This is a genomic window from Pauljensenia sp. UMB10120 (assembly GCF_030212035.1).
In the GTDB taxonomy this organism is placed as follows: Bacteria; Actinomycetota; Actinomycetes; order Actinomycetales; family Actinomycetaceae; genus Pauljensenia; species Pauljensenia radingae_A.
The window spans coordinates 1-184,043 of the sequence record NZ_JASODH010000006.1 but is presented as its reverse complement, the minus strand read 5'-3'; the positions used below and the strand labels follow the sequence as shown (position 1 = coordinate 184,043).

Below are 184,043 nucleotides of genomic sequence, written 5' to 3'. Positions count from 1 at the left end.
CCTGGTTCTTCCAGCACTGGTTTTGCCGTTCTTGACAAGCTTGTGGCCGCATACACCACAACGCGGCCGATTTCTAGACCATGGACCATACATGCTTTCAAAGCATGTACACAGCGCTCAAATCCCTGACACACCGAACAAAAACCAACACCACGTACACACAATCCGGGCATTAACCCCTAAAATCGAACTGCGCGAATAAAAAAGTAGCGGACGGGTTCAATCCCCGCCTGTTCGACAATGTCTAGCCACCTCAGAGAGGGGGCGGGGCCGGGGAACCCGTCCTGCTATCAGGTTAGCGTTTTTCGAGCCTATAAGCAATGCAAGTTTGCCCCGCATTGGTCTTGGCCATGCGGGGTTTTGTTATGCCCCCTTGTGGCACTCCGTAAACAGCCCGGAGAACATTGGCTGGACCAACAAGGCTGACGAGCCATAAACGGGAAGAAAGGAACAGACCATGTCTGATTCGACAGCGCCCAGCGAGGGCAACACCGATGTTTCGGGAGAAAACACAGGCGGATTCAAACCGGTCACCAGTCAAGAAGACCTCGACCGGATCATTGAAAACCGCTTGGTGAGAGAACGCAAAAAATTGGCTGGTTAACTTAGGCTCAGATATTTGTGGCGCGACCGAATGCCTGTCGTTACAACAGAACTTGCAGCGAACCCAGAGCGTGGAACGTGGCTTTCAAAGATCGCATTTCGTCATACATACAAAAGCCATCGCGGTGATGAGCGTGCCAACGTCGCTGAATCTTGGGGAGAGTTCTCGCTCCGTGCGCGGTATCAGTGTTTGCCGAAGGTTGCTACCTTATTGGTTTGTCATCTCGAAGAGTTGTTTCCCGTATGTCGCGTGATACGGGAGCTGTTGGATGTTCGATGCTGCATGTGATCTGCACAACGGAGGGAGGCAGGTCAAAGTCGATTAACTCTCGTGAGTTTCAGTTGAGGAGGTCGAGCAATTTACGTTCGCTTGACTCCATCGAGGTTCACTACCGGATGATTGATTGTCTCTGAGGCAAAAGTCCGTGGGAGTCTGTCCCAATGTGCGAGTAACAATCTCTTGCGGATCTAGTTCAGCGCATGAAAACAAGTGAGGAGAGGTGCGGCAGATGGTCGAAGCATGGTTCTCCGATCGAGTGTGCCATCAACGGGTCAAGGTCGATGAGGGGCTTTTGAGTCAACGGGTCAAGGTAAGAGCGCTGAATGCACGTCTCATGTAGAAGGAAGACCCCAACTTTTTAGCTCTATCGTGCGGTTTTCACATGATGAGACTCTTAGCGAGGTCTCTCATACCTTGACCGGTTGATCGCAAACCATCAGGCTACCTTGAGTGGCTGATCGGGAGCCCTCCGGCTGTCTCGACCAGCGGCTCCAACCTCGACTGCAAGCTTCAGCCTGTGACTACTGTGTGTCTAAAAAAGCCTTCAAGGTGGCCCGAAACCGGGCGTAATTTGCAGTCACACGCGTAGGCACGAGTTACAGCGAAACCCTGTCATGCCAACGAAAAACCCCGCCGTTCCAACGAAACAGCGGGGCAACAGCGGAGACGGCGGGATTTGAACCCGCGAGGGGCGTGAACCCCTACCTCCTTAGCAGGGAGGCGCACTCGACCGGACTATGCGACGTCTCCAAGTACCGCTTGAGTCTACCGGGCTTGCGCCCGCGCCACAAATACGCAGACTCACGATCCGGGCAAACTTCCCGGCGCGGCGGCACGTAGCTGGAAAAAATCCCGAAAACAGTGATCACCGAGGTGAAGCGCCATTTTCGGGAAATCCCGCGGAGGGCAAGGGATTCGAACCCCTGGTGCCATTGCTGACACAACGGTTTTCAAGACCGTCACCTTCGGCCGCTCGGTCAGCCCTCCCAGCCCGCCCAGTGTACCTGCTCAGGCGCGCAGATGAAAATCTGAAACAGCAGTGAAACACGTAACGATGTCAACACCACGGCACCATCAACGCGCTGGTCCCCTCGTCAATGATGATGACGAACGAGGGTGACCCACCCGCATCACGCGCCGCGCGCGATAGTCGAACCGGCCTACCAGCGATGCTTGAAAATGTTCCACGAACGCCGATCCGTAGGTGCTTCCTCCGGATGATCCAGCAGGTCGCGCGAAATTGCCGAGGCAAACGGCGGCCACAGCGGCACGCGTGACATCAACAATGTCTGGATTGCGTGGTACACATCCAGGCGCGAGGCGATCGGCTCGGAAGCCGGTTCGTTGTTCTCATCCAGCGCGCGAATCCACCTGCCAGGAGACAAGATCAGGTAGTCGTTGATGAAGTCGAGCCAGGAACGGTGACAGTGCTCGTAGTTCTCCACCTCTGCAGGGTTGACACCGTCATCGAGCATTGCGCGGCGAATCGCCAGTGCAGCGCACACACCTTCGCATGCGACCCACTGCAGGTGGTGCGTATCCACAGGTTCACCATCTGCGGACACGGTCAGTGCGAAACCTGGCTTTCCGTTGCGGCGCCACCCATCAACGCGGGCGCGGTGGAAAAGCTCCTGCGCCATTTCGAACAGATAATCCGGCTGCTGGCGGCCCATCGAGCGCAATGCGGCGCGAATATGGACAGCCAGGCGCGCCCACTGCATTGAGTGGCCAATGACGTAGCCGGTGTACACGCGCCGACCGTCGTCAAAACCGGAGGGGACATGATCCAGCGGTTTCCATTGCGCGTCGTAGTATTCGGGCAGGCGCCAGTTGTGGGATGACGCCTGCTCGTTGACGAACTGCGCGATCACTTCGGCACGTTCAATCCACAGTGGATCGGTTGTCGCCTCGGCGGCCGATAGGTAAGCCTCGGCGGTGTGCAGCAGGCAATCCATCGCATGCAGACGGTCGGTCGGCTTGTGGTCAGCGGTCAGTGAATCGTGCACCAACCCGTTCTTGTCCAGCCAGAACCGCTCCTGATCGTGCAGTGCAGCGTTGAGCAGTTCAAGCGCGCCGGGCCTGTTGGCGACTGTAGCCGCGGAAGCCGCCAGAATCAGGAACGCGTGATGGAACTGCGACTTCATGTCGGCGTAGGGGCCTTCCCACGGGACCGCGTTGCCCTCAGCATCCAGGTCGTGTGTGAGGCCGGTGAACCAGCCGCCCTGAGTCTCATCCACAAAATGTGTCGACAGGCAGTGGATCCCGTGGTCTGCGAAGCGACGGCAACCGGGGATTCCCATCAGGATACCCAACGAGTACACGTAGGTCATGCGCGAGGTGACCGCGAGCTCCACTGGTCGGGTCGTGTCAGCGTCCCCCTCCGTGGTCAGGTGAGCAAACCCGGTGGATGCCATCGTGCATTTCGCCTCTTCCAGGAGGGCGCGCATTTGTGCCGATAGCCAGTTATTGTGTTCAACTGAACCAATCCAACCCATTGTCTTCGTTAACCTCCAATGGCACTGATGAGCCTCTATCGCGTCATTGCCTTTTCGTCGTAGAGTGGTTGTATCAGTACTCAGCCTACCGTCTCAGTGGAGTTCAGATGCCTACTGTCATCAATACGTTCAACGCGTCGTCACCTTTGGCCAACACCGGCGCAACTGTACTGCCGTACGTTCTGATTGGCCTCCTGCTGGTTGTCCTCGCCATCGCCGCGTTGCTGTGGGCACGCCATTCGCGTCGCCAGCAGGCTGAGCAGGCTGCCGCAGCCAAGCCGGTCGTTCCGCCGGCACACACTGACGAGGCAGACTCCACCGCCGCTGATGCAACCGATGCTGCAGGCGGAGCAGTTGCTGCTGATGAGAACCTTGATTCAGGTGAATCCTCCCTGGAAACGCCTATTAATCCCACTGATGGAGATGATCCGGCAACCAAGTAGGCACGTGCCGAAAGCTGGAATAGGGCGACAGGTGCCACCGATCAGTGACACACTGGAGTCATGCATGAAAGAGCTGGCACAGTTGCCCTACCAGAAGACCTGATCGACGTTCAAGAACTTCTTTCCGCGTATTACGACATTGAGCCGGATGTCAGCAATCCGGACCAACGCGTCGTGTTCGGAACTTCCGGGCACCGTGGATCCTCACTCGATGGCGCATTCAATGAGGCGCACATCGTCGCGATCACCGCAGCCATCGTGGAGTATCGCGAAAGCCAGGGATATAACGGCCCGCTGTTCATTGCGCGCGATACTCACGCGCTGTCCGAGCCTGCATGGAAAACTGCCGTTGAGGTGCTTGCCGCTGCAGGCGTGCAGATCAAGGTTGACGAGCGTCATTCCTACACGCCGACCCCCGCGTTGTCCCTGGCCGTGCTCAATGCGAACGGTGCGCCCGAAAATCTACGCACCAGTGGTGACGGACTGGCTGACGGCATCGTCATCACCCCATCCCACAATCCGCCGCGCGACGGTGGCTTCAAGTACAACCCGCCTCACGGTGGCCCGGCTGACACGGATGCCACCTCGTGGATCGCGCAGCGAGCCAACGAGCTCCTTGAAAAAGGATGGCGCTCCATCCCGCGCGTCCTCGACACTGACCTGTACAGCCACGAATGTGTGGGCACATTCGACTTCCTGGCGAACTACGTGCGCCAGCTCGACACGATCATCGACATGGATGCAATCCGCGAAGCGAAGATCCGCATCGGAGCAGACCCGCTGGGTGGCGCCTCGGTGGACTACTGGGCGGCAATCGCTGAACAGTACGATCTGGACCTGACGGTGGTCAACCCGAAAGTCGACCCGGCCTGGTCGTTCATGACGCTGGACTGGGACGGCAAGATCCGCATGGACTGTTCATCTCCCTACGCGATGGCTTCCCTGCGTGATCAGATGACGCCCGATGCCAACGGGCACACCCCCTACGACATCGCCACCGGCAATGATGCAGATTCAGACCGTCACGGCATTGTGACCGCTGACGGCCTGATGAACCCGAACCACTACCTGGCGGTCGCCATCGAATACCTGCTGACGCACCGCCCAGGATGGTCAGAGTCCACAGCGATCGGTAAGACCCTGGTGTCCTCCTCCCTTATTGACCGTGTCGTCCAATCACTGGATCGCACGCTGATCGAGGTGCCCGTGGGCTTCAAGTACTTCGTGCCCGGACTGTTGGACGGGTCAGTGGGCTTCGGCGGTGAAGAATCGGCCGGAGCTTCGTTCCTGCGTAAAGACGGCACCGTGTGGACCACCGACAAGGATGGCATCATCCTGGCGTTGCTCGCCTCGGAAATCATGGCGGTGACAGGCAAGTCGCCCTCGCACATTCACGTTGAGCAGGTGGAACGCTTCGGAGCCTCGTCGTACGCGCGTGTCGATGCGCCCGCGAACCGGGAGCAGAAAGACAAGCTGAAGAACCTGGCTGCTGACGATGTGAGCGCAACGGAGCTGGCGGGCGACCCGATTACCGCGAAACTGGTGCGCGCACCGGGCAACGATGCGGCAATCGGCGGCCTGAAGGTGACCACTGACTACGCGTGGTTTGCTGCCCGCCCGTCAGGAACCGAGGATGTCTACAAGATTTACGCCGAATCGTTCAAGGGCGATGACCACCTTGCGAAGGTTCAGGACGCTGCGCGTGACGTGGTGAGCGAAGCACTCACGTAAGGCTTGATGCGGCGCTGCTGCACGCTGCCGGAAGATTGGAATGAAGGTGAGGCGGGCCCGGCATGCAAACTTGCCGGCAGAGCAGTGATTCTATACCCGTCTGGGTGACGAATCTGGCCAAAAATGGTGGTGCTGACCCGCCTGCAGACGGTTAGGATAGTGAATCGTGCTCTCGAATTACGCTGATTTGCTGCGCATCCGAGGGGCATGGAAATTCTCACTGGCTGGTATGGTGCTGCGCGCACCCATGTCATTGATGGGAATCTCGACGATTCTGCTGGTCAAAGGCATGTATGGCAACTACACGCTTGCGGGCGCGGTCAGTGCAATCTCCGTCGTCTCCTTGTCGATCTGCGCCCCGATACTTGCCCGCCTGGTCGATCAACGCGGCCAGGCTGTCATTATGGTGCCGTCCCTGGTGGTGTCGGCACTTGCGACCATCGGACTGTTTGGTGCCGCCGTCCTGCACGCCCCTTCGTGGGTGTTGTTCATCTTCGCCGGGCTGTCCGGCGCAACGTGGGGTTCACCCGGTGCACTGGTACGTGCCCGCTGGGCAAAAGTGGTGCGCACGCCGAAACAGCTCACCACCGCGTACGCATTTGAAGCTGCAGTTGACGAGGTTGTCTTTGTCATCGGACCGATCGTTGCCACGCTGCTGGGAACAGCGCTCCATCCGGGGACGGGTCTGATTTTGTCGGTGTTCTTCATCATCGTCGGCTCAATCGGGTTCTTTCCGCAGCGCGCCAGCGAGCCGACCCCGACTCCGAAAATCAAGGGCGTGCGCCAGCCGACCGTCCTGCTCAACCCTGTCATCATCATCCTGGTGCTCACCTTCATCGGTGCGGGCGTCATGTTCGGTGCGAACGACGTGGCAGTGGTGGCCTTCACTGAAGAGCACGCTCACCCGGAACTCGCCGGTGTGCTGCTCGGCTTCTTCGCAATGGGGTCGTTCACGGCTGCACTGTTCTACGGTGCTCGCCACTGGACCACTGCGCTGTGGAAACTCTTTGCCATCGGAATCTTGGCACTCGCCATCGGTGTGTCAACATTCCTGCTGGCGCACTCCCTGCTTGCCCTTGGCGTGGCAATGCTCGTGACGGGACTGGCAATAGCGCCGACCATGACGAACGTCAATGCGATTGTGTCGAAAGTCGTAGCCTCCTCACAGCTCACTGAGGGATTGACGTGGATGTCCACGGCAATGAATATCGGTGTGTCGGTGGGGGCGACGCTGGGTGGCCGCGTGATCGACGCGTCCGGCGCTCACGGCGGCTTCCTCGTTACCGTGTCCTTTGGCTGGGTGATGGTCGCGGTCATGCTGATCGGACTGCCCAGGTTGCGTCGCGACGTGCTGCGCGCTGAAGCCGAACCACTGATCGCAGACTCGCCAAAAGACGAAGGCGCAGACTCAGACACAGCCTCGAGCTCACCCGAGGAGCCAGCCTCCCAAGAACCAGCGTCCAACGAGCAGACGCCTGACGATCACACCTTCAACGATTCTCACAGTGAGGGTGACCCACATTAAAGTGTGCGCCATGAGTGCACGTGGATAAGCTAGTGACAGATCCTGTTGACCTGTGAAAGGGACCTGACATGGCTGTCACTCCAACACCGTCCGCACCCACGCTGCGCATCCCGTCCGAGGGAATCACTGTCGATATCGATGATCCCGACGGCCAGATGTTCATGCTGGACCGCTCCCTTCAAGGCTGTGTCTCACTGGCATTCAGCACGCAGATCGACAAGGAACATCCGGGCGATGTTTTCCTGGACGGCTCCCCAACCCCGTACGTGCTGGCTGACGTTCTGGCTATCCGGGGCGTGACCCACCTGGGGATCACAGTATTCGGCGTGCTCACCCGGCGAGGAACTTGCCACCGCGTCACGGTCCGGGGATTTCGCGACCTGAACGGCACGGTGATGGAACCGACCAGCTTCACGCTGACCACCCTGCCCGACACTGCCCCCGATCCAGCGTTCGCACACCACGACGCCATCGCCCTGCGCGCCGCCGAAGAAGGAATCGTCCTGCTGGAAAACCGGCGCAACACGTTGCCGCTGCCTTCGGGCACACTCAACCTGTTCGGAGCAGGCGTGCACGCCTTCCGCACCGCCATCGTCGGGGCAGGCAGGATCAACCCGCGTTACACGGTGCGGCTGCGTGATGCCATCGAAGCATCCGACACGTTCACTCTCAACGAGGAACTGGCCTGTTTCTACCGCACCGGAACCAACGATCTGCCACCACGTGACCTGCGTGATCGCGCCCGCGCACTGTCCGACACCGGCATTATCGTGCTCACCCGCCCCTGCGGAGAAAACACGGACAACAGCTCAGATGAGGCAGAATTCAGACTTGACAGCGCCGAGGACACCCTCGTGCGCACTGTATGCGACCTGTTCGACCGCACCGTCGTCATCTTGAACACTCCGTACCCCATTGACGTGTCCTTCATGGACACCTACCCGGTCGATGCGCTCATCCTTGCAGGAGTGGGAGGTATGCTGGCCGGCCCCGCCATCGAACGCGTCCTGTCGGGCGCAGTGAACCCCTCTGGCCGCCTGTCAGATTCGTGGCCACGGGCACTCGCGGACCTGCCCGCCGACGTCAACTTCTACGACTGTGCAGGTGGAAAGACGCGCTACAACGCCGAACACCGCACATGGATCGACACGGCGTACGAAGAAGGCATCTATGTGGGCTACCGCTTCTATTCCACATTCGACGCCGAGCCGGCCTACCCATTTGGCTACGGACTCAGCTACACCACATTCGACCTGACGCCCTCGGCAACGATCAACAGTGACGAGGGGGGCCACCCGCATGCGCAAATCGATGTGACGGTGACGAATACGGGGGAGCGTGCCGGCCGGGACGTCGTCCAGGCCTACGTGCGCAAGCCACATGAGCGGATCGAAACACCTGAACGTGAACTCGTGGCATTTGCGAAAACGCCACTCCTTGAGCCAGGTGAATCACATGTCGTGCGCCTGGACGTTGGCGCTGACCGCCTGAGTGTATGGGATGAAGAGGTGTCCAGCTGGATCGTGACGGAAGGGGAGTACACCCTGTTTGTCGGACACGACGCGGCCGATGCCGGCCAGACCTGCCAGTTCCGTCTTGACGCTGACCGGGTTCTTGCCCACGGACACCCAGTAATGCGCGCACCTGAGCCGGTCACTGCGCTTTCACGGCGCGACCCTTCCCACACCTGGCCTCAGGGCACGCGCAGCGAAATCAGGGATACTCCCGGTTTTATCCCCGTGCGCCATGTCCCCTCGCGTGACGGACTGGAGGAAGCCCTGCCTTCTGACACCCCAGTCACATTTGACGACGTGGCGGCAGGGCGGGCCACGGCAGCTGACCTGGCCAGACAGCTCGACGTGGATCAGTGTGTGCGGCTGCTGGTGTGTTCGCGAGACGACTGGGGGATGGAAGGGACAGGCGCTGCCGGCATCATGGCCACCGTCGCGGGCGTTGACCTGCCTGAATTCGTAGTGGCTGACGGCAATTCCGGTGTCAACATCAGGAAACCGAACATCGGGATGCCGACGACGGTCGTCCTCGCCTCCACATTTGACGTGGATCTTGCTGAGGAAGTCGGTCGGGTGATCGGCCAGGAAGCCCACGCCAACCGGATTGACGTGATCCTGGCACCGGCCATGAATCTGCATCGCCACCCCCTGTGCGGGCGCCACCCTGAATACTTTTCGGAAGATCCGTATCTGACTGGCATGATGGCGGGGCATTTTGCGAAGGGCCTGGAAAGCGGGGGAGTGGGTGCCTGCTACAAGCACTTCCTGGCGAACAACGCTGAAGCCTCCCGCAAACGCAACCAGTCGCTGATTCCGGAGCGTGCGCTGCGTGAACTGTACTTGAAATCCTTCGAAGTCGCGATCGGCGTGCACCCGGCCGCAACGCTGATGACCAGTTACAACGGCGTCAACGGGTGTCACACCGCTGCAGATACCGAACTGCTGGAGACGATTATCCGAGGCGAGTGGGGCTGGCGCGGCATGATCATGACCGATTGGACCTCCTACGACACGTGCCCGGTTGACATGATGGTGCCTGCAGGCACCAACTGGATCACTCCGGCCTCCCCGGATGACACTTTCACGGCTCCGATTGTGCGCGCGGTGCGCGAAGGACGAGTGGGCGAATCAGTCGTTCGGAGGGCAACCGCGGAACTCATTGGTACGCTGGTAACCGTTCGCGCCCTCGCCTCGCAGGCTGATTCGCGTCTCAGTGAGCACAACACGAAAGGTGAATCCGACGATTAAACCGGACACAGGGGATCAACCCGACAGCCTGCACACAGGGGATGCCCGCCGCGAGAACCAGGGTGCCCGCGCCACATTCGCGCCTTTGTTGCGCGCAGTGAATACGGTGAGCGAATTCGCCTCCACCGGCTTGGCGCATGCACTGGCCTTCGGAGGTTTCTATCCCTCCGTCGTCGGATTCGGAGGGTACGGCTCTGCAACGCAGGTGCGCATCCTGGCGCGCGCCCTCATGAGCCGCACAGATGATCAGCGTCGATGGCTGGCCGAAAGGCGCGGCTGGCGACAGTTCTTCGACGCGCAGGTGCCACGCCAACCCGCCCTGATCACCGTGGGAAAGGCACGCGTCATCTGCTTCGCAAACGCGGAAGGCTACATCGACCTGACACTGAGCAACCATGGACTTGCGCCCGGCTGGCATGACGCGTGGATTCAGGTTCTGCACGCCGGCGACGTGGCACACCTGGGAATTGTCGAGGGCGACGCTCCGATTCTGCATCACGTGCGCAACGAACATACGCACACCGATGTCACGCCCACTGCGGAGCGCCGCCGACTGCGCACTCAGCTTTCACGCGAACAACGGGCAGTTCTTCAGCGCATCAATGCCATCCCCACCATGCCGTCAGGCCAGCAGGTGTTCGTCACTGCAGGTAAGGAACTGTACCAGCTGGTGCCGGAGAATCTTTCCTCAACGGCTGGCGGCCACCTGTCCTACATTGAGCATCTTGTCTTGACGGCAAGTGAGCCCGACAGGAAAGACACGCCTGAGCGTGAGAAGCGTTCGGGCAGAATTCGTGCCGGCCAGCCCGTCGCCGTTAAAGTCCGCATCATCGGTGATAATGAGCGGGTCGGGGTCGTCTCTGACCTGGATGACACGGTGCTGGTGTCGATGCTGCCACGTATGGCAATAGCGCTGCGGCACGCCCTCGTCGATCGTTTTTCGTCACGTCAGTCGGTGCCGGGAATGATGCGCCTGCTCAATGAACTGGCTGAAGGTGACCAGCACGCTGAGGCGATTAACCGGCCGCACGCTCCCGTCATCTACCTGTCGACCGGTGCGTGGAACGTGTTGCCCGCAATGCGGGACTTCCTGGGGCGGATGGGCTTCCCTGAGGGAGCATTTCTGATGACTGACTGGGGGCCGTCCGCCAATACATGGTTCCGTTCGGGCCGTGAACACAAACGGCGCGAACTGCAGCGCCTGGTCACTGAACTTCCGAACGTTCGATGGTTCCTGGTGGGAGACGACGGGCAACACGACCCGGAAATCTATGCGGACTTTGCCCGCAAATATCCGGAACGTGTTGCCGGGATCGCCATCCGATCACTGACTCAGTTTGAGCAAATGCTTTCGCACGGCACGTTGACGCCGCTTCGGCCCGAAGCACTCCATGACATCCCGGAAGATATCGACGTGTGGTACGGGCCGAACGGCTTCAACCTCCTTGCTCAAATGCGTCGCGATCAGCGTTAGTGTCGCCGCCGCGATGCTGCCAGCCCTGCAGCTCCGGCCACGCCGAACGCTGCGAGCATGATGAGTGCGCTACCTGACGCGCCGGTTCGTGCGACGCCACCTGGTCGGCCGGCTGCGTTCGGATCGCCCTGATCGGCGTCGCCGCCACGCTGCCCATCCTGATCGCCGGGCTTCTTGTCGGTATCCGGCTTGGGTGTAGGCGTGTCACCGGCCTTCTTCGCCACTAGCGGGTAGGCCCACGCGTTGACAGTGTCACCGTTGCGGTAGGACACCAGCAGGTGAACGTCGGTACCCAGTGCTGCGCGAATCTCATCGGTCAGCTCGATCGTCATGTCGGTGCTCCCCACGTCGGCCTGAACGCTGGCCAGGAGCCTGCCACCCATATTCGGCTGCCACGGCATCGCTGCCCCGTCATCAGGTGAACATGCGTCGAAGTTGTGCGCGGAGTTCGCGCAGCTGGACGTCCACACCGGAATGAAGGACGGATCCCCTTTCCACAGGAAGGCGCGCGCCGTGCCGGCCTGAGTTCCCGACAGCGGAACGCGGATGGCCTCGGCATCGATACTCGGAGCCACGGTGACATCGGCGGCGGGCATCAGACCTGCAATCGGCACGCCTCGTGTAGCGGACTGGAACACCGTTTGAGGTGAATCAATACTGTCCAGCGCGCTGTCAGGAATGATGGGATCGCCAGCTTCATGGGAACGGTCCGTCGGAGGCTCGTACCCGTCCAGGTAGGCGTGACCCCACCGGTACGGCTCAGACTGCTGAGATCCGAAAGCCGACCAGGCCAGACGGGTCTGGCCAACGAAGTCAGGCGTATCGGAATCGTACGGCGTGATGTTGAAGCCCAGGTAGGTCGGGTTGACAGCATTGCTGGCCTGATCTCCGGTCGGTGCAGTGGACGTGGGGCCAATTGCTGCCGGCAGGTTTGCCAACGGCAGTTTGACTTCCAGCTTGTAGTGTCCATCCGTGTAGGCACCCGAATCGTCACGAGGGGCAAATGCCTTGACTTCAACGCCGGGAGCGTTCAGGCCACCCTCGATAGTTTCCGCCAAAGGCCCTGTGGAGAATCCTTGATGATGGTCAGCGTCACGCGACCAGCATGGGCCGTTCGCGCCGTTGCCGTTCCGACCGTCAGGGTCATCAGTGAATGGGAAAACACCGAGCTTGAACGTGGTGGACGTATCGTTGGACGGTGCGAGCGGGTCGAGCAGGAATTCGACGGAGTCAACCAGCCAGTGACCGAAGCAGCGGTCAGGTGTTACCGCCGCTGAGGCCTGCTCGTCGACCACATCGACCAGAGCGTACAGCGCATCGTCGTACCATCCCAGCCATGCCTGTGACGTGCCGCCGCAGTCAGCCTCGGAGGAGCACTCCTCGCCTTCCCACCGTGCGGCAACGCTGATCGGCGTGCTGCCGTAGGCTGACGCGTCACCATCCAGAGCAGGGGCCTTCGCCAACTTGGGGATCACCGTCGTCGGCACGACATTCAGTTCGAGCTTCTCGGTCGAAACCGATGTTCCAGCGGTTGTGGTGGCTGTGACCTCGTCAATCGTGTTGCCGACGGCAGCAGGATCAGTGTGAGTGAGAATGAACTCCACCGTCGCCGTCTTACCCGGTGCGACCCCTTCGAATGATTGTAACGGGTGGTTGAGTGCATATCCTTCCGGAACCGTCAGCTCCACCGTGCCACTTTGCGCTTCACTGGAACGGTTTGTGACGGTCACGGGAACCGTGATCGATTCACCTGCACCGATAGCGCGCCGCGCCGGTGACTGGCCGTAGACAAAGACGTTGTAATCTTCGGTCCACTGATCGTAGTAGGCGGCGTTGCCGGCACGCGTGAAGCGGCCGTTGACCGGGGCCACCACGTCAACATGGGTTTCGTTGTAGCCCGTCATCTCGGCAGAATCTGAGGCGAAACGGATCGGCAGACGCATCGTGCCGAGGGCACTGGAGTCAGGGGCGGTCACAGTGAACGTGACATCGGTTGAGTCACCGGACGCCAGTTCACCTGTTGCCTGTTTGTCGCTGACGGTCCACCCCTCGGGGACGTCAATCGAGACGGTGCCGGCCGGAATTGCTTGCTCGCCAGCCACGAGCGTGACAGTGACGTCGACCGATTCACCGGGAGCTACCATCTGGGCTTCCGGTGATCCATACATCAGTGTGCCCAGTGGCATGCCGCTGGGGTCAGGCAGGGATGCGCCGAAGAGGATGGAACGATCATCGCCGCCACCTTCGGTGCCGTTTTCCTGCATCGGTACCCACGACCTACCCACCAGGAAGCGTGTACATCGATTGTCGACAACGGTCTTTTCCATCAGGCGGGCCTGAGTGGCGTGAGCCTTGGCGTTTTCACCGCCAACCTGCGCCCAGGTCTTGGGTGTTCCGGCAGGCTGTCCCTGCACGTTGCCTTCCACCCACGTGTACTCAGATTCGTATCCTGTCCACGTTCCGGCCACGGTGTAGGGACGTCCCTCGATTCCGGCGTAGCCAGCCAGACAGTTGGCCTGATCAGGCAGCTTGGTGGTGTTGCCAAAGTCAAAGACGTATTCGGTGACTTTCTTGACCTGCCAGGGCTGAACCGCGTTGGGTCCGCTGAGCTGTTCAGGGAAACGGTTGGGATCAGCAGCTGCCTGCGCCACTTCCCATGCCAACATCGAGGCGGCCTGATGGTTGCCGTGACCTGCGTCGAAGGAGGCGGGCCATGTCACCAGGATCTCGGGTCGGGTCTCACGCACAACCTGTGTGGCCCGGCGCAACGTTTCGTCATGGTTCCACAGCTGGTGAGTCAGCGGCGCGGACGTGTTGTAGAAGAAGTCCACCCGGTCAAGGAAGTACACATCAACTGTGCCGTCACGTACGTGCGCCGCACGGTCTTCGTTTTCACGTCGCAGGCCCAGGTCCGGCCCGGCTTCGGAGCCGACTGAATTGGAGCCGCCCTCGCCGCGCGTGGTCAGCATAATGCCGCAGCGTACATCGGCAAGATCACCCCACACGCCACACGGTGCACTGAAGGACGCGTCATCATCGGGGTGCGCCCACACGCCGAGGACATCGAGTTTTGTTGGATCACTGGTTGAGGAGGTTTGGGCGTGGCCGAATGCCCATTCAGGTGCCTCAGACGAGGGTGCCGCGAGGGACGGCGTCGCATACATCATTCCTGGGACCAGAAGCGCACACGCCCCTGCGAGCGCGACCGATCTGAGTAGGTGCTTCATTGCAAATTCTCCAGTTCTTTTCAACAATCACGGTCAAATATCAGCCTTTAACTGCTCCTTCGGTCATTCCGGAAATGAAGCTGCGCTGCAGGGCGAGGAAGAGGATCACCATAGGCAATGCAACAAGAACCGCTCCGGCTGCCAGGAGCGTGGATCCGGTGGTGTACTGGCCCTGGAAGAATGCCAGACTCAACGGGGCGGTGCGCATCCTGCCGGTCGGTGACATGACCAGCGGGATCAGGAAGTCGTTCCACGTCCACATGAACGTCAGCACAATCTGAGTCACGATTGCGGGACGTGCCAGTGGAAGCAGGATCGACCACAGGATTCGGATGTCACCGGCGCCGTCAAGCCGGGCAGCCTCCAGGATGGATGGGTTAACTGAGCGGAAAAACGCGCGCATCCAGAATGTGCCGAATGCCAGTGACTGCGCAATCTGCGGCAGCGCCACCGCCCAGAGCGTGTCGGTGAGTCCGAGGGTGCGAAGATCGTAGAACAACGGCAGGATGATCGCTTCGGACGGCACCATGATGCCCAGGAGGAACACGTAGAACAGAACGTTGGAGCCAGGCGGGCGCAAAATGCCGAGCACGTAGCCGCTCATCAGTGAGAGCACCAGTGCCGACGTCACGACAACCACGGCGATCATCGCCGAGTTCTTCATGTACAGCGAGAACTTACCCTGGCTCCACGCTTTTGCAAAGTTCTCGATGTGTCCCCACGACGAGTCGTTGATTTTCTCTGAACTCAACGACAGGAACAGGACATACAGAATGGGGATCAGGGACTGCAGCGCAAAGAAGATCAACACGATGTAGCTGACGACTTTTTCAGCGGGAGAAGTTTTCATTGGTCCTTTTCCCCCCACAGGTTGATGGTCAGATTGATCAGGAAGATCACCAGTGTTAGTACGATCGCCAGTGACGAGGCCGTTCCCACCTGTCCGAGTCGGAACGCCTGGTTGTAGACCTCGTAGGACGGCACGGTTGTGGATGTGCCGGGGCCGCCCGATGTCGTCATGTACACCAGATCGAATGTCTTCAGCGCTGCGATCACCGTCAGGGTCAGTGAGACGAGGATTTCACCACGCACGCTTGGAATAGTGACGGACCAGAAGCGGCGAAACCACCCAGCGCCGTCAAGCATGGCTGCCTCGTAGTACTCGCGCGGGATGCGCGCAATTCCGGACATGAGCAGGACGGTGACCAGGCCGGTGGACACCCATGTGCCGATCAGGCCCACGGCGATCAGCGCCGTCGAGTAGTCACCGAGCCACGGCCTGGCAAGTCCGCCCAGACCGATCGCCCGGAGCACACGGTTGAGCAGCCCGTCGGGCGCGTAAATTTCACGCCACGAAATGGCCAGCACCACCATGGCGATGACCTGTGGCAGGAAGACGACGGTTCGGAAAAATCCGAGCCCGCGCACGCTTGAGCGTGTCAGCAGTGTCGCCAGGACGAGGCCGATGATCAGTGGGAACACCGCGTAGAAAATGATGAGGACAAGAGCATGCCAAAAGGCGTCCAACAGCCTGGGGTCGGTGAATGTTGTGACGTAGTTGTTGAACCCTGCCCATGTTCCTACGCCCAGGCCATCCCACTTGTAGAACGACAGGGTGATGACGCGACCGATGGGGTACAGCATGAATGCGCCGTACACCAGCACTGGCAGTGCCAGCAGAGCAATCGACATGGCCCACCGTGACTGTGCGCGTGACCTGTTGCGTCCACGTGCGGGGCGTGAACTGGTGGCGGTCGCTGTCTGTGCACCGCCGGTGTGGTTGGTCATCGAAGCCTCCTCAATGTACACGCGAACGGATATAAAAAGCGGATGGGTCGCCCTCGTTGATCATGAAAGACGAACGAGGGCGACCGGCTGCATTATTGGTTGGTGAATTCGGTGTACGCCGTCTCCAGAGTGTCGACGAACTGGTCAGGGGTGATCTGCGAATCAAGCAGTCCCTGCAGTGCGTCACCAAGAACCTGATCGAAGGTCGGGGTGGCGTAGTCGAGGTACGGCAGAACGTTGCCGGAGTTCGTCAACGTGTCGAAGGCGTTCATGACATCGGCCACGACGCCCTTCTCGTTGGCGGCGTAGGTAGCCGTATCGTTGACGGGCACGTTTCCGGTTTCAGCCAGAACCTTCATCGCATCGGCGTTCGTCAGGAAGTCGATGTAGGCCGCAGCGACGTTGACATCCTTCGCGGCTGACGTGATGGCGAACGGCAATCCGGTGCCGCCGGTGGTCTGCGGCGCATCCATTCCTTCGGCCATTGGCGGCAGCATGAAGCCGACATCTTCACCCATTGCTTCGAGCAGGTCAGGTGCGAGCCATGAACCGGCAATCAGGTACACGCCCTTGCCGCCGGCGAAATCCTGCCAAGTGCTGTCGTAGTCAGCGCCGTTGAAGCCGTCGTTGAAGAAACCGTTCTTGGCCCATTCCTGGATCTGCGTGGCGGCAGCAACGTTTTCCGGTGTCTTCCACGAAGCACCTGCGTTACCGAAGCCGAGCGAACGCACGGTATCTGCGTCCACATGTGCGCCCTGCACGACGCCGAAGACGTGCAGTCCCGGCCACTTCTCGACGTTACCGAGCATCAGCGGTGTTTCACCGGCTTCCTTGATGGTCGGCAGCTGGTCGGCCAGTTCCTGCCAGGTTGTGGGCTCCTTCAGACCGAGGTCAGCGAGCTTGGCCTTCGAGTAGTAGATCCCCACTGATTCGCCGACCTGCGGCAGACCGTAGACGCAGCCTTCACCGAACTTGGTGGCATCAGAGGAGTACGAAGAGTTCGCCAGAATGCCTTCAGCGAAAGTTTCGTTCCACTTGTAGGCCTCCACATACGGGTCGAGGCACTGGATCTGTCCAGCTTGGACGAACTGGCCCATCATGGAACGCGAGTTGTTGGCCTGCACAACGTCAGGCGCATCCGCGCCGGTCAGAGCCAGACGCAATGTGGTCTGCAGATCGTCAAAGGACTGGGAGTTGCGCTCGATGGTGATGTTCGGGTACTTCGCCATGAACGCTTTGTTGAGGCGCTCGATCTGTTCGTTCTGGCCGCCGCGCACTTCCTGGTCCCACACCACCAGTGTCTGTTCGGGGGCGTTCGAAATATCGGTTGATACTTCGGATGCTGCCGTCGACTGGGAGCCGGAGTCGCCGCTGGTCTGGCCTCCGTTTCCGCCGCTGGGAGCACACCCCGCCATCAGTGCCAGGCACGCCAGTCCGGCAACCATTGCCGAGCCGTGAGAAGAATACTTCATCGTGTTACATCCTTTCGGTCGTGTCATTTAAACGTTGAGTACATCAAGAAAAGTCAGGTCAAGTCCCTTGGTGAGGTCTCGCGAAAGGCTCGCGACCCAGTGGTGCAGGTCGGAACCGGTCGGCGCGCTGGATGAACCGCCAGGGAAGCGAACGGTGTAGTTACTGGCAGCGATTGCCAGGGAAACTGCGGCGCGCGGTTGGAGCCTCGCATGGTGAGCGAAGGTCAGGCCCGCTGAGAACACGTCTCCGGCACCTGTCGGGTCAACAACAGGGATATCCAGGGCCGGGACCGTGAACAGGTCCGTTCCATCGCAGGCGACAGCTCCCCTCGGCCCGCAGGTGACAACCACCAGCGGCACCTTCTTCGACAGTGCCCGGGCTGCCTCCTCGACGCTGTCGGTGCGTGTGTAACGCATCGCTTCAGTCTCGTTGGGAGTGAACACATCGGTGACGTCAAGGCCGCGCAGATTGTCGATATCCCACTGCCCGCTTGGGTCCCAACCAACATCGCCCAGCACCCACACATCACCCCACTGAGCAATGCTGTCGTGGTTGGCGTTAATCGCATTCATGTCAGCGACGAGGGCGGCCGGGTGATCCCTCTGGATGACATCTGCCAACAGTGAGACGCTCTCCGAGCCATAGGTCACCATTGCCCGGTCACCGTTGAATGCCAGCGACGTCGTGACATTCTGGCGGTCACATCTGCTCGCCCACCTCAGGTCAATCCCTTCACTGGTCAGGATGTCGGCCACCAGATGACCTGCTCGATCCTGGCCGATAGTGGTGACCAGGCGTGGACGGGAGGAATCGTCTGTGTCAGGCGCCTGAAGTAAACGCGCAATAGCGATGGCCTGGTTTGCTGCTCCACCTGCAGTGATGGCGCATCCTGATACCCATTGTTCTTCACCTGGGCGCGGGGGGCCTGCAAGTCCCGACATGACAACGTCAAGGAAGACAGGGCCAATGACGCAGGTTGATCCATCTGACGACGCAGTGCCCACGGATGCCTCCTTGCCAATGTGGAACTGAACGTGATCTTGTTCTCATCACACTGTAGCGATATTTCGGCGCATTGTGCTTGCAAATGACCAATATTGCTCACAATTGAAAGAATTTCGTTATAATTGGCACTATGTTGGCTTATCAGCGTCGTGCCAGAATCCTTGACTTGGTACATGACCGCGGCAGTATGTCAGTATCCGATCTGGCACAGCACTTCGGCACCTCCGAGTCAACGATTCGGCGCGATCTGAACCGTCTGGATGAGCAAGGCGCACTGACGCGCGTGCGCGGCGGCGGAATTCACGGCGGTGTACCCAGCTTTAAAACCCTGAGCGAATCCCCGCACGATACACAGGACCAGCCTTTTGCCACGGTTGCTATGCGATCAGCCGAAGAGAAGGATCGTATCGGCAGGTCAGCTGCAGCCCTCGTACCCGATCAGTCGGTCGTCCTCATCGACATCGGCACTACCGGCGTGATGGTGGCCCGCCATCTCAGGCATCGCGACGTGACCGTTGTCACTGCCTCCCTGGCTGTCGCAGACGAACTGCGAGGCGAATGTGAAGCAACGCTTGTCGTACTGGGTGGTGTGTTGCGAACAAACTACCTGTCACTGGTCGGCAGCCTCACTGAACATGCACTGGAGGCAATCAGAGCTGACATCGCATTCGTTGGCACCTCGGGTATCCGCCATTCCGGCGCTTTGATGGATTCGACCGGAATGGAAGTGCCCATCAAGAAATCAATCATCGCGCATTCTGAACAAACCTTCGCCGTCGCGTCATCGGACAAGTTTCCGGGATCAGGCCTGCTGACCGTGTGCCATCTCAGTGACTTGACGGGTGTTGTGACGACCGCCGAAATATCCACCACCCCCTCACTGGCAGAGCTTGAGGGAACAAACACGAAAGTGATCAGCGCATGAAACTTGTAATTGCAGGCGGAGGCGGATTCCGCGCCCCGCAGATCATCGAAGTTCTTTCAGCAGCACGCGAGGGCAAGGGGCCTCATAGTGGCCTGAACGTCGACGAAGTGGCCCTCTATGACATCGATCAGCGCAGGCTCGACGTCATGATGGCGGTCATCCGCGGAATGGATTTCGCCCATCCACCGACACTGACCGCCTCCACCGACCTGCGCCAGGCCCTCATGGGAGCCAACTTCGTCTTTTCAGCCATACGAGTGGGCGGCACAGCCGGACGTGTCACTGACGAGCGTGTTGCGCTGGCCGAAGGAATCCTCGGACAGGAAACGGTCGGGGTGGGTGGCTATGCCTATGCGTTCCGTACACTGCCCATCGCGATGGAACTGGCTCGTGCAGTGCGCGAGGTGGCTCCCGATGCGTGGGTCATCAACTTTACGAATCCTGCCGGAATCATTACTCAGGCGATGCGGCGCGAACTGGGCTCCCGTGTGATTGGTATTTGCGATACGCCGATCGGACTGGTGCGCCGTGTCAGCGCGGCGGCAGGCATCGATCATCACTGGGTTGACCAGGACGATCCTCGTCTCACATTCGACTACGTGGGCCTGAACCACCTGGGGTGGCTGCGGTCGCTGGAACTGGACGGCACAGATCGTCTGCCCGACCTGTTGGCCGACGATGCCGCGTTGGATCACATCGAAGAGGCACGCACAATCGGTTTTGAGTGGGTGCGCGCACTGGGAATGTTGCCCAACGAATACCTCTTCTACTACTACCTCAACCGCGAATCAGTCGCCCGGATCAGGCAGGAAAAGGCTACACGCGGCGAATTCCTCGACAAGCAGCAAAGCGCTTTCTATGACGAAGCCGCCGGAGCGAGCGACCACGATGCCGCAGCCGCATGGACCAGGGTCCATGACGAGCGCGAAGCGACCTACATGGCCGAATCCCGTGATGAGGAAGACCGCGCCAACCGTCGTGACGAAGACATCGCCGCAGGTGGCTACCAGCAGGTCGCCTTCGATTTGATGAACTCGCTGACCACCGGCACACGCGCACGCATGATCCTGGGTGTGGGCAACTCGGATGCGGGCGGTGATCTGATCGTGCCGCAATTGCGCGAAGACGCGGTGATTGAAGTGCCCTGTCGCGTCGACGCTGACGGAGTTCATCCGCAGCACGTGCGGCCTGTGACCGGTCCCGAACTCGGACTCATCACCACCGTCAAGGGCTGTGAGGAACTCGTGATCGAGGCGGCAACGCAGGGGGACAGCACCCTTGCATGGCGCGCAATGGCCAACCACCCATTGGTCGATTCCGTTGCCGTGGCACGCCGCGTGCTGGAGGGTTACATCGACCAAAGTCCCCAGATCGCGAAGGTTTTCGAATAAAGGAAAGAAGGCTCACACACCGGTAAACCTACACGTTAGGCAGTGTTTACCGGGTGGTTGAACTGCGTCATTAGCGTCAGTGAAGTCATAGTGATTTTTGCTGACTGATGGAGTACATACACATGTTTTCAGTTCGACCTCGCGTCCTCATTATGGGAGTGGCGGCAGCTCTGATGATGACGAGCGTGTGGAGCGGTGGCCCGGCACAGGCTGAGGCCACCGTTCCGCCGATCATGATCACGGAGATTGCGCCCGACAATACCGGCTCTGACGAATACGAATACTTCGAAATCCACAACACGACGGATGCGGCGATCAACCTTGCTGAACAGAAGTACTCTTTCGCTTACACTTACGCCGATTCCGATGACCGCTCTCAGGACAGACAACTGACGGTTGACGACGCCAACCTGACCCTCAGTCCAGGCGAAACAATCATCATGTGGCTGTCCTACACGGCGAAGAACCTCGATTCCTTTGCGCGCACGGACGCAGATTTTCGCACCAACTGGTCCATGAGCAACAACGCCAGAATTGTGCGCGTCACCGGCCAGGCAGGTATGGCCAACAAAGGTGAGCGCGGAATCCGGGTGCTCAAAGACGGGCAAATCGAATCGTGGTCGTACTACCCGGCCGGCTCCGTCGGAGCCAACAAAGTCGCAGAATTCGCCGTATCAGACACCCAGTCGATGACGTTGCTGGCGTCGCAGGCCACGGCAACACCTGGCACTGTCCGCGACGAGCAGTTCGTCCGCACCTCTCAGCCAGATCCCGGCGACCAGTCAGGTCAGCCAGACCCCGATGACCCCACGTCGGCACAGGACGCACCTGACACGGCAGCACCTTTGATGATCACCGAACTTGTACCCGACACAGATAACGTGTCCGGCTCAGATGGCTTTGAGTTCATTGAGATTGCCAACACCACCGACCAGCCCATCGATTTCTCCAACTACACGCTGAGCTACCTGTACCCCGATTCGAAGAGCTCGGCACTGTGGCCCTCCACCCCTGACAACGTCGTGATCCAACCCGGAAAAACCCTGGTGTTCTGGATCAGGAACGGCAACAACAATGATCTGGGCGCAGCCGATTTCAACAAGCAGTGGGGTACGTCGCTGACTATGGGCCAGGACCTGGTGGAAATCTACTCAGGTGGCATGGCCAATGGTGGTGCTCGCGGCATGCAGATCCAGACGAATACCGGCGCGGTCGTTAACCGGGCCTACTACAACATGAACGGCAAAGAGGTCGAATACAACAAGGGATTCCATTTCTGCGTGAACACGGACGACCTCACCACACAGGGCCGCATTGGAACTCACCCGGCATCGCCGGGCACACTGATGGCTGCCCAGCTCCCCAGGCCCCTGGTCGCACTAGCCGCAGACACGCAGGAACCGGCGCTGACAGATGCCACCCCATCCACAGTTCGCGCCGACCAGCCACTGGCATTCGACTTCACCATCACGGACAACACCAGCGTCAAGACGGTGACACTGAACATGAAGTCGAGCGCCGATAAAGATTCGCGCGCGATCAACTTGACACATGACAGCGAAGACGTCACGCACTTCACCTTCGAGGTGCCTGCCGCTGACATGACCGGCAAACGCTGGTTCGACTACACGCTGACCTACACGGACGGAACCTTCACCAAAACTACCGCTCCCGTACGAGTTGCCATCCAGGGAGCAGTCACTGACCCCTTGCGTATCAACCATGCCGACAATGACTGGGTGTCCGGCACCACCGACCTGATTGCGGCGACCGATGACCCCTCGTCAATCACGATGACGATCGATGGCACGAACGTGCAGACGGAAGCCTCACTGGAAGGTGAGCCGGTCTTCGCCTTCGAAGCCACGCAGACTGACACGTTCTTCCGCAACGGCGTGCTGGCCCCCAATGGCGACATCCTGACGATTTTCGATGAGGGTACCTACAGCGAGATCACGACCATTTCAACGCCCGTGCCCCTGGTCTACATGGACGGACAGGCCGTAACCGCCTCGATCTACGCGGGTACCAAAGCCAAACCCGGGATTGACGAGAACGAAAATAACGACGATTTCGATGTGCGTGCATTGCGACTGATCCTGCCGGACGGACGCACGCTCACCCCACGCGGATACTCCGATGCCACACAATGGCTGCGCATGGGCGATTCCACAGGCAAGCACGATTTCTTTGACGCGACGTTCGACATTCCTGACGACGCGTTCACCGGCGCTCGCCACGCGTGGGACACCACGACAGCAATAGACGGCACGCACACCATCACCGCGCAGGCAACAGTGGACGGCACCCAGCACAACGTCACACGTGTCCTGCGGGTCGACAACACGGCTCCGGTCATCGAGACACACATTGACGAGGGCGCCCTGCTCCAGGGTGACATCACCGTCAATCCCACCGCCACTGACAGTGGGATTGGACTGGATTCACTCAGCGCAACACTCGACGGCAAGGACATCACCCTTCCGCTGACCACCTCGTCGACGTCACTGCCGGCCGGCAACCATGAACTGACCGTCATTGCCGTCGACAAACTGGGGAACTCCGCAACTGTCACCACCCACTTCACGACGCCCGTGGAAGACCCCACGGTTGCAACCTTCACTCCTGGTGACGGTGCCCGTGTGGAAGCCGGCGATGTGGTACTGAGCGCCCACGTGGATGATGAAGCAGGCGACCAAGTCACCGCAAAATTCTACGAAGGTGAACGCGTGGACAACAGCACCATTCGCACCGCCTCCGGAACAGTGAATGACGCTGCCCAAGCTGAGCGTGAGTCAGCTCGTCCGCTCACCAGTGACGAGATCGAGCAGCTTGCCCAGGATGATGATGTGGTCAAACAGGTCACCTCAGATGATGCCTTCCCGTATGAACTGTTCGAGATTCCTGTCAGCGACAGCGACGCTGGCGCCACGGTGCGTGTGCACTGGTCCGGACAGGCTGAACGGAACGCTCAGGTGTCGATGCGCGTGCGCGCCGCTGACGGATCCTGGGATGAGGTCGACCGCCACATCACTGGCACAGGCACGGATTCGGCCAACACGCGCGCCGCGTCTGCAGCAGATGGTGCGTACGAAAAATTTGACCTGGACGCCCTCGTCAAGACAGATACGTATGCGCATGATGGTGTGATTACCGTGCTGATCCAGCATTCCGACGGGTGGGCCGGGAAGAACCTGACGACGCGTGAGTCCACCGTCACTCCCGCGCACGCCGACGACGAGGCGCGCTCCACGTACGATTTCACGCTCGCCTGGGAATCGGACACGCAGTACTACAACGAGCGCGACGACTACTACCCACATCAGCTCGCCATCCACCAGTACCTGCTGGATCAGCGGGCCAACATGAATATCCAGTACCTGTTCCACACAGGTGACATTATCGACGACTTCGACCAGCAGCATCAGTGGGACCGTGCCAATCCGGCGTATCGCACGCTCGATGAGGCGGGATTCCCTTATGGCGTTCTGGCAGGAAATCACGATGTTGGCCACCTTGCCAACGACTACTCGGAGTATTCGAAGAACTTCGGTGAGGCACGCTTCGCTGCTAACCCGTGGTACGGCGGCTCATATGAGGACAACCGCGGACACTTCGATCTGTTCTCCGCCGGAGGCATCGACTTCATTGCCGTCTACCAGGGCTGGGGACCAGGGGACGCGGAAATTGAATGGATGAATCAGGTGCTGGCCGCTCACCCGGACCGCATCGCAATCATCGACCTGCATGAATTCATGCTGACGACCGGTGGGCTCGGTCCGATCCCGCAGCGTATCCTTGATGAGGTCGTCGCCACGAACCCGAATGTGCGGATGGTGATGTCGGGGCACTACCACGATGCGTTCACCCGCACGGACAGCTTCGATGACGATGGGGACGGCGTAGCGGAGCGCACCGTGACATCGATGCTCTTCGACTACCAGGCACTTCCCGAGGGTGGCCAGGGCTACCTGCGCTTGCTGCATTTCGACAACGATGGCCAGCGCATGATGGTACGCACGTATTCACCTTCGCTGCAGCGCTACAATTCCGATGATCAGGGGCTGTTGGGCAGCGCCGACAATCCGTATGAGTACCAGCATTTCGATGTCTCATATGCGCAGCTGGGAATCACACCTTCACAGCGCGTGCTCAGCACGGACAGCTTCTCCGCGGACGTGCTGTCCACCCGACTCATTGGGACTGCCGAGGCTGTTGCCACACCTGGCACTGCCAGTGCGACGTGGAAAGATGTGCCGGTGGGGACACATAGCTGGTACGTGGTGGTCAGCGATGTCAACGGTGGTGAAGTGATCTCACCGGTATTGACGTTCACAGCGGTGCCTGTCGGTGAGTCGACCGAGCCGGGCACTCAGCCGACCGAGCCGGGAACCGATCAGAACCGCGGCCATGGTCAATCAGCGCAACCGGGTGCGTCGCCAAACGTATCGGCGGGAGGGCGTCACCTGTCAGCCACCGGCGCTGATGGCGGTCTGCTCGCAGCGGTCACCGTGATCGGCATAGTGGGTGCCGTGATGGTGGCGACGCGACGTCGCCGTCATACGCACTGACAGATAAGGATCTGGTCAGGCTCCCCGCACTGCCATCTGGTGGCGTGGGGAGCCTGCCTATGACAGCAGCGGTGTCAGCCAGTCGTCGATGAGTCGCTCGACCACCTGGTTGAGATCAGCGACCGTGCCCGTGTTCGCGATCCACACATCGCTCACCGCCCGTCGCTCAGCCTCACTTGCCTGAGAATCGATGCGCTCGCGGGCATCGTCAGCTGTCAGACCACGGCTCACGAGGCGTTCGACTCGGATCTGCACCGGAGCACCCACCATAATGACGACGTCAAAGATGGATGCCAGGCCACCCTCGACCAGCAGAGGAACGTCGTAGACAGCGAAGGTGCCGGGCGGTGCGCTGGCGAGTATGCGCGCCGACTCGCGAGCAATACGCGGATGAGTAAATGCCTCCAGGCGGGTGCGCCGCGCCGGATCAGAAAAAACGAGCTGTGCCAGCGCCGGACGATTTAACGAGCCGTCAGCGTTGAGGATGTCCGTGCCGAACGCTTGCGCAATGTCGTGCAGCGCGGGCGAACCGGGTGCGACGACCTCCCGGGCAATCTGGTCTGCATCTGCAACAGTGGCATGGCGGCGGGCAAAAACGTCCGCCACCGCCGACTTACCGGAACCGATTCCGCCGCTGATGCCGATGCGTAGTGCGTCAGGCGGTTGCGTGATGCGACGCTTTGGTGTGCGGAGTGCCGTCGCGTGTGCCTCTCCGCACGTGATGACGTGACCTGCAGCGCTGGGTTTCATGCACTCAAGGGTAGTCGCAAATCAGTTGGTGACGGTCCCATGACGAAGCCTTGACCATAGTGTGTGAAATCAGGCACAATCGATTGAGACAAAGATGAGGATTTGTCACAAAGTGACCCGACGACACCACGTGAGCTTTCGGCTTGTTTTCAATGATCAAGACGAGTTCTTGATCATTTCGTGATAATTCGTGACCAAATTGTAGCTTCCACATGGTGAACTCTCAACGCTTTGAGGCAGATTGATCGGTAGTGTCTGTGACATCTGGCATCCGTGTCCTGTGTACGTGACACAGCGGCCCAGAAGCACCTGCATAAAAATCAGGAGGCATCCCATGAGGATTAAGAGAACATGGCTGGCGGTTCCGGCCGCCCTCGCCCTTGCACTGACCGCATGTGGCGGCGGCAGCGGCGACCAATCAGGAAACGGTGGTGAAAGCGGTGCCGCAGCATCAGGCGGTGCCGCAGCATCAAGTGGCATTGTCGAGGTCAACGGATCTGAACCTCAGAACCCGCTGATCCCTGCGAACACGAACGAAACGGGCGGTGGCCGTCTTCTTGACGTGCTGTTCGCCGGACTGACTTACTACGATGAGACAGGCGCAAGCCACATGGAAATGGCCGAGTCCATCGAAACTGACGACCATCAGACCTACACCGTCAAACTGAAGGAAGGCCTGAAGTTCTCTGACGGCTCCGATCTGAAGGCCAAGAACTTCGTTGAGGCATGGAAGCTCGGTGCAAAAGAGGCCATGCTCTCCGCTTACTTCTTCGCACCCATCGAAGGTGCCGATGAGGAAGGCAACGGCGATCTGACCGGCCTCGAGGTCGTGGACGACACCACCTTCACCATCAAGCTCAAGCAGCCGGAAGCTGACTTCGAACAGCGTCTGGGCTACTCAGCTTTCTACCCGCTGCCCGACTCTACTCTGGCTGATCCTAAAGCCGGCGGCGAGAACCCGGTCGGCAACGGCCCCTACATGGCTGACGGCGAAGGCGCATGGGTTCACAACGAAGGCTTCTCACTGGTCCCGAACCCCGAGTACCAGGGTGAGCGTGTGCCGCAGAACGGCGGACTCCACTTCACCTTCTACGCCAAGCAGGACGCGGCCTACCAGGACCTCGTGGGCAACAACCTCGACGTGCTGGACGCCATCCCTGAAAACGCATTCCAGACCTATGAAAGCGAGCTCAACGGACGCTCGGTGAACCAGCCTGCTGCTATCTTCCAGGCATTCACCATTCCGAACGACCTTGAGCACTTCACCGGTGAAGAAGGCAAGCTGCGTCGCCAGGCAATCTCCTACGCGATCAATCGTGAAGAAGTTACCGAGAAGATCTTCTCCGGTACCCGCACCCCTGCCAAGGACTTCACCTCACCTGTCGTTGACGGCTACAACGACTCGATCCCCGGCAGCGAGGTTCTGACCTACGATGCCGACAAGGCGAAGGAACTGTGGGCACAGGCTGAGGCCATCGCTCCGTTCGAAGGCAAGTTCACCATTGCCTACAACTCCGATGGCGGTCACCAGGGTTGGGTTGACGCAACGGTCAACTCCATCAAGAACACCCTCGGAATCGAAGCGGAAGGCAACCCTTACCCGGACTTCAAGTCACTGCGTGACGACGTCACCAACGGCTCCATCAAGGGAGCCATGCGAGCTGGATGGCAGGCTGACTACCCCGGTAAGTACAACTTCCTGGCACCGATTTACGGCACTGGCGCAAGTGCGAACGACGGCAATTACTCGAACCCTGCATTCGATGAACTGCTGACCAAGTCCTCGGGTGCAAGCTCGCTGGAAGAGTCCAACAAGCTGCTGGATCAGGCCCAGGAGATCCTCTTCCAGGATCTGCCGGCAATCCCGCTGTGGTACTCCAACGTGGTTGGTGGCTGGTCAGAAAACGTGGACAACGTGAAATTCGACTGGCACAGCGTTCCGATGTACTACCTGATCACCAAGCAGTGATCTGCTCCATATAGATCAGTACTACATAGTTCTGTGGCGACCAGGAATCCCCTGTTCGCCACAGAACTATGTTCACGTCCAACCGAGTGACCTGCACAAACATGTCTCTGATGTGATGGGTCAGACAGTGCAAAAGTGACGTGAATGCCGCTCAAAAGCCGACTCGGCTCCCAAGACTAAAAGAATTAGTGATACGCTCACCAAGCGAAGCTTGCATATTTTGGCGTGAAGTTTGCACGATGTTGAACATTCGACGTTGGCAGGTCTCACGGCAAAAGGTGAGTGGCCGAAACGATCGCGAGGCGTCAGCTCCGTGATCCTGTAGCACACATGCACGCGATTCTGAGCAATCAGAGGGGCGAGCATGTCCTGTCCACCCCGAAGGAAATACCCAATGTCCCGATATATCGGACGACGGCTCCTCCAGATCATCCCGGTCTTCTTCGGAGCCACGTTTCTGATTTTCGCAATGGTGTACCTGATGCCTGGTGATCCCGTTGCCGCCCTGGGAGGCGACCGTGGCCTCAACCCGGAAGTACAGGCGCGTATCCGTGCGGAATACAACCTCGACAAGCCTTTGTACATGCAGTACCTGCTGTACCTCAAAGGCGTCTTCACTCTCGATTTTGGAACCACCTTCTCGGGTCGTTCAGTTGCCGAAGTAATGGCGGGAGCCTTCCCCATCACCATCAAGCTTGCAGTGATGGCGCTGCTTTTCGAAGCGATCCTCGGTGTGGGTTTCGGTGTCATCGCCGGCATGCGTCGTGGCGGCTTCTTCGACTCAACGGTTCTGGTTCTGTCACTCGTGGTCATCTCGGTACCGACCTTCGTTATCGGCTTCGTACTCCAGTTCCTGGTCGGCGTAAAATGGGGCATTCTGCCGCCCACGGTGGGCAGTAAAACCACGATCACCAATCTTTTGATGCCAGCGATAGTGCTGGGCGCCCAATCGCTGGCTTATGTCTTGCGATTGACGCGCCAGTCAGTGTCTGAGCACACCGCGGCCGACTTCGTGCGCACTGCGCGGGCAAAAGGCCTGTCGAACGGACAGGTCATGCGCCGCCACATTCTGCGCAACTCACTGATCCCCGTCGTGACATTCCTCGGCGGTGACCTCGGCGCCCTCATGGGTGGCGCCATCATCACAGAAGGCATTTTCAACATCAACGGTGTAGGCGGCACGCTGTGGCAGGCAGTCATCAAGGGCGAGCCGGCAACGGTGGTGTCCTTCACGACTGTGCTCGTGCTTGTCTACATCATCGCGAACCTGATCGTTGACCTTCTGTACGCCTGGCTCGACCCGAGGATCCGCTATGAGTGAGAATCTGATTCCTTCCGCGTCCATTGAGCGCACTCGCCATGGACAGCAGCACTACGTCTCTGAAATTGACGAGACCGGCCTGGGTGCCGTCGACGCCGTAGCTGACGATTCAGCACCCTCATCCATGTGGGGTGAAGCGTGGAAACAGCTGCGCAAGCGCCCCATGTTCTGGGTGGCAGCCATCATCATCTTCATCGCGCTCCTCATGGCCTTTGTGCCGCAGCTGTTCACCTCACAGGACCCGCGTTTTTGCGAACTGGGCAATTCACTTGAACCAGCCGGTCCCGGGCACCCCTTCGGCTTCGAACGACAGGGCTGCGATATCTACGCGCGCGTCATCTACGGCGCTCGCGCCTCAGTGACGGTCGGTGTCTTCACGACCATCGCCGTCGTCCTGATCGGCGGATCGCTGGGCGCCCTCGCCGGATACCTCGGTGGCTGGGTGGACGCCGTGATCTCCCGCATCATCGACATCTTCTTCGCAGTTCCGCTGCTCCTTGCCGCAATCGTGTTCATGCAGATGTTTCGCGACAACCGCAATGTGTGGATGGTCGTCCTGGTGCTGGCATGCTTCGGGTGGACGCAGATTGCGCGCATCACCCGCGGCGCCGTCATGTCCACCAAGAACGAGGAATTCGTGACGGCAGCGCGCGCGACCGGCGCATCGAGCTGGCATATCGTGGTCAGCCACATCCTGCCGAACGCGATGGCACCGGTGATCGTCTACGCAACCGTGGCACTGGGAACATTCATCGTTGCCGAAGCCTCCCTGTCATTCATGGGTATCGGTCTGCCGTCGTCCGTGGTGTCCTGGGGCGGCGACATTTCGATGGCACAAGCATCCCTGCGTGTTCAGCCTATGGTTCTGTTCTACCCGGCTATCGCGCTGGCACTGACCGTTTTGAGCTTCATCATGATGGGCGACGCCGTGCGTGACGCCCTCGATCCGAAGGCGCGTAAGAAGTGACAACTCCACGTAATCCAGATCTGACACCTGACCCCGACGACCCCACGTTCGCCGCGTCGCGACCGGTCACACCCAACCCGGCCAGTTCCGACTCGGGTGACAACCGCTTTATGCCCGACGTTGACGAGGGTGACTCGACCGACGCTGAGCTGACAGACGAACGCCTCGAAAAGCTGGTCACCCGCACTGTCATGTCCGATGCGCCAGAAGTGGTCAATGAGCATTCACGAGACCAAGGCGACATCCACCCAGATGACGCTGAACCGCTGCTCAAGCTCAAAGACCTTGAAGTCACGTTCACCACGTCCACCGGCAAAGTTCCCGCCGTGCGCGGAGTCAACCTGACGATCTACCCCGGCCAGACCGTGGCAATTGTGGGTGAGTCCGGTTCCGGCAAGTCAACGACTGCGTCAGCGATCATCGGCCTGCTGCCCGGCACCGGTGAAGTCACAGGCGGAAGCATTGAATTTGACGGCAAGGACACCACGCATCTGTCCACCAAAGAGTGGGTGAAGCTGCGTGGATCCGGTATTGGTCTGGTCCCACAGGACCCGATGACGAACCTCAACCCTGTGACCCGTATCGGCAAGCAGGTCGGTGAGGCTCTGCGGGCCAACAACGTGGTCCCCACCTCGCAGGTGGGTCAGCGCGTGGCAGACCTGCTTGAAGAGGCCGGACTTGCCGGTGGCGGCAAGAGGACCAAGCAGTTCCCACACGAATTTTCCGGCGGTATGCGCCAGCGCGTCCTGATCGCGATCGGTCTGGCTGCCCGCCCGAAGCTGCTCATTGCCGACGAACCGACCTCCGCGTTGGATGTGACAGTTCAGCGCCGCATCCTTGACCACCTGGGCACAATGACTCGTGAGCTGGGCACAGCCGTCCTGTTCATTACTCACGACCTTGGCCTGGCGGCTGAACGCGCCGAGCAGCTGGTCGTCATGCACCGCGGACGTATCGTCGAATCCGGGCCCGCGCTGGAGATCCTGCAGCATCCGCAGCATCCGTACACGAAGCGACTGGTGTCGGCGGCCCCCTCGCTCGCATCGGCACGTATCGAGTCCGCCCACGCCCGCGGCGTGAAAGTGACGGACGAAGAACTCACCGGTACAGGAGCAGGTGCGTCCTCCACCGAGGAGATCGTGCGCGTCGAACATTTGACGAAAGTCTTTGACGTACGTGGTGCGCGCGGCGAAGCCAAGGAACTGCGCGCCGTTGACGACGTCACGTTCGGATTGCGCAAGGGCACAACCCTGGCATTGGTGGGTGAATCCGGTTCCGGTAAGTCCACTGTGGCCAACATGGTGCTCAACTTGCTCACTCCCACCGAAGGCAAGGTGTTCTTCAAAGGGCAGGACACGTCGCAATTCTCATCCAAAGAGCTGTTTGAGTTGCGCCGCAAGCTCCAGGTTGTCTTCCAGAATCCCTATGGGTCACTGGACCCGATGTACTCGATCTTCCGCATTATCGAGGAACCACTGAAGGTTCATAAGATCGGAAACAAGAAAGAGCGCATCGCACGGGCCCAGGAACTGCTTGACCTGGTCGCTCTGCCGCGCTCGGTCATGCGGCGCTATCCGAACGAACTGTCCGGTGGGCAGCGTCAGCGCGTAGCCGTGGCCCGCGCCCTGGCACTGAAGCCTGAAGTGATTGTGCTGGACGAGGCTGTCTCTGCCCTCGACGTGCTGGTGCAGAACCAAATCCTGCACCTGCTCAATGACCTGCAGGCACAGTTCTCGCTGTCCTACCTGTTCATCACGCACGACCTGGCGGTGGTGCGTCAGATCGCTGATGACGTGGTGGTGATGGAGCACGGCAAGCTCGTCGAGGCGGCACCGTCCGACGAACTGTTCGATCACCCCAAGCAGGACTACACGCGCGAGCTGATCGACGCAGTGCCGGGACGAGCCATCCAGCTCAACCTGTAGGAACCCCTCAGCGACAAACTCTGTCGGCAAGTGTCAGCGCCGCATAGCGACGCCTGGACCGGATTATCACTGCCGGAGGAAGCCAGGGCGGCGGCCTCACAATTGCAGCGACCGCACTGAACACCGGGTTTCGCAGCCATGCCGGACGTACCGTTCCTGTGCCACTTGGAACGCGCCGTGGGCATGACGGGACAGGAACCCTACGAGGAAATCTCCCGCTACCTGTCGATCATGCGCCAGAAGGTGGCCACGGTGTTCACCACGCTGTCCTACTTCGACGGAGTGAACCTGGCGAAGAGAGTCACTGCCGACACGCCGGCTCTGTTTTCAACAGAGGAGATGGATATGACCTGCCCACCTTCGACCGTGTTTGCGGCGCGAAACTGGTGGGGCAGGACTGATGCATCGCAGACCGGGGACGCCCCCGAAATCGTCGTCTACCCCTTCAATCAGCACGAAGGTGGACAAATGGTGAAGGGGGGGCAAGCAGCTCACGTGGCTGCGCGCACTGCTCGACGAGTCATCGTCACCGAGCTCGCCACGCTAGCCGCCTACCGGCCCTCATCCAGCGGCGGATGGGGCTGAGTCAGGACGGCGTGAACAGGTCGCCCAGTCACCAGGTCTCCCTCGTCAACAAACCCTTCCTCACGACCTTCGAGTTCGGCAATGAGGTAGCCGCGCGCTTTCTTCAACGCTGACTCGTAGTGCGGATCTGAAGCAAGGTTGTGAAGCTCGTGCGGGTCGTCGGCCAGGTCGAAAAGCTGTTCGGTGCCCCACGATGAGTACCACACATACTTGAAATGCTCGTAGACAATCCATTGCAGTGACTGGCCGAATAACGTGTGCTCACCGTGGATGTAGGTGCGCCACGACGCGTCCTGTCCACGCAGGAACGGTGCCAGTGACCGTCCATCCACGCCCTCAGGCACGGGTACGCCAGTCAGATCCAACAAGGTGGGCATCAGATCGCGAAGTTCGGTCAGCTGGTCGACGCGCGCTCCTGCAGGGATGCCGGGACCTCTCACGAGGAATGGCACGTGAGCGGACCCTTCGTAGGGGTATCCCTTGCGCCACAGATGGTGGTCGCCCATCATGTCGCCGTGATCGGAAATAAAGACCACATACGTGTTGGAGTCAACGCCGAATTCAAACAGAGCCTGCAGGAATCGTGACACCTGAGTGTCGATATGGGTCATATGTCCGAAGTAACCGGCACGCGCGCGATGCACGGACCGCGGATGATAGACGGCTGCAAGTGCTGTCGGATCCCAGGCGCGGTGCTCATCTTCCATGAGCTCATCAGCCCAGTCGCCCACGGGAGGATCAGTCAGCTCGGCCGAATCGTACTGCTCGAACGCCCATGCAGGCGGGTCGAGGGGCGCGTGCGGGCGGTGGAAGGACAGGTACAGGAAGAATGGACAGTCAGGATCGCGCCGGTACATCCAGCGGATCGCCTCACTGACAACCCAGTTCGTCGGATGGAGACGTTCTGCCTTGTCCCACGGACGGGCAACGATGGAATTGCATTCCAAGCCGGAATCAATGTAATCCTCGACAGCGTTTGCGCCCTCCTGGTCGCGCAGCCACGGCAGATAGTCGTCGTACCACGCCACATCGCGTGTGCGATCGCGTGAGACATGCAGGTAGCCGTCGTGCAACTGGACGTCATCAAATCCGATTCGCGTGCGTTCGGGCCAGTAGTGCATTTTCCCGATCGCCTGCGTCTGGTAACCGGCCTCTTTCAGACACTGCGGCAAGGTGGGAGCCATGTCGAATGTGACGCCGTCCTGGTAGCCGACGCGTCGGTGCGACTGAGGGCTCATGCCCGTCATGAGTGACATGCGCGCCGGCACGCATGTTGGAGCCGCGGAATACGTACGCGACATCTGCGCGCCCATCCCAGCCAAACGGTCCAGGTAGGGGGTCTGAACATCCGGATGGCCCAGACTGGAGAGGCAGTCACCCCGCCACTGATCGACACAAATCAGGACGATATTGGGACGCGAGTCCTTTGAATCAGTCATTTGATTCGTGCTGCGAGTGAGTGGAGAGTGCCCGGCCGGCTTCCTGCTGAACACTGATGGCCGCCTGGTAGCGGGTCAGGAAGCGCTCGAAACCTTCTTCATCGCGGGCGACAGGATCAATGACCGAGGATTCGGTGTCGGCAAAGACGCGTTCGGCAAGATAATCCGGCAGGGACTGAGCATCCCCATTGGCACGGTCTGCGCGGAACTTCGCCAGGATTGCGATGCCCCATGCTCCACCTTCGGCGGCGCTCTTTCCAACCGCAACGGGCACACCCAAAGCGCCAGCCATCAACTGCTGCGCGACGATCGGTGTCTTGAACAGGCCACCGTGAGCGAACAAGCGGTCCACCTGGACACCCTCGTCCTCAGTCAGAATGTTCATGCCCAGGCGCAGCACGGCGAACGGCGTCATGAGCTGTGTGCGCATGAAGTTTGCCAGGTTGAATGTGGAGGCAGGCGGGTTGACGAACATGGGTCGACCGGTTTCCACGCCGACGATCGGTTCGCCGGACAGGAAGTTGAAGGCGACCAGGCCGCCGCCGTCGGGATCGCCGGTCAGGCCATGCTCGTACAGCAGGTCGTAAACGCGTGGCTTGGGAATATCGACGCCGGCAATTTCAGCGAACTCGCGGAAGATCTTCACCCACGCATCCAGCTCACTGGAACCGTTGTTGGAGTGCACCATCGCAACCGGGGAGCCGTCGGGCGTTGTGACAGGGTCAAGCTCAATGTGCACCTTCTTCAGGGCTTTCTCAAGGACGACCATCGCGAAGATGGACGTGCCGGCTGAAACGTTACCAGTGCGCGGTGCGACAGCGTTCGTTGCCACCATGCCGGTGCCTGCATCGCCTTCAGGAGGACACATCGCGATTCCTGCCTCGAGGTTACCGCTGGGGTCGAGGAAGCGTGCACCCTCGGCGGTAAGTTCACCTGCATCGTCGCCCGCTGCCAGAACTGTGGGCAGCAGGTCTGCAACGTCCCACTGAAAGCCTTTTTCTGCGACGAGGTCGCGGAACTGCTGCAGACGGTCCTGGTCATAGTCAACGGTGGTGGAATCGATGGGGAACATGCCCGAGGCGTCGCCCACGCCCAGCACGTGACGACCCGTGAGACGTTCGTGGACGTAGCACGCGAGGGTCTGAATCTTCGCCACGTCCGTGACGTGCGGTTCCTCGTTGAGAATCGACTGGTACAGATGAGCAATCGACCAGCGCAGCGGAATGTTGAAGTCGAACAGTTCAGTGAGCTTTTCGCTGGCAGGCCCCGTGTTTGTGTTGCGCCACGTCCGGAACGGCACCAGCTGTTTGCCATCGGCATCGAAGGCCAGGTAGCCGTGCATCATGGCGGAAATGCCGATCGCGCCGACGCGAGTCAGCGTGACGTCGAATTCCTTCTTCACGGTGTCGGCTAGCGCGCGGTAGGCGGTCTGCACGCCTCGTTCCACGTCGGCCAGCCCATAGGACCACAATCCGTCAACCAGCTTGTTTTCCCATTCGAATCCACCCTGGGCAATCACCTGGAAGTGTGAGTCGATAAGGACAGCTTTAATGCGGGTGGAACCCAGCTCAATTCCCAGCGCCGTGTGTGCAGCGTCAATATCTGCGCGTTGTTGTTCGTGCGAAGATTGTGCTTCCTGATCTGTCAAAGTCACGTCATACTCCCGGTTCCGACAGTCGTCATCGTGTCGAATCTTCATTAGTCGTCAGGGTCATTCCTGTGCGAATTCCTCACCAGTGTACGTTATTGCGCGCACATTGAAAGTCTGATTGACCAGTTGGTGTTAACGCGATCATCGCGGCAGTGGTTCGCAGATGCACACGCAGTGGGCCATACTGAAGACGAACAAACTGCTCAGAGCGAGAAAAGAATGAAGGCAGTCCAATGGTGAACACGCACATATCAGAAACTCCTATCGCACCACAGCAGATCGATCGCCCGTGGGCACCGGACCCTGACCGATACAGTGGGCCAGGTGCGCACTACCGGCGCTGCGGTGCATCTGGACTGGACTTGCCTGCCATCTCACTGGGTCTGTGGCATAACTTCGGTGATGACCACCCCATCAGTGTGCAGCGGGAGATTATTCGCACGGCCTTCGATCTGGGGATCACCCACTTCGACCTCGCCAATAACTACGGCGTACCGTATGGCTCTGCCGAAAAGAATTTCGGATACCACATGGACCACGACCTGCGTCCCTACCGCGACGAACTGGTCATCTCCACCAAGGCCGGTTACGACATGTGGGACGGTCCCTACGGGAAAGGCGGCGGTGGTCGCAAATACGTTCTCGCCTCCCTGGATCAGTCACTGCGCCGCATGCGTCTGGACTACGTGGACATCTTCTACTCACACTGCTTCGATTCGACCACGCCGCTGGAGGAGACGATCGGCGCCCTTGAACAGGCTGTGCGCTCGGGTAAGGCTCTGTACGCCGGCATCTCGTCGTATTCCCCGGCCGACACCGAACGCGCCGTTGCCCTGGCAGCGGAGGTACACCTGCCGCTGATCGTCCATCAGCCCCGTTATTCCATGCTGGATCGTTCGGTCGAATCCGGCCTCATGGACACCTGCGGTGAAAAGGGACTCGGCATGGCCGTCTTTTCGCCCCTTGCTCAGGGCCTCCTGACCGACAAGTATTTGGGTGACGAGGGTGTCCCTGTCGGATCGCGTATGCGTGAACAACGCTTCCTCCACACCGATGTACTGACCGAGGATCGAGTCAGCCATCTGCGGGCTTTGAATGAGCTGGCTTCCCAGCGTGGACAGTCACTGGCGCAGATGGCGCTCGCATGGTTGCTCAAAGATGAGCGCATCACCACGGTTCTGGTCGGTGCCTCATCGGCTGCTCAGTTGGCTGATTCGGTGAGCGCCCTCGACAATGCGGCATTCAGTGAGGACGAACTGGCACTCATTGACGAACACTCGCGCCAGGCATCGCTGGACAACTAGGAGCAGGATCGCCATGACAACGCAGCAAATGGGTCGCGTCATCCACACCGGTCAGGTCGTCGTCGACCTGACCATGAATATCGACCACATTCCACAACCGTCCACGGAGATCTTTGCTGACGGATACGGGCTTGAAGTGGGCGGCGGTTTCAACGTCATGTACGCCGTGCGTCAGATGGGCATCATCGCTGAATACGCCGGCGGACTGGGAGTCGGGCCGTTGGCCGATATTGCGCGCGAACGTTTGGTACGCGAAAAAATCGTTGCCAGCGGGTATCGCGACACGACGATGGACACCGGAATCTGTGTGGCGATGACGGATCGCAACGCTGAACGCACCTTTGTTTCGACCCGCGGCGCTGAACTCAACACTCCACTGGACGCCTACGACGATATTCGACTGGGTGTGGGGGACGTTGTCTATATGACGGGGTATTCGCTGGTTGATGAAGCTCCTAAGGCCGCGCTGCTGCGGCTGATTGAACGGCTGCGCACGCACACGGTTAAGCAGTCGGCTGATTCCGATGAGAAACCCACGATCGTGTTCGACCCCTCCACGATGGTGGCTGACATCGACCGCGACACGTTGGAAACTGTGGCATCTGTGCATCCGATCTGGTCACTCAATGCCCGCGAATCACGCATTGTTGCGGGCACGCTCGGTGTCGAGATTGACGAAACGGACGATGCCTCACAGCTTGCGCTGTCTTTGTCTGAAACAGTGGACGCGCCCGTCATTGTGCGTCAAGGCGGCAAGGGGGCGTTCGTTGCGGCGGGCGGCCGAGTCGAGACCATCGCGCCGCATGCGGTTGATGCCATTGACACGAACGGTGCGGGGGACACGCATTGCGGCGTGGTCTGCGCGATGCTGGCACGCGGAAGCGAGCTCAATGAAGCGGTGCGCGTCGCGAACGTGGCGGCGGCACTGTCAGTGACGCGGCGCGGCCCGGCAACATGCCCGAGCCTGGTCGAACTTACCGCCGCACTGTCGTCTTAACGGTGTCGCTCACCCATGCCCACGCTAGGTTACAGGAGCTGGGAACGCAGCTCCTCGGCGCTCAGCGGTGAATAGTAGGCGGGCGCAATATCGAAGACGGTCATCGCACCAGTTCGTCCCTCGCGGGCCAGTCGGGCAACCGCGCGGGCAGTTGCCGTCGCGAAAGCACCCGTGAACTGCGGGTTTGATTCAAGCGTCAGGCCGAAGGAGACAACCTGGCGCGCACCACCGGCCGTGTGACCGCTGCGAATCACCTCTCCGCCGTGCGGCATGCCTGTGTGATCACGGTCGAACTCTTCACGGCTGATGAAGTGGACCGTGGTGTCGTAGTCAGCAAAGTAGTTCGGCATCGTGACGATCTCGCGTTCGATGCGTTCGCGGTCAGCCCCATCGGCCGCTACAACGAAACACTCGCGGGTGTGCTGCTCACGCGTGGTCAGCTCGAGTTCCTCTCCGGCACGAATCCGCTTGCTGTTTTCTTCGACCGGCACCGTGTACTGGATAGCGGTTTCGACACCCTCGATCCGCCGGATAGCATCGGAATGGCCCTGCGAAACGCCACGACCCCAGAACGTGTAGGTCTTCCCATCCGGCAGAGCGGACTGGGCGATAATGCGGGCCAGTGAGAACAAACCGGGATCCCAGCCGGTTGAAATCACGCTGAGGTGCCCCTCGGCGTCAGCGGCAGCATCAACGGCAGCAAAATACTCGGGAATCTTCGCATGAGTGTCGAAAGAATCAACCGTATTGAACAGTGCGGCAAACTCTGGACCCTGATCTGCCAGATCCGTAGCGGATCCGCCACACAGCACACACACGTCAATTTTGTCACGCCACTGAGGTGCATCACTCACAGCGACAGCTTCGCAGAATTGTGGCTTGACCGTCGCGGGATCGCGTCGTGTAAACACTGCGACCAGCTCCATATCCTCAGCGGCCTGAACTGCCTGCTCAACGGCCTTGCCAAGGTTGCCATACCCGTTAATTGCTACGCGAATTGGTGAATGCCTGTGTGTCATGGGTTGATGGTAGCCCGCACCACCTGCCCCCGCACCAGTGGTGTCCACACTGTGAATGTGGCGACGTTGACACCAATTCGATTTGAAGATCAGGCGCCTGACGGTCTAAAGTTAAGTTCAGCCAAACGGCACTGCGCTCGTAGCTCAATGGATAGAGCATCTGACTACGGATCAGAAGGTTGGGGGTTCGAGTCCCTTCGAGCGCGCAGCGGCCCCGCTCGGTGCGATCCACCGGTCGGGGTTTTGCTTTATTTGCGAGGGCGGCGTCACCATCCAGGGCTCTCGCGGCAAGGCGCGAAGCGCCGACAGATCCAACGTGTCAGAAAGATCATTGATCGAACGCGCACCGCGAACTCCCAGTGATTCACCGATCCACTCAATGACGTCGCTAACCGTCCACCCCAGCTTGCGCAGATCCGACAGCGTCACCGCGCCATCGCGCTTCGCCAGGCGCTGACCGGTGCCTGCGGCGAGCGCCAACGGGACATGGACAAAATTCACCTGGTCGATTCCAAGCATGTCGGCCAGCGCTCCCTGCGCCGGCGCCTGACTGAGCAGGTCGTCACCACGCGTCACCTGATCCACACCCTGCGCCGCATCGTCCAGTACGACCGCCAGGTTATAGGCAGGCGTGCCGTCGGAGCGCTGAATGACAAAATGATCGACCGGAGCGCGCACCTCACCGTAGAGCTCATCGTGAATGGTCCACTCATCCATCGGGGCGCGCAGCCGCAGCGCCGGACGCCTGCCAGATTCAGCCAGGGCCGCTCGGCGTCGCCCTCGTTCCGCATCACTGAGGTTCAGACACGTGCCGGGATAGTGGCCCGGCGGGCGGTGGGGAGCCGACGCAGCCTCACGAATATCGCGGCGCGAACAGTAGCACTCGAAAACCAGTCCCTGCTCCACCAGGTAGTCGATCGCGCGGCGGTGCACATCCAGGCGGGTTGACTGATACATGACTGGCGCATCCCACATCAGACCCAGCGCCGTCAGGTCAGCGATCTGCGAGTCAGCTGCTCCTGACCGCACCCGGTCCAGATCCTCGATGCGTAACTTGAAACGCCGGCCCGTTGCCTTCGCCCACAGCCACGCCAGCACCGCGGTGCGCAGATTACCCACATGCAGATCCCCCGACGGAGAAGGCGCGAAACGTCCGGCTCCTAGGGCTTTCACCTCACTCATGCGCCCCTCCTTTCATTGTCGAGGGCGCCTAGCGGCCACTTTGATGCAACTTGATGGATGCCCATACGAACAGGAAGACCGCGACCAGGGCCAGCAGGTGTAACACCACGGTGAGCCAGTTCATCGGATGGACGAATGTGCGATACGTGGCCCAGCCGTCCAGAACGAGAGCCGTCATCAGGTAGTACCAGCGGGCAGTGCGCAGGGGATTCGATGTCACTTCCGGGCGTGACGTCAAACGCGCGGCATACTCCTCAGGCGTGCCGAAATACTCCCACGGATCCAGGTCGTCGGCCTCACCCGGTTCAGTCAGGTGCGACTGGGCGTGTTGCAGGTCGGCACGTGCCAGACGCACCTGCGCCTCGGCTTCCTCCGGGGTCCAGAAGTGGGCGGCTCGCAGAACCCGCGAGGTACGGACATACCAGTTGTTTTCCCTGTGATCATTGTGCTCGTGGAGGGCGTCAGTCTCGCGCCACAACCCGATGCATACGATGATGACACCGACGACGAGGATACCGAGACGCGGAACCAGGACGCTGAGTTCATCGGGCACGCGCTGATCCACGATGTGAGCCAGTGCGATGATCATGCCGATTGCGGCGATGGCGCCGACAGACCACGCCACCATGTGCTGCCACAGACCCCGTACATATGACAGGGAAATGCCGTGCGCACAGGTCGCCATGAAGAAGACGGCGACGGCGATGAACAGGTGCCGGGTTTCAAATATGGTGGGTGCCATGCGCAGGCGCCATGTTCCCTCGCCAAGAAGTGACAACGCAATGATGACGATGCCGAGGATCAGGGTCGCGCCTTTCGCCACGCCCCAGTATCGCTTCGGTGGTGGAGCCATTTCGTCACCTTCTCATTCAGCATTCCACGACGTTGACGGCTAATCCGCCAGCTGACGTCTCTTTGTATTTCGACAACATGTCGTTACCGGTTTGGCGCATCGTTTCGATCACGGCATCGAGGCTCACTGTGTGCCTCCCGTCGCCCCATAGTGCCATACGGGCTGCGTTGATCGCTTTGACGGCGGCAATCGCGTTGCGTTCAATGCATGGAACCTGCACCAAACCTCCCACAGGATCGCACGTCAACCCTAAAGAATGCTCCATGGCGATCTCCGCCGCATTTTCCACCTGGAGTGGTAAACCACCCAGAGCCTGAGCCAGTCCGGCTGCAGCCATCGCGGATGCCGATCCCACTTCACCCTGGCATCCCACTTCGGCACCGGCAATTGACGCATTCGTCTTGATCAGCGCGCCGATGGCCGTGGCTGCGAGCAGGAATTGGCGTATGGCTCGGGTGCGGCGCATACCCGAGCCGCCCTCGTCATCACTGGCGAAGAGAGATGAGTCGACGCTGGGTGTAAACGTGGTGGCCCCCGCCTCAGGGCAATACGACACAAGGTATCCGAGCACGGCGGGGATGACTCCGGCTGCTCCGTTCGTCGGAGCAGTGACGATCTGGTGACCTGACGCATTTTCCTCATTGACAGCCAGTGCAAACAGGTTGACCCAGTCGATTGCGCGCATCGGATCGTCAGGTCGCTCGGCCCACGATGGTGCTGCAGAATTGCCATGCTGAGGGCGGTTACCTTGGGCGCACAGTTGAGTGAACAATGTGTGGGCGCGTCGACGCACATCGAGTCCGCCCGGCAGGATCCCGGTCGCGCTGATTCCCGCTTCGATGCAGCTGAACATCGTCGCGGCGATGCGGTCAATGTACCCGTCGACCATTTCGGTTGGACGCATCGACCGCTCATTGGCATAGACGAGGTCTGCGATGGACAGCTGCCGGGATGCGCACTGATCCAGCAGCTCGCGACCAGATGCAAAGGGATAGGGAGCCTGGCAGCCGTGAATGTCGGCAGCATCGGGAGCTACGAGGGATGTCACCTCCGGATGGGCGGTGTCATCGTTGGTTTGCATCATGACGAAACCGCCGCCGATGGAGTAGAAGGTGCGCCTGCGCGCAATGCGCCGATACATCTGGTCTGCCCACGCCGTGATGGTCAGCGCGTTGACGTGGTACGGCAGGATCGTTTCAGGTTCGAAACGAATATCGCGCGCGATGTCGAAGAACACGGAGCGGTGGGCGCCCACGGGCAAAATTCCTGTGCGGCTGACCGTGGGGAAGAGCGATTCGACGGTGGTGATGCTCACGGTTTCCGGGTCGTAGCCGGCCAGTCCCAACAACGTGGCTCGGTCGGTGTTGTGGCCTCGTCCGGTTGCTGCCAGCGACCCGTACAGGTCCACTGTGATTCGTTCGGGTGCAGTGTCGGTGTACTCCAGCTCGGTGGCAAAGGCCAGCCCCGCGCGCATCGGGCCAACCGTGTGGGACGAGGAAGGCCCAATCCCAATGCGAAATAGATCGAAGACCGACAGGGGATGCGGCGCGTCCGCTGCACTGACGGCGCCGGCCAGGAGTGACGCAGGGGTAGGCTCTTCAGCCCCTCCCTGAGCGACAACTGCCTGCCCTCCGTTGAAATAATGGTCGTTAATCCTGTGCATAGGCCTATTGTGCCGCCTAATTGGACTTCAAGTTGCGTAAAGTAGTAGGTGATTATGTTTGTTGCTGCCACCGTTGCGGATGGTCGCTCAATACTCTAACGGAGGGGAAGATGAGAATCGGGACCAGTCTGGTAGAAGTTGGTCAATATAACGAAAAAGTTGTCCTAAATGCTTTAAGACGTCTGGGACCTGCGAGCCAGCGTGATATTGCCGCAAGCACCCAGCTGTCGGTTCAAACAGTGTCGGCAATCGTTCGTCACCTGCTGTCCATCGACGTCCTCAGGGAAATCGGCACGGACTTTCGTGGACGAGGGCGTCCCCACGTCATCGTTGATCTGGTCCCGGAAGCTGCCTACTCGATCGGCGTTCACGTCGATCCGGCGGTGACCAGCCTGGTTATGCTCGACATGAAAGGCCGTGTCGTTGCCTCCAGCGATTCCGATGAGCCAACCCTGGCTGATCCGGTTGAGGCGATGAAGCAGACTGCCGGAAGGATCCGGGAGCTGGTGGAACGAACCGGTGTGCCGGAAGACAGAATTGTCGGCGTGTGCATGGCAGTGCCTGGAGTTGTTGACGTGGCGAACGGATCGCTTAGGGAATCCGTCTGGCTTCCTGAATGGCAGGACGCGCCGCTGGGTGCACTGCTGGCGGAAGGGCTGGGAGCTGAAAAGCCCATTCCGGTTGTCAAAGACACGATTTCGGCATCGATCGGTGAATGCTGGGTGCGCGGTGGCGACATCTTGGATTCAACGATGGTCTTCGTATACTTGGGTGCCGGAATCGGACTTGGCCTGGCGGTCGATGGTGAGCCGCTTGCCGGAGCGTCCGGTAACTCCGGTGAAGTGGGCACAATCCTGAAGACGCTGGGCATGTTCGAAGAGGATAGCGACGGTGGCCTCGACAACGATCCTGCTCTGCTTGTAGAGCGGGCTCACGGAAAGGGTGCCATCGACGGTGATCTTCCGCCGCGCGCCGACCACCACGCTGTGCGCGAAGCTCTGCACCAGGTGTGTGACAAGGCCGAAAATGGCAACCAGGAAGCACGCGACATCCTCCAGGCAGCTGCGCAGCGTATCGCAACTCTGACGGTGGGGGCAGTAGAACTCATTGATGCTGACCTGATCGTGCTGGGCGGTCCGTATTTCAAGGAACTGCAGCCCTACTACCAGAAAGCTGTGGAGGATCTGCTGGCGGAGTCTGCAACTCAGCGTCACCGTGACGTGCAGATCATGGAGTCGATTATGGACGAGGATGCCGGCGCCATCGGCGCGGCAGCCGTCGTTCTGGACCGCAGGTATACGCCACGTTCGCGACGCACGCGCATGGAGGATATGCCGAACAGAAACTGAGCACACCATGTGCTGACGGCACGCGACGAGATGTTTCGGATGAATGTCGCATCCTGGTTGACAAGTAGGTGAGTGCGAATAAGACTGGGTGTGACTCGAAGAACAGCTCGCCGCGTGCCTGTTCTTTTGACGCGGCGGCCCCTTCGGATCAGACAGTGAACACCATCTGACAATCTGACAATCAGAATTTGTACCAATACAGCTCACGCGTAAAAGAGGTTTTCACATCATGAAGCGTCACAATCGTCTTGTTCACACAGCTTTGTTAACTGCAGCAACGTGTACTTTCATCACCGCATGTTCATCGGGTTCAGGCGGCGAAAGCGATCAGCCGGATGCGGGGCAATCCTCGGGCGAAGATGGGGGAGCCATTTCGCTGTCGATCACTGCCAACTCGATTGCCGGAGGCAAGGGAGCGGCTGAAGCCGAATGGATTCAGGACTGGGTTATTCCCGAATTCGAAAAAGCTCAGGCTCAGGCGGGTAAAGATGTGACGGTGACGTTCATCCCGCAGGGGGTTGGCGATGAAGACTACAAAACCAAGATTGCGCTTGACTTTGAATCAGGCAAGAGCGCTGACGTGGTCGGACTGGACGGAATCTGGATCGGGGAATTCGCGGAGGCAGGCTACATTAAGCCGCTGAAAGAGGTTGTAGGAGATGCGGTTAGCCAGTGGGATGGCTGGGAGCAGATCCCTGAAGCTGTTCAAAATGCCGCGTCCTTCAACGATGATCTGTATGGTGTTCCGGTGGGCGCTGATGGCCGCGTCCTTTACTACAACAGGGAGCTCTTCGCTAAGGCTGGGCTTCCTGAACCGTGGGAACCGAAGTCGTGGGATGACGTTCTCGATGCGGCACGCCAACTGAAAAAACTGGATGGAATCACACCGATCCAGCTCAATGCCGGTACGGCAATGGGTGAAGCAACCACAATGCAGGGCTTCCTCCCAATGCTGGTGGGAACCGGGGAGCAGCTGTGGGAAAATGGCAAATGGCGCGGCGATACCCCTGGGATGCGCGCAGTTGTGAACCTTTACAAGACCATCTATGTTGATGAAGAACTTGGTGACCCGATCCTGCAGCAGGAGAGCGCTGGGCGTGATAATTCCTTCGCTGAATTTGCGGCCGGTAAGATCGGTATTCTTCTTGAAGGCGATTACCTGTGGCGGTCAGTGATCAACCCGGCTGAAGGTGTGGGAACAGCTCCGATTGAGAACCGTGAGGAAGTTGTCGGCTACACGCTGATTCCGGCGATGCAGCCAGGAAAGGGCGTGCGCTCGCAGGACTTCGTTTCAATGTCAGGTGGTGTCGCCAGGGTTCTCAATCCTGCCAGTGCGCACCCTGAAGAAGCATGGGAATTATTGACGTTTATGAGCTCACCGGAGGCTTTCGAGGTGCGGGCAAAAGGCACGTTGTCAATCTCTCCGCGGCTCGATGTTAATGAAAAGCTCCTGCCCAACGAACCCATGCTCACCTATGTTTCGGAAAACGTTCTGCCGATTACGTCCTATCGTCCAGGCGTAGCTGAGTACCCGGAGGTTTCTGTCGCCATCCAGCAGCTCACTGAGGACGTTGTCGCAGGCGTGTCCATTGACGATGCCCTTGCCACGTATGTGTCCACGCTTGAAGGAATCGTCGGAGCCGAAGCGGTCGCGAGTGCGAACTGACACCATGAAACGTCGCCGCGTACGTGCCGATGACGTTGCGGGGCTCGGGAAAGCCCGAGCTAGCGCATTCGTCATTCCGGCGCTCGTGCTTATCGCGTTGTTCCTCCTGTTTCCGGCTGTCTGGACGATTGTGCTAGGCATGACGAACTTCAGGCTGACAGGCAGCGCCGCAGCGAACACACAGTTTGTTGCGCTGGATAACTATTTTCACGCACTGAAAGATCCCTCATTTTGGAACTCGGTGCGTCTCAGTGTTGTTTTTGTCGCTCTTTCGGGCGTGGTGGGGCAAACGGTAACCGGTTTCTTCCTCGCGTGGAGTACGCGGCGCATTGCAGGGTGGGCCCGCACACTCTTGGAATCCGTCGTCCTTGCCGCGTGGGTTATCCCAGGGTCAGTCGGCGCATTCGTGTGGCTCGCTCTGCTTGACCGGCGTGGCGGAACACTGAATGCGCTTGTGCACACCCCGAACACCGCTTGGCTCATTGACCATCCGCTCACCGTCATCATCATTTTCAACATCTGGTGTGGAACGGCGTTCTCGATGCAGCTTTTCTCGTCCGCTCTGTCATCGGTGGCTCCCTCGCTGCTGGAAAGTGCCAGGATGGCTGGTGCGTCACCTTTCCGTCAGCTCAATGACGTGGTGATTCCTACCATTCGTGGCCATATTCTCACGAATACCCTGATGATCACGTTGTGGACATTCAATACATTTACGCCCTTCCTCCTGACCGCCGGAGGCCCGGGTCGCAAGACGGAAATCCTTTCGGTATATATCTACAAAACAGCAATTCCGGGCGGAAAGCTGGGCTTGGGAGCAGCACTGTCAGTACTCATGCTGGTGATCAACCTCATCATTGCCCTGATCTATATGCGGGTGGGACGCGGAAAGAAGACTCCATGAGCACGACGTCCATAGGCGCACATGGTCGACATGTCCTGCACAGAATCGTTTTTTCAATTCTGCTTGGGTTCATTGGAGTGTTCTTTGCACTTCCACTGACGTGGCTTTTCATCGCACCTTTCGATGAGAACCCGACGATGGCGTTGAAGATGCCCGAATGGTCTTTGGCCAACTTTCATCGTCTGGCTGACAATCCGTATGCGTTTGCGTCAATCGTCAATTCCCTGATCATTGCCGGTGGGACGATGCTGCTGACAGTCGTTGGAGGCACCCTTGCGTCATACGCACTTTCACGGGTGCGCATTCCCATGCGAGACGGATTGCTCTACGGCATGCTTCTGCTTTCATCCATCGTGACGGGCACTGCCGCCATGGTTCCCACCTTTCAGCTGATGAATGCCATTGGGCTGATCGATACACACACAGGTGTCATCCTGGTTCTCACCGGAGGCATGCTGCCTACCGTCATTTTCATTCTGAAAGACTTCATGGACTCTGTCCCTAAGTCTTATGAAGAATCCGCGCGATTGGCCGGCGCAGGTCCTGCACGTATCCTGTGGGACGTTGTGATCCCCATTGCCCGGCCCGGTATAGCATTCGTGGCAATCTGGACGGTTGTGCAGGTGTGGGGTAACTTCCTTGTTCCGTTCATCCTGTTGCGTGATCCCAGCAAGCAGCCAGCAGCAGTAGTGATGTACACCTTCTACACGGAGGCGGGGCAGGTGGATCTGCGGCTCCTGTCCGTATTCGCACTGGTTTTCGCGTTGCCGGTGTTGCTGATCTATTTCTTTGTGAACCGTCGTTTCGGTTTTCGCTTCTACGGAGGAATCAAATCATGACTGAGACCGTTTCAATGCGCCAGCTGGTCAAAGAATTCCCGAACGGGGTGCGTGCCGTGGACTCAGTTTCCATGAACATTCATGAGGGTGAATTTTTCGCGCTGCTTGGCCCGTCGGGTTGCGGCAAGACCACTTTACTTCGCCTCATAGCAGGTCTCGAGCAACTTACCGGGGGCTCACTTGAAATCAACGGCGACGACATGACGGAGGTGGAGCCGGGTGATCGAGGCGTAGCGATGGTCTTCCAGGACTACGCACTGTTCCCGCATATGAATATTTCCGACAATATCTCCTACCCGCTTAAGGTCCGCCGGGCCTCACGAGAGGTTCGCCGCGAAGCGGCCGAAACAACTGGTAAACGACTTTCACTGGAGCATTTGCTTGAACGCAGACCCGCCCAGCTATCAGGCGGACAGCAGCAGCGTGTCGCTCTGGCCCGTGCGATCGCCACCCGTCCTGACGTCCTGCTGCTGGACGAACCGCTGTCAAACCTCGACGCTCGGTTACGTCTTGAGGCGCGATCCTTCCTGAAGGAGCTTCAGCGTGAGCTTGGTCTGACTTCGGTGTTCGTTACGCATGATCAGGCTGAAGCGCTCGCTTTGGCAGATCGTATTGCAGTGATGAAGGACGGGAAGATCCAACAGGTAGGAACGCCCCGCGAGGTGTTTCACTCGCCAGAGAATGCTTTTGTGGCGTCCTTTATTGGATCGCATCCGATGAACCTGAATGCTGGGACGCTCAAGGTTGAGAACGGAGTAACGATGCTGGATGCATTCGGGATCCATATTCCGCTGGCCGCATCGGTTATCAGCATTGACGTGCCCGGCAGCGACCCGCGACCCGTCATATGGGGAATCCGTCCCGAATACGTTACGTGGTCGCAAACGGAAACGCCCGGAGCGCTGCGCGCCAGGATTGCGACTGTGGAGAATCTAGGCGCCTCGGCCCTCCTGACCGCACGCTGCGGAGATGACCGATTCCAGGCAGTTGTGCCCGAGAGTCCGCTTCCCCATGTCGACCAGGAATGCTGGTTCGCATTCCCTGTCTCAAAGGTGCTTGTCTTCGATCCTCAAACAGGTCATCGAATTGGCGGAGGTGATCAGTGATGGCACCTGTTCAACGCACACTTGTTGAACGCACCTTCCGCGTGACCCTGGCGGATCAGGCCGCCAACCGTTACCCGCGCGTCGAGTTCGAGGTTGATGGGTTCGACTCCATCGAAGCGACACTGAGTTTTTCGCGCGAAGGCGGCGCTGGTATCGACATGGGCTGCGAATCGCCGCAGGGCTGGCGCGGATGGTCCGGGGGTGCGCGCACCAGCTTCATCATTGCCCGTAGCGACGCCACGCCGGGCTACATTCCCGGTGACCTGGAGTCGGGCACGTGGGCAGTCGTCCTCGGACTTCATACTGTCCCTTCGCACGGGTGCGACGTGACGGTGTGCGTGCGCACACCCGCCAGCGGATCCATTGACCACGGACCGGCCGATGAGCCGATCCACCGTGAGGTGCGCGGCAGTGAACGCGGACTGCCTGCCCCGCCCGGACTGACGTGGTACGCAGGTGACCCGCATAATCACTGCCTGCATTCCGACGGGCAATTGTCGCTGTGGCAACTCGCGAACGAGGGCGTCGCCTCCGGCCTTGACTACCTCGGCTGCACGGATCACAACACAGTGAGCCACCATCCCCACCTGGCGGCTGTCAGTGCTCGCCACGGAATTACGCTGATTCCCGGTCAGGAGATGACAACGCACCGCGGGCACGCCAACGCGTGGGGCCAGGTCGGCTTTATCGATTTTCGCCAACCGGCGCAACGGTGGGTGGACGAAGCTGCTGAGCGTGACGCATTCATGTCCATTAATCACCCGGTGTCCGATGACTGCTCGTGGCTGCATCCACTGGAGACGGAACCACCAGGCGCGGAGCTGTATCACGGAAGCTGGTACCTGCGCCCGACTGACACCTCGATCCTGGCGTGGCATGCCCGCTGGAAACACGATGTGGTGGTGATGGGCGGAGGAGACTTCCATCATTACTCCACACCGCTGCGCCCCGGTATGCCGACCACATGGCTGGCAGCTGAAGAATGTACGCCCGAGGCGCTGATCGACGCGATGAAAGCGGGACGTACTACCATCACAGCGGCGGCACGGATGGTCAGCGAAAATGAAGCACGTCCGATCCTGTTCGATATTCCGACAATGATTCGACTGGATGAAGACGGGATTATCGCTGTCGATGCGGTCGGTACCGTTATGGTCGACCGTTTAGGGGAGCGCATCTGTGTCACCGACCAGAATCAACGCATTGCCGCGCCGCGCCGCTTTGGGCCGTTCCGCCTGGAAGGAGCAGACCGCCGCGTACTGGCTCTGTGCGGGTGAGTGCGCTGCGCATGAAACCGCACCACGTGGCTGCCGAGTTCTGCACGAATGAGGCATAACGCGTTTGAAGATGTTCGCACTGAGGGCGACGTGGTGGAATAGTAAGATCGGTAAGTAAACAATCGTGGCATGAAGAGCGGAGCAGGTCCCATGGCTACCCAGGCATTTGGAATCGACATTGGTGGATCAGGCGTCAAGGGGTCACTCGTTGACCTGAAGATCGGGCGCGTCCTGCGCGACCCCATCACAATCCCCACACCTGCTCCGGCCACCCCGGACCACGTCATCGCCGCATGCCAACAACTGATCGACCAGTTTGACGTTGCAGACGACGTGCCCGTCGGCATTTCTTTCCCCGCACCGATCAAACACGGCGTGATCCCCTTCATGGCGAACCTTGACCAGGAATGGGTTGGCATCAACGCCGAGGAACGATTCTCCACTCAGCTGGGACGGCCCACCGTCGTCATTAACGATGCCGACGCAGCCGGCCTGGCAGAGGTTCGCTTTGGTGCAGGCGCCGGCGTAGGAGGCGTTGTCATTGTCACCACGCAGGGAACGGGCATCGGATCCGGCATGTTCATTGACGGCACACTGGTTCCCAACACCGAGCTGGGACACCTTGAAATTGACGGGCGTGACGCCGAGTCACACGCGTCAGCCCGCCAGAAGACGGTGTACAACCTGACGTGGGAGCAGTGGGCAGAGCGTCTCCAGCGCTACTACTCGCATGTCGAAATGCTCTTTTCGCCCGACCTGTTTGTCGTAGGGGGCGGCGTGTCGGAAAATCACGACAAGTTCCTGCCGTTGCTGGACCTGAAGACACCGATCATTCCGGCGAAGTTGGGTAACCTCGCCGGAATCATCGGAGTTGCGTGTGCTGCCGGTGAAGCAGCAGCCCGCTAAGCGTCAGTTCGCCTGAGTAATCAGCTCGCGCATCACGGCGCGGGCACCGTCGCGCCGAATTGCGTGCAGCCAGTGTTCGAAGCGATCCGCGAACTCACTGGTTGATTTCAGCTCGCCGAACAGGCGGGCATCGCTCAGCAAAGCGCGCGCATTTCCGGCCTTTTGCTGCTGCGCCAGCGAGATCAGGCGATCCCGATACTGGTCGTTGATGGTGATCGGCGCGCCGTCCTCGTCGTTGCCTTCCAGTGTGAGCGCCCACGCCGCACACATCGCCGCACCCAGATCAACCGGGCGACCCTGCTCGATGCATCCGCGCAGAGCCGGCAGAACGAATTTGGGCACGCGGTCCGATGCGTCTTCGGCCAGACGATTCAGCGTGTCAGCAATGGCGTGATTGGTGAAACGCTCGAAAAGCGTATCGACATACTGGTCGAGGTCGATGCCCGGCACGGGACGCAGGGTCGGCAGTGCTTCACGCTCCAGGTAGGCGCGCGTCACAGCTTCAATGTCCGGATCTTCAGCGGCCTCATGTGCGTAGGTCATTCCCAACAGGCGGCCCCAGTGTGCGAGCATCTGGTGGGCGGCGTTGAGCAGGCGGAGCTTCATCAGCTCGTAGGGCACCACGTCCGTGACCATCTGGGCGCCGACTTCTTCCCACTGCGGGCGGCCTGCCGGGAACTTGTCTTCAATAACCCACTGAATGAACGGTTCAGCGCCAACCGGCCACGCATCTTCGATCCCCCACTGCTGTTCGACCAGTTCGCGATCTTCGTCAGTGGTCACGGGCGTGATCCGGTCGACCATGCAGTTCGGGAACGCAACATTGTCGTCGATCCACTGCGCCAGCTCCTGATCCGACAGTGCTGCCTGCCCACAGGCTGAATCGTGCGCAATGTGACCGTTGCCCGGCAGGTTGTCGCACGACAGTACGGTGAACGGTTCAATTGCGCGCTCGCGGCGCTCCCTGAGTGCCTCGACGATCAATCCGAATGGCGTGTGAGGCGACTGAGGTGACTGACCGTCCTCACGCGCAGCGTCATCCGGGGCGAATTCACCGGTCGCATCATCGATCGGGTAGCCTCCCTCGGTGATCGTCAGCGACACAATGCGAGTCGAGGGAGCTGCAAGCACGTCGAGCACTGCCTGAGTATCGTCTACCGCCAGCATATGATCCATGATCGAGCCGATCACGCGCGCATCGTACGAGCCATCGGGTGCTTTGAGGACCAGAGTGTACATGCAGTCCTGCGCATGCAGAGCATCGTGCATACGTCGGTCTCGCTCCAGCACGCCTACACCGCAGATGCCCCACTCCGGCACGTCATCATCATGCTGACGCAACAGTTCATCAAGGTAGGCGGCCTGGTGAGCTCGATGAAAGTTTCCCATTCCGAAATGCACGATCACATTGCGTGGCTCGGATTTCGGTGAGCGTGAGTATGTGGGTGCAAGATCGCTGTGCGCGGGTAACGTCATCTGTGGCTCCCTCTGATCTTAAACTTGGAGATTTTTCCGTTGTCCCTGACATTTCCAGTGTAGGACACACGTATATCCAAAGGTGGCGGCAGGATTGCAGGCCGGCGATAATACGTGCGTGATGATCTTTATCCAGTGCGCCATGGCGATGGAAGCAGCACCGTTTGTCGACCAGCTTGAGCCAGGCGCCACCCGCCACATTATCGGCCATGCTGACACTCACCAGCAGGTCTTTACGCGAGGGACACTGCGCGGCCACGACGTCGTGGTGGTCGAATCCGGTATCGGCCTGGCGAATGCTGCGAGCGCCACAGCCCGCGCACTCACATTCGTCGAGGACCCGGCGACTGCGTTAGTCGTTGTTGCCGGAACATGCGGTGGCCTGGATGAGGAAGCCCAGGTGGGTGACGTCATCGTCGGTACCAGCACCGTGTATTCCAGTGCCGATGCCACAGAATTCGGGTACGCACCCGGCCAGATTCCGCAGATGCCTCCTAAATACACTGCAGGGCAGCACGCTGCGGCATGTGCCGCCCGTGTCGAGGGTGTGCGCGCCGGCCAGGTCATCTCCGCCGATTCATTTGTCACCGCGCGCACTGTCCACACTGTTCGCACTCGTTTCCCTGCAGCGCTGGCGACCGACATGGAAACAGCCGGTGTAGCTCAGGTCTGCTTCGGCACACGCACCTCCTGGATCAGCATGCGGGCGGTATCCGACCTGTGTGGCCCGCAGGCCGGCCAGGACTTCCACATGGACGGCGACAAGGCCGCGCGCATCTCTGCCGCAGCGGTATGTGAGCTGCTCGACCTGATCGGCGGCACTCAGGTGTATCAGGCACAATAGTCGCATGTCGTTTTCAGTAGTCATGGTATGTACCGGAAACATTTGTCGATCCACAATGGCCGAACAGCTCCTTCGTGAAGCTGTTGAGCACGCGGACCTTGATGTGCGAGTGGATTCGGCAGGGATCTCCGATGAGGAGGAGGGTAACCCGATCGATTATCGTGCCGAGCGTGTGCTGCGCGAAGCAGGATACGGCATCCCCACCCATCGGGCGCGCCAGCTGCTGCCCAGTGAACTGAGCCAGTGGGACCTGATCATTGCGATGACTCGCGGCCATGAACGGGCAATCGAGCGCATGGCTGCACGCACTGGAACGGATCCGGATGTCCACCTGATGCGCGAATTCGATCCGCAGGCAGATTCGGACCTGGATCTTCCTGACCCGTGGTATGGCGGGCATCAGGATTTCGTCGACACCCTCCAGGTTCTCGAACGCTCTATCCCGGGCGTGGTTGACTATATCCGTGAGCACAGGCAATAGTCACCACTCCGACAGCCAGTCGCCTCGGGCAGCGTTGACGTCGATCGGAATCATCGTGCTCGCAGTCGCCATGGTGATCGCGCTGGTCGCCCTTGTGACGACGACGCTGTCTAGCCGCAGTAAGAAGGACACGTTTGAACCGCCCGCGCACTCTGCGCCACCTTCGGGGCCTGTGACACCGCCGCTGGATTTTTCGGGCTTCGACCCGTCGAACATCATCTCTGACGAGGAATTCTTCAATGACCGCGCACTGACGCAGGATCAGATCACAGCGTTCATCACCCAGTGGAACGATGGCTGCAGACCCGGTCCTGATGGCACGCCGTGCCTGAGTTCCTACCGTGAAGACACAGCCGACATCCCCGCCGACGAGTACTGCGATGGTTTTGCGGGTCAGACGGGCGACACCCCGGCATCGATTATCTCCAAAACTGCTCTCAGCTGCGGCATTAACCCGGAAGTGCTGCTGGTGATGCTCCAAAAGGAACAGGGATTGATCACCGCTTCGGGCGTGAAGTTGGTCCCGAGTCGTTACGCCTCCGCGATGGGATACGCATGCCCCGACCGACAGGCGTGCGACCCGCAGTATGCAGGTTTTGCCACGCAGGTCTTCCACGCTGCCAGGCAGTTCAGAATTTACGAGGGCGCCCCCGGCATGTACGACGTGATTCCTGGGCAGGTCAACACCATCCGATTCCACCCCGACGAGGCGTGCGGTGGCAGCGATGTGATGGTAGAGAATCAGGCCACAGCAAATCTGTATAACTACACGCCTTACCAGCCCAACGATGCCGCACTCGCCGGTCATCCCGGCGACCAGTGCTCAAGCTGGGGCAACGCGAACTTCTACGCGTACTATCACGCGTGGTTTACACGCAGCTGAGGCCACACGTGATCCCTGGTCCAGATGCGTTGGAAAGTGTCGAAGACGTCGCCCTGGGGGCCTGCCTCGTGACGCAATGCGGGGTCTGCTGGCACGTCTAGTACGGGACGCTCAGCTGAGTCAGCGCCAGCCGTGCCGATATTGTCACCGGAACGCACAGCGTGAGCAAATTCGGCTACTGCCCGCCCGACGGGCTTGACTTTACCGTCGCTGTCGATCAGGCCGAGTGAATACTCCAGTTCGGGGAAGTCAGCCAGTTTGCGGGACACATCATGGGAACACCACCAGGTGATGCCAGTCAACTCCGGCACGTCGATCACTCCGCGGATTGTTGCGGTAGCAAAGTCTGCAGCGTCCTCAGCCGTGACACATGTGATCGGAGCGCCCACCTCCTGAAGCCATACGCCGCGGTCAGGCACGTTGCAGTATCTGTTCCATGCGCAGGCCAGCTCGACCAGGTAGCGCGCGAATACCTCCAGTGCCGGATGCCGCTTGCCGTAACGCGGCCCGACGTGGGCAAAAACCCACGAATGAACGGTAGTCAGATCGCCGAACTGTGTTGCAAATGGTGGAATGAACGGATGAGTGGCATCGAACCAGAGGTCATCATCAAAGCAGTGCACGCATGCACAGCGTCGATCAACTGCCCCGAATATTTCAGTGAGCCAGCGACGCGCTCCGTCTGTATCGACCCTGCTGTGATCGGGATGGCGTGCTGCGGCAAACTGAGGAAATTCGTTTCCAATGCATATGCCGGCCGTGCCGGGCTCGTCAGCCAACTGTGTGCTCAACTCATTGACGAGGGCGGCCTGTCCGCTGCGAATACGCTCGGACGTGAAGAGATCATCATGATGCCAGGTCACCGTCCACGAAGGAAGAAAATCAAAAGATGACAGGTGTCCCTGCAGGACATCGACCCATGTGCTCATTCCACGTTCGTGTGCCAACTGCACGAGGCGGCGCACGTCGTCGATTGCTGATTGGCGAATCAGTGTGCGATTGGGTTGGAGCAATGGCCACAGCGGGAAGATGCGGATGTGATCCATTCCTAAAGCGGCGATCGCATTGAGGTCGCGTGCTGTCTGATCGGCATCGAAGTCGAGCCATGAATGAAACCAGCCTGCCCGGGGCGTGTAATTTACGCCGAAGGCAATCGGTCGAATACTGCTCATGACAGCCTCTTTCTCGCGTGGAGTATGACAATGCGGGAATGGCGGTGTGCTCACCTGAAGAACAGGAGAACGAACCATCCTAGCTCTCACTTCAATTGCTGTTGTGCAGCAGGAACGGCCAGCGCCAGGTACCGAAGCCCTTGTGCTCTAGAGAAATTATATAGAAATCAGTGAGCCTGACGGAATGTACGGAAGATCTAATCTGATGTACCTGATACGTGCTACTAGTGTCATACTGGTTGCTGTGCGCAATGCACATGTCATCATATTTTCGAGGGAGAAAACACAGATGAAGGCTTGGAATAAAGCCGGTCTTGCCATGCTGGCAGGTACGGCAATGCTGATGGGGCTGACGTCCTGCACTGGTGGTGGTCCGGTCACTACGACGAACGAATCCGGAGACGATGCGCTTCAGAGTGGACCAGTCGAAGGGGAGATCACTTTTCAGACATGGTCGCTGAAGAATGACCGATTCACACCGTATTTCGAAAAGCTCATTGCAGACTTCGAAAAAGAGAACCCAGGAACGAAGATCAAGTGGATGGATCAGCCCGGTGACGGCTACGAAGACAAGGTTCTTCAACAGGCAAACTCCGGTGAGTTACCCGACGTCATTAACCTCCCACCCCAGTATGCCTATCAGTTGGCCAAGGCTGGACAGTTGGAAGATTTAGCGAAGGCGGATCCTGAAGCCCTCAACGCTTATGTCGACGGCGTGACGAAAGCGTACACATTTGACGATGCAGGAGGCGGCTCATACGGATATGGGTGGTACCTGGGAACCGACGTGAACTGGTGGAATACCGCCATGCTTGAAAATGCAGGTGTTGATGTCAGCACGTTGCCTGAAACACTCGATGACATGCTTGACATGGCGATCGACGCGGCGAAGAAGACCAACGGTGAAGTGAAAGTAGTTTCCGATCTGCCTGCCTTGGCGACGCTCGCCTCGTCGGGTGTTGAGATTATGAAAGATGGGAAGTTCACGTTTGCCACTGATCGGGCTAGGGAGATTGTCGAAAAATACGCCGAAGCATTTAAGGCGGGAGCCATGCCGGCTGAAGCACTGTCCGGTGAGTGGGTAGGCAACTCTGCTTCCTACAAGGAAGGCAAAGTCGCCTGGACAACCGGTTCAGGAGGATTTGCGTCGGAGCTGGAAAAAGAAGCTCCCTCCATCCTTGAAGCTACGAAGACAACGCCACGTTTCGGTATTCCACCTCTGTTCAGCCAGGCACTGTCCGTGTCAGCCAACTCGAAGGCCAAGCCGCTGGCACTGAAATTCGCGCAATACGTGACCAGCAATGAGAACCAGGTTGAGTTCTTGAAGATCGCCCAAGGCTTCTTCCCTGGCACGAAAGAAGGCAACGAGAATCCGGAGTCCTTTACCTCTGTGATTGAGAACCCGCTGCAAAAGGAAGCCACCGAGATGGCGACTGTATCTATTTCCGGCAAGACCCAACCTGAGCAATTCCAGCTCACTGAGAAGATCAGTAACTACTACAACCAGCAGATCGCTCTGGCTGTTCGTGGTGACATATCTGCCGAGGAAGCACTGAAGAAAGCAGAGGATAACGCCAACGCTGAGCTCAGCAACTGATCGATGAGATCTTTTCCGAATGTTCCGGCCAGAAAGCCCGCCGCGCTTTTGGGCCGGAACTTCGGTCTGCTAATCACGTTAATCAAAAAGGTGGCTCTCTATGCGCATGCATAAGTGGTACACGCCGTACATTCTTTTGGCCCCAGCTGTTATCTGGGTTCTGGTCTTCTCACTGTTGCCCTTCCTCAATACTGTCATCCTGTCTTTTACGAACGCCAAGCCCCTACAGCCAGCAACGTTCGTGGCATTCGATCAATACAGGCGCCTCCTGAACGATGAGATCTTTCACTTCGCCATCGGTAACGTCCTTGTCTATGCCTTGGTCTGCGTTCCGCTGCTGACATTCCTGCCTTTGCTTCTGGCCATGTTGGTTCACAGGAACATTCCGGGAATAGGCTTTTTTCGCACAACCTTCTATTTCCCCGTCATTGCGTCTGCTGTTGTGGTGGCAATTATCTGGGCATGGCTCTTCGAATCTCGCGGAATCGTGAACGCCACACTTGATGCTCTCGGGCTCAGTACCGTCGACTTCTTGATTCACCGATGGTGGATCATCTTCGTCGCCATCACTCTGACGGTGTGGAAGGGGCTGGGATATTACATGGTGATCTATCTGGTTGCACTGTCGAATGTCAATCCGGATCTATACGAAGCTGCAGAGATCGATGGTGCAGGAGCGTGGCGCAAATTCTGGTCTGTCACGGTGCCCGGTGTTCGCGGCGCAATGCTCCTGATATCCGCCCTTATTACAGTGTCGGCGATGCGAGTTTTCACGGAGATTTATACGATTGTTGGCTCCGGAGGCGGCCCCGGCGGTGAAGCACAAACCATGGTGGGACATATCAAACAGACCGGTTCGGGGCTGGCAGGGAACCTCGGCTATGCATCGGCATTGTCTGTGATCTTGTTCCTGCTCACCATTGTGCCGTTGGTAATGGTTGGGTGGATGAATCAGGGACAGGAGATCCGCGAAGCGATCAGAATCCACAGGCTCTCGCGAAAAGTGCGCCGTTCCATTGAACGCGGCGATAAGAGGTCCGAAAAAGAGAAGGTGTCACAATGACATCAAAGAAAACGCGCCAGATCTCAGGACTGACGATTCGCTATATCCTCCTGATCGTCATCTTCGTCATTTCTGTTTTCCCGTTTCTGTGGCAGCTTACGACGTCTCTCAAGGGGAAGAATGAAGATCTGTATTCGTTCCCTCCCAGTCTGATTCCGCATGACTTCACTCTGAGCAACTACGGAGAAGTCATGCGCACCATTCCCGTGTTTTCATACGCGTGGCACTCTTTGATCGTTGCGGTGTCGGTCGTTGTCCTGAACTGCTTTTTCTCGTTGCTCGCAGGGTATGCGTTGGCGTGCATGAAGTTCAAAGGCAAGGCGGTTGTCATGGCGATCATTTTGTCCACCTTGCTGCTGCCTGGCGAAGTAACATTTACCAGTCAGTATTTGACGGTGAAAGCGCTGGGGGCGGCCAATTCACTTGTTGGAGTAATCCTGCCCGGAGCGATCGGTGCGATCAACGTTTTGTTGATGGCCACGGCCTGTCGAGCTATTCCACAGGATATTCTGGATGCTGCTGCCATCGACGGTGCTACAACAGTCCAGCGCATACGCCACATTGTGTGGCCCAATGCCCGAGGCATGACAGCGGTCGTTGCCCTGATGAGCTTTATTGGCGCCTGGGATGATTTTCTGTGGCCACTCGTGGTGTTGTCAGACCCGGAAAAGTACACCCTCACAGTTGGAATGCAGTACCTGGCCTCGAACCAGACGCTGGGATCTGATCCGAGGGTCGTGGCTGCCGGAACGATTATCGCCCTCCTGCCAATTATCGTCCTGTTTGCAGCGACTCAGAAGTTCTTCTTCCGCGGAGTGGAAGTTGGCGGAGTGAAAGGTTAGGAACACGCTCATAGCGTGATGAGTGGCCCAGACAGCAAGTCGCCCTCGCTCATGATGAACGAGGGCGACCAGCGTGACGACGAATCGTGTTATTCGTCGTCCCTGTTGGAACTCATCAGCGTGTTGACCGAGAGCTATCTTTGAAGGTCGTGAAGTTATCTGATAAGCCGAAGAAACGATTGGAATTCACTTCACTGCACCGGCCACCATTCCCTTGATGAAATACTGTTGTAGTACCGCGTAAGCGATGACAACAGGAATAACTGAAATGAGAGCTGCTGCGGCAGCCGGCCCCAAATCTGCTCCAGAACTTGCGAAGAACGCAGAGATTGCGGGAGCAATTGTTCGGACAGACGGATCGCGCAAGAGGTAAACGCTTAAAGCGTACTCGTTCCACACATTAACCGACACCAAGATTATGACAGTTGCAGTGACTGGCTTCAGCATGGGGAAAACAACTCGAACTAGAGTAGAGATGAGTCCTGCACCGTCCATCATCGCCGCTTCTTCAATTGAGATCGGAAGGCCACGGATGAAAGATGAGTATAGGAAGATTGCGAGAGGCATCTGTGTTGTCACCATGACGAGAATCGCGCCCCAATAGGTATTTGTCCCTCCAATTTGAGTCAAGAATGAGTACAGAGGAACAAGAATCGATAGTGGCGGGATCATAATTAGGCCGATAATTGCACTCAAGATCAGCTTGTTGAACGTAGTCTGTCGTCTAGCAAGTGGATACGCTGCTAGAGCTCCAATTAGGCAAATCAGTACTGTCGAAACGAATGTGACAATAAAGCTCGAAAAAATAGCCTCTAATATGCGGCCTCGCTCGATAGCTACACAAAAATTCTCGAAGTATAGCATCGAAGGAGGCATCCATTGAGAAGACATATCTGTCTTAGGCTTGAATGCCGTGGTGAAAGCAATATAGAGCGGCACCATCTGAATGATGCACATCAGGCAAAGCGCTAGGAACGCGAGAACGTTAGACCACCGTTTCTTCATCATGCACCTTCCACTTGATGGTTGTTGAACCAAGAATTAAGAACGAAAGTGAATGCTGCGATCGTTATGAAGAGCACAATTCCCATAGCAGAGGCGTAGCCTGCAGTCTGACTGTCAAAGTAAGTCTTAGAAATAAGCGTCGAGATTGAATGCGTCGAGTATCCAGGACCACCGCCGGTCAGAACTTGAATAACGTCAAACAACTTGAGACCACCAATTAGGTTAAGGACGATCGAAGTAGCAAAAGCAGGCTGAAGAAGAGGCATGGTGATTGAGCGGAAACGAGTCCAACCCACAGCGCCGTCGACTGCCGCAGCCTCAAGATACATCTGAGGGATCGACTGTAGACCGGCCAGATAGATGACCATTGATATGCCAACGAATTGAATTGAGTTAACAAGAACAATGATGACAATCGCTAAGTGAGGGTTCGACAGCCATGCAACTCTATCGAGTCCGAAAGCGATCATGATGTCATTGAGACCGCCGTAGTTATAGGCGAACAGCAGATAGTACATTGTGCCCATCACTACAGGTGAGATTAAGACTGGTAGGTAGACGATAGCCCGCATTACAGTTCGGCCACGGAATTTCCTGTCGAGAGCAAGTGCTAGTGATAGTCCCAAAATTTGTTGTATCAGCGTCGATCCGAAACCGTAGATCAGTGTATTGACCAGTGCACTTAGGAAGATCTCGTCTGTAAAGAGCCTAAGGTAGTTCTTTGCCCCAACATTGTTATATCCAGCACTGTACCCATTCCAGTCGGTGAAAGATAAAGCAAAACCGTTGATTAAGGGGTAAATAGTGAATACGAGAAACAAAAGAACCGCTGGAACGTAAAGAAGGTTGACTCGACGTTTCGAGAAGACGCTCGGAACATTTGAAGTCTGTTTCTTATGTTTCAACTCATCCTCCTCTTTGAGATCGATAATTAATGAAAGAATTGGCCGGTGTATTAGTCGAAGTGACTAATACACCGGCAATCGGAACTTAGTTCTGACCGTAGAGCGTCTTGAATTGCGACTCCATTTGTTTGACAGCTGACGGTACATCACCTTGGAGAGAGATGATGGAATCAGCAGTCGAAACCATGGTGTCCCACATGCCGTTCGGCAGATAAACACGATCGAAATACGGTTCGAGAGGGATCTTGTTCGGCTCTACGAAGGTCTCGTAGCTTTCCTGTAGCGGGCCGAGATCTGACTTGGCGTTCGTCAGACCAGGAATGCCGCCAATCGCCGATGCGAGCTTTGCAGCATTCTCCGGTTCTGCGATGAAAGCGAGGTAGTCAAGTGCCTGATCCTTGTGCGGCGATGTCTTGGAAACGCCATATGCGTAGGCTTCACCACCGAGGAGGTACTTTGAACCGTTGTCATTTGGCACCGGCATATATCCGAGATGGGCCTCAGGATTGTATGTAAGTGCAGTTCCAACAACGTTGTTCTGAACGAACACGAACGCTGTCTCACCTTGTCCGAGAGCTCGAGCAATGTCGTCCATCGGTGCTGATGAATAGTCTGGATTGAAATAGCCAGCGTCAGCCCACTTCTTTATGTGCTCGAGCAGCACTGTATAGGGCTCTGAGGGGAATTCCCCGCTCTTGAGTGCTTCGCGGTTTTCTTCACTGTAAAATCCAGACGCCATGAAGTCTGCAATATTGCCTGCGAAGTAGTCATCTTTTCCGGATGCTGAAATCGGGATTACACCCAGATCCTTAATTGCAGCGAGAGCCGCGTCGAACTGCTCCCATGTTTCGATTGACTTAGGATCAATTCCTGCCTTATCCAGGACATCCTTATTGTAGACAATGCCCGCAACGTCGGTATTTGCCGGCAGCGCATAGAAATGTCCCTCTGAATCGCGCATGGCGTCATCAAGTGCTGGATTGAAATTGGCTGCCCAAGGCTGATCGTCAAGTGGTACGAGGAAATCGCTATATCTCTGCAGAGACCAGCCGTGGGTCGACCAGATGTCTGGTGGATCATTGCTCGCTAGCCGTACCTTAAGGTCAGCCTCATAGCTACTCGTCGTTGGCACGAGCTCAATTGATACGCCTTCGTGAGAAGCCTCGTACTCGTCGGTGATCTCCTGTAAGACTTCGAGAATGGGAACGTTCAGGCCGAGATTTGTTTGGAATTCAATTGTCCCCTCAGGCGTTGCGCCTGTCGAACCACTTTCGGAGCTTTGCCCTCCACCGCCATTTCCTCCACCGGTACACGCTGTAAGCGCAAGGCAAGTGCCTAATGTTGAAGCTAATAGTAGACTTCGATGTCTCATTGTATTTCCTTTGTTAAGCATTCTCGAATTATCAATCCAAGAACATGGTGATTTTTTCGGTAGATCGACCGTGCCCTGAGAACGTTAGGTGCAGAGATTCCCACTCTTTGAGTTAGACGCCTTTAATTCTTCAGGGAAGAATATTGATCCAAGGTTTAAGAAGTTTCGATTCCTTTATGTTCATCCTTTCTTGGTTAGGAAACGCCTCGAGAGATTAGTTGGCAGAACGTACGAGAATGGTATTTTGATCTGCTGCATCGTAGAGAATTTCCAGGCAGGTCTAAGATGCTTGCTTCTTCATTCCAATCACGAATCGAAAGCCGCAAGGAATCGTAATCGAGACATTCGGTTTTGGTACGCATTTAAAGTGGCTTCTACTGAGCGCTCTGAACTCTGAGTAGAACCGTCTGCATAGGGTTCAAATCGGGGAAGCGAATGCCAGCGTGAGTAAGAACCGCGCCGGGTAACATTAACCCTCGTTCCCACCACGGCACTGACCCGTGGCCATCTCCAATAGCTGAGCCGATGCCTTCAGGCAGGAGTTCTCGCAATGCGTAGGTCACGTCTTCGACAAGGCCAGGCAAGCGCAGCGGAGGTGTGGGTCGCTGCGCTGAAGTCCGTACTCGGGTTAAAGCAAAGACTGCGTCAGCGCCGTCCTGAGCAACTACGCCGTGAACCCAGTAGCCTGAGTCAGGATGATCGGCATGGACAACCCGACCCGAATGCAGTAATGGTCGAAGCTGCTTGTGCAACGTCACCCACTTTGCCAGCTCCTCAAGTTCGGTCGGGTCGGCGTTCGGTAGATCCCATTCAATTCCCATGTGAGAGAACATGGCGTTCGATGCGCGCAGAGGCAGGTTGAGCGTTCGACCGGTTTGGTGCGAAACGGTCGATGCAACATGTGAGCCAACCAATTCTGGCGGCAATAGTAAGGAAGTGCCGGCCTCGATTTGCAAGCGTTCGATTGGATCCGTGCAGTCTGATCCCCAAATCCGAACGGTGTGTTCCAATACACCTAGATCTATACGTCCGCCGCCTCCTGCACAGGATTCAATTTCGAGCGTGGAATGGATCTTGGTCAACTCGTCCATCAAGCGGTAGGTTGCCAGTGTCCGTTCATGGTAAGCGGGTTTGCCGGTGCGAGGTGAAACAGCCTCGTAGACGTCACGGTTAAAGTCCCACTTAATGTAGTCGATCGTTGTTGAATCGAGTACGGCAAGTATCTGTGACTTTACATATTCGTAAGCTTCCGGATTTGTCAGATCGATGACCTGCTGCTGGCGGGCTTCTCTTGGCTGGTGAGTGCGCGGCGAAAGGATCCAGTCCGGATGAGCACGTGCTACGTCGGAGTCAGGGCTGATCATTTCAGGCTCGAACCACAGTCCGAATTGCATGCCAGCATCGTGGACCGCGTCTGCCAGCGGTGCCAAACCGTCAGGCCACACCTCCTCGGAAACGGTCCAGTCACCGAGGCTGGTCGTGTCATCGCGCCTGCCGGAAAACCACCCGTCGTCGAGGACGAAACGTTCAGCTCCAACTTTTGCTGCTTCTGCGACCAATTCAAGTAGGTGTGGCAAGTTTTGATTGAAGTACACGGCTTCCCACGCGTTGAGCGTAACAGGGCGCGGCGTAGTCGGGTGTGCGGAGCGGTCTCGGACAAATTTATGGAAACGAGATGCTGCTTGATCGAGGCCTTCACCCCAGGTGCCGAAGAGCCAAGGAGTAGTGTAACTTTCCCCATGTGCCAAGCTAACTTCGCCTGGGTAAAGTAACTCGCCCCCCATGAGTCCTTGATAACCTTGCGTATCGCGCTCAGCGATCGTCCGTGTGTTTCCGGACCATGCGACGTGGATATAGTGGACGAGTCCGCGTTGCCAAGAAGTGGCTTTCTGGCACGTCCCGTGAATGCTGGAAACTGTGTGCGCTCGTGCCACACGAATCTCGCGCTGATGTGAACCGATAGTGAATTCGTGTATGTCGGTATTACGCTCGCGCAAGTGATGGCCACTTTGATCGATAACATACGTTTCCGTAGCCGGAGTGGGGAGTGCAAGAAGGAGAGAGTCTAGGTTATAACCGTCCTCGCCAGCATTCGTTAGAATCGCACGCGTTCGGAGTAGGCCTTCATCGGTAATTTCGAGTTCGATACTCAAATCGATGTTTGCCTCGTCATCGTGTGCATAGGCGATCATTGACGAAGGTGTTTGGTCAATCGTGTGGGTCACAAAAGAAGAAAATTGGGATAGCCCGTTTCGTGATCCAACCAAGCCGGGTGTTCCGAGCCAGCCGTCACTTTGTTGCGGAATTAAAGAAAAGAGTGGTGGAGTGTCGGCCATTCCTGACACGACAGCAGAGTACTGAGAGTCAGAGAAGTCGGCAGCGCTCTCGCTGGAGAGAGCGGGTAGGGTAGCTCCCCAGTAAAGGACTTGAGGAAGTGCCTTGTCTGATGTGCGAATAAAGACTGATGTTCCCCCGTTGATGAGGTGAAGTGTTGACGGTAGGTGCGTCACGTGAATCCCTCCATCGAGTTAGTGTGAAGTTGGGCGGCATCGCCCACTAACTTTCGATGTGAAAAATAGTAGCGTGAATGTACAGTGAATACAAGACAATGACGCATATATTTCGAGGAGACTGTCACAGTGGCTCGTTTATTCGACGACTCATCGCTGGCAACCGCTGCGCATATCCTGACGAAAGGCCCTGTTGCGCGAGCCGATATTGCACGCAGCCTTGAGCTGTCGCCGGCAACGCTGACGCGGCTGGTGCGCCCCCTCCTTTCGCGTTCGCTGGTTCACGAAACCTCATCGGGCATGTCACCTACCGGTATGGGTCGCCCCACCCAACTGCTTGAAGTTCCCGCAGATGAACACTCCTTCGTCGGAATCAACCTGACTGGTTCCGACATCCACGTTGTGCACACCAACACCCATGCCGAGATCCTGGATGCTCTGACTCAGCCGATTCCCTCGACCGATGTGTCCCAGTGTGCTGCTGAAATTCGACACCTGATCAGCACTGTGGCTCCCGGTGCAACTGCAGCAGCGATTTCACTGGGTGGGCGAGTGGACGGAACTGTTGTCCGATCCAGTCGATTCCTCGGGTGGGACAATATCGACCTGGCCCGTGAGCTCGACCTGACGATTCCACTGACAGTCATCAACGATGTTTCAGGCCTGACCATGCTGGAACTGTGGTTCGGACTGGGACGGAACTGCGAGGATTTCCTCATCATCACGGTCGGCGCCGGAATCGGACACGGCATGGTGCACGGTCTGCGAGCCGTGCGCTCGCCGCTGCGGGGCCTGGGTATGACGGCTCATATCCCCTTGGCCGGAGCGCATGGAGTATGTCAGTACGGTCATATCGGGTGCGCCAACGGCGCCTTGACGGTTCCCGCAGTGATATCTCGGGCGCGCTCGGGTCGCGCCATTGTCGACGATGACGGCCGCCCCGCCTCGGCTGACGAACTCATCGCTTTGGCTCAAGACGGTGACCAGGCCAGCCAGCGTGCCATCAGGGAATTTGCCACGAACCTTGCGGTCTATGTGCAGACAGTGGCATCAGCCGCCCTCGTGCGTGATGTTGTTCTGGACGGGGAAGGTGTGTGCCTGCTGGAGACACCGTGGGCGGACAATTTCCAGCGTGAACTGACGTCATTTTCCCGGCCCGATGACCCGCACATCCGCGTCCATCAGCGCTCCGGCAGTTTTGACCGTTGGGCGCAGGGCGCTGCCACCGCAGCGATCGTGCAGTGGCTGGTTGACTCTACGCTCGCACAGTAAAATCTGCGCGGCCCGCAGCCGCACACACCAGGTCAATATTGTCGCTGTCCACCGTTCGCACCCAGTGCGCCGCCTCGTCGGTACGCCGTCCGTGCTGCTTATGCCGCTCCACCAGGCGTCGCACCAGCTCGGTGCGATCAGTGTCGATGAAAACGAGCTCATCGAGCAGGCCGCGAACGTCACGCCATCTCGGCAGATCCACGCCCAGATAGTTCCCCTCCGTCAACACGATTCCCCGAGGGGCGATTGCGACGCTCGCAGCAATCGGCTCATGCATGTCGCGGCGATATTCGGGGGCGAAAACGGTTCCTTCGGCACGCCGAACGCGGCGCAGGATTTCACAATACCCATCAACATCAAAGGTGTCGGGAGCGCCCTTGCGGTCAGCCCGGCCCAACGCGTGCAGCACTGCATTCGACAGGTGGAAACCATCCATCGGAACAATTCCCGCGACCTCGATGCCGCGCTCATCCAACCCTCGTGCCACCAGGGCACACACCGTGGACTTACCAGTGCCGGGCGGGCCGGTTATTCCCAGCAGGCGCAGGCGGGGGTGAGCGGCGATGCGGTCAACGATCTGGCGAGCAACTGATTCAGACGCGCTTGGTGTCATTGTCCTGACTGCGCTGGATCACCGGCAATGTTGACCAGGGGAAATTGATCCACTTATCAGTCTCACGCCACATGTAGTCCGGTTCGATCACGGAGCGAGGCTTCTTATAGATCACCGCGCTGCGGGCCTCTGCCTTGACAGTGGTATGACCATCCAGTGACAAACCGTGAGCGTTGATCATGTCCATCACCATCTTCAGGGTGCTGCCGGAATCGGCAACATCGTCGACCACCAGGACGCGTTTGCCGTCCATCGCCGAAACATCCATCAAGGGGGGCAACAATTGCGGTTCAGTCAGAGTCTGACCCACCCCGGTGTAGAACTCGACATTCATCGTGCCCATCGCCTTGACGCCGATGGCGTAGGAAATCGCACCGGCGGGCAGCAGTCCTCCGCGTGCAATCGCGACAATCAGCTCCGGCATCCAGCCTGAATCCACAATGCTCTGGGTGAGTGCGCGCGAGGCATCACCGAACCCCTGCCACGTGAGGGTTTCGCGATCTGGCTGCAGGTCAGCTGGTCGTCCGTCGGCAGTGGTGGCTCCGTCATCGAATGGAAGTGTCACGAATAATCCTTCTAGTCGCCCATTCCGGTTCCGACGTGGCGTGCAGCAGTGATCCACGGGTGATCCAGAGGAACAGTCTTGAGTGTGCCGGCCACGTCCTTGAGCGGCACCGGCACAGCCGCCTGTCCCTGTGCTGCCACGGTGATGCCGTATTTTTTCTTGGCCACGAGATCCGCGCCAGCCCCGCCGAGCAACGTGCCAAGCATGCGGTCTTCAGCATTCGGCGTGCCGCCACGCTGCACATACCCCAGCACCGTCACGCGGGATTCCAACCCGGTAGCCGCTTCAAGTTCTTCGGCCAGTTTGAACGCGTTGCCACGGTGCGCCAGTTCCAGGGATTGCTTATGCATCTTGGCTGCCGACTTTGCTTCCGGGCTGTCTGCAGCAGACAGCAGTGCTTCAGCAGCTTCGAGGTCAGCGGTGTCCTGAGTGTCACGGGCGCCCTCGGCAATTGCGACGACCGAGAACGAATGCCCGGCCTCTGCGCGTTTGCGAATCGATGCGGCGATGGAGTCAATGGAATAGGCGATTTCGGGGATCAGGATGATGTCGGCGCCGCCGGCGATGCCGGCTCCCAGTGCCAGCCAGCCTGCTTTGTGACCCATAATTTCCACCACGATGATGCGGTGGTGGGAGTGGGCCGTTGAATGCAGACGATCAATCGCGTCGGTCGCGATACCCAGTGCCGTGGAGAATCCGAAACTTGTGTCGGTGTGCGCGATGTCGTTGTCAATGGTCTTGGGCAGGTGGATGACGTTCAGACCTGCTTTGGCCAGCCGGTTCGCATTCTTCGCAGTTCCGCCACCGCCGATGAACACGACACAGTCCAGTTTGTTCTTCTCGCAGTTCGCCAGGATCGTGTCCGTCATGTCAACGGTTTTGCCATTGACGTTCATCTTGTGCGGCTTGTCGCGCGAAGTTCCAAGGATCGTGCCGCCGACGGTCAGGATCCCGGAGAGGAAGCGTGAATCGATGGGAATGGTGCGGTTTTCCGCCATGCCGCGGATGCCGTCGCGGAAGCCGATCAGTTCCATCCCGTAATGCCCGATGGCCGCTTTTCCGAACCCGCGGATTGCTGCGTTAAGCCCAGGGCTGTCGCCCCCTGCGGTAAGGATTCCCACGCGCTGTAATTTCTTCGCCATGATCCGCTTCCTTCCTGTGCGCCGATCGGCAGTGATTCCCATGGTAGTGGACGAGGTCGTGCCACGAGTAATGACGAGGATGATTTAACGTCGTGAAGATCGGCGTGTCAGTGAGCGCAGTTCACGCTGGTAGCGCCCCGGTGGGGTACGAGGGTGGCCGAGGTGTTCCCACTGCCAGATCAAGGCGACATCAAAGTGTGGTGAACATGACGCGCATGACGACACGCGCCTGGGTGCGGAATATAAATACCTGCGTGCTCCGCAGCGCGGACAGGTTCCGATCCACGGTGCTTCAGGAGCAGGCAAGGCCGCGGACAGACGCGCCTCGGGTCGCGCTCCCAGGTTGCGAGCCGCCTTCTTCCATACCTCGTCATGGTGGTGGCTGGCGCCGGCCAGAGCGTGAGCTACTTCGTGAGCGATGACGTCTCGAATTTCATCTGGGGAATACAGCGTCATCAGCGACCGAGAAAACGACAGGGTGTGCGTCGTGTGGTTGCACTGTCCAGCACGACGGCGTGCACGGTCGAACTGAACAGTCCAACCATGCACGCCGTGCGAAGTGAGCAGGGTTTGTGCTTCTTTAAGCACCCAGCTCAGATCATCAGTCACCTGGACAGGTTACTTCTGATCTTTGGGCATCGCCTCATTCAGAGCGTTCGAATCGTCGTTGAGCTTTTTCTGCCACTCATCAACGGTCTTCTTGCCCGAGGCAATTGAGTCGATCGTTGAGTACAGGTCATCCTTGATACTGACACCTTCAACGCTTGCATTCTGGCTGAAGGAGGTGCCGGGAATAATCTTGACGCCTTCCTGGTCGAAAGCACCATACAACTCAGCGAGTTCTGGTTCGAGCTTGTCGGTAATGCCCTTGATGGGCTGAGCTTGACCAATCTTGGCGAAGATTTCGGCAGCCTTGTCGGAGTACATGAATGCCATGAAACGCTTAGCTTCTTCAGGGTTCTTTGCCTGAGTTGGCGTCCACAGTGCGTCCATCAGTACCGTCAGGTAGCGCTCGTCGGGAGTAAAACCGGGAGCGGGTGAGAGCGCCCACTTGAAGTTTTCAGTCTTCGGGGCGTCCTTCATTTCGTTGCGGATCCAAGTTCCGTTGGGCATGAACACTGCATCACCATTGAGAACCGTCTGCTGATTCTTCTTTGAGTCCTGCACGTTTGCGTATCCCAGTGTGTCCGGGTGCAGGTAATCGGGGCTGACGATCTTGCCGATCGTGTCGAGGACTTTGCGGGCCTCGTCCGACTTCCACACGTCCTTCTTATAGAACATCACGTCCTGGAAGAGCTGTTCGCCGCCAGCGTCTGCGAGCAAGGCACCCACGAGCGAATCGAAGTAGCCTGAGGTTGCGTAGGTGAAGACCGAGATACCTTTTTCCTTGGACTTCTTGCCTAGTTCGAACATTTCATCCCATGTTTGCGGAACTTCCCAGCCGTTCTCTTCCAGCAGGGTCTTGTTGTAGACCAATCCGGCAGGTGAGTAGAACGTCGGCAGCAGGAAGGTACGATCGTCGCCATTTGGGTTCGTGTAGGGTCCGATGATGCCGTCGATCAGCTTTTCGCCAACGGTGACTTCCTCGCCGGGAATTTGCATCGACAGGACATCGGTGACATCGGCAATTGCGTTGTCACCGAGCATGGTTTCAACGAGCCCGGCCTTTGCATTCAGGCCACGCTGGACCAAGTCCGGGTACCTGCCCGCTTTCATGCCAGGCATGATTTCGTCTTCGATTTCCGTTGACGTCACAAGGTTGACTTCCACGTCAGGGAACAGTTCCTTGTAGGCTGCCACGACCTCCTGGTAGGGTTCAGGGCCGTTTCCGCCATCGAAGAACGCCAGGTTCAACGTCGATTTGCCGTCTGATGCGCTTTGAGATCCGCCGGCGCCGCATGCGCCTAGCGTTGCCGTCAACGCAAGGCAGGTTCCCGCGCACAACAAAGTGCGTTTGGTGTGAAGTTTCACGATTACCTCTTTCTAGTTAGCGGTATTGATGGTTGTAGAAAGCGAGCATGCCGAGGACGCCAGCCAGTCCGATTAGCTGGATGCCGAGGCTACCCCAGCTGGTTGTACGTTGACCGATGACGACCAGTGCAACGAAGAATATGAAGATCAATGCGGCACCGATCATGCCGATAATTCGTAGTGCGCGGTCGCTCATCCCTTGATACCTCCAGCATTGGTGACGTTGAGTAGACGCTTTTGAACGAGTGAATAGAAAATGATCACTGGAACGATCACGATGACCATGCCTGCGTACAGGCGGCCGTAATTGGTGGCTGCCCGTTGCGTTGCCATCAGGTTGAGCAGACCGACCTGGACGGTGCGGCTGGATGAATCGGTCATCAGCGTCATTGAAATGATGTAGTCATTCCAGAAGCTCAGGAAGTTGAAGAGCATTGCCATGGATATGGCTGGTGTCGCCATGGGGAAGAAAATGCGAACCATGACGGTGAACTGGTTGGCGCCATCAAGCAAGGCAGCTTCTTCGTAATCTTCAGGGATGCGCGCGAAGAAGTCCTGGAGCAGGAACACTGTGAAGGGCAGTGAAGTTGAGGCGTACACAATGGCAAGTACCACGAGGTTGTTAATGAACAGGCCGTTGGGGAACCACTGGTATACCGATGAGTCGAATCCGACCAGCATCAGGAAGATTGGGACGACAATATAGTTCACGTTAATGAACAGTCCGCCTTGGATGGCCATCTGCAAGATCCTGCGGCCAGGGAAGTCGAATCGTGCCAGTACGTAAGCGCAAGGCAGCGCGATAGCGACAACTAGCACCATTGCCAGAGCAGTGACGAACAGAGAATTCAAGAAAAAGTCGCCGATTCTGGCGTCGGTGAAGGCGTCGACGTAGTTCTGTAGGTAAAGGCTGCGAGGTAGGGACCACGGGTTTCCGTAAAACTCGTCTCTCTGCTTGAAGGAGGCAAGGAAAACCCAGATCGTCGGGATGACGATCGTCAGGGAAACCAAGACGAGAATGACTTGGTTGAAGATGCGATGCGGGGTCCACCTGTCGGCAACACTCCCCGAGGCTTTGCGCATCCTCTTTGAAGAGGATTTCTTCGTGGAAACTGAAACTGTTGGTGTCATCTTTCTTCCCTCACAGCTCAATTGGTTCGCGTTTGGTCGCGCGGCTGACGATCAATGACAAGATGAAGCTAAACAGGAAGATCACTACTCCGATCGCCATGCCGTAACCGTATGAGGAGTTTGTATAGGCCTGGTCGTACATGTATCCCAGAATGACTTGGGATGCGTTATCTGGACCGCCGTCAGTCATTGCCTTAACAAGGACGAAACTCAGATTGACCGACCCTAGGATGAAGAAAATCAATGTCGTTCGGATGTTGCTCCAGATCAGTGGCACCGTCACGCTCACCAGGGTACGGATCTGGCCGGCTCCGTCCAATGATGCTGCCTCGTACAGGCTCTTATCGATGCCAGTCATGGACGCCATATACATCACCATGTAGTAGCCAAAGGACTGCCATACCATTGCGAATGCGATTGAGAAAATGACGATCTTGTGGTCGCCGAGCCAGACTTGCTTAAGCCAGTCAAGACGCAGGATGTGCAAGGTACCGTTTACTAGGCCAGTATCAGCCTGGTCGTAAATGACGGAGAACATTGCTGCGATGACAACTGCCGATAGAATCGACGGAATATACATCACGAAGCGGAGCAGATTTGCTCCGAGAATCTTCGTTTGAATCAGCATTGCAGCAAAGATCACGGCAACGGGCATCGTGATACATGTCACGACAACAAGTAGTAGAAGGGTGTTTTGTAGCGAGTGGACGAAATTCATGTCACCCAACAAAATCTTGAAGTTGTTCAGCCCAACGAATTCGGGAACACCAGAAAAACCGCTCCATTTGTAGAGTGACATTCTGAAAATGTTGATCGTCGGAACGACGATGAAGACAGTGAACAGGATGGCCGTCGGGAGTGCGCACGCAATACCGAAGATGCTTCGATTGCGCTGAAGCTCGGCTGACCTGCGCTTTCGCCTATTTGTCGTTGACATAGTTGATCCTCTTTGAGTTGAAAGAAAGGATGTGAGGGTGCTCCGCCAAATAGCGTGACAACATCGGCATCCTCAATTCGTCAGAATCCAAGTCTCCGGGTCATTGACATTTACTGTCAGCTGGCCGGAAAAGAACCTCGTAACAATCTACATCAGAAAGGGTGCCAAACTATCACAAGTTAGTGAGTGTTATGTAACATTTAATCGCTGCTGTCAGATACAAAGAAAAGGACTTTCCATCATGCATGCGGGTGACGCACTGACCTATCTGTCCAACGTTCGACCATCATTCCGTCAGCTCCGCTGGCAGGAGATGGAAATGTACGCCTTCATCCACTTCGGCATGAACACGATGACAGACCGCGAATGGGGCGAGGGGCACGAAGATCCTGCACTCTTCACCCCCGGCAACGTTGACACCGACCAGTGGATGCGCGCCCTCAAAGATGCCGGAATGACAGGCGTGATCCTCACCTGCAAACACCACGACGGTTTCTGCCTATGGCCCAGCGCCTACACTGACCACAGCGTCGCCTCCAGCCCCTACCAGGGTGACATCGTCGCACAAGCTAGCGAATCAGCCCGTCGCTTCGGCCTCAAATTCGGCGTCTACCTGTCCCCGTGGGATCGCACCGAAGCCACCTACGGGCAAGGCGTCGCCTACGACGACTTCTTCGTCAACCAGCTCACCGAGCTGCTCACCAACTACGGCCCGATCTTCTCCGTCTGGTTCGACGGCGCCAACGGTGAAGGAGAGAACGGCAAGGTCCAGTACTACGACTGGGAACGATATTTCACCCTGATCCGCGCCCTGCAGCCCGAAGCAGTCATCAACATCTGCGGACCCGATGTGCGCTGGTGCGGGAACGAGGCCGGCGTTGCCAGGCCGGCAGAATGGAGCGTCCTTCCAGCAGAACTCCAGTCCGCCGAACGCACACAGGAACACTCTCAAAAAGCAGATGACGGCACATTCTCACGCGAAGTGAAATCCACCGACGAGGACCTCGGATCGCGAGCCGCCCTCGCCAATTACGACGGGCCGCTCGTGTGGTACCCGGCCGAAGTGGACACGTCGATCCGAACCGGATGGTTCCACCACGCCGCCGAAGATGAGCACGTGCGCACCCCTGATGAACTGTTCGCCATCTGGCGCGGCAGCGTCGGCGGGAACTGCTCGCTGCTGCTCAACGTGCCACCCACCCGCAAGGGCGTCCTGGCCCAACCCGACATCGATTCGTTGAAGGGGCTGGGAGATTTGGTGCGCGACTTCTATGCGCGCCGCATCAGCACCGTCACCGTGGACGCGTCCACGTCAACCGTGCCTGATACGCTCACCGCCCAGGCGGGCACCCCGTTCGATGACTCGTACGACCCCCTCATTCCCGCCCTGCTGACCGCCCCGTACTGGCAGCCGGACGAGGGAGACTCAGCGCCCACGCTGACCATCAGCTTCGACCGGTCCACGACTGTTAGCGCCGTCATTATCCGTGAAGCCATCGCTGAAGGCCAGCGCATCGATCGAATCACGGTGCGCGGCACCTGCCCAAATGGCACCACAGTTGACCTGGGCGGCGCGAACTCAGTGGGCTACCAGCGCATCATTTCGTTCGATCCGGTCGAACTGGCCAGCATCACAGTGTCGGTCGAGCAGTCACGCGGATCAGTGCGCCTGGCGCACGTATGGCCAGTCAGTGCCTGAGCAGGGAGTAGATCCTCTTGGCTGAAACTTTCCGCGGAGTGCCCAGCTGCTGAGCGAACAGTGAGACGCGCAGCTCTTCGAGCATCCAGCGCGCCTCGCTGATCGTGCGCGCCCGCTTCGCATTGAACGGATGCTCATCCAATGCGCGTTTCGCCTGCTCAATGGCGTCTTCAACATCACCGATCACGTGCGCATTCTGCGCGTCCTGATCGAGCATGGGTCGCCCTCGCGCCGCACGGTCAAGGCGCACGGCACCGGCACGCACATACCTGGCCAGGTGAGGCAGAACCTCAAACGGTGTGGCTGAAATGAAACCGGGGAAGACCAGCGCCTCAGTCGTATCACGCACCTCCTGGCGAACTTCATTCAGTGACGCGTGCTGATGAGTACGCACACTGTCCGCCACCTCGCTGGAAGCCTCAAGCGTGCGGATCACATGCTGAAGGATCTCGTAAACACGGTCTTCATGCAGGTCGCGGGCCTGCGCAACCAGGCTGTCGAAACGGGTGCGTTTGCGGATCGCTGCCGGCCCGTCATCACCGGAAAGCTGGTCCACCAGGCTCAACGCGGAGGCCCACTGTGCGTCAGCAACCAGCGCCTGCGTCGACTCATACGGGGAGGCAGCCAGCATCATTGCCTGCCGGCCACTCCACCGGGTCGTTACCCGCGCAGTCGCCAGCTGAACTTCGCGCACCAATAGCCGCGCCACCCCCACGCGGTGCAGACGGTTCGCCTCATCGGGATTCGCCACGATCTGCAGACGCACCTCATCTTTGTCAGAAACAAGCGCCGGGAAACCGCGCAATGCCACCTGCGTCGCATCTGGCTCCACCGACCAGGGCACATCGTCGGGAAACTCCGTGACAGGTTCCGGTGTCAGCGCAGGCGAGGGTGCAGCCGCCCGTGCAAACGCTTCGGCCACAGCCCCGCGAACAGCGGTGCGCACGGCATCGTCGGCTGTGCGTGCCAACGTGCGCTGCAGGTACGTCAATGACGGACCCGAACCCAGCTCACGACCATCCTGATCCACCACTCGCAGCGTCATCACAACATGGGAGGGAACATTCTCACGCGCATGAGCCAGATCCTTTGCACTCAGGTCAACGCCACGAATCTGACGCACCGCATCAGCGAACACCTCCTCAAAAGGCGGACGCCTGGCGGGATCGGGATCAATGCCGGCCGAGCGCTTCACGACCGGGGCATGGTCTGGCTCTGGCTGCGACTGCGCAGATGCCGTCCTGTTGCGCCTGACTGATCCGCTGGTCGCCCCCCACTTGGCCAGGCGATCCATCGCGGCGTTCAGGGAACGAGGATCCTCAGGCTCGTCCACTTCAACGCTCACGACTTCATCGTCCCCGCCGATGCGTGAACGAATCCATTGAGCCACATCCACTCCCACTTCCGGAGCCGGAGCCAGCAAACGCCGTTTCGCTTTAGGCAGCGCGCGGATCGTCTCAATCACCAGTTCGTCCAGCAATCCAGGCACCAGCCAGTCCATGCCGCGTCCCGTCACGCGCGGAAGCTCTTCTACACGAATCGTCGCCGTCACGCCGTCACGGGCGGCACCGGGGTGAAACTCGTAGGACAGGGGGAACTCCAGGTCGCCCTCGTTCCACGTGTCAGGAAATGCGTCGGCATCCGTTCCCGAGCCGCGCGGCAACAGCAGCTGTGGCGGGTACGTCAGCAGGTCAGGCTTCGAGCGACGCTTTTTGGCCCACCACCGGTCAAAGTGGCGGGCAGAGATGATGCCCTCAGGCAGCAGGTCGTCAAAGAAATTGACGAGGGAGTCTTCGCCTGCAACGAGTCCGCTCGTGCGTGAACGCTGCTCCACCTCATGAGCCTGCTCCAGCAGGTCACGATTCTGTGCCATGAAACGGTGGTGCTCACGCCATTCGCCACGCACCAGTGCATGGCGGATAAACATTTCGCGCGCCAACTGGCGTGCAGTCAGCGGCTCAATCTCTTCCACGCTGACGGGGGAGTCCTCCTCAACGGTCGTTTCTCCCAGGGCGTCCGACAGTGCATCAGCGAACACACTGGGCCCCTCATGGCCGCGCAAACCCTGCGCAATACCAGCCAGTGTTCCCGGACGCGCTACTCGGGAACGGCGTGGGCCACCCTCGTCCATCGTGATGTCGAGCCTGCCGAGCAGGACCGTACGGTCAGCTTCCAGCGTCAACCCGTACAGCATGGTTTTCTGGTGGATCATCGCAGCGCCCTTGCCTGATGACCAGTATGGTTCGGAATAGACGCGGGTGAGCAGAGGGCCGGCCAGAGGCTCGATCCACTCGGGTTTGATGCGCGCCACCGTGCGGGCGAACAGGCGCGAAGTTTCGACCAGCTCCGCCGTCATCACCCATTCGGGGTGGCTGCGGGTCAGGCCGGAGCCGGGCCAGATGGTGAATCGTGTGCCGCGAGTGCCCGCATACTCCTTCTTCGCCGGATCCCAGTTACCCAGGTTTGACAGTAAGCCAACCAGAAGCGAGCGGTGGATTTCGTCAGCATCAGGTGAGGACGTTGAACGCGTGTAGGCAACGGCTGCGCGCGCAGCGGCGTTTGCGATTCCGCCACTGTTGGCAGCAAACGCCACTTCTTTCGGGCTGGGAATGCCGATGCGGTGAGTATCCAGGCCGAGGGGGCGCGCCATGTCCCGCAACTGCCCGACCACGTCACGCCATTCACGAAAACGCAGATAGTGCAGAAACTCTGCGCGGCACATGCGGCGGAAAGCGGAGCCGGACAGGTCACGTGACTGCACGTTGAGGTAGCGCCAGATGTTCAGGTAGGTGATGAAATCTGAATGCGGATCCACGAAGCGCGCATGCGCCTGGTCGGCAGCCTGCTGAAAGTCCAGAGGGCGCTCGCGGACATCCTGGATCGACAGGGCCGCCACGATGACAAGGACATCGGAGCCGCATCCGTTACGGTCACCTTCAATGAGAATGCGGCCCAGCCGCGGATCGATCGGCAAATGCGCCAGGGAGCGGCCGATCGCCGTCAGCCCGTGGTCAGCGGTCAGTGCCCCGATTTCCACCAGAAGCTGCAGGCCGTCCCGAACGGCACGCTGCGCGGGAGGGTCGATGAACGGGAAGCGCTGCACGTCACCCAACCCCAGTGACACCATCTGCAAGATGACGCTGGCAAGTGAGGTACGCAGAATCTCCGGCTCGGTGTACTCGGGGCGCGCGTCGAAGTCATCCTCGGAATACAGCCTGATCGCCACGCCGTTGGCGACGCGGCCACAGCGTCCGGCCCGCTGGTTCGCTGAAGCCTGCGAGATCGGCTCGATGGGCAGGCGCTGCACCTTCGTGCGGTTCGAGTAGCGGGAAATGCGCGCCAGACCCGGGTCGATGACATATCGGATCCCCGGCACAGTCAGTGACGTTTCGGCAACGTTCGTGGCCAGGACAATTCTGCGACGCGAATGACGTTCAAAGATTCGGTGCTGTTCGGCCGATGTGAGCCGCGCATACAGCGGCAAGATGTCAATGTCAGAAGTGCTTCCTAGATGGTCAGCCAGCGCCTGCTGCGTGTCACGGATGTCGCGCTCACCGGGCAGGAACACCAAAATGTCGCCGGGGCCTTCCGTACACAGTTCATCGACAGCGCGGCAGATACCTTCATCCTGGTCGATGTGGTCAACCTCGTCGTCAAAAAGCGGTTCGTAGCGTATGTCGACCGGGTAGGTACGTCCGGTCACCTCGATGACAGGTGCGGGGTCCTCCGGTGTGCCGAAGTGACGGGCAAAGCGCTGCGAATCGATCGTGGCGGAGGTGATGATGACCTTCAGATCAGGGCGCGCAGGAAGTAGGCGGGAGAGGTACCCCAGGATGAAATCGATGTTGAGGGAACGCTCATGAGCTTCGTCGATAATCAGAGTGTCGTAACGACGCAACAGTGGGTCCGACTGGATCTCAGCGAGCAAAATGCCGTCAGTCATGAGTTTCACCAGCGTCGTCGGGCCGACCTCGTCAGTGAAACGAACCTGGTAGCCCACAACCTGGCAGGGATTCTTCCCGACTTTTTGGCCCAGCTCATCCGCGATACGTTCAGCAACAGTGTGTGCGGCGAGGCGTCGGGGTTGAGTGTGTCCGATCATGCCGGTCACGCCGCGTCCCAGCTGCAGACAGATCTTCGGGAGCTGGGTCGTCTTGCCTGAGCCGGTTTCCCCGGCCACCACGACAACCTGGTGATCCCGAATCGCAGCGGCGATCTCGTCGCGCCTGTCGCTGACCGGCAAATCCGGGTATGTGATCACCGGAATTGCGGCGACGCGCTGCGCAAGCTGTTCAGGTGTGAACGGCTTGAACGCTGAATGTTTACGTGGTCGTCGGGGCACCGGCCCAGTCTATGTCGATTAGCCTTTGACTGCTCCAGCCATTGCGAATGAGCCGCCCGAGACTTTCTGGGAGATGGCATACAGTGCCAGCACGGGGGCTGCATACATCAGTGAGAATGCTGCAAGTTTCCCGTAGGCAACGGTGCCGTATGCTCCGAAAAAGTTGAAGATTGCGACGGCTGCGGGCTGCTTGGCTGAATCGAATATCAGCACGAAGGGAACGAAGAAGTTCCCCCATGTCATGGTGAACACGAAGATGAACACAACGACCAGTCCGGGACGCATGAGCGGCAGAACGATTCGCCACAACGTGCCCATCGCAGATGATCCGTCAACCCAGGCTGCCTCCTCCAGTGACACAGGCACAGCGTCCATGAAGTTCTTCAGCATCCACACGGCCATCGGCAGTGACGTTGCCGCCATGAACAAGATGATGGCACCGTGAGAATCCAGCAGATCCATCCGGACGAACAGTGAATACACCGGCACCATCATTGCGGTGATCGGCAGGCAGGTGCCGAACAGGATGGTGTACATGAGGGAGCGCTTGAATCGCGACTTGTAGCGTGACAGCGGGTATGCGGCAAGCGCTCCGGCGGCCACGGTCAGCAGAGCCGTGCCCAGTGACAGGATCATGGAATTGAGCAGCGGACGGAACGTGAGATCCCAGTCGGCTACTTCAGAAAAATGCTCCATTGTCACTGACGACGGGATGGAGAGTGACACTCCTGGAGATGGATGCACTGCGGACACCAGCAGCCAGGCCAGAGGCACCAGGAACGCGATGCTGACGACCAGCAGGGCGACCGACGCCCACAGTTTTGTTGAGGATTGTTTCGGTTGTGCAACAGAGGGCGCCATGTCAGTCCACCTCCGGTTTGAGGACCTTGATGTAGACCAGCGCAAACAGGGCACCGAGGATCAGGGTCACGGTGGCGATTGCGGTGCCGTATCCGACCTGGGAGAACTTGAATGCGCGCTGGAACGCCAGAACAGGAAGAGTTGATGACTGGGTCCCGGGCCCGCCACCTGTCATGACCCAGATCAGTGTGAAGACACCCAGAGTCTGCAACGTGGTGAGCAGAAGGTTGGTTGAAATCGATCCCTTGATAATCGGTATTGTCACGTGGATCAGTCTCTGCCATCCGCCTGCCCCGTCGATCATGGCGGCTTCCTGCACATCAGCTGGCACGTTCGAAAGAGCTGCCGCATACACCATCATGGAAAAAGCTGTTCCGCGCCAGATGTTGGCGATGATGACCGACAGCATCGGGAAGCCAATGAGCCACGAGGGGCCATGGAGGCCGATCATCTCCAGGAAGGAGTTGAGCATTCCGTCTTTCTGGAAGAATGCATACAAGGCAAACGCGGCGACAATTTCAGGCAGAACCCACGCGATAATGACAATGGTGCCCACACATGTCGCCACCCATCTGGGGACGCGTCGCATCAGCAGTGCAAGCGACATGCCCAGGACGTTCTGGCCGATAACTGCGGAGGCAAGGACGAATACGACTGTCAGCAGCACTGACTTCCAGAATTCAGGCGCGCCCAGAAGAGCCTTGTAGTTATCCAGTCCCACGAACTGTGGCTCAGCCGCGCGAATTCCCGTCATGGCTTGGTTTGTCAGGGATCCGTACAGTGAATAGGCGATTGGTCCGGCCAGAAAAACTGCCATCAGCAGCAGTGCCGGTGCCAGCGCGCCGAACTCGGCGAGACGCCGGGCAGTCGATCGGGTTTGTCCCAACGATGCGCCTGCCCGGACAGTCTCACGTTCTAAATGACCAGTACTCATTGAGCTGCCTGTGTGTTTTCTTCTCCGACGATGCCGATCAATGCTTGGTCGTACTGCTCAGCAGCTTGCTCCGGAGTGGCTTCGCCGGTGACCATCGACTCGGTTGCCACTTGGATATTCGAAGAAATCTGGGAGTAGTCCGGTGTTGCCGGCCTGAAATGCGTGTACTGCACCAGACCGGAGAAGAACTCGAAAGACTCGTTGTAGTTCAAATACTCTGGGTCTTCCTGAACATCCCGGCGCACGGCAATTTGAGACTCGGTGGTGTCATAGAGCTTGGAGTTTTCCATATTTGTGGCGATGGAAATGAAGTCGAACGCTGCCTGCGGGTTGGCGGTCGACCCGCCGATGGACAAGAGCCATCCACCAGACATGGACGTGAATCCTGGTTTCTGACCATTCTGAGTCGGCATCTTCGCAAAGCCGATCTTATCGGCCCACTCGTCCCACTCTTGTTCGCCTTCGATCCAGCTTCCCGGTACCCACGAACCGTCCATGACGATACCAACCTTGCCTGCGGGTAGGAGCTCATGCGATGTCTTGTCTCCAACGGAAGATTCTAACGCAATATCGAGTGGCAATCCGAGTTCTTCGTCAGTCACTGTCTTATAGAATCCCAGAGCATCGCGGAATCCTTTCGACCCGGTGATCCATTTTTGGGACTCTTCGTCATACAGCGTGTCATCTGTGCCGTACAGCAGCATTTCAAAGCCCTGCATGGTTGATGCTTCACCAGCAGCTTTGCCGCCGTAAATCGCCAGCGGAATGGCGTCAGCCTTTTGTTTAATCGTCCTGGCCGCGTCAAGAATCTCATCCCAGTTCTTCGGCTGCCAGTCCTCGGGTAATCCGGCTTCTTTGAAGACGTCCTTGTGGAAGTACAGTGCGCGTGTATCTGTTCCCAAGGAGACTCCATACGTCTTTCCGTCGGTTGCGACACCGGCCTGTTGCGCGGATTTGTCGAACTGATCCCAGTCCTCCCACTGATCGAGGAACTCATCCATCGGGTACAGGTACCCCGCTTCAGCGTCCGGCATGACCTGGAATGTGTCCTCATAGATGACATCAGGTGCGGTCGAAGGCGAGCCGTTCATCAACGCGAGCTTGGTGAAGTACTGATCTTGATCAGCCTCAATAGGCTGCATGTTGACAGTAATGCCCTCATGGGACGCTTCAAATTCGGTCTTCGCTTTTTCCAGCATGTTTTCAAGCTGGTGGAAGGCAGCAGTCTTCTGATACGCGATGGTCAGTGTGTTGGGATCGCCATTTCCAGCTGAACCACTTTGTCCAGATTGACTTCCACCGGAACATGCAGCCATCCCCAACAGCGCTGCACTGCACAGGATTGCGGTTGCCGCATACTTCTTTCTCATTTTCTACTCCTAGTTAGTTGCGATGCATACGAACTGTCACCAGTTCGAATGGCTTGAGATCAACGTCGAAGCCGCTCTCATCGGCGCGAAGGTCAGCCTCGTCCTCGCACTCGCGCTCCAGTCCATCTACCAGGCCAATTGACGCGAGGTGGGGAATATCGACACTGAATCGCGCCGTGGTGCGCCCGCCTCTTGTTTCATGGAAGCGCACGATCACGTCACCGGATTCGTCATCAGCCAGCTTGACTGCCTCAATCAGGGCATTCCCGCTGTCCAGTGTCACCAGTGCCGGCACGTCATGGTCGCCTCGCACTTCGCGCACCGGCAGGTTCAGGCGCTGCCCTTGCGCGATCGCATCGTCAATCTCAGCTCCAACGGTCAGGGAGGTGCGCAGGACGTGGTGGCCCTGATCGGCATCCGGATCCGGAGCCATCGGCGCGCGCAGCAGTGACTCACCGATCTGTACGAACGGCCTGCCCTCGTCGCTGCGCATGCGTACGAACGAGTGCCCATAGGTGCGGTCATTGGCCACGGCCACGCCGAAATCATCTTCTGCCACGCGCACCCACCGCAGTCCCACGGTTTCAAAGCGCGCGTGCTCCCACGACGTGTTCTCGTGAATGGGGCGCGTGATATGTCCGCACTGAATTTCGGATTGGGCGGTTGTGGTCAGCACGTCCACCGGCAACTCCAGTTTGAGCATCCGTCGGCGCTCATGCCAGTCAACATCAGTCGTGAAATCAACCGTCGCAGAATCGGGCGCGATGCGCATCGTCTGAACGAACGTCGACGTGCCCCAGGACCGCTTACACGTCACGACGGCAGCGCCGTCTTCTTCGCGCACATCCAGAGCGTCCACCGAGTCAATCGGGTTCGGGTGGCGACGGTAATCACCGTCGATATTCCACGCATCCCAGTCCACCGGAATGTCGCGGTACGCGTTGAGTCTGCCGAGCACCTGTCCTGCCGGCACAACCTCACGATTTCGGCGCGCATCCACCAGCGAGTCAATCAAACCGTCCCGCGTGACATGTACGTTCAGCACGCCGTTCGAGATCTGCCAGCCGTCGTCGCCCTCGTCAATGGTGATGGACGAGGGAGCCTGCGCGCTGACGCGTCCGATCACTCCGGCACCCACGCCACGCTGCTCGGCGGACGAGGCGTTCGCGGTGAGCGGGGTCTCACCGTTGCCGGCAACAATGCTGAGCGCGTCATTGATCAGGGTGTTCAGGCGCTCCATGAGGCGCTCGAAGGTTTCTTCAGCTTCGCGGTGGACCCACGCGATTGAGGATCCGGGCAGGATGTCATGGAATTGCAGCAGGAGGACTTCCTGCCAGATCTCGTGCAGCTCATCGAAGGGGTAGTCGGCACCGGTGCGCACCGCTGCCTGCGTCCACCAGTATTCGGCCTCGCGCAGCAGATGCTCGCAGCGTCGGTTCCCACGCTTGGTGCGCGCCTGCGAGGTGAGCACGCCGCGATGGTTCTCCAGGTACAGTTCGCCCACCCACGTCGGCGCATCGGGATATTCGGCCTGCGCGTCGACAAAAAAGTCGGTCGGTGAGGCGATGCGCACGCGCGGGGAGCCTTCCAGGTCTTTTTGCCTGTGCGCGTTGGCCAGCATTTCCCTGGTCGGGCCGCCGCCGCCGTCACCGTAGCCGAACGGCACCAGCGTCCTGGATGCTCCACCGTTGTCGCGGAATGTGCTTTCAGCGTGATGCAGGTCGGTCGGGCTGAGCGTCGAGTTGTAGGTGTCAACGGGTGGAAAGTGCGTGAAGATACGCGACCCGTCGATTCCTTCCCACCACAGGGTGTGATGCGGGAACGTGTTCGTCTCATTCCACGACAGCTTCTGCGTGAGCATCCATTTCATACCCATGTGCCGTGCGATGGTCGGCAGTGCTGCCGAATATCCGAAGGAGTCCGGCAGCCACACGTGTTCGGGCATGACGCCGAATTCGCGCTGGAAGAAACGCTGGCCTTCCAGGAACTGTCGAACCATTGCCTCCCCGCCGATCATGTACGGGTCGGATTCGATCCACTGGCCTCCGACGACTACCCACCTGCCTTCGGCAACGCGCTGACGCAGGCGCTCGAACACGTCAGGGTGCTCGTCACGCAGCCACTGATACTGCTGGGCTGAGGAGGCGGCGAACATGACGTCGGGGTCGACGTCCATCAGGTGCAGGACATTCGACCACGTGCGCGCTACTTTGCGTCGCGTCTCTCGCAGCGGCCACAGCCACGCCGAATCGATATGCGCATGTCCGATCGCGTATGCGGTGGTCGCTGACGCGGAGGCCGGAGCGCTCAAAACATCGCTGAGCATCTGCCTCGCCTCGTGTGCGCTGCCCGAAAGATCGTCATAGTCGAGGGCGTCCAACGCGCGGTCAAGTCCGCGGATGATCTGTTCGCGCCTGGGTGAGTCGACGACGGTCACGAGGTCGTTCAGCACGGTCAGGTCAGCCTGGAGTGCTTCAACCGTGGTGTCGATGGCGCGCAGTTCGCACGTAGTCATTGTGTAGATCGACTCTGTGCCGGCTGTTTCTTTCGAGCCCATCGTCGGTGGTGTCACCCAGTCACCTTCGATGACATTCGGGTTGGCGGCCGCTTCGATGTAGAGCTCGAATTCTTCACCGGGCGCTGCCTCGATCGGAATGTAACGGTTGAGTGGTTCGAGCGCCTTAATCATCGTGCCGTCTGGCCGATATGCTGCGCCTTCTGCCTGGAAACCGGGGCCGGCGTCGGAAAATCCCAGGTCAACGATGATTTCGTGGCGGCGCTGGTCGGATGCAGGGTCCCATTCCTGCGGTACGCGCCCGCTGACGTGGAACCATGTCGTGCCCCAGGGGTGCGACCATGCGTAGGGCAGGCTGATGTCGGAGTACTCCTGTGCGACTGCCTCGTCGAAGGGGACGGGTTCGTCGGGCACTTCCCATGCGGTAAGGGTCAGATTTGCTCGTTCGATCGTGACACCCGGGGTGAGCCAGTCGCGCAGTACGCGTGACACCTGGCGGCGGGTGCGTGAACTTTCATCGAACATGAGGCTCCTTTGGCTCGAATTGTGATGTGTTCCTCTATATTATCCATCATTATTGATGTATTTGAAGAGGGAATCGATCATGAATCATCCTCAAACGTAAAATGTATGCATAATGAGGCGTGCTACGATGCTGCTGTGACCGCCATCTCACCTGAGCGTCGACAGACGCCGCCGTGGCGCTTCGCCATCGGCATGTTTGGCACATCGATTCCGATCAATGTCATCAAAGGGTCGATGCTGTATTTCTACGTGTCGGTCCTTGGCATGGATGCTGCCATCTACGCCGCCGTCTATACGGTCTACGGGATTATTGACGCCATCGATAACCCGATCTTCGGCTACTTCTCCGACCGTACGCGCTCCCGATGGGGCAGGCGCCGTCCCTACCTCATCGTCGGCGCACTGGTGCTGCTGATCGGCATGATCGCACTGTTCTGGGTGCCTGACGCCGTCGTGGCAGCGAAGACAACATCGCTGGTCGCCTGGTTCACCACATTCGCCATCTTGTCCGAAGCGGCCGATTCCATGATCAACGCGGCCTACGGGTCGCTGCTGCCGGAACTGTTCCCGCAGGAAAAGCGACGCGCCCTCGCCAATTCGCTGCGACAGGGATTCCAGTTGGTCGCCATGATCTTCTCCCTCGGCCTTACCCCACTTCTGGCCCGCAACATCCTGGGATGTGACGTCAGGGATGCAGCGTGTGCTGATCCGACCGTGGGATACGAGCGCCTCGCCGTCATCTACGGAGTTATCGCCGCTGCAGTCATCATCTTCATGGCGCTGGGGATCCACGAACGCCACGGCGACGTCGAAGAAAAACGCCCGACGTTCCTGCGATCGATCCGAGACATCGTCACCAACCGCTACTTCTGGACGATCGGCGTGGTCTCAGCACTGTATGGCGCGTCGATGGCGATGCTCATGGGTGGTCTGCAGTTCTACGTGGACTACGCGCTGGGTGGCGGCGCGCTGGAAGCCACCATCATGCAAGGTGTCGTCATCTTCACGTCACTGGGATCACTCGCCATCTGGACCTCGATCGTGCGCAGACGCGGCGCGGCGTGGACATGGCGCCTGGCCCTGCCGGTATGCGCACTGACCTTTGTGCCACTGTTCTTTGCCCACAACCTCATCACCGGCATCCTGTGCGGAACCTGCGTGGCGTTCGGCTGGTCCGGTATGCTCGCCACCAACGACCTGATCTTCGCCCGCGTTCTTGACGAGGATGCCCGCAAGACTGGCATCCATCGCGAAGGGATCTTCCTGTCAGCATTCGGCGTGCTCGGCCGTCTCAATGCGATCCCGACCTCCATTGCGTTGCTGTCGCTGGGCTGGTTCTTCGGATATCGTTCCGGGGAGGTGCCCGGCCCTGACCCGGCGATGGCGTGGCGCGTCTACATGGCCATCTATCCGCTGGTATTCATGCTGATCGGCACGCTGATCTCGCGCTTCATTCGCCTTCCGGAAGCCGACGAAGCATGAGTGCCGAGCGTCGCATCGTCATTACCGCTGATGACTTCGGCATGAACCCCGCGTCCTCGCGCATCGTGTGCGACCTTGTCGCCAGCGGCCGTGTCAGTGCCGTGACCGCCCTCGCCAATTCTGACGACCTGCCCGCGCAGCTGAACATGCTGCGAGACTCCGGACTGAGCAGCGTCGGCCTGCATCACGAAGCAACCAGAGGTGAGATCGCCGATGAGCTGCGCGAACAGCATTCGCGCTTGACTGACTGCGGGATGGACGTCATCCGGCTCGATTCGCATTGCGGCGCGTTGTATACGCCCGAGGCGCTCCCCGCCGCACTCGAATTCTGCACCCACTTTTCGTTGGCTTTCCGCATGCCGCGCACCTTCCCCACACAGTTTTTTGCCGAGGGTGACTCGCCCATGCGTGCCCCTCATGCGCAGGCCGTGGCAGCAGCAGACCGCCTGGGAGTGGCTCTGCCGCAGATGATGCTGACCAATACGACGCCGTATCAAGACGTCGCCAGCTACGAGCAGCTGCGGGACAGTTATATTGCGATGCTGGATGCTGTGCCTGTCGGAGTCAGTGAAGTGTTTGTGCATCCCGGTGTTGATGATGCCAAGCGGCAGTGGGAGGCGAGGGTCGTTGCTGACCCACAATGGCTGGAAGCACTGGAGGAGCGCGATATTCGCGTGGTCGATCGCTGGTAGCTGGTAACTGGTAGTGGTGGGGTCATGACGCCGGTCGACAATGTGATGCACGTCACTTAAATCAGGATGGTTGTTGGCTGTGTGTGGAACGCAGATGCCAGTGGGTGCTGCCACAATAGAACACATGTTCGACGAAGTGAGTGTTCCGCAGCTCGCGCAGGACGATGCCATAGCTCGCATCGATGCCCTGCGTGAGGCGGATATGCGCTGGAAACAGGCCGAAGCTGATCGTGCCCGTCTTGTCGTCGACGCTGTCCTGGCTGTCAGCCGCGCAGCTCCTGCAGATGAAGAGCGTGTCATTCGCAGTGGCGCGGGTACACCCCTGATTGCCGAGTTCGCTCACCTGGAGGTGGCAGCTGCTCTGAGGTGCTCCCCGCACGTGGCGCTGAACCTTATTTCAGACCTGCTTGACATGCGTTTCCGCATGCCGCGCCTGTGGCAGCGCATACTGGATCTGGACGTGCCCGTGTGGAAGGCGCGTTGCGTCAACACGCGGACCATGTGCCTGACACAGGACGTGTGCAGGGAAGTTGATCGCCGAATCGGTGACATCGGCACGTGGAGCAAAGAGCGCACCATTGAGCACGTCAACGAGCTGATTGCCGAGGTTGACACCGAACGCATCGAACGATGCTTCGACTTGAAGAAGTCGCACCGCCGAGTCGCCTTCGACCGTGCGAGCTCGACGGATCTGGTGTATCTCGATGCCACCTTGAGCGTGACCGACTCGCAGCTTCTGGAAGGAACGGTCAACGCTTTGGCGCGCACGCTCGTGAGCGAACATCCCGACGAATCTCTGGACGAGCGCAAGTCCCGCGCCCTGGGAATTCTGGCGACGCCCGCCTATGCGCTTGCGCGCCTGGGAGGCGCCACTGGTAAGGCGCTTGATCGCACCCGCCCGCCTGCCACGCTTCACCTGCATATCAACGCTGCGTCGCCGCGACTGGTACACGGTGACAGGTGCGGCACGATCCCGGCGCAGGCTCTTTCCGACCTGCTGGCTCACTGCCACGTCACAGTGCGTCCCGTCCTTGACCTCAACAGCAACCGTGCGGTCGACCGACATGACCCACCGCCATTGATGCGCCATGCGATGCATATTCGCGAGCCCGTCGAAGTCTTCCCGTACTCCACGATGCGCTCTTCGGCATGCGACCTTGACCATACCGTTCCGTATGACCCGCACGGGCGAAAGGGACAGACCCACCTGGGCAATCTCGGTCCGCTCTCACGTACCGTGCACCGCGACAAGACGCATTTACGCTGGCACCTGACTCAGCACCGACCGGGAATATACGAGTGGACATCTCCACTGGGCTACCGCTACAGCGTCACCCACGGCAAGACTCGATACCGCGGACACCGCCGACCTCAGCGCGCATAGGCCTGCCGACTATCGACGAATCGGAACGTGCGTGCGTGACCACTCAAGCGACAGATCCACAAGCGTTTGAGCGTCTTCACCTGCGCCGAAATGCGAGCCGTGAATGACCTGGACGGAACTTCCCAGCGGCAGCTCCGGCATGACTTCCTCAGTCATTTCCACCAGGCCGATCTCCTCATCGTCGGCATCGTGAATGATCAGAACCGGCATAGTCAGGTGAGCCACTGTCGCTTTCGTGTCGACCAGCGACAGATCCACCAGAGTCTGCCTGGAAATCGTGAAGTTCTGGCGAGGGCCGGGTGAATCGTCAGGGATGGTTGTAACGCCGTGACGCTCCAGCTCATCAAGCTGCTCGGAAGAAAAAATAGCCTGCCAGTCATACGACACGGGACCCAGTACCGCCCCGGACAGCACCATAGTTGTCGCTGCAGGTGGAGCAGCGTTCATGGCGACGGTGGCGCCGTAGGAGTGCGCGTGGATCAGCTGGCGATGGAAACCCTGGTCAGCCAGCCAGCCTGATGCGGCACGCAGATCCTCCGCGTGAGAGTCAAGAGTGATGATGTCATCGTCAGACAGCCCATGTCCCGAATAGTCAAATGCCAGCGTCGCATACCCCGCCGTGCGGTAGTGCCCGGCGAGGCGATCGAAGTGCCCGCCGGAGTGACGATCGGACAGGAACGAGTGAGAAAACAGCACGGCACAGTCGGTGCTGTCCACAGGGTTGACGAACGAACCCGACAGGCTGAGCCCGCGGGGTGTTTCAATCAAGACCTCACTCATACCTTCCAACCTAGCTATTTTTGTCAGTTCTGTGGCAAAAGCGTGAGACAATTCGCCCTAAGGAAAATACACTGGGTGTCGACGCGAGAGGAGACCGTCAATGGGAATGAAAATTGGACTCGCCCTCGGACTGGGAGTGGGGTACGTCCTCGGAACACGAGCCGGACGTGAACGCTACGAGAAGATCAAAGCCGCAGCGCACAAGCTTCGTGAACAGCCTTTCGTGTCGCGTCCCCTCGACAATGCCGGCCAGCGGGTATCCGAAGCGGTGCGCACCGGCGGCGAACGTGTGACCGACAAAGTTGCCGATGCTGTGAAGGAACGCCTTTTCGGCACACCGACCAGCACCTACGAATATGTCGACGTTGAGGTGGAAGAAGAATAATTCCGGACGCCCGAACGTCCTCTTTCGACGACGCTCGTGGACAACGCGCCGGTGGGAGTGCCACTGTAGTCACCGTGACGTCTGAACACACCCCGACCCGCGAACAGATACGCCGGTGGCGCAGGTACCTGGCTGAAGAGCGCATGGAACAGGCGACCTACCGCCATCTCGCCGCTCGCCGAAAAGACGGCGACAGCCAGGTGCTGAACGCACTGGCAGACGCGGAAGAACGTCACGAAAAACACTGGCTCGACCTGCTTGGCCCTCATGCCTACCCTGAACCCAGGCCTTCGTTTCGCGCCCGGGCACGCGCATTTCTCGCACGCATGTTCGGAACAATCTTCGTTCTCGCGATGGCTCAACGATCCGAACAACGCACGGCGTACGACCGGGACGACGACGCGACCGCGCAGATGGCAGCCGACGAACACATACACGGCGAAGTGATCCGAGGCCTGACCGCACGATCGCGCCAGTCTCTGGCCGGCACGTTCCGCGCGGCAGTGTTCGGTGCCAACGACGGCCTCGTGTCCAATCTGGCGTTGATCCTGGGCATTGCGGCAACCGGTGTGAGCTCCAGGATTGTCCTCGTCACCGGCATCTCCGGCCTGCTCGCCGGTGCCCTGTCAATGGCAGCAGGGGAATGGGTCAGCGTGTCCAGTCAGCGTGAACTGCTCGACGCATCCCGGCCCGACTCGCAGGCCCACCAGTCAGTGCCCGCCCTCGACGTGGATGCGAACGAACTGGCGCTGGTGTTCCGCGCTCGCGGCGAAACGCCTGAAGATGCAGCCGAACACGCGCGCCGCGTCTTCCAGCAACTCGCCGCCCATCCATCAGGCCAATCCGGACCGATCGCCGTGCGCACAGCGCTCAGTGGCAACGACTCTGGCGGTGCCGGTGAAGAAGTGGGGACCCCGTGGCGCGCGGCAATCAGCTCTTTCATCTTCTTTGCCGCTGGCGCGTTCATCCCGCTCATTCCGTATATTTTCGCGGCCGATGGCCTGCTCGCCGTCGTTATTGCCGCCGTGCTGGTGGGAATTTCGCTGCTGCTGACCGGCGGAATGGTGGGTGTGCTTTCTGGTCAGGACCCCATGCCTCGCGCATTCAGACAGCTGGCAATCGGATTCGGAGCAGCCGCCGTGACATACGCTCTGGGCTGGTTGTTCGGTACAACAGCACTCTAAAATCTACAATGTGACTTCTGTGCTCCATTCGCTCAACGATGCGCTTCCCGACATTTTTCGCGCCATCGACCTGATCGGCGTGGTGCTCAACGGCGTACTGGGTGGCCGCCTGGCACGCATGAAAAGGTTCGACATCGTCGGGTTCGGCGTCCTCGCCGTGATGTCTGCACTGGCCGGCGGTATTCTGCGTGACGTCATGCTGCAGGTGGGCCCACCGGCAGCACTCACCGACCCGTTCTACCTGGCAGCGGCGCTGGTCGGAGCCATCATCGCCTACATGTTCACATTTGATTCACGGCGCTGGCAGATCGCCCTCGCCTTTGCTGACGGGACGGTAATGGGCTGCTGGGCAGCAACCGGAGCCGCGAAAACACTCGAAGCAGGGTTCGGCATCATGCCGGCACTGATCCTCGGGATGACCACCGCAATCGGCGGCGGCATGATCCGGGACATCGCAGCGGGAAACACGCCGATGGTGTTCGGAGGAAACAACCTGTACGCCACGCCTGCACTGGTGTCCTCCGCGATCATGGTGGCCTTCTGGAACTGGCACCTCGACACCATCGGAATGGCGACCGCAATCATAGTCGGGTCAGCATTCACATTCCTTGCTTTCCAGCGCTCCTGGCAGCTGCCGCGCAACTCGGAATGGTCGCTTGCACACCTGTGGGGCCGTAACCGCGTGGAAACCGCCGCTGTGACCGCTGAAGCTGCAGCTCAGGCAGCGACCGACGCGCTCAACCAGATCCGTGAAGAACTCGATAAGGAGCAATAATGTGCGGACGGTTCGTTCTGTTCGGTAACGACGACGATATGCAAGATCTCTTCGAACTCGACCAGCTGCTGGGGCGTACCATCGCGTCCTACAACATCGCGCCCACTCAGCCAATCCGCGTCATCATGGAACACTACGCCGACCAGCGTGTCCGCGTGATGACCGATGCGACGTGGGGGCTTGTGCCAAGTTGGGCCAAACCCGGTTTTCGCCCCATGATCAACGCGCGCGCCGAAACAGTCACGGAAAAGCCGTCCTTCCGCGGCCCCGTCCGGCACCACCGCTGCCTCGTTCCCGCGAACGGATACTACGAGTGGCAAGGCAAGCAGCCCTGGTTTTTGTCCGCCGACGAGGGCGACCCCCTCATGGCCTTTGCAGGCATCTGCGACAGCTGGACATGCGCGATCCTGACACGCAGCGCACCGGACGCCCTCGGAAATATTCATGACCGGACGCCGCTGATCGTGCCCAGGGAATTGTGGGGAGCGTGGCTCGACCCGCACCTGGACCGTCCGGATGAGGTGCGCTCACTGATTGACGCTGTTCCCGAGCCACACCTGTTGCCGCGCCGCGTGGGCCGGGAAGTCGGGTCGGTGAAGAATAACGACCCGTCGCTGATCTCACCACTTGAGCGCGCATGACAGCGCACGAACGGAAAGTGTGAGAATCATGACTATGACTGAAACCAGAAAACCGCGCCGGTTCAAAACGCGCCACCTGTCAATGATTGCTCTTGGCTCAGCGATCGGTGCTGGGTTCTTTCTGGGGACCGGGCAGGCCATTGCATCGGCCGGACCGGCCGTTCTTGTGTCGTACCTGATTGCAGCGCTCATCGCGATCACTGTGATGTACTCGCTGGCGGAACTGTCAGCCGCGCTGCCGTCGACCGGATCGTTCTCTACATATGCCGAAGCCGGCATCGGACGGTGGGCCGGGTTCACGGTCGGATGGATGTACTGGTTCATGCTGATCATGGTGCTCGGCATGGAAATCACAGGTGCCGCACAGATCTTCGTGCAGTGGTTCCCTGCGGTCCCGCAGTGGGTCGTCGCCCTCGTCATTGTGGTGGTGCTCGGCGGAGTCAACCTGATGGCAGCCGGTGACTTCGGTGAGGTCGAAGCGTGGCTGGCCGGAATCAAAGTCGCAGCCATCATTATGTTCCTGCTGATCGGCGTCGGTTTGCTGATCGGCTTCATTCCCGGCAAGACCGCCCCGGTGATGGAAACCGTCCTTGGCAACGGTGGGTTCGCACCGTTGGGCATGGCGGGCATCGCAACCGGCCTGCTCGCCATCATCACATCGTTCGGCGGCATTGAGATTGTGACGATTGCGGCCGCCGAAGCGGAAGACCCGCAGCGCGCCATGAGCAAGGCGATTCGCTCAGTACTGTGGCGCATCCTGGTGTTCTACGTCGGATCAGTGATTCTGCTGATCTGCCTGCTGCCGTGGAACTCGCCTGACATGGTGCTCAACCCGTTCGCAACGGTGCTGAACATGGCGGGTATCCCAGCTGTCGGCCGCATCATGGAAATCATCGTGTTCGTGGCCCTCGTCAGCGCTTTTTCAGCCAACGTCTACTCGTCGTCGCGTATGGCCTACTCACTGTGTGCTCGAGGTATGGGCTCACCGTGGCTGCTGGGCGGGTCGGCAACTGCATCGGATTCGCCGGACGCCCTCGCCCATGTCGTCACCGGCGATTCAAAGCGTGACCTCGATGCTGTCATGGCGGAAGAAACTGCAGTCGGTGATATTGCACGAGGGCGAACCCCGCGCCGAGCCGTCAGCCTGTCAGTCATCCTGGCCCTGGTGTCAGTCGGTCTGAACTGGTGGCTGCCGGAAGCGATCCTGGGGATCCTGATCAACGCGATCGGCATGGTGCTGCTCATTGCGTGGGTCTTCATCATCATTTCGCAGATTCGTCTGCGCCCGATCCTGCGTGAGAATCATGACCTGCCGATCCGCATGCCCGGCTGGCCGTGGACGGGGTATCTGGCTCTGGCTGGCCTGGCTGTGATGGGTGTGCTCATGGCTCTGAGCCCCTCTGCGCGCCCGCAGTTGATCTCGATGCTCGGCTTGATGCTGATCATCATGGGGATCTACTGGATCCGCGAAAAGCTGGCGCGGCGCTAGCCCTGTGGATAAGTCGGGCAGGTACCGACGCTGTGTCGATAATAGGTGAGTGCACAGGCGATTCAGTATCGGCGACCTCATCATTGTGCTGGCAGTTGTAGCACTGCTGGCGTGGGTGTTGTGGCTGTTCATACCCGCCCCACGAGTCGAAGCTCCCGCCGGTCCCGCCGGTGACCAACTGCGCACACTGATCGTACGCAGTGACGAGGGCGCCCCTGACTACAACCGGGACCAGTTCGGCCAGAAGTGGGCCGATGAGGACCATAACGGGTGCGACACTCGTAACGACATTCTGGCCCGTGACCTCGCACGACCCACATTTAAGCCGCATACCCGAGACTGCGTTGTGCTCAGTGGAACGCTGGCGGAGCCCTACACGGGCAAGGTCATCGAATTTCAGCGAGGTCAGGACACGTCGACACTGGTGCAGATCGATCATGTCGTCGCACTTGCCGACGCATGGAGATCGGGAGCCTGGCAATGGGACACAGCCCGCAGGCAGGCCTTCGCCAACGACCCGGACAACCTGCTGGCAGTTGACGGACAGGCCAACCAGGACAAGATGGCTGCTTCAGCTGATCAGTGGCTGCCACCTGACCGCAGTTTCCGCTGCGAATACGTGACGCGGCAGATCGCGGTGAAAGCCAAGTGGAAACTCACGGTGACCAGAGCGGAACACGATGCAATGGCGCATGCGCTCGCACACTGTTAGCCAGTATTGTTGTGCGTATGGGTAAAGCAAGCCGTCGTAAAAAAGTACAACCCGGACGCAGCACGTACCGTCCGCCGATCCGCTTCGTGGAACGACCCTTTGACGGGCTTCCATGCGAAAGCGACCTGGTCGCCATGAGGGAAATCATTCCGTGTGCGCGCATGAGTGCCCGCACGACGGACGGCGTCGAATTCGACATAGTCTCACTGCTGCCAGACGGGCAGGGAGCCATGGTGCGCGGCGACGGGCGAATCATGGTGGGCATGCAAACGCGATTCCATTCCGGCGACCTGTCTCACGATGTGGGTGGCGCGTTGCAAGCCGCCCTCGACGCAAAAGACGAAGGCATCGTTGCCTTTGACGTGCGTGACCCCGCACCCAGGCTGCAGGAACTGCTGGAAAGCGCCGAGCCGATGGAACTGTGCGACGATTTCTCATTCTGGTTCGACCCGACCGAAGAAATGTCCGAGGACATCCGCTCCACGATGGAGCAGACACGCAACGAACTGATCCCCACGCAGGAAGTCCCGGGAGCGCCCGGCATGTATTGGTGCGAAATGAACCGCAACTTCGTGCGCTACGTGACCGACGAGGACGAAAACAAGCTCTTTACCGCGCTGGCACGTATGCAGGTGGCCGGAGATGCCCACGTGGGGGAGGGTTCCCGCTTTGTCGGAGCCTTCCGCGCCTGCGGGCTGGCCATCCCCGTGTTCGAACTGGCAGAAGGAGTCAGCTCTGATGACGTGTCCAAGCCTGCGCAGAACTTCATCAGCAAGCTTGAGGACGCGCTCAATGCGACCGAAGCTCTGACACATGACGAGCGTCGAGCCAAACAGGGGCTTGTTTCTCGACAAGTCACCATCCGGTAGAGGTACAAGAAGAGGCAAAGTCGGAGTAAAGTTGTGGGCGTGAACGATTCGGGACCCCAACGCGTTGCCGCGATCATCTGGGCGCACGACGATGCTCATGACATTGCCTCCACTGTCCGTTCATGCCGCGCCATTCCCGCAGTCGACCTGCTCATAGTCGTCGATGACGGCTCCACTGACGAAACAGGCGCGCACGCGCGAATGGCAGGTGCCGTCGTTGTTCGACACTCAGTGCCGCGCGGACGCGCATCTGCGATGGAAACAGGCGTGAAAGTCGCAGCGATGCGTGACCGCGCCGACTGGCCACCACGCCTCCTGCTCTTCCTCTCATCCGACCTGGGCGAATCAGCCGTCGAAGCCGCCGTGCTGGTCGAAGCAGTGATGACCGGGATGGCGGACTGTGCCTGCGCCAGTGAGAAATCCAGTCGCCGCCTGCCCGCCGCACGGATAGCGCGTCGAGCCATCCGGCGCGCAACAGGGTGGGCACCTGAATCGCCCATGTCCGAAAATCGCTGCATCACGCGCGAAGCGCTGACAGCCATCATGCCTTTCGCCAACGGGTACGGGCTGGAACCCGCGATGACGATCGACCTGCTGATGCAAGGGTTCACCATGGTGGAGCTGCCGTGCGCATTCGTCCACTTGGGTGGAGATCGCACCCTCGGTGAACTCAACAAACCACAGCAGCTGATCGATACGCTGGTGGCGCTGACCGAACGCGGGCCACGCGTGCTGACGCGTTCGCCTTTGAGGCGCTCCGAGAGCCGCGCGTTTAAGCTGGGTGACCCGTATCCGCATCGGGCTGACGAGACCCCAGGGCGCGAATCCGACGCAGACGAAGAGAATTAGTCACCACGCACACCGATGACAACGCCATCGCGCCGGCTGCGATCATCGGGTTGAGCAGTCCTGCGACAGCCAGCGGAATGGCAGCCACGTTATAGCCGAACGCCCACACCAGGTTCTGCCGGATGACGCGCAGTGTCCGCCGTGACAGGTCGATTGCGGTGGCGGCTGCGCGCAGATCCGAGGACACCAACGTGATGTCAGCAACCTGGATCGCCACATCTGTTCCGGATCCCATCGCCATACCCAGCCCGCGATGTCCCGCCTGAGCGAGCGCCGCAGCGTCGTTGACGCCATCACCCACCATCGCCACAACGCGTCCCTCATCCTGCAGGCCCTTCACGACATCGCGCTTGTCATCCGGCAACACATCAGCGATCACGTGGGAAATGCCGACCTGGTCGGCTACCACGTCAGCAGCACCCTGATTGTCGCCGGTCAGCAGGATCGGCTCAATATCCAAGTTGCGGAACAGGCCGATTGCCTCAGCTGACGAGTCCTTCACCTGGTCACGCAATACGATCACACCATGCACCTGCGCCCCGGTCAGTGGTGCGTCCAGCTGGCGGCCAATACTCGGCGCAGACGGCACGGCAGTCTCACTGGCGCGCGAGCGCACACGCGCCTGGTACCCGGCAGCTTCCACAACGTGCACCAACTCATCGTCTCCGTGGTCGCGGGTGAGCAGAATCGACGCGCTTTCGGTCGCCAGGTTCACGTGTGCCTCGACTCCATCAAGTTTGCCCAGCTTGCGTTCCACACGATTCACACACGACGCGCACGTCATTCCGCCCACCGCCATGTCAACACGGACCGGGCTCTCAGCGTCGCTTTCGTCGGCGTGGATTGTCGAGGGCGACTCATCCCACCCTGGAACGCTGGCCACCACGATGGGCGTTGCGCAACGGGATCGGGCAGTGCGCACGATGTCCTCGGGAATACTGATACCCAGCTCCGTGAACCACTCGGGCCTGCCCACCAGGGCCAAACCTCCATCAATCAGGGCAGATACACCCATGCCGGAATGGTTGACGAAGCGGCGAGTCACGACGGGCGTGAGCGAGCGGAACTGCGCGGCGCGCACGATTGAGCGCGCCATCGGGTGCTCAGAGCGCGACTCGATACCGGCTGCGAGGGCGAGCGTGACGTCGGGATCGCTTGACTCGACGTGTTCGACGGCCAGGTTGCCGGTTGTGACCGTGCCGGTCTTGTCCAGCACAATCGTGTCAATCTTGCGGGTTTCTTCGAGGATTTCAGCTGAGCGGATCACGATGCCCAGCTGGGAGGCGCGCCCTGAGCCGACCAGCAGGGCGGTGGGCGTGGCCAGTCCCAGCGCACACGGGCAAGCCACCACGAGCACGGCAACGGCGGCGGTGGCCGCGGCCTGAACGTCACCGGAAAAGATGAGCCAGCCGATCAGTGTTGCCGCGGAAATCGCAAGCACGACCGGCACGAAAACCGAACTGATCGTGTCGGCCAGGCGCTGGATCGGTGCCTTCGTGGCCTGAGCTTCGCTGACCATGCGACCGATTTTGGCCAACGCGGTGTCGGATCCAACTCGGCGGGCTTCCACTTCCAGAGCGCCCCACGTGTTGATCGTGGCACCTGCGACATCGTCACCGGGAGCAACATCGCGCGGAACGGACTCACCGGTCAGCATCGACGTGTCAATGGCGGATTCGCCTGAGATGATGCGTCCATCGGTTGCGATGGATTCGCCGGGACGAACCTCGAAAATGTCTCCGACCTGCAGGTCGGTGCTGTCGACGTCCTCGCGCGTCCCGTCAGGCAGAATGCGGTGCGCTGTTGTGGTGCCCATTGAGAGCAGTGAGCGCAGCGCGTCGCCGGCCCGATGCCTGGTGCGCGCCTCCGCATAGCGCCCGATCAGCAGGAACAGGACGATCACGCAGGCGCCCTCGAAATAGAGCATCGCGGATTCGCCGCCCCACAGCAGTGCCCACAGGCTCCACACAGTTGAAGCGGTCACGCCCAGGGACACCAGGGTGTCCATTGTTGTGGTGCCGTGGCGCAGACCCTGAATGGCTGAGCGGTGGAAGGGCCACGCGCCCCATGTGACGACAGGTAGTGACAGGATGGCCACGACCCATTGCCAGCCCGGAAAATGCAGGCTGTGGAACATGGAAACGGTGGCAACGACCAGTGTGGGCGGTGCGGTGACGATGAGGCGACGCCTGAGGTCTTGTGCGCGATCCAGCGTGCTGCGCATATAGCTCCTTAGAAGTCTCGCTTGATTTCAGTCAGCGTGTATCCGGCCTCGCTGATGGCATCTTTGAGGGCGTCGTCATCTACGCCGGTCTGCGTGTGGACGGTGACCAGTGAGGTCTTGTTGGCCTTGAGAATGACCTCCACGTTGGATACGCCTTCGACCTCTTTGAGTTCTTCGGTGACGGATGCGACGCAGTGGGAACAGGTCATGCCGTCGACATAGAGTTCAACAGTTCGATCGAGTGCCATGATGAGTCCTTTCAGGATTTGACGAGCCGTGCGATCGCGTTGATCGCTTCGGTGATTTTTTCTTCGCCTGCTTCGTGAGAGTGCTTGGCGGCGTCGAGGACGCAGTGGCCCAGATGGTCGTGAACGAGGCCGAGGGCGACTGAATCAAGGGCGCTTTGAATGGCAGATATCTGCGTGAGTACGTCAATGCAGTAGTCCTGCTCCTCGACCATGCGCTGGACGCCGCGCACCTGACCTTCGATACGGCGAAGCCGGGTGAGGTACTGCTGGGTTGATGCCGAGTATCCGCGCATTGAGGTCTCCTCTCAGGTCTACCAGCACGAGAATACCCCTAGGGGGTATTAGTGTCAAGGGGTGCGCCGATAGTAAAACGCGCGCCACGACCACTGACGGTCACGGCGCGCGTGAAGGAAAAAGGTTACAGCTCAGGCTGCGCGACCTTGAGCGACTGCTGGTCACGCTGGTGAGCCAGAGCAATCAGATCACTGAAGGTCTCCTCGCCGCCGACCTGGCGGGCAAAATCAGCATCCTGAGCGGCGATCGCCACATCCGTGATCGGGTTGGCCACCAACGCAGCCAGCACGGACGGAGCGGCAGTGATCGCGCCGATACCGGCCTCAACCAGGCGCAGCACCTGATCGGAGTTCTTGAAGGAAGCGGCCAGCACATCCGCATGCAGGTGATGGGTGCGCAGGATCTGATGAATTTCGGTTGCTACACGCACACCGTTGATACCGAAGTTATCCATCCTGTTCACATACGGCGCAACATAGCGCGCACCGGCCTGAGCAGCCATGAAGCCCTGCAGGGTGGAGTGGACGCCCGTTGCCGTGACCGGGATACCCTCCGAGGCCAGCATGTTGATCGCGGCGAAGCCTTCATGGGTGACCGGAATCTTGACATGCAGGTGCTTGCCGAACTCCGAGCGCAGCGCGCGCCCCTCGGCCACCATGGATTCGCGATCATGGGACACGACCTGCACGTGCAGCTGCGAGCCTTCCGGCAAAACCGAGTGGATTTTACGGAGAACCTCCAGCGGGTCGCCTCCCTCGTTCGCCAGAATGGTGGGGTTCGTAGTCACGCCGTCGATGGGAAGGTAATCGAGAGTCTCACGAATGAGGTCAATATTGGCGTGATCGATCAGAATGAGCATGATTCTCCTTGAATTCGTAGCCTGACCCCATTGTACGATTCGGCAGGCATCAATAAATGGGACGTGCCAGACTACACATATGGGTCGCAGCGAAGACAGGTGGTATCCACTCAAACGTGTGCCGCAGTCTTATCCGCCGACCTACGTGCGCATGAAACTCGTGCCGATGATTCCGGCCATTGCTCTGGCAGCCGGTGCCGACTTGCTCTCCGATGCGCGCTTCGTGCCGAAGGATGCACAGAAAGTGCTGAGGGTCGCCTCCGAGCGCATGGGGTCGGAAATACTTGAACGCTTCCAGCGGATCTTCTTCGATGAACCGGGCCTGGACACGCTTTTGGTGCGGGCAGGAGCCGCTGCTGCGCGCCGCGTGGCCGACGCTGGCCGACTGTATCTGAAGGCGCGGATCGCCACGCACACCGACTGCGACGGCCGAGCGCGCGCCATGCTGCCATTGGTTCCGCGTCGCGGATATGAAGCGTTGATGGTGATCGCACTGACTGTTGGCACAGCGACCGGATATTTTCGTGGCGGAGCGGTTCACACTGCGGTGATCCTCGATAGTGACGACGGTACGCCGACCGTTCCGCCCGGCCACCCCACACCGCAACTGCGCAGAACGCAGCCACCCTCGTCACTGGGTGACATCGCCGCCGACATCGACGACATGTACTACTGCGGGTCGATGGGGCAGATGGTCAAGGTGGTGCGCGTGGGCGAGGGCGACGCGCGACGCTGGATCGTGGCCATCCCCGGCACCATGCACCTTGACCCGACATCGACTCCGAACCCTGCCGACACGGAATCGAATATCCGCGAAGTCCTCTTCCTGCCTTCAGCCGTGCGGATCGGAGCGGTCAAGGCGGTGCATGAAGCGATGCGACGCAGCGGCGTGGACCAGGATGACTGGCCGGCCGAACGCGTCTTGATCTGCGGCCACTCTCAGGGCGGCATGGTGGCAGCAGCCCTGGCGTCGATGGACCCGGATGAGGCGGGTATGCGCGTGAGCGGCGTGATGACGATGGGATCACCATGCCGGCGCATCAAAATTCGCCCCGATGTGACGATGGTGTCGATTGCTCACGACCAGGACGTGATTCCAGCCCTGGACGGCACACCCGCACTGACCCCCGACCAGCGGGTGACGATCCACCGAACCCTGGTGCGGCCGCGCCAGTCACCCCTGTACTACGCGCATTCATCGACGATCTACACCGACACGGTGCGTCTGCTGGAGCGGCGAGCCAGCGTCGTGCGACACGGCTACCCCTCGGAATGCGTGGACCGCCTGCAGGAATTCCTGCCGCGCGAGGGGGAATCCGTGCACACCACATTCCATGAGGTGTGGCAGGACGTACTCGAAACCGTCGAAGAGTCGACGTGGGACCAGTACGTCGTGCTCGACGCACCCGAATCTGACCTGGTGGGCAGTGACTGGCAGTGGCAGCCCAACCCATTGATCGACTTTTCAGCGTTGAGGAGGACACATGCGCAGGCGTAAAGGAAAAGGCTCACCCACCCCCGTCAATAAGGGGCATGGACGAGGGCGACGCGGCCGTCTGCCACAGATCGACAACCCTGTGCTGATCAGTGTGCTCACCGCCGGAGCGCGGGGGGTCAGCGCCGCGCTGGATGTTCTTAAACCGCCGAAACGGGCGGGTCGAGGGGAGCGCGTGCAGCAGTGGCTGACTGAGCGCATGCCGGACATGATGGGAGCGCACCTGTCGTTGGATGTGCGTGTGCACGAAGGGTTCGGCCGTTCACCTCTGATTGACATGCGCATCGTGTGTGATGACGACAGTGAAGATCAGGCGCGCCAACAGCTCGAGGATGCGGTGCGGTGCGCATGGGACAACCCGGAGCTGGCTCCCGTGGCGGTGCGCGCCTGCGTCACGGATTCAGCAGGCGAAGTGCGATGCGACGTCACCAGTGTTGGATTCAGCGAGGAAACCGCGACACCCTCGGCCCTGTATGCGCGTTTCGGCGCACCCGACGCTGACCCGGCCTGGCGGCCGTAAACCGTGGGCGGACTACTCCCAGCCCGCCATCTTTTCGGACTGGCCAATGTAGGTGGCGGGGGTCAGGTCCAGGAGGCGCTGTTCGACCTCACCTGGCAATCCCAGGCCGGCGATGAATGTGCGCATTTCGTCGGCGCCGACTGTGTGCCCGCGGGTGAGCTCCTTGAGGCGCTCATACGGGTTGGTCATGCCGGTTGCGCCCGCAATGGAAGCAGCGCGCATCGCCTGCTGGACGGCTTCACCCAGCACAGCCCAGTTCTGATCCAGGTCAGCAGCCATGCGCTCACGGTTGATGTCCAGTCCGGCCAGGCCGCGCACCAGATTATCCAGTGCCAGCAGCGAATGTCCGAAAGCGACACCGATATTGCGCTGCGTGGTTGAATCCGTCAGGTCGCGCTGCATGCGCGATGTCACCAGTGTGGCCGCCAACGTGTCGAAGAGCGCGCACGAAATCTCCAGGTTCGCTTCGGCGTTTTCAAAGCGGATCGGGTTGACCTTGTGGGGCATGGTGGACGAGCCGGTAGACCCCTGGGCAGCAAGGTTCTGGTGGAAGTAGCCCATCGAAATGTACGACCAGCAATCCGTCGCCAGGTTGTGCGCGATGCGGTTGAAACGGGCGACGTCCGAGTACAGCTCGGCCTGCCAGTCGTGCGATTCGATCTGCGTGGTCAGCGGGTTCCATGTCAAGCCGAGGAACTCGACGAATCCCTGAGCCAGCGCCGGCCAGTCGGCATCGGGAACGGCCACCATGTGTGCCGCCCACGTGCCGGTCGCACCATTGATCTTCCCGAGGTATTCGGTTTTCTCAATGCGGTCGATCTGACGGTTCAGGCGGTGAATGAAGACCGCCATTTCCTTGCCCATTGTCACGGGAGTGGCGGGCTGACCGTGGGTGTGTGCCAGCATCGGCGCGTCGGCACCGTCGCGCGTAACGGCACGCAGTGACTCAATGAGCTGGCGGGCTGCCGGTAGCCACGTGTGTGTGACAGCCGCGGCGACAGTCAGCGCGTACGCGAGGTTGTTGATGTCTTCGGAGGTGCAGAAAATGTGGACCACTTCGTGCAGGTCCGGCAGACAGGTGGAATCTCCCAGCTCGTCTGGCGCCTGATCCAAGTGCTCTTTGATCAGGTATTCGACCGCTTTGACATCGTGGCGCGTTTCAGCTTCGATGCGGGCGAGACGATGAATGTCTTCCGGCCCAAAATCGACGGCCAGGCGGCGCAGATAGGCGCGTTCCGCATCGGTCAGTGTGGGAGCGCCGGGCAGAACCTCGTGGTCCATCAGGTAGATGAGCCATTCAACTTCCACATGGACGCGCGCACGGTTCAACGCTGCCTCAGACAGCGTGTTTGCCAGAGGGGCGACGGCTGCGCGGTAGCGCCCATCCAGAGGGGACAGGGGTGTGTCCACCGCAAGGTCGGTATAGCCGGATTCCGGATTGAAAAGAGTTGACCACGTATCGCTCATGGCCTTATTCTACGCAATCGCACCGAATCGACGTATTGCCCGCAATACACACGTTTAATCGTTGCAAGAACAGTAGAATCAGTAGGCTAGTTCTGAACGATTGTTCACAGACAATGGGGTGGAGGAAGATGAGTAACGAGGCAGTGCACCTGGTGTTCATGGGAGTTGCCGGATGCGGAAAGACCACTGCAGCTCAGCAGATGGCCGACTTCCTGAAATGGCCAGCAGCCGAGGCGGATGATTTCCACCCCCAGGCGAATATCGACAAGATGAGTGCGGGCACACCGCTGACCGATGAGGACCGTTGGCCGTGGCTGCGTACGATACGCGACTGGATGAGCGATCACGCCAGTAAGGGACAATCCACGATCGTCACCTGCTCCGCGTTGAAACGCAGCTATCGTGACCTGCTGCGCGAATCGCAAGGACGCGTCTTTTTCGTGCATCTGACAGTGCCGGAAGATGTCATCCGAGAGCGCATGGCGACCCGTGACCACTTCATGAAGCCCAATATGCTGCCTTCACAGTTTGCCACGCTCGAAGACCTCGAAAGTGACGAGGACGGCATAGTGATCTCAGCGCTGGGAGATATCGACGAGACTTTCAATGCCACAGTGAATGCCCTGCGCGAGCAGGGTCTGATTGATTAAGGGGCCAAACCGATGAATCAGATTCTCATCCCCATGGCAGGAGCCGCGGACGGTGTGCAACACACGGACAGTGTGGCGCAGCTGCTGGTAGCGGCACTGGCCGGTATCGCCACGATCATCGTGCTGATTGTCTGGCGCAAAATGCACCCATTCCTCGCGCTGACACTCGGATCCGCTGTCCTCGCATTGATTGCAGGCATCCCGCTGACCGACACGTTCACCGCATTTACCAAGGGCGTCGGATCCACCGTCGGTGGCGTGGGCGTCCTGATCGCATTTGGCGCCATCATCGGCAAGCTCCTGATCGACTCAGGCGGCGCTGACCAGATCGTTGACACTGTCCTTGAAAAGACAGCTCCGCACCGCTTGCCGTGGGCTATGGCACTGGTCGCCTTCGTCGTCGGTATCCCGCTGTTCTTTGAAGTCGGCATCGTGCTGCTGATCCCAGTGGTCATGCTCGTTGCGCGCCGCGCCAAACTGCCGGTCGTAGCGGTCGGGATTCCTGCACTGGCTGGCCTGTCGGCACTGCACGGACTCGTGCCTCCGCACCCCGGGCCACTCATCGCGATTGACGCACTGAATGCGAATATCGGCATCACACTCGGCCTGGGCCTCCTCGTCGCTGTGCCCACAGTCATCTTTTCCGGCCCACTGGCGGCGAAAGTGATGGTCAAGTGGGTGCCGCGCGAAGCCACCAGTGTCCTGGGCGATGCCTCTGAAACCGAAAAGCGCGAAGGGCACCGCCCATCATTCGGTGTGGCAATCTCCGTGGTTTTGATGCCCGTGATCTTGATGCTGCTGCGCACCGTGGTCGAAATGGTGATGATGGGGCACGAGGACTCCATCATCTTCAAACTGCTGACATTCGTCGGTGAACCGATCGTGGCGCTGCTGCTGACCGTGCTGTATGCGATTGTCGTTCTGGGGCGCATGAGCGGTCGCACCACACAGGAAGTCACCAACATCGTGGGCTCCTCGCTGGCCCCGGTCGCATCCATCCTCCTCATTGTCGGTGCGGGCGGCGGTTTCAAGGAAACGCTGGTCGAATCCGGTATTGCCGAGGTCATCGCCCAGTGGATTGAGCAGATGGGAATGCCGATCCTGATCGCCGGCTGGCTGGTGGCAGTCGCCGTGCGTCTGGCCACGGGTTCGGCCACAGTTGCCACGATCACCGCTGGCGGCATCATGGCACCTATGGCAGCCGACATTTCTCCCGTTGCCGCTGCACTGCTGGTGCTTGCCATCGGCGCCGGATCCGTGTTCCTCTCACACGTTAACGACGCTGGATTCTGGCTGGTCAAGGAATACTTCGGCATGACGGTGGGTGAGACGTTCAAAACGTGGTCGCTGATGGAAACGATCCTGTCGGTGGTCGCGTTGCTGTGCGTCATCGTTATCGCCATCCCACTGGGAGCCTTCTAGGAGACGACTACCTCACATCATCACGTAGCCTGATGCTGTTCTTTTCCCTCGAGACCGAAGGGGGCCATAATGAGTGAAATGACGTATCAGGCTATCGCGATGATTGTGTATTTCGTCGTCATGATTATGCTCGGCCTGCTGGCCTACAACCGGACGAGCAATCTTGACGACTACATGTTGGGTGGCAGGTCGCTGTCCCCAGGTGTGGCAGCGTTGTCGGCCGGCGCATCCGACATGTCGGGCTGGCTGCTGATGGGTTTGCCTGGCGCAATCTACGCGACAGGTCTGATCAACGGCTGGATCGCGGTTGGCCTGACGATCGGCGCATGGCTGAACTGGAAGTACACAGCTCCTCGGCTCAGGTCATACAGTCAGGTTTCCTCCAACTCGATCACTGTGCCGTCGTTCGTGTCCTCGCGCCTCAAAGACCCTCACAACGTGATCCGCATCGTCGCCGGCCTGGTCATCATGGTGTTCTTCACCTTCTACGTGTCATCAGGCATGGTAGCCGGCGGCTCGTTTTTTGAATCATCCTTCGGTATGGATTACCGCCTGGGCATGACACTGGTGGCCGGGATCGTCGTGCTCTACACCCTGGTGGGCGGCTTCCTTGCAGTATCGTGGACGGACGTTGTTCAGGGCCTCATGATGGTGGGTGCGCTCATTCTGGTACCGACCGTGGCGATTATTCACGTCGGCGGCTTCAGCCCGATGGTGCAGACCATCAATCGCGTGGATCCCACCATTTTGCATCCATCGGGCGGGACGCTGAGCACGACGGCCGTGATAGGCATTATCTCCGCACTGGCATGGGGGTTGGGCTACTTCGGTCAACCCCACATCATCGTGCGTTTCATGGCGCTGCGCTCAGCCGCAGAAGCAAAGGCTGCGCGTCGCATCGGCATCGGCTGGATGGCTCTGGCAGTCATCGGCGCAGGTATGACTGCTCTGGCAGGTGTCGCCTACTACCAGCACGACGAATCACAGCTGCCGAATCCCGAATCCGTCTTCATCACGCTGGGACAGCTGATGTTCCACCCCCTGATCGCCGGGTTCATGCTGGCCGCCATTCTGGCGGCGATCATGTCAACAATTTCATCGCAGCTGCTGGTCACATCCTCGGCAATCGTGGAGGATATCTACAAGGCACTGTCCAAACGAGACCTGTCGGAAACCAACGGCGTGCTACTGGGACGCCTGGCCGTGGCCGCCGTGTCCGTACTGGCAGCGGTGCTGGCGTGGAGTCCCTCGGACACGATCCTCGGCCTGGTGGCCTTCGCGTGGGCAGGTTTTGGTGCATCATTCGGACCGATCGTGATTCTGTGCCTGTACTGGCGCAAACTCACCTGGCAAGGCGCATGCGCCGGCATCATCGTCGGAGCCGTGACCGTGGCCGTGTGGGGCAACCTGTCAGGCGGCATCTTCGACCTGTACGAAATCGTCCCCGGATTCGTGTTCAACCTTCTGGTCAGCGTCGCAGTGTCGATGGCAACCTATCGGCGCAACAATGAGATCGACGCCGAGTTTGATGCCGCTCTGGACGGATTGACGGCTTAACCCACCCAGTGCCGCGCGATCGCGAGCGTTTCGGGCACGTAGGAGCGTCCGAACAGCTCGCAGTGTACGACGAGCATATGCAGCTGATGCAGTGAAATGCGTTCGCGCCAGCCGTCAGCAAGGGGCGATTCCTCGTCGTAAGCCGCCCAGATCCGCTCCACGAAGGGCGCGCCGAATACGGCAAGTGCCGCCAGGTCTTCCTCCGCATGACCGCCCTGAGCAGCCGGGTCGATCAGCGTCGCACCGTTCGGGGTCCACATCACGTTGCCCGACCACAGGTCCCCGTGCGTGCGGGCCGCAGGCGTTGTGACCAGTTTCGGCTGGTCATGGTCGAGGGCGCCGCTTTCAAGCCTGGTGCACAAAGCTTCGAGTGTGGCGCGCTCATCTGCGGTGAAGGCTTTGGCTTTGAGGTACGGGCGGATTCGATATTCGGCGTAAAACTCGCCCCATGACGTAGGTGCTTCGACTTTGGACAGGAGCGGCAGGGGTGTCAGACCCATCCATCCCTGAGCGTCCTCTTTGGCCGGTGGCGGCGCACCCAGATTCGGTGCGCCGGCCGCATGTGTGTGGGCCAGTGCGCGACCAAAATCCTCGGCAGTCTGCCTGGTTGGCCGCGTCGTTTCCAGCTCGGGTTCCTCCAGCCATGTCGTGCCGTAATCGCTCACCGGCACAACGGGCGCAGCCTGGGGTGGCGTGTTAGCCAGCCACTTGAGACCGGCCACCTCGTACAGGATCCTGCCTGGTCGCTGATCACTCTTGCGAAAAGTACCCATGCCCCCACCGTACAATCAGAACGAGACACTGTTCATCTGTTTTTCGAGGAGCGCACTGTGGCGCAACAGCACCCACAGCTATGCCGCTAGGAGTGGCTCGACCTCACCGGTCAGTGGCTCTTCGCATACGATGATGAGGATCGCGGCCTGAGCGAGCATTGAGAGCGCCCTCGTGACAATCCGGCTGAGATCTTCGATCGCACAATCACCGTGCCGTACCCGCCCGAATCTGAAGCCTCCGGCATCAATGACCCGTCATTTCACCCGATCTGCTGGTACTACCGCGCGTTGACGGACGCTGAGATCAGCGCGGTGCGCGGGTCCGGGCAGCGTGTGATCCTCAACTGTGGAGCAGTCGACTACCAGGCACACATGTGGGTCGACGGCAGCGTTGTGCTCATCGAGCTTGCGGATCTCGTAAGGTTCCCGCACGAAGGCTTGGACCACGCGGTTGCCTTCGATGTTTTCCTCCACCATCGAATTGAGACGAGCCAGGGATTCACGCATCGACAGGAAGAGGGGGCGCGCATGTTTGGCCAGCTGACGGGCACAATAGGCCAGGAACGGGGTGATGACCAGCAGGGCCAGCGCGAGGCGCCATTCGATCGTGAACATGACGGCCAGTGAGCCGATGAACAGGCACACGCAGTCGACCACGTTGTAGGTCACCCACGACAGGAAGTGCCGGATCGCGTCGGTGTCTGCGGTCAGGCGGTTCATGATGTCGCCGGTGCGCGTGTGGTTGAAGTACGTGAAATCCAGCGAATGCAGTTTTTCGTACTGGTCGGACACCAGGCGGTAAATCGAGTTCTGTCCGAAGCGTTCCATCAGCATCTGGTAGCCGTAGCGGGCGCAGGTGCGTACAAGCGTCACACCCACCATCGCGCCGCACAGGGGCAGGAGCTGATCGAGGTGGCGGTCAACGATGACGAGATCCACGATCATTCCCGCAAGGATCGGGACCAGCATGATCAGGATCTTGTCGACGACGAACAGCACCAGTGCGGCAAGGACGCGCGGAACGTCGGGGCGGCAGTAGGGCGCAATCCACCTGAGGTTCGAAGCGTTGGTGTTGGATGTGGGATCGACGTACATCCGGTCATCTCCCGAAGAAAAATCATGCGCGTGGGGTGACCACACTGTATCCAATCATTCGGTCAAGTGCGAATGGTGGAGCGGAGAGGTTTTCCACAGGTTCGCGCGCCTCCCCTCGCCAATCCACAGGCGGCCGAACGGCATGCGCACGAGGCGATGAGGCTGGCTACCGTGACACCGTCATTGATGTGAAGGAGGCAGCATATGAGTGGCGAAATCGACGCGGTACTGAGGAGCTTGTGGAGCGTGAGCGAGGACATGGATGGGCTTGTCGCAACCCTCAGCGCCATCAAATGTCCCAGTTGGCAAGGACCCACTGCGGACCTGGCGCGCCGGGAATTCAACGCCGTTGTGGCGGATGCGATGTGGGCGCAACAGGTTGTGGGCGATGCGGCACGCAACTCCGTATTGATGTGTCCGGTTGGGGGATAGGAGGAACGCGTGAGTGAGCAGAGCGTAGATCCAGGCTTCTATGACTCCGTTGTCACCACCAGCGCACACACCAGTGTTGACACAGATGAGCTGATCGGAGCGGCACTCGGCGTGATGATGGCGAAAGAGACGGCGCAGAACTGTTATGCGAATCTGATGGTTATTCAGCTCATGGCGTCCTCGGCCGTCATGCTGGGGGTCGACTCCGGCCGCCTCATCGGCGCGGTGGAGGATGCGATGACTGCTGTGAGTGCGCTCGTTGTGCGTCTGGAATCTTTGAGTAACCGCCTGACCGCAGCGGCAATGAAGTATCTCAGTGCAGAAGGTGATGCCCAGCGTTTTGTCACCGCACGCATGCTGCTGGTGGACGGGCGAGTGTCGTGGACACCGCTTTCGCCACTGACAACAGGGCTGACAGCGGGGCAAGTCTACGGGTATGCGAATGAATTCAGCGGCAAGATGCACAGCGACCCTACCCTGGGATACCGTGTCGAATTCGACATGGCGACGTTGGGGACGACAGTGAATTCCCTGTCCACCAGAAGGGATCTGTACGGTTTCCGTCCCGATGCCGGTCAGCAGGCATGGTGGGGCAGTCCGCGCACTCAAACCGTTGACGCCGCACGCGTTGCCAGTCAGCTCTTCTTCACGGTCGGGCAGCGCGCGACGGGACCGCTGGCAGGCCTGCAAATCACCACCTCGCAAATCAGTGACGCGGGAGGATCGGGGCGTCCCCAGCGATCCTCGCAGATCCGTGTCGTTGATCCGAGCATCCCGAAAACAGGTGTGGCTGCATTGGCGGGTGTGCCGCCGCTGTGGTTGACGGCGCGAAGTGCGGTGAATGCGTCGAGTCGAGCCAGCGACGTGAGCGTATCCAACAGGTATGCGCCAACTCCCCGCCTACCCCGCACCGTACCGACGCCTCGCAGTGGTAGTGAACTGTTGGGCCGCGTCAGTCAGCTTGAAAGCGGCAGCGACACGTTCGGCCAGCTTGAGATCCTCAAACATGAAACGCCGCAGCCCGACGGGTCGACAAAGCGATCATGGTCAGTCGTCGTGCGCGGTACGCAAAAGTGGACACCCGGACAGACCAACCCGCAGGACATGCTCAGCAACTTGCAGGCGGTCGGCCATGATAATAACGACCTGAGTGCTGCAACCCTCGAAGCGATGGACATGGCGGGGATCGCACCCGACGAGCCCGTTGAATTCGTCGGACACTCCCAGTCGGGTATCACAAATACGCAGCTCATTGCCGACCCGGACACGACGCGCAAGTACACCGTCGTCTCCAGTCTGACCGCCGGGTCTCCGACAGGAAATTACGTCATGCCCGAGGGCGTCCACACCCTGTTCATGGAGAATACGCGCGACATCGTCCCGCCTCTTGACGGCTCCCCCAACATGGATGTCAACGATGCGGTGACTGTTTCCTTTGACGGCGACCTGGTCGGACCGCTGGACGGGGAGGGGCTGGACATCACGCCGCACGGCCTGGAACCGTACACCAAAGCCTTCGACGCCTTGAATGATCCGTCAGCGTATGCGGCGCCCCCGGAAGTGCGCGAATGGTCCAGGCATCGCGAACAGTCACTGCACCTGAGCGATAAGACTGTGACAACCTCGCAGCTGTTCAACACTCGCCGCATCTTTGCAGATGAATAGCTACGACTCTGACCTGCGTGGCAGCGCGGCGACAACAAGAGCGGAAATAACAGCCGTGATCAGACCCGCACCCACTGCCGGCCAGAAGCCTCCAACCGTGAAACCAAGATTCGCCTGCTCACTGAGCCATCCTGTCAGCATGAACATCAACGCGTTTGTGACCAGTGCGAACAAGCCGAAGGTGAGGATATACAGCGGGAAGGTGACAACCTTGACCAGTGGGCGAACCAGTGAGTTCACCGCCGTGAAAATCAAAGCCACCAGAATCATCGTGCCCAGAGATTTCCACACCGACGCTTCGGGAGCAAAACTCACGGAGCTGATGATCAGGGTGGACACCCAGATTCCGACCAGATTGGCAAGGGAATGTACAAGAAACCTCATAGGTACATCGTCTCATGATGCCTGCCGCCAGACCACCGCTAAGGCGCCACCATGAGGGAAGCTCCCACAGCCACCATGACGACCAGTTCGGCCAGCCCGATGTATTTCACGGCGATCGTGGTGCGCTGATGCTTCCACGGCATGAAAGTCGCCCTCGTGAATGCGAGCGCGAAGGTGCAGGGTACGAGCCAATGAAGCTGCCCGGCCGCAGCTGCCCACGCAGTCCCGACGACAGTCAGCGCATGCCAGATCACTGAGGCGACAATCCAAGTGGGGTTTCCGCGCTCGCGGATCAGGCAGCGCACATGCAGAACGGACCCGACCAGCACTCCGGCCAACGCTGCCCACGCGCACCAGGCCTGAGGCCACAGCTCGCCGCCTTGCCAGGGGAACCAGTGTGTGCGCCGGAAAGCGGTCGAGATATCCACCGCAACAGGACACATGAACACAGAAGCAAATACCTGCGACAGTCGCGCGAGTATGGACCGTTGGCGCCGTCGCAGACTCTGCACCAGCGCGATCGCGATGAGGGGTGCGAAAATCGGTGCCCACGACAGCAGTTTCGGGGCGCACAGGACCGACGCTCCGCCCAGGAGGACGGTGCTTACGGCCCACGTGCCTGTGGCCGCTGCGAAACGCTGACGCTTGGGGGAGCGGATCCACCAGCTTCCCGCAGAAAACAACATGAACGCCACCATCCACGCAGCCAGAACCAGCAGGTGAAGAGGGCGCCAGCCTCCGCGCGTGGCACCGACCAGGAAAGGCAGCAGCGCCATCATCCACGAGCCGTGCTGGTCAGGCAGCCAGCCGGTGCGCATGAGTGCGCGCACGCGCGAAGAAGAACGCGGGCGTCGGATGCGCGGATGGTCGGTTGGGCGGCTCGTCATGACGATCAGTGTACGGAAGTGGCGCACGTGGTCGCCATATGGACACTTCGGCCAAAAGGTGAGATGCCGAATCATCTGTGGCATGCGGTGGAGCACTGTACATCTATGTCCCATGAACACAATAATGAGAGCACTACCAACGTGCTCGACTCCCAGCAGGATCACTCATCGGCACGTCTGAATCCGGAGGACCGCTCGGCTCGCCGCGCAGCGACCGTTTTCCCGCTCATCATCATTATCGCCTTCATCGTGGGACTGCTGATTCCCGGGCCAGCGGCGCGCCTGGCAGGAGGCGTCAACATTGCGCTCGCCGTCATCATGTTCGGCATGGGCCTGACGCTGACGGCATCCGATTTTGTCCTGGTCGTCAAGCGTCCGCTCCCCATCATCGTCGGTGTGATTGCACAGTTCGTCATTATGCCCACACTGGCCGTCGTCTTGACGAAGGTATTCAGCCTTCCGCCCGAACTTGCCGTGGGCGTCATCCTGGTGGGATGCGCGCCGGGCGGCACTGCGTCGAACGTGATTTCCTATCTGGCCAAAGGTGATGTTGCATTGTCCGTCGCCATGACATCCGTGTCGACTCTGCTTGCGCCGATCATGACTCCGCTGCTCACGCAGTGGCTGGCCGGCCAATACCTGCCTGTTGACGCGTGGTCGATGGCGAAGACGATTGTGCAGATCGTCCTTGTGCCGATTCTGGCCGGCCTGATTATTCGACGCCTGGCAGAAAGCGCCGTGCAGAAAGTGCTGCCGTTCCTGCCGTGGGTGTCTGTCCTCGGTATCTCATACGTGCTGATCGCTGTTGTCGGTAAGTCAGCTGATCGCATTGTGCATGCTGGCCTGTTCGTCCTCCTCGTCGTGATGCTGCATAACGTCCTCGGACACCTGCTGGGATACTTCGCAGGGCGGGCCACCGGAGGCGGAGAGCGTGTTGCCCGCACCACCTGCATCGAGGTGGGCATGCAAAATTCCGGTCTGGCCGCAGGCCTCGCTTCCCAGTTCTTCACTCCCGAATCCGCTTTGCCGGCAGCCGTCTTCTCCGTATGGCACAATCTGTCCGGCGGAATCCTCGCCGCTTTCTTCCGCCGCCGCAGCCTTGGCGACGTAGACTAAACAAGCATCGACGAGGGCGACCCCATCCGGAAAGGACACGTCATGACAGCTCAACCGTGGACACCCGACTATGACTGGGGTTATGGCCGGGAAAATGAAAACCAGCTGCTCAACATGCTTGTCTGCATTACCGTCACGGACGGTGATGAGACGGTGTGCGCCGACCTGCGGCGCGCATTGAGAGAGGGATTCGCGCACAAAACTCCCGCTCAGGGCGTGCCCGAGGGGTTCGGTGCCTACGGAGGCGGAGCCTCCATGCTGCGTTTCGGTGCAGGAAGCGCTGACGAGCCTGTTCAGATCGCGATCTGTTCAGGTGGTCAGGATGCGATCGATTCGGTCGAAATGTGCACCGACGCGATTTGGGCGATGATTGAAAGGTTTGCGGACGTGATCGACGTCCGGTGGGACTACAAGCCTTATACGCAATCTGCCATCTAGGATTCATCCGGGACGATCAGGTTGAGCGCATTCCTGAATGACTGCGCCCGCACCAGAACGTAGATGGAAACCGTCAGGATCACACCTGCCACGCCAAAACAGATCGGCAGAGCGTAGGGCAGTCGGGCGGGGTCAATGAACCCTGTCAATACGATGAGGACTGTGGCGATGACACACCCCGTTGCTCCACTGACTGTCATCGTGCTGAAAGTAGGGGTGAAGCGGTCGCGCTGCTCACGAACATGCGCACGAGCCTCGGCATCAGCGATCCAGCGGGTCCGTTTCCACTCTGAGAACTCACGGCGATGCGGATCCGCAATGAACAGGTATGCCGCAACGGCGAAGAACACAATCACAGCCGCACCGCCGATGCTCAACGCGAGTGTCACGGTCACGGCACCGTCCTGGCCTGCGAGCAGTTCAAGCACGATGATCGGGATGAATGCGATGACACACAGAGCTGACGCCAGGGCAATGCGCTGGCCTCGTTCGCGGCGATAGTCCAGCACACGCTGGGCACACTGCAGATCCACCACGGTGAATTCTTCGGGAACCACGTCGCGTTTCGGTGTCGAGGGTGACAGCGCTTCAAGCCCGAATGAGGCTGCGAGCTCATCTGGCGTGCCGAACTGGCTGATCACAGTTGACAGTGCCGAATCCTCGTCAACGCCGGAGTCAACCAGTGCCTGTACCCGTTCGCTCATCTGATCGTGGATCTGTGTGCGCGTAGCCTGGACCTGAGGGGCGTCCCTGTCGGCAACCTGATCAAAAACATAGTCAAGATACTGGGTGATGCCGTCCATAACACTCCGATCAGTGAACAGAAGTTCTGAAAGCTCCATTGTGCCACGCCGCGGTGCTCACTCACCTCCACGTGCCAGAGGCTTCCTCCTCTGTTTCGTCGATGCCTCGTCGTGGAACAAAGCGCCGACTTGATTGAAATACGTGCTGGCTACCTGCGTTGCACATACCCCTAGATCTTCCCTGTTTTGATGCACATTCCCCTAGATTTGACGCGAATATTGCACATACCCCTAGCTAAAGTCGGCACCCCAAAAGGACAAAACCTATTTCCGCAGGTCAGCCGTCAGTAGCTTCCGGCGGCCTCGAGCCTCACGCGTTAAATCTAGGGGATTGTGCATTTTTACAAGACTTTTTAGGGGTATGTGCACGCGGAGGGCTTAAATCTAGGGGTATGTGCACGAGGCGGGGCTGGAACTAGGGGTATGTGCACGTGTTGGTGCGCGCGGCAGGACAGCAGTGGCATCCCCGTCCGAAGGATCTGCGGTCATGACACACCCAAAAAGGCTGGGCCGGACACTAAACACCCCGCGACACGCCCACCCCATACACACATTTCGGGCATTAACCCCAAAAAGGCGGTGAGATGCAGAAAGGCCAGCAAGATGTGGAAACGCCGGCAGTGTACTGAAAGGCGGCCGTATACAGACAGATCGGGACATCGCCAACAAACTGTCAACGATGTCCCGACACATCACATGGTCGGGGTGGCGGGATTTGAACCCACGACCTCTTCGTCCCGAACGAAGCGCGCTACCAAGCTGCGCCACACCCCGTGCGACCGTTCAAGTATAGCGACGAGGGAGCAGAGTGCACAAAATTAAGTGGCTCATCCCTCTGAAGTTTCGGTCACATCTTCCGGGCCGGTCAGGTGGAGGATGGACACCTCGGGGCGCGTGGCGATACGAACCGGCGCCCACGGTGAGGTGCCCAGTCCGGCACTGACATGCAGGGGAGCAGACGCGCCCTCATGCCTCCACGTGTGCACACCCTTGGCGTAACGCTGCGGCAGGTCACAGTTCGTCACCAGCGCCCCCCACCCTGGAAGGCCAATCTGACCGCCGTGAGTATGTCCCGCGCAGATCAGATCCACACCTCGATCAACGAACGCATCGAGGACCCTGCGATACGGTGCGTGAGTGACACCGATGCGGATGGTGTCCGAATCATCCCATCTTTCCGGCAGCTTCGGCATGCGGTCGCGTTCAAGGTGAGGATCGTCAACACCTGCCAGATTGACCGCCACCGACCGGTCGCCGTGCGCCATGCGCACCGTCAGCTGATCGTACCGATTCGACAGGTCAACCCAGGACGCCCTCGTCAATTCCTGAACGAAATCGCGCCACGGCAGACGCGCCAGGCGGGACGTGTCGTGAACGGCGTGCGCATCGCGGCGCAGATAGTGCGTCCAGGGGCGGAAAGTCGACGACGTGTAATAGTCATTGGAACCCAGCACGAACACTCCGGGGTAAGCCAACAGCGGCCGGTAGGCCTCACGCAGAAGCGAAGCTCCCGTCGCATTGCCGAAGTTGTCGCCCGTCGACATCACCATGTCGAAATCCTCGGTTCGGGCCACGTGGTCAAGAAAATCGACGAGGAAGTCCTGACCGGAATACAGGTGGAGGTCGGAGATGTGCAGGATGCGCAGCTCTTCGCCCTGGCGCAGTGCAGGCACTGGAATCGAGAAGTGCCGCACCGTCGGGCATCGTCGCTCGCACTGACCCCAGGCAAGCGAAGCGACCCCCAGGCCCGCGACCGTCGCAGTGGCCAGGCCCAACGCGCGGCCCGCTGCGATCAGGCGGGGTGGCAGAACCGATGGCTGACGGGACGCATTGAGCAAGATGCGAGGATCCGTCGCAGCCAACGACTGGCGCGCGTTGAACTCACTCATCGTTATCTCTCTCGCTCAATAATCGTGCCGTCAGGAAGCTCGATGCTTTCGCCGGGCTTCAGATTCAAACTGTCAAGATCAATATTACTGAGGTCAACCTGGCCGTCGGTGGACAAACTAGTGGACGAGGAGTTCGCGTTGTTACCTGCGTTCCCGTCGCGATTCTGGTTCTGGTTGTTCGAGTTGGCATTGTTCTGAACCTGACGTGTGCCATTCAGGTTGGCGTTCGGCAGGGGCTGGACTTCCGCACCCTGAAGAGCAAGGTTCATGTACGGCATCCACAGGTGTAGGCCAACCGTGGAACCATAAGGAACCGAGTAGTAGCGTCCGGCCACCGTCACATCGGAGACCTGCTGGGATGATGCGTTCGCATGACCCATCCACGCGGCGGTGGCGAGCTGCGGTGTGAAGCCAACGGTCCATGTGTTCGAGTTCGAGTCAGTCGTACCGGTCTTTGCGGCAAACGGGCGGCCACCCTCCAGGTAAATACCTTCCTGCGGGCCGTACCATTCAGCAGCTGACTTGCCCAGAAGCGTCGCAACCTTATCAGCCACTTCCTGATCCAAGACCTGATGACACGACGGCTTGAATTCCTTCAGGACATTCTCTGAGCGGTCAGAAACGGACAGGAGCGCCGTCGGTGGGCACTGCGAGCCACCGTTGGCCAGCGTGCCGTACGCCGAAGCCATCGCGAGTGGCGATGCGCCGGTCGAACCAATGATGTTGGACGGGAGGGCGGCCGGCGCTTCACCCGTATTGGGGTCCTTAATGCCCAGGTCAGCTGCGCGCTGGAAAATCTCACACAAATCGAGGCGGCTCGCCATGTTAACAAATGCCTGGTTGACAGACATCTCTGTGGCGCGCAAGACCGTGTGGGAGCCGTCCTTGCCGGGCAGGTCGCCCACCGTCCACGGCTCGAAGCCACCGATCGCGGCGCCGTTGCAATGGAAATCACCCGGCGTGTAAGTGCGGTTACCCCGGCCAACACTTTCATAAGCGCCGTGACCTTCCTTGAACCACTGAATCAGAGTGAATACCTTGAAGGTTGATCCGACGTCAAAGTTTGAGTCCGCCGAATAGTTCACCTGCGTCATTGCTGGATCAGATTCGTTGGGTGCGCCGAAGTGCGTATTTTGAGCCATCGCGACGATGTGGCCGTTGGACGGCTCCACCGACGCGATCGCGGCGTCGACTCCGTTACCCGGTGGCAATGCTCCGTTGACAACGTCCAGCGCAGCTTTCTGCTTATTCGCGTCAATCGTGGTGCGAATCGTGATACCGCCGGTCTTCAGCAGGCGTTCACGTTCGATGCGGGTCTCACCGAATATTGCATCGTCGAGGAACTGCTGCTTGGCGAACTCGCAGAAGTACTCCATACCCGTCGCCGCGCCGGCACAGCCCTGGGGGCGCTCGTTCGGGTTGAGCATGTCGGGAACAGGTGTGGCCACCGCCTCGTCGTGTTCCTGCTGAGTAATGATGCCCTGATCGAGCATGACGGAAAGGACGATGTCACGTCGTTCCTGAGCGGCATCGGGGTGAATCAGCGGATTGTAGGAGACCGGGGACTGCACCAGGCCCGCCAGCAACGCCGACTGCGGCATGGTCAACTCGGATGCGTGGGAGGAAAAGTACAGGTCAGCAGCGGCTTCAACGCCATAGGTGGTGGGGCCGAATGGTGCGATATTCAGGTAGCCGGTCAGGATGTCATCCTTGGACATCTGGCGCTCCAGACTCATCGCGTACTTCATTTCACGCAGCTTGCGCTCAGGTGTACTCACCGTCGCATCGTGAATCTGTTCAGGGTCGCCTTCCAGAAGGCCTTTCTCCACCAGCGAGTTACGCACGTACTGCTGCGTGATGGTCGATGCACCCTGCATGCCGTCATCGTCGGAGAAGTTACGCACAACGGCGCGCATAATGCCGTCCGGGTCCACGCCGTGATGGGTGAAGAATCGCTTGTCCTCAATAGCGACAATCGCCTGCTTCATCTCTTCGGAAATCTTGTCGGACGGCACGACGATACGGCGCTTGTCGTAGAACTTGGCGATCGTCTGATTGTTGGCGTCGAGCATCGTCGACTCTTCAGCCGGTGCAACGATCTCGATATCTTCGGGCAGCCCCTCGAGAATCGATGGTGAGGCTTTGGCGGCCACCCCCAGTGATCCCACGGCAGGCACCGCGATACCGGCACCCAGGACGCCCAGCAGTGCAGAGATGCAGATGAAGGCGAGCAGGAGCGCCACCAGCTGGACTGGCGTGACTGAACGAGTTCGAGTCTGTGGCTTCGACATAGGTTAAGGATACGTGTGTCCACGTGCATTAGGGGAGGGGAAGTGCCTGAGGTATGAGGAATTCGTCAAATTGAGGCTGCTGGCGTCATCCTCGTCGATGATTGACGAGGGAGGCCGCGGGCGCCTGTTATGCATCCTGTGAGGAGTATATTTCACACTATTGATGATCTCGTGTTGCTTGAATGAGTCAGATGTGTGTATGGTCACAGTAGTGATGGTCAAGGATGATCATGGACTGGAGAACAAGGAATGAGCAGTATCGATCAGGATCAGACATGGGCCGCCCGCGCGCTGTGTGCGACGGAAGAACCGGACGCACTGTTTGTGCAGGGAGCTTCCCAACGCCAGGTACGAGTCAAATGCATGGCATGCGAAGTGCGCCTGGAATGTCTGGCAGATGCGTTGCAGTCGGAAGCTAACTTCGGCGTGTGGGGTGGACTGACTGAACGTGAACGGCGAGCCATGCTGCGTCACTACGACGACGTGGAGGATTGGTGGCAGTGGCTCAACGAATCTCAGGACGCGTTGGCGTGTGAACTACGTACACCGCGGATCCCGAAAGTTCTGGCCCACGTGCGCCGCTAGGAAGCATCGGTATCAAACAGTTAGGCTAGTGACATGACCACATGGGAATACGCAACGATTCCGTTGCTTACACATGCCACAAAAGCAATCCTGGATCAATGGGGTGCTGACGGGTGGGAACTTGTCACCGTCATCCCCGGGCCGACGGGTTCCGATAATCTGGTCGCCTACCTGAAGCGGCCGATAGAAAAACAGGCATAAAAAAATGGGGCGGTCAGCGACCGCCCCACTTTTTTGACGTCTTCAGCGTGCGCGACGAGCCAGACGGTCAACATCCAGCAGCGTCACTGCGCGACCCTCAAGGCGGATCCAGCCGCGGGAGACGAAGTCAGCCAGTGACTTGTTGACGGTTTCGCGCGACGCGCCAACCAGCTGAGCAAGCTCTTCCTGAGTCAGGTCATGAGGCACGTGAACGCCTTCGTCGGTGGGCGCGCCGAAACGGTCGGCCAGGTCAAGCAGCGCCTTGGCGACACGGCCTGGAACATCTGAGAAGACCAGGTCAGACATGGACTCGTTCGTGCGGCGCAGACGCTGGGCAAGTGCCTTGAGCATGTGCTTGGCCAGCGTCGGGTTCGTGTCAAGGATTTCCATGAGGTCTTCGTGCTCAAGGTAGAGCAGGGTCGCCGGGGACACTGCGGTAGCGTCCGTGGAGCGCGGGCCTGGATCGAAGAGCGTCAGTTCACCGATAATTTCGCCCGGTCCGAGCACGGCGAGCAGTGATTCGCGCCCGTCGTTGCTGGTGTGACCCAGCTTGATCTTGCCTTCGGTGATGATGTAGAGGCGATCGCCAAGGTCGCCCTCGTCAAAGAGAGTTTCGCCGCGACGCAATGCGGTGCGTCCCATCTTGGACTGCAAGAAGTTCTTCTGCGCCTCGTCGAGCCCGTCGAAGAGGGGAACCTGATTGATAATGTCATCAACAAACATGTGAGACCAAACTCCGTTCCTGTCGTCTATGTCGAATCGCGCGAGGCTGCTCGCAGCGTTTCATCTTCCATTGTGTCGTAATCGTGACAATCACCACGGCGTTTTGGCCGGAGTGTATGGCAACAACAGTCAATATTATTATTCATACGTGACGATTCCAACAGAACACGACACATCTGGGCTTGTCAATGCGGGTTCTGAAGCTGCCGAGGCACTTGCGCGTCAGCTGATGAACGCCTATCCGGACGCCACATGCACATTAGATTGTTCGACGCCGTTCCAGCTGCTCATTGCGACAATGCTGTCGGCGCAGACAACCGATGAGCGGGTCAACCGCATCACGCCGGCGCTCTTCGGGGAATTTCCAACAGCTCTGGACCTTGCTCAGGCGCGGCGCGATACGGTCGAGCAGATCGTGCGGCCGTTGGGTTTCCAGCACCGACGATCCGGGCAGATCATTGCGACCGCTCAGGCACTGTGCACTGAATTCGGTGGTGAGGTTCCGCAGTCCAACAAGGAGTTGGAAAAACTCCCCGGGGTCGGGCATAAGACGGCCAACGTCGTGATGGGAGTGTGTTTCGGAGCGCGCGCACTGACAGTTGATACACATGTCGGCCGCCTGTCTCGCCGTTTGGGATGGACGAGAGCGACCAGCGTGACGCGCGTCGAAAAGGACGTGACAACACTGCTGGCAGGCGTGAACTGGACGAAACTGTCACATGTTCTGATCGCACATGGTCGCTCAGTGTGCACTGCCCAGGGGCCCCGATGCGATGAGTGTCCGGTGGTGGATCGCTGCCCGAAAGTCGGTGTAGTGCCCTGGTCAGGTGGTGGGCAGTGAAGCCAGGAAATCGCTGATCAGGGTCGTGACACGCTCGGGTGCTTCTTCGGGGGCGAAGTGCCCCACTGCGGGCAGCATTGTGGTGTGCAGCGGATAGGTCACATGGTGTGAATCGCGCGCAAAATCTGTAGCCGACAGTGATGAATCTTCTGCGCAGTGCACGCTCAGAGTCGGAACCTGCACGGGGTCGGCCAGCGCCTTGCGCGAGGCGATGGACAGGAATCGCGTGCTGGAAAATGAGTCAGTGGTCGCGGAGGCGGCGAACGCGCGAGCCATTGCGCGTCGATAGGGTTGTGCGTCGGCCAGCATCTGTTCGCGATGTGAGGGCGCCGCCCACGAACGGATCATTGAATCGATGAGTTTGCCGGATTTGAGCAAGGTGACGCGCCGCCAGGGAATATCCATGCGCAGGGCGAGCAGACGCCCGCGCCACAGAGGAAGCAGTGTGGGCCACAGGGTACGTTCCAGTGGGTGCGGCGCCGCCAGCGTCATCACCGCGCGCAACGCAACCGGATTGGTAGCTCCCAGCATCCATGCAACAGCACCGCCCATGCCTGCGCCGACCACTGTGAAGTGGGAAATACCCATTGCTGACATGATGGCGGTGACGTCATGGGACAGTTGCAGCAGATCCACCTTGTCGGCCTGCAGGTCGGAGGCGCCGAAACCGCGCTGATCAACTGCGATCACACGATGCCCCTGCTCAGCCAGGGAGGGAATAACATGCCGCCAGGAACGCCAGAACAAAGGAAATTCGTGCAGCAGAACAACGGCGTGGTCACATTCCAACGGGCCGGCATCGACAACGTGGAAGGTCGCGCCGCCAGCGTTGACGTGGCGATGCTGCCACGGACCGGGCTCTTCCAGAACCTCCCGAAGAGAAAGATCTGCATCCATGTGATTCAGCGGCCCTCATCGCGAGCCTTGGCCGCGCGGCGGCGGGCTCGCCATGAGAAGAAGGCACCTTCAGGATTGATCTTTTCCACCTCAGCGCGCAGAGCTTCCTCCGAGCGGCCACGGCGACGTACCCAGTGAGAGACCCACGCGCCTACCAGCACGATCAGGCCCAGGAGTGCGAAGCGTCCGGAAAATGCGGAGGCCTGGAAGTGGTGAGCAAGATTCATGCCGAATGCGTTCCACGAGTTCAGCCACTGAACAGCAGGCTGAATGAGCTGCGAGAAAATCCCCGGAATGACGATCGGAACAAGTCCGGACAGGAAGGTGAGGATACCCATGACGAAGCCACCCAGCGAGGAGCGCGCAACCGTCACCCCCAGCAGGACAACAATCACCAGAGCGCCCACCAGTTCGGCAATAGCTGCCAGGTTCACTGCCCCCGTCGAGAACGCAGACCCGTCAGCAAGTGTCATGCGCGCCCCGGCATCAGCTGCGAGGAACCATGCGATGGGCAGGAAGATCAAGAATGCGAAGAAGCTCCACCAGTGCGATCCAGCGCGAGACGGAATCTCGGGCGACAGTGTCGTGCCTTCAAAGATGGCGTCATCGAGGGAACTCGGGGTGCCTTCCACGTGCACCGGAACCGGTTCAGCGCGAGGATGCCAGTTTGCCTCGTTCTCATCTGCCGGATCTGCTTCCTCCGGCGGAGAGACGAGGGAACGGCGGTGCACTGCGGTGCGCTCCAGCTCATCTTCATCTGTGGCTGTTTCGTCCTCATCGCGGTCATGGCGATTCTCGAGGACGTCGCGCGGAGCTGGTGCCGGCAAATCATCACGCTCAGGCGGGGAGATGCGGTCGCGAGGTTCATCCTCATTCAGGTCAGGTGCGTCACCCTTGTCGTCAACAGGATCGACGGGGGAAGGGATGCGTGGTTCGGACGTGGAGGGCACAGGATCGACGGCCGAGGTGTCATCGGCAGCACTGTCAGGCGCTCCAATGATGTTTTCCGTGTCGCCCTCATGCCTGCTCAAGGTCACTTCTTCGCCCGTGAGAATCTCATCGCTGACAGGTGATTCAGCGATTTCGTCAGTTTCTTCGGGGCGCGGTGCCATCGGCACAGCCGTTGATCCGCTTGCGCCCTCGAAAGTCGGGCTCTCATCGACGATGAGTTCATCGTCTCCCACTTCACCTTCCGGGCGGCGGTCGTGGAGTTCCTGATCAGACATGGTGCTACCTCCTTAGACCTTTAATGTAGCGTGAGAACTGCCCGATCTTGCGATGGGCGTGCCGAAACGGCCGATTCTGATCGTGTTACATCTCATCCACAAAACCGTGGCGGTGCCCGGTTGCCCGCAACACCTGTGCGCGAACATGGCGGCGCGTCAGCAGCGGACCCATGACCAGCGCAGGAAGCAGTAACCCCAGCGCGGACAGCACCGGCGCAGCCAGAGAAATCTGCGTCGTGACGGAGGAATGCGGTGTGACCACCGCGCCGGTAAGGCTTGACCACAATGGGATGAGGAACGAAAATGGTATGACCACCAGAACTGAGGACGCCACAATGGGTCCGGACGTTGACCACTGCGAAATCCACGCCACCAGGCCGAAACACAAGGCGCAGGTCAGCGCCGGAACTGGTCGGAACGTGTTTTCTGCCATCAGCCCCTCCAACCCCTGTGACGCTACGCGCAGTGATTCCTCGGGCGCGGCAACCATCATCATGATGCACCCGAGAATCAGGGCAACACAGGAAAAGACCGCGACCCACGTCCGGTTGCGCGCATTGTGGAATTGCCCGTTGAAGGGACGCACGCGGGAGGACCCTCCCTGAGAACTCTCGGCACTGGCCTGCTCCAGTTCCCTCAGCGTGGCGTGAACCGTCCACCGCCGCGTGGCAATGGTTGCCACCGTCGCCCCCAGGCAGATGAAGACCACGCATATTGGATACAGACTCCACCGCATCGATGTCAGTGAGTCCGCCTCGCTCATAGCGATTCCCATCCACAGGGGAGCGCGCAACGCGCCGGTCAGCTGGCCCACTCCGACAATTACCGCACTGACAGTGGTGACGGCAAGGCCGGCTGAGGACTCATCAGAGTTGGCAGCCACGAGTGCCAGCAACAGGGTCGTAATGACGATACCGACGGTGCCCTCGGACGATGACAATGGCTGTCCCTGCGCGGTGGCGGCCTGAGTGTCAGCGACCGCAAATCCCATGATGATCAGCGCTACAGGTGAAAAAACCGCTGAGAAAACCGCTGAACGCAGGTGCTGTGACAGCGTGGCCCGAGGGATCGACCTGACCCCAGTCTGTGCCACTTTCGTCTCGCTCACGTTCACCTCACCCGATAAGCTCACCACGTGGAAGAATCCGATCACATTGTGCGCATGCGCCTCCTGCTTCAAGCGTGGCAGACCCCAGATATCTGCGCGCTGCGCGAACAATGTGACAGCGCATTGACGCGCGTCCGTTTCCATCATAGTTTGCGCCGCCGGTGGCAGGAAGTACGCGCCCTGACCAACATCTATGAAGCTGCCTATCTTTCTCGCTGGGAAGGCTCACCGATCAGCACCAGCGACCTGCGTGACCTCACGATGCGCGAGGGACCACACGAAGCCGGCACCCTGACCACAGGTGAACAGTTCGCGCTGGGGATCTGGCGCAGCCAATGGCACGTCATGACGCTCATGCCGCCCCTAAACCGCACGCCCACCACCAGGCCTGCATCGCAGCCCGCTTTGCCGAACCTGGTCGCCGGACTGCACCGCGACATCACGTCACTTCTTGCTACCTCAGGCTACGTTGAACGTTCCCGAATTGCCGTTCCTGCCTCGCCTCGGCGTCTCGCTCACGTTTTGTCGTATGTCACTGGTGATGTGCCTGCTGTGGTGAGTGCGGCCGCAGTATGGGCCGACTGTGCAGCTCATCCACTGTTCGAACCAGGTTCACGCTCCGTGGGGGCGGCTGTGGCGCGATGGATTCTGACCGTGCGCGGCACGGACCCGACAGGGGTCGTGACTGTGAGCAAGTTGAGCGCCACAGACCCTCAGCGCGTTGCGCGCATTGTGTCCGGCTGGGCAGCGCCCGATCACTCCTACGCGCACGACGTGCTCGCATTCTTCCTGTCATCACTGATCGCCGGTGTCGACGATGCCCTGGATATTGCGCTCAGTGTCCAGGCAGGCCACCCTCGGCAATAGGAAACGAGGGCGGGCTACTTGCCGCGCAAACTGGTATACGCGCGGTAAAACGACCACGCCGCGCCTGCAGCAGAGCAAGCGGCAATCATGCCCGGCACAATGAGTCGAGCCGGCGAGGTGCGGACCTGAACCGTGTGCGTGAAACTGCGAATCGGCCAGTCGCGTTCCTGAGCGATTTCACGCAGCTGACGGTCAGGGTTGATGACGACGGGGTGCCCGACTGCTTCCAGTAACGGCACATCAGTGATGGAATCTGAATACGCGAAGCACTCCCCCAGATCCCACCCGTTGCGCTGTGCCATGTCGATGCAGGCGCGCGCCTTCTCATCGGCGTAGTTGAAACGCGAAATCACGCCGGTGAACGTTCCGTCCTCATTGCGCTGCGCGTAGGAACCGATCGACGCGTCAGCACCCAGCATGTGAGCAACCGGGCGCACCATTTCTTCAATCGAGGCTGAGGCGATGACAATGCGCCGGCCAGCCGCGCGATGAAGGGCGATTTCTTCCAGCGCCTCCACGAAGCACACCGGGTCAATTGACCTGCTCAACGCATCCTTCACGGTGGACTCCAGGTAGACACCGTCCCATCCGGCAGCGATTTCACCCAGTGATTCGCGCATTTTCTCTGTCGCCTGCTCGTCAGCGCCCTTGATCAGGTAGGGCAGTTGGATGAGCAGACCCAGCAGTGCGCCGCGCCGGGTCAGAAGGCCCGCCTCACGCAGGGGAGTGCGCAGCGCCACGGAGGTTGACGTGGCCAGGATTGTCTTGTCGAGGTCGAAAAAGGCAGCGGACCTTGAGCGTGGCTGTGATCGCTTCATGCGGGTCTCCTGATCGTCGAGTCGAAAAACTGCGCGCGTTATCCACAGGGTGGTGTCTCTCTCCAGTCTTCCACAGGTTGACTGAGCGAGGTGGACGAGGGAAGCCACGTGAGATGAAGTGACGGCATGAGTACACAGTGGAACGTGCGCGTCGGACTGGATCGACTGGACGAGGGTGCCAGGCGCAGCGCATGTGAAATCATCGAGCTTGCAGGCGGAACGGTTGCCAGCGACGGACTGCCCTGCGACATGTGGCTGACCTCGGATCCGGATGGGCCACCCTCGTCAGTCCGTGCGTCTGCACAGGTGCCGGTCATTGTTGTCGGCCCTGCCGGATCGCTGCGCCTGCCCGGCGATGAGATGATGCTGGCCGACATTGTCGCCTCATGTGCACCGTCACCGGTATTTTCCCCTGACCTGATACGCATCGGTTGCGCCGGATGGCAAGGTGGGGTGGGGGTGACGGCAATCGCGCGGGCGTTGGCTCAGCAGATCCGGTCGCACCCGCTGCCGGTTCTGCCTCAGGCTCCCCCTCCGCCCGTGATCGTCGTGGACACCGCCGAGTATGGGCCAGGCGTGGGCGCGGCGCAGGACGTGGCCGCTGACGGTATCCACTGGGGTGACCTGCGCGCAGACGAGACCGGATGGACTGGCACGCTCATTGACGCTCTGCCCGTGCGTGACGGCGTGAAAATCCTCGCGGCTGACTGCCGTGGTGGGCCGGCACGTTCAGATACGAGGCTGGTGCGGGTGCTCACCAGCGTGAGCTCCCGCGCGCATGTTGTGGTCGATCTGGGACGGTGGGATGAATACGCAATGCGCACCGCCTCCCAATGTGGAATCGATGCGCTGTGCCTGGTCGGACGCGCCGACCTGGACGGGGTGTGTACGCTGATGGCCGGCATATCCCGCTATGCGCCACCTGCTGTGCCCGTCGTGATTGCCACGACGCACGGGACGACGACGCAACTGTTGGGCAGTATCCGCGAGTGCGGCTTCCAGTCGATTCAGGCTATACAGTGTCCTTTTCGAGGTGGGATGCCCAGGGGTTTTGCCGTCAAGCGAATGTATGCCGCGCTCAGGTCGGGCATGGAGCGTGCGCGATGAGCCGTCACACCATGAGGCGCGCGCTCGCTCAGGGGCACTCAGCTGTCCGGGCGGTGCGTGACAATGCTCGCGAGGGTGCAGGAGTGAGAGAACTGGCCACCGATTTTGACGATCTGGTGGCGCGCGCCGGCGGACTCGGACCGGACCTTGCTCCTCTTGTGGCGGACCCCGATGTGACAGATGTGCTCGTCAACTCCACCAGTGTCTGGATCGATCGCGGGCAGGGGGTGGAGCGCGTTGACGTGCAGCTGGGGTCGGAAAGTCAGGTTCGGGCGCTCGCGGTCCACATGGCAGCTGCGTGCGGACGACGACTGGATGAGGCCAGTCCGATTGTGGATGGAACGCTGCCCGGCGGCGTGCGCCTGCACGCGGTGCTCTCACCAGTTTCTGATGAAGGAACGGTGATTTCCCTGCGGACCTCGCGCGCTCACTCCATGACGCTGGAGCAGATGGTGCGCAAGTCTTTGATGGACGGTTCCATCGCGAGCGTGATGGCCCAGTTGGTGGCACTGCGGGCCAACATTTTGATATCCGGGGCGACCGGGTCGGGTAAGACCACATTGCTGTCGACCATGCTGTCCAGCGTGCCGCATGACGAACGGATCGTGTGTATCGAGGAGGTACGGGAATTGCGTCCCTGTCACCCGCATGTTATCCACTTGCAGGAAAGGCAGGCCAATGTTCAGGGCGCGGGAGCGGTGAGCCTGTCGGATCTGGTGCGCGCTGCGATGCGAATGCGGCCCGACCGACTGATTCTCGGTGAGTGTCGAGGCGCCGAAGTGCGTGACGTGTTGACGGCGCTCAACACCGGACACGACGGGGGAATGGCTACCATCCACGCCAACGCGGTGGAAGATGTCCCGGCACGTCTGGCTGCCCTCGGATCGCTGGCCGGCCTGTCGGATGCCGCGCTGTCAGCGCAGGCGGTGGCCGCATTTGACGCGGTGATTCAGATGAGGCGCGATGCGCATGGAAGGCGGGTCAGCCAGATTGGTGTTCTGACCCGGACAGCAGGTGGCGTTGCCTGTGAATGTGAATGCGCGCTGAGAGAGCGTGATGGCCGGCTCTACCCTGATCGCGCCTGGCCACTGCTGGCTGAACGGCTGCACATCGATCTGGACGCGAAAAGTGCTGCTCCATGATGGCGCTACTGTGCTTGATGAGTGCCTGTTTGGTCGCGGCGATTGGCATATCGGCCGCCAAACATTGGCGCGCTCAGGCTGTGATCGTGGCCTGGAGATTCGACGAATCATTGAAGGCAGTTCGCGCACAGAAGCCAGTGCCTCCCTCGTCAAATGTCGTGCCGGCCGGGCAGGACAGCAGCTCCCAGTTGTCGATGTTGGTGGCCGAGGTGGCAGCCCGGCTGCGTGCCGGTATGCCGACTGCCGAGGCGTGGATGCGTGCGTGGGACAGAGTTGGCTCTACGCACCTGGGTTCATGGGAGGGGATTGCCGAGGACGGTGTTCCCCGATCCGTGGCGAGGCTGGCGCGCGCTCCCTCGTGGCGCGATGTGCGGCGTGATGTGCTGGGTTTGGTGCGGCAGCGAGACGCGTTGTCGTGGCGCCACCTAGTGTCCTCGTGTGGGCGGCTGCGGCGACGCAGCACAGTGAGCGAACGGGTCAGTCGGCGCTCAGCTCATACCTTGAGTGTCGCATGCCGCCTGACGCAGGAACTGGGAACGCCGCTTGCTGAGGTACTGGATATTGTGGCTGACAGTATCGATGAAGCTGCAGCCGCCGAAGATGCGCGCGCCATCGCACGGTCTGGCCCCTTGACCTCGGCACGTATTCTCACCGCATTGCCTGTGGCGGGTATTGCGCTGGGCCAGCTGATTGGGGCGAACCCTCTTGAGCGCTTCTGTGACGGTGGGATCGGCACCATCAGCGCCATCATCGGAACGGTGTGCCTGATCGCTGGTCGGCTCGTCTCCACTCGCATGATCACCCGAACCATTGACATAAGCGAGGGCGTCGACCCGGCCACTATGTGCGATCTGACGATCGCGGGAATGGATGCGGGTGCCTCAGTGCCCTCCATTGTGCGCACGCTGGGCCGCGTCAGTAATGGCGCGGAACTGGAACGGATCGGTAGCGAACTGGTCCTGGGGGCACGGTGGGGTGATGCGTGGAATCCCCATCCAGCCAACGCCGCGCTGCTGGCTGATGTCCTCGAGCCGGCATGGAGCGATGGCACGTCGCCGGTGCCGTTGCTCACGCGTGCTGCGCGCCAGGTCAGGGCACGGCGCATCGCACATGCAAAAAGTGAGGCTGAACGCCTGGCGGTGCGCCTTGTCATCCCGCTGGGGGCGTTACTGCTGCCGTCCTTCATCGCCCTGGGCGTCGTGCCAATCCTGCTGCATATTGGCACGAACACTTTTGGCGGGCTGTGGTAGCTGACGGGTCGGCACCTGACAGCCCCTGGTTATCCACACCGCGCATCTACAGATGCGTTGAATCCACAGCTGCCCTTCCAGGCGCTTCTTGCTCCACAATTTGCGCACAGTCGATGGAGATCGCAGTGCGTGTCACGGAAGGTGGTCACACCGTCAAACGGCGGACAGTCACTATTGATCGAAAGGACAAACATGGCAATCACCCAACGCATCGAAGATGCAGCGACGAAGGCAGCGTGTGACACGTGGTGTCAATACGACGCAATGATCCAACGTGCTCACCATGTCGAGGATCATGATGCCGATCCGGAAGAAGGATCCACAACCGTGGAATACGCGATCGGGGCGGTCGCAGCAGCCGGCTTCGCCGGACTTCTGCTCGTCGTTCTCAAGTCAGGCGCAGTGAAATCCCTGCTTCAGGGCATTATCCAGCAGGCGCTTTCACTGTGAACAGGCATGCGACACGTGGTCCCGTAAGTGCCAGGGAGTGCTTACGGGACCACCCCGCTGGTGGCAGCGAAACGGGCGGGCATAGCGAGGACGGCATGGTGACAGTCGAACATGCGCTCTCACTTTTCGCCGTGATGATCGTGGTGGCGTTCGTTCTTGGCGTCGTCAACATTGCTCACACGCGCATTGAACTGTGTTCGGCGGTTCGTCAAGGTGCACATGAAGCAGCCATAGGTGGCCAGGATCCAGCTCTCAGTGTTTCCCAGGCGTACGGCAGGCCCGTTACTGTCACAACGAACAAATCAGGGCGATGGATGACGGTCACCGGGCGCGCCAGTGTGGCTGCGCCGGCAGGATGGGTCGGTGCTACAGCATCATGCACGATCACCACCATTTCCGAGCTGGTGCCCTGATGGTATACGGCGACAGGGGGAACGAGGAAGGATCAGGCACCATCTCCGCGCTGGCGGTCATCGCATGCACCGTGATGATGTGTGTGGTGATTGCTGGTGCAGGGAGTGTGTACGGGCATCAGACCCGTCTTCAGGCAGTGGCTGACGTTGCAGCCCTTGCCGGTGGGCATCGGTCGGCGGTTGCACAGTGGACCGGAGGTGGGATGAATGCCTGCACGGTGGCCAGTGAGGTCGTCGAGCGCAATGGGGCTCACGCCGGCTGCGAGGTGCGCGGAGATGACACCTATGTGACGGTGAGCCAGAGAGTGCTTGTTGCGGGGATCAGTGTGGATATTCGCGCGAGGGCACGCGCAGGGCCGGTCAGGCGTGACACGCTGAAGCAGTGAGCGAGACGACTAACACGAGGAAGTCCCCTAATCCGGGAAGATTCACGGTGAAAAACGCTTAACCCGAGGCGGCAGAGCGTCGTTCAATCCTGGTTTTGCCTGATGAATCACGACAAAGGTACGCTGTGACCCTTCAATCGTTAACGATCACGTAAACGGTCGGCGTCGCGCAGCGGTCGTGCTGATACGAGGACGAAAAATTACGTTTTTATATCGTTTTTGGCAGATTTAACACTTTATTTGTCGTTTTGCACGAACCAAGCTACACTGTCAAGCACGTTGTCGTACAAATGTGACACTGGAGTCGTTAGCGCTAACGGTCTAGGTCTTATTTGTCGCAGGCGTTATGTACCACGCACGAAGGGGTGAGACGTGACACATTTGCTCGACTTGAAAGGTATGTCGAAGACCTTTCCGGGCGTCAAAGCACTCTCGAATGTCAATTTGGATCTTCGAGCAGGAGAAGTGCTGGGGCTTTGCGGTGAAAACGGTGCCGGAAAGTCGACGCTGATGAAGGTCCTGACCGGTATTTATCAGCCTGATCCAGGCGGCGAGATTTGGATCAAGGGCGAAAAGGTCCACGTGACGGGCATCAACCACGCACGTGACCTTGGTCTGGCCATCATTCACCAGGAACTCAACATCGTTCCCGACCTGACGGTTGCCCAGAATCTGTACCTGGGGCGCCCAGGCTCCACTAAAGCCGGGATCGTCAATGACAAGAAACTGAACAAGGATGCTCAGGAGCTTTTCGATCATCTGAAGATGGATATCAACCCCAAGGCTTACTGTCGCGACCTGTCAGTGGCGCGCCTCCAGATGGTGGAAATCGCCCGAGCGCTGTCGTATAACGCAGACATTCTCATTATGGATGAGCCGACTGCGGCGTTGACGATCGAAGAAACGGACGCACTGTTTGACCTGATCCACGACTTCGTCACGCCGTCAACCGGTCTGATATACATCTCGCACCGTATGCCTGAAATCAAGCAGATTACGGACCGCGTGGTCGTTCTGCGCGACGGTGAATACGTCGGCACGGTGAACACGGATGAAGTGGAGATGCAGGAAATCATCTCCATGATGGTGGGACGCAAACTGAAGTCTGACGTCCGTCCCGCCACGAAGCCGCAGACAGACGAAACTGTTCTGGAAGTCAAGAACCTGTCCACGAAGAATCTCATCAAGAACGTGAGCTTCGACGTGAAGAAGGGTGAGATTTTCGGATTCGCCGGTCTGATGGGTGCAGGTCGCACCGAAGTGGCGCGATGCGTCTTCGGTGCTGATCCGCGCACCGAAGGTGACATTTACGTGCACGGCAAGAAGGTCAGGATTACGAACGCCAAAGACGGGGTGACGAACGGTATCGGCTACCTGTCCGAAGACCGTAAACGCTTCGGAATCCTGCTGGATGCTGACGTGAAAGCCAACGTCACGCTGGCCGACATGAAGGACTATGCGAAAGCGGGCTTTGTCGACGATCGCAAGATCCGCAAGACCGCACTCGACTATGTGGACAAATTGCGGATTCGCACCCCTTCAATCAATCAGACCCTGTTGAACCTGTCTGGTGGTAACCAGCAGAAAGTTGTTATTGCCAAGTGGTTGGTTCGAGACAGTGATGTCTTGATCTTCGATGAGCCAACACGCGGTATCGACGTGGGCGCAAAAGAAGAGATCTATCAACTGCTGGAAAACCTCGCGGCGCAAGGCAAGGCAATCGTTGTGATTTCATCGGAACTGCCCGAAGTACTGCGCCTGTCGAACCGCATCGCAGTGATGGCACAGGGCCGCATTATCGGCATCCTCGATAACAAGGAAGCCACCCAAGAAAAGATCATGGAACTGGCCACCGTTGGCCAAGAGCAAGCAATGGGAGTGGACGCGTGAGCACCGAGGTTGAAACGAAAGACCAAGCGTCAGAAAAGTCCAACAGCAAAGTCGTGACTTTCCTGAAGTCATCAATTCAGCAGCTTTTCGCATTCGCTGCACTGATCCTGATTTACATTTACTTCCTGTTCGCAGCCCCGAACTTCGCATCCATTGGCGTGTTCATGAACGTCCTGATGGCAGCTTCTGCAATCGGCGTCATGGCGCTGGGTGCAACGTTCATCATCGCCACCGGCGGCATCGACCTGTCAGTGGGCACCGGCATGACGCTGACAGCGGTGTCGGCAGGTCTGCTGATGGGCTCACCCGAATCCGGATACCTGGGGCTGCCCGTCGGTATCGGCTTGCTGCTCGTCCTGATGGTCGGCGCAGTGATCGGACTGGTCAACGGGTTTAACGTGGCGTTCCTGGGTATTCCTCCCTTCATCGCCACACTGGCCATGATGATGGCAGCCAACGGTCTGTCACTGATTCTGTCGGGTAAGAGCTCGATCAAGATCCCCTCGCCGTTCTACTACAACCTGTCGAACGGCAAACTGATCGGCTCCCTGCCCAACGCAGCGTTGATCTTCATTATCTTGACTGTCATCGCATCGATCCTGCTGACGCGCACGGTCCTGGGCCGCTACGCGCTGTCGATGGGATCGAACATCGAAGCCACACGCCTGTCAGGCGTGAACGTGCGCTTCTGGACCTTGATGGTGTACATCGCAGCCGGTATCTTCACGGCCATCGGCGGCATCCTGTACTCAGCACGATTCGGATTCGCACAACCTGCTGAAGGTCTCGGACTCGAGTTGCAGGCAATCGCAGCGGTCGTCATCGGCGGTACCTCACTTGCCGGTGGTCGCGCCACAATCATCGGTACGTTCATTGGTGCGCTGCTGATGAACACGCTGACGACAGGTCTGCAGATGATGGGTGTTGCAAAGGAATGGCAGCTTGTGGTGACCGGCCTGGTCATCCTGCTGGCAGTCTTTATCGATAACGTCCGCCGAGCCCGTGCTCAGGCAGTGTAAGCATTACTTGAATCGGACAACCGTCCAACCACCACAACGGCGAAGAAAGACCTTCGCCCGAAAGAAAGGAACAGCAATGCGCCCAATTGGACGTATCGTGAGCCTCATTGCCGCTGGGGCAATGGCATTGGGAATGACCGCTTGCTCATCAGGCGGCGGCGACACAAACGCCGCTTCCGGCGACGCCGGTGCAACACAGAGCGGTGAAAGCGCCGGCGGTGCTGCCAGCGGTGAAACCATCTACCTCGTCTCGAAAGGCTTCCAGCACCGCTTCTGGCAGGCAGTGAAGGAAGGCGCAATGCAGGCAGGTGAAGAATTCGGCTACAAGGTTGAATTCATCGGACCCGCCAACGAGCAAGCCATCACTGAGCAGCTCCAGCAGCTCCAGACCGCACTGGACACCAAGCCTGCTGCAATCGGATTTGCAGCACTGGATTCAGAAGCTGCCGCCCCGATCCTCGAGCAGATCAAGGCCGCCAACATTCCGGTGGTCGCATTCGACTCCGGCGTTGAGTCCGACATTCCGGTGACAACCGTTCAGACGGACAACAAGGCCGCTGCCGCTGAAGCCGCCAAGCACCTGGCGGAACTCGTGGGCCACAAGGGCAAGGTTGCTCTGGTCTGCCACGATGACACCTCCCAGACCGGTAAGGACCGCTGCGCCGGATACCAGGAATACATGGCTGAGAATGAACCTGACATCGAACTGCTCGATCCCCAGATCGGCGGCGAGGTCGGTGTGGCAGCTGACGTTGCCAAGAGCATTCTGACCGCCAACCCGGATGTTGTAGGTATTGGCGCAACGAACGAGGCATCAGCCATCGGCACGATGCAGGGTGTGACCGAATCCGGCAACGCCGGCAAGGTTCAGATGGTTGGTATCGACTCCGGTAAGGCACAGCTCGAATCCGTTCGCAGCGGCGTGCAGGCCGGCGCTGTGACTCAGGCTCCAGTCAAGATGGGATACGAAACTGTCAAGGCTGCAATTGCAGCCATCAAGGGTGAAGAACTGCCCAAGATCATTGACTCCGGTTTCGCCTGGTATGACAAGACCAATATGGACGATGCTGACATTAAGGCCAACCTCTACGAGTGATTTCACATCCCACCGGATAATAGCCCAGGTGGAGGGGGAGAACCCGTTGATCCCCCTCCACCACCTCCTGACCAACGGGACATAATAGTGACGTGACGCTTCGGCCGAACGTCACCGTCCTTACTGCCACGCAGGGGACCAACTAAGACAAACGAAACCAATGAAGGAATGAGGAAACATGGCTGAACACCCCAAGATCGGTATCCGACCAATTATCGATGGACGTCGCAGGGGAGTGCGTGAAAGCCTTGAAGATCAGACAATGGGCATGGCTCAGCGTCTGGCGAAGCTGTACACGGACGAACTGCACTACATCGATGGTGAACCTGTGGAATGCATCATCGCTGACACCACCATTGGTGGCGTTTCCGAAGCCATCGCATGCCAGAAGAAATTCGACACTGAAAACGTTGGTCTGACTGTCTCGGTGACCCCGTGCTGGTGCTACGGCACAGAAACCCTGCAGATGGACACCCGTACCCCGCACGCAATCTGGGGCTTCAACGGCACAGAGCGTCCAGGCGCCGTCTACCTTGCCGCTGCACTGGCAGGACACGCACAACTCGGCTTCCCGGCATTCGGCATCTACGGCAAGCAGGTCCAGGATGCTGACGACGAGACTATCCCCGATGACGTGCGCGGCCGTCTGCTCGACTTTGCGAAGGCAGGTCTGGCTGTCGCACAGATGCGCGGCGAAGCATACCTGTCGATGGGCTCGGTTGCCATGGGCATTGCCGGCTCAACGGTCAAGGACGAATTCTTCGGCCCCTACCTCGGCATGCGCAATGAGTACATCGATATGTCCGAGTTCTACCGCCGTATCAACGAGAAGATCTACGACGAAGAAGAGTACGAAAAGGCCCTGAAGTGGATGAAGGAAAACTTCACCATCGGAAAGGACTACAACCCGGAAAAGAACCAGCATCCCGAGCGCCATGAAGATTGGTGGGAAACCTGTGCCAAGATGGTGCTGATCGGCCACGACCTGATGAAGGGCAACCCCAAGCTGGCAGAAAAGGGATGGGCCGAAGAAGCCGGCGGCCATGGTGCAATCGCAGCCGGATTCCAGGGACAGCGTCAGTGGACAGACGGCATGCCCAACGGCGACGTCATGGAAACTGTCCTCAACACCAACTTTGACTGGAACGGCGCACGTCAGCCAGTCGGAGTTGTCGCAACCGAAAATGACTCCCTGAACGGTGCATCCATGCTGTTCGGATATCTGCTGACCAACACCCCGCAGATCTTCTCCGACGTGCGCACCTACTGGAGCCCGGAATCGGTCAAGCGAGTCACCGGCTATGAGCTGGAAGGACACGCAAAGGACGGCTTCCTGGATCTGCGCAACTCCGGCTCGACCACACTGGATGGTGCCGGCAAGGCCACCCGTGACGGCAAGCCTGTCATCAAGCCGTGGTGGGAAGTAACCGAAGAGGACCAGAAGGCAGCCCTTGAGGCAACAACCTTCCACCCCTCAGGGTACGAATACTTCCCCGGTGGTGGGTGGTCAACCCACTTCCGCACCAGCGGCGAAATGCCCGTGACGATGTGCCGTATCAACCTTGTCTACGGACAGGGCCCGGTTCTGCAGATCGCTGAAGGCTGGACCATTGATCTGCCCGACGAGGTCGCCACAACCATTGAGCAGCGCACCGACCCGGCATGGCCGACCACCTGGTTCGCACCGCGTCTGACCGGCGAGGGGGCCTTCGCCTCCGTCTACGACGTGATGAATAACTGGGGCGCCAACCACGGTGCAATCTCATACGGACACATTGGCGCTCAGCTCATCACGCTGGCCTCCATGCTCCGTATCCCGGTTAACATGCATAACGTGCCGGAAGATGATATCTTCCGTCCGCGCGCATGGACACTGTTCGGAACAGCCGACGTTGAAGGCGCGGACTACCGTGCCTGCAAGAACTTCGGACCGCTGTACCGCTGAGTCATCCGGCTCTCGCCGCTGACATCAGGATGCCCGATGGGTGGGGCGTCAAGGCGCCCCACCCATCACTGCACCCACTGGGCGAATGCACTGTCACCCTCGGACAATTACCACTGACATCACACTGAAAATACTGAGAAAAGAAGGGCGTTTCATGACCACTGCGCTAGCTGTCGATTTAGGGTCGTCGTCAGGCCGCGTTGTTGCAGGACGTTTGGAAGGTGACCATATTGAGATCCACGAGGTGCATCGGTTCTCACATGAAGCGATCCGACGTGACGGCTCACTGGTGTGGGACCTGGAGCATTTGTGGGATCAAACCGTTGAAGGTCTGCAGAAAGCCGTCCAGGAATATCCCGACGCACAATCCGTATCTGTGGATACCTGGGGCGTCGACTTCGTCGCGCTGGACAGCGACGATCATCCTGTTGGCCCACCACGCGCCTACCGCGATGAGCGCACCGCACGCACATTGGAACAATTCCGTCAACGCATTGATGATGAAGAATTCTTTCATCTGACAGGAATCGCTCCAGCCACCATCAACACCGCAAACCAGCTCGTTGCACTGACCTGCGAAGAACCGGAACTGGCTGAGCACATCGACACGATTCTGCTTCTGCCTGATTACTTCGCGTGGAAACTGTCCGGCGTCAAAGGCTGGTCTCGTTCTATCTGCTCCAGCTCAGGACTGTGCGAACCTGGTTCGCCACGCTGGTCAGACACGGTCTTTTCACGCCTTGGTCTTCCCCGTTCATGGGTTGATGATCTCAACGATGACCTCACCACAGTCGGCCCGTGCACGGTCGAAGGGCTCGAATCGCTCACGGTGGTGCGCGGCGGCGCACACGATACGGCATGTGCAGTCCACGGCCTGCCTGTCGAAGAAGGCGTCAAAGCGTACTTCCTGTCCTGCGGATCATGGTCCGTGCTCGGCGGCATGCTGGACCGCCCGCTGCTCACTGACGCAGCATTCAAACTGGGCCTGACCAATGAATCACGCAGTGACGGAGGAGTTCGTCCGCTGTTCAACATCACCGGCATGTGGATCCTGCAGGAACTCCAGCGTCAGTGGGAGCGCGAAGGAATGCCGACCGACACCGACGAATTGGTGGCCGCTGCGCGCACATGCGCCCCGTCCGCACATCTGTTTGACCCGGATGACCCCCGTTTTGCTGAACCCGGTGAAATGGTTGAAAAGATCGACACCGTGATCCGGGAAGCCGGCGGTGAGCCTCCCTCGACGAAGCCCGAGTACGTACGACTGGTCATTGAATCCTTTGCCCAGCGTTATGCGCGCGGCATTGACGAGCTGGCGCAGATCGCTGGAAGCAGGCCCGACCAACTCAACCTGGTAGGAGGCGGCGCGCGCAACCACCTTCTGTGTGATCTGACCGCGCAGGCCGCTCAGCTGCGCGTCGTGGCCGGCCCGATCGAAGCGTCGATCCTGGGCTCCCTCATCGCGCAACTGGAAACAATGGGGAACATCGCTTCAGGCGACAGGCCCGACATTATTGCAACGACAGCGAAGACCCGTGTCCACGAACCCTCTGCGCGTTAAGAACAGACCACCTGCGAAGAACAAGCGAATCTCGCTCGCAGACGTGGCGCGCCATGCCGGCGTGTCAGCCAACACGGTCTCGCGCGTGGTACGAGGCGACCCTGAAGTCGCAGATTCCACACGAGCGAAAATCACCGCGCTGCTCCACGAGATGGGGTACCGGCCGAACTATGCGGCCAGGGCTCTTGCCGGCAAGCGCACAGGTGTCATCCATGTGCTGATGGCGGCGCCGATGTTCCACGGGCACGGCCAGACGTTGCTGCATGTGCTCAACGCTGCCAGCGATGCCGGTCTGAGCGTGTCGATTTCGAGTGTCTACACGTCCAACGGACACGTCACCAGTGACGCGATCCCATTTCGAGTCGACGGAATCGTCATTCTGGGCGGTCAGGACCCCGTCATCGAAATGGCGATGAAGCTGGCTCGCACAACGCCGACGACGCTGCTGCTGTCATCGGAAACGAATATCGATGGCGTATCGACCGTCTCTGTCGATAACGTGCTGGGCTCACGAGTAGCCACCGACCACTTGTTGCGTGGAGGAGTCACTGACATCGTTCACCTGATGGGGCCGACAGGCTGGAACGACGCACATCAGCGGCGCAAGGGATTCGAAGAAGCGTGTGCGCAGTCCGACGCCTCTTTAAATGTCGAGATCATCGAATGTGGCTCGTGGAATGCTGTGGACGGATTCGATGCCACCTACAGCATGGGGCGCATCCCTCAGGGAATCGTCGCATCCAACGACCAGATCGCGCTGGGCGCCATGCGCGCCGTTCGCGAGCTCGGCGGAGAGCTCCCCCACGACACCCGCGTGGTCGGTTTTGACGATGAGACGGGCGCGCAGTGCTTCTCGCCGCCGCTCACAACTATTCGACAGCCCTTTGACCGGGTGGGCCGCACGGCGATTCGTCAGATCGTCGACCTCATTGCCGGACGCCCACCGCAGGACTTCATCATTCCCCCCGAACTGGTCATTCGGACCAGCTCCCAAATTGTCACTCACTACGAATGAAAGGACACCACTGATGCTGTACGGACCTATGACTCACCCCGCGTTCCTACGCGCACTTGCCGCAGCCGGACACGGCTCGAAGATCTTGCTGGCCGATGGTAACTACCCGCACACCACCGGCGTGAACGAGCGCTGCGAACTGATCTCCCTCAACCTTGCGCCCGGCTTGCTGGGCGTCAACGAGATCCTCGAAGTTCTCAAGCGCACGATCCCGATTGAAAAAGCGGAGATCATGGTGCCTGAGGATGATCAGGACACGATTGACATTCCGGCTCACGCCGACTACAAGGCAGCTTTGCCGGATGTGGAATTCGGTGAGATTCCGCGCTTCAAGTTCTACGACGCGGCTCGCAGCGAGGATGTCGGCATTATTGTGGCGACGGGCGATCAGCGCCTGTACGCGAACTTGCTGCTGACAATCGGCGTGCGCCAGCCTGGTGAGTAGCCGCTCCGTTACCCTCCGTTCACCGGATTTTCGTTTGAGTGACGATTGATCTGAGGTGAGTATCTGGGACTTTCGTCGCCCTCGTGAAGATTTTTCTTCAACGAGGGCGACTTAATTTTCTGCCTTCCGTTGATTTCCAGCCGTTATCTGACGGCTGGAAGGGCGTGATTCAGCGGAAAAGTGGCGGAGAAAAGTTCACATATTGACTGTTGCATACTTTCGATTGATTTACTAAAATTCATCATAGGTAAATCGAAACGTAAGGATGCGATGAGATGACGAGCGCGCAACACGAGCGTAACAGCTTCATTCTCGACCAACTGGCGGCCGAGGGTGAAGTCTCTGTGAGCGCTCTTGCCGTTGAACTCGATGTCTCTCCAGTTACCGTCCGATCCACACTCAAACAGCTCGAAGAAGACGGCTACCTGGTTAGGACACATGGAGGTGCGCGTCCGACCGCGTTCCGCAATATTCGACTGCGCCAGATGGATCGCGTCGACGAAAAAGAGCGCATCGTGCGTGCAGCGGCAGCGATGGTCAGGGACAACGACCGCATCATGATTGAAGCGGGCACGACCTGCGCGATGATCGTTCGGCACCTGGCCGGAAAACGCGGCGTGCAGATTGTCACCAACTCGGTGCTTGTTTTCGCCAACGCTCGCTCGAATCCACACCTCAACATCACGCTGACGGGTGGCCAGTTCCGCGCTGAATCAGAATCGCTGACCGGACCGCTGGCGGAACGCTCAATTAACTCGTTCAATGCACGCATCGCGTTCCTGGGGACAGACGGATTCACAGTCGAACGTGGTCTGACAACGCAGCTGGTTGAAGGCGGAGAAGTCGCCACCTTGATGAGGGCGCGTGCAGAAGAGACGTGGCTGCTGGCAGATTCGTCGAAATACGGAAAGAGCGGATTTGTCAGTTTCATGGGACTTGATGACGTCACGGGGATCATTACCGATGATGACCTCACGGCGGACTCGATGAAGGAATTGGAAGAACACACCCGCGTTCGCGCGGTGTAAGGGAGGAACACATGGCCACCATCGTGGTGATGCCCCAACTGGGTAACTCAGTGGAGTCCTGCTTGATCAACGAGTGGGAGGTCTCCGTTGGCGACACGGTCGCCGTTGACCAGGTGCTGTGCTCAATTGAGACGGACAAAGCAACAATGGACGTGCCCAGTACCGATGCCGGCACAGTCCTCAAACTTCTGTGGGAAGTCGGTGACGAAGTCCCCGTCAAGGATCCCTTGCTGATCCTGGGCGAGCCTGGCGAAGAGATCAGCGAGGATGTTCTCGCGCAGGCCGGTGTTTCCGGTGACTCCAACGAAGCCGCCAGTGCTCCCGAACAGGAAGCACCCGCTGAAGAAGAAAAGCCTGAGGCGCCCTCGTTCCAGACGGCAGCATCCGGCGGAGCGATTTCGCCTCGCGCCCGCGCACTGGCCGACAGTGAAGGACTGGACCCGTCGGCAGTGTCCGAAGGTTCCGGCCCCCACGGACGCGTGCTCGAACGCGATGTAAAGGCCTATCTTGCCGAGAACCCTGCCACCAACGCGGCTCGCGCCCAGGGCGCAACCGGGACTGGAACCGGACTGGGTGGACGTGTCACGACCGCCGACCTGGCTTCCCCGGCAGCCGACGAGGCAGCCGCCGCGCCATTGATCAGTGCCAACGCCGACTTCCCTGGCCCCTCCGAAGCGGCACCGTTGAAGGGCATCCGCAAGGTTGTCGCCACGCGCATGATGGAGTCCCTGGCCGAAACCGCTCAGCTGTCCTACACGGTCAGCGCGAAGGCCGACAAGCTCATGGCCATGCGCAAACGTTTCAAGCAGGCCGACGAATCACTGGGCGTCAATGCCATTACGATCGGTGACCTGGTCGGATACGCAGTCGTCAAGACGATCGCGAAGTACCCGGCATTCAACGCGCATCTGGCTGACGGCACCTACACGAAGTTCCAGAACATTCACCTCGGCGTGGCCGTCGATACTCCGCGCGGCCTGCTGGTCCCGGTGATCCGCGGAGCCAACGCCATGAACCTGAAGGAATTCTCCGCTGCCTCCAAGCAGGTGGCTGGTGATTCGATTGACGGCACTATCAGCCCCGACCTGCTCAACGGCGGCACCTTCACCGTGACGAATCTGGGATCGTTCGGCGTGGAGACCTTCACACCGATCATCAACCGTCCGCAGGTCGCGATCCTGGGCGTGGCAGCTGTGACGCCGCGGGCCGCCCTCGACAATGACGGAAATGTTGTGGTGGAAAAGAGGATCGGCTTCTCGCTGACCGCTGACCACCAGGTGATTGATGGTGCTGACGCAGCGCGATTCCTGCGCGACCTGGTCAACGCCATCGAAAACATCGACCTGACAGTATTGGGATGAGCGTCATGACAGAGACAAAATTCGACGTCATCGTACTGGGCGGAGGCCCGGGCGGATATCTTGCAGCCGAACGCCTCGGCAACGGCGGCAAGAAAGTCCTGCTGATCGAGGAGAAAGATCTCGGCGGCACATGCCTGACGGTGGGATGTATCCCCACCAAGACCCTGCTGAACTCCGCGAAGCACTACGTGCACGCGAGTGAGGCCGGCGCCTACGGCGTGGGGATCGAGGGTGCCTCCTATGACTGGGAAGCGATGCAAAAGTGGAAGGGCCAGGTCGTCAAAGGTCTGGTCGGAGGCGTGGGAGCCAGCGTCAAGAAAGCCGGCTGCACCGTCGTGTACGGGCGTGGCTACTTCGAAGGCCCCGGCAAGGTACGCGTGGATGACACGCACTACACCGCTGAACACGTCATCATCGCGACCGGTTCAGTTCCTGCGATGCCGCCCATCCCGGGCAGCGCCGACAACGAAAAGGTCGTGGATTCCACCGGACTGTTATCTATCTCCGACGTGCCGAAACGACTGGCCGTCATCGGTGGCGGTGTCATCGGCGTGGAGTTCGCCTCGTTGTTCTCCAGCCTGGGCAGTGAAGTGACCGTCGTCGAAATGATGGACGAGATCCTGCCCTTCATGGATGACGACATGGCAGCTCAGCTGCGCAAGGCGATGCCCGCCATCACCTTCAACCTCGGCTGCAAGGTGGAGGCGGTCGAAGGGCCGAACGTCGTCTTCTCCAAGGATGGCCAGAAGCACACGGTGGAGGCCGACCTGGTTCTCATGGCGGTGGGTCGTCGCCCAGCCACGCGCGGCTGGGGAGCTGAAGAATCCGGACTTGACATCGGGCGCCGAGGCATAACGGTTGATGACCGCCTGCGCACGAACCTTCCCAACGTGTGGGCCATCGGTGATGTGACGGGTCGTTCCCTGCTGGCGCACGCTGCATACCGCATGGGCGAGGTCGTGGCGGCGAACATCCTAGATGACCAGGCCTACAAGCGTGGACAGGTGATGCGCTGGAACACGATCCCATGGGCTGTGTATTGCCTGCCGGAAGCAGCCGGTGTGGGACTGACCGAATCGAAGGCCAAGGCTGAGGGACGCGCCATTAAGGTCGGGTCCGTGCCTGGCCAGATGTCCGGCCGGTTCATCGCTGAGAACGGCTTCAAAGCACCCGGCAGCGCCAAAGTGATTGTGGATGCTGAGACGAACCACGTCCTCGGCATTCACGTGTTGGGCACATACGCATCCGAGATGATCTGGGGCGCATGCGCCGTCCTCGAAACCGAACTGACACTGGACGATCTGCGTCAGCTTGTCGTCCCGCACCCGACAGTATCTGAACTCATCCGCGAAGCTGCCTGGGCTGTCAAAGCCTGAGCGCACCGACGTAACTGATTAGAAGTAGGCGAAAGAAAGAACATGACGAAGTCACTGACAGTTGACCCGGCGAAGGTCCGCGCGTCCGGAAAGATCACCATTCCAGATATTCCGATCAACCAATACACGTTCGACCTTGACACCGAGGTCGGCCGATACGGCAAAGATGGCATGGTGCAGATGCTCCACGACATGATCGCGGTGCGCACATTTGAATCCATGCTTGATTCCATCAAGAAGACCGGCGGATGGCAGGGCGTGGAATACAACCACCGTGGCCCCGCCCACCTGGGAATCGGTCAGGAAGCCGCATACGTCGGCCAGTCCTTTGTGCTGACCCCCGACGATTTCATCTTCGGCTCTCACCGCTCACACGGTGAGATCCTGTCCAAGTCCTTCTCAGCTGCACGCCAGTACGAGGACGCTGATCTGGAAGCAGTTATGAAGGGCTTCCTCGACGGTGAAACGCTGGGACTGGCCGAAGAAATCGGGTACGAGAACCTGCGTGAGCTGTCCGAAAACTTCATCCTGTTCGGCACGCTGGCGGAGATCTTCGCCCGTAAGGCAGGCTTCAACCGCGGCATGGGCGGCTCGATGCACGCCTTCTTCCAGCCTTTCGGTTCCATGCCGAACAACGCCATTGTTGGCGGCTCGGCACCCATTGCTACGGGCGCAGCGCTCTACAAGCGCATTAACCGCAAGCCCGGCATCGTGGTGGCCAACGTCGGTGACGCAGCCTTGGGCTGTGGCCCGGTATGGGAAGCCATCCAGCTGGCATCGATGGATCAGTACCGCACGCTGTGGCGCGAAGAAGACGGCGGCAACCCGCCGATCATGTACAACTTCTTCAACAACTTCTACGGAATGGGCGGCCAGACCTCCGGCGAAACAATGGGATACGACGTTTTGGCCCGCGTTGGCGCAGGTGTCAACCCCGAAGCCATGCACGCCGAACGCGTCGACGGCATTAACCCGCTGGCCGTTGCAGATGCCGTCACGCGCAAGAAGAAGATCCTGGAAGAAGGTCGCGGACCTGTCCTCATGGACACCCTGACCTACCGCTTCTCAGGCCACTCCCCGTCCGACGCCTCCAGCTATCGCGACAAGGCTGAAGTGGATCTGTGGGAGGAAGTCGACTGCATCAAGACATACTCTGAGCTGCTCATCTCCAACGGCCTGGTCTCCCAAGGCGACATCGATGACTTCTCCGCGAAGTTCACCGAGAAGCTCACCAAGGTGCTGGTGCTGGCATCCGACGATGAGAAGTGTCCGCGTGTGGGATCCGAGTACGTCGAAAACGCCATGTTCTCCAACACGCCCACCGAGGCAATGGAGGAGGGCGAATCTGAAATCACCCTCGAGGACAACCCGCGTATCAAGGCTTTGTCCAAGAAGATCCGCTCTTCGCGCGACGAGAACGGCAAGCCCGTCTCGAAGATGAAGATGTTCCAGTTCCGTGACGCCCTGTTCGAAGCCATGATTCATCGCTTCTCCGTCGATCCGACGATGGCGGCATGGGGCGAAGAGAACCGCGACTGGGGTGGCGCATTCGCCGTCTACCGTGGCCTGACCGAAGCACTGCCGTACCGTCGCCTGTTCAACTCGCCGATTTCCGAAGCAGCGATTGTCGGTGCCGGTGTTGGGTACGCGATCTGTGGTGGCCGCGCTGTTGCAGAACTCATGTACTGCGACTTCCTGGGCCGCTCCGGTGACGAAGTGTTCAACCAGATGGCCAAGTGGCAGGCAATGGCCGCGGGCCTGATCAAGATGCCACTGGTGCTGCGCGTGTCTGTCGGCAACAAGTACGGTGCGCAGCACTCACAGGACTGGACAGCTCTGACCGCTCACATCCCTGGCCTGAAGGTATACTTCCCGGCCACGCCAACCGACGCAAAGGGCATGTTGAATCTGGCGCTGCACGGCACGGATCCCGTGGTCTTCTTCGAATCCCAGCAGCTGTACGACAAGGGCGAAGACTTCGAAGAGGGGGGCGTGCCCGAGGGCTACTACGAAACACCTGAAGGTGAGCCCGCCGTCCGCCGCGAAGGCAAGGACATCACCATTGCAACCCTGGGCGCAACGCTCTACCGTGCGCTTGAAGCAGCCGACATTCTGGAAGAAAAGTACGGCATGTCCGCTGAGGTCATCGACCTGCGCTTCGTCTGCCCGCTGAACTACGACAAGCTGATCGAATCAGTGAAGAAGACAGGCCGCCTGCTGCTGAGCTCGGACGCGTGTGAACGCGGCTCGGTGCTGCAGGACGTCGCACAGAACGTGCAGTCACTGGCCTTCGACGCACTTGACGCACCGGTGACCATCGTGGGATCGCGCAACACCGTGATCCCGGCTGCTGAGCTGGAAAAGACCTTCTTCCCGCAGCCTGAATGGATGATCGATGCCATTCACGAGCGCATTGTTCCACTGCCGGGACACACCCCCACCACCAACCAGACTGAGGGTGAACTGGCACGTCGTAACCGCCTCGGAATCTGAGACATGCGGTGAGACGGCAAAAAGGCTGCTGCCGCCTCACCGCCGTATCCCACCCGCAGCCACAACATATCCAACGGCCACGGTGCTCACTGAGCGATGCCGTGAGCACCTGGCCGACAACGAACCCAGCAGAGGAAATATGAGCGTTCCAGTTACTAACGATGTCAGCCTCTCTCAGAGTGAACGCCTCGATGCTTTGCGTGAGGGCGCCGCACACTTCACGTTCCCTGCGTGGGCGCCAGAATCCAACAACCACATCCACACGTGCTACTCCTTCAGCCCGTACACACCGACCCATGCTGCACTGCGAGCCAGGCAGGCAGGGCTGCGGGTTGTTGGGTCCGTTGACCACGACTCGATCGCTGCCGCCCCGGAAATGAGCGAGGCTTGCCGTATCCTGTCGATGGGTTCGGTGACCGGCTTTGAAATCCGCGCGTTCTTCGACGATACGCCCGACGGCCCGTTTGCATCGCGCAAACTCAACAACCCCGATTCAGCGGGTATGGCCTACCTGACCGTCCAGGGAGTTCCGGCGCCGTCCCGTGAAAAGGCCGATCAGTGGCTTGCACCCAAGCGAGTGGCACGCCTGCAGCGCACCCTCGAAATGGCCGAACGTGCCAACAAGATTTTGGCCGGCCTGAATCTGACTCCCTTCGATCCACAGCGCGACATGGTGGATCACTCCCAATATGCCAACGGCGGCGGAATCACGGAACGCCACTTGCTTGCAGCGATGGCGCGCGCACTGATCAACGGTTTCGGCAGGGGACAGGCTCTGCTTGACGGCTTGGCGACCATGAATGTGGAGGTGCCGGCCCCCCTCGTCGATCGACTGGGAGACGAGGCCAATCCGTACCTGATGTACGACCTGCTCGGCCTGCTCAAATCTGAATACCTGCAGCAGATCTACATTCAGCCTTCTCACGAGGAATGCCCGACCGCCCGCGAGGTCGTCGCCTTTGCTGATTCGATCGGCGCGATCGCGACCTACGCTTACCTGGGAGACGTGTCAGCCTCACCGACAGGAGACAAGAAGGCGGAGAAGTTTGAAGACTCCTTCCTTGATGAGCTGTTCGAAGCTTTGGAGGAACGCGGGTTCAGGGCAGTGACCTACATGCCGCCACGCAATACCGATGAGCAGCTTGCCCGGATTCATGAACTGGCCACGCAGCATGGCATGCTGGAAATCTCCGGTGTGGACATCAACCAGCCGCGCCAATCCTTCAACTGCCCTGAGCTGCGCAGAGAGGAATTTGCCGGACTCAACCAGGCGACCTGGGCACTCGTGGCGCACGAAGCACTCACCAGTGTGGACCCGCAGCTGCACCTGCTGGGATCAGGTCGACTGAGCCCGCAGGACCTGGTGGCCCGCATCGAACAATACGCGCCGCTTGGCCGCGAATACGCCGACGGGACGCCCGCCGAGGACATAGCTTCACGCCTGACGGCGTGATCACAGACTTACCCAAGACCCAAGTGATGTGGAGGAATGAAAGATGAGCGTTGCACCTATCGTGCGCGGAGTGTTTCTGCGCGCACTAGGTCGACCGGTTCTGGTCAGCCGCAGCGACAAGGAAGCAACGATCACGCTGCCTGCAGACGAAGACAGCCTGATCCAGATGAATGACTCGGAGGTGAACGAGCTTCTGGGCGGCGTGAACCTACCGGTCACCGTCAGATGCGGAGACGACATCTTCGAGGTCACCGAAACAGGTAAACGCGGTGAACGCGAGATCTCCGGCAGGATTGCCGTCGTAACGGGCGGTGCGCAGGGCTTCGGTGCTGAAATCGCACGCGGCCTGATCGACCAGGGCTGCTTCGTTTTCATTGCTGACCTCAACGAAGAAGGCGCCCGCGCCAAGGCCGAAGAACTTGGCGAACACGCATGGCCGATCACGGTAGACGTGTCCAACGAGGAATCAGTGGCAGCGATGGCTGAGGAAATTGAGCGCGTGGCCGGCGGGCTTGACCTGGTGGTCTCCAACGCCGGAATCGTGCGCGCTGGAAGCGTCCTGACGCAGGACCCGTCCGCATTCCGCCTGTCCACGAACATCAACTACATTGCGTTCTTCCTGGTCACTCAGGCGTGCGGCAATCTTCTGGCCCGCCAGCACAAGGCTGCACCCCAGTGGCTGACTGACATCATCCAGGTCAACTCCAAGTCCGGCCTGGAAGGATCCAACAAGAACGCCGCCTATGCCGGGTCGAAGTTCGGTGGCCTCGGACTGGTGCAGTCCTTCGCCCTCGAACTGGTCGCCCACGGCATCAAAGTCAACGCTGTGTGCCCGGGCAACTTCCTCGACGGACCACTGTGGTCAGACCCTGATCGCGGACTGTTCGTCCAGTACCTCAACTCAGGGAAGGTACCAGGCGCAAAGACCGTTGCCGATGTGAAGGAATACTACGAAGCGAAGGTGCCGATGCACCGCGGCGCACAGGGCATCGACGTTTTGCGCGCCATCTACTACATCGTTGAGCAAGCCTATGAAACTGGCCAGGCGGTGCCCGTCACCGGCGGTCAGGTCATGATGAATTAACAGGGCCACAGGCCGAAAGGAACACATTTCAATGTCCACTCAGACAACAACTGCAGTGCGTATCCACGGAGTGGAGGACCTCCGCCTGGAAACGTTCGACCTGCCTGAAATCGGTGAGGACGAAATCCTCGCTGAAGTCACGTCAGACTCGATCTGCATGTCCACCAACAAGCTCGCACACCAGGGCGAGGCGCACAAACGCGTGCGCGGATCGCTGGCGGAAACCCCGACAATGGTCGGGCACGAATTCTGCGGAACGATCAAGAAGGTCGGCTCCAAGTGGGCTGACCAGTTCACACCCGGCATGAAGTTCGCCATCCAGCCCGCCCTGAACTACAAGGGAACGCTGTGGGCACCGGGATACTCCTACCAGTACATCGGCGGCGACGCGACCTACGTCGTGATCCCCAGCGAGGTCATGGAGTCCAACTGCCTGTTCGAATACAAGGAAGACAGCTTCTTCACCGGCTCCCTGACCGAGCCGTACTCGTGCGTCATCGGCGCATTCAAGGCGCAGTACCACATGAAGCCGAACGACTACACGCACTACATGGGTATTCGCGAGGGCGGCACACTGGCCATGCTCGCATCCGTCGGCCCGATGGGACTGGCCGGCCTGGACGTGGCACTGCATCAGGAGCGCAAGCCGCGCCGTATCGTCGTCACCGACATTGCACAGGATCGCCTCGATCGTGCAGCCGCGCTGCTGACCGTTGAAGATGCGAAGAAGAACGGCATCGAGCTTCACTACGTCAACACCGGCGACATGGAGGATCCGGTCGCGGAGCTGACAAAGATCAACGAGGGCGAACTGTTTGATGACGTCTTCGTGTTCGCTCCGGTGCGTCCGGTCGTGGAGCTCGGCTCGAAGCTGCTGGCTCGCGAAGGCTGCATGAACTTCTTCGCCGGTCCGCCGCGTAACGATTTTGAGGCGACGATCAACTTCTACGATATCCACTACTCAGGTCACCACTACGTGGCCACAACCGGTGGCACGTACGAGGACGTCGCTGATGCGATCGATATGTTTGAATCAGGCAAGCTGAACCCGGCCGTCCTGGTCACCCACATCGGTGGTCTGAACGTGGTCGAGGAAACGACGCTGAATCTGCCGAACATTCCCGGTGGCAAGAAGCTGATCTACACCCACAAGAGGCTGGATCTGGTCGCAATTGACGACTTCGCTGAGCGCGGCAAGACGGATCCGTTCTATGCGGAGCTGGATCGCCTGTGCAAGGCGAACAACGGTCTGTGGAACAAGCAGGCTGAAGAATACCTCCTGGAGCACGCGCCGTCGATTGACGAGTAGCATCGTCGCGCGTCATGGGTCGCCCTCGTTCATTGTGATGGACGAGGGCGACCCATAATCGCTTCTGTAGATCCTGCTCACACGATGTGAGAAGAACGCTGCCGCCCTGATAGCCTAATTTTCATGACACGCGGGATGACAGTTGCGATACAGGGAGAGGCCGGATCGAATTCCGAAGTGGGTGCTCTCCAACTCTTTCCGGACGCAACGATTGCGCCCTGCGAGACGTTTACCGCCGCTTTCGATGCGGTGCACGACCAGGCAGCTGATGTAGCAGTAATACCGGTGGAAAACTCCTCGGCCGGTCGCGTCGCAGACCCGCACCAGCTGCTGCCCAACTCTGGCCTGTACATCACCCGTGAACTGTTTCTGCCGATCCACTTCGATCTGGTGGCACCCCAGGGTGCGACACTGGAGTCGATCCGCTCCGTGCGCTCCCACGTCCACGCATTCGGCCAGTGTACGAAACTGTTTGCCAACTGGAAGTGGACGCGCCACATCAGTGCCGATACGGCAGGGGCTGCGCGTGAAGTTGCGATGATGGGGAACCGATCCGTAGCGGCATTGGCTCCCTCGGGAATTGCAGACAAATTCGATCTGGCGGTGCTGCAAAGCCATGTCGAAGACAACGACAACAATGCGACGCGATTCCTTGTCCTGTCGCCCAAGCCAGAGGTGAGCCAGACACGGCCAGCCATCACAACGGTTCTGTTTCGCACCAAGAACGTGCCTGCCGCGCTGTACAAATGCCTGGGCGGATTCGCGACGAACTCGGTGAACATGACAAAGCTGGAAAGCTACCAGCTGGGGGGCTCTTTCTGCGCCACGCAGTTTTATGTCGACCTCGATGGGCACATGGAGGATCCAAACGTCAAGCGTGCCCTCGATGAATTGCACTTCTACGTCGCGGACATGAAAGTCATGGGCTGCTACCCGGCGGACCCCTACCGCGAGGAACTGGCGTAGTTCCCTATCGTTGCGGCTGTCTCGGGCCTTCATCTGTGCCTTGTAACCTTTCCTTTTCATGATCGGTGAGGAACATGAAAAGAAAATAGTCAGAACTATTGACTGACAGTCAATTCTCCATTTAATGTAGTAACGCCTGAGTTCCTCCGAGACGAGAGATTGACAGTTCGATGGCTGACTTGGAATTCGATCGCGCTGCCGTTGGTGTGAGCGCGAAGAAAGATTGGACCGATTCTGAAGAATTCGGGAGAATCGGTGCTGTTGCCAGACAGATTTCCATAGTGGGAATTGCGAAGAATCTGCCAGAAGGCCCGAACGAAGGTGTTCAATCCCTGCGTGATGCAGTGAGGAACTATCGCGATGGCATGAAGGACGTGATCTTTGAGTTTTCGGATGCCTGCGCTGTTCTGGGATCAGGTCAGGAAAAAGCAATTGCCAACTATGACAAAACTGAAGCAGCGAATGAGAATCTCTTCATACGAGATGTCCGTGAAGGTATCGCAGTGCTGAGTGAGAGGTTGGGAGGCTGACTATGGCTGGTGCTGACGAACTGCCCACCCCGCCTGATATCCAGGCAGGCGCGAACGCGTATGCCGACGATTTCGAGATGGTGAGTAAACGTATCGCGAACACCCAAATCGCATCTGGAGCAGATCAGGTGCCGGGCTGGGAAGGCCAGGCTGCTCAAAAGTACTGTTCGGAAGCTCAATCACTGTCGAAACACGTCTCCACATTGGCTAAATCATTTTCAAAGCCTGTGAATTCACTACGGGACTGGGCTCACACTGTAGGCGAAGCCATCCGCAAGGTTGAGCGGTGGCAGCAGGAATGGGATGACGCTGAAGCAGAAGCTACGCAGAGAATCAACGCGCTCAATGCCGACAGAGACGCCCGACAAAACACAAACAATCCGATGGATCGTCTTGAGTACAGCCGGAGCCATGGAGAGATCATTGAGTCAAAAGATATTCAGCAGACTCGTCTGAGAGAATCTTATAAAAATGAGATGGAAAGACTGGATAGTGAGGCGTCAGCTACTGCGTCCGCTTTAACCGGATCAATCAATTCAATCGTATCGGCTGCTGATCGCAAGGGTGGGCGAGACTCGATAGGAAAGAGCCTATTCGACGACATGCCGCTGGTAGATGGCCAGGCCGAATGGGAATACTGTCAGGGCATAGCGGACGACGCTGCTGATCTTCTTGATATGTCTTCCCCGGATCTCATTGAAAACATCAAGGAATTCAATAAGAAATATGCTGATGATCTGGATAACCCGTTCTTTGCCAATGCGCTTGCCGAACGGGTACCTCCTGAGGATATGGCCCGATTTGTGGCGAGGATGGGGGATCTCAAGGGACAGATTGTTGATCCAGGGACTCATGAAATTGACACCGATTTCGATAAAGCAATCGAAAATGTGACGCGTTCGCTGGGAACAGCCATGGCCCTGTCAACTGGGGGAATGAATGGTGATCCTGCATACCAGAGTGCCCAGAACAGTTTCAACGTGGTGCAAGACGGCCTGATGGCATCTGATGGACAGCATTATTCCGCTGTTCAGGAGCATAATCTGGATGGCTTGAAGGAGTATGGCCGCACGCTTGTCGACTCTTTCGGAGAACCTGTAGACCCCAATTTCGCGGGGATGACTGGAACTCATTATGGCTATGAATATGTTGGGCATATGCTCGGCGTAGCGTCAGAAAATGAAAACATTTCACTTGGCGGAGGATTCGTTGAAGATTACAACGGGAAAGACTCGATAGCTCGCGACATTATCACCTGGGATAATGAGCATCCTGAATTGCGACAAAACGCCTTCCCGTACTCTTCATGGAATGGCTCGCAAATGCCTGGAGGCAGCTACGGTGCCTACGGCTGGACACTTGATCCTGTCACCTCCATGATGAAATTGATGGATATGCCCGACTCCTTTGCCGATGGGACACCGGATTCTTTGTCTGCCGCAGAAACTGACCGCGCAGATGGTGTGCGTAACCTGCTTGCCAGTAACACTGATTTTGATGTTGACGGCGGGACGATGTCGATGACGGAGTACCTGACAGGGCACCGCGCTATTACTGATATCTTCAGTGGATGGACTGATCAGGGAGATGCATTTGGTGAGGTCATTGCGCAAAATACGATGCTTGTTGACAAGCCTGACGTCTCTCCCGCCGATCCAGCGTATGCAGAATGGGCGGATCGTGAGAAGAAATCTGCGCAAATCACCATGGATTTTGTTCAGGGGTATCAAGATGGCCTGAAAGACTTTGGAGAATCACAAGGCGAAAATCGCTTCGGCATGATGAACAGTCAACTGAGAAGCTGGGCTGGCGTCGCGCTTGCGCCTCGAGTTGATAATCTTCTGTCCGAAATCGGTTCTGGGTCGAGTGCTGAAAACACCGTAGCGGAAATGGGTCTGAATGATGATCGGGCATCGTTTGCGTTCTCTAAAGGTCTCAGGAAATCGCTTCTGGGTGAGAAGAGCCTGCTGACTGATTTGGCATTTGATCATCCGGTGAAAATGGATGACGGTTCGTACATCGGTGGACGCGGACCCGCAATTGATAATCTGCGACTTTCGGCAATTGAGAAGTTCCAGGAAGACGTCGATGGTTCGTCGCCGACAACAGCAGGCGTACAAAACATTGCTCAAAAATGGGCGCCCGGTTTCAATCAATTGTTCGGTGCGCACGGAGCCGCAGACGGGGCTCATGCCGAATGGCTTGACGAAACCAACAAACGCTGGCGAGAGCTCGCTGAGGGCGGCCTTGGTGCAGCAGGACTGCCAGGCAAGATTCCTGGCGCCGGTAAAGTCACGCAGTTTATCGCGGGTCAGGCACTCGGTGCCGGAACTGACATGGCTCTTGACCAATTTCTGCCGACCAATCACGCTGAACTGGCGCAGGCTTCACGCATTAATGATCAGGAAGTTGCGCGTACTTTGATGGCTCAGTCGTTGTACTCACGTTATGCCGATTCGGAAGTCATGGGCGCGCCAGTTATGGGCAAACAGCCTGATGGGAGCTTTTTGAGCACTCGCTCTGGTGCCGGTTTGGACGACTATTACAATTCTGATGGGACGTTGAAAGACTATGAGGATCTTTCACCGGAACAACGCTCGGCTTTCCAGAATTTCATCAACAATAATGAGAATACTGCGAATATTGAGCACGAAGTCAATTCGGTGTTCAATGACACTCAGCAAAATGAAAAGAACGCGCAAGGCGGGAACTAAGGACTCATTGAATCGCATGGAAGGCTGTTGAAAGATGAGGAGACTGTGGCGGTATGCACTGGTCACCATTGGACTTGTTTCACTGGGGCACTTGAACGGATGCGCCGTCACGTCGGGACAGTCGGAATCATCCATGTCGGATTCGACGCAGTGCATGCAATCTTCCGATGATGACCAATCCAAGGAGGTCAGCACCATGAATATTGACTTGCCCAGCGGGTGGGTCATCCGTGAAACTCCGGATAATCCGACAGTGGATTATCGGATTGAAGCGTCCACTGATCCGGCTTCAAACGCAACGGCCGAAGTTGTGCGCTACCACATTTTCGACTGGGGCGACATCGATACAAAAGAACCTCGCTCTGATCCGATGGAACTGATTCCAGATCCTGCTGACATGCGAGAAGACAGAATCAAACTCGCTCAGGAGAACTCTCGCGTGTCCAACACTGAGGCATTGCCTGATCGGAGTATCGACGGCTGTCAGGCCACGGGACTGACTTTCGTTGCGGATGAGGATGAGGGTGCTGTTGAGACCATGATTGTGTACGTGGCTCGACCTGATGGCATGTGGGTGATGACCCTTCGAAGTGCGCAGAACGAGGCGCTGCCGCACGAACTCGTGTCCGCCCTCGACACCGTGACGTGGAGCTGAACGCGCCGCGCAGGTAACCGGAGCCGATCATCTGGCTCCATCGCAGGTGATGTGCCCAACGATCGCCGGAATGAGCAGTTTTTTCGTGTATTGTCTCGTTCAGCATCGTTGTAGGCAACAATCGAGGGAAACATGAGCGCAGACACTCACGCGGTGAACGAGACACAGTGGTCCATTGAACGACGAGTGACCGTATGGTGCATCCATGCTTTCACCATGAGCGGTCTGCTCTGGGCACTGCTGGCAGTCGACTCACTGCGCTCGGGCCACATCAAGATGATGTGGCTGTGGCTGGGAATTGCGCTGATTGTGGACGCTGTTGACGGGCCAATGTCACGCGCGGCTGACGTGACGAAAGTGGTCCCGTGGTTCTCCGGTGTGATGATGGATAACGTCGTGGACTATCTGACGTGGACATTCATTCCAGCGGTGTTCATGTTCCTTTACATTCCGCTTGGGCCGGGCAAATGGCCAATCCTTGCTGCAGCACTGGTCCTCGGCTCATCCATGTTCTGTTACGCCAACACGAAGATGAAGTCCTCGGACTGGTATTTTGTAGGGTTCCCGGCAGCGTGGAACGTCGTCGCTATTATCATGTGGTTGTTCGCGACGCCCTCGTGGTTCAACTGGCTGATCGTCGTGATTTTCTCCGTGTTGGCCCTCATTCCGTTCAAGTGGATCCACCCCTTCAGAGTCACTCATCTGCGCATCTTCAACGCCACGGCCGCCGCCTTGTGGGTCGTGACAACTGCGGTGATGGTGGCGTTGTACCCGGCTCGCCCGCTGTGGCTCATGATCGTGTGGCTCGTGGCTGGCGTGTGGCTGATGGTCGTCAGCGCAGAACGTACCGTACGAGGGCGCCCCTCCAAACGCCACGTGTCCTAATCAGGCTCGATGCTGGAGAGCTGGCGATTGGCACGCCGGTCCAGCCAGTACTTGAAACCTTCGAGCACGAAGGCAGAGGCAATCAGTAGTGCGATGATCACGATGACGTATCCCGGGTAGTTTCTGCCGTTGAGCCCGAAGTACACATAGGGTGCGACGAAGGTAATGACGGTGACGGCCAGTCCTGCCATGCGTTTGAGGAAATGCGCGGCCGTCACCATCGTGAGCACGCCCCACGTGTAGGGAATCGCCGTCGTCAGGTCGATGAGCCACAACAACAGAAGCGAGCCGTGGAATTCGCGCACATACGACACGGGCAACACGCGCAGCGCCGAGTAGATCAGCACAACCGCGTAAGCCAGGAACTTCGGATTCGTCAGTATTCGCGTGACCATGAAACGGTGTTGTAGGCGGATACCTGCCTGCGTGAGGCCGCGGTAAGTGGAAGCTGAAACTAAAAGTGCATCCAGGCCGGTGAGGGCATGGTGAAGGAACGCCAGGTCCTCAGGTCTGCCTCGTTCCAGAAGGAATGGGATTAACAGACGCGGGGCTACGCCGATGGGCTGGCATTGCTGCCCCTCGTAGGTCTGCACGGGTCCGAGCTCGTGGAGCAGGTCGGGGGCCAGCCACTGTTCCCAGTGCGCGCGATCGGTGGGCGTCATCATCAAAAGCCAGAGCCGTTCGCGTTTTCGTACCGAGTCACGCAGCGTGACCTGCAGTTCGCGGATATTGTCAGGGCGAGTGGGATCAATGACGCGGGAGAATTCGCGGACGTGGCGATCCCGCAGGTCGCCTGTGCGTTCGACACCTGCAGCTTCGCGCACGGACACCGGGTCGAGGCTGATGTCGCTGGCGAATGAGATTCCCAGAAGAAGATGCACCTACCCACAGTACATGTCGAGACCTCTCGCGCGGCAAAAGGTGCGCCGGTAGTGACGTATCTGCAAGGCTGAGGTGTTGGAGGTAAGCAGACGCGATGTGTAGACGCACTGAGGGGCCGGTCAGCAGACCGGCCCCTCAGGCATCCCATCAACACAGTGCGAGTCTAATCGAGAAACAGCTCCCTTAAAACAGTCGCTATAGAACCTCGTTGGCTCGATGGTGTCAACACTACGGGCCCTACCTTGGAATAGCTTTGAGCGAACCTTAAAAATCCCTGTGAATTTTGGTCCTGTGGTGAGGTCCTCGACTCAGGATCTGACGGTCGCGGGGCAGGAAGACAAAGCTTCGGGAGAAGCAGACGGTGTGGGCGAATCCGAGGGCGCCGCCTCCTCCGGCGGGCAGTGACTGGCCAGGAACTCCAGCACCGCGATCGCGCCGGCCTTCGACAGCGGCTCGTTGCCGTTGCCGCACTTGGGAGATTGCACGCACGATGGGCACCCGTCCGAACACAGACACTCCTGCAGGCGCGTCACAGTTGCCTGCACCCACCGCGCAGCGTGCGCACACCCGTACATCGCATAGCCAGCACCGCCGCGATAGGCATCGAACACAAAGACGGTAGGCGCGTCAGTGTCCTCGTGCAGCGCGGTCGACAGCCCGCCCAAGTCCCAGCGGTCACAGGTCGCCAGCAGCGGTAGCAGTGCAATCATCGCGTGCTCAGCGCCATGCAAAGCGCCCGGCAGTTCAGCTTGCGTCAGGCCAATGCTGCGCAGTGCACCGGGAGCCAGAGTGAACCACACGCCTACAGTCTCCAGCGTGTGGGACGGCAACGACAGCTCGCGGTTACGGATGAATTCCAGGCCCGGAAGTCGAAGCAGGTCGTAGTCAGTGACTCTAGTGGTGACGTCAACCTCGCCGGTGTGCCACGTGACCGCGCCATCTGCACTGTGCCACTCCTGGGATGTACTTACGATGGAGACAGCAACGTGTTGTTTCGCGCGGGTGCGCAGCTGCGTTGAGACAGGTTCGACGAGGGCGACCCGTCCGCCGTCACCAGGTGACAGCGGTGCCAGGCTCAGTACGTGATAGGTGCGCCCTTGATGCAGGTAGATGGCATCTGGAAAAACCTGAGCGTCGGCGGATCCCTCGTCGACTGTGCCGATGACGGTGCCGGTGGCCTGATCGATGATCTGGACTTCGCCGCCGCCCCCTCGTAAATCGGTCAGATCAGCTGCGCGGTCGCCGCGCGTGACATCCCAGTACCACCCTGCCGGGCGGCGCACCAAAAGCCCCTGATCAGCCAGGTCATCGAACATAGAGGTGTCACCGTCAGGCAGACCGAAGCAAGCGGCATCGTCAGCGGTCAGCGGCAGCTCCTGAGCGGCGGCACACAGGTGAGGCGCCAGGACCCACGGATTGAGCGGATCAATGACCGCGGCTTCAACCTCCCGGGTGAGTTCGTCGGGGTGATGGATGATGTAGGAGTCGAGCGGATTGTCGCTGGCGATGAGGATCGAAAGGCCGCGCGCTCCGGCCCGACCGGCACGGCCCACCTGCTGCCACAAGGATGCGCGCGTACCCGGCCAGCCGACGGTAATGGTCGCGTCCAGTCCGGACACGTCCATGCCCAGTTCCAGTGCATTTGTCGTGGCGACCGCCCTCAGCTGCCCAGACCGCAAAGAACGTTCCAATGCTCGGCGCTCTTCAGGCAGATATCCGCCCCGGTAGGAGGCAACGGACCCAACCAGCGGAGACAATGAGGCAGACAGTATGTCGCGCACATGCGCCGCCAGGGTTTCAGCTCCCACGCGTGAGCGCACGAATGCCAGGAGACGAGCGCCACGCTCCACCAAAGCAGCGATGAGCGAGGCAGCCTCGGACGTGGCGCTGATACGCCACGTGGACGGTGCCTTCTCCAGCACGACCGGCTCATTGTCAGCCAGCGCGTCCAGGAATGCGTCAATGGGGATATCGTCCGGGTCGGGGCGCAACGCAGGCTGCCACAGTATGAGCTGATGCTCACCGGCAGGTGAGCCGTCCTCGGTAATGGCGCAGATGTCCTCACGCCCCGTCATCTGACGGGCGACATCGTGAGGGTCACGCACAGTGGCGGACAACATGATGACGGTGGGGTTCGCACCCAGGTGGCGGGCAATACGCAGCAGGCGGCGAATGACCAGGGCAATGTGGGAGCCAGTCATGCCGCGCCAGTAGTGCAGCTCATCGATGACGATGTAACGCAGGGAAGCCAGCAGTCGTGTCCACCGCTGATGACCAGGCAGCATGACAAAATGCAGGTAATCAGGATTGGTCAAGACGATGTCGGCATGAGCGCGCGCCCAGTCCTTCGCCTCGCGTGGTGTATCACCATCCGCCGTACTCACGCGCACTCCCCACTGCGTGCCCTGCGCCGTGTTGATCCACGTGTGCAGTGCGCTCAACTGGTCGGCGGCAAGCGCCTTCGTGGGGGACAGGTACAACAGTGTGGGCCGGTGGTGCACTTCGGAGATACGCGCCGGCCTGTCGGATGCGGCGTGGTCGGCCAGATCGGACAGAATCGGCACCCATGCGACCAAAGACTTCCCGGAGCCAGTCCCGGTGGCAACAACTGTGTCCTGCCCGGCGTGCACGGCGTCCAGTGCGCGCCGCTGGTGCTCCCACACGTGCTCGATACCCAGGTCAGCGCCCGCGTGTGTGACGGAGGGGTTGATCCACCCAGGCCACGGTGCGGTGCGTGCCGGTCGTGCAGGAATGCTGTGAACGTGGACCAGCCGATCGTCACGCGCACCAATGCGCTCTAGCATCGCAAGAAGGTCGTCGATGCCCGCGCTCAGGGACGAGGGCGCCCTCGTCGAACCGGCACCTGCGACATCAGCCATTGGGACACGACGTATGGGTGAACGCTTGACGCATGTAGGCGATGGCTTCGAGGCCGGCGCTCACCCCTGCTGCGAGGTTGTCGGACAATTGAGCGTCCGTGAGGCCGCACTGCGTGTCAACGGTAAAGTCAGCGCACACCTGGACGTGGTGATCGGGGCTGTTCATCGTGTAGACGGTGGGAATGAACTTCTCACGATTCCACCAGTCGGATGCGGCAAAGAGCTGCTTCTTGCACCGACCAGGCTGCGCATCGGTATCCCACACTGCGCGAACACACAGGAAGCGCTCGCTCGCATCGAAGGAGAAGAGGAAAGGAACCTCCTCGATCACTACTCCGGCTGCCTGATCTTTGACGAGGACACCCAGCTCGTATGTCAACGCGTGGGCGCAGCTGATGACGCGATCCAGGCTGACCGGTGTGGGGCGCGCGGAATCCGCTGAATCAGGCACTGAATGCAGCGACGTGTTCATTGTGCCTCCTCCTCGCGTTCCCATGTGATGAATTCGGGCAGTGTTGCCTCCAGATCGTGGAAGAACGACATGGTCATCGCCATCGAGGTTTCGTAGAACGTGGAGAGCTGCTGGTCGGTCAGACCTGCTGACGTGAGGATGGCGCATTCGGTGTGGAGGCCGAAACTCGTCTGATCTTCCAGGGGCGCCAGGTAAGCCTTGGGCGCTGTGCGCATCGAGTTGCAGGCTTCGATTTCACATTCGAGTGCGTAGAACTGAGCGTCGTTGCGTGCGATGCCTCGCCAGATGCCCCGCATGATCAGCACATTCGGATACGTCGCATCCCACAGGTAAATCGCGTTCGGGGTGGGAACGACGAGTTGGTTGTTTTCCCAGTCATCAAAATGCACGTGATTGCCCGCAAGCAATGTGCGTATGCGCTGGACATCAATGGGACGGGACAACGCAACCATGACGACCTCCTCTGGCTCAGGACGAGTGGCGGATACGTGGAAAAAGTGGGCGCACTGGCATTGCCAACACCCTATGACACGTCATCGCTTTCAGCGCGCTGAGATGTCGGGGCCGTGGTGGTTGGCGGCTGGCTTACGCCGTCAATGAAGTCCAGAGCCTGTCTGCCGCCCTTGAGTCCGACATTGACATTGGTTCGAAGCTGCGCATCTGACAGGCCGTGTGCTGTTGAGACGCGTAGGCGGGTAAAGACGAAGGAACGATCCTGAGCATCGGTCTGGACAAACGCCGTGGGTGTCACCCGCTGCGCATTCCACTGGTTGGCTCGTTCAATTAACGTGCCAGCCTGGCGCGAAAAGACGCGTGTGATCAGGCGCGCAGCACTGACAGTCAGCCACGGATCGTCGCCCTCGGAAAGGGAGACGAAAAACAGGTCACTGCCAAGTCTGACCTGAAGCTGTGTCGGGTTGGATGCGGAGGGACGCGGATGTGTGCCCACGTCGCGCAGTGCGCGCTCAATGCGATCCAGGTCGACAGGAAGAATTGCAGGTGCGTCAGACATGGTCAGCGATCCTCCTCGTGCGGCGCGTCCACATCCCAGGTCACCATGTCCGGCAATTGGCGTTCGAGGGCGTGCAGAACTTCAGCAATGGATGCCACCGAGCGCGTGATGAACCCGGTCAGCTGTTCGTCGCTGACGCCGTCCGCAATGATGAGGGTCGTCTCGGCTACGAGCTGGTATCCCTCATCGTCAGCCAGTGGCACGATAAAGAGCTTGGGGCTGAACTCGACTGGATTGATCTTGGCGGCTACCAGTTCAAGTTCGGTGCGGCTGTCTTCATCAGGAGCTTCACCGCGCCAGTGAGCGCGGATACGGAAGAAATCAGGGTGGGACAGATCCCAGGAGTAGAACGCGTTTTGTTCCAGGCTGGTGAACACTGCGTCATCGGTTGGGGAGGGGCGGAAATCGACATGAAGATCCGTCAGAGTCCGGTCCAGTCGGGTCGATGTGACGGGCGACGTCTGTGATGGTGACACGCTCAACCCTCCCTTGCCAGCTGCCGATGCATTTTCATCATATGCGCTTATCGTGCCGTTTCCTGAGCGAGGTGCCCAGGCCTCATTTTCTTCATCCTACGTGAGGGAAAAGAGGGCGGCAGAACTTCGTTGCGAAGAGCCGCAAGATCCTACATGTCTAGACGAGTGTGACTCGCGCGCTTGGGCGGCGCGCGGCCGTGAAACCGTGCTCGGAAGTTGGCGCATCATGGAATACAGTTTCTATCGGGAATGCTCAACACGAACCGAGGAGTAAGCGAGATGGCCATGCCTGACGAGCCTCGCCCTGACGTGCGGCAGGTGCCCGAAGATGGTGCTGGTCAGCGCGCAGCCGGACCACCGGCCTCATCCACATCGCCGTCCGCGCCCTACCAAATCGGGCCATCATCTCGCCCGGCGCAGCAGTGGGCCGCCCGCCCGGATGGATACAGCGCACGGCTGTTCCGCCGGATTGTGTCAGCCGTGGTGTATATCGTCGTGATCGTGGTGACGACTCGCGGCGCCGTCTTCACGGCAGTTGGGCAGGCCTGGGATACGGCATTGATGGAAACGCTGGCCACGTGGCGCCCCACTGTTGCGCCGGTGGGCCGCATCCTGGTTCACCTGGCCTCCTGGCAGGCCGTCGTTGTCATGTGTGTCGTTGTCGCGGCCGTTGCGATTGCGCGCAGGCGGTGGCACCTGGCCGTGCGTGCCGTCATCGTCGTCGTTGCGGCAAATCTGACCACGCAGCTGGTCAAACTCCTGATCGTGCGACCGGATCTGGGATCGTCGATCCACATCGCAAACTCACTGCCCTCCGGCCACACAACGTTTGCCGCATCCATCGCGCTCGCCCTGGTCATCGTGGCGCCTCGATGGGTGCGCACCCCGGCCGCCTACGTCGGGTGGATCTGGACCACGCTCATGGCCATGACCGTCATCATGTACGGCTGGCATCGTCCTTCCGATGTTCTGGTCGCAGTGCTGGTGGCCGGCACATGGGCGCAGCTGCTCGCACCCGTTGAACACCGCAGGCGGCACGGCGTGATGGCGCGGCGCATGTTGTCCTTCTTCTGTGGCTGCGCGATCATCTTCGCGCTCCTCATCGCATGGTATTTCATGCCCAACGTCGACATCGTCTCGCACTTTGCGCCGGGCGCGTGGGACATGGGTTACGCACAGTTCGTTGCCAGTGACCCGGCGCGCACCAGGTGGCTCGCCCTGGCCGTCATGTTCATGCTCAGTGGTGTCGCGGGCGCCGTGATGTGCGAGGTGGACCGCCTGTCGTGGGCACAGCCGCAATCTCGCAACAGTCGGTGAAACAGCGGGCGCGGTCGCCCTCGTCAATGACAACACGCACAAAGTGACCGACGAGAGGGACGCTGTGCAACGCCCACTGGGCGAGATGGGGACTTTCGACCCATGCTCGACGAGGGAATCAAAGCTGACACATGCGACACGCCGAACCACGACATCTAGTGGGTGGAATTTAAAACGGCAACTAGATATGGTGTTCACGCAACGTCGACAAGGACGACGGCCTGACGCCGCAGCAGCCCGAGTGCGGGCTGTTTTCCCTGTGACGAAACCCCCGACGCGTGGCGGGCTTTCCGCGCGTCGACCCCACATCAAGGCAGAGGAGACTGAACCGTGCGCTATGACGTAGATGCCATCAGCACAATTGATGAATACCTGGAACGCTCCGACTGGCGCGTCAATGCGAACGCGAACCAGGGGTACTCCCTGGGCGGTTTAATCCTCAACGCCTCCGGCAAGATGGTCGCAAACTACTGGCTGGAAAAGATCTATTCACCGGAAGCCGGTGAAGCGCACCGCTCGGGAGCCCTGCACATTCACGACCTCGACATGTTCTCCGGGTACTGCGCAGGCTGGTCGCTCAAACGCCTCATCCAGGAAGGCTTCAACGGTGTGCCTGGTGCGATCGCCTCGGCCCCACCCAAACATTTCTCCTCTGCGTGCGGTCAGATCGTCAACTTTCTGGGCACGCTGCAAAACGAGTGGGCCGGTGCGCAGGCGTTTTCATCTTTCGATACCTACATGGCGCCATTCGTCCGCCTCGACAACATGACGTACGAGGAGATCGTCCAGTGCATGCAGGAACTGATCTTCAACCTGAATGTTCCTTCACGCTGGGGCTCGCAGTGCCCGTTCACGAACCTCACGTTCGACTGGACATGCCCCGACGATCTGATGGATGAAGCTCCGCTGATTGGCGACGAGATCTGCGACTTCACCTACGGCGACCTGCAGCATGAAATGGACCTGATCAACCAGGCGTTTATCGAAGTGATGACCGGGGGAGACGCTGACGGACGTGTCTTCACGTTCCCGATCCCGACGTACAACATCACCAGGGACTTCGACTGGAATTCGCCCAACACGCTGCGCCTGTTCGAAATGACCGCGAAGTACGGCCTGCCTTACTTCCAGAACTTCATCAATTCCGATCTGGATCCGCATATGATCCGATCAATGTGCTGCCGATTGCAGTTGGATCTGCGCGAACTGCTCAAGCGCGGCAACGGCCTGTTCGGGTCGGCTGAGCTGACCGGATCGGTGGGTGTGGTCACGCTTAACATGGCGCGTCTGGGCTACCTGTACAAGGGTGACCTGGACGGACTGATCGGTGCGATGGACCAGCTGATCGACATTGCCTCCGACACGCTGGAGCGCAAGCGCGAAACCATTTCCTACCACATGGAACACGGCCTGTTCCCCTACACGCGCCGTTACCTGGGGTCACTGGATAACCACTTCTCCACCATCGGTGTGAACGGCATGAATGAGATGGTCCGCAACTTCACCGACGACCAGATGGACATCACGGATCCGCGTGGACGCGAGATGTGCGAAAAGATCCTCGATCGCGTGCGCGACCGCATGGTGCAGCTGCAGGAATCCACCGGTCACATGTACAACCTGGAGGCCACCCCTGCCGAAGGTACGACGTACCGCTTCGCCAAGGAAGACCGCAAACGCTACCCCGACATCCTGCAGGCCGGCTCCGCCGATCAGCCGTACTACACGAACTCCTCGCAGCTGCCCGTCGGCTACACCGACGACCCATTCCAGGCTCTGGAAGAGCAGGAAGTGCTGCAGGGCAAGTACACGGGCGGCACTGTGCTTCACCTGTACATGGGGGAGCGTGTTTCATCTGCGAAGGCCTGCATGGAAATGGTCCGTCGCTCTCTGACTGCTTTCAAGGTGCCGTACGTGACAATCACGCCGACCTTCTCGATCTGTCCGGTCCACGGGTATCTGGCTGGCGAGCACTTCACGTGTGAACGCTGCGCGGATGCCCACCCGAACAGTGAACCGCAGACGTGTGAGGTGTGGACACGCGTCATGGGGTACTTCCGCCCCGTCCAGTCTTTCAACATCGGCAAGAAGGGTGAGTACGCCGAACGCACAATGTTCACTGAATCAGCCGCCTCTCAGCACGGCGAACTGGTCAGCGCCTTTCCTCCCGTCTCCCTTTCATGAAGGACGAGGCAGGCCGCGGGCGCCTTGTCAACGCCGACGACCTTCAAATAGCTGGGCTCACCCCGATGTCAACGGTGGACTGGCCTGGCAAGCTGGTCGCATCGGTGTTCTGCCAGGGTTGCCCGTGGCTGTGCCCGTACTGCCATAACCACGCGATCATCGATCCGACGATCCCGGGCGTGGTCGCATGGTCATCGGTGGAGGATCTGCTGTCACGGCGCCGCGGACTGCTCGATGGCGTGGTGTTTTCCGGAGGGGAGGCCACACGCCAGCAGGCGCTGATACCGGCGATGCGTCGTGTGCGCGAGATGGGATTCCTGATTGGTTTGCACACCGCAGGGCCGTATCCGCATCGCCTGCGTGATGTGCTGTCTGAGGGTCTGGTGGACTGGGTCGGGATTGATGTTAAAGCGATGCCGGACACGTATCAGGTCGTGGCGGGGCGCCAGGGAGCCGGCACGAAAGCGTGGGAGGCGCTGGACGTGCTGCTCGAGTATGCCGAACGCAGCCCAGGCGCGGATAGCGCTGGTTCGGCTGGCGACGAGGGTGATGACGGTGCGCGCTCGCGGTCGGTGGATTACGAAGTGCGCCTGACGGTGTACCCCGATGGGCCGCGTGACGGTTTGACGGTGGCGAGAGAGGCGTTCCGGCGCGGCGTTCGCCGCTTTGCCTTGCAGCAGGCCAGGGCGATGGGTGCGCCTGACGGTTTCCGCTCCGACGCGGTGGGGTGGAATGACCAGGTTGAGGCGCTGGCCCGCGACATCGAACAGATCGGGTTCGACACCTTCGCCTATCGGCCCGCGCACTGAATAGGTGAGTGCGATGACCTCGGACAATAGGGCAGAGTTCGCCCGCGCGATCGTCAGGCGTGTAGCGGTGCGCTAGGCTTGTCAGTAACACCATTGGAGCTGATGGAGGCAAACGCGATGAACAATCAGTCAGATCCTCGCAACCTACATCAACTGGCCGCTGACCCCGGTACGGATTATGAGACGCTGAGGGATATCGCCTACCGTCACCCGGAGCTGCGTGCCGTCGTTGCTCAGAATCCGCACACCTACTCGGGGCTGCTCGAGTGGTTGGGATCGTTGGGAGATCCCGCGGTGGACCAGGCGCTTGCTCAGAGGCGTGCATACGGGCAGCAGGGTCCGGGGCGTTTCCCACCTGTTTCTCAGGCGGCGTCCGGTACGGCCGCCCTCGACCAGGCCAGTCGCCAGCAGGGGAATCGAAGCGGTGAATCTGATGGATCGTCGCAGTCCCGAGTGGGACTGGTGCTCGGAATCCTCATCGCCATCGCTCTTGTGCTTGTGGTGATCTCGATCGTGGTATTCAAAGGGATTTTCCCCTCCCGTCCGGTTGATCCCAGCCCCGCGCCGGCTCCGCAGTCGTCTGCGCAGTCGACCGAGCCTGAAAGCAACGGGGCGGCTGAAGAGCAGTCGGAGGCCGAACCAGAGCAGGCTCAGTCAGATGAACAACCGATCGTGTACCCGGCACCGGCGGGTGCAGTTCAGGCCGGCGAGATCATGGCGCCCTCGGGCAATATTGCCTGCACCCTGTCCGACGAAACTGTCTCATGTGTCATTGTTGATGACGATTACGCAGCTGCCGGAGTTGAGAATTGCGGCGACCGGCTGACAAATCTGGTTGCCACCGCCGAAGGAGCTTCGCGCGAATGCGTGGAGTCCGCACAAGGTGGTGGGCAGGCCCTTGAATACGGCAAGTTTGCAACCAGTGGTGACGTCGCATGTCAGTCGACGCAGAACGGCATGAGCTGCTGGAACGTGAAGTCCGGAGCTTCATTTGCCCTTGCCCGTCAAGGATGGATGGTCGGGGAGCAAGGCCCCATCGGTGAAGACCAGTTCAGGTGGTAGTTGCACGGGGCGTGCGGGAGGAGCGATCACTGGGGTCAGGCACGCTTTGCGGTTGAGTCGCGGATAACCAGAGTCGTTTCGAATCGAAGAGGTCCGGTGGGTCTGTTGCCCTCTTGAATATCGATCAAAGTGCGAATAGCAGTTTTGCCAATGTCGCTGACCGGCTGCCTGACGGTTGTCAATGGTGGATTTGCAGCGAGGGCGAGCAGAGAGTCGTCAAATCCGACAATAGAAATTTTCTCCGGCACTTTCTTACCGTGACGACGGAGAGTTTCGAGGCTTCCTAGAGCCGTCAGATCGGATCCTGCGAATATGGCTGTGGGCTGACTTCCTTCTGGCAGGGCCAGGAGTTTCTCCGTCACTCGTACTCCCTCGGCGTAGGAAAATTCGTTTCCGTCAACCAGTTCGGGGTTAAAAGGCACATTTGCCATGTGATGCGCGGATAGGAATCCCTGGTAGCGCTCAGTGGAAGGAACGGAATGCGGTGGGCCTGAAATGTAAGCGATTCGGCGGTGTCCTAAGGATATAAGGTGTTGGGTCGCCTGTAGGCCGCCATTCCAATTAGTCGCTCCGATCGATGTCAAACCTTGCGGTGGGTGGTTGCGAGGGTCGATCAGGACCGTTGGGATTTCTTCAGCTTTAATCATGCTTGCCTGTTTTCTTGAGACAGGCATCGTCATGAGGACTAGTCCGAAAACTTTCTTCTGCGCAATAAGTGAGAGCCAGGGAGCGCTCAGCACCGGCGGCATGTGCTGAGAAGACGGTGCGCTGAGCGCAGTAATCGATAGCGACAAACCATGGGTAGTGCATTCGTGGACCATTCCATCGAGGACGCTCATGGTATAGGGGCTCTGAAGGCTGTCCGAGACTGCCACGATGTCTGGAAGCACATGAGTGAGAGGAGACGCGTGTCTGTACCCCATTGTGCGAGCAATTTCTTGAACCTTCTTCCGCGTGTGGGCAGCAACCTCCTCGCGGTTATTCATTGCCTTTGAAGCGGTTGCCTTTGATACCTGCGCCTGCTGTGCGACGTCGCTCAGGGTAACGCGGCCGTTTTGCTTTCGTGCTGTCACTGTGTCCCTCGGTCCCTCGTGATTGCCCCACCTCTTTGAAACTGTTTCAATAGTATCGTGCATTGTTAAGATTTTGTATCGGCATGTCAACTGATCTTGACGTATTAAAATTAACTACTAAACTAAGTCACGAGACCGCACTTTGAAACATTGAGGTTGTGATCAATGGAGACCGTTCATTGTGCTGTTCCAACGAGCAGCGTGGCGTGAGGCAGGTTCTCTCGTCAACGTCTTATCGCTGAGGATAGAGGCTCAAATCTGAGAAAGGGATGGAACTGAGATGAAAATTAGGCAAAGAGGAATCTTCGCTGTGGGCGCGCTTCTTGCGGCTGGCTCGCTCGTTCTGAGTGCCTGTGGCGGCGCTCAGCCTGGCCAGTCTGGTGAGGCAACAGGTTCGAATGGTAACGGAGAGGCGTCAGCGTGGGCGCTCACTGGCGGCACCCACGAAATCATCTGGCGTGACTCGTTTGATAAGTGGAATACCGAAAACAGCGATCAGTCGATTAATGTTGATTGGTTTGCCAACGACGCTTATAAAGAGAAGATCCGCACCGCGATCGGCTCTGATAATGCCCCTACGCTGGTCTTTGGCTGGGGCGGCGCGACCTTGCGTGACTATGTCGAGGCCGGCAAGGTTGTTGACATTACTGACAATGTAAAAGATTCGGTTGATAAACTGATTCCCAGCATTGCTGACGGCGGAATCGTTGACGGTAAGTACTACGCACTTCCCAATGTTGGAACGCAACCCGTCCACATGTATTACAACAAGCAACTGTTTGAAGAGCAGGGTTTGGAAATTCCCCAAACTTGGGATGACCTGCTCAATTGCGTCGAAAAGTTCAAAGAAGCTGGCATTATTCCGATCTCCTTGGCCGGCGCATCCAAGTGGACGTCCATGATGTGGTTGGAATATCTGTTCGACCGGATCGGCGGATCGGAAGTATTTGATCGGATTGCCAACGGCGAAAAGGACGCATGGTCTGATCCTGCTGCGATTGAGGCGCTTGGAAAAGCTCAGGAACTCGTGAAGGCCGGCGCCTTCGGGGATGCCTATGGGTCAGTCGTTGCTGACGCCAATGCTGACGTGGCACTGGTCCACACAGGCAAGGCTGCGATGATGCTGCACGGATCATGGGCATACGGAACGTTCATGACGGACGCGCCTGATTTCGTTAAAGAAGGAAACTTGGCCTTTGGCGCATTCCCATCCATTGAAGGTGGTAAGGGTGATCCCAGCGCTGTTGCAGGAAACCAGTCGAATTTCTGGTCCGTAAGCGCCGCATCAAGCGAACAGGCACAAACTGCCGCGAAAGGCTATCTCAACAACCTCTTCGACGATGAATACGTCAAGGCGATGGTAGATGGTGGCGATATTCCGCCCACTGTTGGAGCAGAGAAATTCATCAAGGGCAGTGAACAGGAAGATTACCTGACTTTCGGCTACGACATAGTTCTCAACTCGAGCAACTTCCAGCTTTCCTGGGATCAGGAGCTTCCGTCTGACACCTCGCAGACGCTGCTTGACAACATCCAGCTTCTGTTCGATCTGAGCATTACACCTGAGCAATTCGCTGATGCGATGAATGCAACGATCAAGTAACTTGTGTGTTCCATGACAAGTAGTGAGATTAGAACCCATTCGGTAGGAGGTCAGGTGAACAAGAAACCTCGCAATGAAACGCGAGTAGCCAGCAAGGCTAACGGTCCAAGCGGGTGGTTCGCGCTCCCTGCGATGGCATTCTTTATCTTCTTCGCCATCATCCCACTCATAGGCGTAGTTTTCCTAAGCTTCATGAGCTGGGATGGTCTGGGAACGCCGTCATGGGCAGGTATGCACAACTGGGCAGTGACTCTCTCTGATCCGCTGACTATAAACGCGATCAAACTGACGATAATTGTCATGGTCGTTACTTGGCTTATTCAGACTCCGATGTCGCTCTTGCTCGGAATCTTTATGGCCAAGAAGCAGCGGTACAGAGAGTTCCTGTCCGTGCTGTATTTCCTCCCGCTGCTGTTTTCGTCTGCAGCATTGGGTATTGCATTCAAGGCTTTATTGGATCCCAATTTCGGAATGTCAAATGCCTTTGGTATCTCATGGCTGAGACAGGATTGGATTGGAGATGCAAAGCTCGCTTTACCTGTGACGATCTTGATCATCGCGTGGGCCTTTATCCCGTTCCACTCTCTGATCTACCAGGGTGGGGTGCGGCAAATTCCTGCAATGCTCTACGAAGCCGCAGAACTGGACGGAGCATCAAAGTGGCAGCAGTTCTGGCACGTGACGATTCCTCAGCTAAAGTACACAATCGTTACTGATTCGACGCTGCAGCTGGTCGGTGCTCTAACCTATTTCGATCTCATCTATGTCCTGACAGGAGGCGGACCTGGAGGAGCAACGAGGATTCTTCCACTGCATATGTACCTGCTTGGCTTCAAGAGTTTCAACATGGGTCAGGCCACAGTGGTAGGAACTTTACTCCTTGCGGTCGGATTGGCGCTCTCACTGGGACTGAATAAGCTTTCCGGTGCGACACGAATGGAAAGTCAGGCACAGGGGCTATGAACAGAAACAAAACGACAGTATCGAGTCTTCTTGCCGGTCTTGGTGGCTGGATTTGGCTCGCGATCGTGATCCTGCCGATCTATTACATCGTCATCACGAGTTTGCGGTCGCAGTCTTCGTTCTATACGGAAAATCCTCTGCTTCCAACGAAGTCGCCAACAATTGCAGCGTATATTTCAGTTTTCCAAAACGATTTCTGGATGTACTTCTTTAATACGTTGATTGTGACAGTAGCTACCGTTGCAGTTCTGATGGTGGTGTGCGTCATGGCATCGTATTACGTCGTGAGACGCAAGAATAAGTGGTCACGCAGAACCTTCAGCCTGATACTGCTTGGGCTGGGAATTCCATTGCAGGCAGTGATTATCCCCGTGTATTACCTGGTGGTTCAAATGGGGCTGTACGATTCGCTGCTGGCCATTATTCTGCCTTCAATTGCATTCGGGATTCCTGTCACGTGTTTGATCCTGGTCAATTTTATGCGTGATATTCCCAATGAATTATTCGATTCGATGGCAGTTGATGGCGCGACGAACTGGAAAATGATGTGGACCCTGGTGTGGCCCTTGTCAGTTCCGGCGATCATGACCGCGGGGATCTATCAGGCGCTACAGGTATGGAACGGGTTCCTGTTCCCTCTTGTATTGACCCAGAGCTCGCAAGTTCGAGTGCTGACCCTATCCCTGTGGAATTATCAGGGCCAATATACGAGTAATATTCCCGCAATCCTGGCCGCTGTTACGCTGTCAGCTTTGCCGGTGCTTGCCGCATACATTGTGGGCCGGCGGCAAATGGTTGCAGGCCTGACCGCAGGCTTTGGAAAGTAGGTACTATTCCGCTAAATAGGACAAGAGGGGGCGCTCCGAGGTTTCGGGGCGCCCCCTCTTGTTTGCTTGTACAGAAGGGTGATCATGCGTGGCGTGAAAAAGCTTATGGTGGGGAACCTGCCATAACTTCTCCGCTATGACTGGAGGGGGCCAGCTGTCTGTGCAGCCGGCCCCCTCTTGAGGACGATTAAGGGTTATTTACCAGATCTTGATCGTCTTCTGGGTCCACAGATTAGTTGCAAATGGACCTGCTTGGCGCTTATCAGCCTCACTGATATTGCCAAGGACATCTGTGTCAAAGGTTGCCGGCGTGCCATCAGCGTTCTCATAGTGTGCATCGGGAAAGTATGCAGGTGGCAGATCAACTCCGGTAACTCGATCAACTTCGGGAACGTCCAGCGCGGCTGCTTCCTCGAGGTGAAGAATGGCGCCGCGTTGATCCTCGTCTAGAGTGACTGATATCTTGGCGCTCTCTCGATCGATTACAGTGGGATCTTCTTCTCGGTCGAAGGGGGTTGGACCGCCTACATAGGTGTTCGTGCGAATGTAAGCGGGAAGACGCCTGCCGAAGTAACGCTCGTGGTCGCCTTCAGAGGATTCGTCGAGCTCTTTGATAAGTTCTCCGATTGAAGTATCGCAACCGTCGTACACGGACGTACCCAGCGTCGTATCAGGTAGAAAATCACCGATACCGTGCGCCGAGTAAGCAGCGTCCCTGTCTCCGCCGACAAACACGTTGTTCATCCAGCGGTCATCTCCACAACAGAAGGTTCCGTATCCAGCAACTTGAGTCGAGTGGGCTACGTGATAGGGAGTCGACCGCGTGAGTTCCTGGCTGACACGAATTGTCCCCCCAATGAGGTTGTGGAGGAAAGCGCCGCCTTGAGAGACGCTTTCGAAAGACACAGGTGAAGCGAGAACGTTATTGTCCACCATGTATGGGCCGTGTGACACTTCAACGAAAAGATCGCGGCAGTTTGAGTGCATGACGTTACGGCTAATGCGAGTGCCCTGAGTTTCCCAATCCAACCAGATACCCAAAGAACAGTCATGGATGTGGTTGTGTCGAATTTTCACATCGATAGCAGCGTGGAGTTTGATACCTGCAATCTCGTGTCCGAAGAACTCGCGGTCGGTAGCGATGTCATGGATGTGGTTGTCCTCGATAGTCGAGAATACGCATCCAAGATGACCGACGATTCCAGTCTGGCCGCACGAATAGATCTCATTACCTCTGACGATATGGGATCCGATGTGTTCCTTGTCCCACCCAATTTGGCGAGCAGAGAATACGGATTCCAGCTGGTATTGGTAGCCTGGCTTGTCCTGACGCTCGGTGGCGTAGTTGTGGCCTGTGCTCTTCTCCTTGCCTAGTGAAACAGCTGAGCACTTGGCATCATGAATGCGGTTGTTTTCGATGATCCAGCCTTTGGCCCAGTTCGGGCCAATGAGGCCGCCTTGAAATGCTGTGGGAGGAGCCCATTGGGTCGCTGCCTGTGCGAGTTCGAAGCCGCGTACGGTGATGTAGTCAATGTGGTGTTCAGCCGGCATGAAGACTGAAGGGCGAACGTTGATTTCAATGAGTTCCTCGCGTGGGTCCTGATTGCCGAAATTAGCCCAGATGCACGTGTTTTCAGGCCCGACTTCAGCGAACCAACGCCGTTTCGTCCACTCAGGGTCGGCGTTTGTAACTTCCTGACCTGTCCAGTCGTCGATCATAGTTTCTGTCGCAGAAGGGTTTGAAAGATCCTCAAGCGAATCTGCCTCAAGCAGACTCCTTCCGTTGAGGTACACGGCTCCCAAGTGTCGGCGCGGGCCCTCAACTCGAGGATTCGGGCGGACAACCCAGTCGCCGGAGAGTTCTTCAGCGAAAGGATTGAAAGTTCCGAACACGCAGTTGGGAACAACTGCTTTCCACACGTTGTCAGAAGTTGATTCCCATTCGCTGACTATCTCGGACCCCTTGACGACGACGTGCTCGTCAGGGGCTGCACAATAGGTGATACGACGGTTGTCTGAAAGACCACCGAAACGGGGTTGAACCCATTCGCGGTATTCGCCCTCGTGAACAATCACAGTGTCTCCGGGTCGGGCGATGTTCGCGGCCGCATTGATGGTGCGGAGGGGTGCTTTCTGCTCCCCGGTCGCTTCATCGTTTCCAGTGATGGCGACATGAATGGTGCGTGGCACTAGTAATACTCCTTTGTCGTTGCCAGTTGATTTTGTTTTTATTCTAAACAAGTTTTGGCGAAAAAGTGAGTCCTGAGTGCTCGAAACTTGAACGTTACCGATATGTTCTGCCAGAATGCGGCGTTTTGTTAAGCACCGAGGGCGTCTGCCAGTGCCTCGAGATAGTCACTGGCAGAGCCGTCGATGCGCAGGCGAACAGCGGGGTGATGATCGAGGTCGCACGGCCCACGATTGATGACGACCAGGTCAGCGCCACTGCTGATTGCCTGGTGAGCAATCCACACGGCGGTTGACACTTTCACTGACGTGCCCACAACCAGGAGCACGTCACACTGCGCAGCAAAGGTCAGTCCCTTGTCCATCTGGTCTGATGGCAGCATTTCACCGAAAAAGACGACGTTCGGTTTGAGGATCCCACCACACTGCGGGCAGGAAACCAGTGTGATCGCGGAAGCCGTGGCGCCCTCGGGATCAACCTGAGCCAGAATCGCAACGTGAGTGGGATCAGGGTCGTCGACCAGATTCGGATTGGCGGCGCGCAACTCGCCATCGAGCCATTCTCGAGGATACCGCGCTGCGCACTGCATGCAGTCAACCGTCAAGAACGAGCCGTGAAGCAGAGCGAGCTGGTGGATCCCAGCCTTTTCATCTAGGCCATCGACATTCTGGGTGGCAACGCCGTGAAGGATTCCTGCCCGCTCCATGCGTGCGAGCGCCTCATGTCCACGTGTGGCGGGCAGGTCCTGCAACGCTCGCCACGTCACCTGGTTTCGCTCCCACACCCAGCGTTGCCATTTCGGATCCGACAGGAACAGGTCGATATCCACTGTCGGCGTGCCTGACGATCCGGTTCCGCGATAGTCCGGAAGCCCTGAATCAGTGGACATTCCGGCACCTGTCAGAGCAGCCAGACGCTTACCCGTACACAGCTCGACCAGCTCATCCAGGTGAGGCAGCGAGGATGACGACCGTGGCATTACTGCTGCCTGAACCTTTCAACGAACTTCTTCACGATTTGTCCCGCCTGGTGGGTTCCTTCACCCATGTGCCCGATCTGCACCAGGGTCTCCAGATCGTCAGTGCCTGAGTAGCCGGCATCGGCATAGATCGCCAGGCGCTGATTGATCGCGTCGGAGTCAAGTTCAGGGTTGAACTGCGTAGCCCAAAAAGCCGGCCCAAAACGCATCATCTGCGTGGGACACGTGACTGATTTAGCAAGAACCGTCGTGCCCGGCGGCACTTCTTCTACTGCTTCGTGGTGGCCGACGTAGGTTGTGAATGTGCGCGGAAAGTCCTCAAGCAGCGGGTCATCCTCGGCCTCCTCAGTCAGGGTGATTGTCACCATCGAAGCCGGTTCAGCCCACCGCGTCGTCACCGTGCCGCCCAGAACCGTCGCGGCAACCTCCGTTCCGTAACCCGTGGTCAGACATGGGGTTTTCGCCTCGAGGATCTGATGGAACAAGTGAGCCAGATCTTCCTCAGTTCTGCGCTGGGACGATGACTTCTTCTCAGTGGGAGTAGTGGTGCCGTAAGGCGATCCAGCCACGAAGATGCCGCTGTAGGCATTGACGTCAACTTCGGGCAGCCCCAGCATATCCATGCGAACCTGTTCGAGCGTGGACGGCGTCAAACCGCTGACCAGGAGGTACGAATGGTATTCAGCGTCGATCGCTTCTTCTTCGGGGCGTGTTGATACCAGCAAGAAAGGCTTCATGCTTCAAGTGTAGGCAAAGAAAGAATTTCCGGTACCCTTACGGTCGAAACATGGGATCTACAGACCGGCCGTGAAACCGATGACGAAGATGCCGACAACGAGACAGATCGAGATGATCACGATGCCCGATACAACAAGCCCGGCGACGGCCTCGTGCCTTCCTCGACCACCGCGTGAAAACGAGGTGATGAGTCCGGCAATACTCAAGATCAGGGCGAAGATTGTCAGAGGGAACGCCAGCAGGGAAAGGGCTGCCATCCACAGGCCAATCGTGGCGGCAGTGTTGGAGTTATGGCGAGGGGCGTTGTATCCGGGGGCCGAGAAAACCATGGCCGGGTCAATGTCCTGAGTTCCGGGGAAAACGAACTGGGGCGACGAGGGATCCAGTGCAGGATCAAGGGATGGATCCAAGGACGGATCCAGCGTCGGGTTTTCTGTGGCACTGTGTGAGGAATCAAGAGAAGGATCCAGCACGTGCAACTGCGAACCTGTCGCTGGCTGACTCACCAGTTCCCCCCTCACTCCCCGTGGCCCTGTGCTGACCGAGGGCATCTTTGGTATCCCCTTGTGGCGATCCTGCTACGTCCCACCCTACGGCATGACGACTGGGTTCATCTATGGTCACAGCTTATCTGCACGCTCAGGCAACTCGCCCATCAGATCACCCGTGTGAAATCAACCATGATTTGCCGCGGAATTTAGCCTTTTGTCGGCAAGTTCGATACTGTGATGTTCCGACCGGTGAACGGCCTGCACTTTTGCATCCTTATCAACTGATCGGAGACATCCGCATGAGCGGTTCAGCTACCCCTCGCGCCTCGCGCGAGTCTTCCCATTCATCAAGTCGTCCTCGGGGCGGCTTTTTTTCATGGCGACTTCACGGTGATGGCACGTCAATCGCTCCCGGCGAGGTTGTCGCCCCCGAAGAGCGTCTGTCCTGGCCGCGCACCATCGGAATCGGTGCGCAGCACGTTGTCGCCATGTTCGGTGCGACGTTCCTCGTCCCTCTGATCACAGGCTTCCCACCTTCGACCACGCTGTTCTTCTGCGCAGTCGGCACACTGCTGTTCTTCCTGATCACCGGCGGGCGCATGCCGTCCTACCTCGGATCATCTTTCGCGCTGATCGCGCCGATCACCGCTGTCACGCAGACCCTCGGCCACAACTACGCCCTGGGCGGCGTAATCGCCACCGGTGCAACCCTGACGCTGGTCGGCATCATTGTGCACTTCGCCGGCGCGCACTGGATCGACGTCGTGATGCCCCCAGTCGTCACTGGCGCAATCGTCGCGCTGATCGGCCTGAACCTTGCGCCAGCCGCATGGAACTGGGTCAAGGAAGGCCCACTGACGGCAGTGGTCACCATCGTGTCAATCTGTCTGATCACCGTGCTCTTCAAGGGTATTATCGGACGCCTGTCCATTCTATTCGGCGTGCTGATCGGCTACGTTGCAGCAATCCTCCAGCACGAGGTTGACTTCTCACGCGTTGCTGAAGCCTCCTGGATCGGTCTGCCTGAGTTCTCCACACCTGCTTTTGATCCATCGACGCTGGGCCTGTTTGTCCCGGTTGTCTTCGTCCTTATTGCTGAAAACGTTGGTCACGTGAAGTCGGTGTCAGCGATGACCGGCCGCGACCTTGACGGCATCACCGGGCGCGCACTGATCGCTGACGGCTGCTCCACCATGCTTGCCGGTGCCGGCGGTGGTTCAGGTACCACGACGTATGCGGAAAACATCGGTGTGATGGCTGCGACCCGCGTGTACTCCACGGCCGCGTACCTGGTCGCCTCAGGCATGGCGTTCCTTCTGGCTCTCACGCCCAAGTTCGGCGCCCTCATTTCGACGATTCCGGCTGGCGTTCTGGGCGGTGCGGGAACGGTTCTATACGGCATGATCGGCATGCTGGGCGTGCGTATCTGGGTGCAGAACCAGGTGGACTTCTCTGACCCGGTTAACCTCAACACCGCTGCGGTTTCCCTGATCGTCGCAATCGCGAACTTCACGTGGGTTGCCGGCGGCATGCAGTTCGAAGGTATTGCACTGGGTTCAGGTGCAGCATTGCTGATCTACCATGTCATGCGCTGGATTTCTAAGCTGCGCGGCACGACGCTTGAGGCTGCTTCACCTGCGTCAGCCCCGTCAGGTACCGAGTTGGAGTCGACGGCCTATTCGACCCGTCATCATTCACGAGGGGAACTGGCGGACGCTGCTGAACTGGCAGATGGCACCGAACAGACTGGCGGCGCTGAACAGGCTGGCTAAGCCAATTCTTCAGGTATCAAACGAGGGCGGCTCACTTGAGTCGCCCTCGTTCCTATTAAAAGCGGACGCAACGCCACTGCTGTGACACCGCGGCGACGCTACTCGGATTGTCCCTGTGACTGGCTGCCCTGGCCTGGCTGGTCATCGTTGCCTGTCTGGCTCGTGGTGGGAGCAAGAAGCTCCGGGTCGACAGGCAGGCACGAGTCGCTGCCTTTGAGGGCGCTTTGAGACTCTGCGATTTTCTCGATATCTTCCTTAGGCAGCAGTGAATCGAAGAATGTACCGAGGATGACCTGGACAACCTCGTCGGTGCCTTCACTTAAGACCACGCGCGCATCAGGGAAGAAGCGTGCAACCGTGTAGCCGGCATCAATGTTCTTGGGGGAGACGTCAATTTCGACGGTGCCGGTCAACTCACTTGCCGCGTTGGCAGGATCCTGCATGACAAATCCCTGCTCGGCCAGCATCGTCGTCACCGAGCTGGCCAGGCCCGACTGTGAGGTGGCGTTGAGAACCTGAACATGGATCGTGTCTGCCGGTAGCGGTGTCGTACCTTCCGTCGGGCACACAATGTCGCCCAGACCTGCCGTCTTTTCCGTCTTGGAGAACTCTTCGGAGGGCATCGAAATGATGTTCGTGATCACGAGGAGCGCAGCAATGACCAGTACTGCCATGACGGATGCCACGACGGAAAATGTCAGATTCTGCTTACTCTGTCGGGCATCAAGGAAGCGTTGACGTGCTGTTCGACGCCGAGATTGCTGCGGGTTCACGTCACTAACTTAGCCGAAATACACTGTGAATGTGACCTCGCCATGCACGGGCGGTGAAAGCTCAGCTGCCGCTGTCCAAGTCCTCGAGCATCTTGTCAAGCTCCTCGAGCTGCTCATCCAATTCTGCGAACTGGTCGTCAAGGTCACTCGTGAGGTTCTCGAAGTCGCCCGAGAAAGTGTCTGGATAGCAGAACTGTGCCTGATCCATCGACACGTTGACAATGCCCATGTAGTCGCCCTGTTCAGCCTTGTCGGCCAGTGAGAGTAGGTTCTTCTTCGTGCGATCGTCGTCTGTGAGCCGCCCGGCGTGAGGCCCGTGGATTGGGGGGACGGGGCGGGAGCCGGCGCCGGGGTGGGAGTCGGAGTTGGAGTTGGAACGGGCTGCGTGCTTTGCGGTGTGAGTTGGATGCCCTGTGCAGTGGGGTCCTTTTTGACGAGTGGTCCACATGCACTCAGGGTCATGGTGATGGCGACTGTGCTCAGGAGCGCGAGAATTTTGGTCGGTTTTCTCACATTTTGGAGTCTGTCACGACGAAGGTGCCATGAGAACCCTCGTCGATAAGGTTGATATGCAGTTGTCACCATCAACGCCTTATGGTGATAGAGCAGTGTGCGGCTCCCAGCTGTCGCGCACACGAGCGAAAGGACGATGTGTGAGCGCGCACATCAACACAAACAGCGCAAGTCACGATATGGATGAGCAGGCAGAATCCTCACCGGACGGACGGCCTCGCGAAGGGGAGATCGCCACTCGACCCACACCCCAATCACCACCAGTCAACTACCCGGTATTCATCGGATCAGCCCTGATCGTTGCGGTCATTGCCATCATCGCGCTCGCATCACCGCAAAGCGTGGAGGCAGGGTTTACCGTGGCGGTGGATTGGATCAGTCACTGGTTCGGATCTTTCTATATTTTTCTCGCAACCTTCATCCTGGTGTTCGTCGTTGTGCTCGCTTTGAGCAAGTTCGGCAACGTGAGGCTGGGGCCAGATAACGCGACACCTGACTTCTCGACTTTCTCATGGGCAGCCATGCTGTTTGCCGCAGGTATCGGTACCGACATCATGTTCTTTGCTGTCGCAGAGCCGATCGCGCAGTACATGGCGCCTCCCACCGGTGAAGCTCAGACAGTGGAAGCTGCCCGCGCCGGCGTGGTCTACACGCTCTTCCACTACGGCATCACAGGGTGGGGCATGTATGCGCTGGTCGGAATTGCCCTGGGATACTTCGCCTACCGTCACCAGCACCACCTCGCGGTGCGGTCAGCCTTGCGGCCTCTTTTCGGCAAACACGTGGACGGCCCGCTGGGCAACATCATTGACGGCGCAGTGGTTGTGGGCGGTGTTTTCGGTATCGCCGCATCCCTGGGCGTGGGCATCATTCAGCTGAATGTCGGTCTGACGATACTGTTCGGACTGCCGCAGGCAACCTCCACTCAGATCGGATTGATCGCACTGAGTGTCATCATGGCGACAGTTTCCGCTGTTTCCGGCGTCGATCGCGGCGTGCGCGTTCTGTCCAACGTGAACGTACTGTTGGCAATCGGTCTGGCCGTGTGGGTTCTGGTCACCCAAAACACCGCGTACCTGCTGGACTCGCTGGTTCGTTCCGTGGGCGACCTGGTGCGCATGTTCCCCGCCCTCACATTGGAAACCTACGCTGACCTGCGTGTGAACCCGGCAACGGCAGATGTGATCAACACGTGGCTCAATAGCTGGACCTTGTTCTTCTGGGCGTGGTGGATCACCTGGGCCGCATTCGTCGGAATGTTCCTGGCACGTATTTCACGCGGCCGCACCATCCGTGAGTTCGTCATGGGCTCACTGATCCTGCCCCTGAACTACGTCATCATGTGGGTGTCAATTTTCGGTAACGCTGCACTGGAACTCGTGATGAACGGTGACAGGGAATTCGCAGAAATCACTGTGAACGCTCCGGAACAGGGGTTCTACGCCCTGCTGCAACGAGTACCTGGCTCAACAGTGGTTGTCGCCGTCGCACTGTTCGTCGGAATCCTGTTCTATGTCACCAGCGCGGACTCAGGCTCCCTCGTCATGTCAAACCTGTCCAGCCGCATCACGAACGCTCGCCAGGACGCTGTGCCGTGGCTGCGTATCTTCTGGGCGACGCTGACCGGTGTGCTGACCATTGCGATGCTGGTTGCCGGTGGGTTGACGATCCTGCAGCAAGCCACGATCGTTATGGCGCTGCCATTCTCCTTCGTCCTTGTGCTGGTGATGATCGGCTTGTGGCGCTCGCTGTCGCAAGAGGCGTCGATGGCTCAGCGTCGTCGCCGCATCGTCCAAAACCGCGTGCTCGCATCAGGAGCCGGAACGATGGCTCGCCGCTCCTGGCGTGACCGTCTGAGCAAGACATTCGACGTTGTCACCCCTGTGCGCGCTCAGCGTGTCCTTGACAGGCGAGTGGTTCCCGCATTGCAGGCTGTGGCCGATGAACTCCACAAGGAAGATCTGCCCGCATGGGTGGTTGTTGAGGGTCCCGAAGCACAGGATCCGGATGGCGAGCGTAACTTCCTGGGCCGCGTCACGCTGACAGTTGGCGGCGAATCGGAGGCCAGCGCGTCGGGCGCGCAGGAGTGGGATTCAGGTGCTCAGACCACTGATACGGGCGAGCAACCACAGACCGATTCCACCACTGAGCTGCACGAGCAGATCACTGAAATGGTTGATGATACGAAGCCTCGAACGATCGGGAGTACATCTGCTGACGGAGCTGAACCGCGCATCGCGGGCCTACTGACCGAACATCCGTTCCGCTACACCGTGCGAGTGGTCGAGTCTCCCGTTCCGTCTGTGGGCACCGCGATGGTTGCTGAGGCGAATGACGTGACGGTGCGCCTGGAAGTGCGTCCCTCGGGCGGTGGTCAGGGGTACGACATTGTGGGGTGGTCCTCTGACCAGATCGCGCACGACGTTCTGGATCATTACGAAGGGTGGCTGGACTACCTGGGCGTGTACGACGAGTAGCACATGGGTCGCCCTCGTTGATTGATTGCATTGACGAGGGCGACCACGCTGCACCTGGCTGGCGCTGCGTGAGCGATTACACCCTGATGTGAACGCTGCGAGGTGGCCGAAAGGGCGGTCAATCAGATATGCTCCTATGTTGTTGCACGTATTGATCAGCTGTGTGGTCGAATCGGTGCAGCGCCTTGGAGGATTCGCCTAGTGGCCTATGGCGCACGCTTGGAAAGCGTGTTGGGTGCAAGCCCTCGGGGGTTCGAATCCCCCATCCTCCGCAGATACCCCGCTGTTTCGTTGAAACGGCGGGGTTTTTCGTTGGTATTGCGGGGAAAAGCCCGGGTGGTGAATATGCGTTGATGTACGTTGATGTACGTTAATATACGTTTTTATAGAACCTGAGAAAGAACCTAGAGAACAGGATCTGGCAATGGTTGGTAGGTCGGGAATAGGCAGAGTTGTCAAATACTCCACGGGCAGCGGCGCGCGCTACAAAGCCATCGTCCAATACCGAGGCAAGAAGTACATCGAGGGCGGATTCCTGACGCTGACCAAAGCCCGCGAGCGCTCCTGGCACATGAAGGAAGAGCTCGTCGAGGGGACGTATCTGTCTCCCAGGCAGAAAGCTCAGAAGCGTGAAGCAGAAGCGGCTCGTGAGGAAGTTGAGTCGATAACGGTCCGAGAGTTTTCTGAGGCGTGGCTCGATCAGTGGCGCGCGAAGCAGAAAGATGGGCGCGTCTCTGCGAACACGGTCAGGTCCTACAAGTCGTCTCTCGAACGCCACGTCCTCCCTGCATTGGGAGGGGAGAGGCTCGTGAGCATCACGCGTGCCGACGTCGACGAGTGGTACAAGAAGGCTGCTCAAGGCATGTCGGCGTCGACCAAGGCGAACGCGTACCGTGTGCTGTCCTCGATGATGAACAGTGCGGTTGAGCAGGGCTATCTGGATGCCAGTCCGTGCCACGTCAAAGCCGGAGGGAAAGTCACTCAGAGTGATCACAAGCGCCAGCAGCACTATTTCACGCATGTGGAGTACGAGGCGCTGTATGAACAGCTGCAGGCGTGCGACATGCCCGCGTATGCGGGGATAGCTGCGCTTGTGTATTACACGGCGTGCAGGCCGTCTGAGGCGCGCGCCGTGCGCACGCGCGATATTGATCTGGAGCGTAAGCGCATCTGGTATGGCAGTGGGATGCAGCGTGGGGAGAACGGCGAGACGGTGGAGGGGCCGACGAAGACGCGGCGCGGCAGATGGGCACCTCTGCCCGCTCCCCTGATTGACGTGCTTACACCACTCATCGAAGATCTGAATGAAAACGAGTGGGTTTTCCCGTCGCCCACTGATCCCAGCGAACCGGCGTCGGACAAGCATGTGAGCGGCCGCGTGAGGAAAGCACTGGACGCGATTAAGCTCACCGATGCGGAGCTGTACGACCTGAAGCACACCTGCCTGACCAATCTCGGCCGCGCGGGCGCGTCACTCAAGGAGCTGATGGATCTGCCTGGGCATACGCAGATCGAGACCGTGCTGAAATACCAGCTGAGCGATTTCGATCGCGTGGCGTCGGCTGTGGACAGGATGGTGGAAAAGCTGGATAAGTAGGCGGCTGGCTGTCAGGAACGATCGACCGATGGCAGGCGAATCGTTCAGGGCGTGGAGCGCGAACCGACCTGCACTAAGACACACAAAAAAAGAACAGCGCCACCCACCGGGAAATGTCATCCCGTGGGTGGCGCTGCTCTACGTGCGTGCCGTGTGTTACTTGTTCATGTCAGGATGAAGGCGGCGCACCGTCTCATCGACCTCAGTAAACCGACGCTTGGTCTCCGACGCGAGGTCCCTGACTTCCTGCCGCGTCTCATTCACCCTCGAGTGCAGCAGCTCCCGGTCGCGCGTCGCGTTCTCGGTCGCAGACCTCAGGTCCTGACGGATACCCAGTACGCGTTCTTCGCTTTGCTGGTCGCGCTGGTGCTGCTCGTGCTGAGCCTCCCGCGCCTGCCTGTCCTGATCTGACAGCGAGGCTTTGATCTCGCTGAGCTGCTGTATGACTTGGCCTGAGAAATCGTGAAACTCACCGGACAAGCGGTCTAAATCGTCTCTGAGGTTCATGTCGTGATTATTCGCTACCTGCTCGTGCGTAGCGTCTGCTGTGTGTGCGATGCCGGTGAGGCGGTCCTCAAATTTGCGCGTGATGACCTTGACGATAGCGGTGATGCCTCCGAGTAGTGCGACGATGAGGGCGATCAGTCCGGCTCCGACTTCGGGGGCTGACAGGGCGACAGCGACCGTGTCCGGCATGGCTGTCATGCTCATGCTCATACGCGACCACCTGGCCTGTCGTCTTTGGCGAGGTGTTTGGGCCGGTACGACTCACTGTCGGAGCTTTCCCCGCCTGGGGTGACCCTGCCGATCCAGTCGATCAGGCCCACGCGCTTCAGCACGGTAAAAGACGCGGTAGCAGCCCCGATAATGACGCCCGCTTGTGTGCAGAAAATCCTCCACGAGGCGGGGTACACGCCTGCCAGCCAGATCACGACACCCAGCAGCACGCCCGCGATCAGGACGATCAGCCGTCGCCGGTT

155 protein-coding genes, 5 tRNA genes and 1 pseudogene are annotated in these 184,043 nt (G+C 59.0%); 93 read left to right on the top strand and 68 right to left on the bottom strand.

Annotated features, from left to right (window positions below; translation table 11 throughout):
• Positions 1-457: 457 nt before the first annotated feature.
• Positions 458-604 (top strand): hypothetical protein, encoded by a 147-nt coding sequence (locus QP093_RS07550; protein WP_285015977.1) that lies wholly within the window; start codon positions 458-460, stop codon positions 602-604.
• Positions 605-1,544: 940 nt separating this feature from the next.
• Here QP093_RS07550 and QP093_RS07545 read toward each other — a convergent pair.
• The 3 genes from QP093_RS07545 to QP093_RS07535 all read right to left on the bottom strand — a co-directional run bounded on the left by QP093_RS07545 (position 1,545) and on the right by QP093_RS07535 (position 3,378).
• Positions 1,545-1,633: transfer RNA gene (locus QP093_RS07545), tRNA-Ser, on the bottom strand.
• 150 nt (positions 1,634-1,783) lie between these two features.
• A tRNA-Ser gene (locus tag QP093_RS07540) sits at positions 1,784-1,870 on the bottom strand.
• Between the two features lie 173 nt (positions 1,871-2,043).
• Complete coding sequence (locus tag QP093_RS07535; RefSeq protein WP_285015976.1) at positions 2,044-3,378, bottom strand: AGE family epimerase/isomerase; 1,335 nt, start codon at positions 3,376-3,378, stop codon at positions 2,044-2,046.
• Positions 3,379-3,485: 107 nt separating this feature from the next.
• Here QP093_RS07535 and QP093_RS07530 point away from each other — a divergent pair, with 107 nt between their 5' ends.
• From QP093_RS07530 to QP093_RS07510, 5 genes are all read left to right on the top strand, one after another.
• Complete coding sequence (locus QP093_RS07530; RefSeq protein ID WP_285015975.1) at positions 3,486-3,821, top strand: hypothetical protein; 336 nt, start codon at positions 3,486-3,488, stop codon at positions 3,819-3,821.
• A gap of 60 nt (positions 3,822-3,881) precedes the next feature.
• A complete protein-coding gene (pgm, locus tag QP093_RS07525) occupies positions 3,882-5,552 on the top strand; it encodes a phosphoglucomutase (alpha-D-glucose-1,6-bisphosphate-dependent) (RefSeq protein WP_058237549.1) in 1,671 nt (556 codons plus the stop codon).
• 166 nt (positions 5,553-5,718) lie between these two features.
• The gene (locus QP093_RS07520; protein ID WP_285015974.1) at positions 5,719-7,077 is read left to right on the top strand and encodes an MFS transporter; all 1,359 of its coding nucleotides are present in this window, start codon (positions 5,719-5,721) and stop codon (positions 7,075-7,077) included.
• Between the two features lie 68 nt (positions 7,078-7,145).
• Positions 7,146-9,836, top strand: coding sequence for a beta-glucosidase (locus QP093_RS07515; RefSeq protein WP_285015973.1), 2,691 nt, complete (start codon positions 7,146-7,148; stop codon positions 9,834-9,836).
• A complete protein-coding gene (locus tag QP093_RS07510) occupies positions 9,802-11,310 on the top strand; it encodes an App1 family protein phosphatidate phosphatase (RefSeq protein ID WP_480295130.1) in 1,509 nt (502 codons plus the stop codon). The genes QP093_RS07515 and QP093_RS07510 overlap by 35 nt, the downstream gene beginning before the upstream one ends.
• Here QP093_RS07510 and QP093_RS07505 read toward each other — a convergent pair.
• The 5 genes from QP093_RS07505 to QP093_RS07485 form a co-directional block, all read right to left on the bottom strand.
• Positions 11,307-14,537, bottom strand: coding sequence for a PIG-L family deacetylase (locus QP093_RS07505; RefSeq protein WP_285015972.1), 3,231 nt, complete (start codon positions 14,535-14,537; stop codon positions 11,307-11,309). The two genes, QP093_RS07510 and QP093_RS07505, sit on opposite strands and share 4 nt — an antisense overlap.
• A 40-nt stretch (positions 14,538-14,577) precedes the next feature.
• Positions 14,578-15,387, bottom strand: a complete 810-nt coding sequence (locus QP093_RS07500; protein ID WP_058237545.1) for a carbohydrate ABC transporter permease — start codon at positions 15,385-15,387, stop codon at positions 14,578-14,580.
• The gene (locus tag QP093_RS07495; RefSeq protein ID WP_285015971.1) at positions 15,384-16,325 is read right to left on the bottom strand and encodes a carbohydrate ABC transporter permease; all 942 of its coding nucleotides are present in this window, start codon (positions 16,323-16,325) and stop codon (positions 15,384-15,386) included. Before QP093_RS07495 ends, QP093_RS07500 begins: the two co-directional genes overlap by 4 nt.
• Positions 16,326-16,417: 92 nt before the next feature.
• Positions 16,418-17,797 carry an ABC transporter substrate-binding protein gene (locus QP093_RS07490; RefSeq protein WP_285015970.1) on the bottom strand — a complete coding sequence of 460 codons (1,380 nt, stop codon included), beginning with the start codon at positions 17,795-17,797 and terminating at the stop codon, positions 16,418-16,420.
• A gap of 27 nt (positions 17,798-17,824) precedes the next feature.
• Positions 17,825-18,802 (bottom strand): carbohydrate kinase family protein, encoded by a 978-nt coding sequence (locus QP093_RS07485; RefSeq protein WP_285015969.1) that lies wholly within the window; start codon positions 18,800-18,802, stop codon positions 17,825-17,827.
• A 131-nt stretch (positions 18,803-18,933) separates the two neighbouring features.
• Here QP093_RS07485 and QP093_RS07480 point away from each other — a divergent pair, with 131 nt between their 5' ends.
• From QP093_RS07480 to QP093_RS07470, 3 genes are all read left to right on the top strand, one after another.
• Positions 18,934-19,728, top strand: a complete 795-nt coding sequence (locus tag QP093_RS07480) for a DeoR/GlpR family DNA-binding transcription regulator (protein ID WP_285015968.1) — start codon at positions 18,934-18,936, stop codon at positions 19,726-19,728.
• Positions 19,725-21,119, top strand: a complete 1,395-nt coding sequence (locus tag QP093_RS07475) for a family 4 glycosyl hydrolase (protein ID WP_285015967.1) — start codon at positions 19,725-19,727, stop codon at positions 21,117-21,119. The genes QP093_RS07480 and QP093_RS07475 overlap by 4 nt, the downstream gene beginning before the upstream one ends.
• A gap of 122 nt (positions 21,120-21,241) precedes the next feature.
• Positions 21,242-25,690 (top strand): lamin tail domain-containing protein, encoded by a 4,449-nt coding sequence (locus tag QP093_RS07470; protein WP_285015966.1) that lies wholly within the window; start codon positions 21,242-21,244, stop codon positions 25,688-25,690.
• Positions 25,691-25,747: 57 nt separating this feature from the next.
• On the opposite strand, the gene coaE is transcribed toward QP093_RS07470, so the two are convergent.
• Entirely contained in the window at positions 25,748-26,440 is a 693-nt protein-coding gene (gene coaE, locus QP093_RS07465; protein WP_285015965.1) for a dephospho-CoA kinase, read from the bottom strand.
• Positions 26,441-26,774: 334 nt separating this feature from the next.
• On the opposite strand from coaE, the gene QP093_RS07460 reads away from it, so the two are divergent.
• The 5 genes from QP093_RS07460 (at position 26,775) to QP093_RS07440 (ending at position 33,207) form a co-directional block, all read left to right on the top strand.
• On the top strand, positions 26,775-28,409 hold the full coding sequence (locus tag QP093_RS07460) for a peptide ABC transporter substrate-binding protein (RefSeq protein ID WP_285015964.1): 1,635 nt from the start codon (positions 26,775-26,777) through the stop codon (positions 28,407-28,409).
• 394 nt (positions 28,410-28,803) lie between these two features.
• Positions 28,804-29,730, top strand: coding sequence for an ABC transporter permease (locus tag QP093_RS07455; protein WP_285015963.1), 927 nt, complete (start codon positions 28,804-28,806; stop codon positions 29,728-29,730).
• A complete protein-coding gene (locus tag QP093_RS07450; protein ID WP_058237537.1) occupies positions 29,723-30,697 on the top strand; it encodes an ABC transporter permease in 975 nt (324 codons plus the stop codon). The genes QP093_RS07455 and QP093_RS07450 overlap by 8 nt, the downstream gene beginning before the upstream one ends.
• Positions 30,698-30,888: 191 nt before the next feature.
• Complete coding sequence (locus QP093_RS07445) at positions 30,889-32,622, top strand: dipeptide ABC transporter ATP-binding protein (RefSeq protein ID WP_058237928.1); 1,734 nt, start codon at positions 30,889-30,891, stop codon at positions 32,620-32,622.
• Between the two features lie 138 nt (positions 32,623-32,760).
• Positions 32,761-33,207 carry an acetylxylan esterase gene (locus tag QP093_RS07440; RefSeq protein ID WP_285015962.1) on the top strand — a complete coding sequence of 149 codons (447 nt, stop codon included), beginning with the start codon at positions 32,761-32,763 and terminating at the stop codon, positions 33,205-33,207.
• On the opposite strand, the gene QP093_RS07435 is transcribed toward QP093_RS07440, so the two are convergent.
• Both QP093_RS07435 and QP093_RS07430 read right to left on the bottom strand, forming a co-directional pair.
• Positions 33,174-34,646, bottom strand: a complete 1,473-nt coding sequence (locus QP093_RS07435; RefSeq protein WP_285015961.1) for an arylsulfatase — start codon at positions 34,644-34,646, stop codon at positions 33,174-33,176. The genes QP093_RS07440 and QP093_RS07435 overlap by 34 nt on opposite strands.
• Positions 34,639-36,300, bottom strand: a complete 1,662-nt coding sequence (locus tag QP093_RS07430) for a xylulokinase (protein WP_285015960.1) — start codon at positions 36,298-36,300, stop codon at positions 34,639-34,641. Before QP093_RS07430 ends, QP093_RS07435 begins: the two co-directional genes overlap by 8 nt.
• Before the next feature lie 230 nt (positions 36,301-36,530).
• Between QP093_RS07430 and mgrA the strand changes: the two genes are divergently transcribed.
• Together mgrA and QP093_RS07420 are read left to right on the top strand one after the other, a co-directional pair.
• Positions 36,531-37,601 (top strand): L-glyceraldehyde 3-phosphate reductase, encoded by a 1,071-nt coding sequence (gene mgrA / locus QP093_RS07425; RefSeq protein ID WP_285015959.1) that lies wholly within the window; start codon positions 36,531-36,533, stop codon positions 37,599-37,601.
• A gap of 13 nt (positions 37,602-37,614) precedes the next feature.
• Entirely contained in the window at positions 37,615-38,598 is a 984-nt protein-coding gene (locus tag QP093_RS07420; protein WP_285015958.1) for a PfkB family carbohydrate kinase, read from the top strand.
• A gap of 29 nt (positions 38,599-38,627) precedes the next feature.
• Here the strand turns inward: QP093_RS07420 and QP093_RS07415 are convergent, their stop codons facing one another.
• Positions 38,628-39,617 carry a diaminopimelate dehydrogenase gene (locus QP093_RS07415; protein WP_285015957.1) on the bottom strand — a complete coding sequence of 330 codons (990 nt, stop codon included), beginning with the start codon at positions 39,615-39,617 and terminating at the stop codon, positions 38,628-38,630.
• Between the two features lie 133 nt (positions 39,618-39,750).
• On the opposite strand from QP093_RS07415, the gene QP093_RS07410 reads away from it, so the two are divergent.
• Positions 39,751-39,823: transfer RNA gene (locus QP093_RS07410), tRNA-Arg, on the top strand.
• On the opposite strand, the gene gluQRS is transcribed toward QP093_RS07410, so the two are convergent.
• The 3 genes from gluQRS to QP093_RS07395 are packed head-to-tail and all read right to left on the bottom strand — an operon-like array spanning position 39,789 to position 43,315.
• Entirely contained in the window at positions 39,789-40,799 is a 1,011-nt protein-coding gene (gluQRS, locus tag QP093_RS07405; protein WP_285015956.1) for a tRNA glutamyl-Q(34) synthetase GluQRS, read from the bottom strand. The genes QP093_RS07410 and gluQRS overlap by 35 nt on opposite strands.
• 28 nt (positions 40,800-40,827) lie before the next feature.
• Positions 40,828-41,652, bottom strand: a complete 825-nt coding sequence (locus QP093_RS07400) for a hypothetical protein (RefSeq protein WP_285015955.1) — start codon at positions 41,650-41,652, stop codon at positions 40,828-40,830.
• 16 nt (positions 41,653-41,668) lie between these two features.
• Positions 41,669-43,315, bottom strand: coding sequence for an L-serine ammonia-lyase (locus QP093_RS07395; protein ID WP_285015954.1), 1,647 nt, complete (start codon positions 43,313-43,315; stop codon positions 41,669-41,671).
• A 110-nt stretch (positions 43,316-43,425) separates the two neighbouring features.
• Here QP093_RS07395 and QP093_RS07390 point away from each other — a divergent pair, with 110 nt between their 5' ends.
• The 7 genes from QP093_RS07390 (at position 43,426) to ppgK (ending at position 51,359) form a co-directional block, all read left to right on the top strand.
• The gene (locus QP093_RS07390; protein ID WP_285015953.1) at positions 43,426-44,664 is read left to right on the top strand and encodes an ROK family transcriptional regulator; all 1,239 of its coding nucleotides are present in this window, start codon (positions 43,426-43,428) and stop codon (positions 44,662-44,664) included.
• A 229-nt stretch (positions 44,665-44,893) separates the two neighbouring features.
• Complete coding sequence (locus QP093_RS07385; protein ID WP_285015952.1) at positions 44,894-46,330, top strand: extracellular solute-binding protein; 1,437 nt, start codon at positions 44,894-44,896, stop codon at positions 46,328-46,330.
• 4 nt (positions 46,331-46,334) lie between these two features.
• Positions 46,335-47,231: a carbohydrate ABC transporter permease gene (locus QP093_RS07380; protein ID WP_285015951.1), complete on the top strand. Its 897-nt coding sequence runs from the start codon at positions 46,335-46,337 to the stop codon at positions 47,229-47,231.
• Positions 47,228-48,070 (top strand): carbohydrate ABC transporter permease, encoded by an 843-nt coding sequence (locus QP093_RS07375; RefSeq protein WP_092648957.1) that lies wholly within the window; start codon positions 47,228-47,230, stop codon positions 48,068-48,070. Before QP093_RS07380 ends, QP093_RS07375 begins: the two co-directional genes overlap by 4 nt.
• Positions 48,067-49,176 (top strand): ABC transporter ATP-binding protein, encoded by a 1,110-nt coding sequence (locus tag QP093_RS07370; protein WP_285015950.1) that lies wholly within the window; start codon positions 48,067-48,069, stop codon positions 49,174-49,176. Before QP093_RS07375 ends, QP093_RS07370 begins: the two co-directional genes overlap by 4 nt.
• Entirely contained in the window at positions 49,176-50,453 is a 1,278-nt protein-coding gene (locus QP093_RS07365) for a CehA/McbA family metallohydrolase (RefSeq protein ID WP_285015949.1), read from the top strand. The genes QP093_RS07370 and QP093_RS07365 overlap by 1 nt, the downstream gene beginning before the upstream one ends.
• Positions 50,454-50,603: 150 nt before the next feature.
• Positions 50,604-51,359, top strand: coding sequence for a polyphosphate--glucose phosphotransferase (ppgK, locus tag QP093_RS07360; protein WP_285015981.1), 756 nt, complete (start codon positions 50,604-50,606; stop codon positions 51,357-51,359).
• Between the two features lie 3 nt (positions 51,360-51,362).
• On the opposite strand, the gene QP093_RS07355 is transcribed toward ppgK, so the two are convergent.
• Positions 51,363-52,835, bottom strand: coding sequence for a mannitol dehydrogenase family protein (locus tag QP093_RS07355; protein ID WP_285015948.1), 1,473 nt, complete (start codon positions 52,833-52,835; stop codon positions 51,363-51,365).
• Between the two features lie 121 nt (positions 52,836-52,956).
• On the opposite strand from QP093_RS07355, the gene mtnN reads away from it, so the two are divergent.
• Genes mtnN through QP093_RS07340 form a run of 3 tightly spaced genes read left to right on the top strand, consistent with a single transcriptional unit; the run spans position 52,957 to position 55,043 of the window.
• Positions 52,957-53,679 carry a 5'-methylthioadenosine/S-adenosylhomocysteine nucleosidase gene (mtnN, locus tag QP093_RS07350; protein WP_285015980.1) on the top strand — a complete coding sequence of 241 codons (723 nt, stop codon included), beginning with the start codon at positions 52,957-52,959 and terminating at the stop codon, positions 53,677-53,679.
• Between the two features lie 4 nt (positions 53,680-53,683).
• Positions 53,684-54,160 (top strand): low molecular weight protein-tyrosine-phosphatase, encoded by a 477-nt coding sequence (locus QP093_RS07345; protein ID WP_285015947.1) that lies wholly within the window; start codon positions 53,684-53,686, stop codon positions 54,158-54,160.
• Positions 54,144-55,043 (top strand): hemagglutinin, encoded by a 900-nt coding sequence (locus tag QP093_RS07340; RefSeq protein ID WP_285015946.1) that lies wholly within the window; start codon positions 54,144-54,146, stop codon positions 55,041-55,043. Before QP093_RS07345 ends, QP093_RS07340 begins: the two co-directional genes overlap by 17 nt.
• On the opposite strand, the gene QP093_RS07335 is transcribed toward QP093_RS07340, so the two are convergent.
• Positions 55,019-56,215, bottom strand: a complete 1,197-nt coding sequence (locus QP093_RS07335) for a glycoside hydrolase 5 family protein (protein ID WP_285015945.1) — start codon at positions 56,213-56,215, stop codon at positions 55,019-55,021. The genes QP093_RS07340 and QP093_RS07335 overlap by 25 nt on opposite strands.
• A 289-nt stretch (positions 56,216-56,504) precedes the next feature.
• Here QP093_RS07335 and QP093_RS07330 point away from each other — a divergent pair, with 289 nt between their 5' ends.
• The 4 genes from QP093_RS07330 to QP093_RS07315 all read left to right on the top strand — a co-directional run bounded on the left by QP093_RS07330 (position 56,505) and on the right by QP093_RS07315 (position 59,861).
• Positions 56,505-57,812, top strand: coding sequence for an ABC transporter substrate-binding protein (locus tag QP093_RS07330; protein WP_285015944.1), 1,308 nt, complete (start codon positions 56,505-56,507; stop codon positions 57,810-57,812).
• A gap of 106 nt (positions 57,813-57,918) precedes the next feature.
• On the top strand, positions 57,919-58,875 hold the full coding sequence (locus QP093_RS07325) for a carbohydrate ABC transporter permease (protein WP_257590327.1): 957 nt from the start codon (positions 57,919-57,921) through the stop codon (positions 58,873-58,875).
• Positions 58,872-59,717, top strand: a complete 846-nt coding sequence (locus tag QP093_RS07320; protein ID WP_092648950.1) for a carbohydrate ABC transporter permease — start codon at positions 58,872-58,874, stop codon at positions 59,715-59,717. The genes QP093_RS07325 and QP093_RS07320 overlap by 4 nt, the downstream gene beginning before the upstream one ends.
• 18 nt (positions 59,718-59,735) lie before the next feature.
• Positions 59,736-59,861, top strand: a complete 126-nt coding sequence (locus QP093_RS07315) for a hypothetical protein (protein WP_285015943.1) — start codon at positions 59,736-59,738, stop codon at positions 59,859-59,861.
• A gap of 42 nt (positions 59,862-59,903) precedes the next feature.
• Here QP093_RS07315 and QP093_RS07310 read toward each other — a convergent pair whose 3' ends face one another.
• The 4 genes from QP093_RS07310 to QP093_RS07295 form a co-directional block, all read right to left on the bottom strand.
• Positions 59,904-60,725, bottom strand: a complete 822-nt coding sequence (locus QP093_RS07310) for a carbohydrate ABC transporter permease (RefSeq protein ID WP_285015942.1) — start codon at positions 60,723-60,725, stop codon at positions 59,904-59,906.
• Positions 60,722-61,627, bottom strand: coding sequence for a carbohydrate ABC transporter permease (locus QP093_RS07305; RefSeq protein ID WP_285015941.1), 906 nt, complete (start codon positions 61,625-61,627; stop codon positions 60,722-60,724). The genes QP093_RS07310 and QP093_RS07305 overlap by 4 nt, the downstream gene beginning before the upstream one ends.
• An 85-nt stretch (positions 61,628-61,712) precedes the next feature.
• Positions 61,713-62,999 carry an ABC transporter substrate-binding protein gene (locus tag QP093_RS07300; RefSeq protein ID WP_074026222.1) on the bottom strand — a complete coding sequence of 429 codons (1,287 nt, stop codon included), beginning with the start codon at positions 62,997-62,999 and terminating at the stop codon, positions 61,713-61,715.
• Between the two features lie 374 nt (positions 63,000-63,373).
• Entirely contained in the window at positions 63,374-65,509 is a 2,136-nt protein-coding gene (locus QP093_RS07295) for an alpha-galactosidase (RefSeq protein WP_285015940.1), read from the bottom strand.
• Positions 65,510-65,638: 129 nt separating this feature from the next.
• Between QP093_RS07295 and QP093_RS07290 the strand changes: the two genes are divergently transcribed.
• Positions 65,639-66,781 (top strand): ROK family protein, encoded by a 1,143-nt coding sequence (locus QP093_RS07290; RefSeq protein WP_285015939.1) that lies wholly within the window; start codon positions 65,639-65,641, stop codon positions 66,779-66,781.
• On the opposite strand, the gene QP093_RS07285 is transcribed toward QP093_RS07290, so the two are convergent.
• From QP093_RS07285 to QP093_RS07250, 8 genes are all read right to left on the bottom strand, one after another.
• Positions 66,765-67,394 (bottom strand): nucleoside/nucleotide kinase family protein, encoded by a 630-nt coding sequence (locus QP093_RS07285; protein ID WP_058237521.1) that lies wholly within the window; start codon positions 67,392-67,394, stop codon positions 66,765-66,767. The two genes, QP093_RS07290 and QP093_RS07285, sit on opposite strands and share 17 nt — an antisense overlap.
• Positions 67,375-67,959: a phosphoribosyltransferase gene (locus QP093_RS07280; RefSeq protein ID WP_285015938.1), complete on the bottom strand. Its 585-nt coding sequence runs from the start codon at positions 67,957-67,959 to the stop codon at positions 67,375-67,377. The genes QP093_RS07285 and QP093_RS07280 overlap by 20 nt, the downstream gene beginning before the upstream one ends.
• An 11-nt stretch (positions 67,960-67,970) precedes the next feature.
• Complete coding sequence (locus tag QP093_RS07275) at positions 67,971-69,101, bottom strand: 6-phosphofructokinase (RefSeq protein WP_070725521.1); 1,131 nt, start codon at positions 69,099-69,101, stop codon at positions 67,971-67,973.
• An 84-nt stretch (positions 69,102-69,185) separates the two neighbouring features.
• Positions 69,186-69,710, bottom strand: coding sequence for a SprT-like domain-containing protein (locus QP093_RS07270; RefSeq protein ID WP_285015937.1), 525 nt, complete (start codon positions 69,708-69,710; stop codon positions 69,186-69,188).
• Positions 69,711-69,719: 9 nt separating this feature from the next.
• Complete coding sequence (locus QP093_RS07265) at positions 69,720-71,072, bottom strand: carbohydrate ABC transporter substrate-binding protein (protein ID WP_285015936.1); 1,353 nt, start codon at positions 71,070-71,072, stop codon at positions 69,720-69,722.
• 16 nt (positions 71,073-71,088) lie between these two features.
• Positions 71,089-71,268 (bottom strand): DUF6903 family protein, encoded by a 180-nt coding sequence (locus tag QP093_RS07260; RefSeq protein WP_058237517.1) that lies wholly within the window; start codon positions 71,266-71,268, stop codon positions 71,089-71,091.
• The gene (locus QP093_RS07255) at positions 71,265-72,203 is read right to left on the bottom strand and encodes a carbohydrate ABC transporter permease (RefSeq protein WP_257590324.1); all 939 of its coding nucleotides are present in this window, start codon (positions 72,201-72,203) and stop codon (positions 71,265-71,267) included. Before QP093_RS07255 ends, QP093_RS07260 begins: the two co-directional genes overlap by 4 nt.
• A gap of 10 nt (positions 72,204-72,213) precedes the next feature.
• Positions 72,214-73,140, bottom strand: a complete 927-nt coding sequence (locus QP093_RS07250; RefSeq protein ID WP_083314351.1) for a carbohydrate ABC transporter permease — start codon at positions 73,138-73,140, stop codon at positions 72,214-72,216.
• A gap of 241 nt (positions 73,141-73,381) precedes the next feature.
• Here QP093_RS07250 and QP093_RS07245 point away from each other — a divergent pair, with 241 nt between their 5' ends.
• On the top strand, positions 73,382-74,839 hold the full coding sequence (locus tag QP093_RS07245) for an alpha-L-fucosidase (protein ID WP_285015935.1): 1,458 nt from the start codon (positions 73,382-73,384) through the stop codon (positions 74,837-74,839).
• Here the strand turns inward: QP093_RS07245 and hrpA are convergent.
• From hrpA to QP093_RS07220, 5 genes are read right to left on the bottom strand one after another with little or no spacing between them, the layout of a single operon-like run.
• Entirely contained in the window at positions 74,829-79,181 is a 4,353-nt protein-coding gene (gene hrpA / locus QP093_RS07240) for an ATP-dependent RNA helicase HrpA (RefSeq protein ID WP_285015934.1), read from the bottom strand. The two genes, QP093_RS07245 and hrpA, sit on opposite strands and share 11 nt — an antisense overlap.
• An 18-nt stretch (positions 79,182-79,199) precedes the next feature.
• Positions 79,200-80,042: a carbohydrate ABC transporter permease gene (locus QP093_RS07235; protein ID WP_070725466.1), complete on the bottom strand. Its 843-nt coding sequence runs from the start codon at positions 80,040-80,042 to the stop codon at positions 79,200-79,202.
• Position 80,043: 1 nt separating this feature from the next.
• Positions 80,044-80,976: a carbohydrate ABC transporter permease gene (locus tag QP093_RS07230; protein WP_070725468.1), complete on the bottom strand. Its 933-nt coding sequence runs from the start codon at positions 80,974-80,976 to the stop codon at positions 80,044-80,046.
• Positions 80,973-82,346: an extracellular solute-binding protein gene (locus QP093_RS07225; protein ID WP_092648941.1), complete on the bottom strand. Its 1,374-nt coding sequence runs from the start codon at positions 82,344-82,346 to the stop codon at positions 80,973-80,975. Before QP093_RS07225 ends, QP093_RS07230 begins: the two co-directional genes overlap by 4 nt.
• Before the next feature lie 13 nt (positions 82,347-82,359).
• A complete protein-coding gene (locus QP093_RS07220; RefSeq protein WP_285015933.1) occupies positions 82,360-85,386 on the bottom strand; it encodes an alpha-mannosidase in 3,027 nt (1,008 codons plus the stop codon).
• Between the two features lie 135 nt (positions 85,387-85,521).
• Here QP093_RS07220 and QP093_RS07215 point away from each other — a divergent pair, with 135 nt between their 5' ends.
• The 3 genes from QP093_RS07215 (at position 85,522) to QP093_RS07205 (ending at position 88,944) form a co-directional block, all read left to right on the top strand.
• Complete coding sequence (locus QP093_RS07215; RefSeq protein WP_285015932.1) at positions 85,522-86,868, top strand: MFS transporter; 1,347 nt, start codon at positions 85,522-85,524, stop codon at positions 86,866-86,868.
• Entirely contained in the window at positions 86,865-87,560 is a 696-nt protein-coding gene (locus QP093_RS07210; RefSeq protein ID WP_285015931.1) for a ChbG/HpnK family deacetylase, read from the top strand. The genes QP093_RS07215 and QP093_RS07210 overlap by 4 nt, the downstream gene beginning before the upstream one ends.
• A 124-nt stretch (positions 87,561-87,684) precedes the next feature.
• Positions 87,685-88,944 (top strand): hypothetical protein, encoded by a 1,260-nt coding sequence (locus QP093_RS07205; RefSeq protein ID WP_285015930.1) that lies wholly within the window; start codon positions 87,685-87,687, stop codon positions 88,942-88,944.
• A 9-nt stretch (positions 88,945-88,953) separates the two neighbouring features.
• Here QP093_RS07205 and QP093_RS07200 read toward each other — a convergent pair whose 3' ends face one another.
• Positions 88,954-89,724: an alpha/beta hydrolase gene (locus tag QP093_RS07200; protein ID WP_285015929.1), complete on the bottom strand. Its 771-nt coding sequence runs from the start codon at positions 89,722-89,724 to the stop codon at positions 88,954-88,956.
• A 100-nt stretch (positions 89,725-89,824) separates the two neighbouring features.
• On the opposite strand from QP093_RS07200, the gene QP093_RS07195 reads away from it, so the two are divergent.
• From QP093_RS07195 to QP093_RS07160, 8 genes are all read left to right on the top strand, one after another.
• Positions 89,825-90,109, top strand: a complete 285-nt coding sequence (locus tag QP093_RS07195) for a YtxH domain-containing protein (protein ID WP_058237509.1) — start codon at positions 89,825-89,827, stop codon at positions 90,107-90,109.
• Between the two features lie 143 nt (positions 90,110-90,252).
• Entirely contained in the window at positions 90,253-91,293 is a 1,041-nt protein-coding gene (locus tag QP093_RS07190) for a VIT1/CCC1 transporter family protein (RefSeq protein ID WP_480293942.1), read from the top strand.
• A 19-nt stretch (positions 91,294-91,312) separates the two neighbouring features.
• On the top strand, positions 91,313-92,068 hold the full coding sequence (locus tag QP093_RS07185; protein ID WP_285015979.1) for a trimeric intracellular cation channel family protein: 756 nt from the start codon (positions 91,313-91,315) through the stop codon (positions 92,066-92,068).
• The gene (locus QP093_RS07180; RefSeq protein ID WP_285015927.1) at positions 92,068-92,709 is read left to right on the top strand and encodes an SOS response-associated peptidase; all 642 of its coding nucleotides are present in this window, start codon (positions 92,068-92,070) and stop codon (positions 92,707-92,709) included. Before QP093_RS07185 ends, QP093_RS07180 begins: the two co-directional genes overlap by 1 nt.
• Before the next feature lie 34 nt (positions 92,710-92,743).
• Positions 92,744-94,198, top strand: coding sequence for an amino acid permease (locus tag QP093_RS07175; RefSeq protein WP_285015926.1), 1,455 nt, complete (start codon positions 92,744-92,746; stop codon positions 94,196-94,198).
• A gap of 49 nt (positions 94,199-94,247) precedes the next feature.
• On the top strand, positions 94,248-94,910 hold the full coding sequence (locus tag QP093_RS07170) for an HNH endonuclease family protein (RefSeq protein ID WP_285015925.1): 663 nt from the start codon (positions 94,248-94,250) through the stop codon (positions 94,908-94,910).
• Between the two features lie 17 nt (positions 94,911-94,927).
• Positions 94,928-95,779 carry a DUF5926 family protein gene (locus tag QP093_RS07165; protein ID WP_058237504.1) on the top strand — a complete coding sequence of 284 codons (852 nt, stop codon included), beginning with the start codon at positions 94,928-94,930 and terminating at the stop codon, positions 95,777-95,779.
• 39 nt (positions 95,780-95,818) lie between these two features.
• Positions 95,819-96,628, top strand: a complete 810-nt coding sequence (locus tag QP093_RS07160) for a glycosyltransferase family 2 protein (protein ID WP_257525587.1) — start codon at positions 95,819-95,821, stop codon at positions 96,626-96,628.
• Here the strand turns inward: QP093_RS07160 and QP093_RS07155 are convergent.
• The 4 genes from QP093_RS07155 to QP093_RS07140 form a co-directional block, all read right to left on the bottom strand.
• A complete protein-coding gene (locus QP093_RS07155; protein WP_285015924.1) occupies positions 96,552-98,852 on the bottom strand; it encodes a heavy metal translocating P-type ATPase in 2,301 nt (766 codons plus the stop codon). The two genes, QP093_RS07160 and QP093_RS07155, sit on opposite strands and share 77 nt — an antisense overlap.
• A gap of 8 nt (positions 98,853-98,860) precedes the next feature.
• Positions 98,861-99,100, bottom strand: coding sequence for a heavy-metal-associated domain-containing protein (locus tag QP093_RS07150; RefSeq protein ID WP_058237501.1), 240 nt, complete (start codon positions 99,098-99,100; stop codon positions 98,861-98,863).
• Positions 99,101-99,111: 11 nt separating this feature from the next.
• Entirely contained in the window at positions 99,112-99,393 is a 282-nt protein-coding gene (locus QP093_RS07145) for a metal-sensitive transcriptional regulator (RefSeq protein ID WP_058237500.1), read from the bottom strand.
• 125 nt (positions 99,394-99,518) lie between these two features.
• The gene (locus QP093_RS07140; RefSeq protein WP_285015923.1) at positions 99,519-100,253 is read right to left on the bottom strand and encodes a transaldolase family protein; all 735 of its coding nucleotides are present in this window, start codon (positions 100,251-100,253) and stop codon (positions 99,519-99,521) included.
• Positions 100,254-100,332: 79 nt separating this feature from the next.
• Between QP093_RS07140 and QP093_RS07135 the strand changes: the two genes are divergently transcribed.
• Together QP093_RS07135 and QP093_RS07130 are read left to right on the top strand one after the other, a co-directional pair.
• Positions 100,333-101,751 carry an alpha/beta hydrolase family protein gene (locus QP093_RS07135; RefSeq protein ID WP_285015922.1) on the top strand — a complete coding sequence of 473 codons (1,419 nt, stop codon included), beginning with the start codon at positions 100,333-100,335 and terminating at the stop codon, positions 101,749-101,751.
• Positions 101,738-102,268: a hypothetical protein gene (locus QP093_RS07130; protein ID WP_285015921.1), complete on the top strand. Its 531-nt coding sequence runs from the start codon at positions 101,738-101,740 to the stop codon at positions 102,266-102,268. The genes QP093_RS07135 and QP093_RS07130 overlap by 14 nt, the downstream gene beginning before the upstream one ends.
• A gap of 12 nt (positions 102,269-102,280) precedes the next feature.
• Here QP093_RS07130 and purB read toward each other — a convergent pair whose 3' ends face one another.
• Entirely contained in the window at positions 102,281-103,735 is a 1,455-nt protein-coding gene (gene purB / locus QP093_RS07125; RefSeq protein WP_285015920.1) for an adenylosuccinate lyase, read from the bottom strand.
• Positions 103,736-103,863: 128 nt separating this feature from the next.
• Between purB and QP093_RS07120 the strand changes: the two genes are divergently transcribed.
• From QP093_RS07120 to putP, 3 genes are all read left to right on the top strand, one after another.
• Complete coding sequence (locus QP093_RS07120) at positions 103,864-104,385, top strand: gluconokinase (protein WP_285015919.1); 522 nt, start codon at positions 103,864-103,866, stop codon at positions 104,383-104,385.
• Positions 104,386-104,397: 12 nt separating this feature from the next.
• Positions 104,398-105,807 (top strand): GntP family permease, encoded by a 1,410-nt coding sequence (locus QP093_RS07115; protein ID WP_285015918.1) that lies wholly within the window; start codon positions 104,398-104,400, stop codon positions 105,805-105,807.
• 69 nt (positions 105,808-105,876) lie between these two features.
• A complete protein-coding gene (gene putP, locus QP093_RS07110; protein ID WP_285015917.1) occupies positions 105,877-107,364 on the top strand; it encodes a sodium/proline symporter PutP in 1,488 nt (495 codons plus the stop codon).
• Here the strand turns inward: putP and QP093_RS07105 are convergent.
• Entirely contained in the window at positions 107,361-108,137 is a 777-nt protein-coding gene (locus tag QP093_RS07105) for a fructosamine kinase family protein (protein WP_285015916.1), read from the bottom strand. The two genes, putP and QP093_RS07105, sit on opposite strands and share 4 nt — an antisense overlap.
• Positions 108,138-108,392: 255 nt before the next feature.
• Positions 108,393-109,277, bottom strand: a complete 885-nt coding sequence (locus QP093_RS07100; RefSeq protein WP_285015915.1) for an ABC transporter ATP-binding protein — start codon at positions 109,275-109,277, stop codon at positions 108,393-108,395.
• 159 nt (positions 109,278-109,436) lie between these two features.
• Here QP093_RS07100 and QP093_RS07095 point away from each other — a divergent pair, with 159 nt between their 5' ends.
• Both QP093_RS07095 and QP093_RS07090 read left to right on the top strand, forming a co-directional pair.
• Positions 109,437-109,664 (top strand): hypothetical protein, encoded by a 228-nt coding sequence (locus QP093_RS07095; RefSeq protein WP_285015914.1) that lies wholly within the window; start codon positions 109,437-109,439, stop codon positions 109,662-109,664.
• A 9-nt stretch (positions 109,665-109,673) separates the two neighbouring features.
• On the top strand, positions 109,674-111,329 hold the full coding sequence (locus QP093_RS07090; RefSeq protein WP_285015913.1) for a hypothetical protein: 1,656 nt from the start codon (positions 109,674-109,676) through the stop codon (positions 111,327-111,329).
• On the opposite strand, the gene QP093_RS07085 is transcribed toward QP093_RS07090, so the two are convergent.
• Together QP093_RS07085 and QP093_RS07080 are read right to left on the bottom strand one after the other, a co-directional pair.
• Positions 111,330-111,713, bottom strand: a complete 384-nt coding sequence (locus QP093_RS07085) for a phage holin family protein (RefSeq protein WP_285015912.1) — start codon at positions 111,711-111,713, stop codon at positions 111,330-111,332.
• A 38-nt stretch (positions 111,714-111,751) separates the two neighbouring features.
• The gene (locus QP093_RS07080; RefSeq protein WP_285015911.1) at positions 111,752-112,600 is read right to left on the bottom strand and encodes a YwiC-like family protein; all 849 of its coding nucleotides are present in this window, start codon (positions 112,598-112,600) and stop codon (positions 111,752-111,754) included.
• 105 nt (positions 112,601-112,705) lie between these two features.
• Here QP093_RS07080 and QP093_RS07075 point away from each other — a divergent pair, with 105 nt between their 5' ends.
• Together QP093_RS07075 and QP093_RS07070 are read left to right on the top strand one after the other, a co-directional pair.
• The gene (locus QP093_RS07075; protein ID WP_285015910.1) at positions 112,706-113,716 is read left to right on the top strand and encodes a bile acid:sodium symporter family protein; all 1,011 of its coding nucleotides are present in this window, start codon (positions 112,706-112,708) and stop codon (positions 113,714-113,716) included.
• Positions 113,717-113,758: 42 nt separating this feature from the next.
• Positions 113,759-114,154: a hypothetical protein gene (locus QP093_RS07070; RefSeq protein WP_285015909.1), complete on the top strand. Its 396-nt coding sequence runs from the start codon at positions 113,759-113,761 to the stop codon at positions 114,152-114,154.
• Here the strand turns inward: QP093_RS07070 and QP093_RS07065 are convergent.
• The 4 genes from QP093_RS07065 to QP093_RS07050 form a co-directional block, all read right to left on the bottom strand.
• Entirely contained in the window at positions 114,151-114,957 is an 807-nt protein-coding gene (locus QP093_RS07065) for a hypothetical protein (RefSeq protein WP_285015908.1), read from the bottom strand. The genes QP093_RS07070 and QP093_RS07065 overlap by 4 nt on opposite strands.
• A 697-nt stretch (positions 114,958-115,654) precedes the next feature.
• Positions 115,655-115,731: transfer RNA gene (locus QP093_RS07060), tRNA-Pro, on the bottom strand.
• A gap of 53 nt (positions 115,732-115,784) precedes the next feature.
• Positions 115,785-116,846 (bottom strand): metallophosphoesterase, encoded by a 1,062-nt coding sequence (locus tag QP093_RS07055; RefSeq protein ID WP_285015907.1) that lies wholly within the window; start codon positions 116,844-116,846, stop codon positions 115,785-115,787.
• A 2-nt stretch (positions 116,847-116,848) separates the two neighbouring features.
• Positions 116,849-119,137, bottom strand: a complete 2,289-nt coding sequence (locus QP093_RS07050; protein WP_285015906.1) for a transglycosylase domain-containing protein — start codon at positions 119,135-119,137, stop codon at positions 116,849-116,851.
• Positions 119,138-119,386: 249 nt separating this feature from the next.
• On the opposite strand from QP093_RS07050, the gene QP093_RS07045 reads away from it, so the two are divergent.
• Both QP093_RS07045 and sp36 read left to right on the top strand, forming a co-directional pair.
• A complete protein-coding gene (locus QP093_RS07045; protein WP_058237482.1) occupies positions 119,387-119,722 on the top strand; it encodes a WhiB family transcriptional regulator in 336 nt (111 codons plus the stop codon).
• Between the two features lie 33 nt (positions 119,723-119,755).
• Positions 119,756-119,923, top strand: coding sequence for a Sp36 family protein (gene sp36, locus QP093_RS07040; protein ID WP_074026219.1), 168 nt, complete (start codon positions 119,756-119,758; stop codon positions 119,921-119,923).
• A gap of 42 nt (positions 119,924-119,965) precedes the next feature.
• On the opposite strand, the gene QP093_RS07035 is transcribed toward sp36, so the two are convergent.
• The gene (locus tag QP093_RS07035) at positions 119,966-120,646 is read right to left on the bottom strand and encodes a Crp/Fnr family transcriptional regulator (protein ID WP_058237481.1); all 681 of its coding nucleotides are present in this window, start codon (positions 120,644-120,646) and stop codon (positions 119,966-119,968) included.
• A gap of 148 nt (positions 120,647-120,794) precedes the next feature.
• On the opposite strand from QP093_RS07035, the gene nth reads away from it, so the two are divergent.
• Positions 120,795-121,487: an endonuclease III gene (gene nth / locus QP093_RS07030; RefSeq protein ID WP_058237480.1), complete on the top strand. Its 693-nt coding sequence runs from the start codon at positions 120,795-120,797 to the stop codon at positions 121,485-121,487.
• Here the strand turns inward: nth and QP093_RS07025 are convergent.
• From QP093_RS07025 to QP093_RS07015, 3 genes are all read right to left on the bottom strand, one after another.
• Positions 121,470-122,384, bottom strand: a complete 915-nt coding sequence (locus QP093_RS07025; protein ID WP_058237479.1) for an alpha/beta fold hydrolase — start codon at positions 122,382-122,384, stop codon at positions 121,470-121,472. The two genes, nth and QP093_RS07025, sit on opposite strands and share 18 nt — an antisense overlap.
• A gap of 5 nt (positions 122,385-122,389) precedes the next feature.
• Positions 122,390-123,610 carry an MFS transporter gene (locus QP093_RS07020; RefSeq protein WP_285015905.1) on the bottom strand — a complete coding sequence of 407 codons (1,221 nt, stop codon included), beginning with the start codon at positions 123,608-123,610 and terminating at the stop codon, positions 122,390-122,392.
• An 85-nt stretch (positions 123,611-123,695) separates the two neighbouring features.
• Positions 123,696-124,718 (bottom strand): hypothetical protein, encoded by a 1,023-nt coding sequence (locus QP093_RS07015; RefSeq protein WP_285015904.1) that lies wholly within the window; start codon positions 124,716-124,718, stop codon positions 123,696-123,698.
• A 27-nt stretch (positions 124,719-124,745) separates the two neighbouring features.
• Between QP093_RS07015 and QP093_RS07010 the strand changes: the two genes are divergently transcribed.
• Positions 124,746-125,585: a hypothetical protein gene (locus tag QP093_RS07010; protein WP_285015903.1), complete on the top strand. Its 840-nt coding sequence runs from the start codon at positions 124,746-124,748 to the stop codon at positions 125,583-125,585.
• Between the two features lie 14 nt (positions 125,586-125,599).
• On the opposite strand, the gene QP093_RS07005 is transcribed toward QP093_RS07010, so the two are convergent.
• A complete protein-coding gene (locus tag QP093_RS07005; protein ID WP_285015902.1) occupies positions 125,600-126,403 on the bottom strand; it encodes an HAD family hydrolase in 804 nt (267 codons plus the stop codon).
• A gap of 126 nt (positions 126,404-126,529) precedes the next feature.
• Here QP093_RS07005 and QP093_RS07000 point away from each other — a divergent pair, with 126 nt between their 5' ends.
• The 25 genes from QP093_RS07000 (at position 126,530) to QP093_RS06880 (ending at position 155,976) form a co-directional block, all read left to right on the top strand.
• Positions 126,530-127,510: a hypothetical protein gene (locus QP093_RS07000; RefSeq protein WP_285015901.1), complete on the top strand. Its 981-nt coding sequence runs from the start codon at positions 126,530-126,532 to the stop codon at positions 127,508-127,510.
• A complete protein-coding gene (locus tag QP093_RS06995; RefSeq protein ID WP_117394378.1) occupies positions 127,507-128,652 on the top strand; it encodes a TadA family conjugal transfer-associated ATPase in 1,146 nt (381 codons plus the stop codon). The genes QP093_RS07000 and QP093_RS06995 overlap by 4 nt, the downstream gene beginning before the upstream one ends.
• Positions 128,653-128,738: 86 nt before the next feature.
• Positions 128,739-129,902 carry a type II secretion system F family protein gene (locus tag QP093_RS06990; protein ID WP_285015900.1) on the top strand — a complete coding sequence of 388 codons (1,164 nt, stop codon included), beginning with the start codon at positions 128,739-128,741 and terminating at the stop codon, positions 129,900-129,902.
• A gap of 264 nt (positions 129,903-130,166) precedes the next feature.
• Positions 130,167-130,352 carry a DUF4244 domain-containing protein gene (locus tag QP093_RS06985; RefSeq protein WP_058237916.1) on the top strand — a complete coding sequence of 62 codons (186 nt, stop codon included), beginning with the start codon at positions 130,167-130,169 and terminating at the stop codon, positions 130,350-130,352.
• A gap of 95 nt (positions 130,353-130,447) precedes the next feature.
• Positions 130,448-130,765 carry a pilus assembly protein TadE gene (locus QP093_RS06980; protein WP_285015899.1) on the top strand — a complete coding sequence of 106 codons (318 nt, stop codon included), beginning with the start codon at positions 130,448-130,450 and terminating at the stop codon, positions 130,763-130,765.
• Positions 130,765-131,151, top strand: coding sequence for an Rv3654c family TadE-like protein (locus tag QP093_RS06975; protein WP_058237471.1), 387 nt, complete (start codon positions 130,765-130,767; stop codon positions 131,149-131,151). Before QP093_RS06980 ends, QP093_RS06975 begins: the two co-directional genes overlap by 1 nt.
• A gap of 372 nt (positions 131,152-131,523) precedes the next feature.
• Entirely contained in the window at positions 131,524-133,041 is a 1,518-nt protein-coding gene (locus QP093_RS06970) for a sugar ABC transporter ATP-binding protein (RefSeq protein WP_285015898.1), read from the top strand.
• Complete coding sequence (locus tag QP093_RS06965; RefSeq protein WP_285015897.1) at positions 133,038-134,060, top strand: ABC transporter permease; 1,023 nt, start codon at positions 133,038-133,040, stop codon at positions 134,058-134,060. The genes QP093_RS06970 and QP093_RS06965 overlap by 4 nt, the downstream gene beginning before the upstream one ends.
• A gap of 76 nt (positions 134,061-134,136) precedes the next feature.
• The gene (locus QP093_RS06960; RefSeq protein WP_285015896.1) at positions 134,137-135,156 is read left to right on the top strand and encodes an ABC transporter substrate-binding protein; all 1,020 of its coding nucleotides are present in this window, start codon (positions 134,137-134,139) and stop codon (positions 135,154-135,156) included.
• 178 nt (positions 135,157-135,334) lie between these two features.
• The gene (locus tag QP093_RS06955) at positions 135,335-137,101 is read left to right on the top strand and encodes an L-fucose isomerase (protein ID WP_058237467.1); all 1,767 of its coding nucleotides are present in this window, start codon (positions 135,335-135,337) and stop codon (positions 137,099-137,101) included.
• A gap of 154 nt (positions 137,102-137,255) precedes the next feature.
• On the top strand, positions 137,256-138,662 hold the full coding sequence (locus QP093_RS06950; protein ID WP_285015895.1) for a rhamnulokinase: 1,407 nt from the start codon (positions 137,256-137,258) through the stop codon (positions 138,660-138,662).
• The gene (locus QP093_RS06945; protein ID WP_285015894.1) at positions 138,637-139,677 is read left to right on the top strand and encodes a LacI family DNA-binding transcriptional regulator; all 1,041 of its coding nucleotides are present in this window, start codon (positions 138,637-138,639) and stop codon (positions 139,675-139,677) included. The genes QP093_RS06950 and QP093_RS06945 overlap by 26 nt, the downstream gene beginning before the upstream one ends.
• A gap of 13 nt (positions 139,678-139,690) precedes the next feature.
• On the top strand, positions 139,691-140,122 hold the full coding sequence (locus QP093_RS06940) for an RbsD/FucU family protein (protein WP_058237465.1): 432 nt from the start codon (positions 139,691-139,693) through the stop codon (positions 140,120-140,122).
• Positions 140,123-140,397: 275 nt separating this feature from the next.
• On the top strand, positions 140,398-141,150 hold the full coding sequence (locus QP093_RS06935; protein ID WP_285015893.1) for a DeoR/GlpR family DNA-binding transcription regulator: 753 nt from the start codon (positions 140,398-140,400) through the stop codon (positions 141,148-141,150).
• 11 nt (positions 141,151-141,161) lie between these two features.
• Positions 141,162-142,511 carry a dihydrolipoamide acetyltransferase family protein gene (locus QP093_RS06930; protein ID WP_285015892.1) on the top strand — a complete coding sequence of 450 codons (1,350 nt, stop codon included), beginning with the start codon at positions 141,162-141,164 and terminating at the stop codon, positions 142,509-142,511.
• Between the two features lie 5 nt (positions 142,512-142,516).
• Positions 142,517-143,887, top strand: a complete 1,371-nt coding sequence (lpdA, locus tag QP093_RS06925) for a dihydrolipoyl dehydrogenase (protein WP_285015890.1) — start codon at positions 142,517-142,519, stop codon at positions 143,885-143,887.
• Positions 143,888-143,929: 42 nt separating this feature from the next.
• The gene (locus QP093_RS06920; RefSeq protein ID WP_285015887.1) at positions 143,930-146,380 is read left to right on the top strand and encodes an alpha-ketoacid dehydrogenase subunit alpha/beta; all 2,451 of its coding nucleotides are present in this window, start codon (positions 143,930-143,932) and stop codon (positions 146,378-146,380) included.
• A gap of 139 nt (positions 146,381-146,519) precedes the next feature.
• Complete coding sequence (locus QP093_RS06915; RefSeq protein WP_285015885.1) at positions 146,520-147,833, top strand: PHP domain-containing protein; 1,314 nt, start codon at positions 146,520-146,522, stop codon at positions 147,831-147,833.
• A 43-nt stretch (positions 147,834-147,876) separates the two neighbouring features.
• Positions 147,877-148,917 carry an SDR family NAD(P)-dependent oxidoreductase gene (locus QP093_RS06910; protein WP_058237459.1) on the top strand — a complete coding sequence of 347 codons (1,041 nt, stop codon included), beginning with the start codon at positions 147,877-147,879 and terminating at the stop codon, positions 148,915-148,917.
• 31 nt (positions 148,918-148,948) lie between these two features.
• Positions 148,949-150,226 carry a zinc-binding dehydrogenase gene (locus QP093_RS06905; RefSeq protein ID WP_058237458.1) on the top strand — a complete coding sequence of 426 codons (1,278 nt, stop codon included), beginning with the start codon at positions 148,949-148,951 and terminating at the stop codon, positions 150,224-150,226.
• 123 nt (positions 150,227-150,349) lie between these two features.
• Positions 150,350-151,192 (top strand): prephenate dehydratase, encoded by an 843-nt coding sequence (locus QP093_RS06900; protein ID WP_058237457.1) that lies wholly within the window; start codon positions 150,350-150,352, stop codon positions 151,190-151,192.
• 170 nt (positions 151,193-151,362) lie between these two features.
• Entirely contained in the window at positions 151,363-151,722 is a 360-nt protein-coding gene (locus QP093_RS06895) for a hypothetical protein (RefSeq protein ID WP_285015882.1), read from the top strand.
• Positions 151,723-151,724: 2 nt separating this feature from the next.
• Positions 151,725-154,436: a hypothetical protein gene (locus QP093_RS06890; RefSeq protein ID WP_285015880.1), complete on the top strand. Its 2,712-nt coding sequence runs from the start codon at positions 151,725-151,727 to the stop codon at positions 154,434-154,436.
• Positions 154,437-154,470: 34 nt separating this feature from the next.
• Complete coding sequence (locus tag QP093_RS06885; protein ID WP_285015877.1) at positions 154,471-155,091, top strand: hypothetical protein; 621 nt, start codon at positions 154,471-154,473, stop codon at positions 155,089-155,091.
• A 216-nt stretch (positions 155,092-155,307) separates the two neighbouring features.
• Positions 155,308-155,976 carry a CDP-alcohol phosphatidyltransferase family protein gene (locus QP093_RS06880; RefSeq protein WP_285015875.1) on the top strand — a complete coding sequence of 223 codons (669 nt, stop codon included), beginning with the start codon at positions 155,308-155,310 and terminating at the stop codon, positions 155,974-155,976.
• On the opposite strand, the gene QP093_RS06875 is transcribed toward QP093_RS06880, so the two are convergent.
• From QP093_RS06875 to QP093_RS06850, 6 genes are all read right to left on the bottom strand, one after another.
• Entirely contained in the window at positions 155,973-156,857 is an 885-nt protein-coding gene (locus QP093_RS06875; protein WP_285015874.1) for a hypothetical protein, read from the bottom strand. The genes QP093_RS06880 and QP093_RS06875 overlap by 4 nt on opposite strands.
• Positions 156,858-157,166: 309 nt before the next feature.
• A complete protein-coding gene (locus QP093_RS06870) occupies positions 157,167-159,737 on the bottom strand; it encodes a DEAD/DEAH box helicase (RefSeq protein ID WP_350309980.1) in 2,571 nt (856 codons plus the stop codon).
• Positions 159,730-160,209, bottom strand: a complete 480-nt coding sequence (locus tag QP093_RS06865) for a YbjN domain-containing protein (RefSeq protein WP_070725261.1) — start codon at positions 160,207-160,209, stop codon at positions 159,730-159,732. Before QP093_RS06865 ends, QP093_RS06870 begins: the two co-directional genes overlap by 8 nt.
• Entirely contained in the window at positions 160,206-160,661 is a 456-nt protein-coding gene (locus tag QP093_RS06860) for a hypothetical protein (protein ID WP_058237451.1), read from the bottom strand. The genes QP093_RS06865 and QP093_RS06860 overlap by 4 nt, the downstream gene beginning before the upstream one ends.
• Positions 160,662-160,732: 71 nt before the next feature.
• Positions 160,733-161,221 (bottom strand): YbjN domain-containing protein, encoded by a 489-nt coding sequence (locus QP093_RS06855; RefSeq protein WP_285015870.1) that lies wholly within the window; start codon positions 161,219-161,221, stop codon positions 160,733-160,735.
• A gap of 2 nt (positions 161,222-161,223) precedes the next feature.
• Entirely contained in the window at positions 161,224-161,697 is a 474-nt protein-coding gene (locus QP093_RS06850; protein WP_285015867.1) for a hypothetical protein, read from the bottom strand.
• 285 nt (positions 161,698-161,982) lie between these two features.
• Between QP093_RS06850 and QP093_RS06845 the strand changes: the two genes are divergently transcribed.
• From QP093_RS06845 to QP093_RS06830, 4 genes are all read left to right on the top strand, one after another.
• Entirely contained in the window at positions 161,983-163,014 is a 1,032-nt protein-coding gene (locus QP093_RS06845; protein ID WP_285015865.1) for a phosphatase PAP2 family protein, read from the top strand.
• A 330-nt stretch (positions 163,015-163,344) separates the two neighbouring features.
• On the top strand, positions 163,345-165,198 hold the full coding sequence (locus tag QP093_RS06840; RefSeq protein ID WP_285015863.1) for a ribonucleoside triphosphate reductase: 1,854 nt from the start codon (positions 163,345-163,347) through the stop codon (positions 165,196-165,198).
• Positions 165,195-166,007: an anaerobic ribonucleoside-triphosphate reductase activating protein gene (locus tag QP093_RS06835; RefSeq protein WP_285015861.1), complete on the top strand. Its 813-nt coding sequence runs from the start codon at positions 165,195-165,197 to the stop codon at positions 166,005-166,007. The genes QP093_RS06840 and QP093_RS06835 overlap by 4 nt, the downstream gene beginning before the upstream one ends.
• 117 nt (positions 166,008-166,124) lie before the next feature.
• Positions 166,125-167,069 (top strand): variant leucine-rich repeat-containing protein, encoded by a 945-nt coding sequence (locus QP093_RS06830; RefSeq protein ID WP_285015859.1) that lies wholly within the window; start codon positions 166,125-166,127, stop codon positions 167,067-167,069.
• 35 nt (positions 167,070-167,104) lie between these two features.
• Here the strand turns inward: QP093_RS06830 and QP093_RS06825 are convergent, their stop codons facing one another.
• On the bottom strand, positions 167,105-168,142 hold the full coding sequence (locus tag QP093_RS06825; RefSeq protein WP_070725303.1) for a LacI family DNA-binding transcriptional regulator: 1,038 nt from the start codon (positions 168,140-168,142) through the stop codon (positions 167,105-167,107).
• A 280-nt stretch (positions 168,143-168,422) separates the two neighbouring features.
• On the opposite strand from QP093_RS06825, the gene QP093_RS06820 reads away from it, so the two are divergent.
• The 3 genes from QP093_RS06820 to QP093_RS06810 are packed head-to-tail and all read left to right on the top strand — an operon-like array spanning position 168,423 to position 171,535.
• Positions 168,423-169,745 (top strand): extracellular solute-binding protein, encoded by a 1,323-nt coding sequence (locus QP093_RS06820; RefSeq protein ID WP_285015856.1) that lies wholly within the window; start codon positions 168,423-168,425, stop codon positions 169,743-169,745.
• 54 nt (positions 169,746-169,799) lie between these two features.
• The gene (locus QP093_RS06815) at positions 169,800-170,708 is read left to right on the top strand and encodes a carbohydrate ABC transporter permease (RefSeq protein ID WP_285015854.1); all 909 of its coding nucleotides are present in this window, start codon (positions 169,800-169,802) and stop codon (positions 170,706-170,708) included.
• Positions 170,705-171,535 (top strand): carbohydrate ABC transporter permease, encoded by an 831-nt coding sequence (locus tag QP093_RS06810; protein WP_285015852.1) that lies wholly within the window; start codon positions 170,705-170,707, stop codon positions 171,533-171,535. Before QP093_RS06815 ends, QP093_RS06810 begins: the two co-directional genes overlap by 4 nt.
• Positions 171,536-171,733: 198 nt before the next feature.
• On the opposite strand, the gene QP093_RS06805 is transcribed toward QP093_RS06810, so the two are convergent.
• The 4 genes from QP093_RS06805 to QP093_RS06790 form a co-directional block, all read right to left on the bottom strand.
• Complete coding sequence (locus tag QP093_RS06805) at positions 171,734-173,725, bottom strand: right-handed parallel beta-helix repeat-containing protein (protein ID WP_285015850.1); 1,992 nt, start codon at positions 173,723-173,725, stop codon at positions 171,734-171,736.
• A gap of 128 nt (positions 173,726-173,853) precedes the next feature.
• Positions 173,854-174,702, bottom strand: coding sequence for an SIR2 family NAD-dependent protein deacylase (locus tag QP093_RS06800; RefSeq protein ID WP_285015849.1), 849 nt, complete (start codon positions 174,700-174,702; stop codon positions 173,854-173,856).
• Entirely contained in the window at positions 174,702-175,439 is a 738-nt protein-coding gene (locus tag QP093_RS06795) for a glutamine amidotransferase-related protein (protein ID WP_070725242.1), read from the bottom strand. The genes QP093_RS06800 and QP093_RS06795 overlap by 1 nt, the downstream gene beginning before the upstream one ends.
• Before the next feature lie 57 nt (positions 175,440-175,496).
• Positions 175,497-175,946 (bottom strand): hypothetical protein, encoded by a 450-nt coding sequence (locus tag QP093_RS06790; protein ID WP_285015846.1) that lies wholly within the window; start codon positions 175,944-175,946, stop codon positions 175,497-175,499.
• A gap of 284 nt (positions 175,947-176,230) precedes the next feature.
• Here QP093_RS06790 and QP093_RS06785 point away from each other — a divergent pair, with 284 nt between their 5' ends.
• Positions 176,231-177,703, top strand: a complete 1,473-nt coding sequence (locus QP093_RS06785; RefSeq protein ID WP_285015843.1) for a uracil-xanthine permease family protein — start codon at positions 176,231-176,233, stop codon at positions 177,701-177,703.
• Between the two features lie 98 nt (positions 177,704-177,801).
• On the opposite strand, the gene QP093_RS06780 is transcribed toward QP093_RS06785, so the two are convergent.
• Entirely contained in the window at positions 177,802-178,476 is a 675-nt protein-coding gene (locus QP093_RS06780) for a LytR C-terminal domain-containing protein (RefSeq protein WP_285015841.1), read from the bottom strand.
• 61 nt (positions 178,477-178,537) lie between these two features.
• Positions 178,538-178,924 carry a hypothetical protein gene (locus QP093_RS06775; RefSeq protein WP_285015839.1) on the bottom strand — a complete coding sequence of 129 codons (387 nt, stop codon included), beginning with the start codon at positions 178,922-178,924 and terminating at the stop codon, positions 178,538-178,540.
• Between the two features lie 244 nt (positions 178,925-179,168).
• Between QP093_RS06775 and betT the strand changes: the two genes are divergently transcribed.
• The 3 genes from betT to QP093_RS06760 all read left to right on the top strand — a co-directional run bounded on the left by betT (position 179,169) and on the right by QP093_RS06760 (position 183,063).
• Positions 179,169-181,466, top strand: a complete 2,298-nt coding sequence (betT, locus tag QP093_RS06770) for a choline BCCT transporter BetT (protein WP_350309983.1) — start codon at positions 179,169-179,171, stop codon at positions 181,464-181,466.
• Positions 181,467-181,653: 187 nt separating this feature from the next.
• Positions 181,654-181,738 (top strand) — tRNA-Ser (locus QP093_RS06765).
• 152 nt (positions 181,739-181,890) lie between these two features.
• A complete protein-coding gene (locus QP093_RS06760) occupies positions 181,891-183,063 on the top strand; it encodes a tyrosine-type recombinase/integrase (RefSeq protein WP_285015835.1) in 1,173 nt (390 codons plus the stop codon).
• A gap of 156 nt (positions 183,064-183,219) precedes the next feature.
• Here QP093_RS06760 and QP093_RS06755 read toward each other — a convergent pair whose 3' ends face one another.
• Positions 183,220-183,780, bottom strand: a complete 561-nt coding sequence (locus QP093_RS06755; RefSeq protein WP_285015833.1) for a DUF2746 domain-containing protein — start codon at positions 183,778-183,780, stop codon at positions 183,220-183,222.
• Positions 183,777-184,043: pseudogene (locus QP093_RS06750) on the bottom strand (hypothetical protein); the annotation flags it as partial. The pseudogene QP093_RS06750 and the gene QP093_RS06755, both read right to left, overlap by 4 nt.

What these genes read in the sequence shown, in the direction of transcription:
- QP093_RS07550 (WP_285015977.1), top strand. Translation starts at nt 458, where the DNA reads ATGTCTGATTCGACAGCGCCCAGCGAGGGCAACACCGATGTTTCGGGA.
- QP093_RS07535 (WP_285015976.1), bottom strand. Translation starts at nt 3,378, where the DNA reads ATGGGTTGGATTGGTTCAGTTGAACACAATAACTGGCTATCGGCACAA.
- QP093_RS07530 (WP_285015975.1), top strand. Translation starts at nt 3,486, where the DNA reads ATGCCTACTGTCATCAATACGTTCAACGCGTCGTCACCTTTGGCCAAC.
- pgm (WP_058237549.1), top strand. Translation starts at nt 3,882, where the DNA reads ATGCATGAAAGAGCTGGCACAGTTGCCCTACCAGAAGACCTGATCGAC.
- QP093_RS07515 (WP_285015973.1), top strand. Translation starts at nt 7,146, where the DNA reads ATGGCTGTCACTCCAACACCGTCCGCACCCACGCTGCGCATCCCGTCC.
- QP093_RS07505 (WP_285015972.1), bottom strand. Translation starts at nt 14,537, where the DNA reads ATGAAGCACCTACTCAGATCGGTCGCGCTCGCAGGGGCGTGTGCGCTT.
- QP093_RS07500 (WP_058237545.1), bottom strand. Translation starts at nt 15,387, where the DNA reads ATGAAAACTTCTCCCGCTGAAAAAGTCGTCAGCTACATCGTGTTGATC.
- QP093_RS07495 (WP_285015971.1), bottom strand. Translation starts at nt 16,325, where the DNA reads ATGACCAACCACACCGGCGGTGCACAGACAGCGACCGCCACCAGTTCA.
- QP093_RS07490 (WP_285015970.1), bottom strand. Translation starts at nt 17,797, where the DNA reads ATGAAGTATTCTTCTCACGGCTCGGCAATGGTTGCCGGACTGGCGTGC.
- QP093_RS07480 (WP_285015968.1), top strand. Translation starts at nt 18,934, where the DNA reads ATGTTGGCTTATCAGCGTCGTGCCAGAATCCTTGACTTGGTACATGAC.
- QP093_RS07475 (WP_285015967.1), top strand. Translation starts at nt 19,725, where the DNA reads ATGAAACTTGTAATTGCAGGCGGAGGCGGATTCCGCGCCCCGCAGATC.
- QP093_RS07470 (WP_285015966.1), top strand. Translation starts at nt 21,242, where the DNA reads ATGTTTTCAGTTCGACCTCGCGTCCTCATTATGGGAGTGGCGGCAGCT.
- coaE (WP_285015965.1), bottom strand. Translation starts at nt 26,440, where the DNA reads ATGAAACCCAGCGCTGCAGGTCACGTCATCACGTGCGGAGAGGCACAC.
- QP093_RS07460 (WP_285015964.1), top strand. Translation starts at nt 26,775, where the DNA reads ATGAGGATTAAGAGAACATGGCTGGCGGTTCCGGCCGCCCTCGCCCTT.
- QP093_RS07455 (WP_285015963.1), top strand. Translation starts at nt 28,804, where the DNA reads ATGTCCCGATATATCGGACGACGGCTCCTCCAGATCATCCCGGTCTTC.
- QP093_RS07450 (WP_058237537.1), top strand. Translation starts at nt 29,723, where the DNA reads ATGAGTGAGAATCTGATTCCTTCCGCGTCCATTGAGCGCACTCGCCAT.
- QP093_RS07445 (WP_058237928.1), top strand. Translation starts at nt 30,889, where the DNA reads ATGTCCGATGCGCCAGAAGTGGTCAATGAGCATTCACGAGACCAAGGC.
- QP093_RS07440 (WP_285015962.1), top strand. Translation starts at nt 32,761, where the DNA reads ATGCCGGACGTACCGTTCCTGTGCCACTTGGAACGCGCCGTGGGCATG.
- QP093_RS07435 (WP_285015961.1), bottom strand. Translation starts at nt 34,646, where the DNA reads ATGACTGATTCAAAGGACTCGCGTCCCAATATCGTCCTGATTTGTGTC.
- mgrA (WP_285015959.1), top strand. Translation starts at nt 36,531, where the DNA reads ATGGTGAACACGCACATATCAGAAACTCCTATCGCACCACAGCAGATC.
- QP093_RS07420 (WP_285015958.1), top strand. Translation starts at nt 37,615, where the DNA reads ATGACAACGCAGCAAATGGGTCGCGTCATCCACACCGGTCAGGTCGTC.
- QP093_RS07415 (WP_285015957.1), bottom strand. Translation starts at nt 39,617, where the DNA reads ATGACACACAGGCATTCACCAATTCGCGTAGCAATTAACGGGTATGGC.
- gluQRS (WP_285015956.1), bottom strand. Translation starts at nt 40,799, where the DNA reads ATGAGTGAGGTGAAAGCCCTAGGAGCCGGACGTTTCGCGCCTTCTCCG.
- QP093_RS07400 (WP_285015955.1), bottom strand. Translation starts at nt 41,652, where the DNA reads ATGGCTCCACCACCGAAGCGATACTGGGGCGTGGCGAAAGGCGCGACC.
- QP093_RS07395 (WP_285015954.1), bottom strand. Translation starts at nt 43,315, where the DNA reads ATGCACAGGATTAACGACCATTATTTCAACGGAGGGCAGGCAGTTGTC.
- QP093_RS07390 (WP_285015953.1), top strand. Translation starts at nt 43,426, where the DNA reads ATGAGAATCGGGACCAGTCTGGTAGAAGTTGGTCAATATAACGAAAAA.
- QP093_RS07385 (WP_285015952.1), top strand. Translation starts at nt 44,894, where the DNA reads ATGAAGCGTCACAATCGTCTTGTTCACACAGCTTTGTTAACTGCAGCA.
- QP093_RS07380 (WP_285015951.1), top strand. Translation starts at nt 46,335, where the DNA reads ATGAAACGTCGCCGCGTACGTGCCGATGACGTTGCGGGGCTCGGGAAA.
- QP093_RS07375 (WP_092648957.1), top strand. Translation starts at nt 47,228, where the DNA reads ATGAGCACGACGTCCATAGGCGCACATGGTCGACATGTCCTGCACAGA.
- QP093_RS07370 (WP_285015950.1), top strand. Translation starts at nt 48,067, where the DNA reads ATGACTGAGACCGTTTCAATGCGCCAGCTGGTCAAAGAATTCCCGAAC.
- QP093_RS07365 (WP_285015949.1), top strand. Translation starts at nt 49,176, where the DNA reads ATGGCACCTGTTCAACGCACACTTGTTGAACGCACCTTCCGCGTGACC.
- ppgK (WP_285015981.1), top strand. Translation starts at nt 50,604, where the DNA reads ATGGCTACCCAGGCATTTGGAATCGACATTGGTGGATCAGGCGTCAAG.
- QP093_RS07355 (WP_285015948.1), bottom strand. Translation starts at nt 52,835, where the DNA reads ATGACGTTACCCGCGCACAGCGATCTTGCACCCACATACTCACGCTCA.
- mtnN (WP_285015980.1), top strand. Translation starts at nt 52,957, where the DNA reads ATGATCTTTATCCAGTGCGCCATGGCGATGGAAGCAGCACCGTTTGTC.
- QP093_RS07345 (WP_285015947.1), top strand. Translation starts at nt 53,684, where the DNA reads ATGTCGTTTTCAGTAGTCATGGTATGTACCGGAAACATTTGTCGATCC.
- QP093_RS07335 (WP_285015945.1), bottom strand. Translation starts at nt 56,215, where the DNA reads ATGAGCAGTATTCGACCGATTGCCTTCGGCGTAAATTACACGCCCCGG.
- QP093_RS07330 (WP_285015944.1), top strand. Translation starts at nt 56,505, where the DNA reads ATGAAGGCTTGGAATAAAGCCGGTCTTGCCATGCTGGCAGGTACGGCA.
- QP093_RS07325 (WP_257590327.1), top strand. Translation starts at nt 57,919, where the DNA reads ATGCATAAGTGGTACACGCCGTACATTCTTTTGGCCCCAGCTGTTATC.
- QP093_RS07320 (WP_092648950.1), top strand. Translation starts at nt 58,872, where the DNA reads ATGACATCAAAGAAAACGCGCCAGATCTCAGGACTGACGATTCGCTAT.
- QP093_RS07315 (WP_285015943.1), top strand. Translation starts at nt 59,736, where the DNA reads ATGAGTGGCCCAGACAGCAAGTCGCCCTCGCTCATGATGAACGAGGGC.
- QP093_RS07310 (WP_285015942.1), bottom strand. Translation starts at nt 60,725, where the DNA reads ATGATGAAGAAACGGTGGTCTAACGTTCTCGCGTTCCTAGCGCTTTGC.
- QP093_RS07300 (WP_074026222.1), bottom strand. Translation starts at nt 62,999, where the DNA reads ATGAGACATCGAAGTCTACTATTAGCTTCAACATTAGGCACTTGCCTT.
- QP093_RS07285 (WP_058237521.1), bottom strand. Translation starts at nt 67,394, where the DNA reads ATGACACCAAGCGCGTCTGAATCAGTTGCTCGCCAGATCGTTGACCGC.
- QP093_RS07275 (WP_070725521.1), bottom strand. Translation starts at nt 69,101, where the DNA reads ATGGCGAAGAAATTACAGCGCGTGGGAATCCTTACCGCAGGGGGCGAC.
- QP093_RS07260 (WP_058237517.1), bottom strand. Translation starts at nt 71,268, where the DNA reads ATGAGCGACCGCGCACTACGAATTATCGGCATGATCGGTGCCGCATTG.
- QP093_RS07255 (WP_257590324.1), bottom strand. Translation starts at nt 72,203, where the DNA reads ATGACACCAACAGTTTCAGTTTCCACGAAGAAATCCTCTTCAAAGAGG.
- QP093_RS07250 (WP_083314351.1), bottom strand. Translation starts at nt 73,140, where the DNA reads ATGTCAACGACAAATAGGCGAAAGCGCAGGTCAGCCGAGCTTCAGCGC.
- QP093_RS07245 (WP_285015935.1), top strand. Translation starts at nt 73,382, where the DNA reads ATGCATGCGGGTGACGCACTGACCTATCTGTCCAACGTTCGACCATCA.
- QP093_RS07235 (WP_070725466.1), bottom strand. Translation starts at nt 80,042, where the DNA reads ATGGCGCCCTCTGTTGCACAACCGAAACAATCCTCAACAAAACTGTGG.
- QP093_RS07230 (WP_070725468.1), bottom strand. Translation starts at nt 80,976, where the DNA reads ATGAGTACTGGTCATTTAGAACGTGAGACTGTCCGGGCAGGCGCATCG.
- QP093_RS07225 (WP_092648941.1), bottom strand. Translation starts at nt 82,346, where the DNA reads ATGAGAAAGAAGTATGCGGCAACCGCAATCCTGTGCAGTGCAGCGCTG.
- QP093_RS07220 (WP_285015933.1), bottom strand. Translation starts at nt 85,386, where the DNA reads ATGTTCGATGAAAGTTCACGCACCCGCCGCCAGGTGTCACGCGTACTG.
- QP093_RS07210 (WP_285015931.1), top strand. Translation starts at nt 86,865, where the DNA reads ATGAGTGCCGAGCGTCGCATCGTCATTACCGCTGATGACTTCGGCATG.
- QP093_RS07205 (WP_285015930.1), top strand. Translation starts at nt 87,685, where the DNA reads ATGTTCGACGAAGTGAGTGTTCCGCAGCTCGCGCAGGACGATGCCATA.
- QP093_RS07200 (WP_285015929.1), bottom strand. Translation starts at nt 89,724, where the DNA reads ATGAGTGAGGTCTTGATTGAAACACCCCGCGGGCTCAGCCTGTCGGGT.
- QP093_RS07195 (WP_058237509.1), top strand. Translation starts at nt 89,825, where the DNA reads ATGGGAATGAAAATTGGACTCGCCCTCGGACTGGGAGTGGGGTACGTC.
- QP093_RS07190 (WP_480293942.1), top strand. Translation starts at nt 90,253, where the DNA reads ATGGAACAGGCGACCTACCGCCATCTCGCCGCTCGCCGAAAAGACGGC.
- QP093_RS07180 (WP_285015927.1), top strand. Translation starts at nt 92,068, where the DNA reads ATGTGCGGACGGTTCGTTCTGTTCGGTAACGACGACGATATGCAAGAT.
- QP093_RS07175 (WP_285015926.1), top strand. Translation starts at nt 92,744, where the DNA reads ATGACTGAAACCAGAAAACCGCGCCGGTTCAAAACGCGCCACCTGTCA.
- QP093_RS07165 (WP_058237504.1), top strand. Translation starts at nt 94,928, where the DNA reads ATGGGTAAAGCAAGCCGTCGTAAAAAAGTACAACCCGGACGCAGCACG.
- QP093_RS07155 (WP_285015924.1), bottom strand. Translation starts at nt 98,852, where the DNA reads ATGCGCAGCACGCTGGATCGCGCACAAGACCTCAGGCGTCGCCTCATC.
- QP093_RS07150 (WP_058237501.1), bottom strand. Translation starts at nt 99,100, where the DNA reads ATGGCACTCGATCGAACTGTTGAACTCTATGTCGACGGCATGACCTGT.
- QP093_RS07145 (WP_058237500.1), bottom strand. Translation starts at nt 99,393, where the DNA reads ATGCGCGGATACTCGGCATCAACCCAGCAGTACCTCACCCGGCTTCGC.
- QP093_RS07140 (WP_285015923.1), bottom strand. Translation starts at nt 100,253, where the DNA reads ATGCTCATTCTGATCGATCACGCCAATATTGACCTCATTCGTGAGACT.
- QP093_RS07135 (WP_285015922.1), top strand. Translation starts at nt 100,333, where the DNA reads ATGGGTCGCAGCGAAGACAGGTGGTATCCACTCAAACGTGTGCCGCAG.
- QP093_RS07130 (WP_285015921.1), top strand. Translation starts at nt 101,738, where the DNA reads ATGCGCAGGCGTAAAGGAAAAGGCTCACCCACCCCCGTCAATAAGGGG.
- purB (WP_285015920.1), bottom strand. Translation starts at nt 103,735, where the DNA reads ATGAGCGATACGTGGTCAACTCTTTTCAATCCGGAATCCGGCTATACC.
- QP093_RS07120 (WP_285015919.1), top strand. Translation starts at nt 103,864, where the DNA reads ATGAGTAACGAGGCAGTGCACCTGGTGTTCATGGGAGTTGCCGGATGC.
- QP093_RS07115 (WP_285015918.1), top strand. Translation starts at nt 104,398, where the DNA reads ATGAATCAGATTCTCATCCCCATGGCAGGAGCCGCGGACGGTGTGCAA.
- putP (WP_285015917.1), top strand. Translation starts at nt 105,877, where the DNA reads ATGAGTGAAATGACGTATCAGGCTATCGCGATGATTGTGTATTTCGTC.
- QP093_RS07105 (WP_285015916.1), bottom strand. Translation starts at nt 108,137, where the DNA reads ATGGGTACTTTTCGCAAGAGTGATCAGCGACCAGGCAGGATCCTGTAC.
- QP093_RS07095 (WP_285015914.1), top strand. Translation starts at nt 109,437, where the DNA reads ATGAGTGGCGAAATCGACGCGGTACTGAGGAGCTTGTGGAGCGTGAGC.
- QP093_RS07085 (WP_285015912.1), bottom strand. Translation starts at nt 111,713, where the DNA reads ATGAGGTTTCTTGTACATTCCCTTGCCAATCTGGTCGGAATCTGGGTG.
- QP093_RS07080 (WP_285015911.1), bottom strand. Translation starts at nt 112,600, where the DNA reads ATGACGAGCCGCCCAACCGACCATCCGCGCATCCGACGCCCGCGTTCT.
- QP093_RS07075 (WP_285015910.1), top strand. Translation starts at nt 112,706, where the DNA reads ATGTCCCATGAACACAATAATGAGAGCACTACCAACGTGCTCGACTCC.
- QP093_RS07070 (WP_285015909.1), top strand. Translation starts at nt 113,759, where the DNA reads ATGACAGCTCAACCGTGGACACCCGACTATGACTGGGGTTATGGCCGG.
- QP093_RS07065 (WP_285015908.1), bottom strand. Translation starts at nt 114,957, where the DNA reads ATGGACGGCATCACCCAGTATCTTGACTATGTTTTTGATCAGGTTGCC.
- QP093_RS07055 (WP_285015907.1), bottom strand. Translation starts at nt 116,846, where the DNA reads ATGAGTGAGTTCAACGCGCGCCAGTCGTTGGCTGCGACGGATCCTCGC.
- QP093_RS07050 (WP_285015906.1), bottom strand. Translation starts at nt 119,137, where the DNA reads ATGTCGAAGCCACAGACTCGAACTCGTTCAGTCACGCCAGTCCAGCTG.
- QP093_RS07045 (WP_058237482.1), top strand. Translation starts at nt 119,387, where the DNA reads ATGAGCAGTATCGATCAGGATCAGACATGGGCCGCCCGCGCGCTGTGT.
- sp36 (WP_074026219.1), top strand. Translation starts at nt 119,756, where the DNA reads ATGACCACATGGGAATACGCAACGATTCCGTTGCTTACACATGCCACA.
- QP093_RS07035 (WP_058237481.1), bottom strand. Translation starts at nt 120,646, where the DNA reads ATGTTTGTTGATGACATTATCAATCAGGTTCCCCTCTTCGACGGGCTC.
- QP093_RS07025 (WP_058237479.1), bottom strand. Translation starts at nt 122,384, where the DNA reads ATGGATGCAGATCTTTCTCTTCGGGAGGTTCTGGAAGAGCCCGGTCCG.
- QP093_RS07020 (WP_285015905.1), bottom strand. Translation starts at nt 123,610, where the DNA reads ATGTCTGATCAGGAACTCCACGACCGCCGCCCGGAAGGTGAAGTGGGA.
- QP093_RS07005 (WP_285015902.1), bottom strand. Translation starts at nt 126,403, where the DNA reads ATGAAGCGATCACAGCCACGCTCAAGGTCCGCTGCCTTTTTCGACCTC.
- QP093_RS07000 (WP_285015901.1), top strand. Translation starts at nt 126,530, where the DNA reads ATGAGTACACAGTGGAACGTGCGCGTCGGACTGGATCGACTGGACGAG.
- QP093_RS06995 (WP_117394378.1), top strand. Translation starts at nt 127,507, where the DNA reads ATGAGCCGTCACACCATGAGGCGCGCGCTCGCTCAGGGGCACTCAGCT.
- QP093_RS06985 (WP_058237916.1), top strand. Translation starts at nt 130,167, where the DNA reads ATGATCCAACGTGCTCACCATGTCGAGGATCATGATGCCGATCCGGAA.
- QP093_RS06980 (WP_285015899.1), top strand. Translation starts at nt 130,448, where the DNA reads ATGGTGACAGTCGAACATGCGCTCTCACTTTTCGCCGTGATGATCGTG.
- QP093_RS06975 (WP_058237471.1), top strand. Translation starts at nt 130,765, where the DNA reads ATGGTATACGGCGACAGGGGGAACGAGGAAGGATCAGGCACCATCTCC.
- QP093_RS06960 (WP_285015896.1), top strand. Translation starts at nt 134,137, where the DNA reads ATGCGCCCAATTGGACGTATCGTGAGCCTCATTGCCGCTGGGGCAATG.
- QP093_RS06955 (WP_058237467.1), top strand. Translation starts at nt 135,335, where the DNA reads ATGGCTGAACACCCCAAGATCGGTATCCGACCAATTATCGATGGACGT.
- QP093_RS06950 (WP_285015895.1), top strand. Translation starts at nt 137,256, where the DNA reads ATGACCACTGCGCTAGCTGTCGATTTAGGGTCGTCGTCAGGCCGCGTT.
- QP093_RS06940 (WP_058237465.1), top strand. Translation starts at nt 139,691, where the DNA reads ATGCTGTACGGACCTATGACTCACCCCGCGTTCCTACGCGCACTTGCC.
- QP093_RS06935 (WP_285015893.1), top strand. Translation starts at nt 140,398, where the DNA reads ATGACGAGCGCGCAACACGAGCGTAACAGCTTCATTCTCGACCAACTG.
- QP093_RS06930 (WP_285015892.1), top strand. Translation starts at nt 141,162, where the DNA reads ATGGCCACCATCGTGGTGATGCCCCAACTGGGTAACTCAGTGGAGTCC.
- lpdA (WP_285015890.1), top strand. Translation starts at nt 142,517, where the DNA reads ATGACAGAGACAAAATTCGACGTCATCGTACTGGGCGGAGGCCCGGGC.
- QP093_RS06920 (WP_285015887.1), top strand. Translation starts at nt 143,930, where the DNA reads ATGACGAAGTCACTGACAGTTGACCCGGCGAAGGTCCGCGCGTCCGGA.
- QP093_RS06915 (WP_285015885.1), top strand. Translation starts at nt 146,520, where the DNA reads ATGAGCGTTCCAGTTACTAACGATGTCAGCCTCTCTCAGAGTGAACGC.
- QP093_RS06910 (WP_058237459.1), top strand. Translation starts at nt 147,877, where the DNA reads ATGAGCGTTGCACCTATCGTGCGCGGAGTGTTTCTGCGCGCACTAGGT.
- QP093_RS06905 (WP_058237458.1), top strand. Translation starts at nt 148,949, where the DNA reads ATGTCCACTCAGACAACAACTGCAGTGCGTATCCACGGAGTGGAGGAC.
- QP093_RS06900 (WP_058237457.1), top strand. Translation starts at nt 150,350, where the DNA reads ATGACACGCGGGATGACAGTTGCGATACAGGGAGAGGCCGGATCGAAT.
- QP093_RS06895 (WP_285015882.1), top strand. Translation starts at nt 151,363, where the DNA reads ATGGCTGACTTGGAATTCGATCGCGCTGCCGTTGGTGTGAGCGCGAAG.
- QP093_RS06890 (WP_285015880.1), top strand. Translation starts at nt 151,725, where the DNA reads ATGGCTGGTGCTGACGAACTGCCCACCCCGCCTGATATCCAGGCAGGC.
- QP093_RS06885 (WP_285015877.1), top strand. Translation starts at nt 154,471, where the DNA reads ATGAGGAGACTGTGGCGGTATGCACTGGTCACCATTGGACTTGTTTCA.
- QP093_RS06880 (WP_285015875.1), top strand. Translation starts at nt 155,308, where the DNA reads ATGAGCGGTCTGCTCTGGGCACTGCTGGCAGTCGACTCACTGCGCTCG.
- QP093_RS06870 (WP_350309980.1), bottom strand. Translation starts at nt 159,737, where the DNA reads ATGGCTGATGTCGCAGGTGCCGGTTCGACGAGGGCGCCCTCGTCCCTG.
- QP093_RS06865 (WP_070725261.1), bottom strand. Translation starts at nt 160,209, where the DNA reads ATGAACACGTCGCTGCATTCAGTGCCTGATTCAGCGGATTCCGCGCGC.
- QP093_RS06860 (WP_058237451.1), bottom strand. Translation starts at nt 160,661, where the DNA reads ATGGTTGCGTTGTCCCGTCCCATTGATGTCCAGCGCATACGCACATTG.
- QP093_RS06855 (WP_285015870.1), bottom strand. Translation starts at nt 161,221, where the DNA reads ATGTCTGACGCACCTGCAATTCTTCCTGTCGACCTGGATCGCATTGAG.
- QP093_RS06845 (WP_285015865.1), top strand. Translation starts at nt 161,983, where the DNA reads ATGCCTGACGAGCCTCGCCCTGACGTGCGGCAGGTGCCCGAAGATGGT.
- QP093_RS06835 (WP_285015861.1), top strand. Translation starts at nt 165,195, where the DNA reads ATGAAGGACGAGGCAGGCCGCGGGCGCCTTGTCAACGCCGACGACCTT.
- QP093_RS06830 (WP_285015859.1), top strand. Translation starts at nt 166,125, where the DNA reads ATGAACAATCAGTCAGATCCTCGCAACCTACATCAACTGGCCGCTGAC.
- QP093_RS06820 (WP_285015856.1), top strand. Translation starts at nt 168,423, where the DNA reads ATGAAAATTAGGCAAAGAGGAATCTTCGCTGTGGGCGCGCTTCTTGCG.
- QP093_RS06810 (WP_285015852.1), top strand. Translation starts at nt 170,705, where the DNA reads ATGAACAGAAACAAAACGACAGTATCGAGTCTTCTTGCCGGTCTTGGT.
- QP093_RS06800 (WP_285015849.1), bottom strand. Translation starts at nt 174,702, where the DNA reads ATGCCACGGTCGTCATCCTCGCTGCCTCACCTGGATGAGCTGGTCGAG.
- QP093_RS06795 (WP_070725242.1), bottom strand. Translation starts at nt 175,439, where the DNA reads ATGAAGCCTTTCTTGCTGGTATCAACACGCCCCGAAGAAGAAGCGATC.
- QP093_RS06785 (WP_285015843.1), top strand. Translation starts at nt 176,231, where the DNA reads ATGAGCGGTTCAGCTACCCCTCGCGCCTCGCGCGAGTCTTCCCATTCA.
- QP093_RS06775 (WP_285015839.1), bottom strand. Translation starts at nt 178,924, where the DNA reads ATGTGGACCACTCGTCAAAAAGGACCCCACTGCACAGGGCATCCAACT.
- betT (WP_350309983.1), top strand. Translation starts at nt 179,169, where the DNA reads ATGGATGAGCAGGCAGAATCCTCACCGGACGGACGGCCTCGCGAAGGG.
- QP093_RS06760 (WP_285015835.1), top strand. Translation starts at nt 181,891, where the DNA reads ATGGTTGGTAGGTCGGGAATAGGCAGAGTTGTCAAATACTCCACGGGC.
- QP093_RS06755 (WP_285015833.1), bottom strand. Translation starts at nt 183,780, where the DNA reads ATGAGCATGAGCATGACAGCCATGCCGGACACGGTCGCTGTCGCCCTG.